The organism is Streptomyces sp. NBC_01166 (assembly GCF_045039765.1).
GTDB lineage: Bacteria > Actinomycetota > Actinomycetes > Streptomycetales > Streptomycetaceae > Streptomyces.
On the sequence record NZ_CP108613.1, the window covers coordinates 7355925 to 7580799 of the forward strand.

Annotated in this window: 217 protein-coding genes, 1 tRNA gene, 11 pseudogenes and 1 riboswitch (2 of these 230 only partly in view); of the genes and pseudogenes, 139 read left to right on the forward strand and 90 right to left on the reverse strand. The window is 70.5% G+C overall.

What is annotated here, in order from left to right:
- The 5 genes from OG379_RS33200 to OG379_RS33220 all read right to left on the reverse strand — a co-directional run.
- A protein-coding gene (locus OG379_RS33200) for an ROK family protein (protein WP_405666827.1) crosses the window boundary here: on the reverse strand, window positions 1–915 show its 5' portion. The gene continues 342 nt to the left of window position 1, outside the view; 915 of the gene's 1257 nt are visible here — the first part of the coding sequence; it begins with the start codon at window positions 913–915; its stop codon lies off the left edge, out of view.
- Between the two features lie 65 nt (window positions 916–980).
- Window positions 981–2312: a phytase gene (locus tag OG379_RS33205; RefSeq protein WP_405666828.1), complete on the reverse strand. Its 1332-nt coding sequence runs from the start codon at window positions 2310–2312 to the stop codon at window positions 981–983.
- Between the two features lie 148 nt (window positions 2313–2460).
- Window positions 2461–3024: a DUF305 domain-containing protein gene (locus OG379_RS33210; RefSeq protein WP_405668731.1), complete on the reverse strand. Its 564-nt coding sequence runs from the start codon at window positions 3022–3024 to the stop codon at window positions 2461–2463.
- Between the two features lie 80 nt (window positions 3025–3104).
- The gene (locus tag OG379_RS33215; RefSeq protein ID WP_405666829.1) at window positions 3105–3755 is read right to left on the reverse strand and encodes a DUF3105 domain-containing protein; all 651 of its coding nucleotides are present in this window, start codon (window positions 3753–3755) and stop codon (window positions 3105–3107) included.
- A 117-nt stretch (window positions 3756–3872) separates the two neighbouring features.
- Window positions 3873–4295, reverse strand: a complete 423-nt coding sequence (locus OG379_RS33220) for a hypothetical protein (protein WP_405666830.1) — start codon at window positions 4293–4295, stop codon at window positions 3873–3875.
- A gap of 70 nt (window positions 4296–4365) precedes the next feature.
- On the opposite strand from OG379_RS33220, the gene OG379_RS33225 reads away from it, so the two are divergent.
- On the forward strand, window positions 4366–5286 hold the full coding sequence (locus OG379_RS33225) for a phospholipid scramblase-related protein (protein ID WP_405666831.1): 921 nt from the start codon (window positions 4366–4368) through the stop codon (window positions 5284–5286).
- Window positions 5287–5317: 31 nt separating this feature from the next.
- Here the strand turns inward: OG379_RS33225 and pcaD are convergent, their stop codons facing one another.
- From pcaD to pcaH, 4 genes are read right to left on the reverse strand one after another with little or no spacing between them, the layout of a single operon-like run.
- The gene (pcaD, locus tag OG379_RS33230; RefSeq protein ID WP_405666833.1) at window positions 5318–6475 is read right to left on the reverse strand and encodes a 3-oxoadipate enol-lactonase; all 1158 of its coding nucleotides are present in this window, start codon (window positions 6473–6475) and stop codon (window positions 5318–5320) included.
- Window positions 6472–7797, reverse strand: a complete 1326-nt coding sequence (gene pcaB, locus OG379_RS33235) for a 3-carboxy-cis,cis-muconate cycloisomerase (RefSeq protein WP_405666834.1) — start codon at window positions 7795–7797, stop codon at window positions 6472–6474. Before pcaB ends, pcaD begins: the two co-directional genes overlap by 4 nt.
- The gene (gene pcaG, locus OG379_RS33240; RefSeq protein WP_405666835.1) at window positions 7797–8369 is read right to left on the reverse strand and encodes a protocatechuate 3,4-dioxygenase subunit alpha; all 573 of its coding nucleotides are present in this window, start codon (window positions 8367–8369) and stop codon (window positions 7797–7799) included. Before pcaG ends, pcaB begins: the two co-directional genes overlap by 1 nt.
- Window positions 8369–9112: a protocatechuate 3,4-dioxygenase subunit beta gene (gene pcaH, locus OG379_RS33245; protein ID WP_405668732.1), complete on the reverse strand. Its 744-nt coding sequence runs from the start codon at window positions 9110–9112 to the stop codon at window positions 8369–8371. The genes pcaG and pcaH overlap by 1 nt, the downstream gene beginning before the upstream one ends.
- A gap of 210 nt (window positions 9113–9322) precedes the next feature.
- Between pcaH and OG379_RS33250 the strand changes: the two genes are divergently transcribed.
- Window positions 9323–9790, forward strand: a complete 468-nt coding sequence (locus tag OG379_RS33250; RefSeq protein ID WP_405666836.1) for a MarR family winged helix-turn-helix transcriptional regulator — start codon at window positions 9323–9325, stop codon at window positions 9788–9790.
- A 12-nt stretch (window positions 9791–9802) separates the two neighbouring features.
- Here OG379_RS33250 and OG379_RS33255 read toward each other — a convergent pair whose 3' ends face one another.
- Complete coding sequence (locus tag OG379_RS33255) at window positions 9803–10555, reverse strand: VOC family protein (RefSeq protein ID WP_405666837.1); 753 nt, start codon at window positions 10553–10555, stop codon at window positions 9803–9805.
- A 159-nt stretch (window positions 10556–10714) separates the two neighbouring features.
- Between OG379_RS33255 and OG379_RS33260 the strand changes: the two genes are divergently transcribed.
- The 8 genes from OG379_RS33260 (at window position 10715) to OG379_RS33295 (ending at window position 19543) form a co-directional block, all read left to right on the forward strand.
- Window positions 10715–12403, forward strand: coding sequence for an FUSC family protein (locus OG379_RS33260; RefSeq protein WP_405668734.1), 1689 nt, complete (start codon window positions 10715–10717; stop codon window positions 12401–12403).
- The gene (locus OG379_RS33265; RefSeq protein ID WP_356716747.1) at window positions 12400–12903 is read left to right on the forward strand and encodes a MarR family transcriptional regulator; all 504 of its coding nucleotides are present in this window, start codon (window positions 12400–12402) and stop codon (window positions 12901–12903) included. The genes OG379_RS33260 and OG379_RS33265 overlap by 4 nt, the downstream gene beginning before the upstream one ends.
- A 629-nt stretch (window positions 12904–13532) precedes the next feature.
- Window positions 13533–15158: a sensor histidine kinase gene (locus tag OG379_RS33270; protein ID WP_393766455.1), complete on the forward strand. Its 1626-nt coding sequence runs from the start codon at window positions 13533–13535 to the stop codon at window positions 15156–15158.
- The gene (locus OG379_RS33275) at window positions 15155–15562 is read left to right on the forward strand and encodes a roadblock/LC7 domain-containing protein (RefSeq protein ID WP_014152870.1); all 408 of its coding nucleotides are present in this window, start codon (window positions 15155–15157) and stop codon (window positions 15560–15562) included. Before OG379_RS33270 ends, OG379_RS33275 begins: the two co-directional genes overlap by 4 nt.
- Window positions 15559–15927 carry a DUF742 domain-containing protein gene (locus tag OG379_RS33280; RefSeq protein ID WP_104783578.1) on the forward strand — a complete coding sequence of 123 codons (369 nt, stop codon included), beginning with the start codon at window positions 15559–15561 and terminating at the stop codon, window positions 15925–15927. The genes OG379_RS33275 and OG379_RS33280 overlap by 4 nt, the downstream gene beginning before the upstream one ends.
- A complete protein-coding gene (locus OG379_RS33285) occupies window positions 15908–16522 on the forward strand; it encodes an ATP/GTP-binding protein (RefSeq protein ID WP_393766454.1) in 615 nt (204 codons plus the stop codon). Before OG379_RS33280 ends, OG379_RS33285 begins: the two co-directional genes overlap by 20 nt.
- 77 nt (window positions 16523–16599) lie before the next feature.
- Window positions 16600–18117, forward strand: a complete 1518-nt coding sequence (locus tag OG379_RS33290) for a cytochrome P450 (RefSeq protein WP_405666839.1) — start codon at window positions 16600–16602, stop codon at window positions 18115–18117.
- Window positions 18118–18199: 82 nt separating this feature from the next.
- Window positions 18200–19543 (forward strand): 6-phospho-beta-glucosidase, encoded by a 1344-nt coding sequence (locus OG379_RS33295; RefSeq protein WP_405666840.1) that lies wholly within the window; start codon window positions 18200–18202, stop codon window positions 19541–19543.
- Window positions 19544–19547: 4 nt separating this feature from the next.
- Here the strand turns inward: OG379_RS33295 and OG379_RS33300 are convergent, their stop codons facing one another.
- A complete protein-coding gene (locus tag OG379_RS33300; RefSeq protein ID WP_393766451.1) occupies window positions 19548–19988 on the reverse strand; it encodes a hypothetical protein in 441 nt (146 codons plus the stop codon).
- Window positions 19982–20440 (reverse strand): ATP-binding protein, encoded by a 459-nt coding sequence (locus OG379_RS33305; protein WP_405666841.1) that lies wholly within the window; start codon window positions 20438–20440, stop codon window positions 19982–19984. Before OG379_RS33305 ends, OG379_RS33300 begins: the two co-directional genes overlap by 7 nt.
- Window positions 20441–20645: 205 nt before the next feature.
- Here OG379_RS33305 and OG379_RS33310 point away from each other — a divergent pair, with 205 nt between their 5' ends.
- The 4 genes from OG379_RS33310 to OG379_RS33325 all read left to right on the forward strand — a co-directional run bounded on the left by OG379_RS33310 (window position 20646) and on the right by OG379_RS33325 (window position 23140).
- Window positions 20646–21506 (forward strand): helix-turn-helix domain-containing protein, encoded by an 861-nt coding sequence (locus OG379_RS33310; RefSeq protein ID WP_405666842.1) that lies wholly within the window; start codon window positions 20646–20648, stop codon window positions 21504–21506.
- Window positions 21506–21742, forward strand: a complete 237-nt coding sequence (locus tag OG379_RS33315) for a DUF397 domain-containing protein (RefSeq protein WP_405666844.1) — start codon at window positions 21506–21508, stop codon at window positions 21740–21742. Before OG379_RS33310 ends, OG379_RS33315 begins: the two co-directional genes overlap by 1 nt.
- Window positions 21743–21807: 65 nt before the next feature.
- The gene (locus OG379_RS33320) at window positions 21808–22617 is read left to right on the forward strand and encodes an SAM-dependent methyltransferase (protein ID WP_405666845.1); all 810 of its coding nucleotides are present in this window, start codon (window positions 21808–21810) and stop codon (window positions 22615–22617) included.
- A 73-nt stretch (window positions 22618–22690) separates the two neighbouring features.
- Window positions 22691–23140 carry a YchJ family protein gene (locus OG379_RS33325; RefSeq protein WP_405666846.1) on the forward strand — a complete coding sequence of 150 codons (450 nt, stop codon included), beginning with the start codon at window positions 22691–22693 and terminating at the stop codon, window positions 23138–23140.
- Window positions 23141–23153: 13 nt separating this feature from the next.
- Here OG379_RS33325 and OG379_RS33330 read toward each other — a convergent pair whose 3' ends face one another.
- Both OG379_RS33330 and OG379_RS33335 read right to left on the reverse strand, forming a co-directional pair.
- Entirely contained in the window at window positions 23154–25226 is a 2073-nt protein-coding gene (locus OG379_RS33330; protein ID WP_405666848.1) for an MDR family MFS transporter, read from the reverse strand.
- A gap of 54 nt (window positions 25227–25280) precedes the next feature.
- Window positions 25281–26117, reverse strand: coding sequence for a hypothetical protein (locus tag OG379_RS33335; protein WP_405666850.1), 837 nt, complete (start codon window positions 26115–26117; stop codon window positions 25281–25283).
- Window positions 26118–26223: 106 nt separating this feature from the next.
- On the opposite strand from OG379_RS33335, the gene OG379_RS33340 reads away from it, so the two are divergent.
- Window positions 26224–27459, forward strand: coding sequence for a cytochrome P450 (locus OG379_RS33340; RefSeq protein ID WP_405666852.1), 1236 nt, complete (start codon window positions 26224–26226; stop codon window positions 27457–27459).
- Window positions 27456–27983 carry a DinB family protein gene (locus OG379_RS33345; protein ID WP_405666854.1) on the forward strand — a complete coding sequence of 176 codons (528 nt, stop codon included), beginning with the start codon at window positions 27456–27458 and terminating at the stop codon, window positions 27981–27983. Before OG379_RS33340 ends, OG379_RS33345 begins: the two co-directional genes overlap by 4 nt.
- Window positions 27984–27998: 15 nt before the next feature.
- Here the strand turns inward: OG379_RS33345 and OG379_RS33350 are convergent, their stop codons facing one another.
- From OG379_RS33350 to OG379_RS33370, 5 genes are all read right to left on the reverse strand, one after another.
- Window positions 27999–28508: a hypothetical protein gene (locus OG379_RS33350; RefSeq protein WP_405666855.1), complete on the reverse strand. Its 510-nt coding sequence runs from the start codon at window positions 28506–28508 to the stop codon at window positions 27999–28001.
- A gap of 93 nt (window positions 28509–28601) precedes the next feature.
- A complete protein-coding gene (locus tag OG379_RS33355; RefSeq protein WP_405666857.1) occupies window positions 28602–29816 on the reverse strand; it encodes an acyl-CoA dehydrogenase family protein in 1215 nt (404 codons plus the stop codon).
- A 4-nt stretch (window positions 29817–29820) separates the two neighbouring features.
- The gene (locus tag OG379_RS33360; RefSeq protein WP_356716777.1) at window positions 29821–30294 is read right to left on the reverse strand and encodes an SCP2 sterol-binding domain-containing protein; all 474 of its coding nucleotides are present in this window, start codon (window positions 30292–30294) and stop codon (window positions 29821–29823) included.
- 77 nt (window positions 30295–30371) lie between these two features.
- The gene (locus tag OG379_RS33365) at window positions 30372–30635 is read right to left on the reverse strand and encodes a hypothetical protein (RefSeq protein ID WP_393766440.1); all 264 of its coding nucleotides are present in this window, start codon (window positions 30633–30635) and stop codon (window positions 30372–30374) included.
- Between the two features lie 199 nt (window positions 30636–30834).
- The gene (locus OG379_RS33370; protein ID WP_405666859.1) at window positions 30835–32049 is read right to left on the reverse strand and encodes a helix-turn-helix domain-containing protein; all 1215 of its coding nucleotides are present in this window, start codon (window positions 32047–32049) and stop codon (window positions 30835–30837) included.
- Between the two features lie 658 nt (window positions 32050–32707).
- Between OG379_RS33370 and OG379_RS33375 the strand changes: the two genes are divergently transcribed.
- From OG379_RS33375 to OG379_RS33460, 18 genes are all read left to right on the forward strand, one after another.
- Entirely contained in the window at window positions 32708–33343 is a 636-nt protein-coding gene (locus tag OG379_RS33375) for a hypothetical protein (RefSeq protein WP_393766438.1), read from the forward strand.
- A gap of 104 nt (window positions 33344–33447) precedes the next feature.
- Window positions 33448–34092, forward strand: a complete 645-nt coding sequence (locus OG379_RS33380; protein WP_405666860.1) for a hypothetical protein — start codon at window positions 33448–33450, stop codon at window positions 34090–34092.
- Window positions 34093–34203: 111 nt separating this feature from the next.
- Window positions 34204–35697 carry a DUF6801 domain-containing protein gene (locus OG379_RS33385; protein WP_405666861.1) on the forward strand — a complete coding sequence of 498 codons (1494 nt, stop codon included), beginning with the start codon at window positions 34204–34206 and terminating at the stop codon, window positions 35695–35697.
- Window positions 35698–35779: 82 nt separating this feature from the next.
- Window positions 35780–36733: a hypothetical protein gene (locus OG379_RS33390; protein ID WP_405666863.1), complete on the forward strand. Its 954-nt coding sequence runs from the start codon at window positions 35780–35782 to the stop codon at window positions 36731–36733.
- Window positions 36734–37445: 712 nt separating this feature from the next.
- Window positions 37446–38429 carry an ABC transporter ATP-binding protein gene (locus OG379_RS33395; protein WP_405666864.1) on the forward strand — a complete coding sequence of 328 codons (984 nt, stop codon included), beginning with the start codon at window positions 37446–37448 and terminating at the stop codon, window positions 38427–38429.
- Window positions 38426–39274 (forward strand): MlaE family ABC transporter permease, encoded by an 849-nt coding sequence (locus OG379_RS33400; protein ID WP_405666865.1) that lies wholly within the window; start codon window positions 38426–38428, stop codon window positions 39272–39274. Before OG379_RS33395 ends, OG379_RS33400 begins: the two co-directional genes overlap by 4 nt.
- Window positions 39275–39277: 3 nt before the next feature.
- Window positions 39278–40081 (forward strand): ABC transporter permease, encoded by an 804-nt coding sequence (locus tag OG379_RS33405; protein ID WP_031094766.1) that lies wholly within the window; start codon window positions 39278–39280, stop codon window positions 40079–40081.
- Window positions 40081–41379 (forward strand): MCE family protein, encoded by a 1299-nt coding sequence (locus OG379_RS33410; protein WP_405666866.1) that lies wholly within the window; start codon window positions 40081–40083, stop codon window positions 41377–41379. Before OG379_RS33405 ends, OG379_RS33410 begins: the two co-directional genes overlap by 1 nt.
- Window positions 41376–42407: an MCE family protein gene (locus OG379_RS33415; protein ID WP_405666867.1), complete on the forward strand. Its 1032-nt coding sequence runs from the start codon at window positions 41376–41378 to the stop codon at window positions 42405–42407. The genes OG379_RS33410 and OG379_RS33415 overlap by 4 nt, the downstream gene beginning before the upstream one ends.
- Window positions 42404–43423: an MCE family protein gene (locus OG379_RS33420; RefSeq protein ID WP_405666868.1), complete on the forward strand. Its 1020-nt coding sequence runs from the start codon at window positions 42404–42406 to the stop codon at window positions 43421–43423. The genes OG379_RS33415 and OG379_RS33420 overlap by 4 nt, the downstream gene beginning before the upstream one ends.
- Window position 43424: 1 nt before the next feature.
- Entirely contained in the window at window positions 43425–44567 is a 1143-nt protein-coding gene (locus OG379_RS33425) for an MCE family protein (RefSeq protein ID WP_405666869.1), read from the forward strand.
- Complete coding sequence (locus tag OG379_RS33430) at window positions 44564–45706, forward strand: MCE family protein (RefSeq protein ID WP_405666870.1); 1143 nt, start codon at window positions 44564–44566, stop codon at window positions 45704–45706. Before OG379_RS33425 ends, OG379_RS33430 begins: the two co-directional genes overlap by 4 nt.
- Window positions 45706–46941: an MCE family protein gene (locus OG379_RS33435; protein ID WP_405666871.1), complete on the forward strand. Its 1236-nt coding sequence runs from the start codon at window positions 45706–45708 to the stop codon at window positions 46939–46941. The genes OG379_RS33430 and OG379_RS33435 overlap by 1 nt, the downstream gene beginning before the upstream one ends.
- Window positions 46938–47459: a hypothetical protein gene (locus OG379_RS33440; protein ID WP_405666872.1), complete on the forward strand. Its 522-nt coding sequence runs from the start codon at window positions 46938–46940 to the stop codon at window positions 47457–47459. The genes OG379_RS33435 and OG379_RS33440 overlap by 4 nt, the downstream gene beginning before the upstream one ends.
- Complete coding sequence (locus tag OG379_RS33445) at window positions 47456–48043, forward strand: hypothetical protein (protein ID WP_405666873.1); 588 nt, start codon at window positions 47456–47458, stop codon at window positions 48041–48043. Before OG379_RS33440 ends, OG379_RS33445 begins: the two co-directional genes overlap by 4 nt.
- Before the next feature lie 14 nt (window positions 48044–48057).
- A complete protein-coding gene (locus OG379_RS33450) occupies window positions 48058–48585 on the forward strand; it encodes a nuclear transport factor 2 family protein (RefSeq protein ID WP_405666874.1) in 528 nt (175 codons plus the stop codon).
- Between the two features lie 41 nt (window positions 48586–48626).
- Entirely contained in the window at window positions 48627–49376 is a 750-nt protein-coding gene (locus tag OG379_RS33455) for a hypothetical protein (RefSeq protein WP_405666875.1), read from the forward strand.
- Between the two features lie 19 nt (window positions 49377–49395).
- Window positions 49396–50628, forward strand: a complete 1233-nt coding sequence (locus OG379_RS33460) for a lytic murein transglycosylase (protein ID WP_405666876.1) — start codon at window positions 49396–49398, stop codon at window positions 50626–50628.
- A 4-nt stretch (window positions 50629–50632) separates the two neighbouring features.
- Here OG379_RS33460 and OG379_RS33465 read toward each other — a convergent pair whose 3' ends face one another.
- On the reverse strand, window positions 50633–51694 hold the full coding sequence (locus OG379_RS33465; RefSeq protein WP_405666877.1) for an ATP-dependent DNA ligase: 1062 nt from the start codon (window positions 51692–51694) through the stop codon (window positions 50633–50635).
- Window positions 51695–51788: 94 nt separating this feature from the next.
- Between OG379_RS33465 and ligD the strand changes: the two genes are divergently transcribed.
- Both ligD and OG379_RS33475 read left to right on the forward strand, forming a co-directional pair.
- Window positions 51789–52799, forward strand: a complete 1011-nt coding sequence (ligD, locus tag OG379_RS33470; protein WP_405668736.1) for a non-homologous end-joining DNA ligase — start codon at window positions 51789–51791, stop codon at window positions 52797–52799.
- A complete protein-coding gene (locus OG379_RS33475; RefSeq protein ID WP_405666879.1) occupies window positions 52796–53875 on the forward strand; it encodes an ABC transporter permease in 1080 nt (359 codons plus the stop codon). Before ligD ends, OG379_RS33475 begins: the two co-directional genes overlap by 4 nt.
- A gap of 13 nt (window positions 53876–53888) precedes the next feature.
- On the opposite strand, the gene OG379_RS33480 is transcribed toward OG379_RS33475, so the two are convergent.
- Complete coding sequence (locus OG379_RS33480) at window positions 53889–56126, reverse strand: OmpL47-type beta-barrel domain-containing protein (RefSeq protein ID WP_405666880.1); 2238 nt, start codon at window positions 56124–56126, stop codon at window positions 53889–53891.
- Window positions 56123–58567 carry a ThuA domain-containing protein gene (locus tag OG379_RS33485; RefSeq protein WP_405666882.1) on the reverse strand — a complete coding sequence of 815 codons (2445 nt, stop codon included), beginning with the start codon at window positions 58565–58567 and terminating at the stop codon, window positions 56123–56125. The genes OG379_RS33480 and OG379_RS33485 overlap by 4 nt, the downstream gene beginning before the upstream one ends.
- 285 nt (window positions 58568–58852) lie before the next feature.
- On the opposite strand from OG379_RS33485, the gene OG379_RS33490 reads away from it, so the two are divergent.
- Window positions 58853–59842 (forward strand): multicopper oxidase domain-containing protein, encoded by a 990-nt coding sequence (locus tag OG379_RS33490; RefSeq protein ID WP_405666883.1) that lies wholly within the window; start codon window positions 58853–58855, stop codon window positions 59840–59842.
- Between the two features lie 32 nt (window positions 59843–59874).
- Here the strand turns inward: OG379_RS33490 and OG379_RS33495 are convergent, their stop codons facing one another.
- Window positions 59875–62055: a DEAD/DEAH box helicase gene (locus OG379_RS33495; RefSeq protein WP_405666884.1), complete on the reverse strand. Its 2181-nt coding sequence runs from the start codon at window positions 62053–62055 to the stop codon at window positions 59875–59877.
- A gap of 94 nt (window positions 62056–62149) precedes the next feature.
- Entirely contained in the window at window positions 62150–62929 is a 780-nt protein-coding gene (locus OG379_RS33500) for an IclR family transcriptional regulator (RefSeq protein WP_405668738.1), read from the reverse strand.
- A 195-nt stretch (window positions 62930–63124) separates the two neighbouring features.
- Here OG379_RS33500 and OG379_RS33505 point away from each other — a divergent pair, with 195 nt between their 5' ends.
- The 9 genes from OG379_RS33505 to OG379_RS33545 all read left to right on the forward strand — a co-directional run bounded on the left by OG379_RS33505 (window position 63125) and on the right by OG379_RS33545 (window position 70270).
- The gene (locus tag OG379_RS33505) at window positions 63125–63235 is read left to right on the forward strand and encodes a putative leader peptide (protein WP_393766415.1); all 111 of its coding nucleotides are present in this window, start codon (window positions 63125–63127) and stop codon (window positions 63233–63235) included.
- Window positions 63236–63381: 146 nt separating this feature from the next.
- Complete coding sequence (locus OG379_RS33510; RefSeq protein WP_405666885.1) at window positions 63382–64425, forward strand: ABC transporter substrate-binding protein; 1044 nt, start codon at window positions 63382–63384, stop codon at window positions 64423–64425.
- Window positions 64422–65429 carry an NrtA/SsuA/CpmA family ABC transporter substrate-binding protein gene (locus tag OG379_RS33515; RefSeq protein WP_393766413.1) on the forward strand — a complete coding sequence of 336 codons (1008 nt, stop codon included), beginning with the start codon at window positions 64422–64424 and terminating at the stop codon, window positions 65427–65429. The genes OG379_RS33510 and OG379_RS33515 overlap by 4 nt, the downstream gene beginning before the upstream one ends.
- Window positions 65426–66265 (forward strand): ABC transporter permease, encoded by an 840-nt coding sequence (locus OG379_RS33520; RefSeq protein WP_405666886.1) that lies wholly within the window; start codon window positions 65426–65428, stop codon window positions 66263–66265. The genes OG379_RS33515 and OG379_RS33520 overlap by 4 nt, the downstream gene beginning before the upstream one ends.
- Window positions 66262–67044: an ABC transporter ATP-binding protein gene (locus tag OG379_RS33525; protein ID WP_393766411.1), complete on the forward strand. Its 783-nt coding sequence runs from the start codon at window positions 66262–66264 to the stop codon at window positions 67042–67044. The genes OG379_RS33520 and OG379_RS33525 overlap by 4 nt, the downstream gene beginning before the upstream one ends.
- Window positions 67045–67935, forward strand: coding sequence for an ABC transporter substrate-binding protein (locus OG379_RS33530; protein ID WP_405666887.1), 891 nt, complete (start codon window positions 67045–67047; stop codon window positions 67933–67935).
- 5 nt (window positions 67936–67940) lie between these two features.
- Window positions 67941–69014, forward strand: coding sequence for an LLM class flavin-dependent oxidoreductase (locus OG379_RS33535; protein ID WP_405666888.1), 1074 nt, complete (start codon window positions 67941–67943; stop codon window positions 69012–69014).
- 122 nt (window positions 69015–69136) lie between these two features.
- Complete coding sequence (locus OG379_RS33540) at window positions 69137–69928, forward strand: VOC family protein (RefSeq protein ID WP_405666889.1); 792 nt, start codon at window positions 69137–69139, stop codon at window positions 69926–69928.
- 84 nt (window positions 69929–70012) lie between these two features.
- Window positions 70013–70270: a WhiB family transcriptional regulator gene (locus tag OG379_RS33545; RefSeq protein ID WP_393766407.1), complete on the forward strand. Its 258-nt coding sequence runs from the start codon at window positions 70013–70015 to the stop codon at window positions 70268–70270.
- Between the two features lie 27 nt (window positions 70271–70297).
- Here the strand turns inward: OG379_RS33545 and OG379_RS33550 are convergent, their stop codons facing one another.
- The 4 genes from OG379_RS33550 to OG379_RS33565 form a co-directional block, all read right to left on the reverse strand.
- On the reverse strand, window positions 70298–71182 hold the full coding sequence (locus OG379_RS33550; protein WP_405668740.1) for a chitosanase: 885 nt from the start codon (window positions 71180–71182) through the stop codon (window positions 70298–70300).
- 171 nt (window positions 71183–71353) lie between these two features.
- Window positions 71354–72331 (reverse strand): acyl-ACP desaturase, encoded by a 978-nt coding sequence (locus OG379_RS33555; RefSeq protein ID WP_405666890.1) that lies wholly within the window; start codon window positions 72329–72331, stop codon window positions 71354–71356.
- Window positions 72332–72497: 166 nt separating this feature from the next.
- Entirely contained in the window at window positions 72498–74135 is a 1638-nt protein-coding gene (locus tag OG379_RS33560) for an ABC-F family ATP-binding cassette domain-containing protein (RefSeq protein WP_405666891.1), read from the reverse strand.
- Window positions 74136–74359: 224 nt separating this feature from the next.
- On the reverse strand, window positions 74360–74776 hold the full coding sequence (locus OG379_RS33565; RefSeq protein ID WP_393766498.1) for an SsgA family sporulation/cell division regulator: 417 nt from the start codon (window positions 74774–74776) through the stop codon (window positions 74360–74362).
- A gap of 183 nt (window positions 74777–74959) precedes the next feature.
- On the opposite strand from OG379_RS33565, the gene OG379_RS33570 reads away from it, so the two are divergent.
- The 4 genes and pseudogenes from OG379_RS33570 (at window position 74960) to OG379_RS33585 (ending at window position 77984) form a co-directional block, all read left to right on the forward strand.
- Window positions 74960–76045 carry a WD40/YVTN/BNR-like repeat-containing protein gene (locus OG379_RS33570; RefSeq protein WP_405666894.1) on the forward strand — a complete coding sequence of 362 codons (1086 nt, stop codon included), beginning with the start codon at window positions 74960–74962 and terminating at the stop codon, window positions 76043–76045.
- A gap of 40 nt (window positions 76046–76085) precedes the next feature.
- Window positions 76086–76688: a sugar O-acetyltransferase gene (locus OG379_RS33575; protein ID WP_405666895.1), complete on the forward strand. Its 603-nt coding sequence runs from the start codon at window positions 76086–76088 to the stop codon at window positions 76686–76688.
- Between the two features lie 8 nt (window positions 76689–76696).
- Window positions 76697–76906: pseudogene (locus OG379_RS33580) on the forward strand (IS630 family transposase); the annotation flags it as partial.
- A 58-nt stretch (window positions 76907–76964) separates the two neighbouring features.
- On the forward strand, window positions 76965–77984 hold the full coding sequence (locus tag OG379_RS33585; protein WP_405666896.1) for an LD-carboxypeptidase: 1020 nt from the start codon (window positions 76965–76967) through the stop codon (window positions 77982–77984).
- A gap of 229 nt (window positions 77985–78213) precedes the next feature.
- Here the strand turns inward: OG379_RS33585 and OG379_RS33590 are convergent, their stop codons facing one another.
- From OG379_RS33590 to OG379_RS33600, 3 genes are all read right to left on the reverse strand, one after another.
- Window positions 78214–78396: a contact-dependent growth inhibition system immunity protein gene (locus tag OG379_RS33590; protein WP_405666897.1), complete on the reverse strand. Its 183-nt coding sequence runs from the start codon at window positions 78394–78396 to the stop codon at window positions 78214–78216.
- 67 nt (window positions 78397–78463) lie between these two features.
- Window positions 78464–79024 (reverse strand): histidine phosphatase family protein, encoded by a 561-nt coding sequence (locus OG379_RS33595; protein ID WP_405666898.1) that lies wholly within the window; start codon window positions 79022–79024, stop codon window positions 78464–78466.
- 154 nt (window positions 79025–79178) lie between these two features.
- On the reverse strand, window positions 79179–79478 hold the full coding sequence (locus OG379_RS33600) for a YciI family protein (RefSeq protein ID WP_405666899.1): 300 nt from the start codon (window positions 79476–79478) through the stop codon (window positions 79179–79181).
- A gap of 35 nt (window positions 79479–79513) precedes the next feature.
- Between OG379_RS33600 and OG379_RS33605 the strand changes: the two genes are divergently transcribed.
- Together OG379_RS33605 and mmpA are read left to right on the forward strand one after the other, a co-directional pair.
- Window positions 79514–80191 (forward strand): endonuclease V, encoded by a 678-nt coding sequence (locus OG379_RS33605; protein ID WP_405666900.1) that lies wholly within the window; start codon window positions 79514–79516, stop codon window positions 80189–80191.
- An 84-nt stretch (window positions 80192–80275) separates the two neighbouring features.
- The gene (gene mmpA, locus OG379_RS33610; RefSeq protein ID WP_014152821.1) at window positions 80276–80422 is read left to right on the forward strand and encodes a morphogenic membrane protein MmpA; all 147 of its coding nucleotides are present in this window, start codon (window positions 80276–80278) and stop codon (window positions 80420–80422) included.
- 25 nt (window positions 80423–80447) lie between these two features.
- Here the strand turns inward: mmpA and OG379_RS33615 are convergent, their stop codons facing one another.
- Window positions 80448–81638 (reverse strand): saccharopine dehydrogenase family protein, encoded by a 1191-nt coding sequence (locus OG379_RS33615; RefSeq protein ID WP_405666901.1) that lies wholly within the window; start codon window positions 81636–81638, stop codon window positions 80448–80450.
- 207 nt (window positions 81639–81845) lie between these two features.
- Between OG379_RS33615 and OG379_RS33620 the strand changes: the two genes are divergently transcribed.
- Genes OG379_RS33620 through OG379_RS33640 form a run of 5 tightly spaced genes read left to right on the forward strand, consistent with a single transcriptional unit; the run spans window position 81846 to window position 88635 of the window.
- A complete protein-coding gene (locus tag OG379_RS33620; protein ID WP_405666902.1) occupies window positions 81846–82997 on the forward strand; it encodes a CaiB/BaiF CoA transferase family protein in 1152 nt (383 codons plus the stop codon).
- Window positions 82997–84031, forward strand: a complete 1035-nt coding sequence (locus OG379_RS33625) for an LLM class F420-dependent oxidoreductase (RefSeq protein ID WP_405666903.1) — start codon at window positions 82997–82999, stop codon at window positions 84029–84031. The genes OG379_RS33620 and OG379_RS33625 overlap by 1 nt, the downstream gene beginning before the upstream one ends.
- Window position 84032: 1 nt before the next feature.
- The gene (locus tag OG379_RS33630) at window positions 84033–85175 is read left to right on the forward strand and encodes an acyl-CoA dehydrogenase family protein (protein WP_405666904.1); all 1143 of its coding nucleotides are present in this window, start codon (window positions 84033–84035) and stop codon (window positions 85173–85175) included.
- Between the two features lie 37 nt (window positions 85176–85212).
- Entirely contained in the window at window positions 85213–86427 is a 1215-nt protein-coding gene (locus OG379_RS33635; RefSeq protein WP_356715905.1) for an acetyl-CoA C-acetyltransferase, read from the forward strand.
- A gap of 36 nt (window positions 86428–86463) precedes the next feature.
- Window positions 86464–88635, forward strand: a complete 2172-nt coding sequence (locus OG379_RS33640) for a 3-hydroxyacyl-CoA dehydrogenase NAD-binding domain-containing protein (RefSeq protein ID WP_405666905.1) — start codon at window positions 86464–86466, stop codon at window positions 88633–88635.
- A gap of 21 nt (window positions 88636–88656) precedes the next feature.
- Here OG379_RS33640 and OG379_RS33645 read toward each other — a convergent pair whose 3' ends face one another.
- The gene (locus OG379_RS33645) at window positions 88657–89397 is read right to left on the reverse strand and encodes a MerR family transcriptional regulator (protein ID WP_393766511.1); all 741 of its coding nucleotides are present in this window, start codon (window positions 89395–89397) and stop codon (window positions 88657–88659) included.
- A 209-nt stretch (window positions 89398–89606) separates the two neighbouring features.
- Here OG379_RS33645 and OG379_RS33650 point away from each other — a divergent pair, with 209 nt between their 5' ends.
- From OG379_RS33650 to OG379_RS33660, 3 genes are all read left to right on the forward strand, one after another.
- The gene (locus tag OG379_RS33650) at window positions 89607–90380 is read left to right on the forward strand and encodes a hypothetical protein (RefSeq protein ID WP_405666906.1); all 774 of its coding nucleotides are present in this window, start codon (window positions 89607–89609) and stop codon (window positions 90378–90380) included.
- Window positions 90381–90598: 218 nt separating this feature from the next.
- The gene (locus OG379_RS33655) at window positions 90599–92434 is read left to right on the forward strand and encodes an AMP-dependent synthetase/ligase (RefSeq protein WP_405666907.1); all 1836 of its coding nucleotides are present in this window, start codon (window positions 90599–90601) and stop codon (window positions 92432–92434) included.
- Between the two features lie 40 nt (window positions 92435–92474).
- Window positions 92475–92951 carry a macro domain-containing protein gene (locus tag OG379_RS33660; protein ID WP_405666908.1) on the forward strand — a complete coding sequence of 159 codons (477 nt, stop codon included), beginning with the start codon at window positions 92475–92477 and terminating at the stop codon, window positions 92949–92951.
- A 20-nt stretch (window positions 92952–92971) separates the two neighbouring features.
- On the opposite strand, the gene OG379_RS33665 is transcribed toward OG379_RS33660, so the two are convergent.
- A complete protein-coding gene (locus OG379_RS33665; protein ID WP_405666909.1) occupies window positions 92972–94135 on the reverse strand; it encodes an acyl-CoA dehydrogenase family protein in 1164 nt (387 codons plus the stop codon).
- Window positions 94136–94228: 93 nt separating this feature from the next.
- On the opposite strand from OG379_RS33665, the gene OG379_RS33670 reads away from it, so the two are divergent.
- Complete coding sequence (locus tag OG379_RS33670) at window positions 94229–94861, forward strand: TetR/AcrR family transcriptional regulator (protein ID WP_393766516.1); 633 nt, start codon at window positions 94229–94231, stop codon at window positions 94859–94861.
- Between the two features lie 6 nt (window positions 94862–94867).
- Here the strand turns inward: OG379_RS33670 and OG379_RS33675 are convergent, their stop codons facing one another.
- Together OG379_RS33675 and OG379_RS33680 are read right to left on the reverse strand one after the other, a co-directional pair.
- Window positions 94868–96307 carry an aldehyde dehydrogenase family protein gene (locus tag OG379_RS33675; RefSeq protein ID WP_405666910.1) on the reverse strand — a complete coding sequence of 480 codons (1440 nt, stop codon included), beginning with the start codon at window positions 96305–96307 and terminating at the stop codon, window positions 94868–94870.
- Window positions 96304–97182 (reverse strand): oxygenase MpaB family protein, encoded by an 879-nt coding sequence (locus OG379_RS33680; RefSeq protein ID WP_405666911.1) that lies wholly within the window; start codon window positions 97180–97182, stop codon window positions 96304–96306. Before OG379_RS33680 ends, OG379_RS33675 begins: the two co-directional genes overlap by 4 nt.
- A gap of 193 nt (window positions 97183–97375) precedes the next feature.
- Here OG379_RS33680 and OG379_RS33685 point away from each other — a divergent pair, with 193 nt between their 5' ends.
- Window positions 97376–98269, forward strand: a complete 894-nt coding sequence (locus tag OG379_RS33685; protein WP_405666913.1) for an oxygenase MpaB family protein — start codon at window positions 97376–97378, stop codon at window positions 98267–98269.
- Here OG379_RS33685 and OG379_RS33690 read toward each other — a convergent pair.
- Window positions 98232–99281, reverse strand: coding sequence for a LacI family DNA-binding transcriptional regulator (locus OG379_RS33690; RefSeq protein ID WP_405666914.1), 1050 nt, complete (start codon window positions 99279–99281; stop codon window positions 98232–98234). The genes OG379_RS33685 and OG379_RS33690 overlap by 38 nt on opposite strands.
- A 234-nt stretch (window positions 99282–99515) precedes the next feature.
- On the opposite strand from OG379_RS33690, the gene OG379_RS33695 reads away from it, so the two are divergent.
- Window positions 99516–101255, forward strand: coding sequence for a BCCT family transporter (locus OG379_RS33695; RefSeq protein WP_393766521.1), 1740 nt, complete (start codon window positions 99516–99518; stop codon window positions 101253–101255).
- Between the two features lie 12 nt (window positions 101256–101267).
- On the opposite strand, the gene OG379_RS33700 is transcribed toward OG379_RS33695, so the two are convergent.
- A complete protein-coding gene (locus OG379_RS33700; RefSeq protein WP_405666915.1) occupies window positions 101268–102200 on the reverse strand; it encodes an FAD-dependent oxidoreductase in 933 nt (310 codons plus the stop codon).
- Window positions 102201–102306: 106 nt separating this feature from the next.
- Here OG379_RS33700 and OG379_RS33705 point away from each other — a divergent pair, with 106 nt between their 5' ends.
- Complete coding sequence (locus OG379_RS33705; RefSeq protein ID WP_405666916.1) at window positions 102307–103947, forward strand: ABC-F family ATP-binding cassette domain-containing protein; 1641 nt, start codon at window positions 102307–102309, stop codon at window positions 103945–103947.
- Window positions 103948–104004: 57 nt separating this feature from the next.
- Here OG379_RS33705 and OG379_RS33710 read toward each other — a convergent pair whose 3' ends face one another.
- From OG379_RS33710 to OG379_RS33730, 5 genes and pseudogenes are all read right to left on the reverse strand, one after another.
- The gene (locus OG379_RS33710) at window positions 104005–104649 is read right to left on the reverse strand and encodes a pectate lyase (RefSeq protein WP_405668742.1); all 645 of its coding nucleotides are present in this window, start codon (window positions 104647–104649) and stop codon (window positions 104005–104007) included.
- Window positions 104650–104766: 117 nt separating this feature from the next.
- Window positions 104767–105309: pseudogene (locus OG379_RS33715) on the reverse strand (RICIN domain-containing protein); the annotation flags it as partial.
- Window positions 105310–105558: 249 nt separating this feature from the next.
- Window positions 105559–107997 (reverse strand): Tex family protein, encoded by a 2439-nt coding sequence (locus OG379_RS33720; RefSeq protein WP_405666917.1) that lies wholly within the window; start codon window positions 107995–107997, stop codon window positions 105559–105561.
- A gap of 158 nt (window positions 107998–108155) precedes the next feature.
- On the reverse strand, window positions 108156–108287 hold the full coding sequence (locus tag OG379_RS33725; RefSeq protein ID WP_362941472.1) for an LPFR motif small protein: 132 nt from the start codon (window positions 108285–108287) through the stop codon (window positions 108156–108158).
- A gap of 67 nt (window positions 108288–108354) precedes the next feature.
- Window positions 108355–109218: an SCO6745 family protein gene (locus tag OG379_RS33730; protein WP_405666918.1), complete on the reverse strand. Its 864-nt coding sequence runs from the start codon at window positions 109216–109218 to the stop codon at window positions 108355–108357.
- 123 nt (window positions 109219–109341) lie between these two features.
- On the opposite strand from OG379_RS33730, the gene OG379_RS33735 reads away from it, so the two are divergent.
- Window positions 109342–110298, forward strand: a complete 957-nt coding sequence (locus tag OG379_RS33735) for a GlxA family transcriptional regulator (protein ID WP_405666919.1) — start codon at window positions 109342–109344, stop codon at window positions 110296–110298.
- Window positions 110299–110336: 38 nt separating this feature from the next.
- Complete coding sequence (locus OG379_RS33740) at window positions 110337–110972, forward strand: DJ-1/PfpI family protein (RefSeq protein WP_405666920.1); 636 nt, start codon at window positions 110337–110339, stop codon at window positions 110970–110972.
- Here OG379_RS33740 and OG379_RS33745 read toward each other — a convergent pair.
- Window positions 110959–111759: an enoyl-CoA hydratase/isomerase family protein gene (locus OG379_RS33745; protein WP_405666921.1), complete on the reverse strand. Its 801-nt coding sequence runs from the start codon at window positions 111757–111759 to the stop codon at window positions 110959–110961. The two genes, OG379_RS33740 and OG379_RS33745, sit on opposite strands and share 14 nt — an antisense overlap.
- Window positions 111760–112024: 265 nt before the next feature.
- Between OG379_RS33745 and OG379_RS33750 the strand changes: the two genes are divergently transcribed.
- Window positions 112025–112480 (forward strand): ATP-binding protein, encoded by a 456-nt coding sequence (locus OG379_RS33750; RefSeq protein ID WP_393766541.1) that lies wholly within the window; start codon window positions 112025–112027, stop codon window positions 112478–112480.
- A gap of 24 nt (window positions 112481–112504) precedes the next feature.
- Here the strand turns inward: OG379_RS33750 and idi are convergent, their stop codons facing one another.
- From idi to galE, 4 genes and pseudogenes are all read right to left on the reverse strand, one after another.
- Window positions 112505–113098, reverse strand: coding sequence for an isopentenyl-diphosphate Delta-isomerase (gene idi / locus OG379_RS33755; protein WP_393766530.1), 594 nt, complete (start codon window positions 113096–113098; stop codon window positions 112505–112507).
- A gap of 147 nt (window positions 113099–113245) precedes the next feature.
- Window positions 113246–113736, reverse strand: a pseudogene (locus OG379_RS33760) (GNAT family N-acetyltransferase); the annotation flags it as partial.
- 134 nt (window positions 113737–113870) lie between these two features.
- A complete protein-coding gene (locus tag OG379_RS33765; RefSeq protein ID WP_405666922.1) occupies window positions 113871–114812 on the reverse strand; it encodes a cation diffusion facilitator family transporter in 942 nt (313 codons plus the stop codon).
- 174 nt (window positions 114813–114986) lie between these two features.
- Window positions 114987–115973: a UDP-glucose 4-epimerase GalE gene (gene galE / locus OG379_RS33770; RefSeq protein WP_405666923.1), complete on the reverse strand. Its 987-nt coding sequence runs from the start codon at window positions 115971–115973 to the stop codon at window positions 114987–114989.
- Between the two features lie 306 nt (window positions 115974–116279).
- Here galE and OG379_RS33775 point away from each other — a divergent pair, with 306 nt between their 5' ends.
- The 19 genes from OG379_RS33775 to OG379_RS33865 all read left to right on the forward strand — a co-directional run bounded on the left by OG379_RS33775 (window position 116280) and on the right by OG379_RS33865 (window position 137368).
- The gene (locus OG379_RS33775; RefSeq protein ID WP_393766533.1) at window positions 116280–118034 is read left to right on the forward strand and encodes a DUF5941 domain-containing protein; all 1755 of its coding nucleotides are present in this window, start codon (window positions 116280–116282) and stop codon (window positions 118032–118034) included.
- Window positions 118031–118768, forward strand: a complete 738-nt coding sequence (locus OG379_RS33780; RefSeq protein ID WP_362941503.1) for a phosphocholine cytidylyltransferase family protein — start codon at window positions 118031–118033, stop codon at window positions 118766–118768. The genes OG379_RS33775 and OG379_RS33780 overlap by 4 nt, the downstream gene beginning before the upstream one ends.
- On the forward strand, window positions 118756–119817 hold the full coding sequence (locus OG379_RS33785) for an iron-containing alcohol dehydrogenase family protein (protein ID WP_401518347.1): 1062 nt from the start codon (window positions 118756–118758) through the stop codon (window positions 119815–119817). The genes OG379_RS33780 and OG379_RS33785 overlap by 13 nt, the downstream gene beginning before the upstream one ends.
- Window positions 119795–120574: a CDP-alcohol phosphatidyltransferase family protein gene (locus OG379_RS33790; RefSeq protein WP_393766535.1), complete on the forward strand. Its 780-nt coding sequence runs from the start codon at window positions 119795–119797 to the stop codon at window positions 120572–120574. Before OG379_RS33785 ends, OG379_RS33790 begins: the two co-directional genes overlap by 23 nt.
- A gap of 8 nt (window positions 120575–120582) precedes the next feature.
- On the forward strand, window positions 120583–121455 hold the full coding sequence (locus tag OG379_RS33795) for a glycosyltransferase family 2 protein (protein WP_362941509.1): 873 nt from the start codon (window positions 120583–120585) through the stop codon (window positions 121453–121455).
- 109 nt (window positions 121456–121564) lie between these two features.
- A complete protein-coding gene (locus tag OG379_RS33800; protein WP_362941512.1) occupies window positions 121565–122494 on the forward strand; it encodes an ABC transporter permease in 930 nt (309 codons plus the stop codon).
- On the forward strand, window positions 122487–123272 hold the full coding sequence (locus tag OG379_RS33805; protein WP_362941515.1) for an ABC transporter ATP-binding protein: 786 nt from the start codon (window positions 122487–122489) through the stop codon (window positions 123270–123272). Before OG379_RS33800 ends, OG379_RS33805 begins: the two co-directional genes overlap by 8 nt.
- Window positions 123273–123696: 424 nt before the next feature.
- Window positions 123697–124614 carry a squalene synthase HpnC gene (gene hpnC, locus OG379_RS33810; RefSeq protein WP_393766536.1) on the forward strand — a complete coding sequence of 306 codons (918 nt, stop codon included), beginning with the start codon at window positions 123697–123699 and terminating at the stop codon, window positions 124612–124614.
- 29 nt (window positions 124615–124643) lie between these two features.
- The gene (gene hpnD / locus OG379_RS33815; RefSeq protein WP_393766537.1) at window positions 124644–125564 is read left to right on the forward strand and encodes a presqualene diphosphate synthase HpnD; all 921 of its coding nucleotides are present in this window, start codon (window positions 124644–124646) and stop codon (window positions 125562–125564) included.
- An 88-nt stretch (window positions 125565–125652) separates the two neighbouring features.
- Window positions 125653–127041, forward strand: a complete 1389-nt coding sequence (hpnE, locus tag OG379_RS33820) for a hydroxysqualene dehydroxylase HpnE (RefSeq protein ID WP_405666924.1) — start codon at window positions 125653–125655, stop codon at window positions 127039–127041.
- The gene (locus OG379_RS33825; RefSeq protein WP_405666925.1) at window positions 127038–128141 is read left to right on the forward strand and encodes a polyprenyl synthetase family protein; all 1104 of its coding nucleotides are present in this window, start codon (window positions 127038–127040) and stop codon (window positions 128139–128141) included. The genes hpnE and OG379_RS33825 overlap by 4 nt, the downstream gene beginning before the upstream one ends.
- A gap of 104 nt (window positions 128142–128245) precedes the next feature.
- On the forward strand, window positions 128246–130258 hold the full coding sequence (shc, locus tag OG379_RS33830; RefSeq protein ID WP_393767428.1) for a squalene--hopene cyclase: 2013 nt from the start codon (window positions 128246–128248) through the stop codon (window positions 130256–130258).
- A 4-nt stretch (window positions 130259–130262) separates the two neighbouring features.
- Entirely contained in the window at window positions 130263–130922 is a 660-nt protein-coding gene (locus OG379_RS33835; RefSeq protein WP_405666926.1) for a 1-hydroxy-2-methyl-2-butenyl 4-diphosphate reductase, read from the forward strand.
- A gap of 6 nt (window positions 130923–130928) precedes the next feature.
- Window positions 130929–131948: an adenosyl-hopene transferase HpnH gene (gene hpnH, locus OG379_RS33840; RefSeq protein WP_393767432.1), complete on the forward strand. Its 1020-nt coding sequence runs from the start codon at window positions 130929–130931 to the stop codon at window positions 131946–131948.
- Window positions 131949–131952: 4 nt separating this feature from the next.
- Complete coding sequence (gene ispG, locus OG379_RS33845) at window positions 131953–133122, forward strand: flavodoxin-dependent (E)-4-hydroxy-3-methylbut-2-enyl-diphosphate synthase (protein WP_405666927.1); 1170 nt, start codon at window positions 131953–131955, stop codon at window positions 133120–133122.
- Window positions 133123–133147: 25 nt separating this feature from the next.
- Entirely contained in the window at window positions 133148–135058 is a 1911-nt protein-coding gene (gene dxs / locus OG379_RS33850) for a 1-deoxy-D-xylulose-5-phosphate synthase (protein ID WP_405666928.1), read from the forward strand.
- Window positions 135055–136449 (forward strand): aspartate aminotransferase family protein, encoded by a 1395-nt coding sequence (locus OG379_RS33855; protein ID WP_405666930.1) that lies wholly within the window; start codon window positions 135055–135057, stop codon window positions 136447–136449. Before dxs ends, OG379_RS33855 begins: the two co-directional genes overlap by 4 nt.
- Window positions 136450–136506: 57 nt before the next feature.
- On the forward strand, window positions 136507–137127 hold the full coding sequence (locus OG379_RS33860; protein WP_405666932.1) for a helix-turn-helix domain-containing protein: 621 nt from the start codon (window positions 136507–136509) through the stop codon (window positions 137125–137127).
- Window positions 137128–137194: 67 nt separating this feature from the next.
- On the forward strand, window positions 137195–137368 hold the full coding sequence (locus tag OG379_RS33865) for a DUF6126 family protein (RefSeq protein WP_393767442.1): 174 nt from the start codon (window positions 137195–137197) through the stop codon (window positions 137366–137368).
- A 9-nt stretch (window positions 137369–137377) separates the two neighbouring features.
- Here OG379_RS33865 and OG379_RS33870 read toward each other — a convergent pair whose 3' ends face one another.
- On the reverse strand, window positions 137378–138202 hold the full coding sequence (locus OG379_RS33870; RefSeq protein ID WP_405666933.1) for a tyrosine-protein phosphatase: 825 nt from the start codon (window positions 138200–138202) through the stop codon (window positions 137378–137380).
- 414 nt (window positions 138203–138616) lie between these two features.
- A riboswitch (cyclic di-AMP (ydaO/yuaA leader) is annotated at window positions 138617–138775 on the forward strand.
- Window positions 138776–138779: 4 nt separating this feature from the next.
- Between OG379_RS33870 and OG379_RS33875 the strand changes: the two genes are divergently transcribed.
- Both OG379_RS33875 and OG379_RS33880 read left to right on the forward strand, forming a co-directional pair.
- Window positions 138780–139694, forward strand: coding sequence for a peptidoglycan DD-metalloendopeptidase family protein (locus OG379_RS33875; protein ID WP_405666935.1), 915 nt, complete (start codon window positions 138780–138782; stop codon window positions 139692–139694).
- Between the two features lie 176 nt (window positions 139695–139870).
- Complete coding sequence (locus tag OG379_RS33880) at window positions 139871–140698, forward strand: SGNH/GDSL hydrolase family protein (protein ID WP_405666937.1); 828 nt, start codon at window positions 139871–139873, stop codon at window positions 140696–140698.
- A 143-nt stretch (window positions 140699–140841) separates the two neighbouring features.
- Here the strand turns inward: OG379_RS33880 and OG379_RS33885 are convergent, their stop codons facing one another.
- Together OG379_RS33885 and OG379_RS33890 are read right to left on the reverse strand one after the other, a co-directional pair.
- Complete coding sequence (locus OG379_RS33885; RefSeq protein WP_393766591.1) at window positions 140842–141453, reverse strand: TetR/AcrR family transcriptional regulator; 612 nt, start codon at window positions 141451–141453, stop codon at window positions 140842–140844.
- A 54-nt stretch (window positions 141454–141507) separates the two neighbouring features.
- Window positions 141508–142707, reverse strand: a complete 1200-nt coding sequence (locus OG379_RS33890) for a Glu/Leu/Phe/Val dehydrogenase dimerization domain-containing protein (RefSeq protein ID WP_405666938.1) — start codon at window positions 142705–142707, stop codon at window positions 141508–141510.
- 155 nt (window positions 142708–142862) lie between these two features.
- On the opposite strand from OG379_RS33890, the gene OG379_RS33895 reads away from it, so the two are divergent.
- The gene (locus OG379_RS33895) at window positions 142863–143297 is read left to right on the forward strand and encodes a PPOX class F420-dependent oxidoreductase (protein WP_405666940.1); all 435 of its coding nucleotides are present in this window, start codon (window positions 142863–142865) and stop codon (window positions 143295–143297) included.
- Between the two features lie 119 nt (window positions 143298–143416).
- Window positions 143417–144613, forward strand: coding sequence for an MBL fold metallo-hydrolase (locus OG379_RS33900; RefSeq protein WP_405666941.1), 1197 nt, complete (start codon window positions 143417–143419; stop codon window positions 144611–144613).
- A 213-nt stretch (window positions 144614–144826) separates the two neighbouring features.
- Here OG379_RS33900 and OG379_RS33905 read toward each other — a convergent pair.
- Window positions 144827–145695: pseudogene (locus OG379_RS33905) on the reverse strand (IS5 family transposase).
- Between the two features lie 461 nt (window positions 145696–146156).
- Between OG379_RS33905 and OG379_RS33910 the strand changes: the two are divergent.
- Window positions 146157–146996, forward strand: coding sequence for an IS5 family transposase (locus tag OG379_RS33910; protein WP_405666942.1), 840 nt, complete (start codon window positions 146157–146159; stop codon window positions 146994–146996).
- 51 nt (window positions 146997–147047) lie between these two features.
- Here the strand turns inward: OG379_RS33910 and OG379_RS33915 are convergent, their stop codons facing one another.
- Entirely contained in the window at window positions 147048–148145 is a 1098-nt protein-coding gene (locus OG379_RS33915; protein ID WP_405666943.1) for an Lrp/AsnC family transcriptional regulator, read from the reverse strand.
- A gap of 104 nt (window positions 148146–148249) precedes the next feature.
- Between OG379_RS33915 and OG379_RS33920 the strand changes: the two genes are divergently transcribed.
- The 3 genes from OG379_RS33920 to OG379_RS33930 all read left to right on the forward strand — a co-directional run bounded on the left by OG379_RS33920 (window position 148250) and on the right by OG379_RS33930 (window position 151553).
- Entirely contained in the window at window positions 148250–149452 is a 1203-nt protein-coding gene (locus OG379_RS33920) for a M20 family metallopeptidase (protein ID WP_405666944.1), read from the forward strand.
- Window positions 149449–150936 (forward strand): MFS transporter, encoded by a 1488-nt coding sequence (locus OG379_RS33925; protein ID WP_405666945.1) that lies wholly within the window; start codon window positions 149449–149451, stop codon window positions 150934–150936. Before OG379_RS33920 ends, OG379_RS33925 begins: the two co-directional genes overlap by 4 nt.
- A gap of 239 nt (window positions 150937–151175) precedes the next feature.
- Complete coding sequence (locus tag OG379_RS33930; RefSeq protein ID WP_362935365.1) at window positions 151176–151553, forward strand: nuclear transport factor 2 family protein; 378 nt, start codon at window positions 151176–151178, stop codon at window positions 151551–151553.
- A gap of 87 nt (window positions 151554–151640) precedes the next feature.
- On the opposite strand, the gene OG379_RS33935 is transcribed toward OG379_RS33930, so the two are convergent.
- Entirely contained in the window at window positions 151641–152192 is a 552-nt protein-coding gene (locus OG379_RS33935; RefSeq protein WP_405666946.1) for a PH domain-containing protein, read from the reverse strand.
- Window positions 152193–152776: 584 nt separating this feature from the next.
- On the opposite strand from OG379_RS33935, the pseudogene OG379_RS33940 reads away from it, so the two are divergent.
- Window positions 152777–153056, forward strand: a pseudogene (locus OG379_RS33940) (transposase); the annotation flags it as partial.
- 317 nt (window positions 153057–153373) lie between these two features.
- Window positions 153374–153712 carry an acyl-CoA dehydrogenase family protein gene (locus tag OG379_RS33945; RefSeq protein WP_405668744.1) on the forward strand — a complete coding sequence of 113 codons (339 nt, stop codon included), beginning with the start codon at window positions 153374–153376 and terminating at the stop codon, window positions 153710–153712.
- Window positions 153713–154119: 407 nt separating this feature from the next.
- Here the strand turns inward: OG379_RS33945 and OG379_RS33950 are convergent, their stop codons facing one another.
- From OG379_RS33950 to OG379_RS33970, 5 genes and pseudogenes are all read right to left on the reverse strand, one after another.
- A complete protein-coding gene (locus OG379_RS33950; RefSeq protein WP_405668849.1) occupies window positions 154120–154290 on the reverse strand; it encodes a hypothetical protein in 171 nt (56 codons plus the stop codon).
- 87 nt (window positions 154291–154377) lie between these two features.
- Window positions 154378–156636 carry an FhaA domain-containing protein gene (locus tag OG379_RS33955; protein ID WP_405666947.1) on the reverse strand — a complete coding sequence of 753 codons (2259 nt, stop codon included), beginning with the start codon at window positions 156634–156636 and terminating at the stop codon, window positions 154378–154380.
- Window positions 156637–157809: 1173 nt separating this feature from the next.
- Window positions 157810–157890: pseudogene (locus OG379_RS33960) on the reverse strand (NADP oxidoreductase); the annotation flags it as partial.
- Between the two features lie 75 nt (window positions 157891–157965).
- A complete protein-coding gene (locus OG379_RS33965; protein ID WP_405666948.1) occupies window positions 157966–159471 on the reverse strand; it encodes an FAD-dependent monooxygenase in 1506 nt (501 codons plus the stop codon).
- A 76-nt stretch (window positions 159472–159547) separates the two neighbouring features.
- A complete protein-coding gene (locus OG379_RS33970; protein WP_405666950.1) occupies window positions 159548–160159 on the reverse strand; it encodes a TetR family transcriptional regulator in 612 nt (203 codons plus the stop codon).
- 442 nt (window positions 160160–160601) lie between these two features.
- Here OG379_RS33970 and OG379_RS33975 point away from each other — a divergent pair, with 442 nt between their 5' ends.
- The 4 genes and pseudogenes from OG379_RS33975 to OG379_RS33990 form a co-directional block, all read left to right on the forward strand.
- Window positions 160602–161249, forward strand: a complete 648-nt coding sequence (locus OG379_RS33975; RefSeq protein WP_405666951.1) for a DUF6461 domain-containing protein — start codon at window positions 160602–160604, stop codon at window positions 161247–161249.
- 160 nt (window positions 161250–161409) lie between these two features.
- Window positions 161410–162273, forward strand: a complete 864-nt coding sequence (locus OG379_RS33980; RefSeq protein WP_405666952.1) for a DUF1963 domain-containing protein — start codon at window positions 161410–161412, stop codon at window positions 162271–162273.
- A 101-nt stretch (window positions 162274–162374) separates the two neighbouring features.
- Window positions 162375–162665 (forward strand): annotated as a pseudogene (locus OG379_RS33985) (TipAS antibiotic-recognition domain-containing protein); the annotation flags it as partial.
- A gap of 90 nt (window positions 162666–162755) precedes the next feature.
- Window positions 162756–163060, forward strand: a pseudogene (locus OG379_RS33990) (transposase); the annotation flags it as partial.
- 235 nt (window positions 163061–163295) lie between these two features.
- Here OG379_RS33990 and OG379_RS33995 read toward each other — a convergent pair.
- A pseudogene (locus OG379_RS33995) lies at window positions 163296–163427 on the reverse strand (NADP-dependent oxidoreductase); the annotation flags it as partial.
- 241 nt (window positions 163428–163668) lie between these two features.
- On the opposite strand from OG379_RS33995, the gene OG379_RS34000 reads away from it, so the two are divergent.
- The gene (locus OG379_RS34000; RefSeq protein WP_405666954.1) at window positions 163669–164295 is read left to right on the forward strand and encodes a TetR/AcrR family transcriptional regulator; all 627 of its coding nucleotides are present in this window, start codon (window positions 163669–163671) and stop codon (window positions 164293–164295) included.
- A gap of 176 nt (window positions 164296–164471) precedes the next feature.
- Window positions 164472–165218, forward strand: a complete 747-nt coding sequence (locus tag OG379_RS34005; protein WP_405666956.1) for an NADPH-dependent F420 reductase — start codon at window positions 164472–164474, stop codon at window positions 165216–165218.
- A gap of 149 nt (window positions 165219–165367) precedes the next feature.
- Here OG379_RS34005 and OG379_RS34010 read toward each other — a convergent pair whose 3' ends face one another.
- The 3 genes from OG379_RS34010 to OG379_RS34020 form a co-directional block, all read right to left on the reverse strand.
- The gene (locus tag OG379_RS34010; protein ID WP_405666957.1) at window positions 165368–166084 is read right to left on the reverse strand and encodes an NADPH-dependent F420 reductase; all 717 of its coding nucleotides are present in this window, start codon (window positions 166082–166084) and stop codon (window positions 165368–165370) included.
- 169 nt (window positions 166085–166253) lie between these two features.
- Window positions 166254–166766, reverse strand: coding sequence for a flavin reductase family protein (locus OG379_RS34015; protein ID WP_405666959.1), 513 nt, complete (start codon window positions 166764–166766; stop codon window positions 166254–166256).
- Window positions 166766–168079: an NtaA/DmoA family FMN-dependent monooxygenase gene (locus OG379_RS34020; protein WP_405666960.1), complete on the reverse strand. Its 1314-nt coding sequence runs from the start codon at window positions 168077–168079 to the stop codon at window positions 166766–166768. Before OG379_RS34020 ends, OG379_RS34015 begins: the two co-directional genes overlap by 1 nt.
- Window positions 168080–168330: 251 nt before the next feature.
- Between OG379_RS34020 and OG379_RS34025 the strand changes: the two are divergent.
- From OG379_RS34025 to OG379_RS34035, 3 genes and pseudogenes are all read left to right on the forward strand, one after another.
- Window positions 168331–168465 (forward strand): annotated as a pseudogene (locus OG379_RS34025) (TetR family transcriptional regulator); the annotation flags it as partial.
- Between the two features lie 40 nt (window positions 168466–168505).
- Window positions 168506–168679: a hypothetical protein gene (locus OG379_RS34030; RefSeq protein ID WP_405668851.1), complete on the forward strand. Its 174-nt coding sequence runs from the start codon at window positions 168506–168508 to the stop codon at window positions 168677–168679.
- Window positions 168680–169020: 341 nt separating this feature from the next.
- Window positions 169021–170598, forward strand: coding sequence for a hypothetical protein (locus OG379_RS34035; protein ID WP_405666962.1), 1578 nt, complete (start codon window positions 169021–169023; stop codon window positions 170596–170598).
- 64 nt (window positions 170599–170662) lie between these two features.
- On the opposite strand, the gene OG379_RS34040 is transcribed toward OG379_RS34035, so the two are convergent.
- Together OG379_RS34040 and OG379_RS34045 are read right to left on the reverse strand one after the other, a co-directional pair.
- On the reverse strand, window positions 170663–171196 hold the full coding sequence (locus tag OG379_RS34040) for a DUF1648 domain-containing protein (protein WP_405668746.1): 534 nt from the start codon (window positions 171194–171196) through the stop codon (window positions 170663–170665).
- A gap of 210 nt (window positions 171197–171406) precedes the next feature.
- Window positions 171407–171631: a hypothetical protein gene (locus OG379_RS34045; RefSeq protein ID WP_405666963.1), complete on the reverse strand. Its 225-nt coding sequence runs from the start codon at window positions 171629–171631 to the stop codon at window positions 171407–171409.
- Window positions 171632–171910: 279 nt separating this feature from the next.
- On the opposite strand from OG379_RS34045, the pseudogene OG379_RS34050 reads away from it, so the two are divergent.
- Window positions 171911–172090 (forward strand): annotated as a pseudogene (locus OG379_RS34050) (oxidoreductase); the annotation flags it as partial.
- A gap of 113 nt (window positions 172091–172203) precedes the next feature.
- Here the strand turns inward: OG379_RS34050 and OG379_RS34055 are convergent.
- The gene (locus OG379_RS34055; protein ID WP_405666964.1) at window positions 172204–173163 is read right to left on the reverse strand and encodes a DUF1152 domain-containing protein; all 960 of its coding nucleotides are present in this window, start codon (window positions 173161–173163) and stop codon (window positions 172204–172206) included.
- A 204-nt stretch (window positions 173164–173367) separates the two neighbouring features.
- Between OG379_RS34055 and OG379_RS34060 the strand changes: the two genes are divergently transcribed.
- The 3 genes from OG379_RS34060 (at window position 173368) to OG379_RS34070 (ending at window position 175254) form a co-directional block, all read left to right on the forward strand.
- Window positions 173368–174102 (forward strand): translation initiation factor IF-2, encoded by a 735-nt coding sequence (locus tag OG379_RS34060; protein WP_405666966.1) that lies wholly within the window; start codon window positions 173368–173370, stop codon window positions 174100–174102.
- 166 nt (window positions 174103–174268) lie between these two features.
- Window positions 174269–174793, forward strand: coding sequence for an O-acetyl-ADP-ribose deacetylase (locus OG379_RS34065; RefSeq protein ID WP_405666967.1), 525 nt, complete (start codon window positions 174269–174271; stop codon window positions 174791–174793).
- Between the two features lie 107 nt (window positions 174794–174900).
- On the forward strand, window positions 174901–175254 hold the full coding sequence (locus tag OG379_RS34070) for a hypothetical protein (protein WP_405668748.1): 354 nt from the start codon (window positions 174901–174903) through the stop codon (window positions 175252–175254).
- A gap of 219 nt (window positions 175255–175473) precedes the next feature.
- Here OG379_RS34070 and OG379_RS34075 read toward each other — a convergent pair whose 3' ends face one another.
- Together OG379_RS34075 and OG379_RS34080 are read right to left on the reverse strand one after the other, a co-directional pair.
- The gene (locus OG379_RS34075) at window positions 175474–176325 is read right to left on the reverse strand and encodes a rhamnogalacturonan acetylesterase (RefSeq protein WP_405666968.1); all 852 of its coding nucleotides are present in this window, start codon (window positions 176323–176325) and stop codon (window positions 175474–175476) included.
- A 110-nt stretch (window positions 176326–176435) separates the two neighbouring features.
- Window positions 176436–177446 (reverse strand): NADP-dependent oxidoreductase, encoded by a 1011-nt coding sequence (locus tag OG379_RS34080; protein ID WP_405666970.1) that lies wholly within the window; start codon window positions 177444–177446, stop codon window positions 176436–176438.
- A 111-nt stretch (window positions 177447–177557) separates the two neighbouring features.
- On the opposite strand from OG379_RS34080, the gene OG379_RS34085 reads away from it, so the two are divergent.
- A complete protein-coding gene (locus OG379_RS34085; RefSeq protein WP_405666971.1) occupies window positions 177558–178145 on the forward strand; it encodes a TetR/AcrR family transcriptional regulator in 588 nt (195 codons plus the stop codon).
- Between the two features lie 27 nt (window positions 178146–178172).
- On the opposite strand, the gene OG379_RS34090 is transcribed toward OG379_RS34085, so the two are convergent.
- Genes OG379_RS34090 through OG379_RS34110 form a run of 5 tightly spaced genes read right to left on the reverse strand, consistent with a single transcriptional unit; the run spans window position 178173 to window position 182970 of the window.
- Window positions 178173–179582 carry a purine-cytosine permease family protein gene (locus OG379_RS34090; protein WP_405666973.1) on the reverse strand — a complete coding sequence of 470 codons (1410 nt, stop codon included), beginning with the start codon at window positions 179580–179582 and terminating at the stop codon, window positions 178173–178175.
- 51 nt (window positions 179583–179633) lie between these two features.
- Window positions 179634–180569, reverse strand: a complete 936-nt coding sequence (locus tag OG379_RS34095) for an ABC transporter substrate-binding protein (RefSeq protein ID WP_405666975.1) — start codon at window positions 180567–180569, stop codon at window positions 179634–179636.
- Window positions 180566–181252, reverse strand: a complete 687-nt coding sequence (locus OG379_RS34100) for an ABC transporter permease (protein WP_405666977.1) — start codon at window positions 181250–181252, stop codon at window positions 180566–180568. The genes OG379_RS34095 and OG379_RS34100 overlap by 4 nt, the downstream gene beginning before the upstream one ends.
- Window positions 181253–181255: 3 nt before the next feature.
- Entirely contained in the window at window positions 181256–181906 is a 651-nt protein-coding gene (locus OG379_RS34105) for an ABC transporter permease (RefSeq protein ID WP_362940351.1), read from the reverse strand.
- Entirely contained in the window at window positions 181903–182970 is a 1068-nt protein-coding gene (locus OG379_RS34110; protein WP_405666978.1) for an ABC transporter ATP-binding protein, read from the reverse strand. Before OG379_RS34110 ends, OG379_RS34105 begins: the two co-directional genes overlap by 4 nt.
- Window positions 182971–183097: 127 nt before the next feature.
- On the opposite strand from OG379_RS34110, the gene OG379_RS34115 reads away from it, so the two are divergent.
- From OG379_RS34115 to OG379_RS34140, 6 genes are all read left to right on the forward strand, one after another.
- Window positions 183098–184657: an aromatic amino acid ammonia-lyase gene (locus tag OG379_RS34115; RefSeq protein WP_405666980.1), complete on the forward strand. Its 1560-nt coding sequence runs from the start codon at window positions 183098–183100 to the stop codon at window positions 184655–184657.
- A 95-nt stretch (window positions 184658–184752) separates the two neighbouring features.
- Window positions 184753–185567 (forward strand): IS5 family transposase gene (locus tag OG379_RS34120; protein ID WP_331734941.1). Its coding sequence is split into 2 segments (ribosomal slippage): window positions 184753–185101 and window positions 185101–185567, totalling 816 coding nucleotides; the frame shifts between segments, so codons are not numbered across the junction.
- 39 nt (window positions 185568–185606) lie between these two features.
- On the forward strand, window positions 185607–186506 hold the full coding sequence (locus OG379_RS34125; RefSeq protein WP_405666982.1) for a hypothetical protein: 900 nt from the start codon (window positions 185607–185609) through the stop codon (window positions 186504–186506).
- 16 nt (window positions 186507–186522) lie between these two features.
- The gene (locus OG379_RS34130) at window positions 186523–187542 is read left to right on the forward strand and encodes a helix-turn-helix domain-containing protein (RefSeq protein ID WP_405666984.1); all 1020 of its coding nucleotides are present in this window, start codon (window positions 186523–186525) and stop codon (window positions 187540–187542) included.
- A gap of 127 nt (window positions 187543–187669) precedes the next feature.
- Window positions 187670–188155, forward strand: a complete 486-nt coding sequence (locus tag OG379_RS34135) for a rhodanese-like domain-containing protein (RefSeq protein WP_405666986.1) — start codon at window positions 187670–187672, stop codon at window positions 188153–188155.
- A complete protein-coding gene (locus tag OG379_RS34140) occupies window positions 188149–188352 on the forward strand; it encodes a hypothetical protein (RefSeq protein ID WP_405666988.1) in 204 nt (67 codons plus the stop codon). The genes OG379_RS34135 and OG379_RS34140 overlap by 7 nt, the downstream gene beginning before the upstream one ends.
- A 214-nt stretch (window positions 188353–188566) precedes the next feature.
- Here the strand turns inward: OG379_RS34140 and OG379_RS34145 are convergent, their stop codons facing one another.
- From OG379_RS34145 to OG379_RS34160, 4 genes are all read right to left on the reverse strand, one after another.
- Complete coding sequence (locus OG379_RS34145) at window positions 188567–189469, reverse strand: RNA polymerase sigma-70 factor (RefSeq protein ID WP_405666990.1); 903 nt, start codon at window positions 189467–189469, stop codon at window positions 188567–188569.
- 57 nt (window positions 189470–189526) lie between these two features.
- Window positions 189527–189895 (reverse strand): iron chaperone, encoded by a 369-nt coding sequence (locus OG379_RS34150; protein ID WP_405666992.1) that lies wholly within the window; start codon window positions 189893–189895, stop codon window positions 189527–189529.
- A 102-nt stretch (window positions 189896–189997) separates the two neighbouring features.
- Window positions 189998–190471 (reverse strand): carboxymuconolactone decarboxylase family protein, encoded by a 474-nt coding sequence (locus OG379_RS34155; RefSeq protein WP_405666993.1) that lies wholly within the window; start codon window positions 190469–190471, stop codon window positions 189998–190000.
- A gap of 91 nt (window positions 190472–190562) precedes the next feature.
- On the reverse strand, window positions 190563–191300 hold the full coding sequence (locus tag OG379_RS34160; RefSeq protein WP_405666995.1) for an SDR family oxidoreductase: 738 nt from the start codon (window positions 191298–191300) through the stop codon (window positions 190563–190565).
- A 1009-nt stretch (window positions 191301–192309) separates the two neighbouring features.
- Between OG379_RS34160 and OG379_RS34165 the strand changes: the two genes are divergently transcribed.
- Together OG379_RS34165 and OG379_RS34170 are read left to right on the forward strand one after the other, a co-directional pair.
- Complete coding sequence (locus OG379_RS34165) at window positions 192310–192807, forward strand: cupin domain-containing protein (protein WP_405666997.1); 498 nt, start codon at window positions 192310–192312, stop codon at window positions 192805–192807.
- Between the two features lie 106 nt (window positions 192808–192913).
- The gene (locus OG379_RS34170; RefSeq protein ID WP_393766630.1) at window positions 192914–193357 is read left to right on the forward strand and encodes an SRPBCC family protein; all 444 of its coding nucleotides are present in this window, start codon (window positions 192914–192916) and stop codon (window positions 193355–193357) included.
- A gap of 99 nt (window positions 193358–193456) precedes the next feature.
- On the opposite strand, the gene OG379_RS34175 is transcribed toward OG379_RS34170, so the two are convergent.
- Window positions 193457–193762, reverse strand: coding sequence for a hypothetical protein (locus OG379_RS34175; RefSeq protein ID WP_405666999.1), 306 nt, complete (start codon window positions 193760–193762; stop codon window positions 193457–193459).
- A gap of 162 nt (window positions 193763–193924) precedes the next feature.
- On the opposite strand from OG379_RS34175, the gene OG379_RS34180 reads away from it, so the two are divergent.
- From OG379_RS34180 to OG379_RS34215, 8 genes are all read left to right on the forward strand, one after another.
- Window positions 193925–195721, forward strand: coding sequence for an ABC transporter ATP-binding protein (locus OG379_RS34180; protein ID WP_405667001.1), 1797 nt, complete (start codon window positions 193925–193927; stop codon window positions 195719–195721).
- Between the two features lie 72 nt (window positions 195722–195793).
- Window positions 195794–196087, forward strand: a complete 294-nt coding sequence (locus OG379_RS34185; protein ID WP_405667003.1) for an ArsR/SmtB family transcription factor — start codon at window positions 195794–195796, stop codon at window positions 196085–196087.
- Window positions 196084–196473 (forward strand): VOC family protein, encoded by a 390-nt coding sequence (locus OG379_RS34190; RefSeq protein WP_405667004.1) that lies wholly within the window; start codon window positions 196084–196086, stop codon window positions 196471–196473. Before OG379_RS34185 ends, OG379_RS34190 begins: the two co-directional genes overlap by 4 nt.
- Window positions 196474–196891: 418 nt before the next feature.
- Window positions 196892–198976, forward strand: coding sequence for an ATP-binding protein (locus OG379_RS34195; RefSeq protein WP_405667005.1), 2085 nt, complete (start codon window positions 196892–196894; stop codon window positions 198974–198976).
- Window positions 198977–198983: 7 nt separating this feature from the next.
- Window positions 198984–199418, forward strand: a complete 435-nt coding sequence (locus tag OG379_RS34200; protein WP_014152748.1) for a roadblock/LC7 domain-containing protein — start codon at window positions 198984–198986, stop codon at window positions 199416–199418.
- 2 nt (window positions 199419–199420) lie between these two features.
- Window positions 199421–199792 (forward strand): DUF742 domain-containing protein, encoded by a 372-nt coding sequence (locus OG379_RS34205; protein ID WP_393767424.1) that lies wholly within the window; start codon window positions 199421–199423, stop codon window positions 199790–199792.
- Entirely contained in the window at window positions 199770–200390 is a 621-nt protein-coding gene (locus OG379_RS34210) for an ATP/GTP-binding protein (protein ID WP_393767422.1), read from the forward strand. The genes OG379_RS34205 and OG379_RS34210 overlap by 23 nt, the downstream gene beginning before the upstream one ends.
- Window positions 200387–200965 (forward strand): GAF domain-containing protein, encoded by a 579-nt coding sequence (locus OG379_RS34215; RefSeq protein ID WP_405667006.1) that lies wholly within the window; start codon window positions 200387–200389, stop codon window positions 200963–200965. The genes OG379_RS34210 and OG379_RS34215 overlap by 4 nt, the downstream gene beginning before the upstream one ends.
- Window positions 200966–201142: 177 nt before the next feature.
- Here the strand turns inward: OG379_RS34215 and OG379_RS34220 are convergent, their stop codons facing one another.
- Window positions 201143–204181: a ThuA domain-containing protein gene (locus OG379_RS34220; protein ID WP_405667007.1), complete on the reverse strand. Its 3039-nt coding sequence runs from the start codon at window positions 204179–204181 to the stop codon at window positions 201143–201145.
- 187 nt (window positions 204182–204368) lie between these two features.
- Between OG379_RS34220 and OG379_RS34225 the strand changes: the two genes are divergently transcribed.
- Together OG379_RS34225 and OG379_RS34230 are read left to right on the forward strand one after the other, a co-directional pair.
- Entirely contained in the window at window positions 204369–204737 is a 369-nt protein-coding gene (locus OG379_RS34225) for an MmcQ/YjbR family DNA-binding protein (protein ID WP_405667009.1), read from the forward strand.
- Between the two features lie 152 nt (window positions 204738–204889).
- A tRNA-Pro gene (locus OG379_RS34230) sits at window positions 204890–204963 on the forward strand.
- Between the two features lie 99 nt (window positions 204964–205062).
- Here the strand turns inward: OG379_RS34230 and OG379_RS34235 are convergent.
- A complete protein-coding gene (locus OG379_RS34235) occupies window positions 205063–205191 on the reverse strand; it encodes a hypothetical protein (protein WP_405667010.1) in 129 nt (42 codons plus the stop codon).
- Window positions 205192–205200: 9 nt separating this feature from the next.
- On the opposite strand from OG379_RS34235, the gene OG379_RS34240 reads away from it, so the two are divergent.
- The 6 genes from OG379_RS34240 (at window position 205201) to OG379_RS34265 (ending at window position 209936) form a co-directional block, all read left to right on the forward strand.
- Window positions 205201–205437 (forward strand): hypothetical protein, encoded by a 237-nt coding sequence (locus tag OG379_RS34240; RefSeq protein ID WP_405667011.1) that lies wholly within the window; start codon window positions 205201–205203, stop codon window positions 205435–205437.
- A 213-nt stretch (window positions 205438–205650) separates the two neighbouring features.
- A complete protein-coding gene (locus tag OG379_RS34245) occupies window positions 205651–206697 on the forward strand; it encodes an acyl-CoA dehydrogenase (RefSeq protein WP_405667013.1) in 1047 nt (348 codons plus the stop codon).
- Entirely contained in the window at window positions 206694–207464 is a 771-nt protein-coding gene (locus OG379_RS34250) for a PIG-L deacetylase family protein (RefSeq protein WP_405667014.1), read from the forward strand. The genes OG379_RS34245 and OG379_RS34250 overlap by 4 nt, the downstream gene beginning before the upstream one ends.
- On the forward strand, window positions 207461–208078 hold the full coding sequence (locus tag OG379_RS34255; protein ID WP_405667016.1) for a class I SAM-dependent DNA methyltransferase: 618 nt from the start codon (window positions 207461–207463) through the stop codon (window positions 208076–208078). Before OG379_RS34250 ends, OG379_RS34255 begins: the two co-directional genes overlap by 4 nt.
- Complete coding sequence (locus tag OG379_RS34260; RefSeq protein WP_405667017.1) at window positions 208075–208803, forward strand: glycosyltransferase; 729 nt, start codon at window positions 208075–208077, stop codon at window positions 208801–208803. Before OG379_RS34255 ends, OG379_RS34260 begins: the two co-directional genes overlap by 4 nt.
- A gap of 302 nt (window positions 208804–209105) precedes the next feature.
- On the forward strand, window positions 209106–209936 hold the full coding sequence (locus OG379_RS34265) for a VOC family protein (RefSeq protein WP_405667018.1): 831 nt from the start codon (window positions 209106–209108) through the stop codon (window positions 209934–209936).
- Between the two features lie 282 nt (window positions 209937–210218).
- Here OG379_RS34265 and OG379_RS34270 read toward each other — a convergent pair whose 3' ends face one another.
- The 3 genes from OG379_RS34270 to OG379_RS34280 form a co-directional block, all read right to left on the reverse strand.
- Window positions 210219–211136 carry a DUF2510 domain-containing protein gene (locus OG379_RS34270; RefSeq protein ID WP_405667019.1) on the reverse strand — a complete coding sequence of 306 codons (918 nt, stop codon included), beginning with the start codon at window positions 211134–211136 and terminating at the stop codon, window positions 210219–210221.
- Window positions 211137–211440: 304 nt separating this feature from the next.
- Window positions 211441–212112 carry a response regulator gene (locus OG379_RS34275; protein WP_393767402.1) on the reverse strand — a complete coding sequence of 224 codons (672 nt, stop codon included), beginning with the start codon at window positions 212110–212112 and terminating at the stop codon, window positions 211441–211443.
- Between the two features lie 2 nt (window positions 212113–212114).
- Entirely contained in the window at window positions 212115–213068 is a 954-nt protein-coding gene (locus OG379_RS34280) for a HAMP domain-containing sensor histidine kinase (protein WP_405667021.1), read from the reverse strand.
- A 214-nt stretch (window positions 213069–213282) separates the two neighbouring features.
- Here OG379_RS34280 and OG379_RS34285 point away from each other — a divergent pair, with 214 nt between their 5' ends.
- The 5 genes from OG379_RS34285 (at window position 213283) to OG379_RS34305 (ending at window position 217492) form a co-directional block, all read left to right on the forward strand.
- Complete coding sequence (locus OG379_RS34285; RefSeq protein WP_405667023.1) at window positions 213283–213558, forward strand: hypothetical protein; 276 nt, start codon at window positions 213283–213285, stop codon at window positions 213556–213558.
- Between the two features lie 102 nt (window positions 213559–213660).
- The gene (locus tag OG379_RS34290) at window positions 213661–214392 is read left to right on the forward strand and encodes a FadR/GntR family transcriptional regulator (RefSeq protein WP_405667024.1); all 732 of its coding nucleotides are present in this window, start codon (window positions 213661–213663) and stop codon (window positions 214390–214392) included.
- Between the two features lie 153 nt (window positions 214393–214545).
- Window positions 214546–215313 (forward strand): (Fe-S)-binding protein, encoded by a 768-nt coding sequence (locus OG379_RS34295; RefSeq protein WP_393762507.1) that lies wholly within the window; start codon window positions 214546–214548, stop codon window positions 215311–215313.
- Window positions 215310–216860: a lactate utilization protein B gene (locus OG379_RS34300; RefSeq protein WP_405667025.1), complete on the forward strand. Its 1551-nt coding sequence runs from the start codon at window positions 215310–215312 to the stop codon at window positions 216858–216860. Before OG379_RS34295 ends, OG379_RS34300 begins: the two co-directional genes overlap by 4 nt.
- Window positions 216857–217492, forward strand: a complete 636-nt coding sequence (locus OG379_RS34305) for a lactate utilization protein C (protein WP_405667026.1) — start codon at window positions 216857–216859, stop codon at window positions 217490–217492. Before OG379_RS34300 ends, OG379_RS34305 begins: the two co-directional genes overlap by 4 nt.
- A gap of 82 nt (window positions 217493–217574) precedes the next feature.
- Here OG379_RS34305 and OG379_RS34310 read toward each other — a convergent pair whose 3' ends face one another.
- The 7 genes from OG379_RS34310 to OG379_RS34340 form a co-directional block, all read right to left on the reverse strand.
- Complete coding sequence (locus OG379_RS34310) at window positions 217575–218429, reverse strand: YhjD/YihY/BrkB family envelope integrity protein (protein ID WP_405667028.1); 855 nt, start codon at window positions 218427–218429, stop codon at window positions 217575–217577.
- Window positions 218430–218678: 249 nt separating this feature from the next.
- The gene (locus OG379_RS34315; protein WP_405667030.1) at window positions 218679–219590 is read right to left on the reverse strand and encodes a hypothetical protein; all 912 of its coding nucleotides are present in this window, start codon (window positions 219588–219590) and stop codon (window positions 218679–218681) included.
- A gap of 233 nt (window positions 219591–219823) precedes the next feature.
- On the reverse strand, window positions 219824–220489 hold the full coding sequence (locus OG379_RS34320) for a fascin domain-containing protein (RefSeq protein ID WP_405668750.1): 666 nt from the start codon (window positions 220487–220489) through the stop codon (window positions 219824–219826).
- A 376-nt stretch (window positions 220490–220865) separates the two neighbouring features.
- Window positions 220866–222758: a DUF2264 domain-containing protein gene (locus OG379_RS34325; RefSeq protein WP_405667032.1), complete on the reverse strand. Its 1893-nt coding sequence runs from the start codon at window positions 222756–222758 to the stop codon at window positions 220866–220868.
- Complete coding sequence (locus OG379_RS34330; RefSeq protein WP_405667034.1) at window positions 222755–223783, reverse strand: hydroxyacid dehydrogenase; 1029 nt, start codon at window positions 223781–223783, stop codon at window positions 222755–222757. Before OG379_RS34330 ends, OG379_RS34325 begins: the two co-directional genes overlap by 4 nt.
- A 37-nt stretch (window positions 223784–223820) precedes the next feature.
- A complete protein-coding gene (locus OG379_RS34335; RefSeq protein WP_393762521.1) occupies window positions 223821–224696 on the reverse strand; it encodes a carbohydrate ABC transporter permease in 876 nt (291 codons plus the stop codon).
- Window positions 224693–224875: the final stretch of a carbohydrate ABC transporter permease gene (locus OG379_RS34340; protein ID WP_405667035.1), read on the reverse strand. It continues 819 nt past the right edge of the window; the window shows 183 of its 1002 coding nt (coding positions 820–1002); its start codon lies off the right edge, out of view; the stop codon is at window positions 224693–224695. The genes OG379_RS34335 and OG379_RS34340 overlap by 4 nt, the downstream gene beginning before the upstream one ends.

Consider the following 224875-nt stretch of genomic DNA (forward strand, 5'->3'; position numbering starts at 1 on the left):
CATCACTCCGGCCGCCCCGCCCGCGGCCTCGTCGATGCCGGCCGCGCGCAGCAGAGCCGACTGGCCGGCGTACTGCTCCAGGCAGCCGCGCGAGCCGCAGCGGCACTCCGGGCCCGCGGGGTCCACCACCACGTGTCCGATCTCCCCGGCGAAACCGTGGGCGCCGCGCAGCAGTTCGCCGTCGAGCACCAGGGCTCCGCCGACACCGATCTCGCCCGTCAGATAGAGGAAGCTGCGGACCGTGTCGAGTCCGCCGAACCACAGCTCGGCCAGCGCCGCGAGGTTCGCCTCGTTCTCCGAGCGCACCGGCAGAGGCGCCGTGCCGGGGCGCAGTCCGGCGAGCGCCTCCGCGAACAGCTCCTCGGCGGCGACCTCGTTCCAGCCCAGGTTCGGCGCCTGGCGCACCGAACCGCCCGAGACGAGGCCCGGCAGCGCCAGCACCGTGCCGACCGGGTACAGATCCTGCTCCCGCGCCGAGTCCAGCGTGCGGGCGGCGATCGCCGCCGCCCGGGCCAGGACCTCTTCCGGCGGAGCCCCGCGGTTGTCCAGGTGCTCGGTCTGCCGCACCCGGCCGGTGCCCGCCAGATCCACGACACACACCGACACGTAGTCGATGTTGATCTCCACGCCGAGTCCGGCCGGCCCGGTGCGCGCCACCTTCAGGGCCGTTCCGGGGCGCCCGGCCTGACCGCTGAACGTCTTGCCCGACTCGGTCACGAAGCCGCTGTCCAGCAGCTGCTCGACCAGGGAGGACACCGCGGCACGGGTGAGCCCGACCCGGGCCGACACTCCGGCCCGGGTCGCCTCGCCGGCCTCGCCCTCGTCCCGCACGGCGCGCAGCACGAGGCTCAGGTTGTGGCGCCGCACGGTGTCCTTGTCGGCCTTGGACCCCAAGGGCGTGAGGTAGCTCTTCATATCGTCGACGAGCCTATGCGATGCCCTTGCGCACACCGCCCGCGGTACGAGGCCCGGCCCAGGCGCTACATGTCCGCCGCGTCCGTCACCGCGCCCAGGTCGACGAACTTGAAACCGGTCGCCTCCCGGCCCTCCTCGCTGCCCGACGCGGACGTCTCGTGCCCGTCCTGGACCACGAGCAGCCCGTGCGGGTAGCGGGAGCCGAGCGGAGCGTCGAGCACCGCGGCGCCGTCGCACTCCTCGCTGCCGTCGAGGTCCGCCGACACGGCGGTGACACGGAAGCCGCCCTCGTACTCGTTGTCCTCGGAGACCTCGCGGTCGTACAGCGCGAAGCTGTTGTCACCCTGACCGGACGCCATGAGGTAGCCGTCGCCGCCGGACTCCCGGAAGAGGGTCAGGCCCTCCACGTCGGCCGCCAGCCGCTTGCCGCCGAAGCCCGGGTCGGCGCCGGGGGCGCACTCCTCGGTCTCCGGGTCGTACGTCCCCGCCACGCCGTACTCCCGGACCTTGTCCACCAGGACCGGGCGCCCGGTCAGCGAGGCGGGCAGACGCCATATACCGACGTCCTCCTGTCCGGCGTAGAGCGTGCCGTCGTCCGGGTCGACGACCATGCCCTCGACCTGGGGCAGCTCGCCCGGCTCGCCGCACGGCGTCCACGAGGTGCCGTTCGGGAGCCGGAAGGACGAGGGGAGCGAGAGGGTGCGCACCTTCCGGTAGCCCACCGTGCCCGTCGCCGTCGGCCTCAGCTCCAGCAGCGCCAGGTCCGTGGTGTTGCGGCGGCTGACGAGTGCGTACGACCGCCCGGAGGAGCGGTCCTGCCAGGTGGCGAGGCCGTAGGCCGTCCGCTGCTCGTTGATCTCGGCCTGGTCCGACGAGAAGACCGGGGCGGCGTCGGGGTCCGTGACGTCCTTCAGCGGGCCGCCGGGCTGCGAGGGGTCGACGCGGTAGATGCGGAGGCGGTCGTTGCCGCGGTCGCTGACCACGGCCACGTCGGCGCGGCCGGACGGGGTGCGGAGCCCGGTCACGAGATCGACGTTGTTGAACCTGCCCGGGGCGTCGTCCTCCGTCGCGGGCGACGGTGCCGGGACCGACTGGACCAGGGAGGCGTCCAGACCGTAGACCCGCAGTCCGCCCTCCTTGGCGGTCGCGACGACCAGGCTGCGCCCGGGGTCGGCGTCGTTGCGCCAGATCGCGGGGTCGTCGGCGTTGGCGTTGCCGCCCGCCTCGTCGTCGTACAGCGGGGCCGTCTCGGCCGTCGCGCCGACGGACGGCAGCGACCGTGCCTGCGCGGGGGACAGCGGGACGAGAGTGATCAGTGCCGTGCCGAGGAGGGCGGTGGCCGCCAGCCGGGGGGAGCGGTGCATGCGCACGGATGCTTCCTGTCGTGAGAGGGACATGTCCATGACTCGTCAGGAAGTGTCGGGTGACCGAGCGGTGCGCCGGTGTCGCGTTCATGAGGGGGACATGGGCGCCAGGTGAATTCGCGGGGGCCGGCGGGTCCGGCGACGTGTGTCACCGGACCCGCCCGTCGCCCGCCCGCGGGGCTCAGGGCCGCGCGCCCCGGGCCTTCAGCATGTCCGCCATGAGTGAGATCTCAGACTCCTGGGCGCGGGCCATCCCCGCCGCCAGGTCCCTGATCTCGTCCGTGCCCGCCGAACCGGCGGCCGCCCGCGCCATGTCGGCCCCAGCACGGTGGTGGACGGTCATCAGCCGCAGGAAGAGCACCTCGGCGTCCCTGCCCTCGGCCGCGCGCAACGCCTCCAGTTGAGTGTCCGTCGCCATGCCCGGCATCAGGGAACCGTCGGACGGGGTGACCGGGTGGCCCATCCACTCCATCGGCGGCCGGTCCGAACTCTTGGGCCGGCCCCAGGACTCCAGCCAGCCCAGCATCATGCCCCGCTGATTGGCCTGCGTGTTGATGATGTCGTACGCGAGGCGGCGCACGTCCTCGTCCTCGGTGCGGTCCCGGACGATGAACGCCATCTCCACCGCCTGCTGATGGTGGACCGACATGTCCCGGGCGAACCCCACGTCGACGGAACTCTCCGTGGGGACGGCACCGGGCGCCCCGGAGTCCGACGACGAGGCCGCCGAGGGCCGCACGACCATCAGCAGCACGAGCCCGACGGCCACGACGAACACCGCGGCCCCCGACCACGCCAGCGAACGGGGAACGCGCGCGGACGGGGTCACTTGGCGACCCCGCCGGAGCAGGCGGCGCCCGGCTCAGGGGTCTGCGCGCCCTGGACGTACTTGGTGAAGAACTGGGCGACGCGGGCGTCGGTGGCGCTCTTCACGGTGAGCTGCTTGCCCCAGGCGCTGAGCATCAGCGGGTCCTTCTGGTCGGCCACGGGGCTCATCAGGGAGTAGGGCGTCTTGGCGACGCGCTCGGAGAGCGCCTTCACGTCCGCGTCCTTCGCCTTGTCGTTGTACGTGACCCAGACGGCGCCGTGCTCCAGGGAGTGGACGGCGTTCTCGTTCGGTATCGCCTCGGTGTAGACGTCGGCGTCGCAGTTCATCCAGACCGGGTTGTGGTTGCCGCCGACGGGCGGGTTCATGGGGTAGTCCACGGGTGTCTCGACGTGGTCCTGGGTCAGGTCGTCCCAGGACTTCTCACCGGTGACGGGCGACGTCCTGGCCTGCTCCTCGGCCTTGTCCTGCTCGTCGGCGGCCGACATCAGGTAGCCGCCACCGGCGACGAGGCCCGCGACCACGACGACGGCCGCGGTGATGGTGATGATGCGGCTGCGGCGCTCACGGGCCCGCTCCTTGCGGCGCGCCTCGTCGAGCTTGGCGCGGCGTGCGGCGGCGGGGGTGTTCTGGTTCTTGGGGGAAGCCATGTCTGGTCCTCGGGTTCGGCGGATCGCGTGCGCGGACGCGCGTCACGCGGGGGAACGGGCACACGGACGAGCCACCTGCCGCGCGCCGGAGGCGGCGCGGGAGGTGGATCCGGAGGCCTAGATCCGCTGGACCTGAAGGCGCAGGTGGTCGACAGCGCCCACGCTGTCGTTGGTGGGGCCCCGGATGGACACCGCGCCGGTGAACGGCGCGGTCCGGAGCGCCGCCGAGGGGCAGGGCAGGGCGACGGGGGAGGGGTGCGCGGGCAGCACGACGGCCGTCGAGTGGTCCGCGGTTCCGTGACAGGAACTGCCGATCCCGCGTTCGTCAGGGGCGTCGGCCACCACGACCGACGCGGCAGCCGAGGGCACCGGGGTGAAGGCCCTCGCGGCGGTGGCGGAAGGTGCCTCGGCGCGGGGCGAGGCCGTGGCCGCCGGTGAGCAGCAGAAGAACACCGCCACGAGCATCAGCGCCCAGACCGGGGCGACGGACAGGCCTCTGCCGCTCCGTCGCCGGTCGGTCCACACGCTCACTCTGGTCATCGCCGCCATCGTAGATGGTGTGTGAATCTTCAATGACTCGGCCCACAGACTGGCAGGATAATGTGCCCCGGTGACGACGCAATCGAACGTACCTGCTGGTTGGCATCCGGATCCCCATGGCGCGCCCCAGTTGCTGCGCTACTGGGACGGCTCCCGGTGGACCGAGCACACGCACCCGGCCCAGGGGCAGGCGCCCGCCCAGGCCCAGGCCCCCGCTCAGGCCCCCGCTCAGGCTGTCCAGCACCAGGCCGCCCAGCCGCAGGCCGCCCACCCGTACGCCGGGCAGTCGAACTCCGGGGTGCCGCAGCAGCAGGCGCCCGCCCAGCAGTTCGCCCCCCAGCAGGCGGCGGCCCCCCAGCAGGCCGTTCCCCAGCAGGCCGGACCCGGCGGCGGCACGCTCTTCAACCAGCAGGTCCTGGTCGTGAACCAGAAGGCCAAGCTGATCGAGCTCACCAACGAGTACAGCGTCTTCGACCAGCAGGGCAACACCCTCGGTTCGGTCGTCCAGGTCGGTCAGAGCGCCGTGCGCAAGGTGCTCAGGTTCGTATCCAGCGTCGACCAGTACCTCACGCACCGCCTGGAGATCCGCGACGCCTACGGGCAGCCGCAGCTGCTCCTGACCCGTCCGGCGAAGTTCATCAAGTCCCGGGTCGTCGTCCAGCGCCCGGACGGACAGCCCGTGGGCGAGATCGTCCAGCAGAACGCCATCGGCAAGATCAACTTCGCCATCATGGTCGACGGCCGGCAGATCGGTGCGATCAAGGCCGAGAACTGGCGCGCGTGGAACTTCGCCATCGTCGACCACAACGACGCCGAGATCGCCAGGATCACCAAGACCTGGGAAGGCCTGGCGAAGACGATGTTCACCACGGCGGACAACTACGTGCTGCAGATCCACTACCAGCTGCCCGAACCGCTTTTGAGCCTCGTCGTGGCGACGGCACTCACCGTGGACACCGCACTCAAGCAGGACGCCCGCGGCCTCGGCTGATCCTCCGGGGCCGGGGCCGCCTGCCCCGGCCTCAGGCCTGCGCCGTCCCCTTCCGCTCCGCCTCCGCCAGCTCAGCCAGCACGCGTTCCGCCACCGCGAACGCCGAATTCGCCGCAGGGACCCCGCAGTAGACCCCTGTCTGCAGGAGCGCGGCCCCGATCTCCTGGGGACTGAGCCCGTTGCGCACCGCCGCGCGGACGTGCATCGCCAGCTCACCGTGGTGGCCGTGCGCGACCAGGGCGGTGAGCGTGATCAGGCTGCGTTCGCGCCGGGACAGCGTGGGGTCGGTCCAGATCTCGCCCCAGGCGTAGCGGGAGATGAAGTCCTGGAAGGGTGCGGTGAACTCCGTGGTCGCGGCCTGCGCCCGGTCCACGTGCGCATCGCCGAGGACCTCGCGCCGCACCGCCGTCCCGCTCCCGCGCTCCCCGGGCGCGAAGTGGGCGCGCAGCGCCTCCCGTACGGCCGCCGGACGTTCGGCGGCAGCCAGGTGGGAGGCGCCCGGCAGTTCGGTCAGCGCGGCTCCGGGGATCCCGTCGGCGATCTCCCGGGCGTGCGCGGGCGGCGTCGCAGGGTCCTCGCGGCCCGCGACGACCAGTGTCGGAGCCCGTACCTCCGACAGCCCGGGCCGCAGATCACAGTCGGCGAGCGCGTCGCAGCACGCGGCGTACGCACCGGGGTCCGTGCCCAGGAGATCGTCGAGCAGCCGGGGTTCGGTGAACCCGGGTGTGAACCAGCGGCCCGCCGCGCTCTCCGCCACCTTGCCGAGGCCCTCGGCGCGCACGAGGGCCGCGCGCTCCCGCCATGGGCCCGGGTCGCCGAAGTGGGCGGAGGAACAGACGACGGCCAGGCGGTCGACGCGCTCCGGGTGGTGGACGGCGAGCCAGAGGCCCACGGCGCCGCCCAGCGACACCCCGGCGTACGAGAAACGGTCCAGCGACAGCGAGTCGGCGAGATCCAGGACCAGGGAGCCCAGGTCGGCGATCCCGGCCCCGGGCCCGATCAGACCGGCCGGCGAGCCGCCGTGGCCCGGCAGGTCCCACCGTACGACCCGGTGGGCGGCGGAGAGTTCGGGGGCTACCCCGTCCCAGAGCGCCGTGGAGGTGCCCAGCGACGGGCCGAGCAGCAGCGGGGGAGCGCTCGCGGGCCCTTCGGCGGTGTGGTGGAGAAGACGGTCGGGTGTCATGGTCATCGGCGCTCCAGAGCGCGGTCGGTGAGGGGGCCGGCGCAGCCGGTGTAACGGGCAGGGTCGGTCAGTTCCGCGAGATCCAGGCCCTCGAAGGCGGGCTCCCCGGCGAGGATCTCCGACAGCGGTCCGCCCCCGTCGCGGGCACGGCCGACGGCCTCGGTGAGGATCTCCTTGGCGCGGGCAGGTCCCACCCGGCCGGCGGCGACGTCGGCCAGCCGCTCCGAGACGATGAGCCCGCCGGTCAGTCCCAGGTGGCTCCGCATGGCCGACGGGAACACCTGGAGTCCCTCGGCGAGTTCCGCAGCGTCCCGCGCGGCCCCGCCGACGAGGCGCAGCAGATCGCGCAGCGGCTCCCATTCGGCGTGCCAGGCTCCCGCGGGCCGCTCGTCCTCGGCGGCGAGCGAGCCGTACAGCGTGGCCGCCTGCCCCGGCGCGCGGCGCGCCGCGGCGGCGATCAGGGTGGCACGGACCGGATTGGCCTTGTGCGGCATCGCGGAGGAGCCGCCGCCGGATCCCTCCGCCACCTCGGCGATCTCGGTACGCGACAGGGTCAGCACATCGGCGGCGGCCTTGCCGAGCGCACCCGCCGTGAAGGCGAGCGCACCGGCCAGGTCCGCGACCGGGGTGCGCAGGGTGTGCCACGGCAGCATCGGCTCGGCCAGGCCCAGCTCCCGGGCGTAGGCCGCGACGAGCGTCGGCCCCGCCCCGTCCCCGTCGGCGGAGAAGGCCGCGAGCGTGCCCGCCGCGCCGCCGAGCTGCACGGGAAGCGCACCGCGGACAGCCCGCAGGCGGTCGCGCGCGTCGAGCACCAGCGACCGCCAGCCGGCGGCCTTGAGACCGAAGGTCGTCGGCACGGCGTGCTGCGTCAGGGTGCGGCCGGGCATCGGCGTGTCACGATGCCCGGCGGCCAGCAGCTCCAGCGCGTCGGCGGTCCGCCCCAGGTCGTCGAGGACGAGTGCCAGGGTCCGCGACGCCACCAGCATCGCCGCCGTGTCGAGGATGTCCTGGCTGGTCGCGCCCCGGTGCACGAACGGCCGCGCGTCCTCGTCGACCGCCGCCGTGAGGGCGGCGACGAGCGGGATCACCGGATTGCCGCCGGACCGCGCCCGCAGCGCCAGCTCCCGTACGTCGAACCTGTCGGGGTCGGCCGCCGCGGTGACCGCCCGCCCCGCCTCGGCGGGGGCGAGCCCGGAGGCGGCCTGCGCCCGGGTGAGCGCCGCCTCGGCGTCCAGCAGCGCCCGCAGGAAGGCGTGGTCGCCGGTGGCGGTCTCGGCGGCGGAGCCGGCCCGCCCGGGGGCGAGGAGGCCGGCGTCGCTCTCGTGCATCAGCTGAACTCCAGGAAGACCGTCTCGTCGTCGCCCTGGAGACGGATGTCGAAGCGGTAGGTGCGGGGGTCCGTGCGTGTCGCGATCAGTGTGGCGCGTCGCTCCGCGTCCAGCGACTCCAGCAGCGGATCGGCGTCGCCCGCGCGCTCGTCGAGCAGATCGGGAAGATACACACGGGTGTAGAGGTGGTGGACCAGGCCGCGGGCGAACACCGCCGCACTGAGATACGGGACGCCGCCGGGCCGGAGCGTACGCACGAACCAGCGCCCGGCCGCGTCCGTCGGCGCCCGTCCGAAACCGGTGAAGTCCACGCCGTCGCGCCCGATCACCTTGCCCGACGAGGGGTCGTGGCGCAGTGACCCCGGGAGGCCGGTACGCGAGCCGTCGGGCGCGGGCTGCCAGGTCTCCACGATCGCGTCGGGCACGGGCTCGCCCCGGCCGTCGAGCACGTGGCCGTGCACCGTGACCGTATCGGGGTGCCCGGCCGGGGCGACCTCGCTGCCGCCCGGGAAGGGCAGCGCGTAGCCGTAGAACGGTCCCACGGTCTGGGAGGGGGTCGGGGCGTGGGACATCAGGCGTCGCCTTCTTCCTCGGTCCAGGTGGCGCACGGTCCGTCGAGGACGATGTCCCAGCGGTAGCCGAGGGACAGCTCGGGAACGGACAGATCGTGGTCGTACGTCGATATGAGCCGCTCGCGCGCGGCCTGGTCGGTGACGGACCTGATCACCGGGTCGTAGGGGAGGAGCGGATCGCCCGGGAAGTACATCTGGGTGATGAGCCGCTGGCTGAAGGACGTACCGAACAGCGAGAAGTGGATGTGCGCGGGGCGCCAGGCGTTGGTGTGGTTGCGCCACGGGTAGGCGCCCGGCTTGACGGTCGTGAACGCGTAACCGCCGTCGTCATCGGTCAGGCAGCGTCCGAAGCCGGTGAAGTTCGGGTCGAGCGGGGCCGGGTGCTGGTCGAGCTGGTGGGCGTAGCGCCCGGAGGCGTTGGCCTGCCACACCTCGACGAGCTGACCCCGCACCGGCCGGCCCGCCCGGTCAAGCACCCGGCCGGTGACGGTGATCCGCTCGCCGAGCGGCTCGCCGTCGTGCTGGGCGGTGAGATCGCGGTCCAGCGCGGTCACATCGGTGACACCGAAGGCCGGGCCGGACAGCTCGACCGCCTCCGGGTCGCGCAGGGGGATGAGCGAGCGGTGCGGGTGGCGGAAGTGGCTGCTGCGGTACGGGGGATAGTCGCGCGGCGGGTGGTGGGCGCCCGGCTCGGCAGCCGCCTGGGCCCTGGCCACCTCGGAGTCGATCTCCTGCTGGCTCATCCCGTCGGGCAGCGGATATGCGGGAAGGTCACGTGCGGTCATGTCACGGCTCCGTGAATTGCTGAAATGCTCAGTACACTGAGTAAAATGCGATGGCCATGAAGCTACCCAGGGCAGACTGTTGAGGTCAAGGCCCTCAGTACACTGTCTATCTCGGCACCCCGGCCGACGGAGCCGACGGCCGACGGTCGTCAGAGAGAGGGCGGTGCCGTGCAGGCGGTCGACCTGAGCACCCACCCCGGGCATCTGGCCCGGCGTCTTCAGCAGGCGCACCACCTGCTCTGGAACACCATGGTCTCCCAGGAGATCACCTCGCCCCAGTTCGCCGTCCTCAACGCCCTGACCGCGGAACCGGGCCTCGACCAGCGGACGGTGGGGGAGCGGGTCGGCCTCGACCGGTCCACCGTCGCCGAGGTGATCACGCGCCTGCTGCGCCGTGAGCTCCTGGACAAGGTGCGTGACCCCGGCGACGGGCGGCGCTTCCTGCTCCGGCTCACCGACGAGGGCGTCCGGACCCACCGACGGCTCGCCCTGCGCACGGTCGGGATGAACCAGGTCTTCCTCGGCCCGCTCTCCGCGGAGGAGCAGGAGACGCTCTTCGGTCTGATGCGCCGGGTGGCGGACGCGGCCGAGGCCTTCCGTGAGCCGGAAGAGGCCGCGTCCGCCACCCGGCGGTGACGGCGGGGCACCTCAGGGCGTGTGGATGCCGAACCGCGCCCCCTGCGGGTCGCGGAGCACCGCGACCCAGGGCCCGCCCGGGATGTGCGTCGGGGGTGCGAGCGGCTCGCCGCCCGCGGTGAGGGCCCTGGCGGCGGTGGTCTCGGTGTCGGACACCGTGAAGTAGGGCAGCCAGTGCGGTGGCGCCTCGGCCCGTTCGTCGTCGTCCTGCACCTTCATGCCGCCGAAGTCGGCCCCGTCCGCGCCCCAGTGGGTGAAGTGCGCGGAACTGCTCACCGTCCAGTCGAACACCGACGGGTAGAAGGCGAGTGCGCCCTGCGGATCGGGGGTGTGGAGCTCGGCCCAGCCCAGGGCGCCCGGGTCGTTCAGGCGCCCCGCGCCCCGGAAGGCCCGGGCCTGCCAGAGGGAGAACACCGCGCCCGACGGGTCGGCGGCCACGGCGAATCTTCCCTGGTCGAAGACGTCCATCGGCCCCATCAGCACCGTGCCGCCCGCCGAGCGCACGGCATCGGCCGTGGCGTCCGCGTCCTCGGTGGCGAAGGAGACGGTCCAGGCGGGCTGCTGCTCCGGCCGGTAGAGCGGACTGAAGGCCGCGACGGCGTCCTCCCCGAGGCGCGCCGTCGTGTAGCCGCCCGCCTCGGGCCGTGGATCGGTCTCGGACCGCCAGCCGAAGAGTCCCGCGTAGAACGCCTGGGCGGCCTGCACGTCCGGGGTGCTCAACTCGACCCAGCAGGGTCCACCGGGCACCGGTTCCATGGGCTTCATGCAGGTTCCTCCCGAGGCGCGCCGACAGTCACGTTCCTACGCTGTTGTGCAGCACGCTAGGGCCGTGCGGAGAGGGCGGCTACCGGAAGCGGCCGGGTGCGAACGCAGGTATTTTACGTGTGTAACACCTGCTAAAGTAAATGGGTGAGTGATACAGCCATGCGACCCCGGAAGCCATCCGTCCACAAACTGCCGGTCACCGGTGCCCTGCGGCTGAACAGCCCCGCGGAGATCTGGTACAAGCCCGCGCTGAGCGTGGTGGTCGCCTCGGCCGTCCCGAATATGCTGCTGTACTCCCTCGACCGCCTTGACCTCGTCATGTACACGATGGCGGGATCACTCTGCGCGCTCTACGGACACAACCTGCCGTACGCCCGTAGGGCCCACACCGTCCTGCGCGTGATCCTGGGGATGGCGGCGGGCCTCGCCGTCGCCCTGGTGGCCGCCTCGCTCACGGACTCGACCGCCGTACTGATCGGTGTCGGCGCGCTGCTCGCGGCCGTGCAGAAGACCTTCTGCGACGCGACGCGCATCGGCCCGCCCGGCAACGTGATCTTCGCCTTCGTCACGTCCGCCGCGCTCTTCGCCCCGCAGGAGCTCGGGCAGGTGCCGGGGCACATGGCCCTGATGCTCGCCGCCGGCGCCTTCTCATGGCTGGTCACCGCCGGCCCGGCCCTGTGGCACAGGGAGGGGCCCGAGCGTCTCGCCACCGCCCGCGCACTCGACGCCGCCGCGGCGCACGCGGCGAGTCCCGACGCCCGGACCCGGCACGCCGCGGCCGCGGCGGTCCAGGCCGCCTGGCAGTCACTGCTCGCCGCCGGGCGCCCCACCCCCGTACGTCAGGAGCTCGAGCGGCTCGTCGTCCACGCCGAGCGGGCCCTCGCCACCACGGCGTCCGGCGGTCATGTCCCCGGCGCCGGCCCCGACGAGCTCCGCCGGTGGGCGGCGGGGACCCGGGCCCGCGGCCCCGTACCCACCCCGCCCCCCGCACCCGGCACGGTGGAACAGCTCTTCGGGATCGACGCCGAGCGGGCCGGACAGCGGATGCGGCGCGGCCGGCGCGAGGCCCGGCGCAGGCTGCTCCGCGCACTCGGCCCCGGCTCCCCGGTGCTGCCGGTCGCCTTCCGTACGCTCGTCGGCTGTGCCCTGGCCGGCTACGTGTCCTCGGCGCTCGGCGTCGGGCACCCGTACTGGGCCATCGTCACCGCGGCCTCCGTCTACCAGCCCAACCTCACCCTCTCCTGGAGCAGGGCCCTCCAGCGGACCGTCGGCAACCTTCTCGGCGTGCTGGTCTTCGCGGCCGTCATCCCGCTCGCCCGGGTGAGCCCGCTCGTCCTCGTCCTGTGCGTCCTGTTCTTCAACTTCGCGGCCGAGGCCCTGATCACCCGCAACTACTGGCTCGGTTCCGTCGCCGTCACCCCGATGGCCCTGCTGATCCTGGAATTCGGCGGGTTCCAGCCGGCCGGTGAACTCATCGCCGACCGCGCCCTGGACACCCTCGTGGGCGTCGCGGTCGGCTTCCTCGCCGTGATCGCCGTGACCAACCGCCGGGCGTCCGGGCGCGTGGAGCGGGCCCTCGCCGCGGCAGCGGACGCCCGGGACCGTGCCGAACGGGCGGTCGCCGACCCGGCAGTCGACGCCCTCGCGCTCGAAACGGCGCGCAGGAGGCTGACCGCCTCGCTCGTCGAGCTGCGCGACGCCAGTGACATCGCGTCGGGCGAGTGGTGGCAGCGCGCCCTGCCCGAGGAAGAGCTGCTGGCGGCCGAGCAGGCGGGACACCGTACGCTCGCGGCGACAGCACAACGGCAGGGGTTGATCTCCCTGCCCCCGGCGAACGGAGCGGTGTGACCGACGACATCGTGGCCTCGGTGGTACGGCAGTGGCAGGCCGTCAACCCGGGGCTCGACACGGGACCGATGGAACTCATCGGCCGCATCAACCGCTGCGCGGCTCTGCTCCAGCAGGCCGAGGACGCCCCCTTGCGGGCCGCGGGGCTCACCCGTGCCGAATTCGATCTGCTCGGCGCGATGCGGCGCACCGACCGTGAGCTCACGCCGGGCGAGCTGGCCCGCGAGACCTTCTCGTCCGGAGCCGCCGTCACCAAGCGGCTGCGCGCCCTGCAGGAGTCCGGCCTGATCGGCCGCCGGAGCGATGCCAGGGACCGCAGGGTCGCCCACGTCGGTCTGACGGAGGCGGGGCGTGACCTCGTCGACCGCCTGCTCCCCGAACAGCTCGCCTACGAGCGGTCGGTGCTCTCCGGGCTCGACGAGGAGACCCGCAGCGGTCTCAGCGGACAGCTCGGCGAGCTGCTGGTGCAACTGGAGGGCCGGCTCGGCGGCCGCCGCTGAGGCCGCGCCGCTCCGACGCGGACCGGGAAGGGGCGAGCCGGCCTCCGGGCGGCGGGGGCCCTCACCGACGGTGAGGACCGCTCGGGCGGGTGACGGCCGCGCGGCCCTCGGCCGGCTGCCCGGCGGCCGGACGGCGTGGCCCGCGCGAATTCCGCGCCGAAGCTTCGTACATCCGTCCGTCGCTCAGGGATCTGCTCCTTTCGATCCGATTCGATCGCATGTGCCCTTGTCCTGCTCTGAGGTGCACTTCTATTCGTATGCGCTGATGGTTATCGCTCGCGCGTACGCATTATTTCTCGTTTCTGCTGGAAATTCGCAGTCCGTCGCGGAGGCTCGGAAGGCTCCGGTGTCCCGCAGGGTGGGACACGTGAGTCCACTTTCTTCCGATTCCCGTGAGGCGTCACTCCCCGCGCACGCTCGACGGCGTTGAGTGCGAAAACTGGCGAGTGTATTACCGCCCGCGTGCTCGCGCAGGGGGTTGGGCGAATATGCCGAAGCGCTGTTCTGATCTGGCTAGGCTCACGCGCAGTGAAGTCGAGTTGATATGCATTCGAGCACTTGTTCGTAAATGTGCGCACTAGTGCTGTGCATCCCGAATACCTTCCCGAATCAACCGCCAGAGGGTTTAGATGGTCCGTGTTGAATCACCGCCGACCAACAGAGACATCCCCGTAGTGCGCGCAGCGCTCCTGCCCGTCGTGCTGATGGCCGGCGCGACCGCCGCAGGCGCGGTGCCGGTCACCGGGGCCACACGGGCGGCAGTCGTCTGGTGCGGCGCGATCGCCACAGTCGTGGTCGCCACGCTCACCGTCGTGCTGAACCGCCGGCGCCGGGCGATGCGTGTCCAACGCGCCGAGTACGAACAGCGCATCGCCGCCCTGGAACACCGCGTCGCCTCGTACGACCAGGAGACCGAACGGCTCAGCAAGGAACTCCTGCCGGCCGCGATCCGCAGGCTGCGGGCCAGCAACTCGCCGCAGGAGGTGATGCGCGACATCGTCGACGCGGACGCGTCGTACCGGAACCTCCCCAAGGCGCAGCGCGCCCTGGTCCTCCAGGTCCTCGACATCATCGACAACGAAGAGGCGATGCGTGACTCCGCGCAACGCGCCTTCGTCAGCGTCGCCCGCCGGGTCCAGGCCATCGTCCACCGGCAGGCCAGTGAACTCCGGGAGATGGAGGACCACCACGGGCGCAACCCCGATGTGTTCGACGACCTGCTCCGCATCGACCACGGCACCGCGCTGATCGGCCGGCTCGCCGACTCCATCGCCGTACTCGGCGGCGCCCGCCCCAGCCGCCAGTGGCCCAAGGCCGTACCGCTGTTCAGCGTGCTGCGCGGCGCCATGTCCCGGATCCTGGAGTACCAGCGCGTCGATCTGCACTCGATCGCCAAGGTCGCCATCGTCGGGACCGCGGTCGAGCCGCTCATCCACGCCTGCGCCGAACTCCTGGACAACGCGACGCGTTACTCGCCGCCCCAGACCCGGGTGCACGTCACCGCGGTCGAGGTGCAGACCGGCATCGCCATCGAGATCGAGGACGGCGGCGTCAGCCTCAGCGAGGAGGCCCGTGCGCGGGCCGAGAACATGCTCGCCCAGGCACAGGCCGGCATCAACATGAACGACCTGGGGGAGTCCCCGCGCCTCGGCATGGCCGTCGTCGGCCGCCTCGCCCGCATGTACCAACTCCAGGTCTCCCTGCGGCAGTCCGCGTACGGAGGGGTCCGCGCCGTACTCATCGTGCCCCGCGACATGATCACCACCGGTCCGGCTCCCGGCATCGCGCACGGCATCGGCGCCACCTCGCGGCCCCAGAGCTCGCTCGACATGTCGCAGATGAAGCACGTCGTCCCGCCGCGCGGCAAGCACAAGGCGCGCCCCGCCGCGACCGGGCCCGTCCCGTCGCTCGCGACCCCGGCGCCGGCCCCCGCGCCGGCCGCGTCCGCCGCACGGTCCGCGCCCACCGCGTCGGCCATGGGCGACGACGAGATCGTCGTGACCGAGTGGACCGAGGGCGGACTCCCGCAGCGCCGGAGCCGAGGGCGCGCGCCCCTCGGTTCGCACAACCTCCCGCAGCAGTCGGCATCGGCTTCGGAGCCCGCCGCCCGCAACGGGCACAACGGACAGGGCGGCGGCACGGCACCGCCCGGTCTCTGGCTGGAGGCCTTCACCCAGGCCGTCAACGGAGTGCCCAAGGAGCCGAAGCACGACACAGAACCTGACGACGTGTGGGACAAGGGAGACGAGAAGTGATCCAGCAGCGGGGAAACATGGACTGGATGCTCAAGGAACTGGCCGACGACGTACCGAGCATCCACCAGATCGTGGTGCTCTCCGCCGACGGCCTCCGCATCGCCCGGCACGGCGGCGACCCCGACGTCGCCGACCGTCTCGCCGCCGCCTGTGCCGGGCTGCAGAGTCTGGCCGCGGCCGTCGCCACCGAGATCCCCTACAGCGACGGCCTGATGAAGCTCGTCGTCATCGAGGTCACCGGAGGGTTCTTCTACCTGATGGCGGCGGGCGCCGGCGCCTACCTCGCGGTCCTCGCCGGCGAGACGGTCGACGCCGGACTGGTGGGTGCCCGCATGCGCGACATGGTCGTCCGTATCGGCGCCCACCTGACGAGTCCTCCGCGCCACGACGGGCAGGCCGGATGAGTCCTCCCCGGCGAGAACGCCGTAAGGCCGACCCGGCGGTGAGCGACCCGGAACGGCTGTACGTGATCACCGGCGCCCCCGACGGTGAGAGAGCTGAACTCGACCTCGTCACGATGGTGGTGGCGCAGGCCGAGCCGTCGCCGACGGTCCAGCCCGAGCAGGCCGCGATCCTGCGGCTCTGCAGGGCGCCGTTGTCCGTCGCAGAGATCTCGGCCTATCTGAGCCTTCCCTTCAGTGTGGTCACCTCGCTCCTGACAGAACTCCTGGCGACCGAACTGATCGAGTCGCGCGCGCCCATCGTCCGCGCCGCGCTCCCGGACCGGTCCCTCCTCGAAGCGGTGATGCATGGACTTCAGAAGCTCTGACACGATCACGGGCCCCCGCAGCGAGGACGTCCTCCCCGACACGGCCACGGCCGCGGTGAAGGTCGTCGTCGTCGGAGGGTTCGGGGTCGGCAAGACGACCATGGTCGGCTCGGTGAGTGAGATCCGGCCCCTGACCACCGAAGAGACCATGACGCAGGCCGGTGTCGGCGTGGACGACAACGTGGGTGTGGAGACCAAGACCGCCACCACCGTCGCCATGGACTTCGGGCGGATCAGCCTCAGCGACGAACTGATCCTCTACCTGTTCGGTACCCCCGGGCAGGAGCGCTTCTGGTTCCTCTGGAACGGACTCTTCGAAGGAGCGCTCGGAGCCGTCGTCCTCATCGACACCCGTCGGCTCCAGGTCAGTTTCGACGTCATCGGCAGGCTGGAGGAGCGTGGCGTCCCGTTCGTGGTGGCCGTCAACACCTTCCCCGGCGCGCCGCGCCACCCCGTCGAGGCCCTGCGCAGCGCCCTGGACCTGCCGGACGAGGTCCCGATGATCGACTGCGACGCCCGGCTGCGCACCTCCAGCCGCGATGTGCTGATGACCCTGATGCGTTACCTGCACCGCCTTGCCGTGCCGCTCACCTGACGGCGGCACACACCTCTGCCTCTGAACGGGCCCTGTCCCCACTCGCCCGGTCTCGGAACGTCTTACCTGGAGCCACTGTGACAACCCCCTTCCAGCACGAACCCGGATCGGCCACCGGTCCGGTGCCACCCCCGCAATGCCCCGCGCACAGCACGGGCATCGGGCCCGGCGGCCTGCGCCGGCTGTACGGTCCGGAAGCCGAGGCGGACCCCACGGGCCTGTACGAGAAGCTGCGCGCCGAACACGGCTCGGTGGCGCCCGTCCTGTTGCACGAGGACGTTCCCGCCTGGCTGGTGCTCGGACACAGCGAGAACCTCCACATGACCCGCACCCCGTCGCAGTTCTCCCGCGACTCGCGGCGGTGGCGCGGCCTGCAGGACGGCAGTGTGGCCCCGGACCACCCGCTCGCCCCGCTCTTCACCTGGCAGCCGGTGTGCTCCTTCGCCGAAGGCGCCGAACACGAACGGCTGCGCGGCGCGGTCACCGACAGCATGGCGCGCATCGACACCCGTGGCGTACGCCGCCACATCAACCGGTACAGCAACCGGCTCGTCAACGACTTCTGCCGGGAGGGCCGGGTCGAGCTGGTCAGCCAGTTCGCCGAGCGCCTCCCGATGATGGTGATGTGCGCCATCATCGGCATGCCGGAGGAGTACAACGACCGTCTGGTGCAGGCCGCCCGCGACATGACGCGTGGCTCGGAGACCGCGGTCGCGAGCAACGCCTACGTGATCGGCGCACTCGACCGGCTGGTCCAGCGCCGTCGGGCGGCCCCTGCCGAGGACTTCGCCACCTGGCTGGTCGAACACCCCGCCGGCCTCACCGACAAGGAGGTCAGCGAGCACCTGCGGGTGGTTCTGATCGTCGCCTACGAGACGACCACCAACCTGATCGCCAACGTGCTGCGCATGGTCCTCACCGACCCCAGGTTCCGGGCCAGGCTCAGTGGCGGGCACATGACCGTGCCCGAGGCGGTCGAGCAGACGCTGTGGGACGAGCCGCCCTTCACCTCGGTCCTCGGCCGCTGGGCGGTGGGCGACACCGAGCTCGGCGGACAGCAGATCAAGGCGGGGGACGCGCTGATCGTCGGTATCGCGCCGGCCAACACCGACCCCGCCGTCCGGCCCGACCTCAGCGTCAACATGGAGGGCAACCGCGCTCACCTGGCGTTCAGCAGCGGCCCCCACGAGTGCCCCGGCCAGGACATCGGGCGCGCCATCGCCGACGTCGGCGTCGATGCCCTGCTGATGCGCCTGCCCGACCTGGAACTCGGTGTCGACGAGGAGAAGCTGAAGTGGGCCGGGAACTTCATGTCACGGCACCTGGTGGACCTGCCGGCGGGCTTCGCCCCCACCCCTGAGCAGGAGATCGACGCCGAACCGCTGCCGGCGGTGGCCAGGTCCCGTTCGCACGTCGACTGGGAGGTGTCGTCGCCCGTCACCCCCCGTGGCCCCATGGCCGCCCCGGTCCCGGCCGGAGTGCGCACCGCCGAGCCGCAGCACGCGGTACCCGGGGAGGGAGCCCTCATCCCGGCGCAGCGGAGCGGGCCGACGAAGATCTGGCGCGCCGTCGTGCGGTGGTGGAACGGCCACTGACACCGGCACCGTCCGCCGTTCCGGGCGCCCCGGACCTCCGGGTCCGGGGCAACCGGCTGCCGGGCCCGTACCATCGAGCAGCGTGAAGCTGACAATTCTTGGCGGCGGCGGATTCCGGGTCCCTCTGGTGTACGGGGCACTGCTCGGCGATCACGCCGAGGGCCGCGTCTCGCGGGTGACCCTGTACGACACGGACGCGGACCGGCTCACCGCCGTCGCCCGGGTCCTCGACGAACAGGCGCGGGGCATTCCTGACGCGCCCGCGGTCGTCGCCACCGACGATCTCGACGTAGCACTGCGCGGCACGGACTTCGTCTTCTCCGCGATCCGCGTCGGCGGCCTGGAAGGCCGCGCCGCGGACGAACGCGTCGCACTCGACGAAGGCGTCCTCGGCCAGGAGACGGTCGGCGCGGGCGGCATCGCGTACGGGCTGCGTACCGTGCCCGTCGCGGTCGCACTCGCCCGGCGCATCGCTCGGCTCGCCCCCGACGCGTGGGTCATCAACTTCACCAACCCGGCCGGTCTGGTCACCGAGGCCATGTCCCGGCACCTCGGCGACAGGGTCATCGGGATCTGCGACTCCCCGGTGGGGCTCGGCCGCCGCATCGCCCGGGTCCTGGGCGCCGATCCGGACCGGGCCCGGGTCGACTACGTCGGGCTCAACCACCTCGGCTGGGTGCGTGGCCTGGAGGTCGACGGCCGTGACGAACTCCCGCGCCTGCTCGCCGATCCCGCGCTGCTCGGCTCCTTCGAGGAGGGCAGGCTCTTCGGGGCGGACTGGCTGCGCTCCCTCGGCTCGATCCCCAACGAGTACCTGCACTACTACTACTTCAACCGCGAAGCGGTCCGCGCCTACCAGGAGGCCGACCGGACCCGTGGCGCCTTCCTCCGCGACCAGCAGGAGGGCTTCTACGCCCGGATGAAGGATCCGGCCGCCCCGGCGCTCACCACCTGGGACCGTACGCGCGCCGAACGCGAGGCCACGTACATGGCGGAGAACCGCGATGTGGCCGGGGCCGGCGAGCGTGAGGAGAGCGACCTGGACTCCGGGGGCTACGAACAGGTGGCGCTCGCCCTGATGCGGGCCGTCGCCCGCAACGAACGGACCTCCCTGATCCTCGACGTCCGCAACCGGGGCACCCTCTCGGTGCTCGACGAGGACGCCGTCATCGAGGTGCCCTGCCTGGTCGACGCCAACGGCGCCCACCCCGTGGCCGTCGACCCGCTCCCTTACCACGCGGTCGGCCTGGTCACCGCGGTCAAGGCCGTGGAACGCGCGGTGCTCGAAGCGGCGGAGACCGGCTCGCGTGCCGCCGCCGTCAAAGCCTTCGCCCTGCACCCGCTGGTCGACTCCGTCTCCGTGGCCCGCCGGCTGGTCGACGGGTACACGAAGGTCCACCCCGGCCTCGCCTACCTCGCGCCGTGACCGGTCAGGGAGCGGGCACGGCCTTCGGCCTGCCGGACGGGTCCCAGGACGGCACGACACCGGTGACCTGACACACCATGAGGAAGAGCGGGATGGGCGGCGTGTACGGCGTCCGGCTGTCCGGCGCGTGGATGAGCCTGGGGCGCCCGGCGGGGACGTAGCCCCCGGTGGCGTACGACGCCTGCTCCGGCCAGTCCAGATCGAGATCCGAACCCGACGGGACGATCCACCACCACTGGTCGGCGTCGGCGAACACGCATCCGGCGCGCGGCAGATGCGACATCAGCCTGAATCCGTACCGCGCGGGCACGCCCACCGCGTCGCAGCCGAGGCTCGCCGACAGCGCGGGCGGCAGAGGGAGCCGGACCCGGCCCGGTGCGCCGTCCTCCGCCGGGCCCCGGGCGCGACGCGCGCCGAGCAGCTGGGACAGGGCGTTCTTCAGCATGTCGGCTCCGGGCCGTACGGCAGTTCGGCCCACACGATGCGCCCGGAGTGGTTCCCCGCGTCGTGGGATCCCCACGCACTGCTCATGGAGTCGACGAGCAGCAGCCCGCGCCCGTGCTCCCCGTCGGCGGTGAGGGACAGCCGGGGGCCGCCGGGCTGGTGCCCCTGGTCCTGTACGGCTATGCGCAAGCGGCCGTCGTCGCAGCGGAGTTCGCAGACGACCCGGGCGCTCGCGGTGTGCACCACCGCGTTGGTCACCAGTTCGGAGACGATCAGCACCGCCGCGTCGTGGGCGTCCCCCGTCAGCCGCCAGTCCGCCAGCCGGGCCCGGGTGAGGCGCCGCGCACCGGCGACCGACTCGGGGTGCGCCGGCAGCGCGAAGCAGTAACGGAGCGCCTCCGCCCCGGGGCTGAGGTCCATGAGCCGGGGGATGAGCGCACTGCCAGGTGCCACGACCGATTCCTCACAGTGGGGGCTGTGTCACGCTTCGCACCGTCCCGCAACGGGGCGGGGCGACCACGCGAACTTGGTTCGGTTACCAACTCTCCCCCTGACAAGAACACTTGGCAAGAGGCACTCTGAAAATTTCAGAGTGGCTGTGTCCCTGGAGCCCCGCGCATGGCACACTGCTCGCACACAGCGCATCGGGAGGTCTGAAGTGAGCGAACCGCGGTCGGCCCCGACCGTGGGCCAGGTCGTTCTCGGTAAGCGTCTGCAGGACCTGCGGGAACGCGTGGGCCTGAGCCGGGACCAGGCGGCGAAGGTGCTCCGTGTCGCCCCGGGGACCATACGCAGGATGGAGACCGCCGAGGTCGGGCTGAAGATCCCGTACGTCCAGCTCCTCCTCAAGGCCTACGGGATCGCAGACGACGAGACCGACGCCTTCGTCGAACTGGCGGAAGAGGCCAACAAGCCCGGTTGGTGGCAGCGCTTCCACGATGTGCTGCCCGACTGGTTCAGCATGTACGTCAGCCTGGAGGGCGCCGCGAGCCTCCTGCGCACGTACGAGCCGCACTTCGTCCCCGGGCTCCTGCAGACCGAGGACTACGCGCGCTCCGTCCTGCGCACCGGCGCGGTCGGCCAGACCAGGCCCGCCGACATCGAGCGCCATGTGGCCCTGCGGATGGAGCGGCAGGCGCTGCTCACCAAGGCGGATGCGCCGAAGCTCTGGGTGGTCATGGACGAGACGGTACTGCGTCGCCCCGTCGGCAGCCCCGAGGCCATGCGGGCCCAGGTCGACCGCCTGCTCGAAGCGACCGATCTGCCCAACGTGACCCTGCAGATCGCGGAGTTCGCGACCGGCCACCACCCGGGCACGTACGGCCCGTTCGTCCTCTTCCGCTTCGCGGTCCCCGAGCTGCCCGACATGGTCTACAGCGAGTACCTGACGGGCGCCGTGTACTTCGACGCGCGCCCGGAGGTGGCCTCGTACCTCGAGGTCATGGACCGAATGGCGGCTCAGGCCGCAACTGCACAACGCACGAAGGAAATCCTCAGGGACTTCCGCAAGGAGCTGTGATGAACCACATATACAACGGCATGCCGGCCGCCGACCTCGGCACCGAAGGCTGGTACAAGCCGTGGAGCGGTGGTAACGGCGGCAATTGCATCGAGGCCATGAAGCTGGCCGACGGCAGGGTGGCGGTCCGTCAGTCCGCGGACCCGGAGGGGCCCGCTCTCATCTACTCCAACGGAGAGATCGCCGCTTTCATCCAGGGCGCCAAGTCCGGGCAGGCCGATTTCCTCCTCACCTGACGCACGGGCCGCCTATTGTCGCACCACACGCTGTTCGCCGAAGTCCCCGACCAACGGAGTGCGTTATGACCGGGCAGGATCCCCAGACCGTCGAGATCGACACGAGCAAGCCGCATCCGGCACGGATGTACGACTGGTTCCTCGGCGGCAAGGACAACTACCCGGTCGACGAACAGATGGCCCAGCAGCTGCTCGCCCTGGACGCCCGGGGCCGCGACATGGCCCGGGTCAACCGCGCCTTCATGCACCGGGCCACCCGCTGGCTCGCGGAGGGCGGCGTGCGCCAGTTCCTCGACATCGGCTCCGGCATACCCACCGAGCCGAATCTTCACCAGATCGCCCAGGGGACCGCCCCGGACGCGCGCGTCGTCTACTGCGACAACGACCCGATCGTCCTCGCACACGCGGCGGCGCTGCTGCGCTCCACGCCCGAGGGCGCCACCGAATACATCCAGGCCGACGCCCGGAGGCCCGACGCCATCCTGGAGGCGGCGGGCAAGGTCCTCGACTTCGACCGGCCGATCGCGCTCTCCCTCCTCGCCCTGCTGCACTTCGTCGACGACGAGGACGGGGCCGCCGAGCTCGTCGACCGCCTCGTGGAGCAGCTGCCCTCCGGCAGCTATCTGGTGCTGTCGCACACCACGGGTGACTTCGACCCGGAGGGCGCGGCCCAGGCCCGTGCCATGTACAAGGCGCGGGGGATGACCCTGCGGCCCCGCTCGCGCGCCGAGCTCACCGCGTTCTTCCACGGCCTCGAACTCGTCGAGCCGGGCGTCTCGCTCTCCGCGGACTGGCGTCCGGAGCTCGGCGAGGTCATCGACGTACCCGGCGTCGAGCCGATCCCCGGATACGCGGGCGTGGCGCGCAAGCGCTGACCGCGCACGGCGGGGGACCGCCGGCTCCTGCCCCGTTCCCCGGGCGCCACGGCCGGCAGGCCACAATGGACGCATGTCACGACGCACCTCACGCCCCCGCCGGCCGGACGCCCCGCAGGCAGGACCCTTGCGGATCACCCCGGAGGCACCGTGCCCGTGCGGTCTGCCGGCCGCCTACGGGGAGTGCTGCGGCCGGCTGCACGCGGGCACCGCCGCCGCCCCGACGTGCGAGGCGCTGATGCGCTCGCGGTACGCCGCCTTCGTCGTCCAGGACGCCGGATACCTGCTGCGCACGTGGCACCCGGCGACCCGCCCGCCGGCCGTCGACTTCGACCCGGCCCTGCGCTGGGAGCGGCTGGAGATCCTGGCCACCACCGAGGGCAGCGCCTTCCACACCACCGGTACGGTCACCTTCCGCGCCCACTACACCGACGACGGCAGGCCCGACTCTCTCCACGAGCAGAGCCGCTTCGTCCGCGAGCAGGGCGCCTGGGTGTACGAGACCGCGGTCTTCGTCGAGTAGCCGTCCGCCCTGGTCAGGCCGGGACCCCCGTCCGCTCGGGCGGGGCCAGCTGCTGCTCCAGGTCCTCCGCGAGCAGCCGCTTGGCGATCACGTCGACCGCCGCGCGCAGCTGCCGGTCATCGGGCCGGGCGCCGTCCTCGGCCAGCCGTTCGTTGAGCCAGCGGCCCCAGGCCGCCGAGATCGTCGCCGCCTCACGGCGGCCAGCGGCCGTATGGGTGAAGAGCCGGCCGTCCCCGGTGAGATAGCCCTCCTCGATCATCCGGTCGAAGACGGGCACCAGCACCTCCGGCGGGATCCGGTGCCGGGCGGCGATCAGCCTGAGCCCCGCGTGGCCCACCATCCGGGTGAAGAGGTCGACCTGCATCACCGCCCAGGCCCCCGCCGTGTCGAGCCGGGTGTCGGAGTCCGCGACGATCCGCCGGGCGGTATCGGGACCTGCCTGGTGCAGGATCCGGGCCACGGCGGATTCGAGCACGTTCGCCGCGTCGCCGGTGTTCGGCCGGGCGAAGCCCTCACCCATGTCGGTCGAGCCCGCACGGGCGCTGTCGCGCAGCTTCACCTGCTTCAGGAAGAGCGAGACGACGAACCCCAGCAGGGCCACCGGCACCGTCCAGAGGAAGACGGTGTGCAACGTGTCCGCGTACGCCTGGGCGAGGGGCGCGGTCTGGTCGGCGGGCAGGGCGTGCACGGCCTTCGGACTCTCCGCGACCCGCGCCAGCGAGGCCGGATCACCGCCGGCCCGCGCCGCCTGCTCGACGCCCTGGGTCAGATTCGGCCGCAGGGCGTTGGCGTAGATCGTGCCGAACACCGCCGTGCCGAACGAGCTGCCGAGCGTCCGGAAGAACGTCACGCCGGACGTGGCGGTGCCGAGGTCCGAGTAGTCGACCGTGTTCTGCACGGCGATCGTCAGCACCTGCATGGACAGGCCGATACCGATGCCCAGCACCAGCATGTACAGCGACTCAAGCCAGATGCCGCTGCCGGGGCCCATCCGGGACAGGAGGTAGAGGCCGACCGCCATGACGAGCGAACCGATGACGGGGAAGAAGCGGTAGTGGCCGGTCTTGCTCACCACGTTGCCGCTGAAGATGGAGGCCGCCAGCAGACCCACCACCAGGGGCAGGGTCCGCACCCCGGACAGGGTGGCCGAGTCCCCGTCGACGTACTGCAGGTAGGTCGGCAGATAGATCATCGCGCCTAGCATGGCGAAGCCCACGATGAAGCTCAGGATGGAGCAGACCGCGAACACCGGGTTGCGGAACAGCCTCATCGGCAGCATCGGCTCCTTCGCCCGTGTCTCCACGACGCAGAAGAGCGCCAGCGCGACGAGGCCGCCGACGAACAGGCCGATGATGACCGGTGAGCCCCAGGCGTACTCGTTGCCGCCCCAGCTCGTGCCGAGGATCAGCGCGCTGGCGCCGACGGCGACCAGCGCGATGCCCAGGTAGTCGATGACCGGGCGTCCCGCCGCGCGTACGGAAGGGATGGTGCGGGCGGCCGCGATGACCACCACGATCGCGATCGGCACATTGACGTAGAACGCCCACCGCCAGGTCAGATGGTCGGTGAACAGCCCGCCCAGCAGCGGTCCGACCACCGTGGCGACGCCGAAGACCGCACCGATCGCCCCCTGGTACTTGCCCCGTTCGCGCAGCGGGATGACATCGGCGATCAGCGCCATGGCGGTGACCATGAGCCCGCCCGCGCCGATGCCCTGCAGACCACGCCAGATGATCAGCAGCAGCATGTTGGACGCGAGACCGCAGAGGAACGAGCCGGTGATGAAGATGACGGCCGAGATCTGGAAGATCAACTTCCGGCCGAAGAGGTCGCCGAACTTGCCGACCAGGACCGTCGCCACGGTCTCCGCCAGCAGATACGCCGTCACGACCCACGACATGTGCTCCGCGCCGCCGAGGTCCGAGACGATCGTGGGGAGCGCCGTTCCCACGATCGTCTGGTCCAGCGCGGCGAGCAGGATCCCCAGGACGATCGTGGCGAACACGATGTTCCGGCGTCTGGGGTCGAGGACGGGTGGCGCTGCGGCACTCTGCGCGGCGGGGGCGGTCTCGCTGGCAGTGGTCACCCTCGCACCCTCACACCCGGTCAGGTCCCACGCATGCGGGACGGGCCGGACGGGTCAGGCCAGCAGCTCCCGTACGGAGTCCCTCATCCGGGCGACGAACGCCTCGCGGGCCTCGTCCGGAACCAGGTCGAGCGACAGATACGGATTGAGGTCCTCCAGCTCGACGAGCAGCAGGCCGCCCTCCGGGGTCCGGCAGGCGTCCACCCGCTGGATGCCGTGAGTGAGGGTGTTCCACTCGACGAAACGGCGCGCGAAGTCCAGGTCCTCAGGGCTCGGGGCGTACGGTTCGAGCACCCAGCGCCTGTCCGGACGCGGTGCGTGGAGGGCGTACTGGAAGTCGTGGTCGACGAAGTAGAAGGACACCTCGTAGCGGAAGTCGATCCTGGGCTGGACGAGCAGCGTGCCGTCGGCGTCCCCGGGATACTCCGGCCTCTCGGTGAAACGCAGGCCCACCGAGTCCGCGCCGAGCTTGGGCTTGACCACGTAGCCGGCCGAGCGGGGGAGCAGCTCGAGATCCGTCGCACGGTCCACGGTCGGGATCACCGGGAAGCCGGCCCGGCTCAGATCGACCAGATACTGCTTGCCGGCCATGTCCCCGCGCCCGTCGAGCGTGTTGTACACCCGCGTCCCCGACTCCCGGGCGCGGGTACGGAACGCGTCGTACGCCTCCTGGTAGTGCAGGACCGGTCCGCTGTTACGGACGACGACCGCGTCGAACCCGTCCAGCAGCGCCGCCGCGTCACGGGGGTGACAGAGCGCGACGTCGAAGGTCTCGCGCAGCCGGGACGTCAGGAAGATGTCCTCGTCGCAGTAGCGCCGCCCGCGCGCCTCGTAGGCGAGGTCGGTGACGAACAGGACGGACGGACGTGGCGCCTCGGGTCCGGCGATCAAGAAGTACTCCCAATGGGTTCGCTATCCGGCTGACGGTCAATAGCCTTGCTGGTGTTGCCCGTTCACTGCAATGAAGCCCCTGATCTCTGCCCCACAGGAGTCACACGTGTCCCAGGCGTCCTCACCGCCCGATATTCTCTCGCCCGCCTTCGCCGCCGATCCCTACGGGGCCTACCGGACGATGCGCGAGAGTGCCCCGCTGATCCACCACGAGGCCACGGGGAGCTATCTCGTCTCGCGCTACGAGGACGTCGAGCGCGTCTTCAAGGACCGGGCGCAGGAGTTCACCACCGAGAACTACGACTGGCAGCTGGAGCCCGTCCACGGCCGCACCATCCTCCAGCTGAGCGGCAGGGAACACGCCGTACGCCGGGCCCTGGTGGCCCCCGCCTTCCGCGGCGCCGACCTCCAGGAGAAGTTCCTGCCCGTCATCGAGCGCAACGCCCGCGAGCTCATCGACACCTTCCGGCACAAGGGGGAGGCGGACCTCGTCGAGGCGTTCGCGACCCGCTTCCCCGTCCTGGTCATCGCCGACATGCTGGGCCTGGACAGGGCGGACCACCAGCGCTTCCACGGCTGGTACACCAACGTCATCGCCTTCCTCGGCAACCTGGCGGGTGACCCCGCGGTCACGGCGGCGGGGGAGCGGACCCGCCTGGAGTTCGCCGAGTACATGATCCCCGTCATCCAGCGGCGCAGGGAGCAGCCGGGGGACGATCTGCTCTCCGCGCTCTGCGCCGCCGAGGTCGACGGCGTACGGATGAGCGACGAGGACATCAAGGCGTTCTGCAGCCTGCTGCTCGCGGCCGGCGGCGAGACGACCGACAAGGCCATCGCCTCGGTCTTCGCCAATCTCCTGGCACACCCCGAGCAGCTCGCCGCCGTACAGCGGGACCGGTCCCTGATCGACCGGGCCTTCGCCGAGACGCTGCGCTACACCCCGCCGGTCCACATGATCATGCGCCAGACGGCGGGGGAGGTGGAGCTGTCCGGTGGCACCGTCCCGGCCGGCGCCACCGTCACCTGTCTGATCGGCTCGGCCAACCGGGACGGGGCCCGCTACACCGAACCGGACCGATTCGACCTCTTCCGTGACGACCTGACCAGCACCACGGCGTTCTCCGCGGCCGCCGACCACCTGGCGTTCGCGCTGGGCCGGCACTTCTGCGTGGGTGCCCTGCTGGCCAGGGCCGAGGTCGAGACCGGGGTGAACCAGCTGCTCGACGCGATGCCGGACCTCCGGCTCGCCGACGGTTTCACCCCGGCCGAGGAGGGCGTCTTCACCCGGGGCCCGGCATCGCTCCCGGTCCGCTTCACCCCGGTCGGAGCAGTGGGTGCATGACGTGGACGGCACCGCGGGCCGAGCGGACCACGTCGCTGAGCACTCTGGGCATGCTGCCTGAGCGCCAACTGCTGGAGGGATGGCTGAACTGGCATCGGGAGACCCTGCTGGCCAAGTGCGCCGGTCTCGGTGCCGCGCAACTGGCGACGGCGGCCGTGGAGCCGTCGAACCTCACCCTTCTCGGTCTGGTCCGCCACATGGCGGAGATCGAGCGGTGGTGGTTCCGGCGCAGCTTCGCGGGCGAGCCCGTCGGCGATGTCTTCACCGGGCCGTCCGACGGTGACGAGGGCTTCGACGGCGTGGACCCGGCCGACGCGGAGAGGGACTTCGGGAGATACCGGGCCGAGATCACGGCATGCGACGCGGCGGTGGCAGGGCGCGCTCTCGACGAGACCTTCATGTCCACGCCCGAGGTCGGCCTCAGCCTTCGCGCGGTCTACGTACTGATGATCCAGGAGTACGCGCGCCACAACGGCCACGCCGATCTCCTGCGGGAGCGGACCGACGGGACGACGGGTGACTGAACCGGCCGTCCGGACTCAGCCGATCCGCGCGCACACGTCGTCGGCGGACCCGTGGGCCAGGTGCACCGACTTGTAGCCGGTGGCGCTGATGTCCATGGTGTACACACCGTCCAGCACGTACAGACCCCGTGTCAGGTTCCCGGCGTTCTCGCCGACGCCCGCCAGCACGGGGCCGACGACGTACCACTTCTGCGAACCGTCCGCGTGGTGGTCGACGATCGCGCTGCCGCTGACATCGGCGTCGTAGAAGGCGCCGGTGTCCGTGTTGGTGACGCGGACGACGAGGTCGCCGCGGTAGGCGACCCGTGAGGGGGAGCCGTCCGGCCGCCGGTCCAGGACCCGCTGCACCACCTCGTCCACCACGGGCTCCGTGTGGACCGGGACGTCGCAGCGGGCTCCGGCCGGCAGGTCGTACGGAGGGGTCGGGGCCGGCTCCCACCCGTCGGATCCGGACGACGCGGACGCGGGGACCGTCCCCAGGGCCACAGCTGCGAGAGTGCTTACGGCAAGGAGTGCGCGTCGCATGGAACCTCCGCGGGGAGGCGCGACCGGCACGGCGGACCCGCCTCCCCACGCGGTCTGCCGCATGCACGATTGTGCCGCGTCCGGCTCCCGCCGTCAGCGGATGTGACGCCCCGAAATGGCCCGGGCGATGACCAGCCGCTGGATCTCGCTCGTACCCTCGAAGATCGTGTAGATCTTGGCGTCGCGGTACATGCGCTCCACCGGGTGCTCCCTGCTGTATCCGGCGCCGCCGAGGATCTGGACCGCCTTCTCCGTCGCGGAGACCGCCAGTTCACCCGCGCGGAGCTTGGACATGGACCCTTGGCCCGCGTCGAAGGTCCGGTCGTTGCGGGCCATCCAGGCCGCCTGCCAGATCAGCAGGCGTACGGCCTCGATCTCCGTACGGATGTCGGCGAGGGCGAAGGCGATCGACTGGTTCTCGATGATCGGCCGGCCGAAGGCCTCGCGTTCACCGGCGTACTCCAGCGCGTACTCGTACGCGGCGCGCGCGATACCCAGCGCCTGGGCACCCACGGTGGGGCGGCTGACCTCGAAGGTCGCCATCGCCGCCTGGCCCTTGGCGGTGCCGCCCTCACGGGCACGCGCCAGCCGGGCGTCCAGCTTCTCCTTCCCGCCCAGCAGGCAGTGCCCCGGGACGCGTACGTCGTCGAGGAACACGTCCGCGGTGTGCGACGCGCGCAGGCCGAGCTTCTTGATGGTGCGGCTCGCCGCCAGGCCCTCAGTGCCGGGCGGCACGATGAACGCCGCCTGGCCGCGGGCGCCGAGCGCGGGGTCGACCGAGGCGACCACCACGTGGATCTCGGCGATCCCGCCGTTGGTGATCCACGCCTTCTGGCCGGAGAGCACCCACTCGTCCCTGGCCTCGTCGTAACGGGCCTTCGTGGTCATCGCGGAGACGTCGGACCCGGCCTGGGGCTCGGAGACGCAGAAGGCGGCCACCTTCGGGTCGTCCTCGTCGCCGTAGCACTGCGGGACCCACTCGGCGAGCTGATCGGGCGTGCCGGAGGCGAAGATCCCGGCGACCGCGAGCGAGGTGCCGAACAGTGCCATGCCGATCCCGGCATCGCCCCAGAAGAGCTCCTCGTTGGCGATCTGGAGGGAGAGTCCGCTCGGGTCCCCGTACATGTCGGCGAGCGATTCGAATCCGTACAGCCCGATCCTGGCCGCTTCCTGGATGACCGGCCACGGGGTCTCTTCGCGTTCGTCCCATTCGGCCGCCGCGGGGCGCACCACCTGGGCGGCGAAGCCGTGGACCCACTCGCGCAGGTCCCGCTGTTCCTCGGTGAGGGCGAGGGAGAAGTAGCTCATGGGCTCAGGCCTTCGGGATGTCGAAGTAGCGGGTCAGGCCCGAGGCCAGGCCGACGTCGCCGGCGACCTTCAGCTTGCGCATCATGAACATCGTCACGGGATTGCCGTTGCCGGAGACCAGCTTGAGGAATTCGGCGTCGCCCATCACCAGCGTCGTACGGGGCTCGGCGTCGGAGCGGCCCGCGCTCACCGTGCAGGTGCCGTCGGCTATGGAGGTCTCGTAGACCTCCTCGCTCTCGCCCGTGATCTTCCAGCGGATGAGGGCCTTCAGCCCGCCCGCCGCCTCCGGGCGGAACTGCTGCCGCATCCGGCCGAAGACCTCGCTCAGCACCCGGGCGCGCAGGTCACCGTGCATGACCTCGCCGAGCTGTTTGGCGGACAGGCCCTTGACGATCCGCGCGAACTCCTCCGGGGAGACGGCACCGAAGTCGAGCCCGGACAGTTCGTCGGTGAGGTTGCCGCTGCTGTTGTCGGCCACGCCAAATCCTTACTCCAGAGTAAACTTACTTCTGAGTAAGGTAAGTCGGCCGTCGCCACCGCGCAAGCGGGCGAGCGTCACCAGGCGCCGTCGTGGCGCACCGCCAGATGTGGGTGATGGGCGGACAGCACCTTGTTGGCCCACGCGAGCTCGGACAGCGCCTGCTCGCGGTCGGCCTGGTCCTCGATGCCGAGCCTCGGCCCCCGGAACCTGCGCACCTCGCGAGCGGCGCAGTCGGCGTCGAACTCCGCCTGAAGGATGTGTGGCGGAGTGCAGGACCCGATCAGTGCGGCGACCCGGTCCGGGATCGGCACGGGGACGAGGAGGTGCGAGGCGGTCATGTGGGGGTTCCCTCTCGGATGGTTGGCCAGGAGGTGGCGCTTCGCGGTGGCCGGTGGGCCACCGCTCCTCCCTATGTAACGGGACGCAGTTCCGGGTTTCTTGTTGAGAACGTCTCCGTGTCGCAACCGTTTGGGACTGACCGTCTATTTCGCTTTACCTGGCAGTAAGTTGACTCTGTGCGCGGCGTGTGATGCTCCCTCAGTTCAGCGACTGACCGCTGCGGGCCCGTAACTGCAGCGCGCGCAGCACGGCTTCGGTCGAGAAGCGGCTCTCGGGATCGGTGAGCTGGTCGCCGAAGATGGCCTCCAGGCTGCGCATCCGGTAGCGGACCGTCTGAGGATGCACATCCAGCAGCTCGCCCATCTGGGCGGCGGTGCCACGGGTGTCGAGCCAGATCCGCAGCGTCTCGACCAGCCGCTCGCGCCGTGTCGCGCTGATGCCGGAGACCGCGGCCAGTTCACGCTCGGCGAGCTGGTCGAGGAGGGCCGGGTCGGAGAGGAGCCACAGCGTGATGAGGTGGTCCTCGCAGAGGATGACCGGTGCGTCGTCGATGACCCCCGCGTCCACGAGTTCGAGGACACGCCGGGCCCAGCGGATCGAGTCGGCGGCGAGCGCGGTCGGCACCGTCAGCCCGATCGCCGCCCCGCCGCCGGTGATCGTCCGGTCGAGCATCTCTCTGCGCGCGTCGTTCATCGGCCCGGGAATCAGCAGGTGCGGCTGCGGATCGGCGGGGTCGATCAGGACGTCGGGGTCCGCGCTGATCCGGTCCAGGCCGGACGGGGCTCGTACGGCGACGAGTGTGACCTGCTCGGGCAGCGTCCATCCGGTCTGCTCGCACAGCTCGGCGATGGCGCTACGGGGCACGGGTCTGCCCGTGAGGATCAGATGCAGCAGACGCCGGCGCACCGCCTCGCTCTGCTGGTCGGACTGGGCCTGCACTTCCAGATAGCCCTCGCGTGACAGGGACTCGAGCTCGTCCACGTACGCGAAGAGCGCGTCGGCGAAGCTGAGCATCAGCGCCGGCGAGAAGTTGTAACTCCGGCCCACCTTCTTCGCCCGCCGGAGCGCGACGCGCGCACCCAGCCGGTAAGCGCCCTGGAGCGCGTCCATGGTGCGGCCCTCGTAGGCCTCGAACCTGCCGAATCTCCGGCACATGTCGTCGCGCAGGACCGTGGGGGACGAGGGCTCGGCGACCAGGTCGACAAAGGAGGAAAGGCTCTGCTCGACACCCAAGCGGATTGATGTCCCATTGGGGCCGTTCAGCAGACGCGCGTATTCCGGATAGGCGCGGGTCACTTCCATGCCTATCTCTTTGATCAGGCTCGGCAGTTCGGGTCGCATGATCGCGGCGAACTCCTGGGGGAGGGGCCCCAGCGGGTCTCCGGTGTCCAGCGGCTGGATAAGTCTCGGCATGACCGTCCCCTTGCTTCCTGGGCCCGGAGTGGGTGGAACGTGTGGGGGAAAGCGCTCCCACGGACCGACAGGTGTATACCAACATCGGCGCCGAAGATAGACCAAGTCGGGCGGGGTGCACACCGCCTGGACAGGATCGAAGTGCAGGGGGCACACAACGTGGCCCTGTTGTGGGGCTCCGGTGCAGGTGGGGGCGGAAATGCTCACTTCCGGACAATGTTTTCGGCCGTGGGCGCACCGAGGGTGTCGACGGGGTGCCGTGGCGCCCGCCGCGCCGGCTGCGCCGGGGGATGTCTCCGGACTCTCCTCGGCGTCTTCTTGTCCTTTCCGGAAGCTTCGGGCGATGGTGGCGCCGGGTCGGGGGGCGGCGGCAACGCGGTATTCCGCAGCGATATTGCGCACGAAGTGACAAGTGCGCCAGGCGAATTAGTGACCTACTGACGAGGAAAAAAACTTGCCCAACCAATCTTGACCGGCGGGATTGTGCTCCAAGTTTCCCGCAAGTAACGTCACGCCCTGTCACAGAACGTGTGTGGCTGAAAGCGCAGCACGGCCCCCACGCAACACGATTCATCGCGGCACTCCCTGCGCCTTTGCAGGAATTCGGGTGCCTTCCCCGCAACAGTGCACCCGCACTGGCGAATCGGAGGAACTCACTGTGCGCAACTCCCTCAGAAAGATCGCGATCGCGGCCGGTGCCGCCGCAGCAGCTGTCACCCTCGGAGCCACCACCGCCACCGCCGGCGTCGCCGCTCCGACCTGGACCGTCGGCCCCAACTCGCCGGAGACCTTCTCGGCCAGTTCCGGCACCGTCACCCTCGTCCTCAACGGCGTCCCGATGACGTGTACGTCCTCCGCGGCGTCGGGCAACCTGGCCAGCGCCCCCGGCACGACGAACGTGCAGGTCGGCACCATCGCTCCGCTGACCTGGAGCGGCTGCACCAGCCCGTTCGGCCCGGTGACCCCGACCGCCGACACCTCCACCTCGTGGAAGCTGACCGCGAACACCTACAGCGCCGGTGTCACCAACGGGTACATCGCCGGAGTGAAGGCCACGCTGAAGGTCCTCACCTGCACCTTCACGGTGACGGGCAACGTCGCCGCCAAGTACACCAACTCCACCGGCGTGCTGGCAGTCAGCAACAACGCCACCTACAAGCTGACCGTCGCCACCGTCACCTCGGGCTGCGCCGGTATCGCGGCCGTGGGCAACAACCCGACCTACACCGCCAACTACAACGCGGTCACACCCAGCGGCGGCACCACCAAGCCGACCATCGTCTACACCCCCTGATCCGGTCACGAGCCACTCAGGGATGAACAGGGGTCGCACCGCGGGGTCCGCCCGCCGTGCGACCCCGTGCCCACCGGACCGTTGCCGAAACGGAGGAGCCAGCTGTGCGCAGGTCTCTCAGGGAGCTCGTGATGGCGGCCGGTGCCGCTGTCGCCGCCATCGCCTTCGCGGCACCCGTCGCGACGGCGGGCGTCGCGGCGCCCACGTGGACCGTCGGCCCGAACCCGGCGGAGACCTTCTCCGCCGGCTCCGGGACCGTCCGTCTCCAATGGGGCCTCGACGCCAACCTTCCGACCACGTGCGAGTCATCGGCGGCGCGGGGGAACCTGGCTACCGCCTCCGGTACGGCGAACGTGCAGGTCGGCACGGTCGCTCCGCTGACCTGGAGCAACTGCACCAGCCCGTTCGGCCCCTTGTACCCGGCCGCCGACACGACCACCCCGTGGAAGCTGATGGCGAACAGCTACAACGCCGGTGTCACCAAGGGATACGTCTCCGGAGTGAAGCTCAGGATGACGATGCTCACCTGTTCCATGACGGTGTCGGGCCGGCTCGCCACCACCTACACCAACTCCACCGGCGAGCTGAAGGTCAACGACGACAGCACCTACAAGCTCACGGTGGGGACAGCTACTCCGGGATGTGCCGGGCTTGCGGCTGTGGTGGACCACTGGGAGTACCAAGCCCTCTATTCCGTGACCACGCCGAGCGGCGGCACCACCAAGCCGGCCATCGTGTTCACCCCCTGATCCGGCCGCACACCCGCGATGAGTGAGCAGGGAGCCCGCGGCGAGTCCGCCTGACACGCGATGCACGTCCGGTCGGTCCGAAAGGGGAGATCGTCAGTGAGAGGCAGTCGTATGAATGGCGCACGCAGGCGCACGGCGCGTGGTGCGGCGGTGGCCACCGCGGTGCTGCTCGGAGGGATGATCCCAGGTGCCCAGGCCGCGTCCGGTGTGCAGGAGATCGACGCGGAGCTGGCCTATACGTGCGACCTGCCCGAGGGCGGGCAGCCGGTGAAGGTCGGGATCACCGCGCAGCTGCCCGAAACGGCTCGGCCCGGGCAGGCGGTACAGCCCGAGAACGTGGTCCTGGAGGCGACTCTTCCCGAAGATGTGATCCCTGTCCCGGCCGGTTCCTCTGCGACGAGCGTGAGCGCGGAGATGAAGCTCGCTGTCGATGTGTCCCAGAAGGACGAACATGCGCAGGCCGAGTGGATCGGCACGACCGCCGAGCCCGTGCCGATCCCCGCCGAGGGCGGTCTGCCGCTGACCACCTCGGGCACCGTCCCGTACGTGAAGCCCGGGGCGCCCGGAGACCTGATCTTCGACGCGGGAGCACTCTCGGTGGAACTCTCCCTGAGAACCGCTCAGGGCACACCCGCGGAGCCCTCCGCCATCTCCCTGAACTGCGCCCTCGACCCGGAGCAGGAGACCGAGCTGGCGAAGATGGACATCAGTGGTGACGGTGGGGACGGTGCATCCCCGTCGGCGCCGCCCGCATCCGCGTCTGCCGAGAGCGAGTCGTCAGGCGGTGAGGCCACGCCCGAGGTCGGCGCCAGGGCGAAGCAGCCCGCTGCCCCCGACGCCCCTCCGTGCGTCGGCGACGTGAACAACGATCTCAACCTGAACGCCTACGTGACCGGCTATGCCAACGTGACGAAGCTGGACGGGGCGACCAGGTTTCCTCTGGCCTGCACGCAGATCCAGCAAGGGCCGACCCGCGTCGACCTGTCCGAGCCGGGATTCACGCACATCTACCAGGATTCGACCGCCCTGCTCGACTACGAGGGAAAGCCTCAGCTGCCGCCCGCTTCGGGCACTTTCCTGACCTTCGGCTTCATGCCGACCACCGCGACCCTCGAGATGACGCAGATCCCCCCAGGTGTGGATGGAGAGGGGACTCCGGACTACAACGTGAAGTCGCACCTGGTGGTCGACTGGTCCGACATGGCGAACAAGGGCGTCACGACCATCGACCTCGACCTCATGCTCCGACTCCGCGACGTCAAGGTGAACGGCGTCCCCCTGGACGTGGGTGACAACTGCCGTACCAGTAAGCCCTTCACCCTGTCCCTGGCAGGCAGTATGACGGCGAAGGACGGTGTCACGACGGGCTACACGTTGGCGACGGGGGGTGTCCTGACAGGGTCGGTGACCCTTCCCCCGTTCAGTGGGTGCGGCGTGGACGAGGACCTCGACAGCCTCTTCACCGCGTCGTTGTCCGGCGTGCCGGGCTACGTCAAACAGGTGCAGGGTGCCCCTTGCGCGGCTCAACAGCACACGCCGGGTTCCGAAGGCGCCGTCTGTACGGACGAGTACGAGCCGGTCGACATTCCCGAGGCGACCCGCTGACCCGCGAAGCCATACCGACCCCATCGCACCGAACGAACCGAAAGCACCATTCTCCGTGAGCCGCTGACGAATTGAGGGAACAATGAGACCTGCCTCGAAGACCTGGATCAAGGCCGCCGGCGCCGTCACCGCGTCCGCCGCGCTGGTCATGCCCCTTACCGCAACCCCGGCCGGCGCCGCCACGGCCGCCGCCCAGCTGAACGGTTCCTGGGCCCCCTTCGACCGCTGTCCGGTGGACGCCCCGGCCATGCTCGCGACGGACGGCGACACCGATGTCCCGCTGTGCGTGACGTCCACCTCGCCCAACGGGACGATCAAGCTGGGCAACACCACGGCGACGACCGGGTCCACGAACCTGCAGTTCGGCGTCATCCAGCATCCGGCCGAGGGGACCTATACGGTCATCCCGCCGGCGGCCGGATCCATCATCAGCGGGAAGACCACCATCCCCGGTGGCCTCCTCGGCATCATGTGCCCCAGTAACGTCCCGGTCATCTCGGGCGTCTGCGGGCAGATCACCAACGCCACCCTGAACAAGGTGACCGCCACGGTGGAGTCGGCCGGCACGCCGACCGAATTCAGCCTGGTCGCGGGCATATCCTCAGGGCCGATCGTCAAGCTGCCCGTCAAGATCCGCCTGGAGAATCCGCTGCTCGGTTCCAACTGCTACATCGGAAGCAGCAGCAATCCGGTGATCCTGCGCCCCGGGAACCTCAGCGCGCCCAGCTTCTCCGCCTCCCGGTTCAACGGTGACGGCTCGGCGAACCCGGACGAGGGATCGATGATCGAGATCGCCCTGGCCGGGGCGGCCCAGGGTGACAGCCAGTTCTCCGTGCCGAAGGCCAGTGGCTGCGGTCTCGGCGGCATCCTCAGCTGGGCGATCGACCTCAAGGTCGGCCTGCCGGCCGCGGCCGGTTCGAACAACCTCGTCCTGAACGACGCCAAGACCTACACGGCCGGACTCACCGCTCCGGGCCTGTCGGTGCCCGACGCCGGCAAGGAGCTCTCCGAGAGCTGGCACTCCGCGGTGAAGTAACCGGCGAGAACGGCACGGGCGGCCGTCTCCGGCTTCTTGTCACTTCATGCGCCCCGGATCTTGACCGCCCGTGAGCCCGCCCCGACCGAATGAACCCTGGTCGGGGCGGGCTTCGGCGTGTCCGGACCCGCTTACGGGAGCCCGCCGCCTCGGCGCGGAGGCCCTCACTTTTCGACAGGTTTCGCGGCCCGATTACTCATCGGGGCATAAGAAAACGGTGCGCTGCAATTACCTCGGAGAAAGTTCGTGAAGTGCTATTGCGGACTCAGGTTACCGGCCCGTAGCGTCCCGCTTGAGCAGCTCGGAAACGCGTCCGTACCTGCTCGTTCGACGCACGTGGAGTCCTGGTCGAGGCCCCCTTGACCCGGGATTCCTCCGGGAGTTCATCCGGCCCCGAACCCTCCCACCCGGGGCGGGGGTTCTCCCGACTGCCGGCGTCTCGTGGCTCCGCCCCCGGGGCCGCGGGACCCCGGTGCACCCGGAGAGCTTGCGCAGATTCCGACAAGGCCGCCGGACGGGTTTGTCAATCGGTGACAAGTGATCCACACAGAGATCGAAGTCCGGCGATTTCCGCTGTTCAACGGCTTGTCCTCGCGGTTTCGACGGACATAACGTGCGCCTCCTGGTGCATGTGTGACGGGCCGCCATTGCTTTTACCGGAGCCGGAGCGCTGACAGATGACGTCGTTCACCACCACTTCGAGGGAGGGCCGATGGGTATCGAAGTAGTCGTCGAAGGCCTGACGAAGTCCTTCGGCAAGCAGAACATCTGGCAGGACATCAGCCTCACGCTGCCGGCCGGTGAGGTGAGCGTCATGCTCGGGCCTTCCGGCACAGGGAAGACCGTCTTCCTGAAATCCATCATCGGACTGCTGAAGCCGGAAAAGGGCCGTGTCCTCATCAACGGCGTCGACATGGTGAACAGCCCCGAGCGCGAAATCATGGAGACCCGGAAACTCTTCGGCCTCATGTTCCAGGACGGCGCCCTCTTCGGCTCGATGTCGCTTTTCGACAACATAGCCTTCCCCCTGCGTGAGCACACCCGCAAGAAGGAGTCCGAGATCCGCCGCATCGTCATGGAGCGGATCGACATCGTGGGACTGCTGGGCGCGGAGGGGAAGCTGCCAGGCGAGATATCCGGCGGCATGCGCAAGCGGGCCGGTCTCGCCCGTGCCCTCGTCCTGGACCCGCAGATCATCCTCTGCGACGAGCCGGACTCCGGCCTCGACCCGGTCCGTACGGCCTACCTTTCTCAGCTCCTGATCGATCTCAACGCCCAGATCGACGCGACGATGCTCATCGTCACCCACAACCTCGACATCGCGGCCACCGTCCCCGACAACATGGGGATGCTGTTCTGCCGCAACCTCGTCACCTTCGGCCCGCGCGAGGTCCTGCTCACCAGCGACATGCCCGTCGTCTCGCAGTTCCTCGCCGGACGCCGCGAAGGCCCCATCGGCATGTCCGAGGAGAAGGACGCGGCCACCCTCGCGGCGGAGCAGACCAACGGCTTCGTCCACACGGCCGGGCCGCGCACCGTCGTACCGCAGCTGGAGCCCTCGCCCGGCCTGCCCGCACGGCAGGGTGCCCTGCGCCGCCGGGAGCGGGTCCTCTCCATGATGGGCCAGCTTCCGGAGGCCGCCCGTACGGCGATCATGAACAGCTACACGCCGACCTTGGACGGTGGGCGCCGATGACGGCACCGCTGCCCGTACGGCCACCCGAGCCGGCCGCCGAGGAGGCGCGGGAGAAGACACCGAGGCAGCGGCAGCCCTCGCGGCTCCTCGCACCGCTGCGCCAGACCGGCCAGCTGTTCGCACTCGCCCTGGCGGTCTCCCGGGCCGTCTTCCGACGGCCCTTCCAGGTACGGGAGTTCATCGAGCAGTTCTGGTTCGTCGCCAGCGTCACCATCCTGCCCGCCGCCCTCGTCTCGATCCCCTTCGGCGCGGTCATCGCCCTCCAGGTCGGCTCACTCACCGAACAGCTCGGCGCCCAGTCCTTCACCGGCGGCGCCAGCGTCCTCGCCGTCATCCAGCAGGCCAGCCCGCTCATCGTGGCCCTGCTCATCGCCGGGGCCGCGGGGTCCGCGATCTGTGCGGATCTCGGTTCGCGCAAGATCCGCGAGGAGCTCGACGCCATGGAGGTCATGGGCGTCTCGCCGATCCAGCGCCTCGTCGTCCCCCGCGTGCTGGCCACCATGTTCGTCGCCGTCCTGCTCAACGGGCTGGTGTCCGTGGTCGGCACGCTCGGCGGCTACTTCTTCAACGTGATCATGCAGGACGGCACACCGGGTGCCTACCTCGCCAGCTTCTCCGCCCTCGCTCAACTGCCCGACCTCTACATCGGTGAACTCAAGGCGCTGATCTTCGGCTTCATCGCGGGCATCGTCGCCGCCTACCGGGGACTGAACCCGCGCGGCGGCCCCAAGGGCGTGGGCGACGCGGTGAACCAGTCCGTCGTCATCACCTTCATGCTCCTGTTCGCGGTGAACATGGTCCTCACGGCGATCTACCTCCAGATCGTCCCCCCGAAGGGGGGCTGACCGATGTCGATGCTCGGCTGGCTCGACCGCTCGGGGGAGCAACTCACCTTCTACGTAAGGGCGCTCATCTGGATACCCCGGACGCTGCGCCGCTATCTCAAGGAGGTCCAGCGGCTGCTCGCCGAGGTCGCCTTCGGCAGCGGCGGCCTCGGTGTCATCGGCGGAACCATCGGCGTGATGATCGCGATGACCCTCGCCACCGGCTCGGTCGTCGGCCTCCAGGGGTACGCGGCCCTCGACCAGATCGGCACCTCCGCCTTCACCGGCTTCATCTCCGCCTACTTCAACACCCGGGAGATCGCCCCGCTCGTGGCGGGCCTCGCGCTCTCGGCGACCGTCGGCGCCGGCTTCACCGCCCAGCTCGGCGCGATGCGGATCAACGAGGAGGTCGACGCCCTCGAGGCGATGGGCGTGCGCTCCATGCCCTACCTCGTCACCACGCGGATCATCGCCGGTGTCGTCGCCATCATCCCGCTGTACGCGATCGGGCTGCTCTCCTCCTACCTGGCGTCCCGCTACATCACCGTGCTGTTCAACGGGCAGTCGGCGGGCACCTACGACCACTACTTCAATCTCTTCCTCTCCCCGGACGACGTGCTGCTGTCGGTGCTCAAGGTGCTGATCTTCAGCGTGCTGGTGATCCTCGCCCACTGCTACTACGGCTTCCACGCCACCGGCGGCCCGGCCGGCGTGGGCGTGGCCGTGGGCCGCTCGGTGCGCAACGCCATCGTGCTGATCAGCGTCACCGACTTCTTCCTCTCGCTCGCCATCTGGGGCGCGACGACAACGGTGAAGGTGGCCGGCTGATGCATTCCCCAACGGCGCAGACGGTGCGCCGCAGACTCGCGGGTGTGGCCTTCGTGCTCGTGCCCGCCGTGCTCGTATGGCTGTCGGTCTCCGTGTACGAGAAGGACTTCACGGACGACGCCACCGTGACCGTACGCACCGGAAGCGTCGGCAACGAGATGCACGACAACGCCGAGGTGAAGCTGCGCGGAGTCGTGATCGGCGAGGTGCGCGACATCGAGGCGGCCGGGGACGGGGCGCGGCTGACCCTCGCCATCCAGCCCGGCCGGCTGGAGCAGATACCCGCGGACGTCACCGCCCAGATGCTGCCCACCACCCTCTTCGGCGAGCGGTTCGTCGCCCTCGTGCCTCCGTCCGTCCCGTCCACGCAGACCCTGCGGGCCGGCGCCGTGATCCCGCAGGACCGCTCCTCCAACGCCATCGAGCTGGAGGAGGTCCTCGACAACGTCCTGCCGATGCTGACCGCCGTCCAGCCGCAGAAGCTCGCCGCCACCCTCAACGCGGTGTCCCAGGCGCTCGAAGGACGCGGCGACAAGCTCGGCGACACGCTGGTCACCCTCGACGCCCACCTCAAGGAGTTCAACCCGCAACTCCCCACGCTCAACGCGGACATCAAGGAACTCGTCAAGGTCAGCACGCTCTACGCGGACGCCGCCCCCGACGTCCTGGACGCGCTCACCGACTTCACCACCACCAGCGGCACCATCGCCGAACAGCAGGCGGAACTCGCCGATCTGTACGGCTCCACCACCGCATCCGCCCAGGACGTCACCTCCTTCCTGCGCAAGAACAAGGACAACCTCATCCGTCTCTCCGCCTCGGGCCGGCCGACGCTGGAACTCCTCGCGGAGTACTCGGACGCCTTCCCCTGCACCCTCCGTACGATGGCCGGCTTCGTGCCCGCCATGGACAAGGCGCTCGGCAAGGGCACCGACCGGCCCGGCCTCCACGTCACGCTCAAGCCCGTGGAGTCGAAGGGGAAGTACGTGGCGGGCAAGGACACCCCGGTCTACGGCGCGACCGGCGGGCCGCACTGCTACTCGGTGCCGTACACCGGCAGGCCGGTGCCGACCGCCGACGCCCGGACCGCTTCCGCCACGGACAGCGCCCCCGGCTCGGCCGGCCAGGACACCGGAGCCGCCGACACCGCCCTCGGCATGCCCAACTCCCCGGAGGAGAGCCGGCTCGTCAACGAGCTCGTCGCCCCCTCCCTGAAAGTGAGGCCCCAGACCCTGCCCGACTGGAGCAGCGTGCTCATCGGTCCGGCCTTCCGCGGTGCGGAGGTGAAGCTCAAGTGAAGCGCCGCTCCCTCGCGGGACCCCTCGTGAAGTCGATCGTCTTCGTCGTGGTGACCGCCCTGGCCACCACCGTCCTGGGACTGTCCATCGCCAACACCGGCGTCGGCGACACCGTCTCGTACAAGGCGCGGTTCACCGACGCGACCGGACTCGTCGTCGGCGACAGCGTCCGGATCGCCGGCGTCAAGGTGGGACAGGTCGAATCCATCCAGGTCGCCGACAAGCGGCTGGCCGAGGTCGGCTTCGCCGTCCGCAAGGGCCGGAAGCTGCCCGCCTCGGTGACCGCCTCCATCAAGTACCTCAACATGGTCGGTCAGCGCTACATCGACCTCGACCAGGGCGCCGGTCCCGTCGGCGCGAGCTTCAGGTCGGGAGAGACCATCCCGCTCTCCCGCACCACACCCGCGCTGGACCTCACTCAGCTCTTCAACGGCTTCCAGCCGCTCTTCGAGGGGCTGTCGCCACCGGACGTCAATCAGCTGGCCGGCTCGATCGTCCAGGTCCTCCAGGGCGAGGGCGGCACCGTCGACAGCATCCTCTCCCACGTCGGATCACTGACCGGCACCGTCGCGGCCAAGGACAAGGTGATCGGCGAGGTGATCAAGAACCTCAACACGGTCCTGAAGACCGTCAACGACCGGGAGGCGGGCTTCGACGACCTCGTCGTCACCCTCCAGAAGCTCGTCACGGGCTTCTCCGGCGACCGCAAGCCGCTCGGCGAGGCGGTCACGGCGATGGGCGCGCTCACCACCGTCACCGCTGACCTCCTCCAGGACGGCCGCAAGCCGCTCAAGGAGGACATCGCCCAGCTCGGACGGCTCACCGGAGGGCTCGACAGGAACGCCCCCGAGATCGAGAGCTTCCTGCAGAAGACCCCGGCCAAGATGGAGGCCATCACCCGCCTCACCTCGTACGGCTCATGGCTCAACCTCTACCTCTGCGAAGCCAGGGTCAACGGCGTGACGACCGAGGACGGCAGCGCGCCGCCCACCGGCGTCACCATCGAGCAGCCGAGGTGCCAGGGATGAGAATCAAGCCCGTACGGGAACGCAGCCCCGTCGCCGTCAGCATCGTCGGACTCCTCGTACTGACACTCGTCGGCCTCGCCGCCTACCGCGCAGACGCACTGCCCTTCATCGGTGGCGGCACCACATACAGCGCCGACTTCACCGAATCCGCAGGCCTCGACGAGGGCGACGAGGTGCGGATCGCCGGAGTGAAGGTGGGCGAGGTCACCGGCGTCTCGCTCGACGGGGCCAAGGTGAAGGTGGAGTTCCGGGTCAAGGACGCCTGGATCGGCAACTCCTCCACCGTCGGCATCGCCATCAAGACCCTCCTGGGCGACAAGTACCTCGCCGTCGACCCCCTCGGCAACGCCAGGCAGGACCCCGGCTCCCGCATCACCGCGAGCCGCACCACGTCCCCGTACGACGTCACCCAGGCGTTCAACGGACTCGGCGAGACGATCGAAGAGATCGACACCGCCCAGCTCGCCCAGAGCTTCGAGACGATCTCCGAGACGTTCAAGGACTCACCACCCGACGTGCGCAGCGCGGCGAACGGGCTGTCGGCGCTGTCGAGGACCGTGTCCGAGCGGGACGCCCAGCTCGCCACCCTCCTCAAGGGCAGCAAGCAGCTCACCAAGACGCTCGCGAGCAAGAAGAGCAGCTTCGAGACCCTCCTGGAGGACGGAAATCTGCTCCTCGGCGAGATCCAGGCGCGCCGCGACTCCATCCACCTGCTGCTCACCGGCACCCGGAACCTCGGGACGCAGCTCACCGGGCTCGTCACGGACAACGACAAGCAGCTGAAACCCACCCTGGACTCGCTGGGACGGGTCACCTCGGTCCTCGTGAAGAACCGCAAGAGCCTCGACAAGGTCCTCTCCCTGGCCGGCTCCTACAACCGGCTCGTCGGCAACACCCTCGGCAACGGCCGCTGGTTCGACAACTACGTCTGCGGGGTCGTCCCGAAGAGCTACCTGCCCGCCGGCACACCCCCCGACGACGGCGACTGCATGCCACCGAAGCAGGGAGGGCGCTGACATGAGACGCACACGCATCATCGGGATCGGCGCCGGGCTCGCGGTCGTGGCGGTCGCCGCCACCTCGGGTGTGATGGCGATGGACGACCAGGGGAAGACCACCGTCACCGCCTACTTCGACCAGGCCACGGGGGTGTACGCCGGATCGGATCTGCGGATCCTCGGTGTGAAGGTCGGCACCGTCGAATCCGTCGAACCGAGCGGCAAGGAGGTCAGGGTCACCCTGCGGCTCGACGAGGGCGTCGAGGTTCCCAAGGAGGCGCACGCCGTCGTCGTGGCCCCCAGCCTGGTCGCCGACCGGTACGTACAGCTCGCGCCGGCGTACACCGGGGGAGCGCGGCTCGAGGACGACGCCGTGCTACCGGCCGCCCAGAACGCCACCCCCATCGAAGTGGACCAGCTGTACGAGTCGATCACCGAGCTCTCCACGGCCCTCGGCCCGGACGGCGCCAACACGGACGGCGCGCTCGCGGGACTCCTCGACACCGGGGCCAAGAACCTCGACGGCAACGGGAAGGCCATCGGAGACTCCGTCGAACAGTTCGGCAAGGCGACGAAGACACTCGACAGGAGCAGCGGGAACCTCTTCGACACACTGTCCTACCTGCAGACCTTCACCACGATGCTGAAGGACAACGACGGCAACGTGCGGGCCGCCGAGCAGCAGCTGAACACCGTCACCGGCTTCCTCGCCGACGACAAGCAGAACCTCGGCGCGGCCCTGAAGGAACTGGGCAAGGCGCTCGGCCAGGTCAAGGGATTCATCCAGAGGAACCGCGGCGCCCTCAAGCAGAACGTGGACCTTCTGCTGCCGCTCACCCAGACCCTGGTCGACCAGCGCGCCTCGCTCGCCGAGTCCCTCGACACTCTGCCCCTCGCGGCGGGCAATGTCCTGAACGCCTACGACCCGGCGAACCGCACCCTCAACGGGCGCACCGACCTCAACGAACTGTCGATGGGCGGGCCCCTCACCGGGACCGAGGCCGGAGCCGCCGGTCTGCAGGGGCTGGCCCCGGTGGACACCACCCGGCAGGAGGCACTGCCCGCACTCCCGCTGCCCGCCGTCGGCACCGTCTACGGCACCCCGGAGAAGTCCGGGACGAAGAAGCACGGAACGGACGAGAAGAAGGAGGCGACCCCATGAGCCCCGCCCTGCGCAGCCCCGGCACCCGCGCGGTCACGGGCCTCGGCGCCCTGGTCGCCGCCGGTGTCGGCTTCGTGCTGGTCGCCACGACCGTCGGCCTGCCGTCGTTCTCGGGCATCGAGCAGGTGCCGCTGCCCGGCGGAGCCGACCTCGGAGACCACCCGTACGAGATCACCGCCGAGTTCGGCGACGTCCTCAGTCTCGCCCCGCAGTCCTCGGTCAAGGTCAACGACGTAGCCGTCGGCCGGGTCACCGAGATCGCCCTGACCCCGGGCAGCTGGACCGCCAAGGTCACCATGCGCGTCAACGGGAAGATCGACCTGCCCGCCAACGCCTACGCCCACCTCGAACAGTCCAGCCTCCTCGGCGAGAAGTTCGTCCAGCTCTCGCCCCCGAGCGCAGGCACCGCCCGGGGCGCCCTCAAGGACGGCGACCGGATCCCGCTCGCCCGCACCAACCGCAACCCGGAGGTCGAAGAGGTCTTCGGTGCCCTGTCGATGCTCCTCAACGGAGGCGGGGTCGACCAGCTCAAGACCATCACCACCGAGCTCAACAAGGCACTCGCCGGACAGGAACCGCAGATCCGCTCGATGCTGCAGCGGGTCGACACCCTCGTCACGAACCTGGACGGCCACAAGGAGGACATCACCCAGGCACTCGACGGCGTCAACCGGCTCTCGGCCACCCTCGCCACCCGCAAACAGGACGTCGGCACGGTCCTCACCGGTCTCAGCCCCGGTCTGAAGGTCCTGGAGAAGCAGCGTGGATCGCTCCTCACCATGCTGCGCTCGCTCGACTCGCTCTCCACCGTCGCCGTCGACACGATCAACAAGAGCAAGGCCGACATGATCGCCGACCTCGAAGCCATCGCACCCACGCTCACCGCGCTCGCCGACTCCGGCAACGACCTGCCGGACTCCCTCCAGGTCCTGGTCACCTACCCGTTCACCGACGAGGTGCTCCGCGGCGTGAAGGGCGACTACCTCAACGTCTACCTGGACGTGACCGCCCAGCCCGGCACCCAGGTCATCCCCGCACTCACCCCGCCCACGGAGTCCGGCACGCAGAAGAAGCCAGGGGCGGCGCTGCCCCTGCCGCTTCCCTCGGTCACCACACCGGGAACGGAGGGCACCCGCTGATGATCACCCTCGCCATCCGGCTCAAGAACATCGCCTTCCTCGTCATCGCCGTACTCGTCCTCGGCTTCCTGGGGGTGCGGTACGCCGACCTCGGCCACTACGTCGGGCTGCGCGACTACTACACCGTCACGGTGCAACTGCCTCAGACAGGCGGCCTGTTCACCCACTCGAACGTCAGCTACCGAGGCGTGTCCGTGGGCAGGGTCGGCCCGATCGAGCTCACCGACGACGGGGTCGAGGCCGAACTGCGCATCGAGAACGACGCGCCGCGCATCCCGGACAGTCTGCAGGCCGTCGTCGCCAACCTCTCCGCGGTCGGCGAGCAGTACATCGACCTGCGCCCCACCCGCGCGGACGGCCCCTTCCTGGAGAACGGCTCGGTCATCGACCAGGCCGACACCACCATCCCCGCACCCGTCACCGACGTCCTCGTCGGCGTCAACGACCTGACGGCCTCCGTCGACACGGAAGCCCTGCGCACGGTCGTCGACGAATTCGGCACGGCGTTCAGCGGGCGTGGCGACGACCTCCAGGTCCTGCTCGACACCGGCAGCGAGTTCATCGAGGCCGCCGACGAGGCCCTGCCGACCACCACCAAGCTGATGGCCGACGGCGAGACCGTGCTGCGCACCCAGAACGAACAGGGCGAAGCGCTCAAGGGCTTCGCCTCGGGGGCCGAGGAACTCGCCGCAGAACTCAAGGGATCCGACACCGACCTGCGCCGGCTCATCGCCGCGGCACCCGATGCCACCGAACAGATCAGCGGCCTGCTGCGCGACCTCGACCCCGCCTTCGGCGTGGTCGTCGCCAACCTCCTCACCACCTCCGAGGTCGCCGTCACACGGCAGCGCGGACTGGAGGAACTCCTGGTCAAGCTCCCCGCCGTCGCGGCCGCCGGCGCCAGCGCCGTCGACCAGGACGGGGCCAGGTTCGGCATGTCGGTCACCTTCTTCGAACCACTGCCCTGCACCGCCGGATACGGCTCCACCACCTACCGCCCCGGCACCGACGTCTCGGCGGCCCCCGCGGCCAACACCAAGGCCCGCTGCGCGTCCTCGCCAGGCAGCGGCATCAACGTCCGCGGCAGCGCCAACGCCCCGAAGGGCGGCCCCGTGCCCGAACCGTTCACGCCGGGCTCCGGCGTCCTCCCGGACACGCTCGGCACCACCGGGAGGACCACCGTGCCGCAGGCCGACGGCATGGCCGGCCTGCTCGGCCTGGGAGGCGGCTCATGAGTGACCGTACGAGAACGGGGATCGGCTGGGCCGCCCTGCTCGCCGCCGTGCTGGTCTGTGCGCTCGGCACCTGGTCGTACGCCCGGGCCCGGGGGGACGACACCCTGGCGTACGCGAAGAGCCGCGACGCCGCCCTCGCCGACGGCAGGCGGCACCTCGCCCGGCTGACCAGCATGGACGGCAAGAGCGCCGCACGAGTGAAGTCCGGGCTCACCGCGTGGCTCGACGCCTCGACCGGACCGCTGCACGACCGGCTGGAGCGCACCCGGAAGAAGGACGCGGTCGAGCTCACCGAGTCCGGCGCCACCGCACGCGGCAAGGTCACCGACGCCGCCCTCACCGCGCTCGACGACCGGGCCGGCACCGCGGCGCTCATCGCGACCGTCGACGTCGGGATCACCCCGCGCACCGGCAAGGGCGGGACGGAGCGCAAACGCTTCGAGGCGACGCTGGCCCGGACCGGGGACGGTTGGAAGATCAAGGCACTTGACGCGCTACCGGTCGGGAGCGGCTCATGAAGCAGAGCACGGGAACAGCGACGATCCCGCCGGACCTCGACCCCGTACCGGACACGGATCCCGCGCCGGACGTCGCCCCCGCCCGTCGGAGGTGGACCCGCCCGGCCGCGGCACTGCTGGCAGTCGCCCTGCTGGGCGTGGGTGCCACCCTGTTCGTCCAGGGGCAGCGGCTCCGCGACACCCCCGCCACCTCCAACCACGCCCTGACGGACTCCGCCGAGACCACCCGGGTCGCCGGCGACGTGAGCAGCGCGCTGGGCAAGGTCTTCTCGTACAGTCCGCAGGCCACCGGCGCCACCAAGGAGTCGGCGAAGCAACTGCTCGGCGGCCGGGCCCTCCAGCAGTACGCGGCGCTGTTCGGCCAGGTCGAGAAGCAGGCCGCGGACCAGAAGCTGACGCTCACCAGCCAGGCCGTACGCGCCGGAGTCACCCGGCTCACCGGCAGCAGTGCCCACCTCCTCGTCTTCCTCGACCAGATCTACGAGCGCGAGGGGAAGCCCGCCACCACGGCGGCGGCGCAGCTGTCCGTGACCGCGGAACTGCGTGACGGGCACTGGCGGATCGTCGACATCACCTCCAGGTAGGGGAGAGCACCGAGATGGCACGGGTACGCACGACGAGGAATCCGCTGCGGGCTGCCGCGGTCGCGCTGACGGTCGCGGCCGCCGTCGCCGCGGGCTGGGGTGGCTGGTCCCGCTACGACGCCGCGCACGACGACTCGGCGGCCTACGCGCAGGCCCGCGACGACGCCCTGGCGGCGGGGGAGCAGGCGGTGCAGAACATGAACACGCTCGACCACGCCCGGCTCGCCGAGGGGCTCGACAGCTGGGAGGACTCGACCACCGGTGAGCTGCACAAGCAACTCGTCGACGGGCGGGACGCGTTCGTCAAGCAGATCGAGGCGGCCAGGACGGTCAGCACCGCCAAGGTCCTGTCCGGAGCGGTGACGGAGCTGGACGACCGGGAGGGGAAGGCCGGGGTGATGGTGGCGCTGCGGGTCACCGTCACCGCCCCCGAGGGCGAGCCCGCGGTCAAGGAGAGCCGGATGCTGGGGCAGCTCACCCGCACCCCCGGCGGGTGGAAGCTCAGCGCCCTCGGCCAGGCGCCCGTCGGAAACACCGGCTGACCCCGTCCGTCCGCCACGCACGCCTTCGAGAGGACCCCGACATGTCGACGACCCGTCACCTCGTCAACCGCCGCCGCCGGCTCGCCACCGTGGCCGCCACGACCGCGCCGCCGCGTCCGGCGGTGGCCCCGGGACCGGCGCCCGAAGCTCCCGGGACACCCGGGGCGACGGAGTCACCGGAAGCGGCGGACACGGCCGCCGCCGAAGCGCCGGAGGACGGGGCCGGGACGGAGGGGGAGGCCGCAGGCGACGGGCCTCCGCGCAGACGGCTGCCCCGCCTGCGCGTCAGGCTGCCCGCCGTCCTCTGCGCCGCGACGGTCCTCCTCGGCGCCTTCGCCGTCTGGTCGTTCACCTCGGCCGGCACGCTGCGCGACGAGCCGGGCCGGCAGAACGCCGCCCTCACCGACATCGGCAGGACCAGCGAGGTCAAGGGACAGATCACCGAGGCCGTCGGCGCGGTCTTCTCCTACGACTACGCCTCGCCGGCCAAGTCCGACCAGGCCGCACGGAAGCACCTGACGGGCAAGGCGGTCCAGCAGCACAAGGACATGCTCGCGGAGGTACGCGCGCAGGCGCCGAAGCAGAAACTCGTCCTCACCACGACCGTCACCCAGAGCGGCGTCGAACTGCTCGACGGCGACCGGGCCCGGCTGCTGGTCTTCGCCGACCAGAGCAACACCCGTACCGGCAAGGAGGAGGAGACGACGTACGCCGCCGCCATGTTCGCCGTGGACGCCGTCCGCCGCGGGGACACCTGGCGGATCGCGGCCATCGACACGTTCACGCGATGACCCAGGAGAGGCAGGACACATGAGGTTCGACAAAACCATGCGCCGCGGACTCGCCGGCACGGCCACCGCGGTCGCGGCCATGGCGGCGCTCACCGCGTCCCAGGCCCCGGGGCTCACTGGCCTCGGCGGTGCCGAGGACATGAAGAACGTGGCGTCGGACGACGTGGTCTGGACCGAGGTGCCGAACGACGACAGCTACCACACCGAGCTGCCGCCCCTGGAGTCACCGGAGCCGCCGAAGAACACCGACAGGAAGCCTCGCCCCGCCGTGGCGCAGCCCTGGGCCGAGGCGGGCATCCCCGCCACCGTCCTGGCCGCCTACCGCGACGCGCAGAGAGCGCTCGGCCGCAGCGACCCCGGCTGCCGTCTGCCCTGGCAGTTACTCGCGGCGATCGGCAAGGTCGAGTCCGGCCACGCGAGCGGGGGGCGGGTGGACGCCGCCGGCACCACGCTCACGCCGATTCTCGGCCCCGTCCTCAACGGCAGCGGCTTCGCGCACATCGCCGACACCGACGACGGCGCGTACGACGGCGACACCCGGTACGACCGGGCCGTCGGGCCCATGCAGTTCATCCCGTCCACCTGGGCCCACTGGGGGAAGGACGGCAACGGCGACGGGCGCAAGGACCCCGGCAACATCGCCGACGCGGCGCTCGCCGCCGGCCACTACCTCTGCGCCGGGAACCGCGACCTGTCCGTACGGGCGGACCTGGACAGGGCGGTCCTCAGCTACAACCACTCGGACACCTACCTCCGTACGGTCCTTTCCTGGCTGGACTTCTACCGAAAGGGCGTCCACCCCGTGGCCGACGGCAAGGGCGTGATCCCGGAGAGCCCCGGTGCGGGAGGCCCCCACGCACCCAGGAGCCCGGTCGGCGGGGGCACTCCCGGCAAGGGCGGCGGCATCGTCGTCGGTCCGCAGCCCACCCGCACACCGGCTCCCTCCACCTCGCCGGCCCCCACCCCGACGGACACAGGCACCCCGGGCCCCAGCGGTCCGGCGACGCCCACGGAACCCGGCCCCGACCCGACCGACAGCGGTCCCACGGATCCGACGACGACCCCCGATCCGACGACGACGCCGGACCCGACGTCCACGCCGGACCCCACCACGACACCGGACCCGACCACCTCCCCCGACCCGGACCCGAGCACCACCGGCCCGGCCTGCCCGACGCCCTCGGCGGAGACCGGAGCCGCCGCGCCCACGGACGCACCCACCGACGGCCCCTGCCCCACGCCCACCGCCTGACGGGTCAGCGGCCGCCGAGCACCTCGGAGAGGTCGTACCGCACCACTTCCTCCAGCTGCGCGTAGGTGCAGCCGGAGGGGGTGCGGTCCGGCCGCCACCGCCGGAACTGGGTGGTGTGGCGGAAGCGGTCACCCTCCATGTGGTCGTACGCCACCTCGCAGACCCGCTCCGGCGCCAGCGCCACCCAGGACAGGTCCTTCTTGCCGGACCAGCGGCTCGGCGCGCCCGGCAGCCGTGCCCCCTCGTGTGCCGCCGCCTCCGCCCAGGCCGCCCACGGATGCTCCGCGGGGTCGATGCGCAACGGGTCGAGTTCCTCCAGGAGTTCCGCGCGCCGCTTCATCGAGAAGGCCGCGCACACCCCCACGTGCTGGAGCGCGCCCCCGGCGTCGTACAGACCGAGCAGCAGTGAGCCGACCACCGGGCCGCTCTTGTGGAAGCGGTAGCCCGCCACCACGCAGTCGGCGGTCCGCTCGTGCTTGATCTTGTACATGGTCCGGGCGTCCGGCCGGTACGGCAGATCGAGCGGCTTGGCGACCACCCCGTCGAGCCCCGCTCCCTCGTACCGCTCGAACCACTCCTGGGCGAGGGCCGGGTCCGTGGTCGACGGGGCGAGATGGACGGGTGCCGAGGCGTCCGCGAGCGCCCCCTCCAGGACCGTCCGCCGTTCGGTCTGGGCGGTGGTGAGCAGGGACGTGTCGTCGAAAGCGAGGATGTCGAAGGCGACGAAACTCGCCGGGTTCTGCTCGGCCAGCATCCGTACCCGCGAATCGGCCGGATGGATGCGCTCGCTCAGCCGGTCGAAGTCCAGCCGCCCGTCGTAGGGCAGGACGATCTCGCCGTCGATCACACACCGCGGCGGCAGATTCTCCCGCACGGCGGTGACCACCTCGGGGAAGTAACGGGTGAGGGGCTTCCCCGTCCGGCTGCCGATCACCACCTCGTCGCCGTCCCGGTGCACGATCGCCCGGAATCCGTCCCACTTCGCCTCGTACTGCATGCCGGGGGGAATCGCGGACACGGACTTGGCGAGCATCGGTTTCACAGGAGGCATCACCGGCAGGTCCATGGCCCGATTCTCACTCACCGCGCGGAGCACGTCTTCCGATATGCGGCATATGTGGGCCCGGCCTACGGTGTCCGACATGGGAGCAGGAGCAGCGGTGGAGCTGGACGTGGACGGACGGGCCGTGCGGCTGTCCAATCCGGACAAGGTGTACTTCCCGGAGAAGGGCTACACCAAGAAGGACGTGGCCGGCTATTTCCAGGCCGTCGGGCCGGGGATCCTCCGTGCCCTGCGCGAGCGGCCGACCACCCTCCAGCGCTTCGTCGACGGGGTCGAGGGCGATTTCTTCTACCAGAAGCGGGCGCCGAAGAACCTCCCCGACTGGACCCCCACCGCCCGGATCGAATTCCCCAGCGGCCGGCACGCCGACGAGATGTGCCCCACCGAGCTGGGCGCCGTCCTCTGGGCGGTCAATCTCGGCACCCTCACCTTCCACCCCTGGCCCGTGCGCAGGGCGGACACCGACCACCCCGACGAGCTGCGCATCGACCTCGACCCGCAGCCAGGCACCGATTACGCCGACGCGGTGAGGGCCGCCCACGAACTGCGCTCGGTCCTGGAGGACCACGGGCTGCGCGGCTGGCCCAAGACCTCCGGCGGGCGGGGCATCCACGTCTTCGTCCCGCTGGTCCCGGAGTGGACGTTCACCCAGGTCAGGCGCTCCGCCATCGCGGTGGGACGGGAACTGGAGCGCAGGATGCCGGACCGGGTGACCACCGCCTGGTGGAAGGAGGAGCGGGGCGAGCGGATCTTCGTCGACTACAACCAGACGGCCCGCGACCGCACCATCGCCTCCGCCTACTCCGTACGCCCCTTCCCGCACGCCCCGGTCTCCGCCCCGCTGCGCTGGGAGGAGATCGACGACGCCGAGCCCCGCGACTTCGACCTGCGCACCATGCCCACGCGGTACGCCGAGGTGGGTGACCTGCACGCCGACATGGACGACCACGCCTTCCGCCTCGACCAGCTGCTGGAACTGGCGAGGCGGGACGAGCACGAGCACGAGCTCGGAGACCTGCCCTATCCGCCGGAGTACCCGAAGATGCCGGGCGAGCCGAAGCGGGTGCAGCCCAGCCGCGCCCGGCACGACGACGGCGGTGACGCATGAGCGCCGAGGAGGGGGCCGAGCCCCCGGCGCACGGCGCCCACGGCAGACCCCCGACCCGGGCCGAGAAGTGGGCATCGTACAAACAGTCCCCGTACGTCCCCGCCTTCGTGCTGCTCTTCATCCTCGCCGCCGCGGCCGGGCTCTTCGCCGGGTCGTACACCTACACGATGGCCGACCCGACGCCGCGCCGGATTCCCGCCGCGGTGGTCGGCGACGTCGGGGCCCGGGGCGGGAAGCAGTTCATCGCCGGGATGGAGAAGGCCCTCGACGCCTCCCTGCGGCTGCACCCGTACGCCACCCGGGCCGGTGCCCGCGAGGCCATGGAGGAGCAGAAGGTCTTCGTGACCCTGCGGCCGGGCGAGCGCGGAGTGGCCATGGACATCGCCGGAGCCGCCGGGGCCACGGTCGCCCAACTGCTCGCCGAGACGGGGGCGAAGGTCGCGAAGGCCACGGGGGTCCCGGTCACGATCACGGACGTCAAGCCGCTCCAGAAGGGCGACCCGCGCGGGCTGGCGCTCTTCTACATCTCGCTGGCCGCCGTCATCATCGGCTTCGTCGGAGCCATCCAGCTCAGCGTGCACGCCCGAGCGCTGAATCCCCTGGAGCGGATCGCCTTCACGGTGGCCTACTCCCTGCTCGGCGGCTTCGCGATCGCCGCGGTGGTGGACTGGCTGATCGGCGCGCTGGACCTGCCGTTCGTCGAGTCCTGGCTGATCCTGGCGTTCACGATGTTCACGTCGGGCATGGTCTTCACCATGTTCAACACCATCATGGGGCGCTGGGCGATGCTCCCCACCTGGGGGCTCATGGTGCTGCTGGGCAATCCGTCGTCCGGGGGAGCGGTGTCCTGGCCGCTGCTGCCCTCGGCGCTCGGCGAGATCGGGCGCTGGCTGCCGCCGGGCGCCTCGGTCAACGCCCAGCACACGGCGGTCTACTACCAGGGCCACCAGTACGCCGCCCCCTTCCTGGTGCTGGCCGCCTGGTCGCTGGTGTCCTGCACGGTCTTCTGGGTGTGGCGCCACCGGCACCCGGGAGGCCGTGGCCACATGCCTGAGCATGCGGCCACGGCCTCGTGAGTGCGCCTCGCCCCTACAACTCCTGGATACGGATGTCGCGGTACGAGATCACGTCCGTGGTGCTGTGGACCTGGAGCCCGATGTAACCGGAGGCGTACCGCCGGCCGTCGGTGCCCGGGTCGTCGCCCCGCGGCGGCTCGAAGAGCTGGCCGCCGTTGTTGTCGAACTCGTTCAGCAGGACACCGTTGCGGTAGATCGAGTAGTGCTGGTCCACCACCCGGATCTCGTAGTCGTTCCAGGTGCCCTTGGGAGTGACTCCGGCGCCGCCGAGACCGACCCGGTCGAACCCGTAGACGGACCCGGTCTTGTACATGTCGCCGTCGGGCCGGTCGTTGACCTGGATCTCATGGCCGTACTTGATGGCCACCCACTCCGGACGGGACTCCTCCGGGTGGTCGTGGACGTTCGGGAAGCGGACGAAGACCCCGCCGTTGGCGTTGCCGCCCTCCGGGGCGTCGTCCCGCCACTGGAGCTTGAGCGAGAAGTCCCCGTACTGCCGGGACGGGAACCAGAGCATCCCCATGCCGTCCACCGTGGTGGAGCTGGTGATCGAGCCCTCCTCCTCGTTCAGCGCGAACTGTCCGCCGCCGACCTGCTCCCACTTGGCGAGGGACGCGGCGGTGCCGTCGAAGAGCTTGCGGTAGCCCTCGTCCTGGCCCGGCTTGCCGATGCCGGACTGCTTGGCCGCCTTGTAGATCTTCTTGTGCTCACGGGCGTCCACGACCCCGTCGGTGAGCAGCTTGTCCAGGACCTTGTCGACGTGCTTGAGGAACAGGGCGTGCGAGGACCAGTCCTTCTCGTCCTCGATGAGCTCGTTGATCGTGCAGCGGTTGCCGGTGAGCCGGTTGGGGACACCGGTGTCGACCGTGCCGACGATGACGGTGCGCCGTTCGTCGAACTCGGGGCAGTTGGGTGCCGGCACACCGCCGCTCTGCGCGACGGTGAACGAGCTCTGCTTCGCCTCCGAGGTGTTGCCGGCCTTGTCCGTCGCCCGGTGGGCGAACGTGTGGTGGCCGACGCGGTCGACGATGACGGGGGAGGAGTACGCGAGGTACGGGCCGCCGTCGAGGGAGTACTCGGCCTTGTCCACGCCCGAGTCGTCGTCGGTCGCGCTGAGGGTGACCTCGGCGCTCGTGATGAACGCGCCGTCCGAGTTCTTGTCGCCCGCCACGACCACGGAGGTCTCCGGTGGCGTCTTGTCCTGCGAGGGCGGTTCGACGACGGTGAAGTCCACGGACTTCTCCTCGGCCGCGTTGCCCGACTTGTCGGTGGCGCGGTAACGGACCGTGTGGGCACCGACCTCGTGCACCATCACGGGTGCGGTGTACGGCTGCCAGGCGCCGTCAGCCCCGACCGCGTACTCGATGGTGTTGACCCCCGACCCGGTGTCGGACGCGGTCACGGTGACCGTCGCCATGCCGAGGTAGGCGCCCGCGTCGTCCTTCTCGCCCGAGACGGTCGCGGAGGTCTCCGGCGGGGTCTTGTCGTCCGTCGGCGGCGCGGCGACCGCGAAGTCGACGGACTTCTCCTCGGCCGCGTTGCCCGACTTGTCGGTGGCGCGGTAGCGGATGGTGTGGCTGCCCACCTCGTCCACCACGACGGGCGCGGTGTACGGCTGCCAGGCGCCGTCCGCCCCGACCGCGTACTCGACGGTGTCGACGCCCGATCCCGCGTCGGTCGCCGCCACGGTGACGGTGGCCTGGCCGATGTACGCGCCGTCGGCGTTCTTGTCGCCGTCCACCGTCGCCGAGGTCTCGGGGGCGGTGGTGTCGTCACCGCCGCCACCGTCCTCGGTCACCGTGAGGACACCCTGCATCGAGCCGTGGCCGGGAATCGTGCAGTGGTAGAAGTACTTGCCGGGGGTGAGGGTGACCTCGACGCTGTGCTTGCCGCCCTCGCTGTCACCCGGGTTGGCCAGGATGTTGACCTGGACGTCGCTGTTGTACTCCGGGTCCGACACGCTGAACGTCAGCGTGTGCGGCATGCTCGTCGTGTTGCCCGTGGCCTCGCTGTTCTCGAAGACGATGGTCGCGGCACCGGCCACCGCGGTCGTGGGAGCCGTCAGGTAGTGGTCGATGGGATCGCCCGCGGTCCAGGTGAGGACCTGGTCGGCCGCTGCCGCCCGGTCGTCGTCGCGACCGTACGCGGCCGTGGACGCCAGCCCGAGGACCATCAGGAACGAACCGAGCAGGGCGAGCCACCACCGGGCGGGCCCGTACCGCCGTCGCGCGAGGAGTGAAGGGTGTCTCACTGCGCTGCCACCTTCCTGGCCAGGTCTGCGGCGGCCGGGGTCGGACCGCCGCCCTTGTACGTCACGCGCCACAGCGCGGACTTGGAGTCGGAGGTGAAGAAGCCGCGCCCGTAGTCCAGGACGTAGAGCGAGCCGTCCGGGGCGAACTTCCAGTCCATGAGGTTGCGGATGCCGTCGGCACCGACCGGAATGATCTTCTTCAGGGACTCGGCGTGCGTGGGCAGGCCGCCCTTGCCGACCGTCTTCGGGTCGGTCAGCACGGCGTGACGTGGCTGGGTGTCGTCGTAGAAGTCACCGACGAACCACTTCCCGTCCCAGTACGACGGCCACTTGGCCTCACTGGTGCTCGCCGCGTCGTAGCGGTAGACCGGGCCGTTCATCGTGGCCTGGCCGCCGCCCTTGAGCCAGGGCAGGAGCTCCTTCTGGTCCTCCACCTTGTAGCTCGGGATGCCGTTCTCGTCGCGCGGGTAGTCGACGCCGCCGCCCTGGGGCGAATACCAGATGGTGTTGCCGGTCACCGGCGGCAGCTTGACGAGGCCGTCGTTGTTCGGCGACTCGTTCTTCGGCGCGTCGCAGTCGTACCAGTCCAGCGGCTTGGTGGGATCGGGCAGGTTGCGGTCCCGGTAGGGCTGCTTGTTGCCCATGCAGTACGGCCAGCCGTGGTTGCCGGCCTTGGTGATCGCCGCGAACGTGTCGTACTTGGCGGGGCCCCAGGTCGTGCTCGGCGCTCCCGCGTCGGGGCCGACCCAGCCCGCGTACAGCGTGTCGGTCGACTTGTCGATGGAGATGCGGGCGGGGTTGCGGACACCCATCACGTAGATCTCGCCACGGGTCTTGCCGCCACCTTCGTCCGGCTCCTTGCCCGTGAAGAGATTGCCCTCGGGCAGGGAGTAGGTGCCGTCGTCCTCGGGGTGGATCCGCAGGATCTTCCCGTTGAGGTTGTTGGTGTTGCCCGCGGTACGCCGGGCGTCGGCGAAGGACACGCCCTTGTAGTTCGGCTGCGGGTTGTTGCCCGAGTAACCGTCGCTGAACTGGGAGGAGTTGTTGTCACCGGTCGCGATGTACAGGTTCCCCTTCGAGTCCCAGGCCATCCCGCCGCCCGCGTGGCAGCAGCTGTGGATCTGGACCGGCCAGTGCAGGAGCACCTTCTCGGACGCCAGGTCCAGCTTGTTCGTGGCGTGGTCGAAGGTGAAGCGCGAGACCTGGCGCACCGCCATCTGCTTGTCGCGGTCGATCTTCGCGTGCGGGGTGTAGTGCAGATACACCCAGCCGTTGGTGGCGAAGTCCGGGTCCAGCTCGATCCCGAGCAGGCCCTCCTCCACCTTGACCAGTTCGTCGCCGCCGCCCTTGTTGCCGAAGACGCTCAGCTTGCCGGCGAGGGTGACCTTCTTGGTGGCGGGGTCGTAGACGTGGATCTCGCCCTCGCCCTTGCCGACGTTCGGGTTGTTCCAGTCGGTGACCACCGGCACGCTGCTGTCCGTGCCGCCCCGCCCGATGTAGAAGATCCGCCCGTCCTTCGCGGTCACGAGGCCGTGCGGTTCGCCGATCTGGTCGTTCTGGCCGGGCTGATTGGGCTGGGTGAGCCGCTCGGCCTTGTAGTTGGAGTCGATCGTGGCCTTGCAGTCGGCCTGCGACAGACGACTCGTCCAGGCGAGCGCGCCGCGCAGATGATCGCGGAAGTCGGTCTCGGCGAAGCTCGCCGCCGTACCGCCCATGGCCGTGTAGAAGGAGCGCCCGCCGTCGTAGTCACGGCACCAGGAGACCGGGTGGTCCCAGCCGTTGGCGCTCTTGCCCGGGGTGTAGGTGAGCTCACGGACGCGGGCCACGGTGTGCACGTCGCCGGACGGGTTGTCCTTCCAGTTCAGCCACTTGTCCGGGCGCTTCCACTCCAGCGGGAGGTTCTTCGTCGCCGGGTGCTGCCGGTCGCCGATCTCCACGGTCGCACGCTGGACGCCCGTCGGGCTGTCCGCCGCCGGGCGGGCGCCGACCAGGCCGGTGAACCAGTCGGAGTACGGCTCGGTGCGGGCCGCGTCATGGATGCCGAGGAAGCCGCCGCCGGCCTCCATGTACGCCTCGAGGCCCGCCTCCTGCTCCGGGTCCAGCACATCGCCGCCGCCGGTCAGAAAGACGACCGCGTTGTACTTTCCGAGCTTCTTGCCGTTGGTGAAGACCCCGGCGTCGTCGGTGGCGACGGTCTTGAAGCGCCCGGCCTCAGGACCGCTGAGCCCGATCTTCTCGATGGCCGCGATGCCCGCGTCCACGGCCGGCGACTCCTCGCCGGCCGAGGCGTGGAACACCAGTACCTTGACGTCGGCCCCGCCGGGCGGCGTGGGAAGGGACAACGTTGTCGCCATCCGTTCCTTCAGCCCTGGGTCCGGATAAGGGCTGGCAGTGGCCGCGTTGCCGCCGAGCAGGGACGCGGTCAGGGCACCTGCCGCCACGGCCGCCGCGATACCGCGGCGCGATCTGGACCTGTGATGTGGTGTGCGCTGCATGTGGTCACCCACCCCTCTTGGTCACTTCTCTGGTCACTTCTTCGTCACCGCACCTCTGTGGTCACTGCGACAGCGCACGAAGCTAGACCTCTTTTCGTGGCTCGCCAATAGGTATGGCAGCAATCGAACGAACTTTGTCCTGAGTGTGGATAAACCACCGGCCCACGGCTACCGTGTGGGCCGTCCAGGGGAGCAGCGCGTCAGTTTCCGTCTCGCAGTGGGGAGTTCGACATGGACCGAAGGACCTTCAACCGCCGGATGCTGGTGGGCGGCGGGGTGGCGGCGGCCACCGGCGTGACATCGATGTCACTCGGTGCCGTGCAGGCCACCTCCGCGGAGAACCCCGCGAAGACGGCACCCGCGGGCGGCGCCGTCCGCCATCTCAAGATGTACGCGGAGAAACTGGCGGACGGTCAGCTCGGGTACGGCTTCGAGAAGGGCAAGGCGTCGATCCCCGGGCCGCTCATCGAGATCACCGAGGGCGACACGCTGCACATCGAATTCGAGAACACCACGGACGTCGACGCCAGCCTCCATGTGCACGGCGTCGACTACGACATCGCGAGCGACGGCACCCGGATGAACCGCAGTCATGTCGAACCCGGCGGCACCCGGACGTACACCTGGCGCACCCACGCCCCCGGCCGCCGCAAGGACGGCACCTGGCAGGCGGGGAGCGCCGGTTACTGGCACTACCACGACCACGTGGTCGGCACGGACCACGGCACCGGCGGCATCCGCAAGGGGCTGTACGGGCCACTCGTCGTACGCCGCAAGGGAGACGTGCTGCCGGACAAGACGATCACGATCGTCTTCAACGACATGACCATCAACAACAAGGCGGCCCACGAGAGCCCGAACTTCGAGGCCACGGTGGGCGACCGGGTCGAAGTCGTGATGATCACGCACGGCGAGTACTACCACACGTTCCACATCCACGGGCACCGCTGGGCGGACAACAGGACGGGGCTGCTCACCGGCCCCGACGACCCCAGCCGTGTGGTCGACACGAAGATCTGCGGACCGGCGGACTCCTTCGGTTTCCAGATCATCGCGGGCGAACACGTGGGAGCCGGCGCCTGGATGTACCACTGCCACGTCCAGAGCCACTCCGACATGGGAATGGCCGGCCTGCTGCTCGTCGCCAAGGCTGACGGCACGGTGCCGGGCTACGACCCGCCGCACCACGCGGCAGGCGCGGCCGAGGAGCACGCACACTGAGACCGGCCGGCACACGGGGCGGCCGGCCCGGGTCAGGCCCCGGCCGCCATCCGCTGCTGCTCCTCCTCGACGATGCGCCGGGCGAGGGCCCCGTCCGACACGTCGACGGCGTCGGGCGTCGCCTCGGCGAGGTCGCTGCGCCGCGCGTACGCGTCGAAGAGCCGGTCCTTGCGCGCCAGGATGTCCAGCATCCGCTGGTCCACACTGTCCGCCGCGAGGAGCCGGTGGACCCGCACGGTCCGTATCTGTCCCATGCGGTGAGCTCTGGCCACCGCCTGGTGCTCCATCGTCGGCTTGATCTGCGGCTCGCACAGGATGACCACCGACGCCGCCTGGATGTTGAGACCGACGCCACCGGCCTGTATCTGGCTCAGCAGCACCGCGTGGCCGTCCACCGCACCGAAGTGGTCGACGAGTTCCTGCCGGCGGGCGGCCGGGACACTGCCGGAGACCGGACCGAACACCCCGTCGCCCAGGGCCTCCCGGACGGTCCGGAGCACCTCACGGAAGTACGAGAAGATTACGACCTTCAGCCCGTTGGCCTCGGCCTCCGCGACGAGCTCGCGCAGCCGGTTCAGCTTCGCCGACGTCTCGGGGCGGGCGTACGCGGCGCGGCGCATCCGCATGAAGTGCCCCGAGCCGACCGCGTCGCGGTACGCCTCCAGGTCGGCGGGGGAGAATTCCTCCCATTCGTCGGCCTGCACCAGCGCCGGGAGTTCGCTCAGTACGTCGTCCTGGTTCCGGCGCAGATAGGCGGGTGCGACGGCCCTGCGGAACGCGTGCGAGCCGGCGACGCCGTGTGTGGAGGTGACGAGCGGTGCCAGTTCGGGCCGCAGTTGCCGCACAAGGCTCCGGAACTCCTCGACCCGGTTCTCCATCGGGGTGCCGGTCAGGAACAGCACCCTCTCGGTGTGCCGCGTCCAGCCGCCCACGGCCCGGGAGCGCCGGGTCTCGGGGTTCTTCACGAAGTGGGCCTCGTCCACCACCACCATGCCCGGCCTGACCCCGGACTCCGGGCCTTCCGGCAGGGTGGACAGCGCGTCGAAAGTGGTCAGGGCGACCCCGCCCCGCTCGCACCACTCGCCGAACGCCCCTTGCCGCTCGGGACCGTGTACCGGCACGGCCCGCAGGGTGGAGCGGGCGGTGATCTCCCGCCGCCAGTTGATCAGGACGCTCGCCGGGCACACCACCAGGAAGTGCTTCTCGCCCCCGGCCGCGAGATGAGCCAGTGCTGCGATGGCCTGCACGGTCTTGCCGAGTCCCATCTCGTCGCCCAGGATCACCCGCTTCTGGGCCAGCGCGAAGCGCGCTCCGAAGGACTGGTAGCCGCGCAACGAGACCCGCAGGCACGTGTCGTCCAGCCGCAGCCCCCGGACCCGGTCCGCGATCCCGGCAGGCAGGAACCCCTCGGCCGCGTCCCGGTCCGGTCCGCTGCCCGACAGCTCGGCGAGCAGGCTGTAGTACTCGGCAGAGCGCAGCTCGAAATCGACCCAGGCCTCCGCCTCCGACGCGGGACCGCGCAGCAGGTCGACGGAGACCTGCCCGAACAGGGTGCGGAGTCCGCGCGCGTCCGCGTCCCGCACCACCGCTCGTACGGAGGCGACGGCGGCCGGAACCCGGGCGCCGGCGGCCCGTCCCGAGAACAGCATCCGCAGTCGGCTCCGCGCCGGCGCCGCCGCCACGAGCAGCGGTTCCAGCTCCGCGGCCAGACGGCGGGCGGCGTCGACCGCCCGGCGCACGTCGGGGCCGCCCTCCACCAGCCGGTGCAGGGCGACGAGCAGCGCGTTCGTCGCCGCGTCCGACGCGTCCATGTCCATCCGTACGGCGACGGTGTCCCGGACCGCGTGCGCGATCTGCCGCGCGGCGGCCAGCGCCTGGTCCGCCGTCTGCGCGCCGACACCGGGGATCTGACGCAGCTCGTAACGCCCGGCGCCATGGACCCGGCCGACCGTCCTGTACCCGGCCTGTTCCAGCGCGCCGAGCCGCAGCCGGCCCTCCGTGACGTCCGCCAGCCTGGAGGCGGGGATGGCGGCCAGTTCGAGGGCGACCAGGCCGTCCAGCAGGGGGGTGAGCGCGGCGTGCGCGGCCTCGACGGCGCCGCGGTGATCGTCCAGGACGGCGAGGGCCGTTCCGGCGAGCGTCCGGGCCTCGTCGAGCAGCTCACGTGCGGCTCTGCCCGTCGGCGTCCGGCCCGCCGGCGTTCTTCCCGTCATGTACGTCCTTCTGTCCCCGTCGCCCGTCCGTGACCGGCGGCCGCGCCTCCCCGGGCCCCTCCCATCGTGCCACGGGAGCGGGGCGGCACCGCGCTCACCGGGCGGGCGCCCTGCGCTCCGCCGGTGTCAGCAGCAGCACCTCCAGAGCACGCGCGCAGGAGCGGGCCTCCTCGAGGAACCAGGCCGTCCGCCCGTCCGTGATCACGGACGGCGTGGCGCGGACGGCGAGCGCGAAGCGCGCATAGCCGGCGCCGTCCAGCACGGGCACGGCCAGGGTGCGTACCCCGGGCGCCGACTCACCGTCGTTGAGGGCGTACGCATCCGCCCGTACGCGATCCAACTCTTCCTGGAGCAGAGCGGGTTCCACGATCGTGCGCTCGGTGAAGGCATGCATCGGGAGCGCGGCCGGGCCGCTCTCGCCCGGCCTGGCCCAGGCGAGCAGCACCTTGCCCAGGGCCGTCGAGTGGAGCGGCCGGCGCAGGCCCGTCCGCGGTGTGACGGAGCCTCCCGCGACGATCACGGCATGCGGGCCGCTGCGCAGGGCGAGATCGGCCGTGGCGCCCGTGCGCTCGGCCAGATCGGTCAGCTCCGGGGCGGCCAGGTGCAGCCCGCGCTGGTGGTACGAGAGCCGGCCCAGCTCCGTCACCGCGGGCCCCAGCCGATAACGCGCGGTCCGGGCGTCCTGTTCGAGGAACCCCGCACCGAGGAGGGTGCGGGCCAGCCGGTGTGCCGTGGAGGCCGAGAGCTCCAGGCGCCTGGCGAGATCGGAGGCGCTCAGGTCGGGGCCGTTGTCGTGGAAACAGTGAAGGACGTCCAGCGCGCGCCGGACTGCCTGCGCCCCGCCGGGAGCACGCGCCGCCGCTGCCTCACTCATGCCGGTCTCGCTCTCCGCTCGGTGGATGGAAGGGAACATGGTTGCCACATTACGGGAGCACCGAGGTCGTCAATCCGGGTCGTGCAACACGCAGTTCATGTTCGGTCCCACATCATGGGAGGACAGTTGTGGGTAGGGCCGGGCCCGTGGCAGTCTGCAGTCCCTCACCACCGGCATACGGGAAGGAGCAGTGCCATGACCGGCCTCAGGTCCATGTCTCCCGGCGGCTCCGCTCCCGTCACCCTCGCCCTCACGCTGCGCCGTCACATCGACCTGGCCCGCGTCTCCAGCGCCGCCTGTCGCTGAAGCCCCGCACCGCTCCGGCCCCCGCACCCCGCTGAGGTGGCCGGCCCCCTGTTCTCCGCGGCGTCCTCCGCCGCCCGCGGCCGTGTCCTCGTGCCTCGGGCCGGGTGCGGCCCGCCCACCTGCTCCACCGAGCCCCGGGAAGATCCATGACGCGTTCCGCCGTGCTGCCCAGCACCCTCTGGTTCACCCGCTGTCCCGTACCCACCGCGACGGGTATCGCCGCCGACCGGCGCTGGCTCAGCGAGGAGTTCGCCGCCGACGGCATCGCCGTGCGTTCCCTCCAGGACGCCGCACCCGACGCGGACCGCGCCAGCCACTACACCCACGCCCTGCCGGGCCTGTTCCGTGAGGGCGGCAACGTGCCCGCCCTCTGGGCTCGTTCGCGTGGCGAGGCGACCCGGCTGATCGGCCTCACATGGATCGAGGAACGCCAGGCCGTCCTGGTCGCTCCCGGATCCGGGATCAGGGGAGCCGACGCCCTGCGCGGCCTGCGGCTCGCCGTGCCCTCCCACACCATCGCCATCGACTTCTGGCGGGCCATGGCGCTGCGCGGGTTCGAGGGCGCGCTCGGCTCCGCCGGCCTGGCCCTGGACGACGCCGTGCTCGTCGACGTACCCGCCGACGCGCACGAGGGCCAGTGGGCCGCCGAACTCGACGCGCTGCGGCGCGGTGACGTGGACGCGGTGTACGTGAAGGGCGCGGTCGCCGTCGAGGCCGCCCGCCGGGCCGGAGCGGAGGTCGCCGTCGAGCTCGACGAGCTGCCCGACCGTCGGTTCCGCGTCAACAACGGCACCCCACGCCCCATCACCGTGCACCAGCGGCTGCTCGACGACCACCCCGACCTCGTCGACCGGTTCCTCGCCGTCCTGCTCAGGGCGGCCGACTGGGCCACCGGGCACCCGGCCGACGTCGACCGCATCCTGGGTGCCGAGACCGGCGCGGGCGCCGCCGGGGTCGCCGGCGCCTACCGGCCCGGCACCCACCTCACCCTGCACCCCGACCTCTCGGCCGAGCGCCTCGGCCTGCTGGCCGGGCAGGAGGCAGCGCTGCGTGCCCACGGCTTCCTCCCGGAGCCCGTCGACGTCGCCGCCTGGGCCGATCCCGAGCCGCTGAACAGGGCAGCGGCCCGCGCCCGCCTCCACCCCGCTCCCTCGCCCGCCCGCGAACCCGAAGGACCGCTGTCCGTATGAACCAGCACCGATCAGTCCGTACGAAGATCGCCCCCGCCCTCCTCACGGTCACCGCGCTCGTGGCCCTCAGCGCCTGCGGCACGTCCGAGGCCGACAGCGGGTCCGGCGCCACCGTCACCGTGCGCATCCCCGACCCCGGCAACTCCGGAGTCCTCGCCGTCGGCAAGAAGGACGGCAGCCTCGACAAGGCACTCGGCAAGGTGGGCGCCGAGGTGGAGTGGACCGGCAGCGCCGGGCCCTTCGCCCCGGCCGCCCAGGCGATGAACGCGGACCAGCTCGACTTCGCCACCGGCTCCATCACCTCGGGCATCACCTCGCTCGCCCAGCGGCCCGGGTTCAAATTCTTCACCGCCGTCGACCCCGACGCGGCGGGCGAGGGCATCCTCGTCCGCGACGGCTCGGACATCCGCTCCGTCGCCGACCTCGTGGGGAAGAAGGTCGCCGTCAACCAGGGCGGCACCGGCGAGTACCTGCTGCTGAAGGCGCTCGCCAAGGCCGGGATCCCGGCGGACAAGGTCCAGCGGGTCTATCTGCGTCCCGACCAGACCGCCGCCGTCTTCAACGCGGGCAAGGTGGACGCCTGGGCCGTCTGGGCCACCTACGCCGTGGCCGAGATCGGCAGCGGCAAGGCGCACTTCGTCGCGGACGGTGCGGCCATCGGCTCCGACAACTACAGCCTGAACGCGGTACGCACCGGCTTCGCCGAGAAGCACCCCGAGGTCGTGAAGGCCCTCTACGGGTACCTCCACACGTCCAGCGTCAAGGAGAAGAAGGACCCGGCCGCCTATCTGAACGTCTTCACCGATGTCGGCCCCACCGCCGTCACCGGCAAGGCCGAGGAGGTGCAGACCGACTTCATCGCCCGGGGCGGCACGGTCGATCCGATCGGCCCCGAGGACGTAGCCCGCTTCGAGGCCGTCGCCGCCTTCTACGCGGAGCAGAAGGTCACCAGGACCGAGGTGGACGTGGCGGCCCACCTCCTCGACATCGAGAAGCTGACATGAGCGCGGTCTCCGAGGCGGCCGCCGCCGAGGGACTGGTCGCCCCGCGCCCCCAGCTCCGTACGGCACGCAGCCGCCCCTTCGCCCTGACCGTCCGCGCGCTCGGCCCGGTCGCCCTCCTCGTCCTGTGGTGGGCCGCCTCGGCCACGGGAGTGCTCACCCCCGACGTGCTGGCCTCACCCGCCGAAGTCCTGCGAGCCGTGGGTGAGCTGTGGGGGAACGGGCAGCTGCCCGACGCCCTCACCACCTCACTGACCCGCAGCGGGGTCGGCCTGCTGATCGGCCTCGCCGCCGGGCTCACCCTCGGCGTCGTCACCGGGTTCACCCGGATCGGGGACGAGCTCCTCGACTCCTCGCTCCAGACCCTGCGCACCATCCCCTTCCTCGCCCTGGTGCCGCTCTTCATGGTCTGGTTCGGGATCAACGAGACGGCCAAGATCCTCCTCATCGCCGTCGCCACGACGTTCCCCATGTACGTGTCCACGTCCAGCGGCGTACGCAACACCGATCCCAAGCTCGTCGAGGCCATGCGCAGCTTCGGGATGAGCCGCCTCGCCGTCGTCAGGGAGGTCGTCGTCCCCGGGGCCCTGCCGTCGCTGCTGGCCGGGCTGCGGCTGTCCATGACCCTCAGCGTGATCGCGCTGATCGCCGCCGAGGAGATCAATTCCACCGAGGGCATCGGATACCTGATGTCCCAGGCGCAGAGCTACGCCCGCACCGACATCCTCGCCGTCTGCATCCTGATCTACGGCCTCCTGGGCCTGGCCGCCGACATCGTCGTACGCCTGCTCGAGCGCGTCCTGATGCCGTGGCGGACCCCGCAAGGAGGGACCCGATGAACACCGGAGCGGAACGGCCCGCCGTACGGGTGCGGGGACTGCGCCGGGTCTTCGGCACCAGGGCAGTGCTCGACGGCCTGCGGCTCGACATCGCACGGGGCGAGTTCGTCGCCCTGCTCGGGGCCAGCGGGAGCGGAAAGACCACCCTGCTCCGCATCCTGGGCGCGCTGGACGGTGCCGACGGGGGAGAGGTGCTGGTCCCCGAGGCCCGCACCATCGTCTTCCAGGAGCCCCGCCTCGTGCCGTCCAAGAAGGTCCTCGCCAACGTGACCGTCGCCCTGCCGCGCAGCCGTGCGCCGCACGGGCTGAGGGCCCTGGCCGAGGTCGGTCTCGAGCGGCACGCGGAGGCCTGGCCCGGCACCCTCTCCGGCGGCGAGGCGCAGCGTGTGGCCCTCGCCCGGGCACTCGTGAGGGAGCCCGAACTCCTTCTGCTGGACGAGCCGTTCGCGGCGCTCGACGCCCTGACCCGGCTGAAGATGCAGGACCTGGTGGGGGAGTTGTGCCGCAAGCACCGCCCCGCCGTCCTGCTGGTCACCCACGACGTCGACGAGGCCGTACGGCTCGCGGACCGCGTCGCCGTCCTGCGCGACGGGAAGCTCGTCACGGACGAGCCCGTCGACGTCGACCGGCCGCGCGACCCGGGCGACCCCGCGTTCGCAGCACTTCGCCGCCGGCTGCTCGGCGACCTCGGGGTCGACGCGGGACCCGGCCCGCGGCCCGAACCTCCCACCACCCTGCCCTCACCGTCCCTCGCGCCCTCCGAAGCTGGAGTGATCTGAATGACCGTCACCATCGGTGTCCACAGCAGCAACCCGTCGCTCTACCACCTGTACCACCTCTCCCGTCTGGGCTTCGCCCAGGAAGAACTCGCAGCACTGGACGAAACGGTGGCCTTCTTCCCGTACACCAACGGGGTCCGCACCGGCGAGCTGCTCACCCGGGGCGTCATCGACTTCGGCGGCACCGGCTCGACTCCGCCGGTCACCGCCCAGGCCGCCGGCCATGACCTCGTCTACACCGCCGTCTCCGCCCCGCGTCCCGGGCACGGAGCCATCCTGGTGCCCGAGGACAGCCCCGTCCGCACCGTCGCCGGTCTCGCGGGAACGACCGTCCACCTCGCGATCGGGTCCTGGCAGACCCATCTGATCGCCAAGGCGCTGGACGACGCCGGACTCTCGTACGCCGACGACATCACCGCGGTGCGCAGCAACGGTGCCAGCGAACGGCTGCTGCGCGCCGGAGAGATCGGCGCCTGGATCGCCCAGGGGCCCGAACTCGCGGCAGCCCGGAAGGCCGGCGGTCTGCGCACACTCATCGCCACGGGCGACGTGATCTCCGACCGCTCCGTCTTCTTCACCCGGCGCGACTTCGCCGAGAGCCGCCCCGAGATCGTCGACGCGCTCACCCGCGCTCTGCGGCGGGCCGACGACTGGGCGGCCGCCAACCCCCGTGCAGCCGCCGAGATCGCCGCGGCGGACCTGGGCGGAAGCGCCGACGACTGGGAGACCGCGCTGCGCGCCCTGCCATGGAGGATCGAGGCGGTGAGCGACGAGTTCATCGCCGAACAGCAGGAGGCCGCCGACATCTTCCACCGCACCGGCTTCATCGACCGCCCGGTCGAGGTCGCCGCCGCCCGGGCGCGCGTCTCCACCGGCCCGAAGGCGGTCTGAGTACCGTGGCGGCAGAAGTCCTCTGGTACATCATCCCGCGCGAGGGCGCCTACCCCTGGGAGCCCGAGGGCCGGCGGACCGCCGACCTCGGCTATCTCAGCCGGCTCGCCGGAACCGTCGAACAGCTCGGATACAGCGGGGCCCTGCTCGCCACCGACCTGTACGACGTCTGGCCGCTGGGCAGCGCCCTCGCCGCATCCACCAGCACCCGGTTCAAACCGCTGCTCGCCGTCCATCCAGGGCTCATCTCACCGACCCTGCTGGCCAAGATGGCGCTCAGCTTCGACCAGCTCTTCGGGGGCCGGCTGCGCTTCAACGTGGTCAACGGCTCGACGAAGGCGCTGCGGGAGTACGGACTCCACGTGGAGCACGACGAACGGTACGCGCTCAGCGCCGAGTACTGGTCGATCGTGAAGCGCCTCACCGCCGGCGAGGTCTTCGACCACAAGGGCCGCTTCTACGACCTGCGGGACGCGGGGGCCTCGTTCCGTGATCTGAAGCCGGTGCAGGAGCCGCACGTCCCGCTGTGGTTCGGCGGCTCGTCCGATCCGGGGATCGAGATGGCGGCCGAGCACGTCGACGTCTTCCTCACCTGGGGCGAACCGCCGCACCTGCTGAAGGAGAAACTGGAGAAGGTCCGGGCGCGGGCGCGCGCCCACGGCCGCACCCTCCGTATCGGGCTGCGCCTCCACCTCATCGTCCGTGACACCGAGGACGAGGCCTGGGCGGCCGCAGACCGTCTGCTGGACGTCACGAGCGAGGCGACGTACGCCCGCATGCTCGGGGACCGGGCCGGCGAGGAGGGGGTGGGCTGGCAGCGCCAGTTCCGCCAGCACGGCGGACGGGTCCCGGCCCGCGCGCGGGAGCTGGAGACGCACCCCAACATGTGGCCGGGCATGAGCCTGTTCCGGCCGGGTCCGGGCACGGCGGTCGTCGGCTCGACGGCCCAGGTCGTCGAGCGTCTCAAGGAGTTCGAGGACCTGGGTGTCGACACGTTCATCCTGTCCGGGAACCCCCTGCTGGAGGAGGCCTACAGAGTCGCGGAAACGGTGCTTCCGGCGCTGGGCGTCACGCGCTGAACCCCCGCAGCCCCGGCCGGCCCACCGGGGCTGCGGTTGTCGGTGGCCGGTGCAAGACTCGAGGGTCAGGACGTCTGGCGTGAGGAACGCGTGAGACACGGATTCCGCCCGAGGAGCACACCATGCTCGACCCGGCCTTCGTAACCGGCGCCCCCAACTGGATCGATCTCGGGACCCCCGACCTCGCCGTGGCCACCGCCTTCTACAACGGCCTCTTCGGCTGGGACATGGTGGCCGGCGGCCCCGAGACCGGCGGGTACGGGATGTACCAGCTGCGGGGGAAAACCGTCGCCGGCGTGATGACCGTGCCGGAGGACCAGGGGAAGCCCGCCTGGTCGGTGTACTTCCAGACCCCCGACGCCGACGCCACCGCGAGGACGGTCGAGCAGGCCGGGGGCACCGCCGCGTTTCCTCCGATGGACGTGCTCGACTACGGACGCATGGGCGGCTTCACGGACAGCACCGGGGCGTACTTCGGTGTCTGGCAGCCCGGGACGAACACCGGACTCGGCATGATCATGGAGCCGGGTGCGCTGATCTGGTCCGAGCTGTACACCCCGGACATCCCCGCGGCGGCCGCGTTCTTCCACACCGTCTTCGGCTGGCAGACCGACGAGATGTCGTACCCCAGCGGTACCTACACCATGATCCAGCCCGCCGACAGCAAGAGCGCCGACTCCTCCTTCGGAGGGATCGTGCCCCTCGACGCGGTGCCCGCCCAGGCCGAGGCGGGGCCGCACTGGCTGCCGTACTTCGCCGTGGACGACACCGACGCCACGGTGGCAGGCGTGGAACGGCTCGGCGGCCGGGTCACCATGCCGGCCACGGACGTGCCGCAGGTCGGACGGATCGCCACCTTCGCCGACCCCGCGGGTGCGGCGTTCGCGGTGATCAAGCCGGCACCCATGGAGTAGGCCGGAGAGGCGGTGGGCCCGGACCGGCCTGCCGTTGAACAATCGTTGATCACTTGTTTATCGCGACCCGGCACCGTGTGGCGCATGCCGATCAACACCATGACCGACCCCGACGAGCTCGCCTGGCAGGAGACCGCGCTGTGCGCGCAGGCCGGGCCCGAGTTCTTCTTCCCGGCGCCGGGAAGCTCCACCCGCGAGGCCAAACAGCTGTGCAACGCCTGCGAGGGCCGGGTGGCCTGCCTGGAGTACGCACTCGCCCACGACGAGCGCTTCGGCGTCTGGGGAGGGCTCTCCGAGAAGGAGCGGGACCGGCTGCGCAGAGGCCGGTCCGAGCGCGGCTGAACACCGGGGTGTGAGAGACCGTTCCCCTCACGGGATCCGGAAGGTCTCGCCGTACACCTGCCACACCAGCGGCTTCTCCAGTCCCAGATTTCCCTCGCGGAGGAAGAGCCGCTGCGCTGTGTCGATCCGGGTCGTGTCGCGCTGCACCTTCCGGGCCTTGATCGCCGACCGGGTCTCGTCGAGGAAGGCGTTCAGATACGCCGTCTCGTCGCCACCCTCCGCGGCCGTGTCCGCCGAGGCCATCGCGGCGTCGCGGATGCCGTAGAAGCCGTCCGCCTCGACACCGGGCCCGTGCAGGACCATCGCGTCGTAATAGATGAACTGCCCCAGGGTGCCGAGGCCGTCCATCTTCGCCAGACGGACCGCCGGCTCGAAGTACAGCCTGTCGCGCGTCGAGTCCTGGGCCTTCCGGAACGCCGGGTCCTCCGCGGCGCTGTGCCAGGCATCGGTGAAGCCCGGATCCAGGCCCTCGTGCGAATCGGTGCCGTCCACCGCGCGCAGGGCGGGGAGGTACGCGGCCAGCGCATTGTCCGGATGCTCCTCGGTGTACGCCTCGACCAGTTGCAGCATGTCGTTGGTGCCGGAGCAGAAACCGATGATGCCGGCGGTGTAGCCGGTGCCGTCGCCGACGTCCTCGATCGCCCCGTACTGGCTGCGCCAGTCCAGGGTGGACGCCTCCGCGCTGGCGACCAGCCGGGACGCGGTCTCCTTCATCGCCGGGGCGGCGAGGCCGGGCGGCAGGGCGTCGATCTCGTCGGCGTTCCCGTCGGCCTGCTCGGCCGCGGCCGGCGTCGCCGTGCCGGTCTTCTCGGGCGCCTGCCGGGCGGCGGTGGGCGGCTCCGAGTCGCCACCGCTGAACAGGATCGAGGCGGCGATGGCGATCGGTGCGCCGAAAAGAACAAGACGCGTCACTGGTTTCACCCGGCACAGAGTACGTTCCGTGAAGCTGTGGGGACAGCCTGGATGCGCTGTGGGGGACGTGTGAACGCACAGCGGCGGCACACGCATCACGCGTGCGCCGCCGCTGTCCGGCGGGGTCGGGGAGCGGATCCCGAGCCCGGCCGGGCGGACGTACCGAGCGGATCAGCCCTGTGCGGCCCGGGCCGCCATGCGGGCCTTGCGGTTCGCCAGCTTCTCGTCGAACTTCGCGGCCTCGCTGTCCAGGCCGTTCATGTACAGCCCGAGCTCCTCCTGCGCCTTGAGACCCTCCGGGCCGAGGCCGTCGATGTCGAGGACCTTCAGGTAGCGCAGGACGGGCTGGATCACGTCGTCGTGGTGGATCCGCATGTTGTAGATCTCGCCGATCGCCATCTGCGCGGCGGCCCGCTCGAAGCCCGGCATGCCGTGTCCGGGCATCCGGAAGTTGACGACGACGTCGCGCACGGACTGCATCGTGAGGTCCGGGGCGAGTTCGAAGGCCGCGCCCAGCAGGTTGCGGTAGAAGACCATGTGCAGGTTCTCGTCGGTCGCGATCCGCGCCAGCATCCGGTCGCAGACGGGGTCACCCGACTGGTGGCCGGTGTTGCGGTGCGAGACGCGGGTGGCGAGCTCCTGGAAGGCCACGTACGCCACGGAGTGCAGCATGGAGTGGCGGTTGTCGGACTCGAAGCCCTCCGCCATGTGCGTCATGCGGAACTGTTCCAGCTTGTCCGGGTCCACGGCGCGCGAGGTGAGCAGGTAGTCGCGCATCACGATGCCGTGCCTGCCCTCCTCGGCGGTCCAGCGGTGCACCCAGGTGCCCCAGGCGCCGTCGCGGCCGAAGAGGGAGGCGATCTCGTGGTGGTAGCTGGGGAGGTTGTCCTCGGTCAGCAGATTCACGACGAGGGCGATACGTCCGATGTCGGTGACCTTGGACTGGCTGGTCTCCCACGCCTCCCCGTCCTCGAAGAGGCCGGGGAAGTTGCGGCCGTCGGAGAACGGCACGTACTCGTGGGGCATCCAGTCCTTGGCGACCTTGAGATGGCGGTTGAGTTCCTTCTCCACCACCTCCTCCAGCGCGTACAGCAGCTGGGCGTCGGTCCACGCCTTCGAACTGCCTGTGTGGGGAGAGGTGATCGTCACGGGGGAGCTCCTGGGGACGGGAGAATTACCTACGGCTTCGTAGGTTACGTGACCGTAGGTTAAGGCGGCAGTAAGGCCGCGGCCAAGCCCGGTCCTCGCACTGCGCGCTCACACACTGTCATCCCTGCAGGTCATGGGCGTCTTTGAGGGGACAAGTCGGGCGCCCTCACCCCCCGATTCCCGGCAACTGCCCGGGAGTGGTGTCCCGGAGCCCGTCCTCGTCCAGAAGCAGCCACCGGGTGATGTCCAGTGACTTCAGGAACGGCAGGTCGTGGCTCGCCACGATCAGCGCTCCCTGGTACGCCGCCAGCGCCGACGTCAGACGGTGCACGCCGGACAGATCGAGGCTGTTCGTCGGCTCGTCGAGCATCAGCAGCCGGGGCGCCGGGTCGGCCAGCAGCAGCGCCGCGAGCGTCGCCCGGAGACGTTCGCCGCCCGAGAGCGTCCCGGCTGGGCGGTCAGCGCGCCCGCCCTTGAAGAGGAAGTGTGCCAGCCTCGCCCGGATGCCGTTGTCCGTGGTGCCGGGGGCGAAGCGCGCCACGTTGTCCACCAGGGACAGCGCGTCGTCGAGGACGTCGAGGCGCTGCGGCAGGAAGCCCACCGGCACCTGGGCGGCCGCTTCGCCCGACACCGGGTCCAGCTCGCCCGCGACCGTACGCAGCAGTGTCGTCTTCCCCGCCCCGTTGCGGCCGATCAGCGCGATCCGCTCCGGACCGCGGAGCTCCCACTCGCCCGGCACCCGGGCCCCGTAGGCGAGTTCGAGGTCGCGGAGCAGCAGCACGTCGCTGCCCGGATGCACCTTGGTGTGCGGGAGCTCGATCCGGATCGCCTCGTCGTCCCGTACCGCCTCGACCGCCTCGTCGAGGCGCTCCTCCGCGTCCGCGAGCCGTTCGGTGTGCATGATGCGGTGCTTGCCGGCCGACTCCTGGGCTGTCTGCTTGCGCTGGCCCATCACGGCCTTCGGCTCGCGCTTGGTCTCCCACATCTTCTGCCCGTACCGCTTGCGCCGGGACAGCTTGACGTGGGCGTCGGCGAGTTCGCGCTTCTGCCGCCGTACGTCGGCCTCCGCGACCCGCACCATCCGCTCGGCCGCCTCCTGCTCCACGGCCAGCGCCTGCTCGTACGCCGACAGGCTGCCGCCGTACCAGGTGACCGCGCCGTCGCGGAGATCCGCGATCCGGTCCATCCGCTCCAGCAGTTCCCGGTCGTGACTGACCACCACCAGCACCCCGGTCCAGGCGTCGACCGCGTCGTACAGCTGCCCGCGGGCGTACAGATCGAGGTTGTTGGTCGGCTCGTCCAGAAGCAGGACGGCAGGGCGTGCCAGCAGCAGGGCGGCCAGGCGCAGCAGCACGCACTCGCCGCCGGACAGCTCGCCGACGGTCCGGTCGAGACCGATGGCGGACAGGCCGAGCTGGTCGAGCACGGCCCGGGCGCGCTCCTCGACGTCCCAGTCGTCCCCGACGGCGGCGAAGTGCTCCTCGCGGGCATCGCCGGCCTCGATGGCGTGGAGTGCCGCCCGCGTCGAGGCGACACCCAGGACCTCGTCCACCCGCAGAGCGACGTCGAGGACGAGGTCCTGGGGGAGATAGCCGATGTCGCCGGCCGTGCCGATGTGTCCGGCCGTCGGTGTGAGGTCACCGGCGATCAGCCGCAACAGAGTGGATTTGCCGCAGCCGTTGAGACCGATCAGCCCGGTCCGGCCGGGGCCCACGGCCAGTTGGAAGTCATCGAAGACCTCGCTCCCGTCGGGCCAGGCGAACGAGAGAGAGGTGCAGTGAATATGCGTGGTGGATGCAGGCACAAGGGCCTCCCGGCTGCGTCGAGGAATCACGGAGAACGGCTCGGACACTGGGGTCACGCAGGGCACGCGTGCAGCAGGGCACGCGGCGCGGAATGCGGACACCTCAGATGTGGAGCAACGTCCTTCTCCGATCCGACGACAACAGGGACATCGGCGAGGCTACGAGCCGGCCCGTGGCCACGCAACCGAATTCGGGCGGCGCTTCAGGAGGGCGGGCCGTCGTCTCAGGCCGACCCGCCCAGGAGATCGCTCAGATCGCCGTCCAGGTCCATGAAGCGGTACTCGTCCCCCACGGGGACCAGCTCCTGGGCCCGCTTCAGGAAGCGCCGCAGCTCGGACGTCCGGACGTGGACCATGGCGATGCCCTCGACCGCGTGGAACTCCAGCACCGTGCGGTCGTAACCGAACGGCCGGACCCGGACGTCACCGAGGCCGGCCGGCGCGTCCATGCCGGTGGCGAGCAGCTCACGCGAGAACTCCCAGGACACCTCCGTGCCCTCGAGGGTCGCGGGGGCCGGGAACGCCATACGGACAGCGAAAGGGTCCTTGCGGTCGTAGTGCAGTGTGGCGGGCAGAGTCTCCATACGCGGCGCGGACGCGACCATACGGGCCTGCACGGACTGCTCGATAACGCTGGACAAGACCTGCTTCCTCTCGCCTCGGACGAACGGTTCCCGGCATTGGAGTAGACGACGGAACGCCTCCATCCGTGCACCGGGGGGCGGCGTGAGCTGCGTCACCGTCCCGTCTCCCTCCGGTCAACTGCCCCGATCGGGGCGGCGCACCCTGGACGCGCGTCCACCGGTGGGCTAGCTTCCAGCGCCATGAGGGCCATGGGGAAGACGAGACGGCTGATCGCACCGCTCCTGTGCGGGGCGGCGGTGACCGCCGCACTGGCCACACCTTCGGCGCAGGCCACTCCGGCCGGGCACGAGGACCGGAAGCCGGAATGGGCGCTCACCAAGACGGCCACGGACGCGCGCTTCCGCGGCCTCACCGCCGTGGGCCGCGACGCCGCATGGGTCGCGGGCTCCGGGGGCACGGTGCTGCGCACGACGGACGGTGGGCGCCACTGGCGCGATGTCTCGCCGGACGGCGCCGCCGGACTGGAGTTCCGGGACATCGAGGCCCTCGACCGGCGGCGGGCGGTGGCCCTGGCCATCGGCGAGGGCGAGGCGTCCCGCGTCTTCCGTACCGAGGACGGGGGTGCGACCTGGACCGAGTCCTTCCGTAACACTGACGCCCGCGCCTTCTACGACTGTCTGACCTTCTTCGACAGCCGTCACGGTCTCGCGATGAGCGACCCGGTGGACGGGAAGTTCCGCATCCTGTCGACCTCGGACGGCGGGCGCAGCTGGCGGGTGCTGCCCGATGCCGGGATGCCCGCGGCGCAGCCCGGAGAGGCCGGATTCGCGGCGAGCGGCCAGTGCCTCGTCAGCTCGGGGCGCAAGGACGTCTGGCTCGCCACCGGCGGCGCGGCGGCCGCCCGGGTGCTGCACTCCGCCGACCGTGGCCTGACCTGGACGCAAGCCGGGGCGCTGATCCCTGCGGGGGACCCCGCGCGAGGCGTGTTCGGCCTCGCCTTCCGGAACCGTACGCACGGCATCGCGGTCGGTGGCGACTACCGCGCCGGGGAGGCGTCGCCGGACGCCGCGTCGGTCACCGGGGACGGCGGCCGGAGCTGGCGGAGCGCGGCCACCCCGCCGCCCGCCTACCGTTCGGGCGTCGCCTGGCTGCCCCACAGCCGGGGCTCGGCGCTCGCCGTGGGACCGACGGGCACCGACGTCACCCGGGACGGCGGGCGCACCTGGCGGACCGTGGACACCGGTTCGTACGACACGGTCGACTGCGCCCCGGACGGCGGCTGCTGGGCCTCGGGCGAGAAGGGCCGGGTCGCGCGGCTGCGATAGAGCCCGGCCCCCGGAAAATCTGATGAAAGGACCGTTCGCTGTGGCGGATGCTCATGAGGACGACGTTCTGGCCCGGATCGCCAAGGGGCTCGTCTACACCGAGTCGGAAGCGGCCTTCCTGGCCCCTCGGCGCCGCACGGAGCAGATCTTCGAGTACAACCTGACGCCTCCGGGCCGGACGGAGAGGCGCCGGTCGCTGCTCGTCGAGATCTTGGGCTCGGTGGGTGAACGTACGGTTCTGCTGCCGCCGTTCAACGCCGCGTTCGGCAGCAACGTCCATATCGGCGACGACTTCTTCGGGAACGTCAACCTGACGTGCGTCGACGACGTGGACATCCGCATAGGCGACGACGTCATGATCGCTCCGGGCGTGACCCTGACGACGACGGGACACCCGGTGCATCCCTCGCGACGTGCCGACTTCGGGCGGTTCTCCGAACCGATCGTGATCGAGGACAAGGTGTGGATCGGCAGCAACGTGGTGGTCCTGCCCGGTGTCCGCATCGGATACGGGTCCGTCATCGGTGCCGGCAGCGTCGTCAGCCGCAGCATTCCCGCGATGACCGTCGCGCTCGGCACGCCTTGCCGGGTGGTCCGCCCGATCACGGACGAGGACCTCACCACGCGCGCCGCCGGGCGGTAGGGGTGTCAGCGACCTACCACCGCACCCACGGGGTGACCTGCTTCTACGGCTGCTACTCGGTCGGCGGCGACACCCTGTGGGGAGCGAACCGGCGTCGCAAGGGCACCGGGAATACCCTGGCCGCGCTCAGGTCGATCCGCGCCGCGCGCCCGGACGGCGCGCCGGTCGTGATCCTGGGCGACCTCTCCGCCCACAACGGCAAGAAGATCCTGCGCTGGGGCGGACGACCGGCGGAACTCGCGTGACCCTGCCAATGGCACCGGCGACACTGACGCCATGACTGGTTCTGCACCGCCTCAACTGCTTCGACCGCGTGCCCTGAGGCCCGGAGATCTCGTTGTCATCGCCCCGCTGTCCGGTCCTCTGCCGGCCGCTTACGAGCCCAACGTCGAGCAGACGGTGGTGGTGCTCGAGCGGATGGGATTCCGCGTGCGTCGGGCTTCGCTACTCGAAGCAGGACGCCGCCATTGGTGGAGCGCGGCAAGGCCGGCGGAGATCGCCGGGGAGCTCAACAGTCTTCTGCGTGATCCCGAGGTGCGCGCGATCGTCGCGAGTGACGGCGGCCAGACGGTGCTCGGTTACCTCGACCTGATCGACGTCGAGGCGATCAGGGCCGACCCCAAGCCGATCCTCGGCTACAGCGACATCTCACTGCTGCACCTGGTGCTCTACGCGCGCACGGGGCTGGTCGGGTTCCATGCCGACATGGCCGTCCCCGGCTTCGGCGGGCACTGGCAGTCTGCGCCCGTGGCGCGCCAAGCGGAACTCGAGCAGCTCTACTCCAGGTTGCTGACCAGTACCGAGGCGATCGGTGCACTGCCTACGAGCCCGTCCTGGGAGTGCTGGCGTCCTGGTCGTGTCGAAGGCCCGCTGATCGGTGGAGTGATCAACCGCATCGTGCTGGCGCAGGCGACACCTTTCGCGCTGCCACTCGAACAGTTCGACGGTGCGGTGCTGTTCTGGGAGGAGATGGGTGGCCTGGCATCGCACGTGTGGAGCTATCTGCAGGTGATGCGACACTGCGGCATCCTCGATCGGATCTCCGGCATGGTCGTGGGCGTTCCGCGCGAGATCAGTGGACTCGAGCCCGGCACCTCCCCGACCCTGTCCGAAATCGTCCTCGACGTCATCGGCGACCGCGACATCCCCATCCTGGGCAACGTCGACTTCGGGCATGCCGGCCCGAATCTGCCGATGCCGGTCGGCATCCGCGTCGGCCTCGACGCGCAGCAGCGGACGCTGTCGCTGCTCGAACCGGCGGTAGGGCCGCACACGATGACGGGACCATCCAGCTGAGCACCGCGGATCAGTGAGCCGACGGCCCGCAGCGCCCCTAAGGCCAACTCGCGCTCTGGTGATCGCCGTCCTGAGTCGCTTGTTCGGCCTCCAGGAGGGGCCATGGACGCACGGTGGCTCGTGTTGATCCAGAAGCGCGGCTCCTGACCTCGCGGATCACCGACCCGGTGAACCTATGCGGTCACAGCACCAGGCAGAGCCTCCGACAACGCGTTCGGCCCTGAAGGACCTACGGCAGCGCCACCTGCTGAGAGATGAGGGTGCGCAGATCCGCCGGACCGAGTTCGGCCGGCGGAACGCGTCGCAACTCATGCACCTTGCGGACCAAGTGGGTCGCGTCAGAGGCAGGAGGTGCCCAGCGAAGTGGGTCCAGCTCATCGAGTGTGCGGTCGAGGTGCAGCAGATGGTCCATGGTTCATTGTCGCCAGAACAGACAGGAAATCTCTGAGTCAGGTCACTAGTGCTCTGACCGCAGAGGTTCACCGGATCGAGGCGGGCCAGTCGGCAGAGAGCGTGTAGTGCCAGCCCGGGCGCCAAGTGGGCGGTGCTTGGAGTAGTTCTTCCAGCGGTGTTCCGGTGAGCAGATGGTCGAGTGCCCATCGGTTGGCCGAGTGGGCGATCACCAGGATTCGGCTGCCGTCCCATCCGGTGGCGAGGTCGTGGAGGAAGGCGCGGGTGGCCGTGGCGACCTGGCGGTAGCTCTGGCCTCCGGGAAAGGGTTCGTCGATGTGCTGGGCTCGTCGGGCGGCGATGAGGGAGAGCGGGTGTCCGTTGAGGTCTCCGTAATTGCACTCACGCAGTCGGATGTCCTGGTGGATCGGGGGACGGCCGCCGGGGAACGCGGTCCGGGCTGTCTGGACAGCGCGGTGCAGGTCGGAGGCGAACACGGCCGCGAAGCCGTCGCCGGGTCGGCGTTCGCCCAGTTCCCGGGCCTGGCGGCAGCCCAGGTCCGAGAGTCGGCCCGGAAGCCAGCCGGTGGCGATGCCGGCTTCGTTGTCCGTGGTGGTGGCGTGTGTCTCGTAGACGATTTCCACTGCCATCAGGGCTCCTGGAGGTCCTCGACAAGTCAGGCTGCATGGGTGAGCGGGCGTCCTCCCCGGCGGAGGCCCTTCTCGCTGCGGATGCGTACCTGCCCACATCCAACCGGTCCGGACCGTGCCACCGCCAACCCGGTGAACCTATGCGGTCGGAGCACTAGCCGGGCAGCTGCTGCCGGTACGGTGCGAGCGCCTCGGCGGTCTTCGTCGCGAGGAACTCCGTGATCCGGTAGGCGCACACCCCGTGCTCCGCGAAGGGATCGGAGGCCGCGAGCCTCTCGATCCCGGCGCGGTCCTCGCCCACCGCCAGGATCACACCGCCGTCGCGGGGGTTCTTGCGCCCGGAGGCGATGAACACCCCCGCCGCGTACTGCGTGTCCAGCCAGGCCACGTGCTCCGTCATGAGGGCGTCGACGCGCTCGACCGGTGCGGTGTAGGTCAACTCGAGTACGAACATGATCGCCAGGCTACCGGTGCCTAGACTGACCGGTCATGACGACTTTCCGGATGCCCGCCGACGAGGCCGAAGCCCGCTCCGTCCAGGACGCGTTGCGGGCGCAGGTGGTGCTGGACGAACCGGGCCCGCCGCCCGGCACGGGCCGCGTCACCGGTGTCGACGTCGCGTACGACGACGAGCGCGACCTCGTCGTCGCGGCCGCCGTCGTCCTGGACGCGGCGACCCTGGAGGTCATCGCCAGCTCCACCGCGAACGGCACCGTGACGTTTCCGTACGTCCCCGGCCTGCTCGCCTTCCGGGAGATACCGGCCGTCCTGGCGGCACTGGAGGGGCTGCCGGTGGACCCGGGGCTCGTCGTCTGCGACGGCTACGGGCGGGCGCACCCCCGCAGGTTCGGGCTCGCCAGCCATCTCGGAGTCCTCACCGGCCTGCGGGTCATCGGCGTGGCGAAGAACCCCTTCACCTTCCACTACGAACAACCCGGCCCCCGGCGCGGTGACTTCACCCCGCTCATGGACGGGGACGAGGAAGTGGGCCGGGCCCTGCGCACGCAGGACGACACGAAACCCGTTTTCGTCTCCGTCGGTCACCGCACCGGCCTGGACAACGCCTGCGCCCATACGCTCGCGCTGGCACGCGACTTCCGTCAGCCGGAGACCACGCGCAGGGCGGACGCCCTCTGCCGGGCCGCCCTGAAGGAAGCGATCGGCTGATCGAGGTCCCTGCCCGGAGATCTGTTGCCGACTGAGTACAAATACGGATGTTGCTTGTCGAACATCAGGGGCAGGCTGGTACACATGATCGACCACCACGCACCTCAGATGAGCACCGGAACCGTACGTCTCTCCCAGCGCGGCGTCGCCGTGGGCATGACCCTGGGCGTCCTCGCGGGCGCCGGCTGGACCGTGTCCATGGTCGTCACGCTGGCGTCCTGGATGCTCTGAACCATGTGCGCGCGGCCCCCGGGGCTCAGCGCACCGCCGCGACCCGGAAGCGCAGCCCGGCAGCCGTCAGCCGCTCCAGCAGCGCGTCGCCCATCGCCACGGCCGTCGTGACCTGACCCGACGTCGCCGGCAGGTCGTCGAGGGCGAGCGCCAGAGCCGCTTCGGCCAGCATCTTCGCCGTCTCGTCGTAGCCCGGGTCGCCGCCCGACACCTCCGTGCAGACCCGTCGGCCGCCGCCCTCCCCGATGAAGCGGACGGTGAACCAGCTGCGCTTCCTGCGCTGTTCGCCGGGACCGGTGCCCGGCTCGACCCGGGCGGACAGCCAGTTGCGCGCGGCGGGGATCTGGGCGGCCCCCGCCAGCAGGACCGTCGCCGCCGTACCGCCGAGCGCCACCGGCAGGTGCTTCACCGAGGCGAAGTGCCGGTAGCGGAAGTCGGGGCCGTAGCGCTCCAGTCCTCGCGCGGACCGCTCCACCACCCGGGGGTCCAGGGTCGGCAGCGGCATCGCCCAGGTGCCGGTCTCCGGGCTGAAGTGCGGTGCTCCCAGCGGGGCGCGGGCCCTGCGGCCGACCAGGCGCGGCTCGTGCAGACGCCGTTCCCGCGCCGCCCGCGCCATCTGCGGGCCACGGCCCATCGCGGTGAGCGCCGAGGCGAACGTACCGCCGGAGAAGACCGCGTTGGTGCGTACATAGCCGTCGACGGTGAGCGGCACTCCCTCGGGAAGCTGCTGGACCGTGAAGTAGGCACCGAGGTCGTGCGGTACCGAGTCGAAGCCGCAGGCGTGTACCAGGCGCGCCCCCGTCTCGCGGGCCCGCGCATCGTGCTCCAGGTACATGCGGTCGACGAACTCGGCCTCTCCGGTGAGGTCGGTGTAGTCGGTCCCGGCCTCCGCGCAGGCGGCGACCAGCTTCTCGCCGTACCAGACGTACGGTCCGACCGTGGACGCCACGACGTGCGTGGACCCGGCGAGTTCGCGCAGGGCGTCGGCGTCGTCCGCGTCGGCCGTCAGCAGCGGCAGGTCCGCGCAGCGCGGGTGCCGTCCGGCGAGGCGCTCACGCAGCTGTTCCAGCTTGCCGCGGCTGCGGCCCGCCAGGGCCCAGCGGCAGCCTTCCGGCGCGTGCGCCGCGAGATATTCGGCCGTGAGCGCCCCGACGAAGCCGGTGGCCCCGAAAAGGACGACGTCATAAGGGCGTTCTGCCCCGCTCTGCCTGTTCATGAGTGCCTCCGCCTGCGCCGGCGCCGATGTAGCAGGCAGAGGGTAGCGGAGGTGTTCGTTGTGCCGTGCCGCCGGGGGAGGGCCTCGGTGCGAGAGGATCCAGGAGAAAGAACTAAGCGCTTGCTCGGCCAAAAGGGTTGTGCGGAGTGCGGTCCGTTCTTAGCATCATCGATGTTACATCAGTTGTGTCACACCGCTGGGGGCTTGATGGCAACGACAGGACGCGGGCCGCAGGGCCCACTCACCGGGGTGCGCGTCGTCGAGCTGGCGGGCATCGGCCCGGGGCCGTTCGCCGCGATGCTCCTCGCCGACCTCGGCGCCGACGTGGTGCGCGTCGACCGGCCGGGAGGTTCGGTCATCGGCATCGAACCCGCCTTCGACCTCACCAACCGCAACAAGCGATCGGTCCTCGTGGATCTGAAGACCGAGGGCGGAGCCGGGCAGGTCCTCGACCTCGTCGAGCGCGCCGACGTCCTGATCGAGGGCTACCGGCCCGGCGTCGCCGAACGCCTCGGGGTGGGCCCCGACGCCTGCCTGGAACGCAATCCGCGGCTCGTCTACGGGCGGATGACCGGCTGGGGCCAGGACGGGCCGCTGGCAGAGTGGGCAGGACACGACATCGGCTACATCGCCCTCACCGGGACCCTGTCCATGATCGGCAGATCCGGCGAGCCCCCCACGGTCCCCGCCAACCTGGTCGGCGACTACGCGGGCGGCTCGCTCTACCTCGTCGTCGGCGTGCTCGCGGCCCTCCAGCACGCCCGAACGCCCGGCGGGACCGGACAGGTCGTGGACGCGGCCATCGTCGACGGCGCGGCTCATCTCGCCACGATGATCCACGGCATGCTGGCGGCCGGCAGCTGGCAGGACCGGCGCGGCTCCAACCTGCTCGACGGCGGCTGCCCCTTCTACGGCTCCTACGAGACCTCCGACGGCGGCTACATGGCCGTCGGTGCCCTGGAGCCACGCTTCTACGAGGAGTTCGCGGGGCTCCTCGGACTCGGGGACGAGGCCCCCGACCGCAACGACCTCGGACGCTGGGAGGAGCTGCGCGCCCTGGTCGCCGACCGGTTCAGCACCCGCACGCGCGCCGAATGGACCGAGATCTTCGAGGGGACGGACGCCTGTGTGGCTCCCGTCCTCTCGCTCCGTGAGGCACCCCGTCACCCCCACCTCGCCGCCCGCTCCACCTACGTGGAGCACAGCGGACTCACCCAGCCCGCCCCCGCGCCCCGCTTCTCCGCGACGCCCGTCTCCGTGCGCAGCGCACCCGCGCTGCCCGGAGCGGACACCGAGGCCGTCGCCGCGGACTGGGGCCTGCCGGGCCTGCTGACCACCGGGAAGGAAACGACCGGCTGATGGAACTCTCCCTGCCGCTGAACTACGCGGGCGACCCGCGCGCCGCCTGCGACGAGGTCGCCGAGCTGGAGTCCGCGGGACTCGACGCCGTCTGGGTCGCCGAGGCGTACGGCTTCGACTCGCCCACCCTCATGGGATACCTCGCCGCGCGCACCGAACGACTGAAGATCGGCGCGGCGATCCTCAACGTCTACTCCCGCACCCCCGCACTCATCGCCCAGACCGGCGCCGGGCTCGACGCCGTGTCCGGCGGCCGCGCCCTGCTCGGCCTCGGCGCCTCGGGCCCGCAGGTCGTGGAGGGCTGGCACGGCAAGCCGTACGACCGGCCGCTCGGCCGGACCCGCGAGGCCGTCGAGCTCTGCCGCCGGATCTGGCGCCGCGAGGTCATCGACCACCACGGCATCACCGACATGCCCCTGCCGAAGGAGAAGGGCGGCAAGCTCGGCAAGCCGCTGAAGATCCTCACCCGGCCGGTGCGCGACACCATCCCGCTCTACGTCGCCTCGCTGGGCCCGGCCAACGTCCGGCTGACCGCCGAGATCGCCGACGGCTGGCTGCCCACCCTCTACATCCCGGAGAAGGCCCAGCAGGTCTGGGGCACGGCCCTGGCCGAGGGTGCGGCGAAGCGCGACCCGTCGCTCGGCCCGCTGCAGACCGTGGCGGGCGGTCTGCTGGCCATCGGCGACGACGCCGCCGCCCTCCGCGATCTCGCCCGTCCGCAGATCGCGCTCTACGTCGGCGGCATGGGCGCGCCCGGCAAGAACTTCTACAACGACCTCGCCGTCGCCTACGGCTACGAGAAGGAGGCCGCCACCATCCAGGAGCTCTACCTCTCCGGGAAGAAGAACGAGGCCGAGGCCGCCGTCCCTGAGGAGTTCTGCGAGCTCATGACGCTCTGCGGCCCCGAGGGGTACGTACGCGACCGCATCGAGGCCTTCCGCGAGGCCGGCGTCACCATGCTCAACGTCACCCCCGTCGGCCCCGAGCCGGCGCGGCTGATCTCCACCGTCAAGAACTGGCTCCAGGGGGCTTGAAGTGCAGCGGCAGATCTTCACCGAAGAGCACGACGCGTTCCGCGAGACCGTCCGCACCTTCCTCGCCAAGGAGGTCCTCCCGCACTACGAGCAGTGGGAGAAGGACGGCATCGTCTCCCGGGAGGCCTGGCTCGCGGCCGGCCGCCAGGGGCTGCTCGGCCTCGCGGTCCCCGAGGAGTACGGAGGCGGCGGCAACGCCGACTTCCGCTACAGCGCCGTACTGGCCGAGGAGTTCACCCGGGCCGGGGTCTCCGGGCTGGCGCTCGGCCTGCACAACGACATCATCGGCCCCTACCTCACCGGCCTCGCCACCGAGGAGCAGAAGCGGCGCTGGCTGCCCGGATTCTGCAGCGGTGAGACCATCACCGCCATCGCCATGACGGAACCCGGGGCGGGCTCCGACCTCCAGGGCATCCGCACGAGTGCCGAGGACAAGGGCGATCACTGGCTCCTCAACGGCTCGAAGACCTTCATCTCCAACGGCATCCTCGCCGACCTGGTGATCGTCGTGGCCAAGACCTCACCCGAGGGCGGCGCGAAGGGCCTCTCGCTGCTCGTCGTCGAGCGCGGCGCCGAGGGCTTCGAGCGGGGGCGCAACCTCGACAAGATCGGCCAGAAGTCCCAGGACACCGCCGAGCTGTTCTTCAACGACGTACGCGTCCCCAAGGAGAACCTCCTCGGCGAGCTCGACGGCGCGTTCGTCCACCTCATGACCAACCTGGCCCAGGAGCGCATGGGCATAGCGGTCGCCGGGATCGCCGCCGCCGAACACCTCCTGGAGATCACCACCCGGTACGTCAAGGAGCGCGAGGCCTTCGGGCGCCCGCTCTCCAAGCTCCAGCACATCCGCTTCGAGATCGCCGAGATGGCCACCGAGTGCGCCGTCACCCGGGCCTTCCTCGACCGGTGCATCGTCGACCACTCCGCGGGGACGCTCGACGCCGTCCACGCCTCGATGGCCAAGTGGTGGGCCACCGAGCTGCAGAAGCGGGTCGCCGACCGATGCCTCCAACTCCACGGCGGCTACGGCTACATGACGGAGTACCGGGTCGCCAAGGCATTCACCGACGGCCGCATCCAGACCATCTACGGCGGCACGACCGAGATCATGAAGGAGATCATCGGCCGCTCGCTGCTCTCCTGACCTCCCCGCCCAGCACCGACCCCGAAAGGCAGCTGCCTTGAGTACCGAAGCATTCGTCTACGACGCGATCCGCACCCCGCGCGGCCGCGGCAAGGCCAACGGCGCCCTGCACGGCACCAAGCCGATCGACCTCGTCGTCGGCCTCATCCACGAGATCCGTGACCGCTTCCCCGGCCTCGACCCGGCGGCCATCGACGACATCGTCCTCGGCGTCGTCAGCCCGCTCGGGGACCAGGGCTCCGACATCGCCCGTATCGCCGCGATCGCCGCCGGACTCCCGGACTCCGTCGCCGGCGTACAGGAGAACCGCTTCTGTGCCTCCGGCCTGGAGGCCGTCAACCTGGCTGCGGCCAAGGTGCGTTCGGGCTGGGAGGACCTCGTCCTGGCCGGTGGCGTCGAATCGATGTCCCGGGTGCCCATGGGCTCCGACGGCGGTGCCTGGGCCATGGACCCGATGACCAGCTTCGAGACCGGATTCGCCCCGCAGGGCATCGGGGCCGACCTCATCGCCACCATCGAGGGCTTCTCGCGGCGCGACGTCGACGAGTACGCCGCCCTGTCCCAGGAACGCGCCGCGATCGCCTGGAAGGAGGAGCGCTTCGCCCGCTCCGTCGTCCCGGTCAGGGACCGCAACGGCCTGCTCGTCCTCGACCACGACGAGCACATGCGCCCCGGCACCACCGCCGACTCCCTCGCCTCGCTCAAGCCGTCCTTCGCGACCATCGGTGAGATGGGCGGCTTCGACGCGGTGGCCCTCCAGAAGTACCACTGGGTCGAGAAGATCGACCACGTCCACCACGCGGGCAACTCCTCCGGGATCGTGGACGGCGCCGCCCTCGTCGCGATCGGCTCGAAGGAGACCGGTGAGCGCTACGGCCTCACCCCGCGCGCGCGGATCGTCTCCGCGGCCGTGTCCGGCTCCGAGCCGACCATCATGCTCACCGGGCCCGCCCCCGCCACCCGCAAGGCACTGGCCAAGGCCGGGCTCACCATCGACGACATCGACCTCGTCGAGATCAACGAGGCCTTCGCCGGCGTCGTCCTGCGCTTTGCCAAGGACATGGGCCTGAGCCTCGACAAGGTCAACGTCAACGGCGGCGCCATCGCGCTCGGCCACCCGCTCGGCGCGACCGGCGCGATGATCCTCGGCACGCTCATCGACGAACTGGAGCGGCAGGACAAGCGCTACGGCCTCGCCACCCTCTGCGTCGGCGGCGGCATGGGCATCGCCACCGTCATCGAGCGTCTCTGACCGTCCCCGGCCCCTCTGCTTACGGAGAAAACAGCAATGACCGAGAGCACGACCATCCGCTGGGAACAGGACGAGACCGGCGTCGTCACCCTCGTACTCGACGACCCGAACCAGTCCGCCAACACCATGAACCAGGGCTTCAAGGAGTCCATCGCGGCCGTCGCCGAGCGCGCCGAGGCCGAGAAGGACTCCATCCGGGGCATCATCTACACCTCCGCCAAGAAGACCTTCTTCGCGGGCGGCGACCTCAAGGACATGATCAAGATCGGTCCCGAGAACGCCCAGGCGGCGTTCGACGCCGGAACCGCGATCAAGAACTCCCTGCGCCGCATCGAGACCCTCGGCAAACCGGTCGTCGCCGCCATCAACGGCGCCGCGCTCGGCGGTGGTTACGAGATCGCGCTCGCCGCCCACCACCGCATCGCGCTGGACGCCCCCGGCTCCCGTATCGGCCTGCCCGAGGTCACCCTCGGCCTGCTGCCCGCCGGCGGCGGTGTGACCCGCACCGTACGGCTGATGGGCATCACCGACGCGCTGTTGAAGGTCCTCCTCCAGGGCACCCAGTACACCCCGCAGCGGGCGCTGGAGAACGGCCTCGTGCACGAGGTCGCCGCCACCCGCGAGGAGATGCTCGACAAGGCCCGCGCCTTCATCGACGCCCATCCGGAGTCGCAGCAGCCCTGGGACGTCAAGGGCTACCGGATCCCCGGCGGCACCCCGTCCAACCCGAAGTTCGCGGCCAACCTGCCCGCCTTCCCGGCGAACCTGAAGAAGCAGCTGGCGGGCGCGCCCATGCCCGCGCCCCGCAACATCATGGCCGCGGCCGTCGAGGGGTCGCAGGTCGACTTCGAGACCGCGCAGACCATCGAGGCCCGCTACTTCACCGAGCTGGTCACCGGCCAGGTCGCCAAGAACATGATCCAGGCGTTCTTCTTCGACCTCCAGGCCGTCAACTCCGGCGCCAGCCGCCCGGAGGGCGTCGAGGAGCGCCAGGTCCGCAAGGTGGCCGTGCTCGGTGCCGGAATGATGGGCGCCGGCATCGCCTACTCCTGCGCCCGCGCAGGCATCGAGGTCGTCCTCAAGGACGTGACCGCCGAGGCGGCGGCCAAGGGCAAGGCGTACAGCGAGAAGCTCCTCGCCAAGGCGCTCTCCCGGGGCCGCACCACCGAGGCGAAGCGCGACGAACTGCTGGCCCGCATCACCCCGACCGGAGACCCGGCCGACCTCGCGGGCTGCGATGCCGTGATCGAGGCGGTATTCGAGGACACCGCGCTCAAGCACAAGGTGTTCCAGGAGATCCAGGACATCGTCGACCCCGACGCCCTGCTCTGCTCCAACACCTCGACGCTGCCCATCACCGCGCTCGCCGAGGGGGTCACCCGCCCGGCGGACTTCATCGGGCTGCACTTCTTCTCGCCCGTCGACAAGATGCCGCTGGTCGAGATCATCAAGGGTGAGAAGACCGGTGACGAGGCCCTGGCACGCGCCTTCGACCTGGTGCGCCGGATCAAGAAGACCCCGATCGTCGTCAACGACTCGCGCGGCTTCTTCACCTCACGCGTCATCGGCCACTTCATCAACGAGGGCGTCGCCATGGTCGGCGAGGGCGTCGAGCCCGCGTCGGTCGAACAGGCGGCCGCGCAGGCCGGCTACCCGGCCAAGGTGCTCTCCCTCATGGACGAGCTGACGCTCACCCTGCCCCGCAAGATCCGCAACGAGACCCGGCGCGCCGTCGAGGAGGCGGGCGGCACCTGGACCACGCACCCGGCGGACCAGGTCATCGACCGGATGGTCGACGAGTTCGGACGGCCCGGGCGCAGCGGAGGCGCGGGCTTCTACGAGTACGGCGAGGACGGCGGCCGGGGTGCCCTCTGGCCCGGTCTGCGTGAGCACTTCACGAAGCCCGGCACCGACATCCCCTTCGAGGACATGAAGGAGCGCATGCTCTTCTCCGAGGCGCTGGACAGCGTCCGCTGCCTGGAGGAGAACGTCCTGATGACCGTCGCCGACGCCAACATCGGCTCCATCATGGGCATCGGCTTCCCCGCGTGGACCGGTGGTGTGCTCCAGTACATCAACGGCTACGAGGGCGGCCTGCCCGGTTTCGTGGCGCGCGCCCGGCAGCTGGCCGAGCGCTACGGGGACCGCTTCCTGCCGTCCGCGTACCTGGTGGAGAAGGCTGAGAAGGGCGAGACCTTCCACGACTGACGGCTGCCCCTCGGGCCGCGTTCACTTCTCCTCGCTCGCGGTGAACGCGGCCCGCAGTTCCTCCTTCAACGACCGCTGGAACGCTGTCAGCAGAGCCTGGAGCACCATCGGCTGCATATTGGCCGAGAGCGACTTCATCGCCTCCACGTGCTCCGGGTCCGACTCCCGTTCCCGGTACGGGTTCCACACCTCGTCTCGGAACAGCCGGGTCAGTTCGTGGGCGGCCGACCGGGTGTGCTCCAGCAGGACCGTCCGTGCCGCCAGGATCGTCTCGTGGGCGATCGGGACGTCCAGGAGCTCCACGCCGAGCCGCAGCAGACCGGGGTCCACCTGGAAGGGCGCCTCGGGCTTCCCGGGGCGCTCCAGTACGCCCATGGCCCCCAGCCGGTCCACGTCCTGCTCGCTGAGCGGCCGGCCCGCCCGGCGCTCCAGCTCCGCGCGCTCCATGTCCTCGGCCGCGTCCGGGGCCCACGACGCCACCAGGGCGCGGTGGATGGCCAGGTCCTGCGCGCTCAGGTCGGGCGGCAGCTGCTGGAGGTAGCGTTCGATCGCGGCCAGCGTCATGCCCTGGTGCTGGAGCTCCTCGATGAGGGCCAGCCGGGAGAGGTGGTCATGCCCGTAGTGCCCGACGCGCCGGGGCCCGATCACCGGAGGGGGCAGCAGACCTCTGGTGCTGTAGAAGCGCACGGTGCGCACGGTGACTCCCGCGCGCGCCGCCAGTTCGTCGACGGTCAGCGTCGGCTCGTCGGTCCCGGTTGCCATGGCTGCTCCTTGTCGCGGGCAGGCCCGTCCTGCAGGGCCTGGGTCGATCAGGTGCAACAGTATTGCTGTATCACCACTGTTGTGAAAGTGCCCCGGGGCGGCAGCCCCGGCCCCGGAGACGGGCGGGAGGCGTCCGCGCACGTGGGCGCCGTGATGCCGGCGCCTGCGGATAGTGTGACGGCCGACGCTGGTACGCGGGAGGGGGCCACGTGGGGGGCGGCGATGCGGTGCGGGCACCCGGGCGGGCGGACACGGGGGAGCGGGGCGCCGGGATCGTGATCCCCGCGCCGGCGGACTCCTCGCTCCTGACGCTGCTCGGTCTCGAGGAGGCCGAGGATGTGGTCTACCGGCTGCTCGTGGACCGTCCCGACGGCGAGCAGGACGTCCTGCTCCGCAAGGCCGACGGCGCCACGGCCGAGGTGACCCCCGAGGCCGGCACCACCGCCTCCCGGCTCGCGATGAAGCACGGCCGGATCGCGTGGACGGGCAGCGGCGGCTACGTGTACCTCTACGACATCGGGTCGGGCACCACGCAGAGCAAGCGGATCGGCGGCTGGCTCTTCAACTCCGTCTCCGACATCCAGCTGACCTCCGACCGGATCTACCGGCGCGAGACGGGCGGTCTGCTCCCGAGCACCACCTTCATGTCGGCACCCCTCGACGACCTGTCCCGGGCCGCGAAGCTGCGCTACCCGACGGGCACCTACGTCGCCCAGTTCTCGGTCAACGAGGAGTACTTCGCCTACTCGACGTACGACATCTGGGGCGGCCTCGGCTCCTGGACCGGCCCGGGCAAGGTCAAGGTCTCCACGACCGCCGACGTCCTCGCCGGCCTGGACAACTTCAGCCGCGTCTCCTGCTCCTCCGGCGCCCAGTTGGCCCCGTCCCTCGGTGACGGCCGGCGTGTCGCCTGGCTGGACACCACGGCGGCGGCCACCGATGTCGCGACCCGTGCGACCTTCGCCGGGAGCTGCGAGGAGTAGGCCCTCGCGAACCCGTGCCAGGGCGGCCGCCGGAACTCCGATGGGCGCCCTGGCCCGTTGACACCCACGGGGGTGCCGCGCCGGCGGCGTTGTACCAATCGGGTGCAACAGTATTGCTGTCTCACCGGTGGTGTGAAAGTCTCCGGCACCATCGAAGCGCGTCATTCCCTCCGGTACGGGCCCGTACGGCGCCCGGCCGACGGCAACAGGAGACGGCCGTGACCACGATCCTGCGAGTTCCCACCGAGACCGACCGGCTCACCCTGCCGGCCCTGCTGGCGCGTAACGCCGAGGACCACGGGGACCTGCCCGCCCTCTCCTGGCGGAGCCCGGAGAGCGGCGACGGATGGACCACCCTGACCTGGCGTGAGGTGCGCCGCGAGACCGCGGTGCTCGCCGCCGGATACGCCGCCCAGGGCGTCCGGCGCGGCGAGCAGGTCCTGATGATGATGGGCAACCGCCCCGAACACTGGCTCAGCGACCTGGCCCTCACGCACCTCGGTGCCGTACCGGTCACCGTGTACGGCACCGCCGCCCCCGAGCAGATCGCCCACATCGCCCGGCACAGCGGTGCCCGGCTGGCGGTCGTCGAGGGGGCGCGGGAACGCGCACGCTGGGAGCCCCTCCTCGCGGACGACACCGTCCCCTTGGAGGTGCTCCTCGTCGTGGAGCCGCAGGGCGCCGGGGACCGGACGTACGCCTCCCTGTACGCGACCGGACAACAGGCCTACGACGAGGAGCGGTTCGAGGCGGCCTGGCAGGCCTCGGGCGCCGACGACCCCCTCACGGTCGTCTACACCTCGGGCACCACCGGCGACCCGAAGGCCGTGCCCATCACCCACCGCAGCGTGGTCGTCAACGCGTTGGCCCTGGACCGGGTGGTGGAGCTCCCGGACCATGTCGCGCACATCTGCTACCTCCCCTTCGCCCACATCGCCGAGCGGATGCTGGGCATCTACCTGCCGGTCTTCCGGGCCTCGCACGTCCATCTCTGCGCCGACACCGCGGCGGTCGCGGCCACCGCGCGTGCCCTGCACCCCGCCCAGTTCTTCGGCGTGCCCCGGGTGTGGGAGAAGCTCGCCGCGTCCGTCAGGGCCGCGCTCGCCACCCTGCCCGAGGGGCAGCGGGCCGCGATCGAGGCGGCCGGGGACACCGCCCGCGAGCACGTGGCCTTCCGCGAGCGGGGAGAACAGCCGCCCGCGGAGCTGGAAACCGCCTACCGCCGCGCCAGGGAGACGGTCCTCGACCCGGTGCTCTCCCTCGCCGGCTTCGAGCGACTGGTGTGGACGGCCAGCGCCTCCGCGCCGATGCCGCTGGACGTGGTGCGCTTCTGGGCAGGCTTCGGCATCGTCGTCATGGACGCCTGGGGACTGACCGAGACGGTCGGCGTGTTCACCACCAACAGCCCCTCCGGGTTCCGCCTCGGCTCGGTCGGCAGGCCGCTGGACGGGCTGGAGCTGAGGATCGCCGAGGACGGCGAGATCCTGGTCCGGGGCGAGACGGTGTTCGCCGGGTACCTGCGCGCCGACGGGACCGTGGACCGGGCGCTCGACGCGGACGGGTGGTTCCCGACCGGGGACATCGGCCGGATCGACGACGACGGCTACCTGTGGCTCACCGACCGCAAGAAAGAAATGATCATCACCTCGACCGGGAAGAACGTCTCCCCGGCTCTGGTGGAGAACGCCCTCAAGGAACACCCCCTGATCGGCCAGGCGTTCGTGCACGGCGACGGGCACTCCTACCTGGTGGCGCTCCTCGTCCTGGACGCTGAGATGGCGCCCGCCTGGGCTGCGGCCCGGGGCATCGAGGCCGGCGAGGACATGGCGGCGCTCGCCGCCCACCCCGCCGTACGCGAGGAGGTGGACCGCGCGGTCCAGGCCGCCAACACCCGGCTGAACCGCACCGAGCAGGTCAAACGCCACCGGCTTCTGGCCAGGGAATGGGGCCCCGACACCGGCGAGCTGACCCCCTCGCTGAAGCTGCGCCGCCGCGTGGTCCGCGAGCAGTACGGCAAGGTGCTGGACGCCCTCTACGAGGAGAGCGGCACCTGACCCGGGACCGGTTGTCGGTGGGGGAACGTACGGTGAGGACATGTCGGGGATCACCTACGTACAGGGCGACGCCACCAGCCCCCGGGGCAAGGGCGTCAAGCTGATCGTGCACTGCTGCAACGACCTGGGCGGCTGGGGGAAGGGGTTCGTCCTGGCCCTCTCCCGCCGCTGGCCCGAGCCGGAGGCCGCGTACCGCCGCTGGCACCGGGAGCGCGCGGGCAACGACTTCGGCCTGGGCGCCGTGCAGTTCGTCCAGGCCGGCCCGTACATCTGGGTGGCGAATCTGGTCGGGCAGCGGGGGACACGCACCGGCAGCAAGGGTGTGCCGGTGCGTTACGAGGCGATCGACGCCGGTCTGGACAAGGTGGCCGCCATGGCGTCCGAGCTGGGCGCGTCGGTCCACATGCCGAGGATCGGCTGCGGGCTGGCGGGCGGCACCTGGTCCCGGGTCGAGCCGCTCCTCGCCGACCGGCTGGTGAGCCGCGGTATCGAGGTGACGGTGTACGACTTCGGCTGAGCGCCGCCCCGTGTGGTGCCCTACAGGCCGTAGCTCTTGCCGATGATGTCGCGCTGGATCTCACTCGTGCCGCCGTAGACGGTCGACACGACCGCGGCCCGCAGGTGCCGCTCCATGTCGTACTCCGTCGCGTAGCCGTAGCCACCCATCATCTGCATGCCCTCCAGAGCCGCGTGCCTCGCCGTCTCGGTGGCCTTGAGCTTCGCCATCGAGGCCTCGCGGGGGAAGAGCCGCTCCGGCTCGGCGTCGCAGGCCGCCGCCACGTCGAAGACCAGCAGCCGGGCACACTCGATCTCCGTCGCCAGGTCGGCCAGCCGGTGCCGCAGCGCCTGGAAGGAACCGACCGGGCGGCCGAACTGCTCGCGTCCCCGCACGTACGCGACGGTGTCCTCCAGGATCCGTTCCGCCAGACCCAGCATGTTCGCCGCCAGGAAGAGCCGCTCCGCGTTGAGACCGGCCATCAGCTGGGTCCAGGCGCGGTCGGGCGTGCCCACCACCGCGTCGGCCGGCAGCGAGACATCGGTGAGGAAGACGTCGTTGACCTCGCGGCCGCCCATCGTCTCGATGGGCCGGATCTCGATCCCGGGCGTCCCCGCCGGGACATGGAACATGGTCAGCCCCTCGTGCTTCGCGCCGCTCCCGTCGGTCCGGGCCACCAGCAGGATGTGCTCGGCCAGATGCGCGTTGGAGATCCAGGTCTTGTGACCGTTGACCAGCCAGCGCCCGTCCGGCATGCGTTCTGCCTTGCACCGCAGCGCCGCCACGTCGGATCCGGCCTCCGGCTCCGACATCGCGATGGACAGAACCTGGCCGTCCACCGCACCACCGATCGCCGCCTTGCACTGGGCCTCGCTGCCGAAACGCTCGTACGCCTTCGCCGTGATCACCGAGGTGATGAACCCGCCCGCCGGTACGAGGCCGCGTGCCGTCTCCCGGAGGAAGAGGCAGGCGTCCGTCATCCCGCCGCCCGAGCCCCCGTAGGCCTCGGGCAGGCACACGCCGAGCCAGCCGAGCTCCGCCAGCCGGGCGTAGAGGGACGGCGCGTGCGGACCGCCCGCCTCCGCCGCCAGCGCGTCGCGCTGCTCACGCGTGCCGCACTCGCGGCGGGCGAAGTCACGCAGGGCGCCGACGAAAGCCCGCTGCTCGGCGGAGAGCGAGCGGGGGAGGGCGTGGTCGGTGGACATGGAAGCCTCCATAGGGGGTTACAAAGAAGCGGGCCAGGTAACTTTGTTGCGTTGTCGATATGGTTGAGTGGTCACGACGGACGGGGAGGGCTCATGGCGGCACCGGGTACCAACGAGACACTGCTGGCCGAGGCGCTCGGCGAGACCCCACCGTCCGACGCGCTGAGCGAGCAGATCCTGGACGCCGCACGCGAGCAGTTCATGACCTTCGGGCTCCGTCGCTCGACCGTCGACGACGTGGCCAAGCGGGCCAAGGTCTCGCGGGTCACCGTGTACCGCCGGATCGGCAACAAGGACAGCCTGGTATCCGCCTGCCTGCTGCGGGAGTACCGCAGATTCGTCCTGGACGTGGACAAGGCGGTGGCCGCACTGCCCACCATGGAGGACCGGCTCGTCGCCGGCTTCGTCGCCGTCCTCAAGCACATCCGTGAACACCCGCTGGTGGGCGGGCTGCTGCGGCTGGAGCCGGAGATCATGCTCCCCTTCCTCACGCTGGAGAGCGGGCCCGCCTTCCTCGCGATGCGCGGATATCTGGCCGACCGGCTCCGCCACGCCCAGCGTGCGGAAGGGCGGCCGGAGACGGACACGACACCGGTCGCCGAACTGATGGTGCGGATCACCGTCTCCTTCCTCCTCAATCCTGTGAGCTGCTTCGAGCTGGACGACGACGAGCAGGTACGCACGTTCGCCAGGCGCTACCTGGTGCCGCTGCTCGGCGCCGGGTGAACGCCCTCAGAACCGGGCGTGCAGCTTCCTGCCCAGCTCGACGGCCCGTGCGACCTTCTCGCGGGGCGTCGCGAACGACGTCAGGTCCACCGCCGGTGCGAACCGCCGTACGGTGACCGAGTGCGGCGCCGCGAAGGACCTCAGCCCTTCCTCACCGTGGATCCGCCCGTACCCCGACTCGCCCGCGCCGCCGAACGGCAGGGACGGGATCGCGGCGAAGCCCAGCACCGAGTTCACCGACACGGCGCCGGAGCCGAGGCGGTCGGCCAGTGCGAGCCCGGCTGCCCGGGAGCGGGTGAACACGGCGGCGCCCAGGGAGTACGCCGACGCGTTGGCCCGCTCCACGGCCTCGTCCATGTCGCGTACCGGGTTCACCACGACGACCGGACCGAAGGTCTCCTCCGTGACGGCCGGTGAGTCCTCCGGGACCCCCGACAGGACCACCGGCCCGAGCACGCGGTTCCGCAGGGCGTCCGGTCCGCCCAGTTCGGCGGTGCCGCCGTCCACCAGGGCCTGCTTCACATGGTGCTCCACCACGCCGAGCTGGGACGGCAGGGTGAGCGGGCCGTAGGCGTCACCCGGCACCAGTGCCCGCGCACGGCTCACGATGCGCGCGCACAGCGCCTCGTGCACCGAGGCCACCGCGTACACCCGCTCCACACCGGCGCAGGTCTGGCCCGCGTTGCCCATCGCGCCCCACACGATCGCGTCGGCCGCCGCGTCCAGATCGGCGTCCGCCGCGACCAGCACCGCGTCCTTGCCCCCGCACTCGGCGAGCAGCGGTGTGAGCGTGGCCGCGCAGGCCGCGGCGACCTTGCGGGCGGTGCCGGGCGAGCCGGTGAAGGCGACCTTGTCCACTCCGGACGGCCCTTCCGCTCCGGCCAGTGCGGCCCCGGTGGAGCCCGGTCCGGTGACCGTCCGCAGCAGACCCGCGTGGTCCGGGACGGCCTCCTCGAAGCTCCGGGCCAGCAGTTCCCCCACCCCGGGCGTGAGTTCGGACGGTTTGAACACAACGGCGTTGCCCGCCGCGAGGGCGTAGCCGATCGAGCCCATCGGAGTGTAGAGCGGGTAGTTCCACGGGCCGATCACGCCGATCACCCCGAGCGGGCGGTAGGCCAGCAGCGCCCGCTGATGGACCGACAGCAGGCCGGACGACACCCGCCGCCTGCCCAGCACCCGGCGGGCGTTGCGGGCCGCCCAGTCCAGATGGACCAGCGTCAGCAGCACCTCGGAGCGGGCGTCATGCACCGGCTTTCCGGTCTCCGCCGCGATCACCTCGGCGAACTCGTCCGCACGCCCTGCCAGTTCACGCTTCCAGTGCAGGAGCGACGCGCGCCGTTCCCGCGCCCCGAGCGCTGCCCAGCCGCGGCCGGCACTCCTGGCCTGCGCCACCGCGGCGCGGATGTCGTCGATGCCGTGCACCGCACGGTCTGTTCCGGTCGTCATGACTTCTCCATCGGCAGTGGTTCCAGCGGGCGGCTCTGCGCCCAGTGCGGTCCGAGGTCGTCGAGCTGGTATCCGAAGGGGTAGCTGCGCGGCCTGGGGCGGGAGGGCAGCCACCGGGGCCGTGCGGGCAGCAGTCGTACGCCGTACGAGCGGGCGTGCACCAGACGGACGGCCGCCGTCCGGACCCACCGCGGCTGCGCCGGGAAGCCCAGCGCCCGCAGTAAAGGCTCGTCCAGCAGTGCCAGCGAGAACCTGGCCACCAGAGGGCGCAGCGGGGCGGGGTACCAGGCGGCCATGACCCGGAAGGTGGCGTTGGCGACGCGCCGGTTCGCCGGGTCGTACGCGAACATCCGGGCCTCGTAGGAGTCGAGCAGCTCCTCGAATCCCTCGTAGGTGCCGGGCGCGCCCTCGATGCCCATCATGGCCGCCATCCGCCGCCCCACCTCCGCCAGCGCCCCCGCCTCCTGCGCGCACAGGGGCCGCCATCCGAACCGGTCGATCCAGCGCTTGGGGCCGACGACCGTGGTGGCCAGCACATAGAGGTAGTCCTCGTTCGGGATGCGGTACCTGCCGTGGATCCGGTTGAGGTGCCGGGCGGCGGCCCGGGCGCGCTCCGAGTCGAAGCCCTCGGCCGCCATCTCGTATCCGAACAGGACGGTGTCGTCGTAGCGCTTCTGGCCGTTGCGCTCGAACTCCTGGGTGCGGTCGAGCAGTACGGAGATCCTCGGAACCCCGTAGTCGCGCAGGAAGGCGACGCTGATGCCCTGCCGGTAGTCCCAAGGGAACTCGTACTGGGACATCAGCCGGAGTATCTCCGCGCAGTCGTCGGCGGGGTCCAGCAGGCGTATCTCGCGCAATCGGCTGTAGCGGCCCATGGTGTGTGCCCTCCTCTGCTCAACACACGTGCTGCACAAGGAACATGGCCGAACCTCTCGCCCTGGAGAGTCAAAGTTACAAATACTATTGACTTGTTTCACGCGGCGCGTCAACACTGCTGCGGGATCGCATACTGGAACACACACGGTCCGGGCGCCGCCCGAGCACCGGCCGACCCCGGGGAGCATCCGCATGACCAGCGCAGGAGAGCCCGTACCGCCCCCGCCCGGCGGCGTCCTGTGGAGCCTCGCCGGAGACATCCGGGGACTGCTGATGCTGCCCGCCGCCCTCACGCTCCAGGTCGCCCACCCCGCCGTCGGTGCCGGCGTCGACGACCACTCGGTCTTCCGTACGGACCCCTGGGGGCGGGGCGAGCGGTCCCTGAGTTCGCTCCAGCTCTGGGTGTACGGGGGAGAGGCCGCCGCCGCGGAAGGGCGCAGACTCAGGAAGCTGCACCGCACGATCCAGGGGACCGACACCCGCGGCCGCCGCTACCACGCGCTCACCCCCGCGAACTACGCGTGGGTGCACGCCACGGGCTTCCCCGTCTACCGGCACGCGTCGCGCTACCTGGTCCGCCCGCTCACCGAGGCGCAGGAACGCGCCCTGTACGGGGAGTGGCTCCAGGTCGGCCGGATACTCGGCATCCACGACCGGGACATGCCGCAGACGATCGAGGAGTTCTGGCCGTACTACCGCAGGATGCTGGCCGACGAGGTGGAGGCCACCGTCGTCGTACGGGAACTGGTCGCCACGGACGCTCCCGTGCCACCGCCCGACCGGGGGCCCCTCGCCCTGCGGCTGGTCCTGAAGGCGCTGTGGCCGGTGCTCCTCCCGCCGCTGGCGCGGTTCCGCAGATTCATCACCGTCGGGCTGATGCCGCCGGACGCCCGCGAGGCCATCGGACTCGACTGGACCGCGGACCAGGAGCGTCGCCTCCTGCGTTTCGGCGCCGTGGTGCGGCGGATCGTGCCCCTGCTCCCGGAGCGGCTGCGCTACCTGCCGCTCGCCAGGTCGGCGCGGGCCGAGTGGCGGGCCGGGGGAGGACTCAGGCCGAGGCCCGGCGGACCAGTTCGGTCGGGGTGATCACGGACTCGGGCCATGTCCCGGTGTCGCTGTTCAGCCGCTCCATCAGCAGCCGCACCATCAGCCTCCCCATGCCCTCCACGTCCTGACGGACCGTCGTCAGCGGGGGTACGGAGGCTTCCGCGACCGAGGTCATGTCGTCGAACCCGACCACGGCCACGTCCTCCGGCACCCGGACGCCCCGCTCGCGCAGCACCCGCAGGGCACCCGATGCCATCAGATCGTTGGACACGAAGACCGCGTCGAGACCGGGATGAGCGTCCAGCAGGTCCGACATGGCCCGGGCTCCGCCCTCCGCGGTGAAGTCCCCGTCCGCGACGAGTTCCGCTCCCGCGTCCGGCAGCACGTCGTGGTACCCGTCGATCCGGTCGAGCGCCGACGTCTGGTCCCGGGGTCCGGCGATGTGTGCGATGCGCCGCCGGCCGAGCGAGACCAGATGACGCACGGCCTCGCGGGCACCGCCCCGGTTGTCGCAGTCGACGTACGGCACCTGAGTCGTGTCCTCGCCCGGCGCGGAGTGTTCCGGGCGGCCCCCGTAGACCGTCGGGACGCGGAACCGCCGGATGATCGCGGGCAGTTCGTCGTCCGTGTGCAGGGAGAAGGCCAGCACGCCGTCCACGTGACCGCCGGCCAGGTAGCGGGTGACCCGGTCGAAGTCGCCGCTGCCCTCCACCAGGAGCAGGACCAGCTGTGCGTCGTGGGCGTTGAGCTCGCGGCTGATCCCGCGGATCTGGCGCGAAAAGAAGGGGTCGGAGAAGATCCGGAACTCGGGCTCGTCGATGATCACGGCGACGGCGCCGTTGCGCCGCGTGACCAGCGTCCGCGCCGCGTGGTTCGGGATGTAGCCGAGCTCGTCGACCGCCTTGCGCACCTGGTCCACCAGTGGCTGACGTACGCCCGCGCCGCCGTTGACGACACGGGACGCCGTCGCCCTGGACACTCCGGCGCGGGCCGCCACGGCCTCCAGGGTGGGCCGGGCGTCACGGTGCGGATCGGGGGTCGGGTCGGGCAAGGGTCGCTCCTCGTACACGCGCGCCCGGGGCTGGGAACGGCTGGAACCGGCGGGTTTGGGCACGGACGCCGTCAGCCTATCGGCCCGGCCGGAGGCGGCCGACGCCGGAGACGCGGACCCGTTCACTCCGTAAACGGTCGCGCGTGTACCGCTCGGGGGTCCCGGAACATGCGCACCGAGTGTGGTACTGCCTACGGAGAGCGAAATATTCGCATTGCGTGAAAGGTGCCATTTGTGTCACACGATGAGCAGAGAACGGGTGGGCGAGGGGAGTATCTGCCGGTAACGGCCGATCTTCCCGCCGATCCGCACCACGGCCGCCATCCGTCGACCGACCGGGTGGTGTTCGGCGTCTCCGCAGTGCTCACCATCGCCTTCGTGATCTGGGGTGCCACGGCCACCGACTCACTGACAGACGTCTCCAGCACGCTGCTCACCGGACTCATCCACAACGGCGGCTGGGCCTTCATGCTGGCGGCCTCGTGCTTCGTGGTCTTCGCCCTCTGGCTCGCGATCAGCCGTTACGGCAAGATCTCGCTGGGCCAGGAGGGGGAGAAGCCCGAATTCAGGACGGTCTCCTGGGTCGCGATGATGTTCAGCGCAGGCATGGGCATCGGCCTGATGTTCTACGGAGTGAGCGAACCGCTGGCCCATTTCGTCAACCCGCCCCCGGGCACGCACCCCGCCGACGCGGCCGAGGCCATGCAGACGGCGATGGCCACCACCCTCTTCCACTGGACGCTCCACCCCTGGGCGATCTACGCGGTCGTCGGGCTGGCCATCGCCTACAGCGCCTACCGGCGGCACCGGCGCCAGACCATCAGCGCGGTGTTCATCCCGCTCATCGGCGAGAGGCACTCCCACGGGGTCGTCGGCCGCATCATCGACATCCTCGCCATCTTCGCGACGCTCTTCGGCTCCGCGGCCTCGCTGGGTCTCGGCGCTCTGCAGATCGGCAGCGGTTTCCAGGAGCTCGACTGGATGGAGAAGACCGGGACCGGCCTGCTGGTCGCGATCATCGCGGTCCTGACGGCCGCCTTCGTCGCATCGGCGGTCTCCGGCGTGGAGAAGGGCATCCAGTGGCTCTCCAACATCAACATGGTGCTCGCGCTGATCCTGGTGATCTTCGTGTTCGTCGTCGGCCCCACGATCATCATCCTGGACCTGCTCCCCACCTCGATCGCGGCGTACTTCGGTGACCTTGCCCAGCTCGCCGGCCGGACCGAGGCGACGGGAGAGGGCGAAGTCGCCGACTGGCTCGCCAGCTGGACCGTCTTCTACTGGGCGTGGTGGATCTCCTGGACGCCCTTCGTCGGCATGTTCATCGCGAGGATCAGCCGTGGCCGCACGATCCGCCAGTTCGTCGGCGGCGTGATCCTGGTGCCCAGCACGGTCAGTCTCGTCTGGTTCGCCGTCTTCGGCGGCTCGGCGATCGAGCTGCAGAGGGACGGAAAGCTCGGGGGCGTCGGTGACACGCCGGAGGCCCAGCTCTTCGGGGTCCTCCACGAATACCCGATCGCCACCGTGATGAGCATCCTCGTCATGATCCTGGTCGGCATCTTCTTCGTCTCCGGCGCCGACGCCGCCTCGATCGTGATGGGGACGCTCTCCCAGAAGGGAGTCCTCGAACCCGCGAAATGGGTCGTGATCTTCTGGGGTGTCGTCACCGGGGCCGTCGCGGCGATCATGCTGCTCATCGGCGACGGGCAGGGGGACGCCCTGGCGGGCCTCCAGAACCTGACCATCCTGGTGGCCGCCCCCTTCACCATCGTGATGATCGGGATGTGCGTCGCGCTCATGAGAGACCTGCGCCAGGACCCGATGATCGTCCGCAGGGAGTTCGGCGTGGAGGCCGTCGAGTCCGCCGTCATCGAGGGGCACGCCAAGTACGACGGGGACTTCGAGATCCGGATCGGGCCCGGCACCGCGGAGATCACCAGCGACGAACGCCACAAGCACGACCCGCCGGCCTGACGGGACCGCGGCTCAGTCCACCAGCTGGGCCGCAGCCCGCGCACAGCCCCGGGCCACCGTCACCCCGGCCCCGCCGTGGCCGTAGTTGTGCACCAGCAGTCCACCGCCCGGCAGCTCCTCCGCCCCGATGCGCACCCCGGCGTCGCGGGCGGGCCGCAGCCCCACCCGGTGGCCGATCACCCGGGCCCCCGCGATCTCCGGCCGTATCCGCGCGCACCGCGCCACGATCTCCGCGGCCGTACGCGGATCGGGCCCGGTGCGCGCGTCGTCCGTCTCCGCCGTGCCGCCCAGCACCAGCCCGCCCGGCTGCGGAAAGAGATACGTCGTCGCGCTCGACGCCGGATCCGCCTCGGTGAACCACTCCTCGATGCCCGGATTCTCCACGACCACCAGCTGCCCTCGGACCGGCCGCATCCCGGGGTCGGGAACCAGGTCGCGCGCGCCGAGCCCGGTGCAGTTGACGACCACCCGTGCCTCGGCCGCCGCCTCCGCGAAGCCACGTACCGTACGCCGCTCGACCACGCCGCCCGCAGCGGACAGCCGTCCCTCCAGCCAGCTCAGATGGGCCGGCATGTCGATCAGCGGAAGCGTGACCCTCAGCCCCTCCGCCACCTCGGACGCGCCCTCCAGGCGGCGGGCCCACGGCCCGAGCGCGGCCAGGCGCTCGCCGCCGTGCACCCCGGCGACCATACGGACGCCCGTCTCGGCGGGGGCGGCGGCCAGCTCCTCGTAGACCCGGAGGGTTTCGAGCGACCACTCACCCACCAGCGCCTCGGGCTCGATCCGGTACGGCCACCAGAGCGCACCGGCCACGGCCGAGGTCGTGGCCGCTGCCGGGTCCCTGGACCAGACGCGCACCCGCAGGCCGCGCTCCGCCAGCAGCAGCGCCGTGGTCAGCCCGCTGACCCCGCCGCCCACCACGATCACGTCCGCCACCGTGCTCACTCCTGTCTCCATGCCTCCCGCGTGCGCCGAGGGCGGGAAGGGCCATGGTCCCACCCTCGGCCGGCGGGATGACCGGCCCCCGCGGTTGGTTAGGATCAGCACCCTGATGACTGCCACCCTCGTCGCCAAGGAACTCGCCGCCGGGCACGGCGACCGCACACTCTTCGCGGGGCTCGACCTCGTGGTCGCGCCCGGCGACGTGATCGGTCTCGTCGGAGCCAACGGAGCCGGCAAATCCTCGCTGCTCCGCCTGCTCGCGGGGCTCGACCGGCCGGAGGAGGGCGAGCTGAGGCTCTCCCCGCCCACCGCGACCGTCGGACACCTCCCGCAGGAGCCCGAGCGCCGCGCGGGTGAGTCCGTACGGGAGTTCCTCGCCCGCCGCACCGGGGTCGCCGACGCCCAGGCCGCCATGGACGCCGCCACCCAGGCCCTGGTCGACGGAGCGCCCGGTGCGGACGACGCGTACTCCGAGACCCTGGAGCGCTGGCTCTCTCTCGGCGGCGCCGACCTGGACGAACGTGCCGAGGAGGTCGCCGCCGACCTCGGTCTGACCATCGGTCTCGACCTCCCGATGACGGCCCTCTCCGGCGGCCAGGCGGCCCGCGCCGGCCTGGCCTCGCTACTGCTGTCGCGCTACGACGTCTTCCTGCTCGACGAGCCCACCAACGACCTGGACCTCGACGGCCTGGAGCGCCTGGAGCGCTTCGTATCAGGACTGCGCGCCGGCACCGTCGTCGTCAGCCACGACCGTGAGTTCCTGATGCGTACGGTCACCAAGGTCCTGGAACTCGATCTCGCCCAGCAGGAGATCAATCTCTACGGCGGCGGTTACGCCTCCTACCTGGAGGAGCGCGAACGCGCCCGCACCCACGCCCGCGAGGAGTTCGAGGAGTACGCCGACAAGCGTTCCGCGCTCGAGGGCCGCGCCCAGATGCAGCGGGGCTGGATGGACAAGGGAGTCAAGAACGCCCGCCGCAAGGCCACCGACAACGACAAGATCGGCCGCAAGTTCCGCAGCGAGGCCAGCGAGAAGCAGGCCGCCAAGGCCAAGCAGACGCAGCGCATGATCGAGCGCCTCGACGTCGTCGAGGAACCCCGCAAGGAGTGGGAGCTGCGGATGGAGATCGCCTCCGCACCGCGCTCCGGTTCCGTCGTGGCCACCCTCCGCGACGCCGCCGTCGTCCGCGGGGACTTCTCCTTCGGGCCTGCCACCCTGCAGATCGACTGGGCCGACCGGGTCGCCATCACCGGGGCCAACGGGGCGGGCAAGTCCACCCTGCTCGCCGCCCTCCTCGGACGGCTCCCCCTCGACGCGGGCCACGCCTCGCTCGGCTCGGGCGTCGTGGTGGGCGAGGTCGACCAGGCCCGCGAGCTGTTCCACGGCACGGAGAGCCTGCTGGACGCCTTCTGCGCGGCCGTCCCCGACACCGAGCCCGCCGAGGTGCGCACCCTGCTCGCCAAGTTCGGCCTGCGCGCCGGCCATGTGCTGCGGCCCGCCACGACCCTCTCCCCGGGCGAGCGCACCCGGGCGGGACTCGCGCTCCTGCAGGGCAGGGGCGTCAACCTGCTCGTGCTGGACGAGCCGACGAACCACCTGGACCTGCCGGCGATCGAACAGCTGGAGTCGGCGCTGGAGGCGTACACCGGGACGCTGCTGCTGGTCACGCACGACCGGCGGATGCTCGACGCCGTCCGCACGACCCGCCGCGTCGAGGTGTCCGACGGCAAGGTCACCGAGTCCGGCTGACCGCGAGGAGCCCGTCCCTCCCGGAGGAGGGACGGGCCCGGCCGGACGGTCCGCGTATCAGTCGACGTAACTGATCTCGGACGCGGAGTAGATGCAGTTCGTGCCGTCCGCACCCGAGCCGATCTCGCTCGGCTCGCCGCTCGTCGTTCCCTTGTACTTGGTGCAGATCTTCATGTCACGGTCGCCGTCCTCGTAGATCGTGACATCCGAGATCCGGGCCGTGTCACCGTAGTTGGTGTTGATGCCGACCAGGCTCGTACCGGGGGCCGTCGCCCAGATGTTCTGCAGCTGGATGTGCCGGGCGTTCTGGGTGGAGCAGTTGCCGCAGGAACGGACCAGCTTGCCGAAGTCGTCGACCTGGAAGTTCTTCACGACCAGGGTGCCGACGCCGTTGTGCTGGAACACCTTGTCCTCGGCCAGTTTCGCGCCGCCACCGTCGATCGTGCGGACCGTCGAGGAGGAGCCGCCGCGGAAGGTCGCGGCGTCCTCGCCCACGTCCTCCCACCAGACGTTCTTGATCGTGCAGGTGCCCGCGCAGTGCACTCCGTCGGCGGCCGGGGCACCCAGGATGACGTTCTGCAGGGTGGCGCCGTCCGCAAGCTTGATCATCGGCGGCTGGTCCTCGTCCTGACCGCCACTGCCCAGGTCGCCGCTGCCGTACAGGCGCTTCATGCCCCCGTCGTACGTGCCCGAGACCTCGATGGTCGACGAGACGGCCTGGCTGCCGTTGGCGCTCGGCCACGACGGCCGGTCTGTGGGCGGGTCGGTCGGCGGGTCCGTCGGGTCCGTGGGCGGGTCCGTCGGAACGGTGCCCGAGGCGGTGAAGGTCCAGCTCTTGCTGCTCACCGAGTCGCAGGAGTTCTGCTGGACCAGGGCGCCGGACGCGGTCGAACCGTCCTTCACGTTCAGGCACTTGCCGCCGTTGCTGTTGACGACGCGGTAGGTGCTGCCGCTGACCGCGGTCAGGGTCCACACCTGGGTGGCCGCACCGCTGCAGTTCTGCTGCTCCACGGCCTTGCCGGCACTCGTGGAGGCGTCCCGCACGCCGGCGCACTTGGCGCTGTTCGCGGCGGCCAGGGTGTAGCCGCTGCCTGAGGCGGTGAGCTTCCAGGTCTGGGCGGCGGCGCCGTTGCAGGCGCTCTGCGCGAGCTGCGTCCCGGCAGAGGTGCTGGAGCCCGGCACTCCCAGACACAGACCGCTGGCGGCGTTCGCCAGGCTGTACGAGCCGACGGCGGGAGCTGCAGAGGCGGATCCGGTCGCGAAGAGTGCGGTGAGTCCTGCGGCGAGCAGCGAAACGATGGCGACGAGGGTGGCGGCCGCGCGGCCGCCCCGTCTCCTGACCTGCTGATTCTCTGTATTCACTAGGCATCCCTTTCACCGCCTGCGGTATTCTCCGCAGGCACCTGACGGTGGGTGGTGCGGTGTTTGGCGCAGTGGTGAAGCCGTCCCCGGTTCGGGTGCAGCAATCTGCATGATGAACCGAGTTCGCGTACATGAATCGCCGTGACCGTACGTCACTCACCCGTAGCGGTCAATACAGCGGGACGGACGATCAGTAACGGCGACGGGCGGGCAGGAGTAGCTCCTGCCCGCCCGTCGCCGTGGTCCCGCTCAGCGCTTGCGGCCGCCCGAGTCGGAGCCGCCCAGTCCGGCCCGCCGCAGCGCGTCCGCCATCGCGCTGTTGGCCGGCGCGGGCGCCGGACGTGGTGCGCCGCCCTGGCCACCGCCCCCACGCCGGTCACGGCCCTGGCCGCCGCCCTGGCGGGCCCCCTGGCCACCGCCCTGCGCCTGCCGCTGGCGCGGCGGGCGCTCCCCGCCGCCGCCCTGGCCGCCCTTCTCGCGCCGCGGCCCCGCTCCGGCGCTCCGGTCCGCCCCGGCCTCGTCGTCGAGCCGCAGGGTCAGGGAGACGCGCTTGCGCGGGATGTCGACGTCCATCACCTTCACCTTGACGATGTCGCCCGGCTTCACGACATCCCTCGGGTCCTTGACGAACGTCCGCGACATCGCCGACACATGGACGAGACCGTCCTGGTGGACACCGATGTCCACGAACGCGCCGAACGCCGCGACGTTCGTGACGACACCCTCCAGCACCATCCCGGGAACCAGGTCCCCGAGCTTCTCGACACCCTCCTTGAAGGTGGCCGTCCGGAAGGCGGGCCGTGGGTCCCGGCCCGGCTTCTCCAGCTCCTTCAGGATGTCCGTGACCGTCGGCAGACCGAACTTCTCGTCCACGAAGTCGTCGGGCCGCAGCGAACGGAGGGTGTCGGTGTTGCCGATCAGTGACGCGACGTCACCGCCCGTCCGCTTCACCATCGTCCGCACCACGGGGTACGCCTCGGGGTGCACGCTCGACGCGTCCAGCGGGTCGTCCCCGCCCCGGATCCGGAGGAAGCCCGCGCACTGCTCGTACGCCTTCGGGCCCAGCCGTGCCACGTCCTTGAGCGCCCGGCGGGAGCGGAACGGGCCGTTCGTGTCCCGGTGGGTCACGATGTTCTCGGCCAGCCCGGAGCCGATCCCCGACACCCGCGAGAGCAGCGGCGCCGATGCCGTGTTGACGTCGACGCCGACGCCGTTCACGCAGTCCTCGACCACCGCGTCCAGGGACCGCGACAGCTTCACCTCGGACAGGTCGTGCTGGTACTGGCCGACGCCGATCGACTTCGGGTCGATCTTCACCAGCTCGGCCAGCGGATCCTGAAGCCGGCGCGCGATCGAGACCGCTCCGCGCAACGACACGTCCATGTCCGGGAGTTCCTGCGAGGCGAAGGCCGACGCCGAGTACACGGAGGCGCCCGCCTCCGAGACCATCACCTTGGTGAGCTTCAGCTCCGGGTGCCTGTCGCACAGTTCACCCGCGAGCTTGTCGGTCTCGCGGGACGCGGTGCCGTTCCCGATCGCGATCAGGTCGACCTGATGCTCCCTGGCGAGCCGCTCGAGTGTGGCGAGCGACTGGTCCCACTTGTTCGCCGGCACATGCGGGTGGATGACGTCCGTCGCGACGACCTTGCCGGTCGCGTCCACGACGGCGACCTTCACACCCGTACGGAATCCGGGGTCGAGCCCCAGCGTCGCCCGGGTGCCGGCCGGGGCGGCGAGCAGCAGATCGCGCAGGTTCGACGCGAAGACGCGCACGGCCTCGTCCTCCGCCGCGGTGCGCAGCCGGAGCCGCAGGTCGATCCCCAGGTGCACGAGGATCCGGGTCCGCCAGGCCCAGCGGACCGTGTCGCCCAGCCATTTGTCCCCCGGCCTGCCGCGGTCCGCGACCCCGAACCGGCGGGCGATCATGTTCTCGTACGAGGAGGGGCCGGGCTGCTCCGAAGGCTCCTCCGGCTCCAGGACCAGGTCGAGCACGTCTTCCTTCTCGCCGCGGAGCATCGCGAGGACGCGGTGCGAGGGCAGCGCCGTGAAGGGTTCGGCGAAGTCGAAGTAGTCGGCGAACTTCGCGCCCGCTTCCTCCTTGCCGTCCCGCACCTTCGCGACGACCCTGCCGCGCGACCACATGCGTTCGCGCAGTTCGCCGGTCAGATCGGCGTCCTCCGAGAAGCGCTCGGCCAGGACCGCCCGGGCGCCCTCCAGTGCCGCAGCCGGGTCAGCCACGCCCTTCTCGGCGTCGACGAACGCCGCGGCGGCGACGAGCGGGTCCACGGACGGGTCGCCGAGCAGCCCGTCGGCGAGGGGCTCCAGGCCGGCCTCCCGCGCGATCTGTGCCTTCGTCCGGCGCTTCGGCTTGAACGGCAGATAGATGTCCTCCAGCCGCGCCTTGGTGTCGGCCGCCCGGATCTGCGCCTCCAGGGTGGCGTCGAGCTTGCCCTGCTCACGGACGGACTCGAGGACCGCCGTACGGCGGTCCTCGAGTTCTCGCAGGTACCTCAGCCTCTCCTCGAGCGTGCGCAGTTGCGCATCGTCGAGCATCTCGGTCGCTTCCTTGCGGTAGCGCGCGATGAACGGCACGGTCGACCCGCCGTCGAGCAAGTCGACGGCCGCCTTCACCTGACGCTCACGTACGCCGAGCTCCTCGGCGATCCTGCCTTCGATGGACGTCGTCACGGTTTTCCCGACTCGCCTTCTCGTACTGGCTGTGCTGGCTGTGCCACTGGGGTGGTCCACACCCGGTGGGCCCCTTCGCCTGCATTGTGCCGGGTGGCCGGGGGCCGTGTCGCGTGACCTGCTCGATCACGGCCCCGACGTCCTGCCGAAGGGTCCGGTCACGCGCGCCGGGTCCTGCCGCTGCGCGACGCGCCGCCGAAGAGGCTTGCCAGGAGCCGGAAGGGCAGAGTCACCACGGTGGCAATGGCCGAGCCGATGGTACTCAGAGCGTTTGCGATCGCACGGAACACGGTGTGCCTCCTTCGTAGGGTGTCTCTGCCGCCTGGCCGGTTCCCCGCGTCGTAAACGCGTACGGGCTCAGCCCTTGCCGACCAGATCCTCCGGAAAAGCGCCCGCCGAGGCCGCGGCGAACAGGAATCCCCGGCCCAGCTCGGTGAGCCTCTCCACGCCGTCGGCGCCCAGGTGCTCGTACGGCGCGGAGTCCATCCGGTCGGTCGCCTCCTCCAGGTCCGCCCTGAGCGTGGTGCCCGCCTCGGTCAGCTCGCCCGCCGCGTCCAGGACACCCCGGTCACGCAGCCGCTCCACCGCCGCGTCCCAGTCGGTGCGCCGCCAGCCGCGGGTGGCGAGGATCCAGCGCGGCGCCATGCCCTTGCCGGTGGCGGTGTGGCTCACCAGGGCCTCGACGGGATCGAGACCGGCCGTCAGGAGGGCGGCCAGGTGTCCGTCGCCGCGGTGCTCGCGCAGCAGTGTCGCCGCGTGCCAGTAGGCCAGGTGCGGCTGCTCCGGCACGTCCAGATCCGCGTGCGCCGCGTACAGGGGCCGGGCGTGGCGGGTGCAGGCCTCGGCGGCCGTGAGGGCCAGGCCGGCCGCCTCCGCCATCTCCGGGGACGCGAGGGTCTCCTCGCCGAGCACCCGGCGCAGGGTCGAGTCGGCGGCCCGGAGACGGGCGTCGAGTGCCGCCTGCGGGGTGATGTCCGACCAGACGGCCGGCAGATGGCGGGCCACCAGCTCGTGGTTGAAGTTGTAGAAGGCCGCGGTGACCGCACCCGCCCCGACTGCACCCAGGGCCGCGCCGCGCGCGGCGAAGTAGACCCGGCTCTCGTTGTCGATGCCGAGCTCCCCGAACTCCTTGCCGAGGTCGGGGGAGAAGTAGACACAGGAGTGCAGCGGATTGAGCGCGTTGTGGCAGCGGCGTCCGGCACGTGGCGGAAGAGTACTCATGCCCGCACGTTACCGACTGGTTGGTACGTGGGGCAGAGCCGGGGCGGCCATGAGGTACTCGTGGCAGGAAAGGTGGGAAATTCGTCATTGCCGCCATCGGTCCGACCGCCCAGGATGAAGGGCATGAAGCAGCGATCCGTACTCGTCGTCCTCTTCGAGGGCGTGCAGAGCCTCGACGTGAGCGGCCCGATGGAGGTCTTCGCCGGCGCCTCCCGCTTCCCCGGCGTCTCCTACGACCTGCGCACCGCCTCGCTGGACGGAGCACCGGTCCGCTGCTCCAGCGGCCTCACGCTCGTCCCCGACGGCAGGCTCGCTGACGCCCCGGCGCCCGATCTGCTCCTCGTGCCGGGAGGCGCGGGCACGAGGACTCCCGCCCCGGAGCTGGTCGACTGGATCCGCACCCACGGCCCCCGGGCCCGGCAACTCGTGTCGGTGTGCACCGGCGCCCTCCTCCTCGCCGAGGCGGGCCAGCTCGACGGCCACCGGGTGACCACCCACTGGTCCGTGTGCGAGACGCTTGCCCGGACGTACCCGGCGGTGCGCGTGGACCCGGACCCGATCTTCGTACGCGACGGACGGCTGGCGACATCGGCCGGCGTCACCGCCGGCATCGACCTCGCGCTCGCCCTGGTCGAGGAGGAACACGGACGGGACGTGGCGCTCACCGTCGCCCGCCATCTCGTCGTGTTCCTGCGGCGCCCCGGCAACCAGGCGCAGTTCAGCGCCCAGCTCACCGCCCAGACCGCCGTCCGTGAACCCCTCCGCGAGATCCAGCACTGGATCTCCGAGCACCCGGACGCCGACCTCTCGGTGGAGGCGCTCGCGGAACGCGCCCGGCTCTCGCCGCGCCATTTCGCCCGCGCGTTCCAGGCCGAGACGGGACTCACCCCCGGCCGGTACGTCGAGCGCGTACGGCTCGAACAGGCCCGCCGGCTGCTGGAGGACACGGCCGACGGCGTCACAGGGATCTCCCGGGCCAGCGGCTACGGCACTCCGGAAGCGATGCGGCGCGCCTTCGTCAAGGCCCTCGGGACCGCGCCCGCCGAATACCGGCGCCGCTTCCGGTCCCAGCCCGCCTGAAACGCCCCGACCACCACGGCACCGACGGAAGGAACACCATGCAGATCGCCATCGTGCTCTTCGACCGCTTCACCGCGCTCGACGCAGTGGGCCCCTACGAGATGCTCAGCCGGGCCCCCGGCACCGAGACGGTCTTCGTCGCCGAGCGGCCCGGGCCCGTGCGCAACGACAGCGGCAGCCTCTCGCTCGTCGCCGACCGGGCTCTCGCCGACGTGCCCGCTCCCGATGTGGTGATCGTGCCGGGAGGGCCCGGCCAGAGCGACCAGATGGAGAACGAGGCGTTGCTCGGCTGGCTGCGGACGGCGGATGCCACCAGCACCTGGACCACCTCGGTCTGCACGGGCTCCCTGCTGCTCGCCGCGGCCGGGCTGCTCACCGGCCGGCGTGCCACCTCGCACTGGCTGGCCCTCGACGTCCTGAAGGCCTTCGGCACCGAGCCGACGGACGAGCGGGTGGTGACGGACGGGAAGTACGTCACCGCCGCCGGTGTCTCCTCCGGCATCGACATGGGCCTGACCCTGCTCGGCAGGATCGCGGGTGACGACCACGCCCGGACCGTCCAGCTGCTGACCGAGTACGACCCCCAGCCGCCCTACGACTGCGGTTCGCCGGCCAAGGCCCCGGTGGCCATGGTCGAGGAGTGGCGGGCGAAGAGCCGCTTCATCCTGACGTAGGCGCGGCCCCGGCTTCCCCTGTCGTCCAGGTGAAACGGGGAGTGCGGCGCTCCAGGAAGGCGGCGACCCCCTCGGCGGTGTCGCCGCTGCCTCGTGCCTGCCGCGCCCAGTACGCGTCCCGGTCCTCGCGGCCGTCGGCGAACTCCTTCGCCGCGGCCTGGGTCAGCTGTGAACGCGAGGCGAGGACCCGCGCGAACGCGGAGACCCGGGCCGCCAGCCCGCCCTCCGGCAGGACCTCGTCCACCAGCCCCGTGCGCAGGGCCCGTTCCGTCCCGATCAGCTCCCCGGAGAACAGCAGGAACTTCGCGGCGGCCGGGCCGACCAGCGCGACCAGCCGACGTGTGGACGAGGAGGGGTAGACGATCCCCAGCTTGGCCGGGGTGACGCCGAAGGAAGCGCCCTCCTCGGCGAACCGGAGGTCGCAGGCGGCGGCCAGCTGGCTGCCGCCGCCCACGCAGTACCCGCGTACGGCGGCCAGCGTGGGCCGGGGGAAGGCCGCCAGGGCCTCCTCGGCCCGGACGGCGAGCGCCTGCGGCCGCCCTCCTGGGTCCTGGAGGGAGGCGATGTCCGCACCCGCGCAGAAGGTGTCACCGGCGCCGGTGAGCACGAGGACCCGCACGCCGCGGTCGGCGGCCAGCCTCTCCAGCAGCACGGGCAGCGCCCGCCACATCTCCGCGCTCATGGCGTTGCGCTTGGCGGGGTTGCTGATGACGACGGTGGCGACGCCGTCCACGACCGTGTGCTCCAGTCGCGGCTCCGTCCGAACCGCCTGCTCCCTGAGGTCCATGCGCCGGATGCTATCCGTACGGCCCGAACCCGTGACACGGCCGATGCCGGCAGCGGCGGGCGACGGGGCTTCAGCCCGGTGACGGACCAGATGACGCCCGAAGAGGGCGAGAAGTAGTCCAATCACCTGACGCTGTCATACTCACTCGGTCAAATTGCTTACAGAAGTGAGCACTTGTGGTCATAGCTGTAGTCCGGACCACGCTCTTCCCGACACTCATTACTCGATAGTCAGCGACATGCGAATCGAGAGCGGGTGGCGGTCCATGGAGAGCCGTGGGAGTGTTCCGGCCCATCCCGTGTCGTACGAGGGGGTGTGGCGCTTCACGGCCCCCGCCGTCGACGTCTCGGTGCCGCAGGCGCGGCACGCTGTCCGGGACCTCCTCGACCGGCAGGGCGTACCCGTCGAGGACGACATCCTCCAGGGGCTGCTGCTGATCGTGTCGGAACTGGTCACCAACGCGGTCCGGCACGCGGCGCTGCTCTCGCCCGAGCTGGCCGTCGAGGTGGCCATCGGCGCGGAATGGATCAGGGTCTCCGTCGAGGACAACCACCCCTACCGCCCCACGGCGCTGGTCACCGACTACGCGCAGACCGGCGGCCGTGGGCTGCTCCTGGTCCGTGAGATCACCGCCGAGGCGGGTGGCACCTGCGACGTGGAGCACACCGCGGGCGGCGGCAAGATCATCTGGGCGGCGCTGCCACTCAGGACGCAGCTCTGACCGCCCCCGGCGCGGCGAGCGGCTTCACCAGCCCGCGGACGGCCCCGTCAGCTCCCTGATCGCGGGCCGTGCGGCGTCCAGCACGGTCATGAACCACGCGGAGAACGGCGCGGCGGCATGCCGCTCCGCGAGCTCACCGGCGGTCACGTAGGCCGTCTCGCCGACCTCCTCCTCGTCCGGCCGCAGGCGCTCCTGCACCATGCCGACGAACAGGTGGTTGAACTCCTGCTCCACCAGACCCGACATGGGGTCGGGGTGGTTGTAGCGGACCGTGCCCGCCGCGGCGAGCAGCGAGGGCGATACCCCCAGCTCCTCGTACGTACGCCGGGCGGCCGCCGCGAACGGCGCCTCTCCGGGGTACGGGTGGCCGCAGCAGGTGTTCGACCACACGCCGGGGGAGTGGTACTTGCCGAGCGCACGGCGCTGCAGCAGCAGCCGCCCCTGCTCGTCGAAGAGGAAGACGGAGAACGCGCGGTGCAGCTGGCCGGGGGCCTGGTGAGCGGCGAGCTTCTCCGCGGTGCCGATGGTGGTGCCGTTCTCATCGACCAGTTCGAGCATGATCGCGTCTGCTGTGCCGTTCGACGAGCTGTTCGCCGCGGTTGCTGGTGTGGTCGGCATACCCATCCTTCGCTTTGGTTCCCGGCCTCGTGCGCCGGACCCCTCGAGTGCGGTCAAGTCTGCCGTACAAAAGCCGCTTGTCCGCACTTCGGGTGCTGGCATGTCCGTCCCGCCCCGCCCTCAGGGCGCGGCGGGACGGACACGGCGTCAGACTCCGAAGGCCGCCGGGTAGTGGATCATGCCCATCGGCACCGGCACGGAATCGTCCAGGACCAGCGCCGTCATCGCCGCGGCGGGAACCTCGAAGCCCGGCCGGATCCCGGACCGCGACGCCGGAACGAATCCGAAGGCCGGGCAGTACTCCGGATGCCCGAGCACCAGGACGAGTGACTCGCCCGCAGCCGTGCGGCGTCCAGCACCGCCCGGAGCACCGCACGCCCGGCGCAGCCGTGCTGGTGTTCCGGCGAGGTCGCCACCGGCGCCGGCGCGAGCGCCGGGGCGTCGTCCCCCACACGGCACCGGGTCAGCAGGGCGTGGGCCGCCACGGAACCGTCCGGCGCCTCGGCGACGTACGACAGGCCGGGCATCCAGGTAGCGGGGTCGGTGCGCAGGGCGTCGACCAGATCGGCGTCGTCCCGGGTCGGGAAGGCCGCACGTAGGACCCGTCGGCGAAGCCGCCTCGAGGAGGCCGGCCGTGTCCGCCCGGACCGTACGGATCCGGGCACCGAGCCCGCCATGGCGAGCAGCCGCAGTGTGGTGGCATCCGAACCGGGGTCCTGCCGGAGCAGCCGGCGATGCCGTGGGGAGCAAGCGTCGTACGTGTGGTCGGCTGTCAGTGGCAGAGCCGTGCCTCGTGCTCCTGGTGACCGCTGGGCTCCAGCTGGAAGGTGCAGTGCTCGACGTCGAAGTGGCTGCCGAGGCAGCTCTGGAGGTCGTGCAGGAGCTTCTCGTGACCGACCGAGTCCAGCATCTCCTGGTGCACCACCACATGGGCGGAGAGGACGGGCATGCCCGAGGTGATCGTCCAGGCGTGCAGGTCATGGACGTCCAGCACGCCGGGCAGGGCCGTGATGTGGGCGCGTACCTCGTCCATGTCGACCCCCTTGGGCGCCGACTCCAGCAGTACGTCGAGCGTCTCCCGCAGGAGTTTCACCGTACGGGGGACGATCATCAGGCCGATCAGCAGCGACGCGATGGGGTCGGCGGCCTGCCAGCCGGTGGCCAGGATGATGCCCGCCGCCACCAGCACCGTCACCGAACCGAGCGTGTCGGCGACGACCTCCAGATAGGCCCCCCGGACGTTGAGGCTGTCCCGTTGCCCGCGCATCAGCAGGGACAGGGAGACGACGTTGGCGACCAGACCGACAGCGGCGAACGCGATGGCCAGGCCGCCCCTGGTCCCGGCCGGAGTGATGAAGCGCTCGACCGCCTCGAAGACCAGGTAGCCGCCGACGCCGAGGAGCAGCAGACAGTTGGCCAGCGCGGCGAGGATCTCGGCGCGGGCGAAACCGAAGGTGCGGTTGGGGCCCGCGGGCCTGTTGGCGAAGTGGATGGCCAGCAGGGCCATGCCCAGCCCCAGCGCGTCGGTGGCCATATGGGCCGCGTCGGCGATCAGGGCCAGCGAGTTCGCGAGCAGCCCGCCGACGATCTCCATGACCATGACGCCGAGCGTGATGCCCAGGGCGACCCGGAGCCGGCCCCGGTACGCGGCGGCGGCCGTCCCCGTCGGGGGCGGCCCTCCGTGCGTGTGCCCGTGATCGTGGCCAGCCCCCATGTGAACGCCTCCGTACAGCCGTCGTGTCCCTCGGACACGTCTGACGCGCCTCGCCCGATGCGGCCAGTGAACTACGGGGGCGGGGCAGGGGGCAACACGGCACTGAACACCGTTGTCATGTGCTCTGACCTGCGGAAACGATTGCAGGTCAGAGTGGAGCCGGGGTCAGGACCCTCACTGCGCGGCGCGGGCCTCGGGGTGGCGCCGGCACCAGCCCTCCCAGGCCGACTCCACCATCTCGCGCATGTCCCGGCGTGCCGTCCAGCCCAGCTCCTCGGTCATCCGCGCCGCCGACGCGACCGCCCGGGCCGCGTCCCCGGGCCTGCGCGGCTCGACCACCGGCTCCGTGCGCAGGCCGGTGACCTCGCCCACCAGCTCGGCGAGACGGCGCACGGACACGCCCTCACCCCGGCCGATGTTCACGGTGAGGTCTCCGCCGTCCGAGGTCTTGTCCAGGTGCCTGGCGACCGCGAGGTGCGCCTCCGCCAGATCGGCGACATGGATGTAGTCGCGTACACAGGTGCCGTCCGGCGTCGGATAGTCGTCGCCGAAGACCCGCGGCGCCTCGCCCCGCGTCAGCCGGTCGAAGAACATCGGTACGACGTTGAAGACACCCGTGTCGGACAGCTCGGGCGCGGCGGACCCCGCCACGTTGAAGTAGCGCAGGCAGGCCGTCGAGATGCCGTGGGCCCGGCCCGTCGCGCGCACCAGCCACTCCCCGGCGAGCTTGGTCTCGCCGTACGGATTGATCGGCGCACACGGGGTCTCCTCCGTGATGAGTCCCACGTCCGGGACGCCGTACACCGCTGCCGACGAGGAGAGGAGGAAGCGCGGCACACCGGCCGCGACCACGGCCTCCAGCAGCACTCCGAGCCCGGCCACGTTCTCCCGGTAGTAGAGCAGCGGCTTCTCGACGGACTCACCGACCTGCTTCTTCGCCGCGAGATGCACCACACCCGTGACGGCGTGTTCCGCCAGGACCCTGTCGAGAACCTCGCGGTCCGAGGCCGACCCCCGCACGAGCGTGAGGTCCGCGGGCAGCCGCGCCTCGATGCCCGTCGAGAGGTCGTCGAGCACGACGACCTGTTCCCCGGCCCGCATCATGGCCTTCACCACATGTGCCCCGATGTAACCGGCTCCGCCAGTGATCAACCACGTCATGCACGTCAGCCTATGCGTTCTCCGGACGCGGTTTGTGGGGCGAGGCCTTGATCGACGATGATGATCGCGAACGGCGCCGCATGATTGCCGATTCGGCCGAACGGAGCACGAACGGGCGGTGAACTCGGTCTTCCGTTCATCCGATAGCCTCAGCCGACGCGCCACCGGCCCACCCCGGGGCCGCATGTCCGCGCGCCGTTCCCGTTCAGTTCCAAGGAGTGAGTTCGTCTGTCGACCGCCATCCTCACCGGTGCGCCGGTACCCGGATCGTCGCTCGAGGACGATCTGCGGTCACTCGGCTTCGACGTGACTGCCGCAGCCGACGCCTCCGAGGCCGCCGACCTGCTCGCCGCAGTCCCCGCGAGCAGGCGCGTCGCGCTCGTGGACCCCCGGTTCGTCGGCCATGTCCACGCGCTCAGGCTCGGACTCACCGACCCCCGCTTCGTCGCCGCGTCGATCCCCGGAGCGCTCACGGCGCAGCCCGAGGCCCGCCCCGCGCTGCTCCGCGCCCTCCAGCGGGCCGTGGCCGCCGTCGGCGCGGGGAGCCCCGTCGCACCCCCCGGCGCCGAACCCGTCACCGAGGACCGCACGGTGCCCGGCCGACTGGCCGTTGCGCTGGACGCTGAGGGCACCGCGGTACAGCGCCCCGAGCTCGGTTCCCTGGCGGCCTCCGTGCCCACCGGACCCGAGGAGCGGAGCGCCGCGCAGGCCGCCGTCTCCGCCGTCGACGACGAAGCCGTACGGCTGCGCAGCGCGGTCAAGGCCCACGACGGTTTCTTCACCACGTTCTTCATCAGCCCGTACTCCCGCTACATCGCCCGCTGGTGCGCCCGCCGGGGCCTCACCCCGAACCAGGTCACCACCGCCTCGCTGATCACTGCGCTCATCGCGGCGGGCAGCGCGGCGACCGGCACCCGCGGCGGCTATGTCGCGGCCGGAGTGCTCCTGCTCCTCTCCTTCGTCCTGGACTGCACCGACGGGCAGCTCGCCCGCTACTCGCTCCAGTACTCGACGATGGGCGCCTGGCTGGACGCCACCTTCGACAGGGCCAAGGAGTACGCGTACTACGCGGGGCTCGCCCTCGGCGCCGCCCGGGGCGGCGACGACGTATGGGTCCTCGCGCTCGGCGCGATGGTGCTCCAGGCCTGCCGCCATGTCGTCGACTTCTCGTTCAACGAGGCCAACCACGACGCGGTCTCCAACACGAGCCCCACCGCCGCGCTCTCCGACAAGCTCGACAGCGTCGGCTGGACGGTCTGGCTGCGCCGGATGATAGTGCTGCCCATCGGCGAACGCTGGGCCATGATCGCCGTCCTCACTGCTGTGACCACGCCCCGGATCGTCTTCTACGCCCTGCTCATCGGCTGCGCCCTGGCCGCCTGCTACACCACGGCGGGCCGGCTGCTGCGCTCGCTGACCCGCAAGGCGCGGCGCACCGACCGCGCCGCCCGCGCCCTGGCCGAGCTGGCCGACTCCGGCCCGGTCGCCCAGGCCGTCGCCGCCGTGCTCCGGCGTCCGGGCGGCGGCTTCACGGCCCCGCTCCTGGCGTTCGCCGGAGCGCTGGTCATGGTCGCCGCGGCGCTGTTCGCCCCCTACGGCGGCTGGCTGACCGTGGGCGCCGCCGCGGTGTACGCGGTCCTCTCAGGACTGGCCGTCTCCCGGCCGCTCAAGGGCGCGCTCGACTGGCTCGTCCCCCCGCTCTTCCGGGCCGCCGAATACTGCACGATCCTGGTGCTGGCCGCCCGCAGTGACGTACCGCACGCCGTTCCCGCGGCATTCGGCCTGGTTTCGGCCGTCGCCTACCATCACTACGACACGGTGTACCGCATCCGGGGCGGCACCGGAGCGCCGCCCCAGTGGCTGGTGCGCACCATCGGCGGGCACGAGGGCCGGACCCTGGTCGTGGCCGTGCTCGCCGCCGTACTGACCTCCGGTTCAGGTTTCACCACGGCTCTCACCGCGCTCGCGGCCGCCGTGGCTCTGGTGGTGCTCGTGGAGTCCATCCGCTTCTGGGTGTCCTCCTCGGCCCCCGCCGTACACGACGAAGGAGAACTCGCATGATCGGCCTCGTACTGGCTGCCGGTGCCGGACGCCGTCTGCGTCCGTACACGGACACGCTGCCCAAGGCCCTGGTGCCGGTGGACGGCGAGAAGACGGTCCTGGACCTGACGCTGGCCAACTTCGCGGAGGTCGGACTCACCGAGGTCGCGGTCGTCGTCGGCTACCGCAAGGAGGCGGTCTACGCCCGCAAGGCCGAGTTCGAGGCGAAGTACGGCGTGACGCTGACCCTCATCGACAACGACAAGGCCGAGGAGTGGAACAACGCCTACTCCCTGTGGTGCGCGCGTGAGGTCCTGAAGCAGGGCGTCATCCTCGCCAACGGCGACACCGTGCACCCGGTCTCCGTCGAGAAGACCCTCCTGGACGCACGCGGCAAGGGCCAGAAGATCATCCTCGCCCTCGACACGGTGAAGACCCTCGCCGACGAGGAGATGAAGGTCATCACCGAGGACGGCAAGGGCGTCCGGCGGATCACCAAGCTGATGGACCCGGCCACCGCGACCGGCGAGTACATCGGCGTCACGCTGATCGAGCCCGAGGCGGCCGAGGAGCTCGCCGACGCGCTGAGGACCACCTTCGAGCGCGACCCCGACCTCTACTACGAGGACGGCTACCAGGAGCTCGTGAACCGCGGCTTCACCGTGGACGTGGCCCCCATCGGCGAGGTCACCTGGGTCGAGATCGACAATCACGACGACCTCGCCCGCGGCAGGGAGATCGCGTGCCGGTACTGACCCGCCTCATCCCGTCCCCGGTCGTCGTCGACATCCGGCGCGGCGCGATGGACGATCTGGCCGGTCTCCTCGCCGACCAGCGGATCTCCGCCTCGGGCAAGCTCGCCATCGCGATCAGCGGAGGCTCCGGGCGCGCCCTGCGCGAGAGGCTGGCCCCGGTGCTGCCGGGGGCCGACTGGTACCCGGTCGCCGACGGCACGATCGACTCCGCGGTGCGGCTCGCCGACGGCATCAAGGGCAACCGCTACGACGCCGTGGTGGGCCTCGGCGGCGGCAAGATCATCGACGTGGCGAAGTACGCCGCGGCGCGTGTGGGCATGCCCATGGTCGCCGTCGCGACGAACCTGTCCCACGACGGGCTCTGCTCCCCGGTCGCGACCCTGGACAACGACAACGGACGGGGCTCCTACGGGGTCCCCACGCCGATCGCCGTCGTCATCGACCTCGACGTGATCCGCGAGGCGCCCGCGCGTTACGTGCGCTCGGGCATCGGCGACGCGGTCTCCAACATCTCGTGCGTAGCCGACTGGGAGCTCGCCCACGAGGTGCGCGGCGAGGACATCGACGGCCTCGCGGCCGCCATGGCCCGCCAGGCGGGCGAGGCGGTCCTGCGCCACCCCGGCGGGATCGGCGACGACGCCTTCCTCAAGGTGCTGGCCGAAGGCCTCGTCCTGACCGGCATCTCGATGTCGATCGCGGGGGACTCGCGCCCGGCCTCGGGCGGATGCCACGAGATCAACCACGCCTTCGACCTGCTGTACCCGAAGCGCGCGGCCAGCCACGGCGAGCAGGTCGGCCTCGGCGCCTGCTTCGCCATGCACCTGCGGGGCGCGCACGAGGAGTCGCTGCTCATGGCGTCCGTACTGCGGCGCCACGGGCTGCCGGTGCTGCCGGACGAGATCGGCTTCACCCCCGAAGAATTCGTGCGGGCGGTCGACTACGCCCCGCAGACGCGCCCGGGACGCTTCACGATCCTGGAACACCTCAACTTGTCCACCGACCAGATCAGGGACGCGTACGCCGACTATGCAAAAGCCATCCATAGCTGAACTCCGCCCGGTCGTGCACCCTCCGGGCGTGAAGGACCGGCGCAGTGGCGAGCACTGGGCGGGTCGGCTCTACATGCGCGAGATCTCCCTGCGCATCGACCGGCACATCGTCAACACCAGGATCACGCCCAACCAGCTGACCTACGTGATGACCGTCGCCGGTGTCCTCGCGGCGCCCGCCCTGCTCGTCCCGGGAATCCCCGGGGCCCTGCTCGGCGTGCTCGCGGTCCAGCTCTACCTGCTGTTCGACTGCGTCGACGGCGAGGTGGCCCGCTGGAAGAAGCAGTACTCGCTGGGCGGGGTCTACCTGGACCGGGTGGCCGCCTATCTGTGCGACGCGGCGGTGCTGGTCGGCTTCGGCCTGCGCGCCGCCGATCTCTGGGGCCCGGGACGCATCGACTGGCTGTGGGCCTTCCTGGGCACGCTCGCCGCGCTGGGCGCCATCATGATCAAGGCGGAGACCGACCTCGTCGGCGTAGCCCGTCACCAGGGCGGGCTGCCGCCCGTCAAGGAAGCCGCTTCCGAGCCGCGCTCCTCCGGCATGGCGTTCGCCCGACGGGCCGCCGGCGCGCTCAAGTTCCACCGGCTGATCCTCGGCATCGAGGCGTCGCTGGTCATCCTGGTGGTCGCCGTCCTCGACACGGTGAGGGACGACCTCTTCTTCAGCCGCCTCGCGGTCGCCGTGCTGGCCGGCATCGCCCTTCTCCAGACCGTCCTGCACCTGGTGTCGATCCTGGCGTCCAGCAGGCTGAAGTGAGCTCACCCATGAAACTCGGCGCGGTCATCATCACCATGGGCAACCGCCCCGACGAACTGCGCGCCCTTCTCGATTCGGTCGCCAAGCAGGACGGCGACCGGATCGAGGTGGTCGTCGTCGGCAACGGCGCCCCGGTCCCGGACGTCCCCCCGGGCGTACGGACCGTCGAGCTGCCCGAGAATCTGGGGATCCCCGGCGGCCGCAACGTGGGGATCGAGGCGTTCGGCCCCTCGGGAGCCGATGTGGACGCCCTGCTCTTCCTCGACGACGACGGACATCTGCCGAACACCGACACCGCCGAGCTCTGCCGGCAGGCGTTCGAGGCGGACCCGAAGCTCGGAATCGTCACCTTCCGCATCGCGGACCCCGACACCGGCGTCACCCAGCGGCGGCACGTGCCGAGGCTGCGTGCCTCGGACCCGATGCGCTCCTCCCGCGTCACGACGTTCCTCGGCGGCGCGAACGCCGTGCGGAGCCAGGTGATCGCCGAGGCAGGCCCCCTCCCCGCCGAGTTCTTCTACGCGCACGAGGAGACCGACCTCGCCTGGCGGGCCCTGGACGCCGGCTGGATGATCGAGTACCGCTCGGACATGGTGCTCAACCACCCCACGACCGCTCCCTCGCGGCACGCGGTCTACCACCGCATGGTGGCCCGGAACCGCGTCTGGCTCGCCCGCCGTAACCTGCCCGCACCGCTGGTCCCCCTCTACGTCGGGGTCTGGCTGCTCCTCACGCTGGTCCGCAGGCCCTCCCTGCCCGCCCTCAAAGCATGGTTCGGGGGGTTCCGGGAAGGCTGGACCAAGCCCTGCGGACCCCGGCGTCCCATGAGGTGGCGTACGGTATGGCGGCTGACCAGGCTGGGCCGGCCACCGGTGATCTGAGAGGCTCTTCCTCTGAGACCATGAACCGTATTCATTCCGTACGGGGAACCTGTCCGCCTCGGCCGCGCCCGCGACCGGCTGCGCATCGTGAAGACGAGAGTTCTTAACTGTGAGTGACACGACCCATGACGGCGGGATTGCGCTGAGCAGCCCGCCGTCCGCCGACGAGGGACTGAGCGCGTCCCAGCTGGCCGACAAGTACGGCTTGACGGTCAGCGGCGCCCGGCCAGGGCTGTTCGCGTACATCCGGCAGCTCTGGGGCCGTCGGCATTTCATCCTGGCGTTCTCGAGGGCGAAGCTGACCGCGCAGTACAGCCAGGCCAAGCTCGGCCAGCTGTGGCAGGTCGCCACGCCGCTGCTGAACGCTCTGGTCTACTTCCTGATCTTCGGGTTGATCCTGGGCACCCGGAAGGGGATGACCCAGGAGGTCTTCATCCCGTTCCTGGTGACCGGTGTCTTCGTCTTCACCTTCACCCAGAGCTCGGTCATGGCGGGGGTGCGCTCCATCTCGGGCAACCTCGGCCTGGTCAGGGCGCTGCACTTCCCCCGGGCGTCGCTGCCCGTCTCGTTCTCGCTGCAGCAGCTCCAGCAGCTGCTGTACTCGATGATCGTGCTGGTGGCCGTGGCGGTGGGCTTCGGCAGCTACCCCGCGCTCTCCTGGCTGCTCGTCGTCCCGGCGCTGGCCATGCAGTTCCTCTTCAACACCGGCCTGGCACTGGTCATGGCACGGCTGGGCAGCAAGACTCCGGACCTCGCCCAGCTGATGCCGTTCGTGATGCGTACCTGGATGTACGCCTCGGGCGTCATGTTCTCGATTCCCGTGATGCTGGCGGACAAGCCGCAGTGGATCGCCGACGTGCTGCAGTACAACCCGGCGGCCATCTACATGGACCTGGTCCGCTTCGCACTGATCGACGGCTACGGCTCGGAGAACCTGCCGCAGCACGTCTGGGCCGTCGGGCTCGCCTGGGCGCTCGTGGTGGGCGTCGTGGGCTTCGTGTACTTCTGGAAGGCAGAGGAACGGTACGGCCGTGGCTGAGGAAAAGTCCCAGGGACACATCCCCACCGTGATCGCGGACGACGTGCACATCGTGTACCGGGTCAACGGCACAGGTGGCGGCAAGGGAAGCGCCACCGCGGCACTGAGCCGGATCATGCGCCGGGGCAAGGGCGAACCGCGCGGTGTGCGCAAGGTGCACGCGGTGCGGGGCGTCTCCTTCACCGCCTACCGTGGCCAGGCCATCGGTCTCATCGGTACCAACGGTTCCGGCAAGTCCACGCTGCTGCGGGCCATCGCCGGCCTGCTGCCGACGGAGCACGGCAAGGTGTACACCGACGGCCAGCCTTCGCTGCTCGGTGTCAACGCGGCTCTGATGAGCGACCTGACCGGTGAGCGCAACGTCGTGCTCGGCGGTCTCGCCATGGGCATGAGCCGCGAGGAGATCCGCGCGCGGTACAAGGACATCGTGGACTTCTCCGGGATCAACGAGAAGGGCGACTTCATCACGCTGCCCATGCGGACGTACTCGTCCGGCATGGCGGCCAGGCTGCGCTTCTCGATCGCGGCCGCCAAGAACCACGACGTCCTCATGATCGACGAGGCGCTGGCCACCGGTGACCGCAAGTTCCGGGTCCGCTCCGAGGAACGGATCCGCGAGCTGCGCAAGGAGGCCGGCACCGTCTTCCTGGTCAGCCACAACAACAAGACCATCAGGGACACCTGCGACCGGGTCCTGTGGCTGGAGAAGGGCGAGCTCCTGATGGACGGCCCCACCGAAGAGGTGCTGAAGGCCTACGAGCGGGAGACGGGCAAGTAGCCGTCGCATGCGTGTGGCCCCCGCCGGAGTGAAGCGGCGGGGGCCCTGCGGTGTGCGGGCCCGCGCCGGCAGACCCGCAGGGGCTGTAGGCGCCCCGGGTGGATCTCCTCCCGGCGGATGACGTCAATGGCTCGGGATCCGGGGAAGGTTGACGGCGGCCGGTGCGTTGCAGGAGGGCGCGGTGCACCCCGGCGCAGTCCTGTGAGCTGTACAACGTAAGCTGTGACGGTGCTGATTCGCGGCTATGTGGGGTGATACGCCCCCGCGCATCGCCCGTTGTGTGCGTGTCGCACTCGTCCGGACGAGCGGCGTGTCCGAAAAGGGATGTTTTGGGTCAGCAGTGTAGAACGGGAGATATGACGGCAATGATGGAAAATCTCCAGCTCCGACGTGGTTTCGCCGTCCCCGCGTCGGGTGGTACGCAGTGACCCGTACCCAGCAGGCGCGCGCCGACGCCGCCACCGCCACGCTCGACAAGGCCGCCGACGAGAACTTCCCCGTGGCCCCCTTCTTCCTGCCCCGCGCATGGCGCGACGATCTGATGGCCGTCTACGGATTCGCCCGCCTCGTCGACGACATCGGTGACGGCGACCTGGCCCCCGGAGGTGCCGACGCCCGCCACCTGGGGCTCGAACCCGGAGAGGCCGAGGACAGGCTCGCCGTCCTGGACGCGCTCGAAGCCGATCTGTACCGCGTCTTCCGGTCCACCGGCGACGACCCGCGCCACCCCCTGATGCGCGCCCTGCGCCCCACCGTGCGGCGCTGCGCGCTCACCCCTGAACCCTTCCTCGGGCTCGTCGAGGCCAACCGGCAGGACCAGAAGGTCCGCCGTTACGGGACCTACGGGGACCTGCTGGCCTACTGCGAGCTCTCCGCCAACCCCGTCGGCCGCCTCGTTCTGCAGATCACCGGCACCGCGAGCCCTGAGCGGATCCGCCGCTCCGACGCCGTCTGCACCGCGCTGCAGATCGCCGAGCACCTCCAGGACGTCGCCGAGGACCTCGGCCGCGACCGGATCTATCTGCCTGCCGAGGACATGGCCCGCTTCCATGTCGGCGAACCGGACCTGGCGGCACCCTCCGCGGGCGCGGCGGTGCGGTCGCTGATCGCTTTCGAGGCGGAGCGCGCCCGTGACCTGCTGGACGAGGGAGTCCCCCTGGTGGGCAGCGTCCACGGCCGGCTCAAGCTGCTGCTCGCCGGATTCGTCGGCGGAGGACGGGCCGCCCTCGGCGCGGTCACGGCCGCCGGTTTCGACGTACTGCCCGGACCGCCCAGACCCACCGCGCCCAGGCTGCTGCGCGAGGTGGGAGCCGTCCTGCGAAGAGCGCACAGAGAGGGGTGAGCCGGACCGTGGAGGGACAGACGACGTACATGTCGGCACCGGTACAGGCCGCGTACAGCTACTGCGAGGCCGTGACCGGACAGCAGGCCCGCAACTTCGCGTACGGCATCCGACTGCTGCCGTACGAGAAGCGGCAGGCCATGTCGGCGTTGTACGCCTTCTCCCGTCGGGTCGACGACATCGGCGACGGCGAGCTGGACCCGGAGACGAAGCGCACCCGGCTGGAGGACACCCGGGGACTGCTCGTCCGGATCCGGGACAACGCGGTCGAAGAGGACGACACCGACCCGGTCGCGGTCGCCCTGGCCGACGCCGCGCACCGGTTCCCGCTGCCGCTCGGCGGTCTCGACGAGCTCATCGACGGCGTACTGATGGACGTGCGCGGAGCGACGTACGAGACCTGGGACGACCTCAAGGCGTACTGCCGGTGTGTCGCGGGTGCCATCGGGCGGCTCAGCCTGGGCGTTTTCGGGACGGAAGCGGGCGCCCCCGGCGCCGAACGGGCCGCGGAGTACGCCGACACCCTCGGCCTCGCGCTCCAGCTCACCAACATCCTGCGCGACGTCCGCGAGGACGCGGGCAACGGGCGTACGTACCTGCCCGCCGACGACCTCGCGAAATTCGGCTGTTCCGCCGGATTCCACCGGGCCACCCCGCCCCCCGGGTCCGACTTCGCCGGGCTGGTGCACTTCGAGGTCCGGCGCGCCCGGGCGCTCTTCGCCGAGGGCTACCGGCTGCTCCCCATGCTGGACCGGCGCAGCGGTGCCTGCGTGGCCGCCATGGCCGGCATCTACCGCCGGCTCCTCGACCGGATCGAACGCGATCCCGAGGCGGTTCTGCGCGGCAGGGTCTCGCTGCCCGGCCATGAGAAGGCGTACGTTGCGGTGCGCGGCCTGTCGGGTCTCGACGCGCGTTACATCTCACGCCGGACGGCGAGGGGGAGGATCTGATGACGGGTCCGGTCCGGGTCCGGAGGCGGGCAACCCCGGGGCGCCGCGGTGCGTCCCTGTCCGCGACGACACGGCGAAGGGAGCAGGCATGACCGGCCGGAACCCTCGGTCCTCCCGGGCAGTGGTCGTCGGCGGCGGCCTCGCGGGCGTCACCTCGGCGCTGCGTCTCGCGGACGCGGGGCTCGACGTGACCCTGCTCGAAGGCCGCCCCCGGCTCGGCGGGCTCGCCTTCTCCTTCCGGCGCGGCGACCTGTCCGTCGACAACGGCCAGCATGTCTACCTGCGCTGCTGCACCGCCTACCGCTGGTTCCTGGACCGGATCGAAGGGGCCCACCTCGCCCCTCTGCAGGACCGTCTCGACGTGCCCGTACTCGATGTGGGCCGGCCCGCCGGACCGCGGCTCGGACGGCTGCGCCGCACCGGACTGCCCGTACCGCTGCACCTCGCCGGCGGGCTCGCCGCCTACCCTCACCTCTCGCTCGGGGACAAGGCCGGGGTCGCCCGCGCCGCACTGGCGCTGGGCCGTCTCGACCCCGCCGACCCGGCGCTCGACGGCATCGACTTCGCCACCTGGCTCCGCCGCCATGGACAGTCGAGCCGCGCCATCGAGGCCCTGTGGGACCTCGTCGGCGTCGCCACGCTCAACGCCACCGCGCCCGACGCCTCCATGGCGCTGGCCGCGAAGGTCTTCAAGACGGGGCTCCTTTCCGAGCCGGGCGCCGCCGACATCGGCTGGGCGGCCGTGCCGCTCGGCGACCTCCACGACACCCTCGCCCGCAAGGCGCTCGAGTCGGCGGGTGTCGAGATCCATGTGCGCACCCGGGCCGGCTCCCTCACCCGCGCCGAGGACGGCCGCTGGGCCGTCGAGACCGACGGCGAACGGTTCGAGGCGGACACCGTCGTCCTCGCCGTGCCGCAGGGAGAGACCCACCGGCTGCTGCCCGACGGAGCGCTCGACGACCCCGGCCGGCTGCTCGACCTCACCGACGCACCGATCCTCAACGTGCACGTCGTCTACGACCGCGAGGTGCTGCGCAGACCGTTCTTCGCCGCGCTCGGTTCACCCGTGCAATGGGTCTTCGACCGCACGGCGTCCTCCGGCCTCCAGGGCGCCGGGCAGTACCTCGCGGTGTCCCAGTCCGCGGCGCAGGACGAGATCGACCTGCCCGTCGCCGAGCTGCGCAAGCGGTACCTGCCCGAGCTCGAACGGCTCCTGCCGGCAGCGCGAGGGGCCGGGATCCGCGACTTCTTCGTCACCCGCGAACGCACCGCGACCTTCGCACCCACGCCGGGCGTGGGCCGCCTGCGGCCGGGCACGCACACCCGCGCCCCCGGGCTGCACCTGGCGGGAGCATGGACCGCCACCGGCTGGCCCGCCACGATGGAGGGTGCCGTCCGCAGCGGCTTCAGTGCCGCGGACGCCGCGCTCCAGGCCCTCGGCCGGCCACACGAACATCCGCTGCAGGAGGCGGCATGAGCAGTACCACCGGAACAAGAGGAGAGTCTGTGACCCCGGCGAATCCGGCTTACGACACCGTGGCGGACACCACGGACGTCACCGTGCTTCTGGAGCGCGGAAGGGCCCTGTCAGCGCCGGTGCTGCGAGCTGCCGTGGACCGGCTGGCGCCGCCCATGGACACCGTCGCGGCCTATCACTTCGGCTGGATCGATGCCAAGGGCAGGCCGGCCGACGGCGACGGAGGCAAGGCCGTGCGTCCCGCACTGGCCCTGCTGTCCGCGGAAGCGGCGGGCGCCCCGGCAGAGGCCGGCATCCCCGGAGCCGTAGCTGTCGAACTCGTGCACAACTTCTCGCTGTTGCACGACGACCTGATGGACGGTGACGAGCAGCGCCGGCACCGTGACACCGTTTGGAAGGTGCACGGCCCCGCCCAGGCGATCCTCGTCGGCGACGCGCTCTTCGCGCTGGCCAACGAGATCCTGCTGGAGCTCGGCACCGTCGAGGCCGGGCGGGCCGCCCGCCGGCTGACCACGGCCAGCCGCAAGCTGATCGACGGTCAGGCCCAGGACATCTCCTACGAGCACCGCGAGCGGGTCACCGTCGAGGAGTGCCTGGAGATGGAGGGCAACAAGACGGGTGCCCTGCTCGCCTGCGCCGTCTCCATCGGCGCCGTGCTCGGCGGAGCCGACGACCGTACGGCCGACGTCCTGGAGGCGTACGGCTACCACCTCGGCCTCGCCTTCCAGGCGGTCGACGACCTGCTCGGGATCTGGGGCGACCCGGAGTCCACGGGCAAGCAGACCTGGAGCGATCTGCGCCAGCGCAAGAAGTCCCTGCCCGTCGTGGCCGCGCTCGCCGCCGGCGGCCCGGCCTCGGAGCGCCTGGGCGAGCTGCTCGCCGCCGACGCGAAGAGCAACGACTTCGACAGCTTCTCCGAAGAGGAGTTCGCCGCGCGTGCGGCACTCATCGAGGAGGCGGGCGGCCGTGAATGGACCGCCCAGGAAGCCCGCCGTCAGCACGCGGTAGCCATCGAGGCGCTGCACGGCGTCGACATGCCGGAACGAGTACGGGCGCAGCTCACCGAGCTCGCCGACTTCGTGGTCGTACGAAAGAGATGATGACCATCCAGATATGACTCGCAGTCGCCGGCGGGCGCCCCACGGGGCGCCCGCCGACGGAGACCCCAGCACAGCAGAGGACCAGACTGCACGAAGGGGAAGCCATGACAGCGACGACCGACGGAAGCACCGGGGCCGCGAACCTCCGCGCAGCCTCGACCAGCGATCCGACCGAATCAACCAACGCCGCGGACGACATCCTGGCCGTCGCGCGGCAGGCCGCGGAACGCTCGGTGGAGCACCTCCTCGGCAGGCAGGACGAGCAGGGCTGGTGGAAGGGAGACCTCGCCACCAACGTCACCATGGACGCGGAGGACCTGCTGCTCCGTCAGTTCCTGGGCATCCAGGACCCGGACACCGTCAAGGCCGCCGCCCGCTTCATCCGGGGCGAGCAGATGGGCGACGGCACCTGGAACACCTTCTACGAGGGGCCGGCCGACCTCTCCGCCACCATCGAGGCGTACGTCGCGCTGAGGCTGGCCGGCGATCTGCCGGACGACCCCCACATGATCCGCGCGGCGGGCTGGGTCAGGGAACAGGGCGGCATCGCGGAGTCCCGCGTCTTCACCCGGATCTGGCTCGCGCTCTTCGGCTGGTGGAAGTGGGACGACCTGCCCGAGCTCCCGCCCGAGCTGATGTTCTTCCCGAAGTGGGTCCCGCTCAACATCTACGACTTCGGATGTTGGGCCCGCCAGACCATCGTGCCGCTCACCATCGTGTCCGCGAAGCGGCCCGTACGGCCCGCCCCCTTCACCCTCGACGAGCTGCACACCGATCCGGCGTGCCCCAATCCGCCCAAGCCCGCCGCACCGGCCGCGAGTTGGGACGGACTCTTCCAGCGGCTCGACCAGGCGCTGCACCTCTACCACAAGGTGGCCCCCCGCAGGTTGCGGCGCAGCGCCATGAACGCCGCCGCCCGCTGGATCATCGAACGCCAGGAGAACGACGGCTGCTGGGGTGGCATCCAGCCCCCCGCGGTGTACTCCGTCATCGCCCTGCACCTGCTCGGCTACGACCTCGACCATCCGGTCATGCGGGCCGGGCTCGAGTCGCTCGACCGGTTCACCGTGTGGCGTGAGGACGGCGCCCGCATGATCGAGGCCTGCCAGTCGCCGGTCTGGGACACCTGCCTCGCCACCATCGCCCTCGCCGACGCGGGGGTGAGTCCCGACCATCCGGCGCTCGTGAGAGCGGCCGACTGGATGCTCGGCGAGGAGATCGTGCGGCCCGGCGACTGGTCCGTACGCAAGCCAGAACTGGCGCCGGGCGGCTGGGCGTTCGAGTTCCACAACGACAACTACCCCGACATCGACGACACCGCCGAAGTCGTCCTGGCGTTGCGCCGAGTCCGCCACCCCGACCCTGCCAGGGTCGAGTCGGCCATCGCGCGCGGAGTGCGCTGGAACCTCGGCATGCAGTCACGCAACGGCGGCTGGGGAGCCTTCGACGCGGACAACACGAGCCCGTTCCCCAACCGCCTGCCGTTCTGCGACTTCGGCGAGGTCATCGACCCGCCGTCGGCCGATGTCACCGGACACGTGGTGGAGATGCTCGCCGTCGAGGGGCGGGCGGACCACCCCCGTACCCGCCGGGGCATCGAGTGGCTGCTCGCCGAACAGGAGGCGAACGGCGCGTGGTTCGGGCGGTGGGGCGTCAACTACATCTACGGGACGGGCTCCGTGGTGCCCGCGCTGATCGCCGCCGGGCTGCCGGCCGCGCACCCGTCGGTGCGGCGGGCCGCCGAATGGCTGAAGTCCGTCCAGAACGACGACGGAGGCTGGGGTGAGGACCTGCGGTCCTACCGGGAGGAGAAGTGGATCGGCCACGGCACCTCGACCGCCTCCCAGACCGCGTGGGCGCTCCTCGCCCTCCTGGCGGCGGGGGAGCGGGAGAGCAGGTCCGTGGAACGGGGCGTCGCCTGGCTGGCCGGGACCCAGCAGCCGGACGGGTCCTGGGACGAACCGCACTTCACCGGGACCGGTTTCCCGTGGGACTTCTCCATCAACTACCACCTGTACCGGCAGGTCTTCCCCCTCACCGCCCTCGGCCGGTACGTCTACGGGGATCCCTTCGCAACCGCTGCCGGTATCGGCGCGGGCACCGGCAAGGGGGCCTGAGCCGATGGGGGGTCCACAGGAGCCGCCCGGTCCCACCACGCCGCTGCTGATCGCCTGCGCGCTCGGCATCGAGCGCTTCGCCCTGCGCACCGGCAGGAGGGGAGGCGCCCCGGGCCCCGGGCCCGTGAGCATCATCAGGTCCGGGATGGGCCCCCGGGCCGCCGAGAGCGCCGTCCGGCTCGCCCTGGGACTGGACGGGGCCGGAGGCACCGCGGTCATCGCCTCCGGCTTCTGCGCCGGGCTGGAACCCGGCATGCACCCGGGCGATCTGGTGGTGGCCGAGGAGACCCGGGACCACGGCGGCACCACCGCCTGCACGGGCACCGGCCTGCTGGTCGACGCGCTGGTCAGGGCGGCGCCCGGACGTACCGTCCACACGGGTCCGCTCAACGGCTCCGCACATGTCGTCCGGGGTCCGGAGCGGGCCTCGCTCCGGGCCACCGGCGCCATCGCGGTGGACATGGAGTCCGCCGCCACCCTCCGCACCGCCGTACGGACGGGGCCACGCCCCGTTGCCGCCGTACGGGTGGTCGTGGACGCCCCAGAGCATGAGCTCGTCCGCATCGGCACGGTCCGCGGTGGAATATCGGCATTCCGCGTTCTTCGTGCTGTCCTTCCGGCTTTCCATGAATGGCACCGATCTTTGCTGCTCCCCAGGAGGTGAGCCCAGATGGCCATGCCGCTCCGTCAGTCCATCAAGGTTGCGACGTATCTCTTCGAACAGAAGCTCCGCAAGCGTGAGAAGTTCCCGCTGATCGTCGAATTGGAGCCCTTGTTCGCCTGCAATCTGGCGTGCGAGGGCTGTGGGAAGATCCAGCATCCGGCCGGAGTGCTCAAGCAGCGCATGCCGGTCGCCCAGGCGGTCGGGGCGGTGCTGGAATCAGGCGCCCCGATGGTCTCCATCGCCGGTGGCGAGCCGCTGATGCACCCGCAGATCGACGAAATCGTGCGTCAGTTGGTGGCGAAGAAGAAATACGTCTTCCTCTGCACCAACGCCATGCTGATGCGCAAGAAGCTCGACAAGTTCACCCCGTCGCCGTACTTCGCCTTCGCGGTGCACATCGACGGGCTGCGCGAGCGGCACGACGAGTCGGTCGCCAAGGAAGGCGTCTTCGACGAAGCGGTGGAGGCGATGAAGGAGGCCAAGCAGCGCGGCTTCCGGGTCACGACCAACTCCACCTTCTTCAACACCGACACCCCGCAGACCGTCATCGAGGTGCTGAACTTCCTCAACGACGAGATCAAGGTCGACGAGATGATGATCTCGCCCGCCTACGCCTACGAGAAGGCCCCCGACCAGGAGCACTTCCTGGGTGTCGAGCAGACCCGCGAGCTCTTCAAGAAGTCCTTCGCGGGCGGCAACCGGAGCCGCTGGAGGCTCAACCACTCGCCGCTCTTCCTGGACTTTCTGGAGGGCAAGGCCGACTTCGCCTGCACGGCCTGGGCGATCCCCAACTACTCGCTCTTCGGCTGGCAGCGGCCCTGCTATCTGATGAGCGACGGGTACGTCCCCACCTACCGGGAGCTCATCGAGGACACCGACTGGGAGAAGTACGGCCGCGGCAAGGACCCGCGCTGCGCCAACTGCATGGCGCACTGCGGCTACGAGCCCACCGCGGTGCTCGCCACCATGGGGTCGCTGAAGGAATCCCTGCGAGCGGCCCGGGAGACGATCGGCGGGAACCGGTGACGTCATGAGAGAAGGAGGGCCGGTCGTACTGGGTCTCCCGGAGCTGCCGGCCCGGCCTCTCGCGGTGCGCCGCCCCTCGCGGCGCATCCAGGTCGGGTCGGTGGCGGTCGGCGGGGACGCACCGGTCTCGGTGCAGTCGATGACGACGACGCGTACGTCGGACATCGGTGCGACGTTGCAGCAGATCGCGGAGCTGACGGCTTCGGGCTGTCAGATCGTGCGGGTGGCGTGTCCCACGCAGGATGACGCGGACGCGTTGGCGACGATCGCGAGGAAGTCGCAGATCCCGGTGATCGCGGACATCCACTTCCAGCCGAAGTACGTGTTCGCGGCGATCGACGCGGGCTGCGCGGCGGTCCGGGTGAATCCGGGCAATATCAAGCAGTTCGACGACAAGGTCAAGGAGATCGCGAAGGCGGCGGGGGACGCGGGGACTCCGATCCGTATCGGGGTGAACGCGGGTTCGCTGGACGCGCGGCTGCTGAAGAAGTACGGCAGGGCGACGCCGGAGGCTCTGGTGGAGTCGGCGCTGTGGGAGGCGTCGCTCTTCGAGGAGCACGGTTTCCGGGACATCAAGATCTCGGTGAAGCACAACGACCCGGTCGTGATGGTGAACGCGTACCGTCAGCTGGCTGCGCAGTCGGACTATCCGTTGCACCTGGGTGTGACGGAGGCGGGTCCGGCGTTCCAGGGGACGATCAAGTCGGCGGTGGCGTTCGGGGCGCTGCTCTCGGAGGGGATCGGGGACACGATCCGGGTCTCGTTGTCGGCGCCGCCGGCGGAGGAGGTCAAGGTCGGTCTGCAGATCCTGGAGGCGCTGAATCTGAAGCAGCGCCGGCTGGAGATCGTGTCGTGTCCGTCGTGCGGGCGTGCGCAGGTGGATGTGTACAAGCTCGCGGATCAGGTCAGTGCGGGTCTGGAGGGCATGGAGGTCCCGCTGCGTGTCGCGGTGATGGGCTGTGTCGTGAACGGTCCGGGTGAGGCCCGTGAGGCCGATCTGGGTGTGGCGTCGGGCAACGGCAAGGGTCAGATCTTCGTGAAGGGCGAGGTCATCAAGACCGTGCCCGAGTCGAAGATCGTGGAGACCCTCATCGAGGAAGCCATGAAGATCGCGGAGGGTATGGAGGAAGCGGGGGCACCCGGCGGGGCTCCCGCCGTGACCGTGAGCCGATAGCAGGAGCAGAGAGAGGGGCCCGGGCGTGACGATGCTGGAATCCATCAAGGGGCCGCAGGATCTCAAGGCACTGAGCCGACCGGAACTCGGTGAACTCGCCGAGGAGATCAGGGCGTTCCTCATCCGGGCGGTGACGAGGACGGGCGGTCATCTCGGCCCCAACCTCGGCGTGGTCGAACTCACCATCGCCCTGCACCGGGTCTTCGACTCACCGGTGGACCGGATCCTGTGGGACACAGGGCACCAGAGCTACGTGCACAAACTGCTGACCGGGCGGCAGGACTTCTCCAAGCTGCGGAGCAAGGGCGGCCTCTCCGGCTACCCCTCCCGCGAGGAGTCCGAGCACGACGTCATCGAGAACTCCCACGCCTCCACCGTGCTCGGCTGGGCCGACGGCCTCGCCAAGGCCGACGAGGTACTGGAGCGCGGGCGTCATGTCGTGGCGGTCATCGGTGACGGGGCCCTCACCGGCGGAATGGCCTGGGAGGCGCTCAACAACATCGCCGCGGCCAGGAACCGCCCGCTGATCATCGTCGTGAACGACAACGAGCGCTCCTACTCTCCCACCATCGGCGGGCTCGCCGACCACCTCGCCACCCTCCGCACCACCGACGGCTACGAGCGCTTCCTGTCCTGGGGCAAGGAGGTGCTCCAGCAGACGCCGGTCATCGGACAGTCGCTGTACGGGTCGCTGCACGGTGCGAAGAAGGGCTTCAAGGACACCTTCGCACCGCAGGGCATGTTCGAGGACCTGGGCCTCAAGTACGTCGGCCCGGTCGACGGACACGACACGGCGGCGGTCGAGTCCGCACTGCACCGGGCCAAGCGTTTCCACGGCCCGGTGCTGGTGCACTGCATCACCGAGAAGGGCCGTGGCTTCGCGCCCGCCCTGGCCGACGACGCCGACCGGTTCCACACGGTCGGCAGGATGGACCCGCTGACCTGCGAACCACTCGTCGTGCCCGCCGCGCCTTCCTGGACGTCGGTGTTCGGCGACGAGATCGCGGAGATCGGGGCCGAGCGCCCGGACGTCGTCGCGATCACCGCGGCGATGCTGCATCCGGTCGGGCTGACCCGCTTCGCGGAGAAGTTCCCCGACCGGATCTGGGACGTCGGGATCGCCGAACAGCATGCGGCGGTCTCCGCCGCCGGGCTGGCCACCGGAGGTCTGCACCCGGTCGTCGCCGTCTACGCGACCTTCCTCAACCGGGCCTTCGACCAGCTGCTGATGGACGTCGCCCTCCACCGCTGCGGGGTGACCTTCGTGCTGGACCGGGCCGGTGTCACGGGGGTCGACGGCCCCTCGCACAACGGCATGTGGGACATGTCCGTGCTCCAGGTCGTCCCGGGTCTGCGGATCGCGGCCCCACGCGACGCCGACCGGCTCCGTGAGGAGCTGCGCGAGGCCCTCGACGTCGACGACGCGCCCACGGTGGTGCGGTTCCCCAAGGAGTCGGTGGGGGAGCCCGTCGCGGCCGTCGGGAGGATCGGCGGGATGGACGTCCTGCACAGGGCCCCCGACCCGGACGTCCTGCTGGTGGCCGTCGGCGTGCTCGCCCCGGTCTGTCTGCAGGCCGCCGACCTGCTCGCCGGATCCGGAATCCGCTGCACGGTCGTCGACCCGCGCTGGGTCAAACCGGTCGACGAGCAGCTGCCCGCGCTCGCCGCGCAGCACCGGCTGGTGGCGGTCGTCGAGGACAACAGCCGGTCGGGCGGGGTCGGCTGGGCCGTCGGACAGGCACTGCGGGACGCGGGCGTCGACGTACCGCTGCGGACGTTCGGCATCCCCGAGCAGTTCCTGGCTCACGCCGGGCGTGGTGAGGTACTCGCCGAGATCGGGCTCACTCCGGTGGAGATCGCCGGACGCATCAGCGCGGTGCTGGAGCGCCGCACGACCGTGCGAGAGCGGAACATGCCGAAGGAGAACGGGGCATGAAGGACGAACAGCCGGGCTTCGATCTGACGCGGCTCCTCGCGGAACGGGGGGCCGAACGCTACGAGCTCCACACCCGGCACCTCAACCACCAGCTGCCGCGGATGCTCCACACCCTCGGTTTCGACAAGGTCTACGAGCGGGCCGAGGGTGCGCACTTCTGGGACGCGGAGGGCAACGACTACCTCGACATGCTCGCCGGCTTCGGTGTGATGGGGCTGGGCAGGCACCATCCGGTCGTACGCAAGGCGCTCCACGACGTCCTGGACGCCTCGCTGGCCGACCTCACCCGCTTCGACTGCCAGCCGCTGCCCGGACTGCTGGCCGAGAAGCTGCTGGCGCACAGCCCGCACCTCGACAGGGTGTTCTTCGGCAACAGCGGTACGGAGGCGGTCGAGACCGCGCTGAAGTTCGCCCGGTACGCCACCGGCAAGCCGCGGATCCTCTACTGCGACCACGCTTTCCACGGACTGACCACCGGCTCGCTCTCCGTCAACGGTGAGAAGGGCTTCCGCGACGGATTCGCGCCCCTGCTGCCGGACACGGCCATCGCGCTCGGCGACCTCGACGCGCTGCGGCGCGAGCTGAAGCGCGGCGACGTGGCCGGGCTGGTCGTGGAGCCGATCCAGGGCAAGGGCGTCCACGCCTCACCGCCCGGCTTCCTGCGCGAGGCACAGGATCTGCTTCACCGGCACAAGGCCGTGCTCATCGCCGACGAGGTGCAGACCGGGCTCGGCAGGACCGGTGACTTCTACGCGTACCAGCACGAGGAGGGCGTCGAACCCGACCTGCTCTGTGTCGCCAAGGCGCTCTCCGGCGGCTATGTCCCGGTCGGGGCGACGCTCGGCAAGGACTGGATCTTCAAGCGCGTCTACTCCTCGATGGACCGGGTCCTCGTCCACTCCGCCAGCTTCGGCTCCAACGCCCAGGCAATGGCGGCCGGGCTCGCCGTCCTCGCGGTGATGGAGCAGGAGGAGACCGTCGCGAACGCCCGCCGCACCGGTGATCTGCTGCGCGAGCGGCTAGCCGCTCTGGTCGGCCGTTACGAGCTGATGCACGAGGTGCGCGGCCGGGGCCTGATGATCGGCATCGAGTTCGGCCGGCCGTCCTCCCTCAAGCTCCGCAGCCGCTGGGCGATGCTGCAGGCCGCCCGCAAGGGGCTCTTCGCCCAGATGGTGGTCGTGCCGCTGCTCCAGAAGCACCGGATCCTCACCCAGGTCTCCGGTGATCACCTGGAGGTGATCAAGCTGATTCCGCCGCTGGTCATCGGGGAGCCGGAGGTCGACCGTTTCGTCACCGCCTTCACCGCCGTCATGGACGACGCACACAGCGGGGGCGGGCTGATGTGGGACTTCGGCAGGACACTGGTGAAACAGGCCGTGGTCAACCGCTGATGTTGCCTCTGAGGCAAATTATTTGCCTCAGAGGATAAATCCTGGCCCAATGGAGGCATGAATCCTCCTGACGGAGGGGTGGCCGACGAGCTCCCGGGGGTCGCGCCACGCCTACGCGACCTGCGCCGCAATCGCGGCCTCACCCTGGAGAGCGCGGCGGGACGGGCGGGGCTCTCCCCGGCCCACCTCTCCCGGCTCGAAACGGGCCGGAGGCAGCCTTCGCTGCCGATGCTGCTCGGCCTCGCCCGGGTCTACGGTACGACCGTCTCCGAGCTCCTGGGTGAGATGCCGCCCGAACGTGACGCGATCGTCCGCGGCGGCCCGCCCGCCGGCACGCCCCGCTCGAACGAGCCGGGCGGCTGGCTCTACCGGCAGGCGGGCGGGCCGGGCCGCGCCATGCAGGCGCTGCACGTCCGTGTCCCGTACGGCGTGGAGGACGACCTCGTGCGCGTCCACCCCGGCGAGGAGTGGCTCTACGTCCTCGACGGCAGGCTGCGGGTCGTGCTCGGCGAGACCGTGCACGACCTCGATCCGGGGGACAGTGCGCACTTCGACTCGCTCACCCCGCACCGGATCGCGGCTCTCGACCCCGGCGGGGCGCGACTGCTCTTCGTTCACACGCTGCTGCAGAGCCCGGCCGCCGAGTTGTGCCTGGGCAGCGGGATCCACCGGCTCTGAACCCGCACACCCGTACCGTGCGCCCCCTTCGCCACCCCGGCCCGAGCGGCCGGTAGAGAGGACTGTCATGTCCGATTCGGAGTACTACGACCCGCTCACCCCGCGCAGGCCGAAGAGCAAGGACACGCAGGAGCGGCGGATGCCCCGCGGCGTAGTGATCCGGCTCTTCGCCTATCTCGTGGCCGGACACGTCATCGCGGGCTTCCTCTTCCTTCTCTTCACCGTGGCCGGCAAGGGCTGACGCCCGGCGTCACGCGCCCTCGACGAGTCGGGCACGCAGCTTCGCGCGGGTCTCGGCGCTGATCTTCAGCCCTTCCAGGAGATACCGGTCCGTGCTGCCCCAGATCTCGTCGATGGTCTCGAACGCCGCGGCGAGGTATTCGGCACGGGCGCCGAAGAGCGGATTGAGCAGTTCCATCACCTCGTCGGACATCCCCACCGCTGAGGTGTCGCTGCGGCGCACCTTGTAGCGGCGGTGCGCGTCGTTCGACTTGAGGTAGTCGGCCTCGATGGCCTCCTTCTCGACGCCGACCGCGAGCAGGGAGATCGCGATCGAGAGGCCGGCCCGGTCCTTGCCCGCCGCGCAGTGCATCAGCGCCGGCACGCTGTCCTCGGCCAGCGCGTGCAGCACACGGCTGTGTTCGGCGGTGCGGTCCTTGATGATCGAACGGTACGAGGCGATCATCCGCCCCGTCCCCTTGCCGTCGGCCAGGATCGAGCGCAGCTGCTGGATGTTGCCGTCGCGCACCAGCCGCCAGAACTCCGCGCCGTCCGCCGGGTCGGAGAGAGGGATGCTGACATTCCGGACGCCGGGCAGCTCCACGTCAAGACCGTCGAGCTTGTGGTCCGCCGCGTTGCGGAAGTCGAAGATCGTGTGCAGCCCGAGCCCGGCGAGGAAGGCGGCGTCGGCCTCCGTGGCGTGGGCGAGGTGGCCGCTGCGGTAGAGGCGCCCGTACCGCACGGTGCTGCCGTCGACGGTCGGAAGCCCGCCGACGTCGCGGAAGTTGCGAACACCGGTCAGGTCGATGTCCGTCGGCTCGGGGCCGACCGGCGGGACCTCTGGCAGCTGCGTCACAAGGGCTCCTGGGGTGTCGGGCGTCGGCGCCGCTCGCCGACGGGGGCACGCCCGCGACGATACGACATGGCTGCATCGGACAACTGTCTCGGCTGCCGTGGTCCTGGTCTCCCTGGGCGGACGAGATCGCGTCATGTCCGTATTGGTGTATTTAGCAGAACATGCCCCGCTTGTGCGGGAGATGAGGTGAGGCAGGTGAGCGGGATCATATCCGTGACGGTGTGTGGTGAGGGTGCCGGGGGGTATTCCGGACGCCGTGCGGAAAGCCAAGATCGGTAATCCACGGAGTGTGACGGGAATTCCGCGCCGGAAATGAAGCGTGGATTCCGGTCCGGAATCCACGGCTTGTTCGCGACGTCCCCGCTCGCTTACGGTCACGGTCAATCCGGACGGAACGCCTAATCCTGCCGCCGCCCGGAATCCGCACCGACTCACGTGTGGCAGGAGCGGGGGAACCAGGTAAGCCGCCGGCCGGAGGGATCCGGTACGGCTCGGGGTCAAGACGCGCACCGCGCGGCCGGGCATCTCCAGTCCGAACCCGACAGCTCACCTCGCAGGCGCCGGAGAGGAAATCCCCATGCCCGCAAAAGGCAAGCACCGTCGTACGAAGACCGGCCCGATCTCCCGAGGCGTCCTTGCCGCAGGGACCGGCGGCGCCGTTCTTGCCCTCCCGCTGATCGGCGCCACCGGCGCACACGCCGCCGAGCAGGCCGCGCCGGCCGCCAAGTCCGCCTCCGCGCACAGCGCCCCGGCCTCGGCGAAGAGCGCCCCGAAGACCTACTCCGTGGTCTCCGGCGACTACCTGGCGAAGATCGCGGGCGACCAGAAGATCAAGGGCGGCTGGCAGAAGCTGTACCAGGACAACCGTGACGTCGTCGGCGAGAACCCCAGCCTGATCCTCCCGGGCATGAAGCTGACCCTCGGCGCCAAGGCTTCCGGCTCCGCCGAGGCCGCGCCCTCCAAGTCCGCCCCGTCGGCGGCGAAGAAGGCCGCTCCGGCCGAGAAGAAGGCCGCACCGGCCGAGGCGACGTCCGCTCCCGCGGCCAAGACCGCCGACACCGGCGCGTCGGAGGAGAGCACCGGCTCCGGCTGGGTCACCCCGGTCGAGAACGCCAACGTCACCACCCAGTACCGCGCCTCGGGCGCCAGCTGGTCCAGCGGCTACCACACCGGCTCCGACTTCCAGGCGGCCTCCGGCACCAGCGTCCGGTCCATCGGCCCGGGCACCGTGGTCTCCGCCGGCTGGAGCGGCTCGTACGGCAACGAGGTCGTCATCCAGCACAGCGACGGCATGTACTCCCAGTACGCCCACCTGTCCTCGCTCGAGGTCTCGGCCGGTCAGACCGTCACCGGCGGCCAGCAGATCGGCCTCTCGGGCACCACCGGCAACTCCACCGGCCCGCACCTCCACTTCGAGGTCCGGACCGGCCCGAGCTACGGCTCCGACGTCGACCCGATCGCCTACCTGCGTTCGCACGGCGTCTCCATCTGAGACACGCCATCCGAGGGTGTCATCCCGGGCTGAAGGGGAGGGGCGGTGCGCGCTTGCGCACCGCCCCTCCCCTTATTCCGGCTTTACCAAAAACTGACCGGGTGGTCTTTCTCACCACCCGTCAACCCCTTATTACGGTCGCGTAGGTCACAATCGAAGGTGCAAGATAAGCCCTTGTGGCAGACGATTCGAGAAACAAACAACGAGGCATCATCGGGTCGTACGCAGCGATTGGCGACAGCTTCACCGAGGGCGTCGGAGACCCCGGCCCCGGCGGGACACTCGTCGGCTGGGCCGACCGGCTCGCGGTGCTCCTCGCGGACCAGCTCCCGGTTCCCGGCGCGGTGGTCGCCCCCGCGGACGACACGCACGGCAACTTCCGGTACGCCAATCTCGCCGTACGCGGACGGCTCCTCGACCAGATAGTCGAGGAACAGGTCCCCCGCGCCAAGCAGCTGGCACCTGATCTGGTGAGCTTCTGCGCCGGCGGCAACGACATCCTCCGTCCCGGCTCCGACCCGGACGATGTGGCAGAGCGCTTCGAGCGTGCGGTCGCCGACCTGACGGAGGCGGTCGGCACGGTCATGGTCACCACCGGCTTCGACACCCGTGGCATCCCCGTGCTCAAGCATCTGCGGGGCAAGATCGCCATGTACACCGCCCATGTCCGGTCCATCGCCGACCGCTACGACTGCCCGGTGCTGGACCTGTGGTCCCTGCGGTCCGTGCAGGACAGGCGGGCGTGGGACAACGACCGGCTGCACCTCTCGGCGGAGGGACACACCCGCGTCGCGCTGCGGGCCGCCCAGGTCCTCGGCCTCCAGGTGCCGGCCGACCCCGACCAGGTGTGGCCCCCGCAGGTACAGCGCGGAGCGCTCGAGGTCCGGCGCGACGACATCCAGTGGGCGCGCGAATACCTCGTCCCGTGGATCGGCCGCCGACTGCGCGGGGAGTCCTCCGGGGATCACGTCGAGGCCAAGCGCCCCGACCTCCTGCCGCTCTGACCGCTCGGCCGCTGCCCCGTCGTCGGGGGCCGGCCACGGGGAGCGGACGCCGGGCCGGGCCCGGCGGAACGAGCCCGTCCGATGCGGATACCCGCACCGGGCGGGCAGGTATCCGCTCCGGTAGGCGCAGCAGCGCCTGCCCCTCAGGCGGTCAGGACCTCGTGGTCGATGCCGAGTTCGCGGGCGAGCGCCTCCTCGGTCCACTGCAGCATGGTGGCCCGGGAGAGCGGACCCGCGTACGAAGTCATCTGGACGGCCAGCCCGTCCAGGAGCGCTGTCAGCCGCCAGGCCACGGACATCGGGTCGTCGCAGTGGAACTCGCCCGCCGCGGCCCCCTCTTCGATCACCTCGGCCAGCTCGGCCTTCCACTGCTGGTCGAGGTCTCCGGCCACCTCGCGCAGCACCGGGTCACGGAGGGCGGAGGCCCAGCCCTCGATCCACAGCCGCCAGCCCTTGGCCTGTCCGGTCGGCGCGTACCAGCGCACGGCGGACCTGAGCCGCCGGACCGCGCTGGTGCGCCGGGTCAGCAGCTTGCGCAGATGGGCGAGATCGGCCTCCGCCGCGTACGCGAACGCGGCGGCCACCAGTTTCTCCTTCGACGAGAAGTGGTAGAGCACCAGCGCGTTGCTCACCCCGAGAACGGCGGCCACATCGGCGATCCTGACCGCGGACACGCCCCGGACCTCGATCTGCTCGACGGCAGCTCGCAGGAGCTCCTCACGTCGCTCCGCCACACTCAGCCGCACTCTCGCCACGCCGTTACCCTAACCAACGCTCCGGCGCCGGCATCCGGCCCCCGTGCCCAGGGCCTACCGGTACCAGCCGAACCGCTCCGCCATCACCGGCAGACGGTCCGCGACGAGCGCGTGCGCCGCCGCCCGCGGGGTGCAGCCGTCCGCGGCCGCCCGCTCCAGGACGCGGTCCGTCAGGACGCGCATCGAGCGGCGGGTGTGTCCGAACGCCTCCTCCGCATCGGGTCCGATGTCCCCGAACAGCGTCCACCACCACCACGCGTTCGTACCGGAGTTGACGACCACATCGGGGAGAACCGTGATTCCGCGCTCGGCCAGCAGTGTCTCCGCTTCCGGGAGCACCGGCATGTTGGCCGCCTCGACCACCCAACGGGCCGTGACCGAGGCCTGGTTCACGGCGTCCACGGCGTACGACACCGCGGCCGGGACCAGCACCTCGACGTCGGCGGCCAGCCAGGCGTCGGCCGGCAGCTCCTGGTCCCCGTCGCCCAGCGCGCGCCGGTCCACCGCCCCGTGTGCGTCCCGGGCGGCCAGCAGTGCCTCGACGTCCAGGCCGGCGGGATTGGCGATGGTGCCCTTGATGTCCGCGACCGCGACGACGGACAGTCCGGCCCGGGAGAGGAAGCGGGCCGTCGCCCCGCCCATGGTGCCGAGCCCCTGGAGGGAGACCCGGGCACCGAGGTGTGGCACACCCGCCCGGTCCAGTGCGGCGAGCGTGGATTCCGCGACCCCGCACCCACCGACCAGCTCGTCCAGCCCGATCCCGTCAACCGTGACCGCGAAGGCGTCCGCGAGCCGTCGCCGTGCGCCCACCTCGTCGTCCAGCAGGGGATAGACCGCCTGGACCGTGGAGACGAGGCCGGCCTCGGCCGCGGCCCGGTCGACGAGATCCTGGCTCAGCCCGAGATCCTCGCCGGTCGTCCAGACGTTCTCGATGTACGGACGCATCGCCCGCAGGAAGCGGACGAGCACCCCGTAGGCGGCCGGATCGCGCGGGTCGCAGTCGATGCCTCCCTTGGACCCGCCCAGCGGGATGTAGCGCGTCCGCGGGGCGCCGGCGTCGAAGTGCAGGGCCTCCTTCATGGTCATGCCCCGTGCCAGGCCGGCCACCTCCGCGAGAGTGCAGCCCTTCCTCATCCGCAGGCCCCCGCTCGACACCCCGCGCACCAGCCGGTCGACGACGAGGTATCCCTCGGTGCCGGTGACGTGGTCCGTCCAGGTCAGGGACACCAGCGGGGCGGGGGAGAGGGACTGCATCGGGCGGCTCCTGGATTCACCTGGGTCGATTTACTGAACAGCGAGTCAGTATCAAGAGGGTGGGACGCGGCTGTCAACGCGTGTGGAACACCGGATGTGACATCGTCGTACGCCCGATGCGGAATCCTGCGGGGGGTACGGACGTTGGAGTCGGCATGACGGAACCCTCGCGTGCGGCGCTGCTACGACTCTTCGGGGAGTACGACGGCGGGGTGCTGGTCACCCTCAAGCGTGACGGCAGGCCCCAGCTGTCCAATGTGAACCACGCCTATTACCCCGAAGAAGGGGTGATCCGCGTGTCCATCACCGAGGGGCGTGCGAAGACCCGCAATCTCCGCCGGGACCCGCGTGCGAGCTACCACGTGACCAGCGAGGACCGGTGGGCCTGGACCGTCGCCGATGTCACCGCCGAGCTGACCCCGCCCGCCGCCGACCCGCACGACGCGGTCGTGGAGCAACTGGTCTCCCTCTACCGGGACGTGCGGGGTGAGCACCCGGACTGGGACGACTACCGCCGGGTGATGGTCCAGGACCGCAGAGTCGTCCTGACCCTGCGGATCGAGCATGTGTACGGCCAGCCGCGCGCCTGAGGCGGGACCCCACGTGGCACGGTTCGGGCGATCCCTGACTGTGCTCCGTTCACCGCCGAGCTCTCGCTCCGTCCTGAATCCAGACCATAATGACGACACCGACTCCCTCAGGAGATGTTGTGACCGGCGCCGACAACCAGCCTTCGCTCCGTACCAGACTCCGCTCGCTGCGCCCCGACGCCTTCGGCGCGGACCCGGCGGGGGTGCGGATGGAGCGGATCCGTCGCTCGCCCAATTTCGCCGACGGTGTCTTCCAGAACCCGGAGGGGGCGCGGACCAGGCCTTCCGGCTCCATGCTCGAATTCGCCAAGGTGTACTTCCATAAGGAGCAGCGGGCCCGCAGGTCCCCTCTCGGCACCGTGCCGGTCCATGCCACGACCTTGGCCGATCTTGCCGCGCCGCCGGCGACGGGCCTGCGGGTGACCTGGCTGGGCCACTCCAGTGTGCTCACCGAGATCGACGGCCGCAGGGTGCTGTTCGACCCGGTCTGGGGCGAGCGCTGTTCACCGTTCGCCTTCGCCGGGCCCAAGCGGCTGCACCCGGTCCCGCTGCCGCTCGCCTCGCTCGGGCCGGTCGACGCCGTGGTGATCTCCCATGACCACTACGACCACCTCGACCTGCCCACGATCAAGGCCCTGGCGGGGACGGACACCCTCTTCGCGGTGCCGCTCGGTGTGGGCGCCCACCTGGAGCGGTGGGGCGTGCCCCTGGACCGCATCCACGAGCTCGACTGGAACGAGACCACGGAGATCGCGGGCATCAGCCTGACCGCCACCCCCGCACGGCATTTCTGCGGCCGAGGGCTGCGCAACCAGCAGCACACGCTCTGGGCGTCGTGGGTCGTCGCGGGTCCGGAACACCGGGTCTACCACAGCGGAGACACCGGCTACTTCTCCGGTTTCGGCGACATCGGCGCCGAGCACGGCCCCTTCGACGTGACGATGATCCAGGTCGGCGCCTACTCGGAGTACTGGCCCGACATCCATATGACACCGGCCGAGGGTCTGCGCGCACACCTGGACCTCCAAAGCGGCAGGCCGCATGGTGCGCTGATGCCGATTCACTGGGGCACGTTCAACCTTGCACCGCATGCGTGGGCGGAGCCGGGGGAGTGGATCAAGGATGCTGCTGAGGAGGTAGGGCAGCCGGTGGCGTTCCCTCGTCCGGGTGAGCCGTTCGAGCCGGCGGGGGAGCTTCCCTCGGATGCGTGGTGGCGTGCGGTGTCGGCGCCGATCGCGCACCCGTGGCGTCGCCCGGTGGTGGCGGACGCGGCGCCGGCACACCGGGAGGAAGTCGATCTTGCGGGCGAGCGGTGATGGCAAGTGAAGATGATCTTGAGCGGCTCTCTCAACTGCTGAGTGATCTGCCGTGTGAGGAGAGGGCTCGTCTGTGGGCGGTTGTCGACGGGCCCTCTCGAAGCGGGCCGTCAGCTGTGCCGCGAAAATTCGAGCCGTTGCCCTCCGTGCAGGGCACGATGCGCGTCTTGGTCGGAACGCGCATCGTCTGAGAGGTCGTTGTCGTCCGATGTTTCATCCCGAGATGGCATGCTCTGTGGTCGTCTTCGGGCCGCGCCAGGAGATGGTGTTCTCGCTGCTGAGGCGGCGGGCCATGAAGCCGGTCATGGCAATGTGGATCACGGCTTCGGAGCGGGTGGGCAGGGTTTCGTAGTCGCGGGCCAGGCGGCGGGGGAGCATGAGCCAGTTGTAGGTTCACTCAACCGCCCACCGCTTCGGGAACGGGGTGAAGCCCCTGCTCCCAGGCTTGCGCGCGGTGATCGCCATGTCGATGCCGAGGGTGGCGGCATGCTCGACGAGGTGCTGGCTGTAGCCGCCGTCGGCCCACGCCTTGCGGATGCCGGGGGGTCGGTGGCGACCTGGTCGAGCAGCGCGGTGTCGGCAACAGAGTCCTGCACGCCGGCCGCGGTCACCAGCACGGTGAGGAGAAGGCCGAGTGTGTCGGTGATGATGCTTCGCTTCCTGCCGACGATCTTCTTGCCGGCGTCGATGCCCTGGCCTGTTGCGGGAGCGCTGGTGGAGGTCTTGACGCTCTGGGCGTCGATCACGCAGGCCGTTGGCTTGGCGTCCCGGCCTTCCTTCTCTCGCAGAAGCTGTCGGAGCAGGCCGTTGAGCTGGGCGACCACGCCCTCGTCGGCTCATTTGGAGAAGTAGCCGTAGACGGTGTTCCAGTGCGGGAAGTCGTGCGGGAGGTACCGCCACTGGACCCCGGTGCGGTCCACGTACAAGATCGCGTCCATGATGTCGCGCAGGTCGTGCTCGGGCGGTCGGCCGAAAGCCAGGGCCCTGCCACGGCGCTCGGAGCGCCACGCGGCAAGGACCGGCTCGATCAACTCCCAGCGGGCATCGGACAGATCACTCGGATATGAACGTCGCTTCGGCATGCTTCCGGCGTACCGCGCCGGACGAATGCGCCCAGGCGCACAACGATGACGACAGAAGCACGCGACCGCGAAGACCGGAGATCCTGGGATGAGACAGGAGCACGTAGCCTTCCGCACCATCTGCAACTCCACCCCGCCCGCAGGCATCGCCCGCCACCACAGCCCCGCCTGCACCACACCCCAACACTCCGAGAATCGGCTGATAGGCGGGCGGTCCAGGTGAAAACGACCTCTTAGAGGGTGTTTACGCCTCTCTTGATGCGGTTTCAGGTGCTATGCGACTCGGTTTGAATGAGATGGATGCTTCTCAAGGTCCCGGTGGTGCTGGTGGGGTGCTGATGCCGTGGTCTCGCCCGCACTCCTCCTGTTTCATCCCAGGACGCGCCGTCGTGCACCGTTCGCTTCGCGCGCCTGATGCATGCGCCTGGGCCGGATCCGCGGCCGGCCGGTACTCCAGAATCATGACTGAGCGCCGTCGCTATCCAAGTGACCTCTCCGATGCCCGATGGGAACTGGTCGAGCCAGTTCTGACCGCATGGCGGGCAGAGCGCCGAGGTCGCGGGCTGGACATCGGCAGGCCGCCGAATCACGACCTGCGAAGCCTGCTGGACGCGGTCCTCTACGTGAACCGCACCGGGATCCCCTGGCGCTATCTGCCGCACGACTACCCCCACTGGAACACCGTCTACGCCTACTTCGCCCGCTGGCAGGAAGAAGGCGTATTCGACCAGCTCAACAGCCTCCTCCGACGCCAAGTCCGCAGGCAGGAAGGCCGGGACGACGAACCAACCGCCTGCGTCATCGACTCCCAGAGCATCAAGACCTCCACCAACGTCCCCGCCACCCGGCAAGGCATCGACGCGGGCAAGAAGATCGTCGGCCGCAAGCGGAGCATCGTCATCGACACCGTCGGACTCCTCCTCGGCGTACTGGTCACCGCGGCCAGCGTGCAGGACTCGACCGCCGGCCGAACCCTCATCGAACAGATCGCCGCAGAGCATCCCACCATCCGCAAAACCTGGGTCGACGGCGGCTACCGCCAGCACCTCGTCGAGCACGCCGCCACCCTCGGCATCGACATGGACATCGTCCGCCGCACCCCCACCACCAGGGGATTTACCGTCCTGCCCCGCCGCTGGACCGTCGAGCGGACCCTGGGATGGCTCATGAATCACCGACGCCTGGCCCGCGACTACGAAGCACACGCACACCGGTCCGAAGCCATGATCCACCTTGCAATGATCAACCTCATGACCCGCAGACTCACCGCCGAATCCACCCCAACATGGCGCGGCGCCTGAATCACCCGCAACCACGCAATCAGGGATGAAACAACAGGACGAAACACCCTCTTAGGGAGTGTCTTCCGAATTCTGGGTGGCGCCGGCCGCGCGGACGTCCAGGGGGACGCCACCGATGCGATAGCCGCGTTCGTCGAGCAGATGGCCGCTGAGCTTGAGCGGCCAGAGGGCCACGGCCCGGTCCGTGATGTCAAGGCCGGGGGCGCGCTGGGCGAGTCGTACCTCGAAGCGCTGGGCGTCGGCGAGGGACTTCACCCAGGCCACGACGAGGACGTTGTCCCTGCCGGTGAGACCGGCGCACAGCCGTACCTCGCGGGCGCCGGTGACGGCGCGGGAGACGCTCTCCAACTCCGCTGCGGCAGCCCTCCCCCAGAGGATCACCGTGACCGGCCAGTCCGACAAGGGGCGGGCGACCTCGCAACGGGGCTGGAGCATGCCGGCGGCGAAGAGCCGGCCGAGTCGGCGACGGATGGTGTCCGGGCTCGCTCCGCAGGTGTCGGCGAGGGCGCGGAAGGTGGCGCGGCCGTTCATGGACAGGGCTCCGACGAGGGCGTGGTCCAGGTCGGTGAGGGGGAAGACGGGGATGTCGGTGCGGGGAGTGCCGGTTCCGGCGAGGCGGGCGATCTGGGTGCGGTCGAGGGCGCGCAGCCGCCAGCGGCTGCCCTCGGTGTAGACGGTGCTCGCGAGGTGGGTTCGGGTGGCGACGATGCCCTGCATCGCGCCGATGCCGCGAGTCACCCATCGGGTGAGCGCGGCGAGGTCCGTGGCCATCAGTGTGAGGAGGAGGCCGCGGTTTCCGCTGACGTGTTCGACGGCGGTGACGTGGGGAAGCTCGGCGAGGGCCCGGGCGACGGTCAGCAGGCTCCCGCTGGAGCAGTCCACCTCGACGACCGCGAGCAGTCCCTGTCCGCTCGCGGCGAGGGCGGGGGAGGGGGAGCAGCTGATCCAGGCGGCGCCTGCTTCGGTGAGCCGGTGCCAGCGGCGGGCCACGGTGACGGCGTCGAGCCCGAGTACGGCGCCGATCTCGTTCCAGCCGGCGCGTGGGGCGATCTGCAGCGCGTGCACCAGGGCCTGGTCGACGTCGTCGAGCGTCCGGACCGGCCCCCGCGCGGAATTCCGTACGGGCTCGTGCCCGGAATGCTGCGTCATTCGATGCCTCTTGCGCGTTTCCTGCGATTCGGATCGGCCGGACGGTCCAGGACTTCAGTCTTGCCCCACCGATGGCCGGAACCGTATCAGGAGGTTGACGCAGCATGTCCGCACTGGAACGCGCCAGGGAACTCCAGCCCGATCTCGTGCGGCTCCGCCGCTCGCTGCACCGCGAGCCGGAGCTCGGCCTCCGGCTGCCGCGTACACAGGAGAAGGTCCTCGCCGCGCTTGATGGGCTCCCTTTGGAGATCACGCTGGGCCGGGAGCTGACCTCGGTCACCGCCGTGCTGCGCGGCGGCCGTCCCGGCGGGGCGGTGCTGCTGCGGGGTGACATGGACGCACTGCCGGTGGACGAACTGACGGCGGTGGAATACGCCTCCGAGATGCCGGGCCGGATGCACGGGTGCGGGCACGACCTGCACACCGCCGGGCTCGTCGGCGCGGCGACGCTGCTCGCGGACCGCCAGGAGAGCCTCCAGGGCGACGTGGTGTTCATGTTCCAACCGGGCGAGGAAGGGCACAACGGCGCCGGGGCGATGATCGACGAGGGTGTCCTGGGCGCGGCGGGCAAGCCGCTCGACGCGGCCTACGCCCTGCATGTCTCGGCCAATCGGCTGCCCGGCGGCTGGATCGCGTCCCGGCCCGGCACGGTCATGACGGCCTCCGACGTCCTGCGGGTGACGGTTCGCGGAGAGGGCGGGCACGGTTCGGCTCCGCACCACGCCAAGGACCCCGTGCCGGCCGTCTGCGAGATGGTGACCGCGCTGCAGAACTGGGTGACGCGCACCTTCGACATATTCGACCCGGTGGTGGTCACCGTCGGGCGGCTGCACGCCGGCACGCAGCAGAACGTCATACCGGACACGGCCGAGTTCGAGGCAACCGTACGCAGTTACTCGGAGGCCAACCACGAGCGGCTGGCTGCGGGGCTGCCGCGCCTGGTGCGCGGGATCGCGGCCGCGCACGGTCTGGACGTGGAGGTGGAGTACGAGATGCTCTACCCGGTCACCGTCAATGAGCCGGCCGCAACGGCGTTCGCGCTGGACACGGCGCGCGAGCTGTTCGGCCCGGGAGAGGTGTGGGAGGCGCCGCAGCCGGCCAGCGGTTCGGAGGACTTCTCCCTCGTACTGAACAAGGTGCCCGGCGCGATGCTGCTGGTCGGCGCCGCGCCCGCAGGCGTGGACGTGGAGAAAGCGCCCCAGAACCACTCCCCCCGGGCGGTCTTCGACGACAGGGTGCTCCATCGCCAGGCGGCGCTGCTCAGCGAGCTCGCGGAGCAGCGGCTCGCCGCAGGGGCGTCGGCATGACGGCCCACCGCGAAACGGAGGAGTCGGCGGGGCCCCGGGTGACCGCTGTAGTCGGCCTGCTCGTCGTCTTCGAGCTGGTCAGCGGCTTCCTCCAGGGCTCGGGCCCGGCGCTGGTACCGGCCGTTCAGGACTGGCAGTCCATCAGCGCCTCCCAGGCGCAGTGGTACATGGCGGTGCAGTTCCTCGCGGCCGCAGTCGCGGTGCCCGTGTTCGGACGGCTCGGAGATCTGTACGGGCACCGTCGGCTGACCCGGGTCGCGCTGGTCTGCGTCGCGGCGGGCACCGTCCTGGTGGCCCTCGCGCCGAATCTGACGGTGCTGCTGGTGGGCCGTGCCTTGATGGGTCCGCTGGCGGCGCTGCTGCCGCTGGAGATCGGCCTCGTACGAGACCGGCTCGATCTTGAGGGCGGACGACGGGCCGTGGGGCTTCTCGTCGGCGCGCTCACCCTCGGCTCGCTCCTCGGCCACGCTCTGGTGGGCCCCCTGCTCGCACTCACCGGTGGCGTCCGGGCCACACTCTCGGTCCTCGCCGCGCTCGCGTGCGCCTGCCTGGCCCTGTCGTACAGCGCGATCCCGGAATCACGGACCCGTGCGCCGGGCCGCATGGACTGGACGGGGGCGCTGTTGCTCGGCCTCTCGCTGCTGCTGTTCCTCGGCACGACGGCGCGCGGCGCGGCCTGGGGCTGGACCTCGCCGCTCACCCTGGGGGGTCTCGCGCTCTCCCTGGCCCTGCTCACCTGGTGGGTCCGGCTCGAACGGGACCGGCCGCACGCCCTCGTCGACGTCCGGGCGGTGGCCCGCCGCCAGTCCGCGCCCTACTACGTCTCCGGCTTCCTCTTCGGCGCCGTGATGCTGGGTGGGCAGGCCGTCGGTATCTCGTATCTGGCCGCGTCCACGGCCGATGAGGGGTACGGGTTCGGGCTCACGACCTGGGAGATCAGCGCATGGGGCGCGGTGCCGCATGTGCTGGCCTTCGCCGGGGCGAGCCTCGTCGCCCGGGTGGCGGCCCGCACCGGCTACCGCCGTGTGCTGCTGCTCTCCTTCGCGCTGATGGCGGCAGGGAACGTGGGGCTGATCGCCACGCACACATCTCTGCCGCTGTTCGCCCTGGCATCCGCCGTCGCCGGCTTCGGCATGGGCCTGGCCCTGGGCGGCCTGCCCACCCTGATCGTGGAACGCAGCGCCACGGACCGCACAGCGAGTGCGACCGCCGTCTACAACAACCTCAAGACTTTGGGCGGCAGCGTTGCGGGCGCGGGCTCGGCGGTAGTCCTCGGCTCCCTCGTCGTCGAGGGCACGGAGATCCCGGCACTCTCCGCGTATCTGACGATCTGGGGGCTGAGCGCACTTCTGTGCGTGAGCGCTCTGGTCCTCCAGATACTGACGGGACGTGACGTGCATGCTCCGGGTACGAGGGGGGACCTCGACTCCGGTGCGACCAGGACGGGCGGTACGGCCAAGCCGGGCCCCACTCGGGCGGCTTGAACGCGACACTCCTCCGTGGTCCCTCGCCACCTTGAAGACCACACCCACCAGTTCACCCGAGGTGGTCGAGAGTGCGGGGCCCGGCATCGAGAAGCACGCGGGCCGCGTGGCGAGGCCGCGGTGCTGCTCGCGGACGTAGCGAGCGGGACCGCTGGTGCTGTGACCGGGATGGTTCACCGTGATCGGAAGACGGCTTACGGGAAGAGCGCGTTCCGCGAAACACCTGGTATTACTGGTGCATGCAGGAAGAAACCGCGCGGTCCGCAATCGACACGTTCGTCTCCGCGTTCAATGCCTCGGACGACAGCTATGTGACTGCGCTCCTCTCCCAGGCCCTGACCTCGGACGTGGTCTTCTGGGGGCCGTTGGGCCGCAGCGAAGGGATCGAGGCGGTCGAGCGGTTCGTGCTGGACATCCGGCGCCACCCGGCGGGGACCGGCACGATGGTGCGCTGCTCGGCGGTGGACATGCCTGACGAGTGGGCCCGGTACCAGTGGGTCTTCACCACGCCGGATGGAGGCCCCCGTCTGGCGGGAACGGACGTCGTCCATCTGCGGCGGAGCCTCATCGACCAGGTCATCGTCTTCGCGGGGGAGATCGACCCGTCCGCCTCCTGAGTCCTCCTTCTCTTGCGCCGTCCTTTTCCCCGCTCCTCTACGCCGAAGCACCCGCTCTTTTCGCACCCCCTGGACCAGGTCCCAGGGCTAGACGGTGTACTTTCCCGGGGCGAACCGCTCGACCGCGTCAACGATCAAGTCAGCTTGACCCGGCCGCCGTCGGCGCCAGAGGGAGTTGCCGAGCGAATAGATCACCACCGCTCTCGGCCCGCCTGAGGCGTTCGGCTGCTCCGGGAGCGCGCCTGCCTTCAGCACCAGCAGCAGGTAGCTCCGCCTGCTGTTGAACCGGACCTTGTCGATATCAACCCAGCGCACGGTCTCCGCGCGGCGGGTCCCCACCTTGCTGATGCCCGTTGAATCGATACGCAGGGCCGGATGTCGCCACGCAAGCGCGAGCAGCGGCGGCAAGCTCACCACTGCTGCTATCACCGGCAGTCCCACATATCCGCCGACGCCCGGCCAGCCCACGGCCCTCATGCCCTCGCCCTCGATCAGCGCGGCGGACACAAATACCATGAGTCCTTCGACGATCACCAGGGCGAGCATGGCCGCGAGGAGCGCACCGAGGTAGGTCCCGCCGCGGCGCGCCCGCTCGGCGGGGAGCTCTAGCCCTTCGGTGGAACCGGGGGGTGTGGACATGTTGTCTCCTCCGTTTGAGCCTCAGGCGGCGAGTGCACGTCTCACAACTCGGCGCTGGCGAAGCGGGGTTGGACGTCCGATATGAGCTGTCCGGCTGGAACATCATGTCAGCGTGATCGCGGGAAGCGAGGAGGGGTCAGCGGTACGTCGCGTGTCGCCTAAGCCCACCACGCAGGCTCACAATGCCTTGACCAGGATTGCCGCTACGACCCGCCAGCTGACAAACCTGCAGAGCCAGACCTCCAACCCGGAGCCGGCGACCACACAGGCCACGGCTACCGAGCCGGCAGCACCGTCAGCAAGGGGCAGCTCTACACTCGAGCCGGCTTCCACGGGCCTCTCCCTGAGACCATCGGCGCGCGGCTCGGTGATGTCGGGAAGCCGCAGCGGTGGGAGATCGGGTGGACACGTGCCACATGTCCCGTGGCCCACTCCATCCATTCCTCAGTCTGCGCTCTTTCCGGCCCTGGTGGCACATGGTCAGGGTCATCCACTCCATCGCCTGGGCATCTGCCGGTTCGGAAAGGCTGCCGATGTACGCCGCGCTTACTGATCGTTTCAAGATGAGGTGAGCCGCTGGTCTTATGATCGTCGATCTTGGTCGGCATGGGGTCCGGATGCGTGCTGATCTTGTTCCTGACGACCTGTGGGAGCGGGTGGCCCCGCTGCTGCCGCCTGCTCCCGAACGGCGCCGCCGTCATCCCGGACGACTGCGCGTTCCCAACCGAACCAGCACTTGGCGGCGTCCTGTTTGTGCTGCGGACCGGTGTCGCCTGGCGTGATGTCCCGTCGGAGACGGTGGGCTGCTCCGGCGTAACGGCCTGGCGTCGGCTGCGGGACTGGACCGGGGCCGCCCCTCGCCCGTCGACCGCGCCCGATCTGCCAGGAAATGTCGATGGTCGTGCGCAGCGCCTCGCTGGTATGCAGGCCGAGACTGCGGGAAACGGCGGTACCGCCGATCTGATCGTCGCCGCCAAGACCGATTCGGCCGCAGGCGCGCACGGGATTTCCCTGCTCGTCCTGGAGACCGCCGACGCCGAAAACTTCCAGCGCGGCCGGACCCTCAAGAAGCTCGGCATGCACGCGCAGGACACCGGCGAGCTGTTCTTCGACCACGTACACATCCCGGCCATCCACCTCCTCGGGAAGGAAGGAGGAGGCTTCGCGATGCTGATGAGCAGCTGGCCCAGGAGCGGCTGCTGCTCGGCGTGGTGGCCGTCGCCGAGATGGAGCGGGCCTTGGCGGAAGCCGTCTCGTACGCCAAGGAACGGCGCGCCTTCGGCGGTCCCCTGTTCGACGTGCGGTTCGAGCTGGCCGAGTGCGCCACCCTCGTCCACGCCGCACGGGTCTTCATCGGCAGCGCCATCGAACGCCATCTCAAGGGCGAGCTGGACACCGCCCCCGCCTCCATGGCCAAGTGGTGGCTCGCCGACACGCCGTGCCAGGGAAGCGACCGCTGCCTGCAACTTGTTCGGGGGCGACGGCTACATGCGGGAGTTCCCCATCGCGCGGCCCCGTGACCCCCGGCCATCGGCACAGGTGTCACACCCGATCGGGCCGAGCGCTGCCCGGGGCGCCTGCGTCACCTCCGGAGGGCGGCGTTCAAGTGCTGCGGGAGCGCCGTGCTTGGCCGCTCCCGAACTGCTCCAGTGCTGCCACAGTGTGGGACCGACAGGTACGTACCTTATGCCGTTGGGCGAGGGCACCGACCGCGGCCCGCGGCTCCTGGAACAGGAGGGCAGAACGTGGTCGGCCCCCGCCTTCTCAAGGGTCAGCAAGTGTTTGATCAGACCTGCCCACAGGTGCCCACACGTGCACCTGCCGACCGCCGAGGAATTGACCCGGTTGGCACAACTGCGTCCCCCCGTCCGCATCTCATTGGGTTTTACCGTATCCGCAGGTCAGGCGCGCTTGAGCCCGCGAGGAATCAGTAAAGGGTCAGCATCGCGGCGGGGAGGTTCGCTGGGCCTTGGTGCGGCAGCGCCCCACCCCGTCTCAGGCGGTCGGGCCGACGTTCCAGGACCTGGGCAGTGGCCCGTTCACGGTGGGGGACGACGAGTTCGGTGTTGACGTATGCGCCGTCCCCGAGCACCGTCATGCCCTGGCATTCGCCTCGGATGGAAGCAGGTCTTCGGCGGCTCAACAGGGCCGTCGCAAGCCTCGTACCCAGGTCGGACGGCAGGGCTCAGCCCCAGACAGGAGCGGAGAAGACGCTGGCCGAGTTGTACCCCGAGTGCAGGGGGGCGGGCCAGCCTACGGGGCCGGGCTGGGTGCGGTGGAAGTCTGCGGCCACGAGCGTCGCCAGGTTGAAGTACGCCTCCCGGGTCTGCGCCTTCATCTTGGCCAGGTCGACCTCCGCTCCCGCAGAGAGGTGCTCGTCGAAGGGGATCACCACCACACCGCGGCAACGAGCACGGAAGTGGGCCACCACATCGTTCAGCTTGACGAGCTTGCTGGTCTTGCGCGCCTCGGACACCACGGTGATGCTCCGCTGGACCAAGTCCGCGTAACCCTGGGCATTGAGCCAGTCCAGGGTGGTACTCGCGCTGGCAGCGCCGTCCACGCTGGACGTGGCCACGACGATCAGCTGATCAGCGAGATCCAGGACGCCGCCCATGGCGCTGTGGAGGAGGCCGGTACCCGAATCCGTGAGGATGATCGGGTAGTGCTGCCCGAGGCACTCGACAACCTTGCGATAGTCCCCGTCGTTGAACGCTGTGGAGAGGGCGGGGTCCACATCGTTGGCGAGGACCTCCAGGCCGCTCGGCGACTGGGACGTGTAGCGGCGTACCGCCATGTAGTTGGGCAGGTTCGGGAGATCGGCCACCAAGTCACGGATGGTCGCGTTGGTCTCCCGGCGCACCCGGCGACTGAGTGTGCCGGCGTCCGGGTTGGCGTCGATGGCGACGACGCGGTCCTGGCGCTCGGTGGCCAGCATCGCGCCCAGGGCGGTGGTGGTGGTGGTCTTGCCGACTCCGCCCTTCAGGCTGATGACGGCGATCTTGTAGCAGTCCATCACCGGGGTGCGGAGTACCGCCAGTTTCTGCTGGCGTACCCGTTCGGCACTCCTTCCACCGATGCGCAGCTTCTTGAGACCGCCTCGGATGCCGGCCTTGTTGCGAAGGAGACGGTCGGATGAAAGTTCGACCGACGAGCTCTGCCCCAATGTGCTGCCATGCCCTGAGAGATCGAGCGGCACAGGGGCGTAGCCGGCAGCCGCCCGGCCGTTGACCGGCGGGCCATCGGCGAACCGTGACCGCTGCGCCGTCCTGGCGTACGGGCGTGACAAAGGAGCTCCTCCCGGGTCGTTGGCCGCGGACGCGTCGACTGAGGCTTGTGGTCCGAATTCACCGTGTCGTTCGTCGGTCGACCGCACAAACGGCACGGTTTCCCTCGAGGCGGAGATCCGGGGCTCGGTTGCGGCAATCCGATCCGATGCCCTGTCGCCTCCGGAGGCGTCCGGCCTATCCTCCCTCTCATCAGGGGCGGGGCTGCCGATGCTGATGTCACGGTCATTCGTCATACTGTTCAGTCCTTTCGATGATCTTGAAGAGCTCATGGGGACCGCATCGGCGCGTCGGCGACGGGATGCTTGCGCCGTCGATCTACGGTGTTCTTCTGGCTGATGAGGCGCATCGCCACCGGGGCGTTCCTCGACATCCGACGCAGACACCTGCTGCTGGCCGACAGGAGGGCATTTCCGGATCTCAAGAGCAGCTACCTTCGGCCGGTCGGCCCCTGCCGCTGGACCCTCCGGGAGCCGGCTGTCCCCCTGCCTGCTCAGGGGAGTCGACGATGATCCGTGCCTGGACGGGAGCAGCTCGGGAGCGTCAGCAATTTTCGCCCCTGAATCCTGCATTATCCGAAGATGCGACGGCTTGGCGACCGGGCGAAGGCCTCTTCGGACCAGCATGCCGTTGCTGTCCACGGACAGGCCTTGCTCTATGAACTGTTCTTCGGTCACGACCTGCTTTCCCGCGATCAGGGACTGCGGCGGTTGCCTCCAGGGCATGGCGTGTCCATGGCCGCCCCACTCACGCGCCGCCACCGCGCGGCGTTCGGCGATTTCCATGGCTTGCTGGACGGCCGGAGGGATCTCGATACGGCTCCTCACCCGGTATCGCCCGGTCTCCAAGTCGTCCGCGCACTGCAACTGCACTTTCAGAGGTCCCACGAAGGAGTACAGCTGCGACTCGGCGTATTCGCGTACCTTCTCGACCAGCTCCTCGCCGAGCATCACCAGGCACGTGCTGTGCAATGCGTGATCGTCGTTGTTGAGCTCGACAACAAAACTGTTGGGTACGACCGTGCGGTCGTGGCTCCAGATTCTGGCTTTGACGTCACACTCACGCCGGAGCGCGCCGACGAACTCCAAGGGCTGGACGGCAGACTTGAAGGCTTTGGCGAAGGCGCCGTTCACCCAGGCTTCGAAGCGCTGCTCCAACTTGTTCAGCGTTCCCACTGTCAGCCTTCCAGTACGGGTCGCCCGCCATTTTGAGCGAAGGTGCGTTCACTGACTGGGTCTTTTTAGCCAAATTTCTCCCATTACTGCGGTGTGTCTCTCTAATTCACTCGATCGTCTCCGCAGGCGCCCGCTTTGGCCCATGTCGGTGCCGATGAGCCGGCTCATAACCGAGCGTCGGCAGGGCCCGCGCGCGTCAGATTGGAGTGTGGCCCGACCATCTCCTCGACCCGAGAGGTTCGGTGGCGACCGGGCCTGGGCGGCTGATGCGGAAAAGTAAGTCACGCCTTACTTTCATGGAAATCTATCTGCATAGTGGAGGGCCGATTCGAGAGAAGTGCGGCTGTGCCGCAGTTCAACCGGGGTGCCGTAGGAAGGTCGAGGTGGAGCAGGCCCACGTATACGGGCTGCTCGACAAACATGTGGCGGATGTACGTGCCCACGTGGATGACGTACGGAAGTCGTCGGCCGACAGTGCGGGAGAGGTGTACGCGCGTGATGTTGCCGCAGAGCGTCTGGCACGGCAGGTCCATTGACTCGCAGAGGCCGAGGAGGGGCTGGCGTTCGGCCGGATCGTCGGCGCGGACGGCGCGGCCTGCACCTGGGCGACCGGGACCTGCCGCTGCTCGTCGCCTGGCGGGCGGAAGCGGCGCGGCCCTTCTGCGCGCGACGGCCGTCCACCCGACGGGGCTGCGGCGGCGCCGTCACCTGCGGTTCGAGGGATGCGACGCTTCAGCCCCCGCCCGACAGTCACCCCCGGACCGCCACCCAGCGGGCAAGGGACAATGAGTTCCGGGTCAGTCGTAGACCCCCCGAGACCACGCTCCGACAAAGCCCGCGCCGGGGGGATGTGCACCGCACCGTCGACCCAAGTCCGTCGCCATCTTCGGAAGTTGGTCTCCTTGGGTGCGGCAGGGCGCCGGCGGTCAGGGCGTCCTGTTGTCTCCGCTGGGCCCATGGCTCAGATCCACTACGCACGGGGCGCGGAGCCGTGGTGTCCAAGGCCGTGGGAGGTGGCGAGGGGCTGCCGCCACACGCAAGCAAGACGCGGGTGCGCAGGCCGGCGAGCAGCGCGGCGCGGACGCCTTGTCGCGCCGGTCTGCCGAGCGCGCGCCACGGGGTGCGTGAGCGCATCTGCGGGAAGAGAGGTTCGGGGCCCGCGAGAGCGTCTCCGTACTGGGCGACGGCCGGTACGACACCGTCGTGCAACAGGGCCACGATGACGATGTCCCCGGCTCGCCTCCCGGCTCGGTGAACGCGATGAGGACCTTGCAGCCGCTCGTGTCACCAACCGCGAGCTGATGACTCAGCTCAACCGCTGACCTGCTCCAGCTCACGGGCGTCGCTCAGCGGTCCGCCGAACCACTGGTGCAGCGCGGCTTGCAGACCGTCGACGTCGTTCGGCCCGTGTCCGGTCCACGCTGTGTGGCAGTCGGGGCGCAGCAGCAGGCCGGTCGCGCTCGTGCCCTCTGCCTTGCCGCTCATGACATCGACCCGGTCGTGCCAGGGCTTCGCGGCCTCGGCGAAGTCGCCGCACAGGTCCAGCAGCAAGGGCCGGGCGGTGGTTGTCAAGTCGGCCAGCCGACGGGTGCCTGCGCCGGTGTGGACCACTAGGTCGGGCGCGAAGCCCTGGGTGGTTCCAGCGAGCAGGTGGGCGATGCATTCAGTGCCGCCAGGTGAGGCGAGCAGGTGGCCAAAGACGGTCCGCAGGGCACTGACTTCCGGTCCGGGGCGCATCAGTGCCGCCTGGGACAAGGTCGAGGTCACGACGTGTTCTGCGACAGGTCGGCGTTCCTCGTCGTAGGTGTCGAGCAGGCCTTCGGGGGCCCACCCTCGCACTGTGGCGGCCAGCTTCCAACCGAGGTTGACCGCGTCCTGCAGGCCGAGGTTGAGCCCCGGGCCGCCGATCGCCGAGTGCACGTGGGCCGCGTCGCCCAGCAGCAGTACCCGCCTGTCCCGGTAGCGCTCTGCCAGTCGGGTGTTTCCGCCGACAAGACGTCGAAGCAGGTGCGGTCCCTCTCCCTGCGGCGGACCCAGCGGGACGGGCACGCCCAGCACGCGTTCGGCGCTCGCCATCATCTCTTCGAAGGTCATCGGGGTGGTGTGCTCGTCCGGCCTGCCAGTTTCGGTGGTGTTGAGGACAGGCACTCGGCCAGGCAGCCGGCCCCACGCGATCGTGCCGCGCTCCGTGCGCACGTACAACAGGGGTGGCAGGCTCCCGTAGCCGGGAACGTGCAGGCTGCCGTCCGGGCCCAGGTATTCGTCCGTCACGGACACGTTCGCGGAGCGGGTGACGAAGTCGTCGGTGGTCACGCCGGGGAAGCCGATGCCGGACAAGCGTCGTACCACGCTGTGCCCCCCATCAGCCCCTACCAGGTAATGGGCGGTGAGAGTCTCACCGTCGGCAAGGGTGATCCGGACGAAGTCGTCGTCCTGGTGCAGATCGGCCACCTCCTGCCCCCTGCGGAGGTCGACGCCGAGTTCTAGGGCGCGTTCGGCGAGAACCCTTTCGATCTGCTCCTGTGGCGCCGGGAGCAGGCTCACGGGGTTGTCATGGAGACCTGTGAGGTCCAGCGTGAACGCGCCGAACATGTAGCGGGGCGCGGGTCGGGGCGGTTCGCTGGATCCGCTGATGCGTGCATAGAGACCGCGTCGGTCGAGCATGCGCACCACCTGACCAACCAGACCGTTCGCCCGGGGCTCGGTCTTCGGGCCGGCGAGACGCTCCAGCACGACCGGACGCACCCCAGCCAGTGCCAGCTCGCAGGCGAGCATCAACCCGTTCGGGCCGCCGCCGACAATTACTACATCAAGCATGACAATTCTCCTTTTTGGGGCATGACGGCGCAGAGGCTGCAAGCAGCAGCCCCTGTTCAGGGCGGAAAGGAGGGGCCTACGGAGTGGGAAGTCCGGTGGCCACCATGCGCAGAGCCCGGGGCAGCAGAACCTTCATCGGCTCGCCCGTGCCGCCTTGCACGAACAGCTCGAGGGCGACATTGTTCGCGGCCATCACGCTCGCGGCCACCAGGCGAGGGTAGAGATCGGACCCGGGGTCCGTGCCCGTGCGGTCAGCGATCGCTGCGGCAAGCTCCTTTTCCGCAATCTTGCTCGCCCGCAGCATCTCGGCCTCCAGCGCGGGTTCGGCCAACATCACCCGCAGACCGGCAGCCCACTCATCGGGCTCCTGGGGTGGCATGTGCTCCACCTCAGGGCCAGGCTCCAGTTGCCGTAGTGCCGCCCGAGTGATTGCCTCCCACAAGGGCTCGCCGGGCGGTCCGTGACGCAGCTCGGCCGCGAGCCGCAAGGAGCGCTCAAGGTAGCGAAACGCAATCGCTTCGGCCTTGCTGGAGAAGTAGTTGTTGTAGGTGCGCGGAGACACACCGACCGCCGAGGCGATGTCTTCCACCTTGACCGCACTCAACCCGCGCTCGACTGTGAGCCGGACTGCGGCCCAGCTCAGCGCTGCGCGCGTGGCTTCCTTCTTCCGTTCCCGAAGACCACTCATACCGTTCACGCTAGCAGAAAGTGCGCGCTACGCAAATATTTGCGCCACGCAACTTTCTACTCAGGGATCTGCCGGCTCGGACTGGATGAGGCAGTTGCCGCCCGATGCGCCAACAAGCCCTCGATCGGCATCCAGCCGCCTCCGTGCACGACACCTGTCGCACATCAGACACGGGAGGGTTCATGCTTCTGACCGGGAAAAGCCTGGCCTCCTCCGCATCCACTCGCCCCTCAAGCCCAAAAGAAGCGACGTGGCAGGACACGGCACGCCTGCCGAGGGGGCTGGTGGTCATGAGTGGTCACCGGCAGGATGCAGCTCGCCGAAGGTCGCCAGCAGGATGTCGTCGTTCCCCGATCGGGGCGTTGCCAGCCGCAGGTCCTCCCGGCGTCACCTGCGGCACCGCTGTCGGTGAGGCCGCACGCGCCCCTGAGGAAAGAGGTCCATGATGCCCACGCCTGGCTTCCCGCCGCACACGCTCGACCCCGAAGGAACGCCGATATGGATCACTGATCTGGCCTCCGACGCCCCGCACCACGTCCTGCACGTCGTGCACGGCATCGAACCGGCGGAGGCGCTGGAAAGGCTCGGCGCCAGGACGAGGTTGATGCAGCCCTGCGAACTGCCCGGCAGCAGGCCGGACGAGTGGACGTCACTGCCGTGCGCGGCTCTCGGTATGGAGCCGGGATCGTCCGCGGCGCTGTTGGCGGGACGCGTCGGCGAGTGGACGTTCGTCTACGACGACTCCGGATTCACCTTCGAGGACGCGGCGGAGGCACTGTCCGCCGATGGACGGACGGCGGCCACGAGCGTGTTCAGCATCAACGGGGACGCCAGCCTCACCTATGCCGTCGACGGCAAGCAGGTCGCCTGGGTCGATGTCGACGGTCTCGCCCTGGAGGAGGATCTTCCCCGTATGCCCGCCCAACTGCGCGCCGCATTTGAAGCCGCCGGCACCGTGGAGGAGGAAGGCATCGAGCCGGGCGAAGCCGACAGCTCCATCACCATGCGTGCCGTCTGTGCTCTGGCCGGCCTCCCTCTCAGTCTGAGCGCCCTGCGTCAGGTTCCGCTGGTGGTCCTGCCGTTCGGCTGACCGTGCTGCCCATGACGTCGGTCGGGCGAGCGGCACCGTCCGACCGCCGGGGGTGCCTTCGGGGTCTGCTCGTGGCGCTGTGTCGTTGAACGCCAACGGGTGGGCGCCGCAAGGGAGATGCGCTGCCCACGCCCTCCGCTTCGTTCGCTACGGTGCGCCCATGACGTCTGCGATACGGGACCGGTTCCGCCCCTTCCGTGAAAAAGCCGAGGCCCAAGGCGTGCCGGCCGACGATGTGGAGCGATGGCTGGCCACAGCCCGTCCCTGTGCCACCCTGACACTGTCCGACGACGACACCGGACCGGTCGTGGGACGGTTCGGCGGCCCCCTGCTGCTTCCGGCCGACACCCCGGACCCCGGACACCCCTTCGTGGCCTCGGTCGACCTCGCCGCACTGCCGGCCGGCGCGACAGACCTCCCCTTGCCGCCCGACGGCCGGTTGCTGTTCTTCGCCCTGCCCGAGAGCGGCGAAGACACTTCCATGGGCACCGTGATCCACGTGCCAGCCGACGCGGCCGTCACGCGACGGGATCGGTACGCCTGGAACCCGGCGAACCTCGCCGAGGACGACAGGGTGTTCGCGAGCTACCCGCAGGGGCCGCTCCGGGCGCGGACCGACGTGTCGCTCCCCCACCACCAGTTCGTCGTTCCCCCCGGCGAGGAGGAAGCCGTATACCTTCCCGGGCATCCCTACTGCTCCGAACTCGTCGAGATCTGGGAGGACACCAAGAACCTCATCGCTCCCTCGGCGCAGATGCAGATCGGAGGATACGCGGACGAGGAGATCGTGGAGTTCGACCCGGTCGACGTCGCGGCGTCCCTCGCGGCGCAGGCGGTGGACGCCGGCCACTGGGACGGTCCCGTTTCGGCCGACGTGGCCGACTGGGTGCTCCTCGCCGACTGGTACGCCGGCAGGGACGTGGAGAAGCGGGAAGGCGCGACCGTCCACTGGGTGATCCAGCGCGAGGACCTCGCGGCCCAACGCTTCGAGCGCGTGTTCACCACCGTCTTCTGGAACCCCTGAGCAGGTCACGACGGGGACGAGCCGGAGCGGCAGGCCACCGGTCTTCGGCCCGGTGACACGTTCGGGAGGGAGGCGGCGATGGACTGGCCGATGGCGGAGGTCCGCAAGACATCGAGGCCGGGCAGCCCGAGCGCACGACACAGATGATCCTGCTGGCCGACCTGATGGCCGCCGACCACCCGGCCGACGCTGCACCCGTACAGGCCCAGATCGACGCCCAGTACCAGGCCCCGACCGAAGTGCGACCCGTGTCCGACGAGGAATACCGCACCATCGGACGCTCCTGCGTCGACAACAAGGCGTGGCGCGCGGCGTACGAGGCGATCGCACCCGGCCTGGCCGCGTACCGGCGGGACGCCATCGAGGCGTACGCCACCACCCGGCTCAGCTGACCCAGCAACGGGCGGCACCTCGGCCGGACCGAGGTGCCGCCCATTCTCAGGTTCTAGCTCAACTTCTGCGGTGATGGCCCGTGTAGGTCGTGGCCCAAGGCCGTCGAGAAGATCACCGACGATGCGGAGGAACTGCTGGCGTTCTACGACTTTTCCGCCGAGCACTGGATCCATCTGAGGACCACGAACCCCATCGAGTCGACCTCTCCACCGTGAAGCTTCGGACCAAGGCGACCCGCGGGGCTGGCAGCCGACCTGGCGATGGTGTTCAAGCCGGTCGAGTCCGCCCAGGCCCGCTGGCGCGCGATTACGGGGCCTCCCTCGTCGCCCTGGTCCGCTCCGGGGCCAAGTTTGAGAACGACGTCCTGGTCGAGCGGTCCGAGGTGGCCGCATGAAGGACATGTGCGCTGCACGCGAAGCCCTGACCGACCGCGCACCGGCCGGCGGGACGCCGCAGCGATGCTTGGCGATCTTCTACGCGGCACCGGCCTGGACGTCGATACGGCCTGCCTGACCGTCAACGAGCCCGCCACCAGGGTCCGGGAATCCGCTCTGATCCGACCTGGCATACCTGGCTCCGGTGCGCGGCCGCCGAAGTGATGCGGCACGCGCGCGACGGCCGGACCAGGCCTACGCGTGGCCCCGCACGATGATCTTTCCGGTGTTCTTGCCGTGCAGCATGCCCAGGAATGCGTCCACAATGTGCTCGAACCCGTCCACCACCGTCTGGTCCAGCGCTAGCCGGCGTGCACGCCGGTGGGGTCCGGCTGCACGAGCCCGGGCCGGTGAGGCCTCGGCCGGGGAGCTGTCGCGTGGGGGTATACCGCTCCGGCGGCCGGCGGCCGTCGGCACGGAACGCCTGTGTGCCGCACCGAGTTCCCCTGGGATCAGCGGAGGCCTGCCGAGGTCGGCGGTAGCATCGGAACTGATAAGGAGATAGTCTCCGTTTCGCGGACGACGATACGGAGACGGTCTCCGCATTGTCAACGAGAGGTGCAACGACATGGGTGAGGCAGCCACCGGCGGGCGTCGGCAGCGGACTGACAAGCAGCGCAACCGCACGCACATCCTGGAGGTCGCGGAGGAGTTCTTCGCCGAGCAGGGCATCACCGGCTCCATGGACGCCATCGCCAAGCGGGCCGGAGTCGGTCCGGGCACTCTCTACCGGCACTTCCCCAACCGGGAGGCGCTGCTGGCCGCTCTGCTGCAGGCCCGCGACGAAGAGCTGGAGTCCCGCCGGGACGCCATCCAGCGCGACGTGACCGACTCCCGCGACGCGCTCGCGCAGTGGCTTCAGGCGCTGAGCGAATGGGTGACCGCCTTCGACGGCATGCCCGAACCTCTGCGGGCCGCCCTGACCGAGGACACGTCTCCGCTGGCGATCACCTGTCAGGGATTCATCACGACCACAGAGGAGTTCCTCCGCCCGGCCCAGCGCGACGGCGTCGCCAACTCCTGGGTTCGGGGCCGGGACCTGTTCCTCAGCACGCTGGCCACGGCCTGGGCCCGTGGTGCCGCCATGGCCGACGAGTCGTCCCCGGACGCGCTCGTTTCACTCATGCGCACCGGGTGGGAGACATCCACGACGGAAGCGGTGCCCGGTGGCGACCAAGACCCCTCGTATCCGTAGGAGGGCACCGACCGGTGTAACGATCTTCCGCGGCGAGCGTCCCGGGTGGCGCGCCAGTGGACAGCCCCTCACCTCCCGGCTATCAGGCGCGGCCGAGCGCCTTGTCACTTGGGTGCCGGCGCCGCATCGACCGCACCAACCCCCTCATCCCCCCATTCGATGCAAGGAGATCGACCGTGAAGATCGGCATTCTGGGCGTAGGACACATCGGCAAGACCCTGACCCAGCGACTCAGTGCCGCGGGACGCGAGGTGAAGGTGGCCAACTCGCGCGGCCCGCACACGATCGGGGCCGACGTGCTGTCCTCGGGCGGGCGAGCGGTCACCGCGGCGGAGGCCGTGTCGGACGTCGATGCCGTGCTCCTCTCGATTCCCCTGAACCGCATTCCGCAGATCGCGCCGCTGATCGCCGGTGTACCGGCCGACACAGTCGTCATCGACACGTCGAACTACTACCCGGCTCGGGACAGCCGGATCGAGGCCATCGACGCCGGGCAGGTCGAGAGCCTGTGGGTCGCCGAACAGCTGGGCCGGCCGATCGCCAAGGCGTGGAACGCGATCGGTTCCCACTCGTTCGCGGCCAAGGGCAAGCCCGCGGGAAGCTCGGACAGCATCGCCATCCCCGTCGCCGCCGACCGCGACCGGGACCGTCAGGTGGCCATGGCGCTGATCGAGGACACGGGGTTCGACGCGTTCGACGCCGGAACGCTCGCGGACTCGTGGCGTCAGCAGCCGGGAGCGCCGTGCTACTGCACCGATCTCACTCGCGAGGAGATGCCAGGTGCGCTGGCGGCGGCGGAGGCCGACCGCCTGCCCAGGCGACGCGACCTGGCCGTCGCCGCGATCCAGGAAAGGGTCGGCGACGCCATGACCAACCCCGACGCGGAGTACGGTGTCCGCCTGAACCGGGCCCTTTTCATGTGAGCCCCTCCGGGGGGCGTGCCCTGGCTCGCACGCCGGCCACGAGCAGTACACGCCCCCACTCCAAAGACCTTGGCCCCGACGTCGGTCGACGTCGGGGCCAAGGTCTGCGGGCAGCGCACGGCGTTACGGCGCTGCCCGGACACGCACTGTCAGAAGGTGCGCGCGGCCACCTTCACCCGCTGGGCCGTCCGCAGTGCCTCTTGCAGCTTGCCGGCGGGCAGCGGCGCCGCGGGGGCCTGCATGATGCGCTCGGCCGGCACATCGGGATCCGCCAGGTAGATGCGGGTGTAGGCGCCGGCCTCGGGCTCGAAGCGCCAGCTTTCGTCCAGAGTTCCGGCATCCACCGTGTCGAAGCCGAGCCGGCCGATCAGCTCGGCCGCCCGGACCTTCGCATCGGGGTCGTTGCCGGCGATGGGCAGGGCGCTGCGGTCCGGGGCCCCGGTGGGCCGGGCAAGCTGGGGGATGTGGTGGGCCAGGATGTTGTTGAACGCCTTGACCAGCAGTGCGCCGGGCAGGAGCTGCTGCTCCAGCTCGGCCGTGGTCACCGCCTCGGAGTCGAGATCGGCGATCCGGCCGTCGCGGTACGGGTAGTAGTTGCCGGTGTCCAGAACGGCCCTACCTTCCAGGAGACCGGCGGGCAGGTCGTGGTAGGCGGTCAGGGGAATGCTGAGTACGGTCGCCTCGCCGGCGCGGGCGGCCTCTTCGACGGTGCCTGCCGTGGCGCGCGGCCCCAGTTCCCCGATGAGGCCCGTCAGGCTCTGGGGACCGCGTGAGTTGGCGATCACCACGTCGATGCCCGCAGCCACCGCCAGCCGTGCGATCGCGGCCCCGATGTTGCCGCTTCCGATGATTCCCAGGGTCGGCATCGTTGCTCCTTGCTTCGTTGGTTTGCCCGGTACCGAGCGGTCCGGTCAGGTTCTCGGTGATGATCGTCCACGGCGCTGCGTGCCGGACGGAGGCAGGCGCGAGATCCGCCTCCTGGCTCGGGCCCGTGGCCAGGCCCTGGATCCCATGCCTCCTCGACGTGCCGCACGGTCACTGGGCCAGTGGTGTGTGGGCCCCGAAGGACCGCCGGTGATACGTAAGCGGTCTCAGGAATCCCTCACCCAGCTCCGCGGCCGTTACGCGGGCGAGCAGGACGGTGTGATCGCCGGCGTCGACGCAGTCGTCCACCTCGGCGGCGATCCAAGCGGCGTTATCGGGCAACCGCGGCAGTCCCCCGCTCGGCGACCAGTCGATTCCGTCGAACTTGTCGGGTCCGGAGCGGGCGAAGGCGGAGGCCAGATCGGCGTGGTGCGCACCGAGGACGTTGACGCCGAAGCGGCCGCTGCGGCGGACGACCGCCAGCAGACGCGAGCGTTCGTCCAGCGACACCAGCACCATGGGCGGCGTCAGGGACAGGGACACAAAGGCGCTGACCGTGGTGCCGTACGGACGAGTGCCGTCCAGGGCGGTGACCACGGCGACCGGAGACGCCACGGCGGCCATGACGTCGCGGAACGCCTGCTGCGCCGCGGCTCCGGATCGCAGAGAGGCACTGGTGGACATCACCGGGCCGCCGTTGCCGTGACGCGCGGGTCGAGGCCGTACTGCTCGTTGGCGTGGAGGTGGTCGCGCAGCGTGGGGCCTTCGTAGTCGAGGTGGAACAGGCCGCGTTCCTGCAGGAGGGGGACGACCTGGTCGACGAAGGCGTCGACGCCGTCGTGGTAACCGTCGATGGCCAGGGAAAAGCCGTCGCATGCCCCGGCCTCGAACCACTCCTGCATGTGGTCGGCCACGTCGGTGGCGGTGCCGGCCACGACCGGGTGGTAGTCGATGACCCCGTGGGCGAGCACGTCACGCAAGGTCCAGCCCTCCCGGGCCACCTGAAGGGCGCGGGCGGAGCGCGGGTCGTGCGGGCTGGGCACGGCGTCGGCCAGCTGCTCCAAGGTCAGCGGCTCGTCGATCTGCCCGTAACCGAGCGGCAGGCCGATCATGGCGCCGAGGTAGCGGACGCGCTGGCGCAGGTCAACGGATTCGTCCAGGAACCGGCGCCGGTCGAGGGCGGCCCGGTGGGAGGCTGCGATGGCCGGCATGAAGCCGGCGAACATCTTCACCTCGTCCGGATCGCGCCCGGCGCGCTTGGCGGCATCGCGGAGTGCCTGGCGCTGCGCCTGGCCGTCCTCGATGGTGTAGGGGTTGGCGTAGACGCCATTGGCATAGCGGCCGGCCAGCTCCAGGCCGTAATTACCGCCGCCAGCCTGGAAGATGACCGGCTGGCCCTGCTCGGAGGGCGGGATGGGCAGCGGACCGCGAGAGGCCACGTGGCGGCCCTGGAGATTGACCGGCTGGATCTTGTCCATGTCGGCGAACCGCTTGCCGTCCACGTCCAGGACCCACGCGTCCTTCTCCCAGCTGCCCCACAGCGCCTGCACGATCTGGACGACCTCGTGGGCCAGCTCGTACTTCTCCGCCCGCGGCGGGACAGCGCGGCCGAAGTTCGCCGCGGCGGCCGGGTCGGAGGTAGGGACAGCGTTCCACCCAGCCCTGCCGTGGCTGATCACATCGAGCGCCTTGAACTGGCGGGCGAGACTGTAGGGCTCGTTGAAGGTGGTCGAGGCGGTGGAGACCAGCCCGATCCGCTCCGTCTCACGCGCTATGGAGGTCATCACCAGCAGCGGGTCGATCGCGAAATGCGGGACCTGATGTTCGAGATCCACATCCAGAACCGGAGTGTCCGCAAAGAACAGCAACTGGATCTTGCCCCGCTCGGCTGCCTGCGCGTACCGCACGAACTGGTCCATGTCCGTATAGCTGCGCAGGTTCGCCCCAGGGAGGCGCCACGCCCCGGGCTCTGCTCCGTAGCCGCTGGTGAACTGCATGCACAGGAGCATCTGACGACTTGACACGACTGGACCCTCCAGATGGGACAACGAAACGGAGGGTGTCTCCGAATAATCGCCTCCGACAATACGGAGATGCCCTCCGCATTGTCAAAGAGGGCGCGTCGGGCAAGGGAAGGCGCAAGGGATGCGGAATCTCAGTCGGGGATCCCGGGGGCATGGCCGACCTCGACACCACCGCCGGCACCGAACCGTCGGGACCGTCGCTGCGCGAGCGAACGCGCGCGGCGATGCGTGCCGAGGTCAGCGATGTCGCGTTCCGGCTCTTGGCCGAGCGGGGATTCGAAAACACGACTGTGGAGCAGATCGCCGCCGCGGGCGGCCTGTCGCGTACGACGTTCTTCCGGTACTTCGGTACGAAGGAGGAACTCGTCCTGGGCAGGGTCGTCGAGTTCCGCCGTCAGCTTGCTCCCACGCCACGTCATGGTCTGCCTCTCCCGGCTGCTCGCCGCGCAGCGCCGTCGGCTCAACACCCCGCGCGGGTCGTGTGCCGTGGGCGCGTTCCGGCAGGCGGTCCTCGTGCTGCGCCACCCCCGCAACTACCGGGCATTCCTCGGCCCCGCAGCCGCCCTCTGCTAGGACTGCGAGGTCCACGGCGAGTCCGGCGGCGGCTACGGTTCCCCACGAGTGGCCGCCTAGCTCCGCGCGAACGGCTTGCGGTCAACGAGAAGTGAGTCACCCGCGTCATGCGGACGTTTTCGGCGCTGCGCGAGGAGCGGGGCCGTACGCAGCCGTCGACGACCGGTCCTGATCGATATGGCCGCACTGCCACGCCCACATGTCTGGCCGACGAGACGGCCGGATGAACGCACCACAACGCATCCCGCAGCATCCGTGGGGAATTTCCCCGCTGCACCCCTTCTGTTGGCCTGGTCCGGCTACCTTCGCCTCGCCCGGTCCGGCACAGGAGAGGTACATCCATGAGCACCCCGATCCACCGCGCCTCGACACGGCAGTCCGCGGCCGTCCTGACGTCGGCCCGGCATCGTCGGGCAGGGAGCCGGACCGGGAGTACGACCGCACGCTCGACGGAGCACGCTCTCCTCGAGATGCAGTCCCGCGCCGGCAACCGGGCCGCGACCGCGGCGGTGCAGCGCGCCCGGGACACCGGGAGTGGGAGGACGGCGGAGAACGGTGACGCGTCCGCCGGAGCGAAGAAGAACTACCGCGACCGGATCGCCGGGCTCCTCGACAGGTTCAAGAAGAATCTCGAGCCCATCGACACCTTCATCAAGGGCTTCCAGACGCCCACCAACGCGGCCTTCACCCAGCAGGCCGCCGCCGCGGCCAACGAGAGCCTCAAGCACTCCGCCGCCGCCTCGGGCACCTCCGCGGCGTCAGGGAACCTCCTCACGGAGGCCGCCGGCACCGTGGTCAGTGGCATGGACGCGTACAAGAACATGAAGGACGCCAAGAAGCACGAGACCGGAGCCGGCCACCACACGGCGAAGAAGAAGGCCAGGACCAAGGGGGCCGACACGGTCGTCGGCGCCGTCGGTTCGGGAAGCTACAGCGCCGCCATCGCCAAGGAGGTGACCAAGATTCAGAAGGCGGCGGACGCCGCGGTGGCGTCCGAGGCGAGCGGGATCGCCAGTGCTTCCATCGGTGTGGTCAAGGGTGTGCGGTCCGCATTCCGCGTCGGGGGAGCGGCCCGCAAGTACAAGCAGATCAAGGAGCTGGGGGACCCCCACCTCGTCCACGCCGGATCGCTGGCCCGGCTGAACGAGTCGCGGGAGCAGGCCGACTGGGCCGCAGCCGAGGCTTACGTCGCGCTGGACGCCTACTGGAAGGACGAGGGCCAGGGACGGCTGGAGCTCGTTTCCGAGGCCGTCGACGCCGCGTGGGAGGCGATGGGCGAAGCCCGTGACGCCGCCGAGAGCCTCCAGCGCGCCGAGAGAGACGTGGAAAAGCTGAGCACGTTGCAGGGGTACGCGAAGAAGAAGCAGCTCACCAAGATCGGCAAGGAGACGGTCGGCGGCGGGCTGGGCGAGTCCACCAAGGCCGCGGCCGGCGTCGTGACGGCGGTCGCGGCGGGAACAGCCGGGCTCGCGAGCAACCCGGTCGGATGGGGCCTCGCCGGGGCCGGGGCCGGCCTCGTCCTCGGCGTCACCGTGTACAAGGCGCTCCGCGCCGCCACGAAGCGCTACGAGGAGGTCCGCCATCCCGAGCGCTGGGGGCCACAGGGCGAGACCCCGGCGGAGGCCGCGTCCCGCAAGGAGTCGCTGCAGCATGCCCTGAAGTTCTGGAAGAAGGTGTCGAAGGGCGAACGCCAGGCCATGGCGCGCGAGATCTACGCCTTGGCGGCAGGTCCCGACATCTCCGGGAGCGGCAATACGACGGCCGAGATGCGGGAGTCCGCCAGGGCCCTGCTCATCGCACTCAAGTCCGGCCCGGCCAAGCACAATCTGGAGCCGGAAGCGTGGGCCGAGAGCCTCAACGACCCCGCGCGGACGGCCGGTTGGATAAAGGAGATAGCGGAGCAACTGGCCTCGGGGTGACCAGGAGGCGCGGCCGCTGTGGACGCCCGCCTGCGTGGTCGCTGGTCCTGGACCGCCGACCGGCTCATCGCTTCCGGTCTTTCACTGCCGCGGCGATGGTCACCGCGGTGCCGGCAAGGAGCGGCAGGGTCATCGCCGCGAAAAACCACGCGGGCACGTTCGGATCCGGCGCGGACCGCCAGAGTATTCCGCAGCCCGCGAGGAAGGAGATGCCGATGCAGGTGTTGAACAGCAGCAGAGCGCGCGCGACCCGGTGGGCCGAGGCCCGGCTGCTCGGCCTGTTGAGCAGGGGTGAGGTCGCCTGCGCGGCGGCGAACGGCGAAGCGTCGGAGTCCGGCAGCTCATCGAGCGGTGTCACTCGTAGTGTCAGTTCCGCGCATCCGGCCATCAGGATCGTTGTTCCCGCGTACACAAAGACCAGCAGGAACGCGCTGCCGATCGACCTGTCGGTCCAGGCGTTCACTCCGTCGACCCCGATGTGCTTCGGTATCCGACCCGGCAGGTGCGGGTAGCGGAGCGCTCCCCAGGTCGCCGCCCCGATGAGCAGCACGGCACTGGGGATCAACCACATCCGGACAGAGGGTGAAGAGAAGGCCATGTGGTCGATCATCCGATGGGCGCTCGAGGTTGGGAAGGGCTCGCAGCCGCTCGCACGGTGCCCTGATGCCCCACCGGGTCACTTTCACCTGGCCCGTATCCGGGGGCGAAATCGGGGGAGTGGGTGCAGGACGCGGCCGAGTGGGCGGGGAAGCCGGCCGGACCCGGTTCCAGCTTCTGCCGCTGATCCGTCGAGCAGGCGGCCCCGGGCTCAGGTGACATTCGACGAAATCGCTGCCGCAGCCGACGTCGATGTCGTCCTCGGCTTCGTGTGGGGCGCTCCCGCCGCCGACACCATGCTTCCCATGCTCACCGCCCGTTCCGACCGCTCCGCCCCGTTGACCTGGATCCAGATCGGCTCCATGGCGGGCGCGTCCGCCCCGATCCCTTCCACGGCGCTGCGCGCGGCCCGGCTGAGGATCGTGGGCAGCGGCATCGGCTCGGTCTCTCCCCACCGAACTGCCCGAACCGGCGAAAGCGGTGACCGAGGGCGCCATCGACGTCCAGGCCCGCGCGGTGCCGCTGGCCCGGATCGCGCAGGCGTGGTCCGAGAAGACCGGCGAGCGTCTGGTCCTCGTGCCCTGAAGCCCTCGGCAGACCTCCCACCTCACTGTCCCGGCTGCCTGCCACCCCTTCACTCGCAGGCGGCCGGACGAAGACCAAGGAGTGAGTCACGCAGAAACGTGCGCTGGTCGTGGGCCTCGGTATCGCGGGTATGTCCGCGGCCGTAGGACTGCGCCGGGCCGGGTGGACACCGGTGATCATCGAGCGGGCGCCCGAGCGCCGCACCGGCGGCTACTTCATCAACCTGACCCCTGAGGGCGTGAAAGCGGCCGGAGACCTCGGCCTGGACACCCTGCACACCCGCTACCCCGAGCACGGGACCACCTGGTCGTCGAGGAGCGCTTGGACGGCTGTGCGTGCGCCGGCGGCGAGCTTGCGCCTCGGAGTCCGGAAAGACCGTCGCACAGCTGCGGCTTCAGACAGCGCGCGTCCGCACGTCCTGCCTCAGTGCGGGAAGCGGCGGGGCGGGCGAGTCACTGTGGATTCGCGGAACTCGGCTATGCGCGAATGGACTTGGCGCATCAGGTAGGTGTCCTCGATCCGGTCCAGGTACAGACAGCGGGCAGCCAGGCCCGGGAGGTCGAAGGCGAAGTACAGGGACATCAGCGGGTTCACGAACAACTCGCTGCCCCGGGTGCGATCGGTGAACCGGACGTCCCCGAAGGAGCCGCGCACGGCTGCCGCGATCGACCCGTTCACAATGCTCGGGTGCTGTGGGGTGTGCTGCTGAGCGTGCTCCACCGCGTCAAGGTAGAGGGCGCCCTCGCGGGTGGCGCGCGGTATCGAGAACGCGCCGAGGTATGCGCCGTCGCGCTCCAGGGCGGCGATGTTCTCCAGTACGTGCGAGTGGTTGACGCCGTGGTAAGCGTCCACGCCGAACCCGACCGACACGACGAGGCGGGTCGGTATGTCGTCCAGCGCTGCCAGCGCCGCCACGCTGGCCAGATCCTCCTCCGGAGTGCCGAGCCCGGCTTCGTCACCGCGCATCAGGATGTCCGTACCGCCGTCGACAAGCACCACGGCGTCGATCCGGTGCAGCTCGAGCAGTGCCTCGTAGGCCGAGCGCAGGGGACGCACCCCGGTCTGGGGGAAGGCGTACACGGTGGACGGGTAGTCGTGTTGGTGCAGCCACTGGGCAAGGGTCCGCTCCGGGAAGTAGCTCTGGTGCGGGGCGGAGCCGGGAGTGACGGCGGCCAGGTCGGGGGCAGCCCAGTCATCGGTCGGCAGACCTTCGAGCGCGCTGAATGAGAGGTTCGCGAGATGCACCTGCTTGCCTTGATGCAGGAGGGAGAGAGCCAACGGCAGGCCGGAGTAGATGTCGAAGCCACCTCCCGCGCCCGCGACGAGGATCCGTTCGGCATCTGCGAGCCGGGTGAAAAGCGGGTTCGAGTGAAGGGGCGTCATGCCGATCATTGTCCAGGCCCGGCGCCCCCGGCACCCCTGAGTTGTCTTCGCGGCGACGGAGCCATGGAGTAGCCGGACTCTCGGCTTCCGGCTCTGTGATCCCTCCTCGACCGCGTCGGCTTCGAGTGGTGAGTACGATCACGTACGCCGGTGTGAGTACGCGAGCGGTTGCCCGCCGCACGCGGCGCCGGAAAGGGTGACCCCATGCGCCGACTGCTGCTGCTCGCACCGTTGTTGTTGTTCACCGCCGCCTGCGGGGTGGTGCAGTCCTCCGAGGGCGAGGCGACCGATGCCGCACGGGAGGTGGCCGGGAGCGTGGGTCAGCGGCTCTACGGCCAGCGTCCGCGCACGGCGGAGGAGGTCGGACGCGCTGCCTCCGGCATCGACGGGGTGGAGGTGATGCGGTTGACGGGTACCTCGACACGCGACGGGGACGGCGTCGACGTGGTCGTCCGCACGTCCGGCTCGGCGTACAACGGATGGTTCGACGTCGAGGAGGTCACCGTGCGGCGCTGTTTCGAGGTGCGGGTGTCGCCCGAGTCGGAGTGGCGTGAGCAACCCCGCGACGTGGACTGCCCGGATGGCCGTTCGCTGACCTTCGCCCCACCGCCCGAACCGCCCCGGCTGCCGTACGAGGAGCTCCGCGCGAAACTTCCCCGGGTGCCGGAGCGCGGCCGCGTGGACGAGGCCGAGGTACGGCGGGTGCTCGCCGCCCTGGACATGAATCCGGCGATCCGTACCGAGGTGAAGGCCGACGGCGGCCGGGTCGGCGTTCTCCTGTCGGTGAAGGGCAACGTCTTCGACCCGCAGGACTGCCTGCTCGCCCGCGTGGGCCCCGGCGCCACCGAGGTGTGGACCCCGCCCAGGATCCAGCGGATGCGCGGAGAGGGCGGCTGCACCGTCGGCAACGCCCTGAACCCGGCACCGGCACCGCACTGAACGGGGTGCCTGGTGGTACGTCGCGCTGCTGGCCGGACCGCGCCACGAGCGGGCCGGGCGATCGGACAGCTTGCCCCGCTGAGTGGCGCGGGCGGATCCGCGCACGGACGGGGGCTGCGACGGCCGTGGCTCAGCGTCCTCTCCTGGCAGGCGGCAGTATGGCCGCATGACGACACGACCGACGATCACCCTCGTACGCGGGGACATCACGGAGCAGCACGCCGACGTCCTGGTCAACGCCGCCAACTCCTCGCTCCTCGGCGGCGGTGGGGTGGACGGCGCGATCCACCGGCGTGGCGGGCCCGAGATCCTCGCCGCCTGCCGCGACCTGCGGGCCTCGCACTACGGCAAGGGACTGCCGACCGGGCAGGCGGTGGCGACGACGGCCGGCCGGCTGAACGCGGAGCACGTCGTCCACACGGTGGGCCCGGTCTGGTCGAGCACTGAAGACCGTTCCGCATTGCTGGCCTCCTGCTACCGGGAGTCCCTGCGGGTGGCGTCGGAGCTGGGGGCCCGGACGGTTGCCTTTCCGGCGATCTCGACGGGCATCTACGGCTGGCCGCTCGACGACGGGGCCCGGATCGCCGTACGTACGGTCCGCGAGGCGGCGCTCCCACCGATCACCGAGGTCCGGTTCGTGCTGTTCGACGAGGAGGCGTACGCCTGCTTCGACCAGGCGCTGAAGGAATAGGGCGAGTTGCGTCGGCTGGGCTTCGGCCTGGCCTCACGGGCTAACGTGACCCCGTGGAATCTGACACCGGAACGTTCCCGCCTCACCCCATCAGGGGTGTCCGAGCCGTGTACGCGCGGCAGGCAAGCTGTCCTTCCGACTTCGCGGAGGTCACCGTGGACTTCGAGCCGTGGGAGGCGGGCCTCGTCTTCGAAGCGGCCGCTGATCTGGCTGTCGACGGCGACAACGATCCGGAGTGGCAGGCCGAGTGCCGGGCCGCTGTCGAGACGGGTATCCGCGACGAACTCACCCGGTCAGGGGCCGGGTTGTCTCCGGCGGCAGCGGTCGTCCTGCGGCGCATGCGCTTCCACCCGGTCGACTCCCAACCGCGGGCGTTCCTGCAGGCCGGCCGTCTTGCTGTCCGCAACGCCCTGGCAGCGGCCCACCGGCCACCGCAGGCGGCAACGGAGCGCCGGGGCTGACGACGCGCGAACACTCGCTGCCGGCCCTGCTCAGCGTGCGGCGACGCCGCGCAGAGGCGGCGGCAACCGCCACCGCCAGTGGAACAGGCACGGCTGCGCGCGCTGCGAGAGGGCCCGGCCGACGGACACCGTCAGCCCCCCCGTGCTTCCCATGGCGGAAGACCACGGGCGAGCACCGACACGCCCATCGGTCCGGGAAGGCGACCAGGACGGCCCGCTTCAGCGCGTGGCCGTGGGCACCACCTCTCCCGAGAGGGGCAGCCCCAGCCCCGCCACGGCGCTGGAGACGAGGCGGGCCATCTCGACGGCTCCTCGCTCCTGGAAGTGGGTGTCGTCCTGCACGCCGTCGGGGAAGTTCGGGTACTGCCCGGCGTTCAGCCACAGGAAGATCCGCTTGGACGCCTCCACCCCGACCCCGTCGAGGTAGGCCCGGCTGGCCGCCGAGAGATCGACCAGCGCGGCTCCCTCCTCCCGCGCCACCGCCCTCGCGGCGTCCACGTACGCGGGGAACGAGACGTTGAACTTCCCGGTGGAGGCGTTGTAGGAGCGCCGTGACACGGGTGTCACCACGACCGGCGTGGCGCCCAGGGACCGGGTCGCGCGGATGTAGTCGTTGCGCAGGTACTCCTTGTAGTCGGCGGGCGGCGTGTAGCGCTCGGCATTGCCGACGGTCGCGTCGTTGTGCCCGAACTGTACGAAGAGGTAGTCGCCGGGTTCGATCACGTCGTGGATCGCGGCCAGCCGCCCCTGCTCGATGAACGACCGCGAACTGCGGCCGCCGATGGCACGGTTGGCGACGGTGATGTTCGAGGTGAAGTACGAGGACAGCTTCTGGCCCCACCCGGCCTGCGGGAAGTAGCCCGAGCTGTACGTCTGCGCGGTGGAGTCACTCGCGATGTACACGGCGCCGGTCGCCGCCGCGCTCCTCCCGCCGCCGGTAGCGGACGAGGTGACGGCGGCGGCGGTACCGGGAACACCCAGGGCGCCCGCGACGCCGGCACCGAGCGCGCCCGCGGCGCCGAGGAGCAGGTGTCGGCGGCTGGTGCTGCTGACCGTGGCTGTACGGCTCATCTGGCCTTCTCCGTGGGTTCGTCGAGGAATCGTCGAAGTCCAGTGGCAGCAGGCGCGGAAAAGGTTGCCGGGTCCGGCTGACGTAGGCGTGAGGGGCCCTGGGCCGAGGGTCAGTCGACCGTGAGCACGATCTTGCCCTGGATATGTCCCCTGGCAGCGCGTTCGTGGGCGGCCCGGGCGTCCGCCAGCGGAAACGTGCTGTCGATCGCGACGCGGACCGTGCCCGTGTCGAGCAGGCGACCCAGTTCGGCGAGCTGCGCGCCGTTGGAGCGGACCTGGGTGCCCGTGACCGTGACGCCCAGTTTCGTGGTTTCTTCTTCGTCGAACTCGCCGAAGAACACCGGGAACTGGGACCCGCCGCGCTTGAGCGTGCGCAGGAAGCGGCTGCTGTGAGGACCGCCGACGGTGTCCAGGACGAGGTCGACGCCGCGTACGAGTTCCTCGGGACGGCCCCTGGTGTAGTCGATGAACTCGTCGGCGCCGAGATCGCTCAGGAACGATTCGTGCGCGCCCGATGCCACGGCGATGACGCGCGCGCCCTTCCACTTGGCCAGCTGCAGCGCCAGGTGCCCCACGCCGCCCGCCGCACCGTTGACCAGCACCGTGACGCCGGCGCCGAGTGGCACCGGGCGGTGCCGCGCCGCCTGGAAGGGCGAGGGATGAGCGTGTCCGAGCTCGATCAGGAACTGCCATGCGGTGAGCCCGGCCATCGGCGCCCCTGCGGCGTGCACGTGATCGATACCGGCCGGCTTGAGGGCGAGGTCCGACGCGGGCGCGGCCACGTACTCCGCGTACGTGCTGCCGTCGAAGCTGGGGAAGCGGAGGAGGCCGAAGACCTCGTCACCGACGGAGAAGCCGTCCACATCCGCCGCGACGGCCTCGACGACGCCCGACAGATCCGTCCCCGGGATCACGGGAAGGCCGAACTTCGGCCTCGTCTCCGGAGGCAGGTTGGACATCCCGTCGCGCAGGTACCAGTCCGGCGGATTGACGCCGACCGCGTGCACGCGGACGAGCACCTCACCCGGCCCCGGCTCGGGCATCGGCACCTCGTCGTAGCGAAGGACTTCGGGGCCGCCGTGCTCGTGGAGCCGGACCGCCCTCATCGTGTGTGTCGGCATCGTCATCTCCTGCCCGCGCTGCGGGATAGGCTTATCCGGATCGGCGATCCGAATAAGCGGATCACTGGTACGAATATATGGACCACCGATCCGGATAGTCAAGGGGAACAGATGCGGGCCGACGCCAGGAAGAACCGCGACCACCTGCTCGCAGTGGCGGGCGACGCCCTCGCCGAACAAGGCGTCGACGTGTCCCTGCGCGACATCGCGCGCAGGGCGGATGTCGGGCTCGCGACGCTGCTGCGTCACTTCCCGACGCGCGAGGCGCTGCTCGAGGCCCTGCTCCGGACGAGCTTCGACGAGCTGACGGCGCGGGCGGCCGAGCTCGAGACGTCGAGCTCGCCGGCAGACGCTCTCGTCTCATGGCTGCGCGACTGCGTCGCGTGGACGACCGAGTACCGGGGCGTGACCGTGCTGATGGCGGCCGCCATCGAGGACACCGAGTCCGCACTCCATGCTTCGTGCGTCACTCTGCGCGCGGCCGGCGCCCGGCTCCTCACCCGCGCCCAGGCCGCAGGCGTGGCGCGGACCGACATCGACGGGGCCGACCTGTTCGCGTTGGTGGCGGCGCTCGCCTGGCTCGGCGATCAGCCCTCGCTCGCGCCGCGCGCGGACCGCCTCTTCGGGGTTGTCGCGGGCGCGGTCCTCACGGGCGCGGGGAGCAGCGATGCCGAGGAGGAAAGAGGGGCCCGTAGCTGACGGATCAGCGATCGGCGGCTTCCGGCCTCAGGGGTTCTGCGGAGAAGCCAGGGTGTACCGCGTCTCCTCCGGGACGTGGGTCGTGTCCCGGCGTGCCAACAGCCAGTACAGGGCCGCCGGGACAGCCAGGCCCACGATCCAGGAGATGTCCGCGCCGCCCAGCGGGTCCGCCAGCGGCCCCGTGTAGAAGTGCGTGACGAGGAACGGGAGCTGGGCGAGGATGCCCACCGCGTAGACGACGAGGGCGTCCCAGCGCCAGGCGCCGTAGCGGCCCTCGGGGTCGGACAGCGCCGGTATGTCGTACCGCTCCCGTGAGATCAGGTAGTAGTCGACCAGGTTGATCGCCGACCACGGCGTGAAGAACGTCAGCAGGAACAGCAGGAAGTCCTTGAAGGACGTCAGGAAGCTGTCCTTGCCCAGCAGCGCCACCACCGTCCCGGCCACCATGATCAGTGCGATGTACGCGCTCCTGCCGCGCTGCGACAGCGTCTTCTGGCCGCGGAACCCGCTGATGCTGGTCACCATCGACATGAAGCCGCCGTAGGTGTTCAGCACGTTGATGGTCAGCTTGCCGAGCGCGATCACGAAGTACAGGAACGAGGCGATCAGCCCTGTGCCGCCCAGACCGACGACGTACCCGACCTGGTTCGCGAGGAATGCCTCCCCCGAACTCGCCGCCACGAGCACCCCGAACGTCATCGACCACTGCGAGCCGACGGCCGATCCCGAGAGGGTCCACCAGAAGGTGGCCCGTCCCGACGTCGTACGCGGCAGATAGCGCGAGTAGTCCGCGACGTACGGCCCGAAGGCGAGCTGCCAGGATGCCGAGAGGGACACCGCGAGCAGGAACATCGGCAGGTCGAAGTGGGCGTCACCGAGCAGCGCCGACAGGTCCACGCGTTCCAGGAGGCGGATGCCCAGGTAGATGAACGCGAGCGCGCAGACCACGCTGGCCACCCGCCCCAGGACGTGGATCACCCGGTAGCCGACCGCCGCTGTCACGGCCGTGACGAGGGCGAAGACGACGATGCCGGTGGTGTCGTCCGTGTGCGTGAGCTCCGCGGTCGCCTGTCCGGCGAGGACACTGCCGCTCGCGAAGAAGCCCACGTACATGAGGATGACCAGGAGGAGGGGGACGACCGCGCCGCGCACCCCGAACTGGGCGCGGGACTGGATCATCTGGGGCAGGCCGAGCTTCGGGCCCTGCGCGGAGTGCAGGGCCATGACGGCGCCGCCGAGTAGGTTGCCGAGCAGCAGGCCGACGACCGACCACACCACGTCGCCGCCGAAGACGACGGCGAGTGCGCCCGTGACGACCGCGGTGATCTGGAGGTTGGCGCCGAGCCAGAGGGTGAACTGACTGAACGCTGTCCCGTGCCGTTCGTCGTCAGGGACGACGTCGATGGAGCGCCGCTCCACCAGGTCTTCAGCTGCCATGACTCGTGTACCTGGCCTCTCGGTGGTGTGTCCTGCCGCTCGGTCCGGCGGCTACTTCTTCTTGATCCCGTGCTCTGCCGCCCAGTCGTGCGCGACGTCCTCGGGGTCCTTCTTGTCCTTGTCCACCAGACGGTTGAGCTCGGTGAGGTCCTCGGTCGTCAGCGCGCCGCCGAGCCGGGCGAGCGCCTTGCGGACCGTCGAGTCGGCCTTGCGGTCGGCGATGAGCGGGACGACGTGCTGGCCGGGGACCAGGTTCTTCGGGTCTGTGAGGACGACCCAGTGCTCGGCGGCGATGTCGGTGTCCGTGGTGAAGAGGTTCGCCACGTCGACGTCGCCCTTCCTCAGGGCGCCCTTGACCAGCGGCCCCGAGGAGTCGAGGGACTTGAACTCCTTGAACTCCACGCCGTACACGTCCTTGAGGCCCACCGCGCCCACCGTGCGCTTCTTGACCTCGGGCGCCGCGCCGATGACGAGCTTGCCGTTGTGCCCGGCGAGGTCGGCGAGGGACTTGAGGCCGTACCTCTCGGCGGTCTCCCGGGTGACGACGAAGGCGTCGGAGTCCTCCGCCATGCCGTAGGGAAGGATCTGGAGGCCGCGCGGCAGGGCCATGGCGAGGGCGTTCTGCATCTCGCCCTCCTCCGTGGCCTTCGCCTCGGCGTCGAGGTAGTGCAGCAGGGCGCCCTGGTACTCGGGCAGGAGGTCGATGTCACCGCCCTCGAGGGCGGGTATGAGGATCTCGCGGGTGCCGAGGTTGGGGCGGACCGTGGTCTTCACGCCGGCTGCCTCGAGCGCCGCCGCGTAGAGATGACCCAGGACCTGGTTCTCGGTGAAGTTGGCGGTGCCGATGGTGACGCCGCCCTCGCTGGAGCCTCCGCCTCCTCCGCCGGATCCCTGCCCGTCGAGAGAGGTGATGCCGCTGCTGCAGGAGGCGAGCGCGGGGACGGAGGCGGCGGCGAAGAGCCCGCCGAGGAGAGTTCTGCGGTTCATCGTGCTTGCTCCTGGGCCGACTTGGCGGGGCGATTACGGAATAGGGTGCGCTGGAGCGCGGAGAGCATGAGATCGAGTACGACGGCGACGACCGCCACGAGCACGGCGCCCCCGAGCACCTGCACGAGGTCGCGCTGGGCGAGCCCGTCGAAGACGTACCGGCCGAGCCCGCCGAAGGAGACGTACGCGGCGATGGTGGCCGTAGCGACGACCTGGATGAGCGCGAGCCGGAGCCCGGTCATGATCAGTGGGAGCGCGAGGGGCAGTTCGACCTGGAGGAGGACCTGGTGCCGGCGCATGCCCTGCCCGCGCGCCGCGTCCCGCACCTCGGGATCGACGGCGGTCATGCCCGCGTACGTGTTGGTGACGATGGAAGGCACGGCGAGCGCCACCAGCGCGATGTAGACGGGCCACATCGACAGGCCGCTGGCGAGGAAGACCAGCACGACCAGGCCGACGGTGGGCAGCGCCCGGCCGAAGCTGGAGAGGTTGATGGCGACGAACGCGCCGCGCCCGGTGTGACCGATGAGCAGGCCGATCGGCAGTGCGATGGCGGCGGCGACGAGGGTGGCGAGCAGCGAGTACTGGAGGTGCTCGGCGAGGCGGTGGCCGATGCCGTCCGCCCCGGCCCACTGTTCGCCGCTGACGAGCCAGGCGCCGAGGTTCTTGAAGAGTTCGTACACGGGTCAGGCCCTCTGCTTCTGCCGGCGGGTCCAGGGGGTCAGGACGTACTGAAGGGCGACGAGAAGCGCGTCCGCGACGAGCGCGAGGAGCAGGGTCAGGACGACGCCGACGATCACGGGGGTGGGGAAGTTGCGCTGGAACCCGTCCGTGAAGAGCTGACCGAGTCCGCCGTCGCCGATGTACGTGGCCACGGAGACGAGGGAGATGGCCATCACCGTCGCGATCCGCACCCCCGCCATGATCACCGGGAGGGCGAGGGGCAGTTCGACCGTGAGCAGGGTGCGCAGCGGCCGGGAGCCCATGGCCTTCGCGGCTTCCTTCGTCCTGGCGGGGACGGAGTCCAGGCCTTCGACCGTGTTCCGCAGGAGCACGACGAGTGTGTAGATCGTCAGGCCGATGACGGTGGTGGTGCGGGTGAGACCGCTGACCGGCAGGAGGAGCACGAAGACGGCGATGGAGGGGATGGTGAACAGGACGTTCGACAGGCCGAGGAGGAGCCCGCGCAGTCTGCGTACCCGGTGCGCGACCACAGCCAGGGGGAGCGAGACGATCAGGCCGAGGAGTACGGCGGTGAGGGCGGCCTGGAGGTGGGAGAGGGCCAGGGTGGTGAGGTCACCGGTGTGGTCGGCTGTCCACGACCAGTCGAAGGTCATGCGACCACCGTGCTTGCCTCGCTGTGCACGTGCCCCGCGTGGTCGTGGATGTCCCCGCGGGACGTCACGCCGGTGAGGACGCCCTCCGCGTCGACCCGGGCGACCAGGCCGCTCGGCGCGGCGATCGACTCGTTGAGAGCCGAGAGGAGCGAGTCCGTGTCCCGCAGGGGCCGCACCGGGGTCTCCGCATGTGTCTCGCTGTCGCGCCAGGCCAGCGGCTTCCGGGCGGGGTCGAGGGTCAGCTGCCAGCGGGAGTCCAGGGGCGCGGGCCCCTGGGGAACCTGCGCGAGCGTCGACAGGGACAGCAGCTTCAGCCCTCGCTCCGCGCCCAGGAAGTCCGCGACGAACTCGTCCGAGGGCCGGGCCAGGAGCTCGGCGGGGCTCGCGCACTGGACGAGGTGGCCGCCGGTCCGGAAGACGGCTATGCGGTCGCCGAGCCGGACGGCCTCGTCGATGTCGTGCGTGACGAAGACGATGGTCTTGTTCAACTCTCTCTGAAGCCGCAGGAGTTCGTCCTGGAGCTGGGTGCGGACCACGGGGTCGACAGCACCGAACGGCTCGTCCATCAGGAGCACCGGCGGGTCCGCGGCGAGCGCGCGGGCCACGCCGACCCTCTGCTGCTGGCCGCCGGAGAGCTGGTGCGGGTAGCGCTTCCCCGCGTCGGTGGACAGGCCGACCGTGTCCAGGAGTTCCGCCGCCCGCGTCCGCGCCTTCCTGCGGCCCCAGCCGAGCAGCAGCGGCACGGTCGCGATGTTGTCGAGGACGGTGCGGTGCGGGAAGAGCCCGGACTGCTGGATGACGTAGCCGATGGAGCGGCGAAGCTCGGCGGCGTCCTGCTCCAGGACGTCCTTGCCGTTGACCCGGATCGTCCCGGAGGTCGGATCGACCATCCGGTTGATCATGCGGAGCGTCGTCGTCTTGCCGCAACCGGAAGATCCGACGAGGACGGTCACGCCCCCTTCCGGCATCTCAAGGGTGAGGTCGTGCACCGCGGTTGTGCCGTTCGGGAAGCGCTTGTGGACCTTGTCGAATTGGATCATGAGGAGTCCCTTGCCCGGCTGCATATCATCATGCAGAGTTCTCGGTGACTGAATAGGTTGTCAATAGCTGGTCGCCGCTCAGGCGTAAATCCCTGGTTACGAGTGGCCGTAAGGCAAGACGGGGCGCCCGATTGAGGAGGAATTACGAGTGATGTCGTCTCGTATGGTGAACGGCGCGGCCGACGACAGCGGTGCGGTCGTCGTCCTCGACGGCCGCGGACTGATGGTCGCAGATGTCGTACGCATGGCCGAATCCGCGGCGAAGCCCGTTCCTGCAGCAGACGGGATGAAGCGCGTCGAGGCGTCCTGGGTCGCCGCACGGGAGATCGCGTCGTGGGGTCGTGTCTACGGTCGCTCCACCGGTGTGGGCGCTAACCGGAATGAGTCCGTGCCGACGGACGCCGCAGCCGACCACGGCCTCCGGCTGCTGCGCAGCCATGCCGGGGCGATCGGCGACGAGCTCCCGGCGCGGCAGGTCCGCGCCATGCTGGCGGTCCGCGCCAATCAACTGCTCGCGGGAGGCGCCGGCCTGCGCCCCACCGTCGTCACGGCCCTCTGCGAGGCGCTGGAGACGGGTGCCTACCCGAAGGTCAACGAATTCGGCTCGGTAGGCACCGGCGACATCGCCGCGCTCGCGCAGATGGGCCTCGCGCTGGCGGGCGAACACCCCTGGCGGGGACCGGGGGCGGCCCCCGGCCCGCAGCCCCTCGACAACAACGACGCCCTCGCCCTGATCAGCAGCAACGCCCTCACCCTCGGCCAGTCGGCGCTCGCGGTGCACGAGCTGCGTGGCCTGATCGCGGCCACACAGGTGGTGGCGGCGCTGTCCCTGATGGCGACCGACGGTTCGTACGAGGCGTACGCACTGCCCGTGCACGAGGCGCGGCGGCACGCCGGTTCGTACGCCGTCGCGGAACGCATGCGACTGCTGCTCGGCGCGCCCGACCGCCCCACACCACCGCTCGGCCGGATCCAGGACCCGTACGGCTTCCGTTGCGTGCCGCAGATCCACGGGCCCGCGCACGACGCGGCGGACGCGCTCGAAGACGTCCTCACGGTCGAGATCAACGCGGCGGCCGAGAATCCGCTGATCTCGGCGGACGACATGGCGGCCTACCATCATGGCGGCTTCTACCTCGCTCAACTCGCCCTGTCGCTGGACCATTTCAGGCTGGCTGTGTCACAGGTGGCGCGCCTGTCGACCTCACGCCTCTCCACGCTCAACGAACCGGGCTTCACCCGTCTGCGACCGTTCCTCGCGGACGGCGAGCCGGCCTCCTCCGGCGTGATGATCCTCGAATACGCGGCCGGGGCGGCGCTCGGCGACCTGCGGGCCTTCTCCGCGCCCGCGTCGCTCGGTCACGCGGTGCTCTCGCGGGGCGTCGAGGAACAGGCCAGCTTCGCCTCGCTGGCGGCGCGCCAGACGCTGCGGGCGTGCGAGGCGTACCGGCTCGTCGTGGGCTGTGAACTCGTCGCGGCCGTGCGTGCGTTGCGGCAGCGCGACATGCGGCTCGACCCCGGGCTGCCCGTCGGGCGCGCCTTCGAGCTGGCGGACTCGGTCCTGGAGGCGGAACTGGCCGACCGGCCGCTGACGGACGATGTGACCCGAGCGGCGGGGCTGCTCGATCGCTTCACCGAGCTGTGGCTGGGCCTCGGGTCCGGGAGCGGAACGGCATTCGACGCGAAGGGTGTGGTGAAGGGGGCGCCCTGAGCGGCAGCCGCGTCGTCACTGGCCGATGCCTCTCCATCCTTGCCGATTGTCACTAAGACCGTGTCCTACATGGTCAGTTGGCAGTTGTGCTGGGTATGGGGAGTGGACGGTGGGGATGGATCGTTCCGGACGGACTCTGGGAGATAGCGGGGCCGTTGCTGCCGCCGGCCCGAGTTCGCCCGCAGGGCGGCGGGGTCGCGAACATCGATGACGAGGCAGTCTTCGCGGCGATCATCTACGTGCTGGTCAGCGGGTGCGCTTGGCGAGCCTTGCCCCCGTGCTTCGGGGCGTCGAAGTCGACGGTGCACCGTCGCTTCGTCATCTGGTCGAGAGCCGGGGTGTGGGGCCGGCTGCATCAGAAAATTCTCCAGCTCCTGGACGAACAGAACCTGATCGACCTGTCCCGGGCGGTCCTGGACTCCGCACATATCCGCGCTAAAAAAGGGGCGAACTTGCAGGTCCGAGCCCCGTGGACCGGGGCAAGCCAGGTTCCAAGATGCACGTCCTGTCCGACGCGGACGGACTGCCCCTACGCGTCGGACTCTCCGCGGCCAACACCCACGACAGCCAGGCCCTGAAGCCGATGCTGTCCCATTTCCACATGGGACACGAATCCCACGCGACGGAATCCAAGCCCCGCCGGCTTCACGCAGACAAGGCGTACGACATCCCCCACCTGCGGCGATGGCTCTGGGGCAAGCACATCGGGGTCCGCATCGCACGCAAAGGCATCGACTCCAGCGAGCGGCTCGGCCGGCGCAGGTGGGTCATCGAACGCACGATGTCCTGGCTGACCGGCTACCGCCGACTCAACCACCGCTACGAACGGAAACCAGGCAACTACCTGGCCTTTCTCGGACTGGCAGCAGCTCTCTGCTGCTACAAACGATTCCTCAAACTGACCATGTAGGACACGGTCTAAGTGACACAGTGTCGTGGGGAGGCGCGAGTGGAAAGGGTGACACCGCGCCATGGACGACGACGAAGCGCGGCTCAGGGGGGATGGGCGAGCAGCGACTTCCGCAGCAAGGAGAGCTGCGCCGAACCGATCGTCACGCAGGGCGTCGTCACCTTGATGACCGTGCTGCGCAGCTGGCCCCGGCAGAGCTCCATCGAGGACCACCTCGCCGCCGAACTGGTCGGGCTCCGCCATGGGGCGCCGCCCGTCGACCTGGCCGACGAGATGCTCGCGATGAAGATGATCCGGCTCGCCGACACCGAGCCGGCGCTCCGTACGGCGTGGTTGATGGCCTGCGACCAGGTGGAGCGCCAGATGTGCGGCACCATCGGCGACCGCCTCGGCCGTCCGGCGGACGACCTCGAGGTGCGGCTGCACGCCGCCGCCACCGCCTCGGGCGTGCGGGTGCTGGACAAGCACATCGGTGCCGCCCTCCTCGCCGGCGCCGACCTCACGGAGTTCACCGACGTGGCGGCGGTCGCCCGGCGGTATGCCCATGCGATCCGCACGGCCACCAGCGAGGTCGTCGGCGACCCGTCGTCTGAGGACATCAGGGCCGGAGAGGCCGGGGAAGCGCGTCGCGCCGAGAGAGGGAAGGTCGCACAGGACGGCGCCCGGCCGCAAAGCGATCCGTTCCTCGCCGAGGTGTGGAGCGATCTGCCCGAGAAGCGGAAGGGCTGGCTCTCGTTCGTGCGCAACAAGGCTCACCGGGAGCAGGCGTTCGAAGCGCTTGCCGCGCGGTACGACGGCGTCGTGCCCGGCCTGCGCAAGGCGCTGCGTGACTCGTACCCGTCGAGCAGGCGGTCGGAGGCGGCTGGGGAGCGTGAGCTCGGGCCCGCGCTGCCTTCGGCTTGCGCGTGGCAGGCGCCCATCATGGCTGGATCTTGGTGATTGTTAAGATCCAGCCATGGCGCAAGCGCACGTGGTGGCTGTACTGGCCTTCGAAGGAATGGCGCCCTTCGAGCTGGGCGTGGTGGTGGAGGTCTTCGGCCTGCCCCGGCCCGAGCTGGGCGACCTGCCCTGGTACGAGCTGCGGGTATGCGCCGAGGAACCCGGCCGGGACCTGCGGGCGGTCGGCGGGTTCACGCTGCGCGCCGAGCACGGGCTCGATGCGCTGACCACGGCGGACACGGTGATCGTGCCGGGAGTGGCCGACGCCGGGGCGGAGGTTTCGCCCGCCCTCGTGGAAGCGCTGCTGCGGGCCCATGCCAGGGGGGCGCGCCTGGTATCTATCTGCTCGGGGGCGTTTGCGCTGGCCGCGTCCGGCCTGCTGGAGGGTCGGCGCGCCGCCACCCACTGGCGTTACGCCCGCGCGCTCGCCGAACGGCATCCCGGGATCGAGGTCGACCCCGACGTGCTGTACGTCGACAACGGTGACGTCCTCACCAGCGCGGGCAGCGCGGCCGGAATCGACCTGTGCCTCTATCTGGTCCGGGCCGATCACGGTGCGGCCGTGGCCAACACGGTGGCGCGCCGTTTCGTCGTTCCGCCGCACCGCGAGGGCGGTCAGGCTCAGTTCATCGAGGCGGCGGTGGGAGAGATCGGCACCGAGGACGACGGCGTCACGCGGAGCATGGACTGGGCGCTGCGCCACCTGCACACACCCCTGTCCGTGTCCGCCCTGGCACGGGCCGCGTGCATGTCGGAACGCTCGTACTCGAGGCACTTCACCCGCCGCAACGGCGTGAGCCCCATGCGCTGGGTCATCGCCCAGCGGGTAGCTGCCAGCCTGCCGCTGCTCGAGTCCGGTGAGGGCACCGTGGACGAGGTCGCCGCCGCGGTCGGCTTCGACAGCACCGGGACGTACCGGCACCACTTCACCCGTCAGATGCGCACGACGCCGACGGCCTACCGCAAGACGTTCACCCGAGTCCCGAGCCCGCACGCCGGTCACCCCGTACGACCGGCACGGCTGGCGGAATATTGATGACCGGAGGCGTGTACGCCACTCGTAGGGCGGGCCCAGGGATCAGAGGATGGAGCCATCGCCGGCCGGGGAAACCCGGCACGGCCCACCGTCCCTCGTCCTGACCAGCAAGAACAAGAGGCACCCCATGTCCGCCACCGCTTCCACCGAGCTCACCAGCGCCGTCCTGAGCGTGCCCGCCGCCGCCCCCGCCGACAGCGCTGCCCACTACGCCGCCCGCCTCGCCTTCGAGGCGGATGTCTCCGACGTCCACGCCGATCTGACATCCGGCGCGTCCGGCGTCGTGGTGGTCGACACCCGCAGCGACGCCGCCTGGGACCAGGGCCACATCCCCGGCGCCCTCCACATTCCCACCGCACGGATCGCGGACCTGGCACCGGAGCTGGTCGACCCGGCCCGGACCGTGGTCACCTACTGCTGGGGCCCCGGCTGCAACGGCGCGACCCGCGCGGCGCTGGTCTTCGCCCGCCTCGGCTACCAGGTCAAGGAAATGCTCGGCGGCTTCGAGTACTGGGCACGTGAGGGATTCGCCTACGACTCCGCCGCCGGCTCCGAGCAGCGTCCGGTCGACGATCTGACCGCCCCGCGCTCGGGCATCGCCTGCGCATGCTGAACGAGACCGCGCGGCCGGACGGCGTGATTCGCCCGGCCACCGCGGCCGACCTGCCGGCGATAGCTCACCTGTGCGCCGCACACGCCGCCTTCGAGCGGGCCGGACCCGTGCCCTCCGATCTCGCGACCCACCTGAAGCCCGTGCTGTTCTCGGCACATCCGAGAGCGTGGTGCCTCGTGGCCGACCACGGAGGCTGACTGATCGGTTACGCAACCTGCTCCAGGGAGTTCTCCACCTGGCAGGCGACGACTACGTCCACCTCGACTGTCTGTTCGTCACCGAACCGAACCGGGGAGAGGACTGGGGGAACGCCCTGCCACCGCCGGCGACGGCCGTTGGGACTTCTCCCTCCCGCCCGGCGGGCCCGCACTGTGGCTGCGGCTGACCGCCGCCCTTGCCGAAACCCCCGGCTCAGCTGTCCAGGGAGTCCACGTACGGAGACAGCTTGGCGGGGTTCATCACCCACATGATGTGTTCGATGCCCCGCGCCGACACGTCGACGGACAGGAGTGCCACCGCTTCACCGCCGGCCGAGACAAGGACGGCCGGCCTGCCGTTCGCCTCGACCCAGCGGGTGTCCGCCTCGGGCCAGAAACGCGGGGCGAAGGCGGCAAGGTACTTGGAGACGTGCGTGCGCCCGATGACCGGGATCCTGGAGGCCCCGCGCACTCCTCCTCCGTCGGAGTAGCTGACGACGTCCGCCGTGAGCACGTCCTCGAGCACCGACAGGCTGCCCGTCCGCGCCGCGGCCAGGAAGACCTTCAGCAGCCGCCGGTGCTCGTCGCAACCGACCGGCTCCCTGCGTTCCGCCGACAGGTGCTTCCGTGCGCGGCTCACCAACTGGCGCGTATTGGCCTCACTCGTCTCCAGGATGTCCGCGATGCGTCTGTACGGATAGTCGAAGGCTTCCCTCAGGACGTAAGCGGCCCGCTCGACGGGGTTCAGCTTCTCCAGGAGGAACAGAACGGCCAGGTCGAGCGCCTCGGCCCGCTCCGCGCCCAGCTGCGGATCCGCACTCGTGTCGACCGGCTCGGGCAGCCAGGGCCCGGTGTAGGACTCACGGCGGACCCTGGCGGACCGGGCGAGGTTGATCGCCAGACGGGCGGTGACCGTCGCGAGGAAGGCCGCCGGTTCGCGGATCTCGGTGCGGTCGGCCTTCTGCCACCGCAGCCATGCCTCCTGGACGATGTCCTCGGCCTCCGCGGCACTGCCGAGGACGCGGTACGCGATGCCGAAGAGCTGAGGACGTGCTCCTGTGAACTCCCTCGTCGCACGGTCGAGGTCAAGGGAGTCCGGGTCATCCGCCGAGCGCATGGGAATCCTCCAACTCTGCCGCGCCGTGCCACAAGTCGCCGGGCCGGGCCATGGTCTTCAGCAGACCGGACCCGGGGGAGCCGCCGCAGTGGCCCTGAGCAGGTCGCGCACCAGGTCGAAGTCGATGCTTCCGGGCCTGCGGTACCTCAGACAGCCCTTGCCCATGTCCTGCCCGGCCAGCCGCCCCTCGAACGCCTCCCTGACGTCGCTCCGCATGAGGTAGAGGGAGATGTACTGCTTCTGACTGGCGAAGGCGATCTCCGCGGTGCCGCCCCGCTCGTACGCGGGCATGCCGTACGCCATGACCTCGTCGAATCCTTCGAGCTCCGCACCGCACAACTGCCGCAGCCTGCCCAGGGCGTCCCTGCGCTCCTCCGGGACCTCGGCCAGGTACCCGTCGACGTCTTCCGCCGTGCTCCTCACCATGAGCCGAGCGTACTCCGGCCGGCAGACGCTGATCCTGACGGCGGGGCCGTCCCCGCGCCGGGGTGGCCGGCGGGGGGACAGGACCGTACGGACCGGGGCAGGTCAGCCGAACTGGCCGGGCTGGTAGTCGCCGGCGGGCTGCTGGTTGATGACGTTGATGCGGTTGTAGGCGTTGATGACGGCGATGAGGGAGATCAAGGCGATCAGCTGGTCCTCGTCGAAGTGCTTGGCGGCGTCCGCCCAGGCCTCGTCGGTGACGCCGCCTGCCGCGTCGGCGATGCGGGTGCCCTGCTCCGCGAGTTCCAGGGCCGCGCGCTCGGCCTCGGTGAAGACCTCGGCCTCCCGCCAGGCGGCGACCAGATGGAGACGCTGCACGGTCTCCCCGGCGTGCGCGGCGTCCTTGGTGTGCATGTCGGTGCAGAAGCCGCAGCCGTTGATCTGACTGGCGCGGATCTTCACCAGCTCCTGGACCGTGGGAGGCAGCGGTGAGTCCGCCACCGTCTTGTTGGCCGAGTTGATGTGCTTCAGCACCTTGCCCGCGAGGGGGTGGCCGAAGTAGTTGAGACGTGATTCCACGATGGTCTCCTAGCCGTGTTGCGGATACACACAGCTGACCGGGAAGACCCCCGAAGTGTGACAGGACGCAGGATGTGACGTACGTCTCTCCTCAGCGTGCCGCCAGCCAGTCCGTGTACCGGGTGGGAGCGAGCGTGGCGTCGTCCTTGCCTGTGAGGACGTCTCCGTGAATCACGCCGAACATGCCGGCGGTGTCGTCAGTGATGACCGTACGGCTGTCCGAACCGGCCGCGAGAGTGATCCTCCCGAGCTCGTCGAGACGGAAGACCTCGGGGCCGGCGATGTTGTGGATGCCCTGCAGGGGAGCGCCCACGGCGACGTCGGCGACCGCGTCGGCGACGTCCTGGGCGGCGATCGGCTGGATCGGGGTCGCGGGCAGCCGGACGGTGTCACTGTCGGCGGTCCAGCTCATGACGGCGTCGATGAACTCCATGAACTGCGTGGCGCGGACGATGGAGTACGGGATCGGTCCCGCTGCGAGGACCTCCTCCTGGAGAGCCTTCGCACGGTAGTAGTCCAGTTCGGGTACCTGGTCCACGCCGACGATGGACAGTACGACGAAGTGGCGCACCGCGGCCTTCTGCCCGGCGTTCAGCAGGTTGTCCATCGACTGCCGGAAGAAGGCCGGCGCGGCTTCGTCGAAGGTCGGGGAGTTGGTCAGGTTGACGACGACGTCGGCGCCGGACAACGCCTTCTCCAGGCCCTCTCCGGTGACGACGTCCACGCCCGTGGACTTCGAGTGCGGCACCGCCTCGTGCCCGTCGGCGTTCAGCTTCCTGACGACCTTCGATCCGATCAGCCCCGTACCGCCGATCACCGCGATCCTCATGACGGGCCCTTCTTCCGGAGGACGTTCCCGCACCTGCTGCGATTCACCGGTCCACTGAAACACGCCCGCTTCCGGACCGCACTCGCTCGCCTCCGCCGGCGGTCGGCCGGCCGTCATGGCCGCATGGTGCTCCGCGAGGCGTTCCCCGGACATCTCCCTCGGGTGGACGGCGACTTCGCCGACACCGCCGAGGAAGAAGGAGCGCAGGGCCGCACTCCCGATGCGCAGGGGAGAGGTGGTGTTGCCCGGGACGATGTGGCGGCCAGCGCGTCCTGATCCCGCAGCCGCCCGTCCCGGTAGATCCGGGTGTACCCCGGAGGCTCGGCAGGGCCGTCCGGGGTGGTGACGGCGAGGGCGTAATGGATTCACTCCCCGGGCCGGAGCGGGTCCTGGAAGTACGAGCCCGCGCCCGGCCCGCCCGGGGATTGAAGGCGTAACCAACGTAGCCGGGCCCTTCGGTGCGGGGGAACAACAGTACGTCCGGGCGCAGCCAGGCCTCGACGGTCAGTGCTCACGTGGTGGAGACGGACAGTACGTCGCTGTCCGGGACTTCGACGTACTGGTCGGTGGTGCCGTCGAACAGGGTGGCCGGGTCGTCGTTGGGCAGATGCGTGTGGCCGGGGGACCCGTGGTACTCCCCGGTATGTCCGCCCGGGGATCTCGGTGCCGGCTCCTCCGAGTCTCAGGAACAGCACCGGGCCGTCGGGAAGGACCATCTGGTCGTAGCTGCTCACGAGCACCCTCCCTGCGTACCGGTCGCGCGGTGGCGACGGGCACCGGGAAAGCCGGCGGCGAACCGTCCTACTCCAGGAGGCGAGGACCGCGACGGTAACGGCGCTCGCGCGGACGTCACGAGGCGGGCGGAGTGCGCCGGAGCGGGGCCCCGGCCGGCACGCGCCGCGCGGCCGGCGGGCCCGGCCGAGCGGGCCGAGGATGCGTGGATTGGCCCATGTTCCTCGTGTCCAAATGGCTCTCGGCGCTGGGCCTGTGCGGTCATACAGTCGTGCTCATGACCGAGAACAGGACCACCCTTCCCCCGGTGCTCACCCGCCACGCCGACGCCGAGACCTGCGTCGACCCGAGCAGCACGATGCGGCTGCTCGGCGAGGGCCGCCACACGGACGGGGGCTTCACGAGCTACCGGTCCACCTTCGCGGAGGGCGCTGTGGGGGCACCGGCCCACTTCCACACCAAGGCGACGGAACTGTTCTTCGTGCTCGGCGGGGCCCTGCGCGTGCTCGTCGGCGAGGAGGTGACCGTCCTGCGGGAAGGAGACTTCCTGTCCGTACCGCCCCACACCCCGCACGCGTTCGCCGCCGCCCCCGGCTTCACCGCGGACGTCCTGTTCGTGTTCGACCGGCACATGGACCGCTTCGCGTACCTGCGTCTGCTCGGCAGGGTCATGCGGGGGGAGGCGGACCCGAAGGAGATGGCCGAGTCGGCCGAGCGCTTCGACAACCACTACGTGGAGAGTGCCGCCTGGCGCGACGCGATCGAGGTCTCGTGAGTAGGGCCGCTCCGGCCGGGAAGGCGGAGGTGCATGCGTGCGCTGCCCGCCATCGGGTAGTCGGCAGCGCACGGGACAACCGAGCAAAAGAAGGAGCTGTTCCTCCATGTCCTCCTCCCTCGTGGAAACCGTCGACATCAAGGCACCGGTCAGCGTCACCTGGGCTCTGTGGAGCGATGTGACGCAGTGGCCGAAGTTCCTGAGCCACGTGCGACGCGTGGATCCGATGGACGAGCGTCGGTTCTCCTGGCAGTTGTCCCTGCCGGGCGCCGACAAGAGCTTCGTCGCGGAGCTCACCGAGGTCGTCCCGCAGGACCGGATCGCCTGGAAGACGATCGAGGGCGTGCACCACGCGGGCGTGGTCACCTTCCACCGGCTCGACGAAACCTCCAGCCGGGTCGCCCTTCAGATCGAGTACGACCCCAACGGGTTCGTCGAGCACTTGGGCGCCCTGACCAACCTGGACTCGGCCCTGGCCAACTACGACCTGGGCGAGTTCCAGAAGCTGGCCGAGACCACGGCCGCGGGCGACGGCCCTCGGGGGGTGTGACCACGCCCGTACGGCCCCCGCAGACGGCAACCGCCCGTGCGCACCTCCATGGTGCGCACGGGCGGTTCCCGTCTGTCGCCGCGCGGGCCCGACAGGGGGTCAGCGTCGTGACGGAGCAGAGGAGTCCGGCCGACCGGCCACCACCTGTCCACCGTCTGCGCCGGTGTCCGTGTCCGGTTCGTGCGGGGCCTCGTTCTCCGGACTGTGCGCTGCCGCCCGCTCGCGTGCCTCGGCCGCCTGGCGTGCGGTGCGCAGCGGCGACTGGGTCCACTCGGCGAACCACCAGACGCCGGCCACCACGCACGCCCACATGAGGCCGCTCAGCACGGCGCTCGGCCACGGTGCCCGCTCCGCCCAACGCTCCACGCCGGTCAGCACCGACCAGCCGATGAGCAGCACCGTCACAACTCGTACACGCCTATATCTGAACATCTCCGCCCGGTACCCGGTCGGCGAGCGGGTACGCAGGGTGACCCCGAAAGATTCCCGCCGGTCACTCCGCGGCCCTCTGTCTCTTCCCGTGGAACGGGGGTTGTCGGCAGCGGCCGGAGCGGGTGGGATGATTGCATGAAGAAAGCGCTTTCATCGCTCTCCGTCGAACCCCTGGCGTCCTTCGACCACCTTGATCACCGCTACCGCGGAGAGAACCCGGTCCGCACCCTCGGCCATCTCTTCCGCCCCGACCGCGGCAAACTGGTCCTCGCGGTCGCCATCTTCGTCGTGAAGCACAGTCCCATCTGGCTGCTGCCACTGATCACCGCGACCGTCCTCGACGTGGTCGTCCAGCACGGTCCCGAATCAGGGATCTGGAAGTCCACCGGAGTCCTGCTGTTCATCCTCGTGATCAACTACCCGCTCCACCAGTGGTACGTGCGGTTGCTCGGAGGCAGCATCCGACGCATGGGCACGACCTTGCGCTCGGCGCTCTGCCGCCGTATGCAACAGCTCTCCGTCGGCTATCACGCGCGGGTCAGTTCGAGCGTCCTCCAGGCCAAGGTCGTCCGCGACGTCGAAGCCGTGGAGCAGATGGTCCAGCAGAGCTCCGACATGGGCCTCGGCGCCGTCGTCACGCTGATCGGCGGACTCGTCGTCATCGGCGTACGGGTGCCCGAGTTCCTGCCCCTCTTCCTCGTCGTGGTCCCCGCGGCCGGCTTCCTGGTGATGAAGCTGCGCAGCCGGCTGCGCAGCCACAACGAGTCCTTCCGCCGCGAGGTCGAACACCTCTCCTCCCGTGTCGGGGAGATGACCACCCTGATCCCCATCACCCGCGCCCACGGGCTGGAGCGGACCGCGCTCGGCCGGGTCGACGGGTCGCTGCGCCAGGTGTTCGCGGCCGGGCTGCGCCTGGACATGATCAACGGCCGTTTCGGATCGCTGGCCTGGGTCATCCTCAACACGCTCGGTGTCCTGTGTCTTTCGGGCTCGGCCCTGGTCGCCTACCACGGCTGGATGCCCGTCACCGCCGGCGACGTGGTGATGCTCAGCGCCTTCTTCACCGTGCTGACCGGCTCCGTGACGACCTTGCTGGGCCTGGCTCCGGTCCTCACCAAGGGCCTGGAGTCGGTGCGTTCGGCAGGCGAGGTGCTGCAGGCGCCCGACCTGGAGAACAACGCCGGCAAGGCGCGGGTCGAGGGCGTCGTCGGCCGCATCGACTTCGAGGACGTCGGGTTCGCCTACGAGGACGGGGAGCCGGCGGTCGACGGGTTCACCCTCTCCGCACGGCCGGGCGAGACCATCGCGCTCGTCGGGGCCTCGGGTGCGGGCAAGTCCACGGTGCTCAACCTGCTCATCGGGTTCATCAGGCCCACCTCGGGCCGCATCCTGCTGGACGGGACCGACATGGCCGGACTCGATCTCCGGACCTACCGGCGGTTCCTTTCGGTGGTGCCCCAGGAGTCGATCCTCTTCGAGGGCAGCATCCGCGACAACGTCACGTACGGCATGGGGGACACGGACGAGGAGATGCTGATGCGCGCCCTCCGGGACGCCAACGCGCTGGAATTCGTGAACGGCCTGCCGCGCGGCCTGGACACGGTCATCGGGGAGCGCGGCGCACAGCTGTCGGGTGGTCAGAAGCAGCGGCTCGCCATCGCCCGGGCGCTGATCCGCGATCCGAGGGTTCTGGTGCTCGACGAGGCGACCTCGGCGCTCGACAACCGTTCCGAAGCCCTCGTGCAGGAGGCGCTCGCCAGGCTTGTGGACGGCCGGACCGTCTTCGTCGTCGCCCACCGGCTCTCCACCATCCAGGGTGCCGACCGCATCGTGGCCATGGAGGGCGGCAGGATCGCCGAGGTGGGGACGCATGAGGAGCTGCTGAGCACGGACGGTGTGTACGCGGGGCTCCAGCCCGCCCGCCCGAGGTGATGTGCCGCGGCATGAGCGCGCGCCGGAAACCCGGCTTGATAGGCAAGTCGATACTTGCCTATGGTGGTGGTCATGGCGGAGGATGTCTTCAAGGCCCTGGCCGACCCCACCCGTCGGCGCATTCTCGACGAGCTGGTGGAACGCGACGGCCAGACCCTGTTCGAGATCTGCGCGCGACTGGTGACCGAGCACGGTCTCGGGCTGTCCCGCCAGGCGGTCAGCCAGCATCTGTCCGTGCTGGAATCCGCGGGACTGGTCCTTGTGCGCCGCCAGGGCCGCTACAAGTTCCACGACCTGAACACCGAACCCCTTGAGCACATCGTGACCCGGTGGCTCAGGCCCGACACGCCGGAGAGCTCCGCATGAAGATCCATCTGTCCAGCGTCTTCGTCGATGACCAGGAAAAGGCCCTGCGCTTCTACACGGATGTGCTGGGCTTCGTGAAGAAGGCCGACGTCCCGCTCGGGGCGGACCGATGGCTGACCGTCGTCTCGCCGGAGGACCCCGACGGGACCGAACTGCTGCTGGAGCCCGACGGCCACCCCGCGGCGAAGCCGTACAAGGACGCGCTGGTGAAGGACGGGATCCCGGCCACCTCCTTCGCCGTGGACGACGTGCGCGCGGAGTTCGACCGGCTGTGCGGGCTCGGCGTGCGCTTCACCCAGGACCCGCTGGAGATGGGCCCGGTCACCACGGCGGTTCTGGACGACACCTGCGGCAACCTGATCCAGATCGTGCACAGCGAGCAGTGACCCGACGGCGGGCGGGGGCGGGTCACCCGCCCGCGCCCTTCGCCGGTACGCGTACGAAGGAGCGGTGAGCCCCGGAACGTCCGGGGCTCACCGCTCCTTCGTACGCGTACGGGGACCCTCGGTGCACCCGCCCCGCGCGTTCGCACACATGGCTGATGCGCGGCCACCCGTGCGGAGTCGACGGTGGACGGATTCGGTTGCCCGTGCGAGGCCTCATACCAGAGCGGGACGCCTGGCGGGCAACTTCGACAACTGCACGTCGAGCACGGGCGATTGACGACTACCGTGTGTGGCCGGTGATCAACGGTGGGCTCATATCGGTCGAGCCTGCCCCAGCCGTTGACCCGGGCCTGACCGACCACCGTAGGTGTCACCACACGAATGCCGATTCCTGGTGCCCCACGTACCGAGGACGATGATGTCTCAACTTCGCGCACCCAACGCGCGACCGGAACGCCGCGAAGGTGGACGGCACGGCCGTCCGGGTGGCCGTTCGCACTCGGCCGCGAGCCGGCCGAGAGCCGCGCAGCCCGTTCCCGACAGCCGGCTGCGACCGCAGCTGCTGCGTACCGCCCTCCTGCCGACCGTGGCCGCCGTGCTCAGCGGAGCGGCGGCCGTCATCTTCACCATCCGGGCCTCCGGGGTGCGCCCCTCCGGCAGCCTCCTGGCGGCGCTCGGAGGATCCGGGGCGCTCGCCGTGGCGGCAGTGGCCGCGGCCTTCCTCGGTTCCGGACGTGTCGCCACCGGGGTGCTCGACCGCGCTCTGGCGCTCCGGCGCACCGGCGCCCAGCACCAGGCCGAGCTCCAGCGCGTCGTGGAACAGCTCCGCGACGGTGAACCCCTGCCCGCCCGCCGGCCGACACCGGCCGCCGAGGAGGACGCCGACGCCTTCGATCTCCTCGCCCAGGAGATGGGCCGCTCGCAGGACCAGGCGGTGGCGGCCGTCGTCCAGGCCTCGCAGCTGTTCCGCAGCAACGGGAACGAACAGAAGGTCGAGGTCTTCGTCAACCTCGCCCGGCGGCTGCAGTCCCTCGTGCACCGGGAGATCCAGATCCTCGACGAGCTGGAGCACGAGGTCGAGGACCCCGACCTGCTCAAGGGGCTCTTCCACGTGGACCACCTCGCCACGCGCATCCGCAGGCACGCCGAGAATCTCGCCGTGCTCGGTGGCGCGGTCTCACGGCGGCAGTGGAGCAATCCCGTGACCATGACCGAAGTCCTGCGCTCGGCGATCGCCGAGGTCGAGCAGTACCCACGGGTCAAGCTGGTCCCGCCGATCGACGGCACCCTGCGCGGACACGCGGTGGCCGACGTCATCCACCTCCTCGCCGAACTCGTCGAGAACGCGACGGTGTTCTCCGCCCCGCACACCCAGGTCCTGCTGCGTGCCCAGCGCGTCACCGCCGGGCTGGCCCTGGAGGTGGAGGACCGGGGACTCGGCATGCCCGGTCCCGAGCAGAAGCGGATGAACACCCTGCTCGCCGACCCCGACCAGGTCAACGTCGCCCATCTACTGCAGGACGGGCGGATCGGACTGTTCGTCGTCGCCTCCCTGGCCCGGAGGCACGGCATCGCCGTACGGCTGCAGAGCAACATCTACGGGGGCACGCAGGCGATTCTCGTGCTGCCCGAGATCCTCCTGGGCATCGACATCGATGCCACGACGCCGGCCGGGGCGACGACGGCCCCGCCGTCCGGAACCCGCGACTCGTCGCCCGTAGTCCCACCGCAGGCGGCGGTCCAGCCCTCACTGCGGCTGGACCGGGCCCAGGGGGATGGGCCGCCACTGCCGCTGCGTGCCGAGCGGGTGGACCGCCCGAACCTCGCGGCGTCCCCGTCGGGAGTCCGGCCCGCCGGGACCGCCGAGCCCGCCCCGCCGTCCGCCGAGCCCGCGCCGCCGTCCGCCGAGCCCGAGCCGCCGGCAGGGCCGACCCCCGCGGCCGTGCCCGCCCCGTCGGCTGTGACTGCCTCCTCGGTCGGACCCGCCCCGTCCGCCGTGCCCGCCCCCTCGGTCCGACCCGCCCCGTCCGCCGGGTCCGTCGCATTCGTCCGGACCGCCACGGACACCGGCGCCCCCGCCGAGGCGCCCCCGGCGCCCGCGGCGCCCGCGGCCGCCCCGGACCGCCCCCAGCTCCCCAGGCGCAGCAACCAGGAGCATCTGGTTCCGCAGCTCAGGGAGGCCCCGGTGCCGCGCGCCGAGGACGGGAACGCCCTGCACGACCCCGGCTTGATGGCGGCCTTCCGGCGTGGGGTCGACCTCGCGGAGGCCCAGACCGCCGAGGAGGCGGAACCGCCGGACGCATACGGCGCGCCGGGCGCCGAGCCCGCCGCCCCCGGCCCCGCCGTGACCGTCGGCGCACAGCGTTCCCACGGCCTCGCCCCCCTGCCGTTCCGCAGCCCCGCGACCACCGCGACAGCCGGTACCGAGCGGACGGACCCGGGACACCGGGGACCGCAGACGCCCGAACCGGATCCACGAACCGAGAACATGTTCAAGGAGTAGATGCACCATGACGAGCGAAATGCCGTCCGGTCAGGTCTCGGACCTCGACTGGCTGTTGAGCGGCCTGGTCCAACGCGTGCCCTACACGCGCAGCGCCGTCCTCCTCTCGGCGGACGGCCTGGTGAAATCCGTACACGGCATGGACGCCGACAGCGCCGATCACATGGCCGCCCTGGCCGCCGGCCTGTACTCACTCGGCCGGAGCGCCGGCGCGCGATTCGGTGACAACGGTGACGTGAGGCAGGTCGTGGTCGAGCTCGACTCGACGCTCCTGTTCGTCTCCACCGCCGGCTCTGGCACCTGTCTCGCCGTCCTCGCCGGCCGCGAAGCGGATGCCGCCGTACTGGGGTACGAGATGGCCATGCTCGTCAAGAGCGTGCGCCCCTACCTGATGACGCCGCTCCGGCAGCCGGCCGGAGCGCCGTTCACCCCGGGGCTGTGAGGATGCCGGCCCCGCAGGACGGGCCGTTGCTCGACGATGCGGCAGGCCGGCTCATCCGCCCGTACACCGTGAGCAACGGCCGGACGAGGCCGACCACCGTGCTCGACCTGCTCTCCCTGGTGATGGCCACGGGGAGCGTGCCCCAGGTCCACCTCGGCCCTGAACACGCCGTGGCCCTGGAGCTCTGCGGCGGACCCACGTCCGTGGCGGAGATCGCCGCCCATCTGCGGCTGCCCGCCGTCATCACCAAGGTCCTCCTGTCCGACCTGGTCGACTGCGGAGCGGTCACCGCGCACGCCCCCGCGTTCCATGACATGCCAACCGACCGATCTCTGCTGGAGGCAGTGCTCGATGGTCTACGACGACAGCTCTGACAGCTCCGGAAGCTCCGAATACTTCCCCGTGGCCCTCAAGATCCTGGTCGCGGGTGGTTTCGGCGTCGGCAAAACGACGTTCGTCGGCGCCGTCAGCGAGATCGCACCGCTGAGTACCGAGGAGCTCCTGACACAGGTCAGCGCGGCGACCGACAGCCTCGAAGGCATCGAATCCAAGTCGGCGACCACCGTGGCCATGGACTTCGGCCGGATCACGCTGTCCGAGCAGCACGTGCTCTACCTCTTCGGAACTCCCGGGCAGGAGCGCTTCTGGTTCATGTGGGACGAGCTGTCCAAGGGCGCCCTCGGAGCGGTCGTGCTCGCCGACACGCGACGGCTGGCCGAATGCTTCCCGGCCGTCGACTTCTTCGAGCGGCGCGGCATCGGATTCATCGTCGCGGTCAACGAGTTCGACGGCGCCTACCGTTACGAACCGGAGGAGGTGCGGGCGGCTCTCGACCTGGGGCCGGCGGTGCCGGTCGTCCTCTGCGACGCCAGGATCGCCAGCTCGGGCACCGGGGCGCTGGTCACGCTCGTCCAGCACCTCATCAACGCCACGGCGCCGGCGCCGCTCTCGGGTTTCGGAGCCCGCCCGTGACCCCGTACGGGACGGGCCGGCCGCTGCTCACCCCCGTCGACCTGGACGGGTCGCGCAGGAGCGCACGGCTGCGGAGACTCGGCCTGGGGGAGCGTGCCGACGCCTCGTTCGACAGCTTCGACGCCTTCGCCGACCGGGTGGCGGAGGTCACCGCGACGCCGTTCTCGATAGTCAACTTCATCGACGAGAACCGCCAGTTCTTCGCGGGGCTGCACACCCCGGCCGGTATCCGGGGCGGAGCGGACCTGGGTGCGGCTGCCGCGGCCGGAAGCGGCGGCCGGTATCTGGCCCGGGACCACGGTTACTGCCCGCATGTGCTCGTGCGGCGTAAGGCCCTGGTGCTGGAGGACGTCTGCGACTACCCGCGGTTCGCGGGCAACCCGGTGGTCGACGACATAGGCATCCGCTCCTACCTCGGCGCCCCGCTCATCGACCGTACGGGCGTCGCGCTCGGCACCGTCTGCGCCGTGGACACCGTGCCGCGTGCCTGGGGCCGGGCCGGACTCGACACCATCAAGCTGCTGGCCCGGGAGTTCGTCGTACAGATCGAGCGCCGGGAGGCCGTGAAACCCTGACCTCGGGGCGTCGCTCAGCCCAATGCGAACGCGTCCGCGAGCAGGTGCAGTTGTGTGGCGAATCCGCCCTCGAGAAGGTCTACCGGCAGGCGCCCACCCGGCTCTCCGACACCCTTGACGCCACCCTCGCCCGGTACCGGACGTTCCTCACCTCGCACTGAGCGCCACGGGCTGCCGTCACCCCGCTCCGGCTCTCCCGGCGCCCGGCCCGTCGAAGCGCAGCCAGTCCACGGCGAACAGGTCCGGCTGCTCGGTGTTCCACGCCGGGTCGGTGAACACCACGTACAGCGCCACGCTGCCGTCAGGGCTCCTCAACGCGGCCGTCGGTGACACGGTCCCGCCCCCGGCCGTCCCGCTTCCCGCCACCCCGTCCTCCGCGCCGGGGACGGTCAACGAGCCGAGCAGGGGGCCGTCAGGGGACCCGGCCCGGAATTCGACCGTTCCGCCGGTCCCGCACGGCGTCGCACCGACCGTCACGGACCGGATGTTCCGCAGGCTCACGGGATCGAAGGCGATCCAGTCCCCGTCCTCGATCTCCGTCAGCGCCCTGCCACCCGAGGCCCCCGTACGTCTCCCGGCCACGGCTCCGTCGTGGGCGCCCCCGGTCGACGTGTACTGCTCCGCCTCCTGGAAGGCCGTACGCAGGGTGAGTGAGGCCGTGCCCGTGAGTTCCGGGGCGCTCGGCGCGCCCCTGTCCGTGTACTGCACCGTGACCCGGTGCGAGCCGGACCGGGACACGTCCCCGGCCGCCATGGCCAAGGAGCCCCGGCACCGCCGTCCACCTCCCGGGGCGCCGACGAGGGGGCGCAGCATGCCGGGGCGGCCGGCCTGCGAGCGTACGAGGATCCGTGAGCAGTCGACCGGTCTCGTTCCGTCCTCGTCATCCCTCACGTCCACCGTGAGGGGCACGGTGCCGCCGGGGCGGTACAGGCCGCCGTCCGGTAGCTCGTGGACCGTGATCCGGGGCCGGGTGTTGCCTACGGTGATCTCCTGGCCGGTCATGGCTGTCGTACCTTCGGGACCGGTCACCGTGAGGCGCGCCGTGAACCGCCCTGCCTCGCGGTAGGTGTACGAGGGGTTCGCCACCGTCGAGTCGGTGCCGCCGTCCCCGTCGAAATCCCAGGCGTAGCTGACCGGCACCCCTTCGGGGAGCCCGGAGCCCGCGCCCGTGAAGGTCACGGTCAGCGGGGCCGGGCCGTTGTCCCGGTCGGTACTGACGGCCGCACCGGGCAGCCGACCGTCGCCGACGTGGTCGATCCGGTAGACTCCCGCGCCCTCGCCGCCGCTGCCGAGCCCCGCGTCGATGACGTACAGGGCGCCGTCCGGACCGAAGACGGCGGCCGACGGACGGTTCCACCCCATGTCGTCGAACACGCCGTTGACGGAATGGAGTTCACCGGCCTCGACCGATCCGAAGCGCGGGTCGGAGAACGACTGGTCCCCGCGCTGGAACGAGTGCGTGGTGAAGCGCCGGCCGGCCGGGTCGTACGTCAGCCACTTCCCGGCGAAGTACTCGGGGAACTTGGTGCGGTAGAGACTCTCCGGGTCATAGGCGTAGACGGGGCCGCTCAACGCGCCACCGCCGCCCGGGACGGTGTCCGGCGGTGCGCCGGTGCCCCGCGGGGAGCAGTCCGCCGCTCCGCGGGCGGTACCTCCGGAGCAGTACGGCCGGCCCACCTGCCCCGCTTCGGTGATCCGGAAGTAGCCCACCGCGCCGTCGGCGCCGGCATCGGCGGCCAGCAGATCACCGCTGACCGGGTCCACGGTGAAGCCGTAGGGATTCCGCATGCCCGTCGCATAGATCTCCGGGCGGGTGCCCGCTGTACCCGGCTCGAAGAGATTGCCCCGGGGCACGGTGTAGGTGCCGTCGTCCTGCGGGGTGATGCGCAGGATCGCGCCCCGCAGATCATCCGGCGCCCCCGACGCCAGAGGCAGGCTGACGTCGCCGGTCGCCACGTACAGGCGGCCGTCCCGGTCGAACCCGAGCGACCCGGATGACGCGGGGGCCCCGCTGTCCGTGGACCGCCGGCCCGGAAGAACGAGCAGGCGCTTCTCCGAGGCGGGATCGACCGTGGAGCCGTCGGCCGTGAAACGGGAGAGGGCCAACCGCTTTCCCGCGGGATCTGAACCCAGCAGGTAGAGCCAGTTGTTCACCGCGAAGTCCGGATCCAGGGCGAGACCGATCAGCCCGTCCGAGCGGGCAGCCGTCTCCGGGGAGTACGCCAGGTCGAGTGCGGTGGAAACCTTCATGGTCCGCTGGTCGACGACCTCGAGTTCGCCGGTGCGCTGGGCGACGAACACCCGGCGGTCGGGGGCGACCGCCACATCGACCGGATCGGCCGGACCGCCGGTCGCGAGAGGGGTCCGCTGGAAGGAACCGGCGCGGGTCGCCGTGCAGTCGCCGGGCTTCGCGCCAGCGGCCCACTCGATGCCGCCCAGCAGATGGGCGAGAAAGGCCTCCTCCTGGAAGGCCGAGGGCGCGGGGCCGCCGGCGGTGAACCACGAACGCCCGCCGTCGTAGTTCTGGCACCACGACCAGGGGTGGTCCGCGCCATCGGCCAGGCCCGTGACGCCGTCGCGCACCCTGATCTCCGCGAGGGTGTGCACCGTGCCGGCCGGATCGGCGCGCCAGTTGTGCCACTCCTCCGTACGTTCCCAGAGGTCGGGAAGAGTCACCGTCGAGGGATGCGCGTGGTCGAGGACCTCGACCCTTCCGGTCCGCACCGGCGTGCCCCGGTCGAGGGTCGCGCCGACCAGCCCTTCGTACCAGTCCCAGCCGGTGCCGGCGGCGGCGTCATGCAGGCCGACCCAGCCGCCCCCCGCCCGGATGTACTCCTGCAGAGCGGCGCGATGGCCCTCGTCGAGGTCCTCGCCCTTCCCCGACGCGGGCGCCGCGTTGTTGAAGACGACCGCGTGGAACCGGGCCAGCACGGCGTCGTCGAACACATCCGGATCGTCGGTCGACTCGACCCCGAACCCGTTGTCGGCCCCGAGCTTCCTCACCGCGTCGACACCTGCGCGGACCGAGTCCTGGGACGCGTGCGTCCCTCCGGAGTAGACCAGTACGCGGAACGGCTCGGCCGGAGGCCTGGGGAACGAGGCGGCCGCGACCGAGCCGATGATCAGCGTCAGAAGTGCGACGAGGGCCATGAGGGCGATCGACGCCGGGGGAGAAGCGGGGGACGCGGGAAGCCCGCGTAACGGGCGGCTGCTCATGAGGGCGCTCCCGGTGCGGTGGGGCCGGACATGGAGGGTAGAAAGCGCTTTCTGACGTGCGAGGTTCAGAGTAGGTTCACGGCCATGCCGGGTCAATGGGTCGACGGGCTCGCCGTGCACCTCCAGGGGTGCCGGGGTCGGAGGGCTACGGTCGGACCCGACGCAGCCTTCGGAACGGGGACCGTGGATGACCATCACCGCCGACGACGTCCGCGCGATCGCACTGTCCCTGCCCGGTACGGCCGAGCAGCCCGCCTGGGGCATGCCGACGTTCCGGGTCGCCGGAAAGATCTTCGCCGCGCTGGGGGACGACGACGCGACCATGGGCGTCAAGTGTCCGGTCGAGGACCGTGCGGGACTGATCGCCGCGGAACCGGCGAAGTTCTTCGTGCGTGAGGGGCACGACGACAAGTACGCGTGGCTACGGGTGCGGCTCGCCGCGCTCGATGATGTGGCGGAGCTGACAGCGATCCTCGCCGACTCCTGGCGGCAGGCCGCCCCGCGCGGGCTCGCCGCCGAGCACCCGGAGCTGGGCCTGCCGCCGGGCGACGGCTGAGATGTCGTGCCCGGACCGTGACCCGCCGTGCACGCGGCGGCATCGAGCGAGGTCGAGGTCCGTTCACCGGAAACGGGTTCGTGAGCACCGGTGTAAGTGCGGTATTGTTCTCATGCGCGTTCGGCCAGGGGAAACCCCAGGTCAGCGGGTATCGGGACGTGGCGCAGCTTGGTAGCGCACTTGACTGGGGGTCAAGGGGTCGCAGGTTCAAATCCTGTCGTCCCGACTCGTGAGAGTCGTGGATCAGGGCCGGTTTCGGAGAAATCCGAAACCGGCCCTTGGTCGTTCTCGGGGACCAGTCGGGGACCGGCGTGCTTGACCGGCGTCAGCGGGTGAGTGCGATCGGGCTCGGCAGGGAGCGTGGCGCGCGTAGCACGCCGACGTGCGCGGAGAGCGCTGCGTCGGCAGCCGTGATCTTGTGTACGTCCGGGTGCAGGTACCGCAGTGTGGTCATCAGAGAAACGTGCCCGGCGATCCTGCGCAGAACATGAACCTGGGCCCCGGCATCGGCGAACCAGGTCAGGCCCGTTTGCCGGGAGCCATGGCGGCGCTGGTGTCCGTACCTGCCGAACCGACTGAGGTCACCGTCTCCACCGGGTGCTTCGAGCCGGTTTGCCGGATGAATCAGAGCGACGCCGTTCGCCCGCAAAAACGTGCCGGCCGCGTCAGCTCCGGCCCGTACGAGGTGCACCGCAGCTGAGTCTCCTTCTGGACGCCTCGGCATGCCTCCGGGCCATGGAGGAGCGATCGTGGGAGCCATGGTCGGCACAGCGCTCGGCTCATCGACGTGGTCGAGGCGCGCAGAGCCGGCGTTTCTCAAGAGTTCGGCTTCAATCGCGCGTCACCGGGCACTGGAGTGAGCGCAGGTGACCGGACGGATGAAGCGCCGGCCGGATGGATGAAGGACGCGCGAATGACAGAGGATGCCGTACGGCGCCCCGTCGTGCCGGAGGCTCCGGCACGGCCCGGGGAAGCCGGTGATTTCGATGCCCGGACCTTGCGGGCGGAGACGTCCACCCGCTTCAGTGCGGCGGTCGCCGCGATCGAGGCGGGTGACCTGAACTTCCCGCTGCCGGGCAGCGGCGCGACCGCCGAGCGCTTCGCCGCACTGCGGGCCGTCGCCGAGGACGATCTGTGTCTCGCCCGGCTGGTGGAGGGCCACGTCGACGCGCTGGCGATCCTCGACGAACTGGGCGGCCCCGACCCGGTGCGCGGCAGGCGCTGGGGGGTGTGGGCGGCCGAGCCGCCCGGCGAAGGGCTCTTCGCCGGGCGGGACGCCGACGGGCGGTGGAGCGTGAGCGGGCTCAAGCAGTACTGCTCGGGGGCGCACAGTTGTACGCACGCGCTCGTCACTGCCCGGGCCGAGGACGGGAGGCGGCTTTTCGCCGTGCCGCTCACGGCGGGGACGTACGAGCCGGTGGAGGGCAGCTGGCAGGCGCTCGGCATGGCCGGCTCCGATACGCCGGACGTGCGTTTCCACTCGGCGGCCGCCGAACCCGTCGGGGACGTCGAGGGGTATGTGAACCGGCCCGGCTTCCAGCACGGTGGCATCGGGGTGGCGGCCTGCTGGCTCGGCGGGGCGCGTGCCGTGGCCCGCGTCCTGCGCGCGGCAGCCCACCGCGGAGGTGGCCCGCACACCGACGCCCACCTCGGCGCCGTGGACATCGACCTGCGGGCGGCCGGTCTGCTCCTGGAGGCCGCGGCGTCCGAGATCGACGCCGACCCGCTGGACGCCAAGGGCGAGGCCAGGCTGCGCAGCCTGCGCGTACGGGGCTTCGTCGAAGCCGTCTGCGACCGCACGCTCGGGCATGTGGGCCGGGCCACCGGGGCGGGGCCACTGTGCCACGACCGACGCCACGCGCGCGATGTCGCCGACCTGACCGTCTACATCCGTCAGCATCACGCCGAGCGCAACCTCGCCGAACTCGGTGTCCTGGTCAGCGGCCGGGAGGAGGAATGAGCGCGCGCACCGAGAACACGTCCTCCTACGCCGACGCCATCCAGGCCCCCGGTACCGACGAGAGCGTCTGGGAGGCGTGGACGGGCTGGGAAAGTCTGCGTGAGTTCCCGCTGCCGCCCCGGGGCCGGGTGGTCGTGGTCGCCGCCCATCCCGACGACGAGGTGCTGGGGCTCGGCGGCACACTGGCCCGGCTCGCCGCGACCGGGCACGGTCTCACCGTGGTGTCCGTGACCGACGGGGAGGGATCGCATCCCGACAGCAGGGTCCTGCGCCCCGACGAACTCGTCCGCGTCCGCGCCGAGGAGACCCGCACCGCTCTCGAACGGCTCGGCGCGGGGGACGCCGAGATCGTACGGCTGCACGTTCCCGACTCCGGTGTGCACCGCCACGAGGAGGCGGTACGCCGCGCCCTCCTCCCGTTGTGCTCGGGAGCGGTCCTGGTCGCGGCTCCGTGGACGGCCGACGTGCACAGTGACCACGAGGCGGCCGGCCGGGCGGCGCGGGCGGCGGCCCGCGAGTCCGACGTGCCATTCGTCGAATACCCCGTCTGGATGTGGCACTGGGCACGCCCCGAGGATCCCCGCGTGCCCTGGGACCGGGCGGCGCAACTCACCCTGACCCCGGAGGTCCAGGACCGGAAGCGGCACGCCGTCGATGCCTTCGCCTCGCAGATCCGGCCCCTGGGGCCGGGAGCGGAGGATGCGGCGGTCCTGCCGCCGGAGGAGCTCGCCCACCATCTGCGCCCCCGCGAGGTGGTCTTCCTGTGAGCACTCCCGCCGGATACTTCGAGGACATGTACCGGAGCCAGGAGGACCCCTGGCACCTTCAGGAGCGGTGGTACGAGCAGCGCAAGTACGCGCTGACCCTCGCCTCGCTGCCCAGGCCCCGTTTCCGTAACGCCTTCGAACCCGCATGCTCCGTCGGCCAGTTGACGCGACTCCTGGCGCCGCGATGCGAGCGGCTCCTCGCCGCCGACCGGGTCGCCTCCGCCGTGGACACCACCCGGCGGCGCACCGCGGATCTCGAACAGGTGGAGGTGGCCCGACTCACCGTGCCCGAGGAGTGGCCCGAGGGGCGCTTCGACCTCGTCGTGCTGTCCGAGCTGCTCTACTACTTCGACGAGGCACGGCTGAACGAACTGCTCTCACGGGCCACCGGGTCGCTCGAACCGGGCGGGACCCTGGTCACCGTGCACTGGAACCACCCGGTGCCCGAGCACCTGCACACGGGCGCTCAGCTGGCCGACCGGCTCGCCCGTGAAACCGGGCTGCTGCTGCGGGCCGATCACCGGGAAGAGGACTTCGTCCTGCAGACCTTCAGCCGGGTCCTGCCCGGCATGGCCGCACCCGCCTCGCCCGCCGCTTTCGAGGGGCTCGTGTGACAGGGGCCGGCGCCATGGCCGTGGTGATACCCGCGCACAACGAGGAGGCGCTGCTGGGCGCCGCCCTCGCCGCGGTGTCCCGGGCCGCCCGGCACCCCGCCCTGGCCGCTACCCGGGTCCTCGTGGTCGTCGCCGCTGATGCCTGCACCGACGCGACCCAGTCCGTCGCGCGCCGGGCGGGCGCTCTGATCGCGCCGCTCGACTCCCGTAACCCCGGGCGGGCCAGGGCCGTCGGTGCGGCGCTGGCCCTGCGCACCCTCGACCTGGACCCGAGCGCCGTCTGGATCGCCTCGACCGATGCCGACAGCGAGGTCCCGCCCCGCTGGCTCGCCCACCAGCGGGCCTGCGCCGAGCAGGGCTGGGACGCGGTGGTGGGCACCGTCCGGCCGCAAGGATGGGACCCGGCGCTCACGGACGTGATCCGTCGGCACATACGCGAGTACGAGGATGCCGGGCGCCACCCCGGCCGGCCAGATCTCCATCCGCATGTCCACGGTGCCAACCTGGGGGTACGGGCGGACGCCTATCTGCGCTGCGGGGGATACCCTGCGCTGGCGAGCGGTGAGGACCACGCCCTGGTCGCCGCCCTGAAGGTGAGCGGTCACCGCGTCCTGCGCACCAGGCGCTTCCCGGTCCTCACCTCCGCGCGCCTGACGGCGCGCGCCCGGGGCGGGTACGGCGACCATCTGGGCCGGCTGGCCGAGCCCGCTCGGCAGCTTGATTGAGATGAGGCGGAGCGGCGGGAACGGCTCCGGGTGGGTGAGGCGGAGCCGCACCTCCCTGCCCGGTGGCATCGGCGAAGGGCGGCACTTCGCATCTCACCGTTCAGGAGTCGGCCAGTGCCTGGACTGCTGACCCGCGCATCGGGCAGGAGAGCGGGCTACGTCGGCATGGCGGCAACCTCGACCAGCCCGTGGCCTACGGTGACCGTCAGCCGCAGACATCGGGCGCGGTCGTGGTGCTCTGCCCGCATCGCGATTCGCATATCAGGCCGGTCCGGTGTAGGAGTGACTGCGGAGGAGTGGTGATGTCTGCGTCTGCTGATCACGTGGTGCCGGTCTCTGGGGTTCCCTGCTGGGTCAACCTGATGGTCAGCGATCTGCGCACCGCCCAGGCCTTCTACGCGGCGGTTCTCGGATGGGAATTCCGGACAAGCTCGCTGGGCGATCGGTTCCTCGTCGCGTCAGCTGACGGCTCGCCCGTGGCGGGCATCGGGGAGCGGCAACCAGGTCTTGCCCCAGCAACCGTGTGGACGCCCTACTTCGCAGTGCGTGACGCCGACCTGACGGCGGCGCGCATTCAGGAACGAGGCGCCACCCTGGCGGTCGGACCGGTGGCGCTGGGTGAGGGGCGCGCCGGCTTGGCTGCGGACCCGGACGGTGCCACCTTCGGGTTCTGGGAAGGGCCCGCGCTGGCATGGTCACCGGGTGAGGGGAAGGCCCCCGCCCGTCTCGACCTGCAGACCCGCGACGTGTTCGACGCCGCCCTGTTCTACGCGGAGGTCTTCGAGTGGCCCGCTGAACGTGAGATCGAAGTCGTCTACCGGCGTGATCACGTCGAGGTCGACAGGGGTGGACAAACGGTTCTGTCCCTGCATGGCGGCGGCGTGCAGACATCTGCGCAGGCACACCTGCGACCACGGTGGCTGGTGACCTTCGCTGTGGACGACATCGAACGCGCTGCGGCCGCTGCGATCGATGCAGGCGGCAGCAAACCCTCACAAGCCGCTTTCCGGACGCCGCAGGGGTTCTCGCGGACGCTGCAGGACCCCGACGGAGGACTGTTCACACTCACTCACCGAGGAGGAGACGGGCCGGCGTCGGCGACGGACGCTCGGATGGGCGAATCGGATTCGTAGGCCTGTGCGTGGAGGCGGGGCACGGCCCCAGCGCGTGGAAGCGAGCACGCTGGAAGCGAGCCAGAAGGAGTCCGAGAGGACGCCCCATGCTGTGGGGCGACCGACTGCCGGGCTCGTTCCCCTCCTTCGAATCGCCGATGCAGCAGGCTTACCTCACGCCCTGGCCGCCCTGGCTGCCCGGCATACGGTCAACAGCATTGGCACGCTGCTCAACTGACCATCCCACATGAGGCAGGCCGTACCGGAACTCTCCGGTACGGCCTCCGTCCGCGATCGGATCACTCAGGCGGTCTCACCCGCGTCGGAGCCGGAACCGGCACCCTCCGCTTTCTTGATGCCCTTGGTGATGTCGTCCAGCACCGAGAGCTTCGGCGCCTCGGTACTGATGTCGAAGCCGGAGCGGACGACCACCAGCATGCCCTCGACGTTGGGGGACGGGAACGCGAGCGACTCGACGTATCCGTCGTCGCCGTTCTTCGTCACCACCTTCCAGCGCACCTGATAGCCCTTCTGCCCGGCGACCGTGACGGCCTCGGACTTGAGCTCCTCGTGAGAGGTGATGCCGCCGTAGATCTTCTCCCCGTACGACTCCTCGGCGTTGGCCTTGATGTCGGCCTCCGCCGCGGCCTTCGCCGTGGTCGCCTCGACCTTCAGGGCCTGAGCCGGTGCGGAGAACACCCCGCCGCGCACGCACTTCTCGGACTCGTCGCCGGGGCAGGCGTACTCACCGGTCGTCACCCCCGCGCCGATCGGTCCGGACTGGCCGGTCCAGCCGTCCGGTACGGGGATGCTTATGCCGCTGGCCGCGTCGGTCGCGTACCCGTCCTCGGTCTGCGGCATCTGCTGATCGGGGTTCTGGCCCCCGCCGTCGTCCTGGCCGCCGCTCCCGCCGCCGTCCTGCCCGCCGCCCGGGGCTCCCGGCAGACGTGGGCTCTCCGAGGGGGCCGGCGCCGTGGACGCGGTGTCGGCACGGTCGTCCGAGCTGTCGCCCAGCAGGTACGCGCCGCCACCGACGGCCGCGAGTACGACGATGCCGGCGGCTATGCCCGCGCCGATGCGTATGCGGCGGCGCCGGACCGCCGCAGGAGGTATCCGGAGCTGGTCGGTCCAGCGGCTCCCGTCCCACCAGCGTTCATGAAGGGGGCCGATTCCTGAGTGCCCGGGGTCTGGATGCCAGCCGGGCGGGGTCGTCTGGGTCACGAGAGCACCGTAGGCGCACTGGGTGAGAATCCTATGAAACGCACAGCGTGGTCGTGGTCACGCCCGGGGTCGCCGTGTCCGCCCGGGAGTGAGCCACCTCTGCGTGTACCGCCAGGCCGTCCTGCGGGCGATGCCGTGGCATGAGCATCCTGGACGACTCCTCGCCGCACCGTCCGGGGACCCCGACTTACGTGCTCCGGAAGGGTGGTTGGCTTCATTTCCACCAGGCCTCGTTCATCGCCGACGGCCACCGGGAGCAGCTGCCGGTGAGCGTCCGTAAACCGCTGCCCGGAGCCGACGCGTGCTACGGCTCGATCAGCCCGGCCCGGATCGCGTACCTGGTCAGCTCCAGGCGGTCGCGGAGCCCCAGCTTCTGCAGCAGATTGGCCCGGTGCCGCTCGACGGTCTTGACGCTGATCACGAGCATGCCCGCGATCTCCTTCGACGAGTGGCCCTCGGCGACCAGCTTGAGGATCTCCTCCTCGCGCTCGGTGATCGCCCGTTCAGGAACGTCGCCCCCGTCCCTGACCTGGTGCAGATAATTCCGGATCAGGGCGGTCACCGCGCCCGGATAGAGGAACGGCTCGTCACGCATGGCCGCCCGGCACGCCTCGACGAGATCCCGGTCGGCGACGGACTTCAGCACGAAACCCGAGGCGCCGGCCTTGAGGGCCTCGAAGAAGTACTGCTCGTTGTCGTACATGGTGAGCATCAGGATGCGCAGGTCCGGCATGACCCGGGACAGCTCACGGGCCGCCTGGAGGCCCGTCAGGCGCGGCATGGCGATGTCCAGGACGGCCAGGTCGGGCCGCTCCGCGCGCGCCATCTCGATGGCCTCGGCGCCGTCACCCGCCTCGGCGACGACCTGGAGGTCCGGTTCGCCGTCGAGGATCAGCCGCACACCGCGCCGGACCAGGGCGTGGTCGTCGGCGAGCAGGATGCGGGTCTTCCCGGACCCGGCGGGGGAGTGGGACATGGTCAGGCGCTTCCGTTCCGTACGGGCACATCGAGGCGTACGTCCGTGCCGCCCGTGGCACCGGTGCCGAGAGTGAGTGTGGCACCGATGAGCAGAGCGCGTTCGCGCATGCCGCGCAGGCCGGCGCCCTCCGGGGCGTCCCCGAGGCCGCGGCCGTCGTCACGGATGCGCAGCTCCACTCCGTCAGGGCTTCGGAGCAGGGAGATCTCGAGCAGGGTCGCCCGGGCATGCCGGACGGTGTTCGTGACCGCCTCCTGGGCGATGCGGTAGACGACGAGCTCCGCCTCCTCGCCGAGCGGGGGCAGATCCTTCTCCGTCCGCCGTCTGATGGTCAGTCCTTTCGGCGTCGGTGTCTCGGTCGTCAGAGCCGTCAGTGCGCTGACCAGCCCCAACTCCTCCAGTACCCCGGGGCGCAGCCGTCGCGCGATCCGGCGGATCTCGTCGAGGCTGCCCCGGGTGATCTCCTGGACCTGGGCGAGCTCCTCGCGCAGCGGTGCCGGGGCATGACCGGTGACCCGCTTCAGCTCCAGCAGGACCGCGGTCAGCGTCTGACCCACCTCGTCGTGCAACTCCTGTGCGACCCGGCGGCGTTCGGCCTCCTGGGCCCAGAGGGCCCGGGCGCTGCTCGTCGCCCGCTCCGCCTCCAGCCGGTCGAGCATGCTGTTGAACGTCTCGATCAGGGCCGCGACCTCTCCCTCGCCGGCGACCTCGGGACGCGGCCGCGGGCTCAGCAGGTCGATGGTCGTCATCGCCCTGGTGACCCGTTGCAGCGGAGCGAGCCCAAGACGCAGGAGAAACGCGTTCGCCCCGAGCATCAGGGCCATTCCACCGGCCAGGATGAGGGCCTCGGTCAGCACCACCGGGGCGGACACGGTGATCGGGCCGAGCAGCAGCAGGGCCCCGGCGGCGACGAGCACCGCGGCGTTGAGCAGGAAGATGCGCCAGAACAGGGACAAGACCGAACGGCCTCCTTCGGACGGGTCCATGGGCGAGTGGCTGCCTCCACTATCGCCGGTCAGTGCCGGCGCGCGGCCGCTGACCGGCACGGCGAGGTCCCGTATGCATGGCTGCACCCCTCGAAGATGGGTGTCAGCCCCGATGGTCCCGGGCACATGCGCCACCGGACGATGGAGTCCGGCCCAACGGATCCTGATCCGGGAGGGAGTCACCATGCCCCATCACGACGAGCGGCTGCGCGGCCTCGAGGACCGGCTCGGCAGTGACCGCCCCGAACGCACCGGCGCCCCTGGACGCGACGCCCAGAGAGGGAAGCGCCCAATCAGCACATGGCTCTGGCTCACCGTCGGAACAGCCGGCCTGGTCTCCGGCATCGTCATCGGTCACGGCCTTCTCATCGCCGCCGGGCTCGTGGTGGCGGGGATGGCGGGCCAGCTCCTCGATCCGCAGCGCCGCGCTCAGCGGAACAGCGCCCCGCGCCCCCGTTGAACGGCCTTCCGGGGTTCGGTCCGACAGACCTGCTTTGGTCCGACCACACGTTCTGTGTGACATAGTCGGGGTATGCGTATCGCCCGGAACAGGGAGTAGCGGATGCCCGTCGAGTGGCAACCCGTACGGCAGTCCCGCACCCACGAGCTCGTGCTCCAGAGTATCGAGGAGCGGGTCTTCGCCGGAGAGCTCAAAGCCGGCGACCGCCTGCCGCCGGAGAGGGAGCTCGCGCCGGTGCTCGGCGTCAGCCGGTCCGCGCTGCGCGAGGCGCTCAGGGTGCTGGAGACCATCGGCGTCCTGGTAGCTCAGCCCGGCCGGGGCCCGGACTCCGGGGCGCGCATCGTGCGCAACCCGGACGACGCGCTCGGCCGTCTGCTGCGCCTGCACTTCGCGCTCGGCAGCTACAGCCTGCACGACGTACTGGAGGCGCGCGTCGTCCTGGAGCGGTCGAGCTGGGAGGCCGCCGCCCGGCATGCCCGGGCCGAGGACTTCGACGCCGCTGAGGAGCTCGTCCGGCGGATGGGTGACCCGGATGTGGACGTGGACGAATTCAACGATCTCGACACCCGCTTCCATGTGCTGATCGCCGGGAGTTCCGGCAACGCGCTCACCTCCACACTCACCTCGGCGGTGCGTGAATCGGTCCGCCCGCTGATCCTCCGGGCCCTGGAGGACGCCGACGACTGGCCGGAGACGGCGGGCGCACTCAATGCCCAGCACGCGCAACTGCTGCGGCTGGTGCGCGAGGGCCGGGGTAGCGAGGCCGCGGACCTGGTGGAGCAACACATCCGAGGCCTCCACGGAACGCTGGTCGACGAGAACGACGCCCGGTAGGAACGGGCCGGCTCCAGCCGAACGGGAGCGGGGACGGTGCACACGCACCGTCCCCGCTCCCGTTCGGCGTTTCCTCGACCCGGCGTGCCCGCAGGCTTTCCCATACGGACCGAGGCTAGTATGGTCGGACCATAAATCGATCGAGGAGGCCCCATGCGTATCGGACTCTTCGCCACCTGTCTGGGAGACACACTCTTCCCGGAGGCGGTGAAATCCACCGCGGTGCTGCTCGCCCGCCTGGGCCACGAGGTGGTCTTCCCGCCGGACCAGACCTGCTGCGGCCAGATGCACGTCAACACCGGCTACCAGCGCGAACCCGTCCCGCTGGTGCGCAACTTCGCCGAGCAGTTCGGGGACGCCTCGATCGACGCGGTCGTCATGCCGTCCGGTTCGTGTGCGGGCTCGGTGCGCCACCAGCACGAGATCGTCGCCGAGCGGTACGGCGACGCCGCGCTCCGCGCCGGGGTCGCCACGGTCAAGGCCAAGACGTACGAGCTCTCCGAGCTGCTCGTCGACGTCCTCGGAGTCACCCAGGTCGGCGCGTACTTCCCGCACCGTGTCACCTACCACCCCACCTGCCACTCCCTGCGGATGCTGAGGGTCGGTGACAAGCCGCTGCGGCTGCTGCGCGCCGTCGAGGAGATCGACCTCGTCGAGCTGCCGGAGGCGGACTCCTGCTGCGGCTTCGGCGGCACCTTCGCCGTCAAGAACGCCGAGACCTCCACCGCGATGCTCCAGGACAAGATGCGCAACATCTCCGCCACGGAGGCCGATGTCTGCTCCGCCGGGGACTCCTCCTGCCTGATGCACATCGGCGGCGGGCTCTCCCGCATCAAGTCCGGTACGCGCACCCTGCATCTCGCCCAGATCCTCGGCTCCACCCGCACCGCGCCGTACGCCCTGATGGAGGCCGCCCGATGAGCACGTTCCTCGGCATGCCCGCCGCCCCGCCCCGCTCCCCGTACGGGACCGGGAACCTCCGGGGGGAGCGCAAGTTCCCCAAGGCCGCGCACGACGAACTGCGCAACGAGCAGCTGCGCCGCAACCTCGGCCGGGCCACCCGCACCATCCGTGCCAAGCGCATCAACGTAACCGGCGAACTCCCGGACTGGGAGGAGCTGCGTGACGCCGGATCCGCCATCAAGACCGACACCATGAACCGGCTGCCCGAGCTGCTCGAGCAGCTGGAGCGGAAGGTCACCGAGCACGGCGGCACCGTCCACTGGGCGCGCGACGGCGTCGAGGCCAACGAGATCGTCACCCGGCTGATCAAGGACACCGGCAGCAGCGACGTGATCAAGGTCAAGTCGATGGCCACGCAGGAGATCGGCCTCAACGAACACCTGGAGGCCGAGGGCATCACGCCCTACGAGACCGACCTCGCAGAGCTCATCGTGCAGCTCGCGCACGACAAGCCCTCGCACATCCTGGTCCCCGCGATCCACCGCAACCGCGACGAGATCCGGGAGATCTTCCTCAAGGAGATCCCCGGCGTCGATCCCGCGCTCGACAACGTGCCCGCGCACCTGGCCGCCGCCGCCCGCGCCTATCTGCGCGAGAAGTTCATGACCACCAAGGTGGCCGTCTCCGGTGCGAACTTCGGCATCGCCGAGTCCGGGACCCTCTCCGTCGTCGAGTCCGAGGGCAACGGCCGGATGTGCCTGACCCTGCCCGACACCCTGATCACCGTGATGGGTATCGAGAAGGTCCTGCCGCGCTTCCAGGACCTGGAGGTCTTCCTCCAGCTGCTGCCGCGTTCCTCCACCGGCGAGCGGATGAACCCCTACACGTCGATGTGGACCGGGGTGACCCCCGGCGACGGCCCGCAGCAGTTCCACCTCGTCCTCCTCGACAACGGGCGCACGGCCGCGCTCGCCGACAAGATCGGCCGCGAAGCCCTCAACTGCATCCGCTGCTCGGCCTGTCTCAATGTCTGCCCGGTGTACGAACGGGCCGGCGGGCACGCGTACGGATCGACGTACCCCGGCCCCATCGGCGCCGTCCTCACCCCGCAGCTCGCCGGGATGCACGCCGCGAAGGACGACCCCAACAGCTCGCTGCCGTACGCCTCCAGCCTCTGCGGCGCCTGTTTCGACGCCTGCCCCGTAAAGATCGACATCCCCTCTCTGCTGGTCGAACTCCGCCACCAGAACACCGAACAGGCAGGCACCACGGCGGAGAAGCTGGCGATGAAGGCCGCCGCCACCGTGATGAAGTCGCCGAAGATCTACACGGCCGCGCAGAAGGCCGCCTCCCTCAGCCGCTCCGTCGGCGTAGGCGGACGTGACCGCACCATCTCCCGCCTGCCCGCACCGTTGGACGGCTGGAGCGACAGCCGCGACACCGCGGCACCGCCCAAGCAGTCCTTCCGCTCCTGGCTGGCCTCCGCCGAAGGCGCGGCCACCATGCGGGATGCCGCGGAGGAGGGCGCCGCCCGGCGCGCCGACGACCACCAGGAGGAACAGTGACGACCACCGCGCGCGACACGGTGCTCGGCAGGATCAGGGATGCCCTGACCATCGCCCCCGCCCCCGGCGTCGAGATCCCCCGCGAGTACCGCACCGGTCGCACGCTCCCGGACGACGAACGTCTGGAGCTGCTGACCGACCGGCTCGTCGACTACAGGGCCCAGGTCCACCCCTGTACCGCCGACCGCACGGCCGAGGTGATCGCCGAGATCCTGCAGGAGCGCGGTGCCCGTCGGATCGGCGTTCCGGACGGCCTCGACGAGCAGTGGCTCACCGCCTACGACGGCGAGATCCAGCGGGACTCGGCGGACATCCCGGCCCCGAGCCTCGACGCGCTGGACGGGGTGGTCACGTGCTCCGCCGTCAGCTGCGCGGAGACCGGCACGATCTTCCTCGACGGGTCGCCCGACCAGGGCCGGCGCGCCCTGTCCCTCGTCCCCGACCTCCACGTCTGCGTGGTCGACCTGTCCTCCGTCGTGGCAGGCGTCCCGGAGGCGGTGGCCCGGCTGGTGCCTCAGAGGCCGACGACACTGATCAGCGGCCCCTCGGCCACGTCCGACATCGAACTGGAGCGGGTGGAAGGAGTCCACGGCCCCCGCACCCTCGCGGTGGTGATCCGCACCGACGCCTGAGGGGACGCCGTGCGGTCCTGCGGTCCTCCGGTGCCCAGGGCCGTCGGCAGACTCCGAAGGCAGCTCTACCGCCGCTCTGTCGCTAACGACGCCTGGTTCCGGATCTTCGGGGCCGTCGTTTCAGCGCGCGCGCCACGCGGGGGAGTTCCTCGTACAGCAGTCGGCCGACCAGCGCTCCGCCGAAGACGACGACCCCCACACCGACCAGCCACGACTGGAGGACCAGGACGGTGCCGACGGGGCCATAGCTGATGGTGCTGGACGCGATCAGCGGCGAGAAGACGAGTGTGGAGAAGACGCGCAGACCGGCCAGCCCGATCACGGTGGCCACGGCGCCGGCCAGAAGGGCGCGCCAGGGAACCCGCCCGCCGAGCAGCAGGCGCTGGGACCACCAGAAGAACAGGACGCCGCTCAACGGCACGAGGGACCCACCCGCAGAGGGCTTGTGCAACAGCGCGGTGGTGGCGGAGACGAAGAGGTATCCGGTGAAGACGCCGAGCCACACCACGTGCCGCCACCTGGCCCACCAGCGAGCCGGAGGCAGATCCCAGACCTTCTCGTAGCCGGTCTGCACCGCGGCCCCGAAGCTCAGGCCGAACACCGCCAGGGCGGCGAGACCGAAGGCGGTCGTGGTCCGCAGCGCCTGGCCGGGCAGGGTGAACAACTGCTCGACCTGTTCTCTGGAGTCCGCCGAGACCCCGAGCCCTTCCCCCAGCCACTGCGCGAACCCCTGCCCGCGCTGACCCGCTGCGGAGACGAGGATCAGAAGCGGGACCAGGGTGAGGAACCCGAGCGCGGCGAAGCCCAGGGCGCGCTGCCCCAGTTCGATGGCGCTGCCCCGCCGCCACCCGCGCCCGACCGCGGAGCGGTTGATCACACGGCGCAGCCGTCCGGACCAGGACGAACGATTTGCTGCACCCGAAGGCTTCATCGGCATCTCTGTCGACTACCACGGCCGGAGCCCGTCTGCGCGAGGGCGCGACGCACCTGCGGCCCGGAAGTCCGGCGGGACGGGAAGCGGACCGGGATCCCGTCGACGGTCACCCGGCGATCGCTCCACCGTGCACCACGTCTCCCGGCCGTCGGCGGGCGGTGGTTCCGGGCCCGCGCCCCATGTGCCGCCGGGAGTGTGGCGCGGCGCCCCGACGGCCGGCGCGGAGCCGGCCGACGGGACGCCGAGTGGGCCTCAGCCCCGGGTCAGGTGAACGGCCACCGTCTCGCCGACGGTCACCGCCTGCTCGTAGTCCGGGTCGGTCGCCGTCGCCTGCGCCTCGACCTCGACGTCACCCCGCTGGAACGGCACCGACCCGGTGGGGACGGCCTTCGCGGTCCAGGCGACCGGCGCGCCCGGTACGCACTCCACCGACGCGGAGTAGGAGCCCCGGATGAGCTGCTGACGCTTCACCTGCGTGACGTCGCCGGCCATCTGCACCCGCACCGGTTTGTTGCAGCTCACCGTGCCGTGCAGGGTCGCCTTGCCGTTGAGGGTGCTCGCCGTGCCGTCCAGTGCGACGGCGAGGCCGAGACCGAGCTCGGCGGGCGGGGCCGGGTTGTCGATGTGCACCTCACCGCGCGCTGCGGAAGTGCTCCCCTCGCAGTGCTGCTCGAAGGAGGCATCGAGTTCCTTCACATACCCGTGGGGGCCGAACTCCACGGCTGTAACGGTGAAGCTGCCGGTGAGCGTGTTGCAGCCGCGCCCGTTCCCGCCGAGTGACAGACCGGGCTCCGCCGCCTCGTTGAAGGGGTACCGGGTGGCCCCGGCGTAGGTACCGGGCGCCAGGGTGGTGCCCTCCGGCGCTGCGAGGTCCAAGGACCACCAGTCCCCGTTGGCACCGTCGACGGACAGCGAGATCACCCGCTTGTCGCTCGATCCGGTCACCGACACCCTGTCCTGAGAAGCCGTCGAGTAGGCGTAGGACCCGCCACCGCTGATCCAGTCGCCCTCGTCCCCGCTGAAGGCCAGGGAGCCGTCGGTGACGGGCTGGGCATGGGCCTGAGGTCCGGACAGCAGACCGGTCGTACCGGTCGCCATGGCGAGGGCCAGCGCGAGCACGGCCGCCCCTCTGGCCAATGCGCGTCCGGGCATGGTGATTCGCATGTGTGTTCCCCCCCTGGGAAGACGGTTTCTCGCTGCCCCGACACGATGTTCATCAGCGGCGGAAGGAGTCTGACAATCCCGAAGATCCACGACAACAGAGTTTCAGGAGTGAGTGGTTGAGATTTCGGCCAACATCCGTGGTGTCTGTGGACGGGGCCCGCGCCCGGCCGTCCGTACGGGCTCGCCCTCCGGTGCCCGCGTCCCCGCGCGGGCACCGGAAGGCCGGCCGTACGTCAGGCGCCGAGGTCGTAGAGGACGAACTCCTCCCAGGCCCCGGTGATGTCGGCCGACCGGGCGCGCAGCACGTACTGGAGCGATCCGGTGTAGCTGTTCTCCATGGTGACGAACAGCCCGTTCAGCGTGGACTGGAGCGCCCAGCGGTCCAGGACCTCGTTGTAGTACAGGACGAACCGCTCCCAGCCGCCCACGCTCGTGGAACGCGCGCGCAGCACGTTCTGCGCGCTGCCGGTGTAGTTCTTCTCGACCGCCACATAGCGGTTGTTCGCCAGGGACTTCATGGCGAACGTCGCCGAGGTGTCGTCCCACTCGAAGGCGAATCCCTCCCACGACCCGCCGACATCCAGGGAACGGGCCCGCAGCACACCGGTGTTCGGGGCGGAGTAGTTCACCTCGGTGGCGACGAACTGCGCATTGCGCCCCGACTGCAGGGCTACGAGTTCGGTCTCCCCGGCCGTGGCGGAGACTCCCTCGCCGGTGGCGAAGGGCGCCTGCCGGGCGTCTGTCCCCTCGGCGGTACGCGCCAGCTCGGCGCCGTCCACCGCCTCCCAACCGCTGGGTACGGCGGCCGGTCTGTCCGCCGCCGGTGCCGCCCCGGCCGCCGGTACGGCCAGCGCAGAGGCCACAACAAGGGCGCTCAGGGAAAGAAAAACGGACGTGATGCGTCGCACAGGTCTTCCTCACTTGTCGTCAAAGAATTCCGGGCCTGCGGGACAAAGGGTTCGCCATGGTTTCCGGTCGCTTTATCGGCGGATTCGTCGAATGAGCGGCACGGTCCCTGGCGTGCGCCGTCAGCCGTCTCCACGGCATGGCGGAGCGCCCCCTGAATTCCCCACCCCGAAACTGCTGTCCGCGCCCCTCCCTGGGCGCTTCGGCAGTTGCTCCACCACTCGGTGAAGCGGGCTCAGCGTAACGGCGCGACGTGATCTCCGGAAATGATTTCAGGGGATTCCGTGGAGTTCCGGGAAAGGCCCCATTGCATTACCGGTTCCGCAGTATTCCGTTAAGACAAGTGAAACTCTCCGTTTGCCGAGCGGCTCAGGGAACGTGGGTGACCTCCAGCGGTGCGAAGCCGATACGGGTCGTCGCACCGTCTTCGGCCCAGCGCACCGCGACCGTCTCCCCGTTCACGTCCACCCCGCTCACCGCCGTGCCGAGAGGCGCGACGTCCGCTTCCCCGGTGAGCGAAGCCAGCGCCACCAGCACCTCGGTTCCCTCCACTTCGGCACCCAGCCGGGGCAGCACCGCCCACCGGGTGAACGCGGTGCCCTGCGGAGCCCGTACGTCCTCCTGGTCCGGCCAGCCGTACAGCCCGTGCAACGCGGAACGCACCGGGCCCTGGGGGTCCGTCGCCCAGCCCGTCAGCTCGGCCCGTGTCCCGGCGGGCGCGCCCAGGACCCGGTGTACCCGCAGTTCGTACCTGCCCCGGACGACCGTGACGCTCTCCACCCGCAGCCCCGGCACCGTCGGCGGGCCCTCCGGGAAGACCGGGCGGTGCCAGGACGCGGCCCAGCCCCAGCCCTCGCCGTGCCCCGCGCCCAGCGGGTGGATGCGGGCCCGGCTGCTGCGGGAACCACCGATCCGTACGCACAGATGGTTGTCCGCGGTGTTCGCGGGCGCCGTCGGACCGGTGGCCGTCGAATACGCGAGGCGCGCGTAGAGCGGGTCCGAGACGTCCGCAGTCTCGCCCTCGTGCGGCCGGACATGGTCACTGCCGTGATTGTGCAGCCGCACCACGCCGTCCGCCCGTGTCGACTGCACCAGCAGCCCCGGCGACGGGAGAGCCAGAACCCGGTCCGGGCCCTCGCTGGGGGCGGGCTCCTCGTCCGCCGTCCACAGCGGGTGCTCCGCCGGGGCGAGCAGGGCGACGAACGCCTTCGACGCCCAGTACGGCGACGACGGGCCGGAGTACACCTGGAGCGTCGCGTCGTGCGGCCCGTGCCAGCCCAGGCTCAGCAGACCGTCGTCCCCGGCCGACCCGCGCTCCAGGAAGTACCGCAGCGAACCGCTGATCAGCCGGCGTGAGACGCCCGGAGCCAGAGGGGTGTGCCCGGACACGGCGCCCATCCCAACCGCCGCCCCGGCCGCGAAACGATAGGTGAGGGAGCGCCCGAAGTGCAGCGGGGAGCCGTCCGCGCCGAACATCAGCGAGAAGCTCTCCAGATGTTCGCTCAGCCGTGCCCCGTAGTGCGCGGACAGCTCCGCGTCACCCGACAGATACGCGTCCAGCACCGGATACAGGTGCAGCGCCCAGCCGTTGTAGTGGTCGAAGGCGCGCCCGTCCCCGTCGGCGTACCAGCCCTCGCCCCGGTACCAGACCTCCAGCAGGTCGAGCGCCCGCTGCCGGGCCCGGGCCGTCTCCGCGTCGCCCCGCCCCACCGACTCCAGGAACCCGGCGACGGAGAAGGGGAAGAGATACCAGTTGTTGGGTGCGGGCGTGTGCCTCAGGGCGCCCCGCAGCCACTCCTCCGCACGGTCCTGCGTGGTGGCGTCCAGCCGGTCCCAGAGCCACGGCCGGGTGAGCCGCAGCCCGATCGCCACCGAGGCCGACTCCACCATCGGCTGGCCGAAGACGGTGTGGTCCAGGATCAGCGGCCAGGACTCGGCGTCGTCCCGCCCGGCCGAGCGCGTACCGGCGGTGAGCCCGTCGGCGTACCGCTCCAGCCAGTTGTACGGATCCTTGCCCTCCGCGCCGGCGACCCGGAACGCGGCGGTGAGGAACGTACGGGCATAGCCCTCCAGCCCGTCGGACCGGACCCCCGAGCGGGAGGGGCGGCCCGGCAGGTCCAGGAGGGCCCGGCCGGGGGTGGCCCACTTCCAGGCGGCGTCCAGCAGTCCGTCCGCCACGGCTTCCCAGTGGTCGCGGGTGTAGCCGGTGTGCGGGCTCCGCGCGCGGTCCTCGGAGGGGAGTTGAAAGGGAGTGGAGGTCATGCGAGAAATGCCAGCCTTTCGCGTCGTACGGGATGGGTGAAGCCGTCGCCCGCGGCCCACCGGGCGATCTCGCCGACGGCCAGATCGGCCAGCCGCCGCAGCTCGTTGCCCTGGGAACCCGCGAGATGGGGGGTGATGAGCGCGTTGTCGCAGTCCCACAGCGGATGACCGGCCGGCAGCGGGTCGGGGTCGGTGACATCGAGCACCGCCCGGATCCGGCCGGCCCGCAGTACGTCGGCGAGGGCCTCCTGGTCGACGACCGCGCCGCGGGACGTGTTGATCAGGACGGCGTCGGGCCGCATCGAGGCGAGCAGCCCGCGGCTGACCAGCCCTGTGGTGGCGGGCAGCAGAGGGGTGTGGACGCTGACCACGTCGCTCTCCACGAAGAGTCCGGCCAGGGAGACGGGGCGGACACCGAGCCCGGCGGCCTCCTCGTCCGTGACGTACGGGTCGTGGAGCAGCACCTCCAGGTCGTACGGCCGGAGCAGTTCGATCACCCGTCGGCCGATCAGGGAAGCGGACAGAATGCCCACCGTGCGGCGGTAGTTGCCGACACCGGGCGGCATCGCGAGCCAGTTGTCGCGAAGGCGGGTGGCCCGGTACTCCCCGGCCCGCTCGATGGCCCGCTTGCCGGACAGCAGGATCATCGCGACGGTGTACTCGGCGACCGGGAGCGCGTTGGCCGCCGCGGCCGACGACACCTCGATGCCCCTGTCCCAGCAGGCGTCGGTGACATGGCCGCGCACCGAGCCCGCCGTGTGCACGACGGCCCGCAGCGCGGGAGCGGCGGCCAGGACACCCGCGTGGATCGGCGGGCAGCCCCAGCCGGTGATCAGGACCTCCGTGTCCGCGAGTACGGCCCTGGCCTCCTCGGTCGTGAAGTCGTCGATCGCGGGCAGGGGCGCGAGATCGCACACCTCGGCCAGCGCCGCCAGGGAGTCGGGGGAGAGCACCGCGGCTGCGGCTTCCGCTCCCATGGCGAGCGCGGCGCGCGGCCGGCGGGGTGCGGGGGGAGTGCTGGGCATGGTTCTCCTGTGCGGTGGTCCGGGCGGGGCGGCACGGCTACTTGACGGCTCCCGCCGTAAGTCCGGACCGCCAGAATCGCTGGAGCAGGGCGAAGGCGAGGATCAGGGGCAGCACCGCGAGCAGCGAGCCCATGACGACGACGGGGTAGTACTCGGGTGACACGGACGCAGCGCTGTTCCAGGAGTACAGGCCGAGGCTGACGGGATACAGGTCCTGGTCGGAGAGCATCACCATGGGCAGGAAGAAGTTGTTCCAGATGGCGGTGAGCTGGAAGAGGAACACGGTGACCAGCCCTGGCCCCAGCATGCGGAGCGCCACCCGGAAGTAGGCGGCCAGTTCGCCCGCGCCGTCCATCCGCGCGGCCTCGAGGACCTCGTCGGGCACGTACCCCTGGCTGAAGATCCGGCCGAGATAGACACCGAACGGATTGAACAGAACGGGGATGAACACCGCCCAGAAGGTGTTCACGAGACCGGCGCCGGAGGCCATCAGATAGAGCGGCAGGGCGAGCACGGTCTGCGGCACCATGACGGCGGCCAGCACCAGGCCGAACAGCTTCTCCTTGTGCGCGAAGCGGTACTTGTCGAAGGCGTAGCCGCAGGCGACGCTGATCAGCGCGCCCAGGGCCGCGCCGAGCACCGCGTACAGCAGGCTGTTGCCGTACCAGCGGCCGTACAACCCGCCGTCCATGGCGAAGAGGTCCTTCATGTTCTGGACGAAGGAGAAGCCGCTCGTCGACAGGATGTCGCTGCTGAACAGGGCGTCCCTGTCCTTGGTCGAGGCGAGCACCAGCCACAGCACCGGCAGCAGGGTGTAGAGCACCGAGACGAAGACCACCAGGTTGACGACGGAGCGCCCGAGGAGCCGGGGCCGCAGGGGCGAGGCGGTGCGGGTGACGGTCGGCGCACTCATCGGGAGCCCTCCTCGGCGGCGTTGGCGCGGTTGGTCCAGCGGGTGACGCCGTAGGAGAGGGCGATCGTGCACAGGAGCAGGATGACCGAGGCGGCCGCCGCGAGACCGTAGTTGTTGCGGGTGAACGCCGCGTCGTAGATGTACATGCTGGGTGAGAAGCGCGAGTTGATCATCGGGGT

What these genes read in the sequence shown, in the direction of transcription:
- OG379_RS33455 (WP_405666875.1), top strand. Translation starts at nt 48,627, where the DNA reads ATGTCGACGACCCGTCACCTCGTCAACCGCCGCCGCCGGCTCGCCACC.
- OG379_RS33430 (WP_405666870.1), top strand. Translation starts at nt 44,564, where the DNA reads ATGAGCCCCGCCCTGCGCAGCCCCGGCACCCGCGCGGTCACGGGCCTC.
- OG379_RS34040 (WP_405668746.1), bottom strand. Translation starts at nt 171,196, where the DNA reads ATGGCCTTCTCTTCACCCTCTGTCCGGATGTGGTTGATCCCCAGTGCC.
- OG379_RS33665 (WP_405666909.1), bottom strand. Translation starts at nt 94,135, where the DNA reads ATGTCCACCGACCACGCCCTCCCCCGCTCGCTCTCCGCCGAGCAGCGG.
- OG379_RS33545 (WP_393766407.1), top strand. Translation starts at nt 70,013, where the DNA reads ATGCCGATCAACACCATGACCGACCCCGACGAGCTCGCCTGGCAGGAG.
- OG379_RS33735 (WP_405666919.1), top strand. Translation starts at nt 109,342, where the DNA reads ATGAAGCAGCGATCCGTACTCGTCGTCCTCTTCGAGGGCGTGCAGAGC.
- OG379_RS33365 (WP_393766440.1), bottom strand. Translation starts at nt 30,635, where the DNA reads ATGACCGCCTCGCACCTCCTCGTCCCCGTGCCGATCCCGGACCGGGTC.
- OG379_RS34055 (WP_405666964.1), bottom strand. Translation starts at nt 173,163, where the DNA reads ATGACGCCCCTTCACTCGAACCCGCTTTTCACCCGGCTCGCAGATGCC.
- OG379_RS33440 (WP_405666872.1), top strand. Translation starts at nt 46,938, where the DNA reads ATGAGTGACCGTACGAGAACGGGGATCGGCTGGGCCGCCCTGCTCGCC.
- OG379_RS33740 (WP_405666920.1), top strand. Translation starts at nt 110,337, where the DNA reads ATGCAGATCGCCATCGTGCTCTTCGACCGCTTCACCGCGCTCGACGCA.
- OG379_RS33625 (WP_405666903.1), top strand. Translation starts at nt 82,997, where the DNA reads ATGGAACTCTCCCTGCCGCTGAACTACGCGGGCGACCCGCGCGCCGCC.
- OG379_RS33620 (WP_405666902.1), top strand. Translation starts at nt 81,846, where the DNA reads ATGGCAACGACAGGACGCGGGCCGCAGGGCCCACTCACCGGGGTGCGC.
- OG379_RS33315 (WP_405666844.1), top strand. Translation starts at nt 21,506, where the DNA reads ATGAACCACATATACAACGGCATGCCGGCCGCCGACCTCGGCACCGAA.
- OG379_RS34145 (WP_405666990.1), bottom strand. Translation starts at nt 189,469, where the DNA reads ATGCGCTCGGCGGATGACCCGGACTCCCTTGACCTCGACCGTGCGACG.
- OG379_RS33670 (WP_393766516.1), top strand. Translation starts at nt 94,229, where the DNA reads ATGGCGGCACCGGGTACCAACGAGACACTGCTGGCCGAGGCGCTCGGC.
- OG379_RS33205 (WP_405666828.1), bottom strand. Translation starts at nt 2,312, where the DNA reads ATGTCCCTCTCACGACAGGAAGCATCCGTGCGCATGCACCGCTCCCCC.
- OG379_RS33210 (WP_405668731.1), bottom strand. Translation starts at nt 3,024, where the DNA reads ATGGTCGTGCGGCCCTCGGCGGCCTCGTCGTCGGACTCCGGGGCGCCC.
- OG379_RS33320 (WP_405666845.1), top strand. Translation starts at nt 21,808, where the DNA reads ATGACCGGGCAGGATCCCCAGACCGTCGAGATCGACACGAGCAAGCCG.
- OG379_RS34245 (WP_405667013.1), top strand. Translation starts at nt 205,651, where the DNA reads ATGACAGAGGATGCCGTACGGCGCCCCGTCGTGCCGGAGGCTCCGGCA.
- idi (WP_393766530.1), bottom strand. Translation starts at nt 113,098, where the DNA reads ATGCCGACCACACCAGCAACCGCGGCGAACAGCTCGTCGAACGGCACA.
- OG379_RS33705 (WP_405666916.1), top strand. Translation starts at nt 102,307, where the DNA reads ATGACTGCCACCCTCGTCGCCAAGGAACTCGCCGCCGGGCACGGCGAC.
- OG379_RS34300 (WP_405667025.1), top strand. Translation starts at nt 215,310, where the DNA reads ATGAGCACGTTCCTCGGCATGCCCGCCGCCCCGCCCCGCTCCCCGTAC.
- OG379_RS33745 (WP_405666921.1), bottom strand. Translation starts at nt 111,759, where the DNA reads ATGGACCTCAGGGAGCAGGCGGTTCGGACGGAGCCGCGACTGGAGCAC.
- OG379_RS33855 (WP_405666930.1), top strand. Translation starts at nt 135,055, where the DNA reads ATGAAGGACGAACAGCCGGGCTTCGATCTGACGCGGCTCCTCGCGGAA.
- OG379_RS33410 (WP_405666866.1), top strand. Translation starts at nt 40,081, where the DNA reads ATGCATTCCCCAACGGCGCAGACGGTGCGCCGCAGACTCGCGGGTGTG.
- OG379_RS34085 (WP_405666971.1), top strand. Translation starts at nt 177,558, where the DNA reads ATGCGGGCCGACGCCAGGAAGAACCGCGACCACCTGCTCGCAGTGGCG.
- pcaG (WP_405666835.1), bottom strand. Translation starts at nt 8,369, where the DNA reads ATGTCCCACGCCCCGACCCCCTCCCAGACCGTGGGACCGTTCTACGGC.
- OG379_RS33645 (WP_393766511.1), bottom strand. Translation starts at nt 89,397, where the DNA reads ATGGCAACCGGGACCGACGAGCCGACGCTGACCGTCGACGAACTGGCG.
- OG379_RS34150 (WP_405666992.1), bottom strand. Translation starts at nt 189,895, where the DNA reads ATGGTGAGGAGCACGGCGGAAGACGTCGACGGGTACCTGGCCGAGGTC.
- OG379_RS33510 (WP_405666885.1), top strand. Translation starts at nt 63,382, where the DNA reads ATGACGCGTTCCGCCGTGCTGCCCAGCACCCTCTGGTTCACCCGCTGT.
- OG379_RS34075 (WP_405666968.1), bottom strand. Translation starts at nt 176,325, where the DNA reads ATGAGCCGTACAGCCACGGTCAGCAGCACCAGCCGCCGACACCTGCTC.
- OG379_RS34065 (WP_405666967.1), top strand. Translation starts at nt 174,269, where the DNA reads ATGACGACACGACCGACGATCACCCTCGTACGCGGGGACATCACGGAG.
- OG379_RS34315 (WP_405667030.1), bottom strand. Translation starts at nt 219,590, where the DNA reads ATGCGAATCACCATGCCCGGACGCGCATTGGCCAGAGGGGCGGCCGTG.
- hpnE (WP_405666924.1), top strand. Translation starts at nt 125,653, where the DNA reads ATGACCGGCCGGAACCCTCGGTCCTCCCGGGCAGTGGTCGTCGGCGGC.
- mmpA (WP_014152821.1), top strand. Translation starts at nt 80,276, where the DNA reads ATGATCGACCACCACGCACCTCAGATGAGCACCGGAACCGTACGTCTC.
- OG379_RS33835 (WP_405666926.1), top strand. Translation starts at nt 130,263, where the DNA reads ATGGGGGGTCCACAGGAGCCGCCCGGTCCCACCACGCCGCTGCTGATC.
- OG379_RS33585 (WP_405666896.1), top strand. Translation starts at nt 76,965, where the DNA reads ATGACTGGTTCTGCACCGCCTCAACTGCTTCGACCGCGTGCCCTGAGG.
- shc (WP_393767428.1), top strand. Translation starts at nt 128,246, where the DNA reads ATGACAGCGACGACCGACGGAAGCACCGGGGCCGCGAACCTCCGCGCA.
- OG379_RS33520 (WP_405666886.1), top strand. Translation starts at nt 65,426, where the DNA reads ATGAGCGCGGTCTCCGAGGCGGCCGCCGCCGAGGGACTGGTCGCCCCG.
- OG379_RS33605 (WP_405666900.1), top strand. Translation starts at nt 79,514, where the DNA reads ATGACGACTTTCCGGATGCCCGCCGACGAGGCCGAAGCCCGCTCCGTC.
- OG379_RS34275 (WP_393767402.1), bottom strand. Translation starts at nt 212,112, where the DNA reads ATGTCCCACTCCCCCGCCGGGTCCGGGAAGACCCGCATCCTGCTCGCC.
- OG379_RS33965 (WP_405666948.1), bottom strand. Translation starts at nt 159,471, where the DNA reads ATGCTTGATGTAGTAATTGTCGGCGGCGGCCCGAACGGGTTGATGCTC.
- OG379_RS34045 (WP_405666963.1), bottom strand. Translation starts at nt 171,631, where the DNA reads ATGCCGCTGCCCACGATCCTCAGCCGGGCCGCGCGCAGCGCCGTGGAA.
- OG379_RS34060 (WP_405666966.1), top strand. Translation starts at nt 173,368, where the DNA reads ATGCGCCGACTGCTGCTGCTCGCACCGTTGTTGTTGTTCACCGCCGCC.
- OG379_RS33465 (WP_405666877.1), bottom strand. Translation starts at nt 51,694, where the DNA reads ATGGACCTGCCGGTGATGCCTCCTGTGAAACCGATGCTCGCCAAGTCC.
- OG379_RS34080 (WP_405666970.1), bottom strand. Translation starts at nt 177,446, where the DNA reads ATGCCGACACACACGATGAGGGCGGTCCGGCTCCACGAGCACGGCGGC.
- OG379_RS33860 (WP_405666932.1), top strand. Translation starts at nt 136,507, where the DNA reads ATGAATCCTCCTGACGGAGGGGTGGCCGACGAGCTCCCGGGGGTCGCG.
- pcaD (WP_405666833.1), bottom strand. Translation starts at nt 6,475, where the DNA reads ATGACCATGACACCCGACCGTCTTCTCCACCACACCGCCGAAGGGCCC.
- OG379_RS33930 (WP_362935365.1), top strand. Translation starts at nt 151,176, where the DNA reads ATGCAGGAAGAAACCGCGCGGTCCGCAATCGACACGTTCGTCTCCGCG.
- OG379_RS34010 (WP_405666957.1), bottom strand. Translation starts at nt 166,084, where the DNA reads ATGCCGACCCTGGGAATCATCGGAAGCGGCAACATCGGGGCCGCGATC.
- OG379_RS33255 (WP_405666837.1), bottom strand. Translation starts at nt 10,555, where the DNA reads ATGAAGCCCATGGAACCGGTGCCCGGTGGACCCTGCTGGGTCGAGTTG.
- OG379_RS33675 (WP_405666910.1), bottom strand. Translation starts at nt 96,307, where the DNA reads ATGACGACCGGAACAGACCGTGCGGTGCACGGCATCGACGACATCCGC.
- OG379_RS33385 (WP_405666861.1), top strand. Translation starts at nt 34,204, where the DNA reads ATGAATGGCGCACGCAGGCGCACGGCGCGTGGTGCGGCGGTGGCCACC.
- OG379_RS33865 (WP_393767442.1), top strand. Translation starts at nt 137,195, where the DNA reads ATGTCCGATTCGGAGTACTACGACCCGCTCACCCCGCGCAGGCCGAAG.
- OG379_RS34285 (WP_405667023.1), top strand. Translation starts at nt 213,283, where the DNA reads ATGCCCCATCACGACGAGCGGCTGCGCGGCCTCGAGGACCGGCTCGGC.
- OG379_RS33950 (WP_405668849.1), bottom strand. Translation starts at nt 154,290, where the DNA reads ATGACGGTGCTCGGGGACGGCGCATACGTCAACACCGAACTCGTCGTC.
- pcaH (WP_405668732.1), bottom strand. Translation starts at nt 9,112, where the DNA reads ATGAGCCAGCAGGAGATCGACTCCGAGGTGGCCAGGGCCCAGGCGGCT.
- OG379_RS33420 (WP_405666868.1), top strand. Translation starts at nt 42,404, where the DNA reads ATGAGAATCAAGCCCGTACGGGAACGCAGCCCCGTCGCCGTCAGCATC.
- OG379_RS33915 (WP_405666943.1), bottom strand. Translation starts at nt 148,145, where the DNA reads ATGACGCAGCATTCCGGGCACGAGCCCGTACGGAATTCCGCGCGGGGG.
- OG379_RS33895 (WP_405666940.1), top strand. Translation starts at nt 142,863, where the DNA reads ATGACGGAACCCTCGCGTGCGGCGCTGCTACGACTCTTCGGGGAGTAC.
- OG379_RS34180 (WP_405667001.1), top strand. Translation starts at nt 193,925, where the DNA reads ATGAAGAAAGCGCTTTCATCGCTCTCCGTCGAACCCCTGGCGTCCTTC.
- OG379_RS34220 (WP_405667007.1), bottom strand. Translation starts at nt 204,181, where the DNA reads ATGAGCAGCCGCCCGTTACGCGGGCTTCCCGCGTCCCCCGCTTCTCCC.
- OG379_RS33540 (WP_405666889.1), top strand. Translation starts at nt 69,137, where the DNA reads ATGCTCGACCCGGCCTTCGTAACCGGCGCCCCCAACTGGATCGATCTC.
- OG379_RS34015 (WP_405666959.1), bottom strand. Translation starts at nt 166,766, where the DNA reads ATGTCCACCAGTGCCTCTCTGCGATCCGGAGCCGCGGCGCAGCAGGCG.
- OG379_RS33280 (WP_104783578.1), top strand. Translation starts at nt 15,559, where the DNA reads ATGAGTCCTCCCCGGCGAGAACGCCGTAAGGCCGACCCGGCGGTGAGC.
- OG379_RS34190 (WP_405667004.1), top strand. Translation starts at nt 196,084, where the DNA reads ATGAAGATCCATCTGTCCAGCGTCTTCGTCGATGACCAGGAAAAGGCC.
- OG379_RS34020 (WP_405666960.1), bottom strand. Translation starts at nt 168,079, where the DNA reads ATGCAGTTCACCAGCGGCTACGGAGCAGAGCCCGGGGCGTGGCGCCTC.
- OG379_RS33525 (WP_393766411.1), top strand. Translation starts at nt 66,262, where the DNA reads ATGAACACCGGAGCGGAACGGCCCGCCGTACGGGTGCGGGGACTGCGC.
- OG379_RS33795 (WP_362941509.1), top strand. Translation starts at nt 120,583, where the DNA reads ATGAAACTCGGCGCGGTCATCATCACCATGGGCAACCGCCCCGACGAA.
- OG379_RS33500 (WP_405668738.1), bottom strand. Translation starts at nt 62,929, where the DNA reads ATGAGTGAGGCAGCGGCGGCGCGTGCTCCCGGCGGGGCGCAGGCAGTC.
- OG379_RS34095 (WP_405666975.1), bottom strand. Translation starts at nt 180,569, where the DNA reads ATGAACCGCAGAACTCTCCTCGGCGGGCTCTTCGCCGCCGCCTCCGTC.
- OG379_RS33490 (WP_405666883.1), top strand. Translation starts at nt 58,853, where the DNA reads ATGGACCGAAGGACCTTCAACCGCCGGATGCTGGTGGGCGGCGGGGTG.
- OG379_RS33460 (WP_405666876.1), top strand. Translation starts at nt 49,396, where the DNA reads ATGAGGTTCGACAAAACCATGCGCCGCGGACTCGCCGGCACGGCCACC.
- OG379_RS33495 (WP_405666884.1), bottom strand. Translation starts at nt 62,055, where the DNA reads ATGACGGGAAGAACGCCGGCGGGCCGGACGCCGACGGGCAGAGCCGCA.
- OG379_RS34310 (WP_405667028.1), bottom strand. Translation starts at nt 218,429, where the DNA reads ATGCCGATGAAGCCTTCGGGTGCAGCAAATCGTTCGTCCTGGTCCGGA.
- OG379_RS34135 (WP_405666986.1), top strand. Translation starts at nt 187,670, where the DNA reads ATGTCCGCCACCGCTTCCACCGAGCTCACCAGCGCCGTCCTGAGCGTG.
- OG379_RS33355 (WP_405666857.1), bottom strand. Translation starts at nt 29,816, where the DNA reads ATGAGCTACTTCTCCCTCGCCCTCACCGAGGAACAGCGGGACCTGCGC.
- OG379_RS33405 (WP_031094766.1), top strand. Translation starts at nt 39,278, where the DNA reads ATGTCGATGCTCGGCTGGCTCGACCGCTCGGGGGAGCAACTCACCTTC.
- OG379_RS34335 (WP_393762521.1), bottom strand. Translation starts at nt 224,696, where the DNA reads ATGAGTGCGCCGACCGTCACCCGCACCGCCTCGCCCCTGCGGCCCCGG.
- OG379_RS33825 (WP_405666925.1), top strand. Translation starts at nt 127,038, where the DNA reads ATGAGCAGTACCACCGGAACAAGAGGAGAGTCTGTGACCCCGGCGAAT.
- OG379_RS33325 (WP_405666846.1), top strand. Translation starts at nt 22,691, where the DNA reads ATGTCACGACGCACCTCACGCCCCCGCCGGCCGGACGCCCCGCAGGCA.
- OG379_RS33505 (WP_393766415.1), top strand. Translation starts at nt 63,125, where the DNA reads ATGACCGGCCTCAGGTCCATGTCTCCCGGCGGCTCCGCTCCCGTCACC.
- OG379_RS33875 (WP_405666935.1), top strand. Translation starts at nt 138,780, where the DNA reads ATGCCCGCAAAAGGCAAGCACCGTCGTACGAAGACCGGCCCGATCTCC.
- OG379_RS34225 (WP_405667009.1), top strand. Translation starts at nt 204,369, where the DNA reads ATGACCATCACCGCCGACGACGTCCGCGCGATCGCACTGTCCCTGCCC.
- OG379_RS33435 (WP_405666871.1), top strand. Translation starts at nt 45,706, where the DNA reads ATGATCACCCTCGCCATCCGGCTCAAGAACATCGCCTTCCTCGTCATC.
- OG379_RS33920 (WP_405666944.1), top strand. Translation starts at nt 148,250, where the DNA reads ATGTCCGCACTGGAACGCGCCAGGGAACTCCAGCCCGATCTCGTGCGG.
- OG379_RS33300 (WP_393766451.1), bottom strand. Translation starts at nt 19,988, where the DNA reads ATGCTGAAGAACGCCCTGTCCCAGCTGCTCGGCGCGCGTCGCGCCCGG.
- OG379_RS33285 (WP_393766454.1), top strand. Translation starts at nt 15,908, where the DNA reads ATGGACTTCAGAAGCTCTGACACGATCACGGGCCCCCGCAGCGAGGAC.
- hpnH (WP_393767432.1), top strand. Translation starts at nt 130,929, where the DNA reads ATGGCCATGCCGCTCCGTCAGTCCATCAAGGTTGCGACGTATCTCTTC.
- OG379_RS33660 (WP_405666908.1), top strand. Translation starts at nt 92,475, where the DNA reads ATGTCGGGGATCACCTACGTACAGGGCGACGCCACCAGCCCCCGGGGC.
- OG379_RS33350 (WP_405666855.1), bottom strand. Translation starts at nt 28,508, where the DNA reads ATGCGACGCGCACTCCTTGCCGTAAGCACTCTCGCAGCTGTGGCCCTG.
- OG379_RS33925 (WP_405666945.1), top strand. Translation starts at nt 149,449, where the DNA reads ATGACGGCCCACCGCGAAACGGAGGAGTCGGCGGGGCCCCGGGTGACC.
- OG379_RS33640 (WP_405666905.1), top strand. Translation starts at nt 86,464, where the DNA reads ATGACCGAGAGCACGACCATCCGCTGGGAACAGGACGAGACCGGCGTC.
- OG379_RS33220 (WP_405666830.1), bottom strand. Translation starts at nt 4,295, where the DNA reads ATGACCAGAGTGAGCGTGTGGACCGACCGGCGACGGAGCGGCAGAGGC.
- OG379_RS34000 (WP_405666954.1), top strand. Translation starts at nt 163,669, where the DNA reads ATGGGTGAGGCAGCCACCGGCGGGCGTCGGCAGCGGACTGACAAGCAG.
- OG379_RS34250 (WP_405667014.1), top strand. Translation starts at nt 206,694, where the DNA reads ATGAGCGCGCGCACCGAGAACACGTCCTCCTACGCCGACGCCATCCAG.
- OG379_RS34105 (WP_362940351.1), bottom strand. Translation starts at nt 181,906, where the DNA reads ATGACCTTCGACTGGTCGTGGACAGCCGACCACACCGGTGACCTCACC.
- OG379_RS33615 (WP_405666901.1), bottom strand. Translation starts at nt 81,638, where the DNA reads ATGAACAGGCAGAGCGGGGCAGAACGCCCTTATGACGTCGTCCTTTTC.
- OG379_RS33345 (WP_405666854.1), top strand. Translation starts at nt 27,456, where the DNA reads ATGACGTGGACGGCACCGCGGGCCGAGCGGACCACGTCGCTGAGCACT.
- OG379_RS34140 (WP_405666988.1), top strand. Translation starts at nt 188,149, where the DNA reads ATGCTGAACGAGACCGCGCGGCCGGACGGCGTGATTCGCCCGGCCACC.
- OG379_RS33680 (WP_405666911.1), bottom strand. Translation starts at nt 97,182, where the DNA reads ATGGGCCGCTACAGCCGATTGCGCGAGATACGCCTGCTGGACCCCGCC.
- OG379_RS34195 (WP_405667005.1), top strand. Translation starts at nt 196,892, where the DNA reads ATGTCTCAACTTCGCGCACCCAACGCGCGACCGGAACGCCGCGAAGGT.
- pcaB (WP_405666834.1), bottom strand. Translation starts at nt 7,797, where the DNA reads ATGCACGAGAGCGACGCCGGCCTCCTCGCCCCCGGGCGGGCCGGCTCC.
- OG379_RS33400 (WP_405666865.1), top strand. Translation starts at nt 38,426, where the DNA reads ATGACGGCACCGCTGCCCGTACGGCCACCCGAGCCGGCCGCCGAGGAG.
- OG379_RS33450 (WP_405666874.1), top strand. Translation starts at nt 48,058, where the DNA reads ATGGCACGGGTACGCACGACGAGGAATCCGCTGCGGGCTGCCGCGGTC.
- OG379_RS34235 (WP_405667010.1), bottom strand. Translation starts at nt 205,191, where the DNA reads ATGACCACACTGCGGTACCTGCACCCGGACGTACACAAGATCACGGCT.
- OG379_RS33890 (WP_405666938.1), bottom strand. Translation starts at nt 142,707, where the DNA reads ATGCAGTCCCTCTCCCCCGCCCCGCTGGTGTCCCTGACCTGGACGGAC.
- OG379_RS33780 (WP_362941503.1), top strand. Translation starts at nt 118,031, where the DNA reads ATGATCGGCCTCGTACTGGCTGCCGGTGCCGGACGCCGTCTGCGTCCG.
- OG379_RS33260 (WP_405668734.1), top strand. Translation starts at nt 10,715, where the DNA reads ATGCGACCCCGGAAGCCATCCGTCCACAAACTGCCGGTCACCGGTGCC.
- OG379_RS33790 (WP_393766535.1), top strand. Translation starts at nt 119,795, where the DNA reads ATGCAAAAGCCATCCATAGCTGAACTCCGCCCGGTCGTGCACCCTCCG.
- OG379_RS33750 (WP_393766541.1), top strand. Translation starts at nt 112,025, where the DNA reads ATGGAGAGCCGTGGGAGTGTTCCGGCCCATCCCGTGTCGTACGAGGGG.
- OG379_RS33590 (WP_405666897.1), bottom strand. Translation starts at nt 78,396, where the DNA reads ATGGACCATCTGCTGCACCTCGACCGCACACTCGATGAGCTGGACCCA.
- OG379_RS33570 (WP_405666894.1), top strand. Translation starts at nt 74,960, where the DNA reads ATGAGGGCCATGGGGAAGACGAGACGGCTGATCGCACCGCTCCTGTGC.
- OG379_RS33765 (WP_405666922.1), bottom strand. Translation starts at nt 114,812, where the DNA reads ATGGGGGCTGGCCACGATCACGGGCACACGCACGGAGGGCCGCCCCCG.
- OG379_RS34330 (WP_405667034.1), bottom strand. Translation starts at nt 223,783, where the DNA reads ATGCCCAGCACTCCCCCCGCACCCCGCCGGCCGCGCGCCGCGCTCGCC.
- OG379_RS34170 (WP_393766630.1), top strand. Translation starts at nt 192,914, where the DNA reads ATGTCCTCCTCCCTCGTGGAAACCGTCGACATCAAGGCACCGGTCAGC.
- OG379_RS33475 (WP_405666879.1), top strand. Translation starts at nt 52,796, where the DNA reads ATGAGCGCCGAGGAGGGGGCCGAGCCCCCGGCGCACGGCGCCCACGGC.
- OG379_RS34265 (WP_405667018.1), top strand. Translation starts at nt 209,106, where the DNA reads ATGTCTGCGTCTGCTGATCACGTGGTGCCGGTCTCTGGGGTTCCCTGC.
- OG379_RS34115 (WP_405666980.1), top strand. Translation starts at nt 183,098, where the DNA reads ATGTCGTCTCGTATGGTGAACGGCGCGGCCGACGACAGCGGTGCGGTC.
- OG379_RS34110 (WP_405666978.1), bottom strand. Translation starts at nt 182,970, where the DNA reads ATGCAGCCGGGCAAGGGACTCCTCATGATCCAATTCGACAAGGTCCAC.
- galE (WP_405666923.1), bottom strand. Translation starts at nt 115,973, where the DNA reads ATGACGTGGTTGATCACTGGCGGAGCCGGTTACATCGGGGCACATGTG.
- OG379_RS33910 (WP_405666942.1), top strand. Translation starts at nt 146,157, where the DNA reads ATGACTGAGCGCCGTCGCTATCCAAGTGACCTCTCCGATGCCCGATGG.
- OG379_RS34210 (WP_393767422.1), top strand. Translation starts at nt 199,770, where the DNA reads ATGGTCTACGACGACAGCTCTGACAGCTCCGGAAGCTCCGAATACTTC.
- ispG (WP_405666927.1), top strand. Translation starts at nt 131,953, where the DNA reads ATGAGAGAAGGAGGGCCGGTCGTACTGGGTCTCCCGGAGCTGCCGGCC.
- OG379_RS34090 (WP_405666973.1), bottom strand. Translation starts at nt 179,582, where the DNA reads ATGGCAGCTGAAGACCTGGTGGAGCGGCGCTCCATCGACGTCGTCCCT.
- OG379_RS33980 (WP_405666952.1), top strand. Translation starts at nt 161,410, where the DNA reads ATGACGTCTGCGATACGGGACCGGTTCCGCCCCTTCCGTGAAAAAGCC.
- OG379_RS33595 (WP_405666898.1), bottom strand. Translation starts at nt 79,024, where the DNA reads ATGGCAGTGGAAATCGTCTACGAGACACACGCCACCACCACGGACAAC.
- OG379_RS34035 (WP_405666962.1), top strand. Translation starts at nt 169,021, where the DNA reads ATGAGCACCCCGATCCACCGCGCCTCGACACGGCAGTCCGCGGCCGTC.
- OG379_RS33515 (WP_393766413.1), top strand. Translation starts at nt 64,422, where the DNA reads ATGAACCAGCACCGATCAGTCCGTACGAAGATCGCCCCCGCCCTCCTC.
- OG379_RS33215 (WP_405666829.1), bottom strand. Translation starts at nt 3,755, where the DNA reads ATGGCTTCCCCCAAGAACCAGAACACCCCCGCCGCCGCACGCCGCGCC.
- OG379_RS33600 (WP_405666899.1), bottom strand. Translation starts at nt 79,478, where the DNA reads ATGTTCGTACTCGAGTTGACCTACACCGCACCGGTCGAGCGCGTCGAC.
- OG379_RS34290 (WP_405667024.1), top strand. Translation starts at nt 213,661, where the DNA reads ATGCCCGTCGAGTGGCAACCCGTACGGCAGTCCCGCACCCACGAGCTC.
- OG379_RS34295 (WP_393762507.1), top strand. Translation starts at nt 214,546, where the DNA reads ATGCGTATCGGACTCTTCGCCACCTGTCTGGGAGACACACTCTTCCCG.
- OG379_RS33425 (WP_405666869.1), top strand. Translation starts at nt 43,425, where the DNA reads ATGAGACGCACACGCATCATCGGGATCGGCGCCGGGCTCGCGGTCGTG.
- OG379_RS33685 (WP_405666913.1), top strand. Translation starts at nt 97,376, where the DNA reads ATGACCAGCGCAGGAGAGCCCGTACCGCCCCCGCCCGGCGGCGTCCTG.
- OG379_RS34160 (WP_405666995.1), bottom strand. Translation starts at nt 191,300, where the DNA reads ATGAGGATCGCGGTGATCGGCGGTACGGGGCTGATCGGATCGAAGGTC.
- OG379_RS34205 (WP_393767424.1), top strand. Translation starts at nt 199,421, where the DNA reads ATGCCGGCCCCGCAGGACGGGCCGTTGCTCGACGATGCGGCAGGCCGG.
- OG379_RS34165 (WP_405666997.1), top strand. Translation starts at nt 192,310, where the DNA reads ATGACCGAGAACAGGACCACCCTTCCCCCGGTGCTCACCCGCCACGCC.
- OG379_RS33730 (WP_405666918.1), bottom strand. Translation starts at nt 109,218, where the DNA reads ATGAGTACTCTTCCGCCACGTGCCGGACGCCGCTGCCACAACGCGCTC.
- OG379_RS33975 (WP_405666951.1), top strand. Translation starts at nt 160,602, where the DNA reads ATGATGCCCACGCCTGGCTTCCCGCCGCACACGCTCGACCCCGAAGGA.
- OG379_RS33270 (WP_393766455.1), top strand. Translation starts at nt 13,533, where the DNA reads ATGGTCCGTGTTGAATCACCGCCGACCAACAGAGACATCCCCGTAGTG.
- OG379_RS34325 (WP_405667032.1), bottom strand. Translation starts at nt 222,758, where the DNA reads ATGACCTCCACTCCCTTTCAACTCCCCTCCGAGGACCGCGCGCGGAGC.
- OG379_RS33395 (WP_405666864.1), top strand. Translation starts at nt 37,446, where the DNA reads ATGGGTATCGAAGTAGTCGTCGAAGGCCTGACGAAGTCCTTCGGCAAG.
- hpnD (WP_393766537.1), top strand. Translation starts at nt 124,644, where the DNA reads ATGTCGGCACCGGTACAGGCCGCGTACAGCTACTGCGAGGCCGTGACC.
- OG379_RS34130 (WP_405666984.1), top strand. Translation starts at nt 186,523, where the DNA reads ATGGCGCAAGCGCACGTGGTGGCTGTACTGGCCTTCGAAGGAATGGCG.
- OG379_RS33370 (WP_405666859.1), bottom strand. Translation starts at nt 32,049, where the DNA reads ATGCCGAGACTTATCCAGCCGCTGGACACCGGAGACCCGCTGGGGCCC.
- OG379_RS33530 (WP_405666887.1), top strand. Translation starts at nt 67,045, where the DNA reads ATGACCGTCACCATCGGTGTCCACAGCAGCAACCCGTCGCTCTACCAC.
- OG379_RS33935 (WP_405666946.1), bottom strand. Translation starts at nt 152,192, where the DNA reads ATGTCCACACCCCCCGGTTCCACCGAAGGGCTAGAGCTCCCCGCCGAG.
- OG379_RS33445 (WP_405666873.1), top strand. Translation starts at nt 47,456, where the DNA reads ATGAAGCAGAGCACGGGAACAGCGACGATCCCGCCGGACCTCGACCCC.
- OG379_RS33970 (WP_405666950.1), bottom strand. Translation starts at nt 160,159, where the DNA reads ATGAGTGGTCTTCGGGAACGGAAGAAGGAAGCCACGCGCGCAGCGCTG.
- OG379_RS34185 (WP_405667003.1), top strand. Translation starts at nt 195,794, where the DNA reads ATGGCGGAGGATGTCTTCAAGGCCCTGGCCGACCCCACCCGTCGGCGC.
- OG379_RS34200 (WP_014152748.1), top strand. Translation starts at nt 198,984, where the DNA reads ATGACGAGCGAAATGCCGTCCGGTCAGGTCTCGGACCTCGACTGGCTG.
- OG379_RS33390 (WP_405666863.1), top strand. Translation starts at nt 35,780, where the DNA reads ATGAGACCTGCCTCGAAGACCTGGATCAAGGCCGCCGGCGCCGTCACC.